At 70.7% G+C, this 226,636-nt stretch carries 208 protein-coding genes, 3 rRNA genes and 2 pseudogenes (2 of these 213 cut by a window edge); 81 read left to right on the forward strand and 132 right to left on the reverse strand.

The window, feature by feature from the left end:
• Positions 1-221, reverse strand: the start of a protein-coding gene (locus OG542_RS17125) for a LacI family DNA-binding transcriptional regulator (protein WP_328417958.1). Its footprint begins 805 nt before the window's first position; 221 of the gene's 1,026 nt are visible here — the first part of the coding sequence; the start codon lies at positions 219-221; its stop codon lies beyond the left edge, outside the window.
• Positions 222-521: 300 nt separating this feature from the next.
• Between OG542_RS17125 and OG542_RS17130 the strand changes: the two genes are divergently transcribed.
• From OG542_RS17130 to OG542_RS17150, 5 genes are all read left to right on the forward strand, one after another.
• A complete protein-coding gene (locus OG542_RS17130; RefSeq protein WP_328411850.1) occupies positions 522-1,796 on the forward strand; it encodes an ABC transporter substrate-binding protein in 1,275 nt (424 codons plus the stop codon).
• A gap of 11 nt (positions 1,797-1,807) precedes the next feature.
• A complete protein-coding gene (locus tag OG542_RS17135; protein WP_328411852.1) occupies positions 1,808-2,803 on the forward strand; it encodes a carbohydrate ABC transporter permease in 996 nt (331 codons plus the stop codon).
• Entirely contained in the window at positions 2,800-3,633 is an 834-nt protein-coding gene (locus OG542_RS17140) for a carbohydrate ABC transporter permease (RefSeq protein WP_328411854.1), read from the forward strand. The genes OG542_RS17135 and OG542_RS17140 overlap by 4 nt, the downstream gene beginning before the upstream one ends.
• A 26-nt stretch (positions 3,634-3,659) precedes the next feature.
• Entirely contained in the window at positions 3,660-5,300 is a 1,641-nt protein-coding gene (locus OG542_RS17145) for a glycoside hydrolase family 13 protein (RefSeq protein WP_328411856.1), read from the forward strand.
• Positions 5,301-5,394: 94 nt separating this feature from the next.
• Complete coding sequence (locus tag OG542_RS17150; protein ID WP_328411858.1) at positions 5,395-5,979, forward strand: antibiotic biosynthesis monooxygenase; 585 nt, start codon at positions 5,395-5,397, stop codon at positions 5,977-5,979.
• Positions 5,980-5,986: 7 nt separating this feature from the next.
• Here OG542_RS17150 and OG542_RS17155 read toward each other — a convergent pair whose 3' ends face one another.
• The 4 genes from OG542_RS17155 to OG542_RS17170 all read right to left on the reverse strand — a co-directional run bounded on the left by OG542_RS17155 (position 5,987) and on the right by OG542_RS17170 (position 10,062).
• Complete coding sequence (locus tag OG542_RS17155) at positions 5,987-7,423, reverse strand: HAMP domain-containing sensor histidine kinase (protein WP_311127136.1); 1,437 nt, start codon at positions 7,421-7,423, stop codon at positions 5,987-5,989.
• Positions 7,424-8,200 carry a response regulator transcription factor gene (locus tag OG542_RS17160; protein ID WP_328411861.1) on the reverse strand — a complete coding sequence of 259 codons (777 nt, stop codon included), beginning with the start codon at positions 8,198-8,200 and terminating at the stop codon, positions 7,424-7,426.
• Between the two features lie 118 nt (positions 8,201-8,318).
• Positions 8,319-9,395: an LLM class flavin-dependent oxidoreductase gene (locus OG542_RS17165; RefSeq protein ID WP_328411863.1), complete on the reverse strand. Its 1,077-nt coding sequence runs from the start codon at positions 9,393-9,395 to the stop codon at positions 8,319-8,321.
• Between the two features lie 22 nt (positions 9,396-9,417).
• Positions 9,418-10,062, reverse strand: coding sequence for a TIGR03086 family metal-binding protein (locus OG542_RS17170; RefSeq protein ID WP_328411865.1), 645 nt, complete (start codon positions 10,060-10,062; stop codon positions 9,418-9,420).
• A 79-nt stretch (positions 10,063-10,141) separates the two neighbouring features.
• Between OG542_RS17170 and OG542_RS17175 the strand changes: the two genes are divergently transcribed.
• Both OG542_RS17175 and OG542_RS17180 read left to right on the forward strand, forming a co-directional pair.
• Positions 10,142-10,975, forward strand: a complete 834-nt coding sequence (locus OG542_RS17175; protein WP_328411867.1) for a helix-turn-helix domain-containing protein — start codon at positions 10,142-10,144, stop codon at positions 10,973-10,975.
• A gap of 42 nt (positions 10,976-11,017) precedes the next feature.
• Positions 11,018-11,353 carry a YnfA family protein gene (locus OG542_RS17180; protein WP_215119737.1) on the forward strand — a complete coding sequence of 112 codons (336 nt, stop codon included), beginning with the start codon at positions 11,018-11,020 and terminating at the stop codon, positions 11,351-11,353.
• Between the two features lie 20 nt (positions 11,354-11,373).
• Here OG542_RS17180 and OG542_RS17185 read toward each other — a convergent pair whose 3' ends face one another.
• Complete coding sequence (locus tag OG542_RS17185; RefSeq protein ID WP_184591749.1) at positions 11,374-11,811, reverse strand: ester cyclase; 438 nt, start codon at positions 11,809-11,811, stop codon at positions 11,374-11,376.
• 137 nt (positions 11,812-11,948) lie between these two features.
• Between OG542_RS17185 and OG542_RS17190 the strand changes: the two genes are divergently transcribed.
• Positions 11,949-12,725, forward strand: a complete 777-nt coding sequence (locus OG542_RS17190) for an SDR family oxidoreductase (RefSeq protein ID WP_328411869.1) — start codon at positions 11,949-11,951, stop codon at positions 12,723-12,725.
• A gap of 19 nt (positions 12,726-12,744) precedes the next feature.
• Here OG542_RS17190 and OG542_RS17195 read toward each other — a convergent pair whose 3' ends face one another.
• A complete protein-coding gene (locus OG542_RS17195; protein ID WP_328411871.1) occupies positions 12,745-13,938 on the reverse strand; it encodes an RtcB family protein in 1,194 nt (397 codons plus the stop codon).
• A gap of 171 nt (positions 13,939-14,109) precedes the next feature.
• On the opposite strand from OG542_RS17195, the gene OG542_RS17200 reads away from it, so the two are divergent.
• From OG542_RS17200 to OG542_RS17220, 5 genes and pseudogenes are all read left to right on the forward strand, one after another.
• Entirely contained in the window at positions 14,110-14,943 is an 834-nt protein-coding gene (locus OG542_RS17200; protein ID WP_328411873.1) for a DUF3558 domain-containing protein, read from the forward strand.
• A 119-nt stretch (positions 14,944-15,062) separates the two neighbouring features.
• Positions 15,063-15,956, forward strand: a complete 894-nt coding sequence (locus OG542_RS17205; protein ID WP_328411875.1) for a DUF3558 family protein — start codon at positions 15,063-15,065, stop codon at positions 15,954-15,956.
• 702 nt (positions 15,957-16,658) lie between these two features.
• Positions 16,659-17,295, forward strand: a pseudogene (locus tag OG542_RS17210) (ABC transporter ATP-binding protein).
• Positions 17,295-19,454: a permease gene (locus OG542_RS17215; protein ID WP_328411877.1), complete on the forward strand. Its 2,160-nt coding sequence runs from the start codon at positions 17,295-17,297 to the stop codon at positions 19,452-19,454. Before OG542_RS17210 ends, OG542_RS17215 begins: the two are co-directional and overlap by 1 nt.
• A gap of 197 nt (positions 19,455-19,651) precedes the next feature.
• Positions 19,652-20,947, forward strand: a complete 1,296-nt coding sequence (locus tag OG542_RS17220) for a DUF2637 domain-containing protein (protein ID WP_328411879.1) — start codon at positions 19,652-19,654, stop codon at positions 20,945-20,947.
• Between the two features lie 41 nt (positions 20,948-20,988).
• Here the strand turns inward: OG542_RS17220 and lysS are convergent, their stop codons facing one another.
• Entirely contained in the window at positions 20,989-22,737 is a 1,749-nt protein-coding gene (gene lysS / locus OG542_RS17225; RefSeq protein WP_311127123.1) for a lysine--tRNA ligase, read from the reverse strand.
• Positions 22,738-22,885: 148 nt separating this feature from the next.
• Here lysS and argS point away from each other — a divergent pair, with 148 nt between their 5' ends.
• A complete protein-coding gene (gene argS / locus OG542_RS17230; protein ID WP_328411881.1) occupies positions 22,886-24,661 on the forward strand; it encodes an arginine--tRNA ligase in 1,776 nt (591 codons plus the stop codon).
• 77 nt (positions 24,662-24,738) lie between these two features.
• Here argS and OG542_RS17235 read toward each other — a convergent pair whose 3' ends face one another.
• Positions 24,739-25,122 (reverse strand): peptidase inhibitor family I36 protein, encoded by a 384-nt coding sequence (locus OG542_RS17235; RefSeq protein ID WP_328411883.1) that lies wholly within the window; start codon positions 25,120-25,122, stop codon positions 24,739-24,741.
• A 299-nt stretch (positions 25,123-25,421) separates the two neighbouring features.
• Between OG542_RS17235 and OG542_RS17240 the strand changes: the two genes are divergently transcribed.
• Positions 25,422-26,198, forward strand: a complete 777-nt coding sequence (locus OG542_RS17240; RefSeq protein WP_328411884.1) for a peptidoglycan-binding protein — start codon at positions 25,422-25,424, stop codon at positions 26,196-26,198.
• Positions 26,195-27,043: a helix-turn-helix domain-containing protein gene (locus tag OG542_RS17245; protein ID WP_328411886.1), complete on the forward strand. Its 849-nt coding sequence runs from the start codon at positions 26,195-26,197 to the stop codon at positions 27,041-27,043. The genes OG542_RS17240 and OG542_RS17245 overlap by 4 nt, the downstream gene beginning before the upstream one ends.
• A gap of 24 nt (positions 27,044-27,067) precedes the next feature.
• Here OG542_RS17245 and OG542_RS17250 read toward each other — a convergent pair whose 3' ends face one another.
• On the reverse strand, positions 27,068-27,568 hold the full coding sequence (locus OG542_RS17250) for a DinB family protein (protein ID WP_328411889.1): 501 nt from the start codon (positions 27,566-27,568) through the stop codon (positions 27,068-27,070).
• 80 nt (positions 27,569-27,648) lie between these two features.
• Here OG542_RS17250 and OG542_RS17255 point away from each other — a divergent pair, with 80 nt between their 5' ends.
• Positions 27,649-28,434, forward strand: a complete 786-nt coding sequence (locus OG542_RS17255) for a DUF4253 domain-containing protein (protein WP_328411891.1) — start codon at positions 27,649-27,651, stop codon at positions 28,432-28,434.
• Between the two features lie 9 nt (positions 28,435-28,443).
• Here the strand turns inward: OG542_RS17255 and OG542_RS17260 are convergent, their stop codons facing one another.
• From OG542_RS17260 to OG542_RS17270, 3 genes are read right to left on the reverse strand one after another with little or no spacing between them, the layout of a single operon-like run.
• Entirely contained in the window at positions 28,444-29,304 is an 861-nt protein-coding gene (locus OG542_RS17260; protein WP_328411893.1) for an arylamine N-acetyltransferase family protein, read from the reverse strand.
• Positions 29,305-29,357: 53 nt separating this feature from the next.
• Complete coding sequence (locus OG542_RS17265) at positions 29,358-30,011, reverse strand: hypothetical protein (protein ID WP_328411895.1); 654 nt, start codon at positions 30,009-30,011, stop codon at positions 29,358-29,360.
• Between the two features lie 13 nt (positions 30,012-30,024).
• Complete coding sequence (locus OG542_RS17270) at positions 30,025-31,497, reverse strand: alpha/beta hydrolase (protein ID WP_328411897.1); 1,473 nt, start codon at positions 31,495-31,497, stop codon at positions 30,025-30,027.
• A gap of 195 nt (positions 31,498-31,692) precedes the next feature.
• Between OG542_RS17270 and OG542_RS17275 the strand changes: the two genes are divergently transcribed.
• Both OG542_RS17275 and OG542_RS17280 read left to right on the forward strand, forming a co-directional pair.
• Entirely contained in the window at positions 31,693-32,880 is a 1,188-nt protein-coding gene (locus OG542_RS17275; RefSeq protein WP_328411899.1) for a sensor histidine kinase, read from the forward strand.
• Positions 32,877-33,554 carry a response regulator transcription factor gene (locus OG542_RS17280; RefSeq protein WP_328411903.1) on the forward strand — a complete coding sequence of 226 codons (678 nt, stop codon included), beginning with the start codon at positions 32,877-32,879 and terminating at the stop codon, positions 33,552-33,554. The genes OG542_RS17275 and OG542_RS17280 overlap by 4 nt, the downstream gene beginning before the upstream one ends.
• Before the next feature lie 46 nt (positions 33,555-33,600).
• Here OG542_RS17280 and OG542_RS17285 read toward each other — a convergent pair.
• Both OG542_RS17285 and OG542_RS17290 read right to left on the reverse strand, forming a co-directional pair.
• A pseudogene (locus OG542_RS17285) lies at positions 33,601-33,765 on the reverse strand (PLP-dependent aminotransferase family protein); the annotation flags it as partial.
• Positions 33,766-33,851: 86 nt separating this feature from the next.
• On the reverse strand, positions 33,852-34,754 hold the full coding sequence (locus OG542_RS17290; RefSeq protein ID WP_328411905.1) for an SAM-dependent methyltransferase: 903 nt from the start codon (positions 34,752-34,754) through the stop codon (positions 33,852-33,854).
• Between the two features lie 77 nt (positions 34,755-34,831).
• Between OG542_RS17290 and OG542_RS17295 the strand changes: the two genes are divergently transcribed.
• On the forward strand, positions 34,832-35,197 hold the full coding sequence (locus tag OG542_RS17295; RefSeq protein ID WP_328411907.1) for a hypothetical protein: 366 nt from the start codon (positions 34,832-34,834) through the stop codon (positions 35,195-35,197).
• 11 nt (positions 35,198-35,208) lie between these two features.
• On the opposite strand, the gene OG542_RS17300 is transcribed toward OG542_RS17295, so the two are convergent.
• Positions 35,209-36,591: a transcriptional regulator gene (locus OG542_RS17300; RefSeq protein ID WP_328411909.1), complete on the reverse strand. Its 1,383-nt coding sequence runs from the start codon at positions 36,589-36,591 to the stop codon at positions 35,209-35,211.
• A gap of 227 nt (positions 36,592-36,818) precedes the next feature.
• Here OG542_RS17300 and OG542_RS17305 point away from each other — a divergent pair, with 227 nt between their 5' ends.
• The gene (locus tag OG542_RS17305; protein WP_328411911.1) at positions 36,819-37,448 is read left to right on the forward strand and encodes a DUF4232 domain-containing protein; all 630 of its coding nucleotides are present in this window, start codon (positions 36,819-36,821) and stop codon (positions 37,446-37,448) included.
• Positions 37,449-37,471: 23 nt separating this feature from the next.
• Here the strand turns inward: OG542_RS17305 and hemB are convergent, their stop codons facing one another.
• The gene (hemB, locus tag OG542_RS17310) at positions 37,472-38,470 is read right to left on the reverse strand and encodes a porphobilinogen synthase (RefSeq protein WP_328411913.1); all 999 of its coding nucleotides are present in this window, start codon (positions 38,468-38,470) and stop codon (positions 37,472-37,474) included.
• A gap of 321 nt (positions 38,471-38,791) precedes the next feature.
• Here hemB and OG542_RS17315 point away from each other — a divergent pair, with 321 nt between their 5' ends.
• Positions 38,792-40,180 carry an FAD-binding oxidoreductase gene (locus tag OG542_RS17315; RefSeq protein ID WP_328411915.1) on the forward strand — a complete coding sequence of 463 codons (1,389 nt, stop codon included), beginning with the start codon at positions 38,792-38,794 and terminating at the stop codon, positions 40,178-40,180.
• A gap of 12 nt (positions 40,181-40,192) precedes the next feature.
• Here OG542_RS17315 and OG542_RS17320 read toward each other — a convergent pair whose 3' ends face one another.
• Positions 40,193-41,149, reverse strand: coding sequence for a helix-turn-helix domain-containing protein (locus tag OG542_RS17320; RefSeq protein ID WP_328411917.1), 957 nt, complete (start codon positions 41,147-41,149; stop codon positions 40,193-40,195).
• Between the two features lie 291 nt (positions 41,150-41,440).
• Positions 41,441-41,893 carry an ATP-binding protein gene (locus OG542_RS17325; RefSeq protein ID WP_328411919.1) on the reverse strand — a complete coding sequence of 151 codons (453 nt, stop codon included), beginning with the start codon at positions 41,891-41,893 and terminating at the stop codon, positions 41,441-41,443.
• A 145-nt stretch (positions 41,894-42,038) separates the two neighbouring features.
• Here OG542_RS17325 and OG542_RS17330 point away from each other — a divergent pair, with 145 nt between their 5' ends.
• Both OG542_RS17330 and OG542_RS17335 read left to right on the forward strand, forming a co-directional pair.
• Positions 42,039-42,869 carry a helix-turn-helix domain-containing protein gene (locus tag OG542_RS17330; RefSeq protein ID WP_328411921.1) on the forward strand — a complete coding sequence of 277 codons (831 nt, stop codon included), beginning with the start codon at positions 42,039-42,041 and terminating at the stop codon, positions 42,867-42,869.
• Positions 42,866-43,072: a DUF397 domain-containing protein gene (locus tag OG542_RS17335; RefSeq protein WP_328411923.1), complete on the forward strand. Its 207-nt coding sequence runs from the start codon at positions 42,866-42,868 to the stop codon at positions 43,070-43,072. Before OG542_RS17330 ends, OG542_RS17335 begins: the two co-directional genes overlap by 4 nt.
• Positions 43,073-43,132: 60 nt before the next feature.
• Here the strand turns inward: OG542_RS17335 and OG542_RS17340 are convergent, their stop codons facing one another.
• The 10 genes from OG542_RS17340 to OG542_RS17385 all read right to left on the reverse strand — a co-directional run bounded on the left by OG542_RS17340 (position 43,133) and on the right by OG542_RS17385 (position 58,407).
• On the reverse strand, positions 43,133-46,369 hold the full coding sequence (locus OG542_RS17340) for a type I restriction endonuclease subunit R (protein ID WP_328411925.1): 3,237 nt from the start codon (positions 46,367-46,369) through the stop codon (positions 43,133-43,135).
• Positions 46,366-47,556 (reverse strand): restriction endonuclease subunit S, encoded by a 1,191-nt coding sequence (locus OG542_RS17345; RefSeq protein WP_328411927.1) that lies wholly within the window; start codon positions 47,554-47,556, stop codon positions 46,366-46,368. Before OG542_RS17345 ends, OG542_RS17340 begins: the two co-directional genes overlap by 4 nt.
• The gene (locus tag OG542_RS17350; RefSeq protein WP_328411929.1) at positions 47,556-49,172 is read right to left on the reverse strand and encodes a class I SAM-dependent DNA methyltransferase; all 1,617 of its coding nucleotides are present in this window, start codon (positions 49,170-49,172) and stop codon (positions 47,556-47,558) included. Before OG542_RS17350 ends, OG542_RS17345 begins: the two co-directional genes overlap by 1 nt.
• Positions 49,173-49,281: 109 nt before the next feature.
• The gene (locus OG542_RS17355) at positions 49,282-51,453 is read right to left on the reverse strand and encodes an N-6 DNA methylase (RefSeq protein ID WP_328411931.1); all 2,172 of its coding nucleotides are present in this window, start codon (positions 51,451-51,453) and stop codon (positions 49,282-49,284) included.
• Positions 51,454-51,502: 49 nt separating this feature from the next.
• Positions 51,503-52,201, reverse strand: coding sequence for a hypothetical protein (locus OG542_RS17360; RefSeq protein ID WP_328411933.1), 699 nt, complete (start codon positions 52,199-52,201; stop codon positions 51,503-51,505).
• Positions 52,202-52,607: 406 nt separating this feature from the next.
• Positions 52,608-54,314, reverse strand: coding sequence for a bifunctional uroporphyrinogen-III C-methyltransferase/uroporphyrinogen-III synthase (locus OG542_RS17365; RefSeq protein WP_261683945.1), 1,707 nt, complete (start codon positions 54,312-54,314; stop codon positions 52,608-52,610).
• Positions 54,311-55,309, reverse strand: coding sequence for a hydroxymethylbilane synthase (gene hemC / locus OG542_RS17370; protein WP_328411936.1), 999 nt, complete (start codon positions 55,307-55,309; stop codon positions 54,311-54,313). The genes OG542_RS17365 and hemC overlap by 4 nt, the downstream gene beginning before the upstream one ends.
• A complete protein-coding gene (locus OG542_RS17375; RefSeq protein ID WP_328411938.1) occupies positions 55,306-57,054 on the reverse strand; it encodes a glutamyl-tRNA reductase in 1,749 nt (582 codons plus the stop codon). The genes hemC and OG542_RS17375 overlap by 4 nt, the downstream gene beginning before the upstream one ends.
• Entirely contained in the window at positions 57,051-57,815 is a 765-nt protein-coding gene (locus OG542_RS17380; RefSeq protein WP_261682737.1) for a redox-sensing transcriptional repressor Rex, read from the reverse strand. Before OG542_RS17380 ends, OG542_RS17375 begins: the two co-directional genes overlap by 4 nt.
• A 313-nt stretch (positions 57,816-58,128) precedes the next feature.
• Positions 58,129-58,407 (reverse strand): glutaredoxin family protein, encoded by a 279-nt coding sequence (locus OG542_RS17385; protein WP_184558945.1) that lies wholly within the window; start codon positions 58,405-58,407, stop codon positions 58,129-58,131.
• 116 nt (positions 58,408-58,523) lie between these two features.
• Between OG542_RS17385 and OG542_RS17390 the strand changes: the two genes are divergently transcribed.
• The 3 genes from OG542_RS17390 to OG542_RS17400 all read left to right on the forward strand — a co-directional run bounded on the left by OG542_RS17390 (position 58,524) and on the right by OG542_RS17400 (position 62,035).
• On the forward strand, positions 58,524-59,441 hold the full coding sequence (locus OG542_RS17390) for an HAD family hydrolase (RefSeq protein ID WP_193482581.1): 918 nt from the start codon (positions 58,524-58,526) through the stop codon (positions 59,439-59,441).
• Positions 59,442-59,790: 349 nt separating this feature from the next.
• Complete coding sequence (locus OG542_RS17395; protein WP_328411944.1) at positions 59,791-60,561, forward strand: ECF subfamily RNA polymerase sigma factor, BldN family; 771 nt, start codon at positions 59,791-59,793, stop codon at positions 60,559-60,561.
• 235 nt (positions 60,562-60,796) lie between these two features.
• Positions 60,797-62,035, forward strand: a complete 1,239-nt coding sequence (locus tag OG542_RS17400) for a DUF5667 domain-containing protein (protein ID WP_328411946.1) — start codon at positions 60,797-60,799, stop codon at positions 62,033-62,035.
• A gap of 49 nt (positions 62,036-62,084) precedes the next feature.
• On the opposite strand, the gene OG542_RS17405 is transcribed toward OG542_RS17400, so the two are convergent.
• From OG542_RS17405 to OG542_RS17425, 5 genes are all read right to left on the reverse strand, one after another.
• A complete protein-coding gene (locus tag OG542_RS17405; protein ID WP_328411948.1) occupies positions 62,085-63,140 on the reverse strand; it encodes a lysophospholipid acyltransferase family protein in 1,056 nt (351 codons plus the stop codon).
• Between the two features lie 14 nt (positions 63,141-63,154).
• On the reverse strand, positions 63,155-64,216 hold the full coding sequence (locus tag OG542_RS17410) for an NAD-dependent epimerase/dehydratase family protein (protein WP_328411950.1): 1,062 nt from the start codon (positions 64,214-64,216) through the stop codon (positions 63,155-63,157).
• Between the two features lie 202 nt (positions 64,217-64,418).
• Positions 64,419-64,517, reverse strand: a complete 99-nt coding sequence (locus OG542_RS17415; protein ID WP_003948845.1) for a 30S ribosomal protein bS22 — start codon at positions 64,515-64,517, stop codon at positions 64,419-64,421.
• 154 nt (positions 64,518-64,671) lie between these two features.
• On the reverse strand, positions 64,672-64,884 hold the full coding sequence (locus OG542_RS17420; RefSeq protein WP_004984898.1) for a helix-turn-helix domain-containing protein: 213 nt from the start codon (positions 64,882-64,884) through the stop codon (positions 64,672-64,674).
• Positions 64,885-65,013: 129 nt separating this feature from the next.
• Complete coding sequence (locus OG542_RS17425; RefSeq protein WP_328411952.1) at positions 65,014-65,829, reverse strand: phosphatase; 816 nt, start codon at positions 65,827-65,829, stop codon at positions 65,014-65,016.
• Between the two features lie 220 nt (positions 65,830-66,049).
• Here OG542_RS17425 and OG542_RS17430 point away from each other — a divergent pair, with 220 nt between their 5' ends.
• Complete coding sequence (locus tag OG542_RS17430) at positions 66,050-66,490, forward strand: spore-associated protein A (protein ID WP_328411954.1); 441 nt, start codon at positions 66,050-66,052, stop codon at positions 66,488-66,490.
• A 44-nt stretch (positions 66,491-66,534) separates the two neighbouring features.
• Here OG542_RS17430 and OG542_RS17435 read toward each other — a convergent pair whose 3' ends face one another.
• The 6 genes from OG542_RS17435 to OG542_RS17460 form a co-directional block, all read right to left on the reverse strand.
• Positions 66,535-67,707, reverse strand: a complete 1,173-nt coding sequence (locus OG542_RS17435) for an acetoin utilization protein AcuC (RefSeq protein ID WP_328411956.1) — start codon at positions 67,705-67,707, stop codon at positions 66,535-66,537.
• Positions 67,658-68,887: an MFS transporter gene (locus OG542_RS17440; RefSeq protein WP_328411958.1), complete on the reverse strand. Its 1,230-nt coding sequence runs from the start codon at positions 68,885-68,887 to the stop codon at positions 67,658-67,660. Before OG542_RS17440 ends, OG542_RS17435 begins: the two co-directional genes overlap by 50 nt.
• 75 nt (positions 68,888-68,962) lie before the next feature.
• A complete protein-coding gene (locus tag OG542_RS17445; protein ID WP_328411960.1) occupies positions 68,963-69,607 on the reverse strand; it encodes an HAD family hydrolase in 645 nt (214 codons plus the stop codon).
• Positions 69,608-69,668: 61 nt separating this feature from the next.
• Positions 69,669-69,785 (reverse strand): 5S ribosomal RNA (gene rrf, locus OG542_RS17450).
• A 91-nt stretch (positions 69,786-69,876) separates the two neighbouring features.
• Positions 69,877-72,999 (reverse strand): 23S ribosomal RNA (locus OG542_RS17455).
• Between the two features lie 310 nt (positions 73,000-73,309).
• Positions 73,310-74,835: ribosomal RNA gene (locus OG542_RS17460) — 16S ribosomal RNA — on the reverse strand.
• Together the 16S, 23S and 5S rRNA genes form the textbook arrangement of a ribosomal RNA operon.
• 834 nt (positions 74,836-75,669) lie before the next feature.
• Between OG542_RS17460 and trpS the strand changes: the two genes are divergently transcribed.
• Positions 75,670-76,704, forward strand: a complete 1,035-nt coding sequence (gene trpS / locus OG542_RS17465; RefSeq protein WP_328411962.1) for a tryptophan--tRNA ligase — start codon at positions 75,670-75,672, stop codon at positions 76,702-76,704.
• A 39-nt stretch (positions 76,705-76,743) separates the two neighbouring features.
• On the opposite strand, the gene proC is transcribed toward trpS, so the two are convergent.
• The 6 genes from proC to OG542_RS17495 form a co-directional block, all read right to left on the reverse strand.
• Complete coding sequence (gene proC, locus OG542_RS17470; RefSeq protein WP_311127098.1) at positions 76,744-77,556, reverse strand: pyrroline-5-carboxylate reductase; 813 nt, start codon at positions 77,554-77,556, stop codon at positions 76,744-76,746.
• 103 nt (positions 77,557-77,659) lie between these two features.
• Positions 77,660-78,463 carry an ABC transporter permease gene (locus tag OG542_RS17475; protein WP_328411965.1) on the reverse strand — a complete coding sequence of 268 codons (804 nt, stop codon included), beginning with the start codon at positions 78,461-78,463 and terminating at the stop codon, positions 77,660-77,662.
• Positions 78,460-79,275, reverse strand: a complete 816-nt coding sequence (locus OG542_RS17480; RefSeq protein WP_328411967.1) for an ABC transporter ATP-binding protein — start codon at positions 79,273-79,275, stop codon at positions 78,460-78,462. Before OG542_RS17480 ends, OG542_RS17475 begins: the two co-directional genes overlap by 4 nt.
• A 43-nt stretch (positions 79,276-79,318) precedes the next feature.
• Complete coding sequence (locus tag OG542_RS17485; protein WP_328411969.1) at positions 79,319-80,164, reverse strand: class I SAM-dependent methyltransferase; 846 nt, start codon at positions 80,162-80,164, stop codon at positions 79,319-79,321.
• Positions 80,165-80,225: 61 nt separating this feature from the next.
• Positions 80,226-80,705 (reverse strand): EamA/RhaT family transporter, encoded by a 480-nt coding sequence (locus tag OG542_RS17490; RefSeq protein ID WP_328411971.1) that lies wholly within the window; start codon positions 80,703-80,705, stop codon positions 80,226-80,228.
• Between the two features lie 295 nt (positions 80,706-81,000).
• Positions 81,001-81,312, reverse strand: a complete 312-nt coding sequence (locus OG542_RS17495; protein WP_328411973.1) for an SH3 domain-containing protein — start codon at positions 81,310-81,312, stop codon at positions 81,001-81,003.
• 182 nt (positions 81,313-81,494) lie between these two features.
• Between OG542_RS17495 and OG542_RS17500 the strand changes: the two genes are divergently transcribed.
• Positions 81,495-83,621 (forward strand): protein kinase domain-containing protein, encoded by a 2,127-nt coding sequence (locus OG542_RS17500; RefSeq protein ID WP_328411975.1) that lies wholly within the window; start codon positions 81,495-81,497, stop codon positions 83,619-83,621.
• Between the two features lie 50 nt (positions 83,622-83,671).
• Here the strand turns inward: OG542_RS17500 and ilvD are convergent, their stop codons facing one another.
• From ilvD to OG542_RS17520, 4 genes are all read right to left on the reverse strand, one after another.
• Positions 83,672-85,525 (reverse strand): dihydroxy-acid dehydratase, encoded by a 1,854-nt coding sequence (gene ilvD / locus OG542_RS17505; RefSeq protein WP_328411977.1) that lies wholly within the window; start codon positions 85,523-85,525, stop codon positions 83,672-83,674.
• Between the two features lie 141 nt (positions 85,526-85,666).
• Complete coding sequence (locus OG542_RS17510) at positions 85,667-86,329, reverse strand: TetR/AcrR family transcriptional regulator (RefSeq protein WP_328411979.1); 663 nt, start codon at positions 86,327-86,329, stop codon at positions 85,667-85,669.
• Entirely contained in the window at positions 86,326-87,150 is an 825-nt protein-coding gene (locus tag OG542_RS17515) for a sugar phosphate isomerase/epimerase family protein (protein ID WP_184594851.1), read from the reverse strand. Before OG542_RS17515 ends, OG542_RS17510 begins: the two co-directional genes overlap by 4 nt.
• A 97-nt stretch (positions 87,151-87,247) precedes the next feature.
• A complete protein-coding gene (locus OG542_RS17520) occupies positions 87,248-88,180 on the reverse strand; it encodes a Ppx/GppA family phosphatase (protein ID WP_328411981.1) in 933 nt (310 codons plus the stop codon).
• A 71-nt stretch (positions 88,181-88,251) separates the two neighbouring features.
• On the opposite strand from OG542_RS17520, the gene OG542_RS17525 reads away from it, so the two are divergent.
• Positions 88,252-89,052 carry a hypothetical protein gene (locus OG542_RS17525; RefSeq protein WP_328411983.1) on the forward strand — a complete coding sequence of 267 codons (801 nt, stop codon included), beginning with the start codon at positions 88,252-88,254 and terminating at the stop codon, positions 89,050-89,052.
• 31 nt (positions 89,053-89,083) lie between these two features.
• Here OG542_RS17525 and OG542_RS17530 read toward each other — a convergent pair whose 3' ends face one another.
• The gene (locus tag OG542_RS17530; RefSeq protein ID WP_328411985.1) at positions 89,084-90,790 is read right to left on the reverse strand and encodes a BACON domain-containing protein; all 1,707 of its coding nucleotides are present in this window, start codon (positions 90,788-90,790) and stop codon (positions 89,084-89,086) included.
• Between the two features lie 194 nt (positions 90,791-90,984).
• On the opposite strand from OG542_RS17530, the gene radA reads away from it, so the two are divergent.
• On the forward strand, positions 90,985-92,394 hold the full coding sequence (radA, locus tag OG542_RS17535) for a DNA repair protein RadA (RefSeq protein ID WP_261683816.1): 1,410 nt from the start codon (positions 90,985-90,987) through the stop codon (positions 92,392-92,394).
• Between the two features lie 80 nt (positions 92,395-92,474).
• Complete coding sequence (gene disA / locus OG542_RS17540; protein ID WP_328341888.1) at positions 92,475-93,599, forward strand: DNA integrity scanning diadenylate cyclase DisA; 1,125 nt, start codon at positions 92,475-92,477, stop codon at positions 93,597-93,599.
• Positions 93,600-93,700: 101 nt separating this feature from the next.
• On the opposite strand, the gene OG542_RS17545 is transcribed toward disA, so the two are convergent.
• The gene (locus OG542_RS17545; RefSeq protein ID WP_328411987.1) at positions 93,701-94,591 is read right to left on the reverse strand and encodes a hypothetical protein; all 891 of its coding nucleotides are present in this window, start codon (positions 94,589-94,591) and stop codon (positions 93,701-93,703) included.
• A 175-nt stretch (positions 94,592-94,766) separates the two neighbouring features.
• Here OG542_RS17545 and OG542_RS17550 point away from each other — a divergent pair, with 175 nt between their 5' ends.
• Entirely contained in the window at positions 94,767-95,408 is a 642-nt protein-coding gene (locus OG542_RS17550) for a phosphatase PAP2 family protein (RefSeq protein WP_328411989.1), read from the forward strand.
• A 12-nt stretch (positions 95,409-95,420) separates the two neighbouring features.
• On the opposite strand, the gene OG542_RS17555 is transcribed toward OG542_RS17550, so the two are convergent.
• Both OG542_RS17555 and OG542_RS17560 read right to left on the reverse strand, forming a co-directional pair.
• A complete protein-coding gene (locus OG542_RS17555; protein ID WP_328411991.1) occupies positions 95,421-96,077 on the reverse strand; it encodes a response regulator transcription factor in 657 nt (218 codons plus the stop codon).
• The gene (locus tag OG542_RS17560) at positions 96,074-97,654 is read right to left on the reverse strand and encodes a sensor histidine kinase (protein WP_328411993.1); all 1,581 of its coding nucleotides are present in this window, start codon (positions 97,652-97,654) and stop codon (positions 96,074-96,076) included. The genes OG542_RS17555 and OG542_RS17560 overlap by 4 nt, the downstream gene beginning before the upstream one ends.
• Before the next feature lie 117 nt (positions 97,655-97,771).
• Between OG542_RS17560 and OG542_RS17565 the strand changes: the two genes are divergently transcribed.
• The 5 genes from OG542_RS17565 (at position 97,772) to cseC (ending at position 102,397) form a co-directional block, all read left to right on the forward strand.
• Positions 97,772-98,713, forward strand: coding sequence for an HhH-GPD family protein (locus OG542_RS17565; protein ID WP_328411995.1), 942 nt, complete (start codon positions 97,772-97,774; stop codon positions 98,711-98,713).
• A 282-nt stretch (positions 98,714-98,995) separates the two neighbouring features.
• The gene (locus tag OG542_RS17570; RefSeq protein WP_030251439.1) at positions 98,996-99,535 is read left to right on the forward strand and encodes a SigE family RNA polymerase sigma factor; all 540 of its coding nucleotides are present in this window, start codon (positions 98,996-98,998) and stop codon (positions 99,533-99,535) included.
• The gene (locus OG542_RS17575) at positions 99,523-100,179 is read left to right on the forward strand and encodes a hypothetical protein (protein WP_328411997.1); all 657 of its coding nucleotides are present in this window, start codon (positions 99,523-99,525) and stop codon (positions 100,177-100,179) included. The genes OG542_RS17570 and OG542_RS17575 overlap by 13 nt, the downstream gene beginning before the upstream one ends.
• A gap of 151 nt (positions 100,180-100,330) precedes the next feature.
• Positions 100,331-101,032: a two-component system response regulator CseB gene (gene cseB / locus OG542_RS17580; protein WP_193483777.1), complete on the forward strand. Its 702-nt coding sequence runs from the start codon at positions 100,331-100,333 to the stop codon at positions 101,030-101,032.
• 9 nt (positions 101,033-101,041) lie between these two features.
• A complete protein-coding gene (gene cseC / locus OG542_RS17585; protein WP_311127079.1) occupies positions 101,042-102,397 on the forward strand; it encodes a two-component system sensor histidine kinase CseC in 1,356 nt (451 codons plus the stop codon).
• Positions 102,398-102,428: 31 nt separating this feature from the next.
• On the opposite strand, the gene OG542_RS17590 is transcribed toward cseC, so the two are convergent.
• The 3 genes from OG542_RS17590 to OG542_RS17600 form a co-directional block, all read right to left on the reverse strand.
• On the reverse strand, positions 102,429-102,875 hold the full coding sequence (locus OG542_RS17590; protein WP_193483775.1) for a VOC family protein: 447 nt from the start codon (positions 102,873-102,875) through the stop codon (positions 102,429-102,431).
• 63 nt (positions 102,876-102,938) lie between these two features.
• Positions 102,939-103,397: a helix-turn-helix transcriptional regulator gene (locus OG542_RS17595; RefSeq protein WP_328411999.1), complete on the reverse strand. Its 459-nt coding sequence runs from the start codon at positions 103,395-103,397 to the stop codon at positions 102,939-102,941.
• Positions 103,398-103,502: 105 nt separating this feature from the next.
• A complete protein-coding gene (locus OG542_RS17600; RefSeq protein WP_328412001.1) occupies positions 103,503-105,092 on the reverse strand; it encodes an MDR family MFS transporter in 1,590 nt (529 codons plus the stop codon).
• Between the two features lie 123 nt (positions 105,093-105,215).
• On the opposite strand from OG542_RS17600, the gene OG542_RS17605 reads away from it, so the two are divergent.
• Positions 105,216-105,812, forward strand: coding sequence for a TetR/AcrR family transcriptional regulator (locus tag OG542_RS17605; protein WP_311127076.1), 597 nt, complete (start codon positions 105,216-105,218; stop codon positions 105,810-105,812).
• 19 nt (positions 105,813-105,831) lie between these two features.
• On the opposite strand, the gene OG542_RS17610 is transcribed toward OG542_RS17605, so the two are convergent.
• Positions 105,832-106,545 carry a M23 family metallopeptidase gene (locus tag OG542_RS17610; RefSeq protein WP_328412003.1) on the reverse strand — a complete coding sequence of 238 codons (714 nt, stop codon included), beginning with the start codon at positions 106,543-106,545 and terminating at the stop codon, positions 105,832-105,834.
• Between the two features lie 439 nt (positions 106,546-106,984).
• Here OG542_RS17610 and OG542_RS17615 point away from each other — a divergent pair, with 439 nt between their 5' ends.
• Positions 106,985-107,626, forward strand: a complete 642-nt coding sequence (locus tag OG542_RS17615; RefSeq protein ID WP_311127074.1) for an HAD family acid phosphatase — start codon at positions 106,985-106,987, stop codon at positions 107,624-107,626.
• Between the two features lie 83 nt (positions 107,627-107,709).
• Here OG542_RS17615 and OG542_RS17620 read toward each other — a convergent pair whose 3' ends face one another.
• Positions 107,710-110,235, reverse strand: a complete 2,526-nt coding sequence (locus OG542_RS17620) for an ATP-dependent Clp protease ATP-binding subunit (protein ID WP_193483769.1) — start codon at positions 110,233-110,235, stop codon at positions 107,710-107,712.
• 430 nt (positions 110,236-110,665) lie between these two features.
• On the opposite strand from OG542_RS17620, the gene OG542_RS17625 reads away from it, so the two are divergent.
• Positions 110,666-111,322 (forward strand): SCO3374 family protein, encoded by a 657-nt coding sequence (locus OG542_RS17625; protein WP_328412006.1) that lies wholly within the window; start codon positions 110,666-110,668, stop codon positions 111,320-111,322.
• 9 nt (positions 111,323-111,331) lie between these two features.
• Here the strand turns inward: OG542_RS17625 and OG542_RS17630 are convergent, their stop codons facing one another.
• The 10 genes from OG542_RS17630 to OG542_RS17675 all read right to left on the reverse strand — a co-directional run bounded on the left by OG542_RS17630 (position 111,332) and on the right by OG542_RS17675 (position 119,967).
• Positions 111,332-111,667 (reverse strand): histone-like nucleoid-structuring protein Lsr2, encoded by a 336-nt coding sequence (locus OG542_RS17630; RefSeq protein WP_010048839.1) that lies wholly within the window; start codon positions 111,665-111,667, stop codon positions 111,332-111,334.
• A gap of 223 nt (positions 111,668-111,890) precedes the next feature.
• The gene (locus OG542_RS17635) at positions 111,891-112,424 is read right to left on the reverse strand and encodes an amino-acid N-acetyltransferase (protein ID WP_189725877.1); all 534 of its coding nucleotides are present in this window, start codon (positions 112,422-112,424) and stop codon (positions 111,891-111,893) included.
• Between the two features lie 9 nt (positions 112,425-112,433).
• Positions 112,434-112,895, reverse strand: a complete 462-nt coding sequence (locus OG542_RS17640) for a BlaI/MecI/CopY family transcriptional regulator (protein WP_408057768.1) — start codon at positions 112,893-112,895, stop codon at positions 112,434-112,436.
• Positions 112,896-113,090: 195 nt separating this feature from the next.
• Complete coding sequence (locus tag OG542_RS17645; RefSeq protein ID WP_328412008.1) at positions 113,091-113,273, reverse strand: hypothetical protein; 183 nt, start codon at positions 113,271-113,273, stop codon at positions 113,091-113,093.
• Between the two features lie 18 nt (positions 113,274-113,291).
• Entirely contained in the window at positions 113,292-114,017 is a 726-nt protein-coding gene (locus OG542_RS17650; RefSeq protein ID WP_328417962.1) for a hypothetical protein, read from the reverse strand.
• Between the two features lie 512 nt (positions 114,018-114,529).
• Positions 114,530-115,327, reverse strand: a complete 798-nt coding sequence (locus OG542_RS17655) for a type III pantothenate kinase (RefSeq protein WP_184594802.1) — start codon at positions 115,325-115,327, stop codon at positions 114,530-114,532.
• 14 nt (positions 115,328-115,341) lie between these two features.
• Positions 115,342-116,316, reverse strand: coding sequence for a carboxylating nicotinate-nucleotide diphosphorylase (gene nadC, locus OG542_RS17660; protein WP_193483014.1), 975 nt, complete (start codon positions 116,314-116,316; stop codon positions 115,342-115,344).
• A 5-nt stretch (positions 116,317-116,321) separates the two neighbouring features.
• Positions 116,322-118,043, reverse strand: coding sequence for an L-aspartate oxidase (locus OG542_RS17665; RefSeq protein ID WP_328412010.1), 1,722 nt, complete (start codon positions 118,041-118,043; stop codon positions 116,322-116,324).
• Positions 118,040-119,032, reverse strand: a complete 993-nt coding sequence (gene panC, locus OG542_RS17670) for a pantoate--beta-alanine ligase (protein ID WP_328412012.1) — start codon at positions 119,030-119,032, stop codon at positions 118,040-118,042. Before panC ends, OG542_RS17665 begins: the two co-directional genes overlap by 4 nt.
• Positions 119,029-119,967 carry a Rossmann-like and DUF2520 domain-containing protein gene (locus tag OG542_RS17675; RefSeq protein WP_328412014.1) on the reverse strand — a complete coding sequence of 313 codons (939 nt, stop codon included), beginning with the start codon at positions 119,965-119,967 and terminating at the stop codon, positions 119,029-119,031. The genes panC and OG542_RS17675 overlap by 4 nt, the downstream gene beginning before the upstream one ends.
• A gap of 210 nt (positions 119,968-120,177) precedes the next feature.
• On the opposite strand from OG542_RS17675, the gene OG542_RS17680 reads away from it, so the two are divergent.
• Positions 120,178-121,374: a threonine aldolase family protein gene (locus tag OG542_RS17680; RefSeq protein ID WP_328412016.1), complete on the forward strand. Its 1,197-nt coding sequence runs from the start codon at positions 120,178-120,180 to the stop codon at positions 121,372-121,374.
• A gap of 244 nt (positions 121,375-121,618) precedes the next feature.
• Here OG542_RS17680 and OG542_RS17685 read toward each other — a convergent pair whose 3' ends face one another.
• Entirely contained in the window at positions 121,619-121,840 is a 222-nt protein-coding gene (locus tag OG542_RS17685; RefSeq protein WP_311127067.1) for a hypothetical protein, read from the reverse strand.
• Between the two features lie 158 nt (positions 121,841-121,998).
• On the opposite strand from OG542_RS17685, the gene OG542_RS17690 reads away from it, so the two are divergent.
• Positions 121,999-123,105, forward strand: coding sequence for a DUF5937 family protein (locus OG542_RS17690; RefSeq protein WP_311127066.1), 1,107 nt, complete (start codon positions 121,999-122,001; stop codon positions 123,103-123,105).
• A gap of 27 nt (positions 123,106-123,132) precedes the next feature.
• Here the strand turns inward: OG542_RS17690 and OG542_RS17695 are convergent, their stop codons facing one another.
• Both OG542_RS17695 and OG542_RS17700 read right to left on the reverse strand, forming a co-directional pair.
• The gene (locus OG542_RS17695) at positions 123,133-123,804 is read right to left on the reverse strand and encodes a response regulator transcription factor (protein WP_193483021.1); all 672 of its coding nucleotides are present in this window, start codon (positions 123,802-123,804) and stop codon (positions 123,133-123,135) included.
• 83 nt (positions 123,805-123,887) lie between these two features.
• The gene (locus tag OG542_RS17700; RefSeq protein ID WP_328412021.1) at positions 123,888-125,078 is read right to left on the reverse strand and encodes a sensor histidine kinase; all 1,191 of its coding nucleotides are present in this window, start codon (positions 125,076-125,078) and stop codon (positions 123,888-123,890) included.
• A 118-nt stretch (positions 125,079-125,196) separates the two neighbouring features.
• Between OG542_RS17700 and OG542_RS17705 the strand changes: the two genes are divergently transcribed.
• Positions 125,197-126,198 carry an SAM-dependent methyltransferase gene (locus OG542_RS17705; RefSeq protein ID WP_328412022.1) on the forward strand — a complete coding sequence of 334 codons (1,002 nt, stop codon included), beginning with the start codon at positions 125,197-125,199 and terminating at the stop codon, positions 126,196-126,198.
• A gap of 3 nt (positions 126,199-126,201) precedes the next feature.
• Here OG542_RS17705 and OG542_RS17710 read toward each other — a convergent pair whose 3' ends face one another.
• Positions 126,202-127,353: an NADH-quinone oxidoreductase subunit D gene (locus tag OG542_RS17710; RefSeq protein WP_261684194.1), complete on the reverse strand. Its 1,152-nt coding sequence runs from the start codon at positions 127,351-127,353 to the stop codon at positions 126,202-126,204.
• A 31-nt stretch (positions 127,354-127,384) separates the two neighbouring features.
• Here OG542_RS17710 and OG542_RS17715 point away from each other — a divergent pair, with 31 nt between their 5' ends.
• Both OG542_RS17715 and OG542_RS17720 read left to right on the forward strand, forming a co-directional pair.
• Positions 127,385-127,954, forward strand: coding sequence for a PH domain-containing protein (locus tag OG542_RS17715; RefSeq protein ID WP_328412024.1), 570 nt, complete (start codon positions 127,385-127,387; stop codon positions 127,952-127,954).
• Between the two features lie 464 nt (positions 127,955-128,418).
• On the forward strand, positions 128,419-129,762 hold the full coding sequence (locus OG542_RS17720; RefSeq protein ID WP_328417964.1) for a PH domain-containing protein: 1,344 nt from the start codon (positions 128,419-128,421) through the stop codon (positions 129,760-129,762).
• A 26-nt stretch (positions 129,763-129,788) separates the two neighbouring features.
• Here OG542_RS17720 and OG542_RS17725 read toward each other — a convergent pair whose 3' ends face one another.
• The gene (locus tag OG542_RS17725) at positions 129,789-130,997 is read right to left on the reverse strand and encodes a hypothetical protein (protein WP_328412026.1); all 1,209 of its coding nucleotides are present in this window, start codon (positions 130,995-130,997) and stop codon (positions 129,789-129,791) included.
• A 115-nt stretch (positions 130,998-131,112) separates the two neighbouring features.
• Positions 131,113-132,249 (reverse strand): alpha/beta hydrolase, encoded by a 1,137-nt coding sequence (locus OG542_RS17730; protein ID WP_328412028.1) that lies wholly within the window; start codon positions 132,247-132,249, stop codon positions 131,113-131,115.
• 233 nt (positions 132,250-132,482) lie between these two features.
• Here OG542_RS17730 and OG542_RS17735 point away from each other — a divergent pair, with 233 nt between their 5' ends.
• The 6 genes from OG542_RS17735 to OG542_RS17760 all read left to right on the forward strand — a co-directional run bounded on the left by OG542_RS17735 (position 132,483) and on the right by OG542_RS17760 (position 137,559).
• Positions 132,483-134,327, forward strand: a complete 1,845-nt coding sequence (locus OG542_RS17735; RefSeq protein WP_328412030.1) for a phosphatidylglycerol lysyltransferase domain-containing protein — start codon at positions 132,483-132,485, stop codon at positions 134,325-134,327.
• Positions 134,328-134,400: 73 nt separating this feature from the next.
• Positions 134,401-135,285 carry a dihydropteroate synthase gene (gene folP, locus OG542_RS17740; protein WP_328412032.1) on the forward strand — a complete coding sequence of 295 codons (885 nt, stop codon included), beginning with the start codon at positions 134,401-134,403 and terminating at the stop codon, positions 135,283-135,285.
• Positions 135,282-135,785: a nuclear transport factor 2 family protein gene (locus tag OG542_RS17745; protein WP_261680303.1), complete on the forward strand. Its 504-nt coding sequence runs from the start codon at positions 135,282-135,284 to the stop codon at positions 135,783-135,785. The genes folP and OG542_RS17745 overlap by 4 nt, the downstream gene beginning before the upstream one ends.
• A 259-nt stretch (positions 135,786-136,044) precedes the next feature.
• A complete protein-coding gene (folB, locus tag OG542_RS17750) occupies positions 136,045-136,404 on the forward strand; it encodes a dihydroneopterin aldolase (RefSeq protein ID WP_261680302.1) in 360 nt (119 codons plus the stop codon).
• Positions 136,401-137,012 (forward strand): 2-amino-4-hydroxy-6-hydroxymethyldihydropteridine diphosphokinase, encoded by a 612-nt coding sequence (gene folK, locus OG542_RS17755; protein ID WP_311127058.1) that lies wholly within the window; start codon positions 136,401-136,403, stop codon positions 137,010-137,012. Before folB ends, folK begins: the two co-directional genes overlap by 4 nt.
• Positions 137,013-137,070: 58 nt before the next feature.
• Positions 137,071-137,559 carry a DUF3180 domain-containing protein gene (locus tag OG542_RS17760; protein WP_261680300.1) on the forward strand — a complete coding sequence of 163 codons (489 nt, stop codon included), beginning with the start codon at positions 137,071-137,073 and terminating at the stop codon, positions 137,557-137,559.
• A 9-nt stretch (positions 137,560-137,568) separates the two neighbouring features.
• On the opposite strand, the gene folE is transcribed toward OG542_RS17760, so the two are convergent.
• From folE to dacB, 6 genes are all read right to left on the reverse strand, one after another.
• Positions 137,569-138,174: a GTP cyclohydrolase I FolE gene (folE, locus tag OG542_RS17765; RefSeq protein WP_193483034.1), complete on the reverse strand. Its 606-nt coding sequence runs from the start codon at positions 138,172-138,174 to the stop codon at positions 137,569-137,571.
• 126 nt (positions 138,175-138,300) lie between these two features.
• Complete coding sequence (gene ftsH, locus OG542_RS17770; RefSeq protein WP_189725855.1) at positions 138,301-140,340, reverse strand: ATP-dependent zinc metalloprotease FtsH; 2,040 nt, start codon at positions 140,338-140,340, stop codon at positions 138,301-138,303.
• Between the two features lie 185 nt (positions 140,341-140,525).
• The gene (hpt, locus tag OG542_RS17775) at positions 140,526-141,086 is read right to left on the reverse strand and encodes a hypoxanthine phosphoribosyltransferase (protein ID WP_184594965.1); all 561 of its coding nucleotides are present in this window, start codon (positions 141,084-141,086) and stop codon (positions 140,526-140,528) included.
• A 61-nt stretch (positions 141,087-141,147) separates the two neighbouring features.
• The gene (tilS, locus tag OG542_RS17780; RefSeq protein WP_328412036.1) at positions 141,148-142,221 is read right to left on the reverse strand and encodes a tRNA lysidine(34) synthetase TilS; all 1,074 of its coding nucleotides are present in this window, start codon (positions 142,219-142,221) and stop codon (positions 141,148-141,150) included.
• 196 nt (positions 142,222-142,417) lie between these two features.
• Positions 142,418-143,545 carry a zinc-dependent metalloprotease gene (locus tag OG542_RS17785; RefSeq protein WP_184594755.1) on the reverse strand — a complete coding sequence of 376 codons (1,128 nt, stop codon included), beginning with the start codon at positions 143,543-143,545 and terminating at the stop codon, positions 142,418-142,420.
• A 204-nt stretch (positions 143,546-143,749) separates the two neighbouring features.
• Positions 143,750-145,330, reverse strand: coding sequence for a D-alanyl-D-alanine carboxypeptidase/D-alanyl-D-alanine endopeptidase (gene dacB / locus OG542_RS17790; protein ID WP_328412038.1), 1,581 nt, complete (start codon positions 145,328-145,330; stop codon positions 143,750-143,752).
• A 79-nt stretch (positions 145,331-145,409) separates the two neighbouring features.
• Between dacB and OG542_RS17795 the strand changes: the two genes are divergently transcribed.
• Together OG542_RS17795 and OG542_RS17800 are read left to right on the forward strand one after the other, a co-directional pair.
• Complete coding sequence (locus OG542_RS17795; protein ID WP_184594751.1) at positions 145,410-145,901, forward strand: inorganic diphosphatase; 492 nt, start codon at positions 145,410-145,412, stop codon at positions 145,899-145,901.
• Between the two features lie 116 nt (positions 145,902-146,017).
• The gene (locus OG542_RS17800) at positions 146,018-147,715 is read left to right on the forward strand and encodes a threonine/serine exporter family protein (RefSeq protein WP_328412040.1); all 1,698 of its coding nucleotides are present in this window, start codon (positions 146,018-146,020) and stop codon (positions 147,713-147,715) included.
• Between the two features lie 100 nt (positions 147,716-147,815).
• Here OG542_RS17800 and OG542_RS17805 read toward each other — a convergent pair whose 3' ends face one another.
• The gene (locus OG542_RS17805; protein WP_328412042.1) at positions 147,816-148,658 is read right to left on the reverse strand and encodes a DedA family protein; all 843 of its coding nucleotides are present in this window, start codon (positions 148,656-148,658) and stop codon (positions 147,816-147,818) included.
• A 135-nt stretch (positions 148,659-148,793) separates the two neighbouring features.
• Between OG542_RS17805 and OG542_RS17810 the strand changes: the two genes are divergently transcribed.
• A complete protein-coding gene (locus OG542_RS17810) occupies positions 148,794-149,159 on the forward strand; it encodes a YbjQ family protein (RefSeq protein ID WP_193483040.1) in 366 nt (121 codons plus the stop codon).
• A gap of 18 nt (positions 149,160-149,177) precedes the next feature.
• On the opposite strand, the gene OG542_RS17815 is transcribed toward OG542_RS17810, so the two are convergent.
• Positions 149,178-149,939 carry a MerR family transcriptional regulator gene (locus OG542_RS17815; RefSeq protein WP_328412043.1) on the reverse strand — a complete coding sequence of 254 codons (762 nt, stop codon included), beginning with the start codon at positions 149,937-149,939 and terminating at the stop codon, positions 149,178-149,180.
• A 126-nt stretch (positions 149,940-150,065) separates the two neighbouring features.
• On the opposite strand from OG542_RS17815, the gene OG542_RS17820 reads away from it, so the two are divergent.
• Both OG542_RS17820 and OG542_RS17825 read left to right on the forward strand, forming a co-directional pair.
• Positions 150,066-151,352 carry an ion channel protein gene (locus tag OG542_RS17820; protein ID WP_328412045.1) on the forward strand — a complete coding sequence of 429 codons (1,287 nt, stop codon included), beginning with the start codon at positions 150,066-150,068 and terminating at the stop codon, positions 151,350-151,352.
• 36 nt (positions 151,353-151,388) lie between these two features.
• A complete protein-coding gene (locus OG542_RS17825) occupies positions 151,389-152,795 on the forward strand; it encodes a glutamate decarboxylase (protein ID WP_328412047.1) in 1,407 nt (468 codons plus the stop codon).
• Here OG542_RS17825 and OG542_RS17830 read toward each other — a convergent pair.
• The 16 genes from OG542_RS17830 to OG542_RS17905 all read right to left on the reverse strand — a co-directional run bounded on the left by OG542_RS17830 (position 152,792) and on the right by OG542_RS17905 (position 169,767).
• Positions 152,792-153,394, reverse strand: coding sequence for a PadR family transcriptional regulator (locus OG542_RS17830; RefSeq protein ID WP_311127048.1), 603 nt, complete (start codon positions 153,392-153,394; stop codon positions 152,792-152,794). The two genes, OG542_RS17825 and OG542_RS17830, sit on opposite strands and share 4 nt — an antisense overlap.
• 175 nt (positions 153,395-153,569) lie before the next feature.
• Positions 153,570-154,121 carry a DinB family protein gene (locus OG542_RS17835; protein ID WP_311127047.1) on the reverse strand — a complete coding sequence of 184 codons (552 nt, stop codon included), beginning with the start codon at positions 154,119-154,121 and terminating at the stop codon, positions 153,570-153,572.
• Positions 154,122-154,247: 126 nt separating this feature from the next.
• Positions 154,248-156,533, reverse strand: coding sequence for an excinuclease ABC subunit UvrA (locus OG542_RS17840; RefSeq protein WP_328412050.1), 2,286 nt, complete (start codon positions 156,531-156,533; stop codon positions 154,248-154,250).
• 369 nt (positions 156,534-156,902) lie between these two features.
• Positions 156,903-157,391, reverse strand: coding sequence for a glutathione peroxidase (locus tag OG542_RS17845; RefSeq protein ID WP_328412052.1), 489 nt, complete (start codon positions 157,389-157,391; stop codon positions 156,903-156,905).
• A gap of 158 nt (positions 157,392-157,549) precedes the next feature.
• Entirely contained in the window at positions 157,550-158,380 is an 831-nt protein-coding gene (locus tag OG542_RS17850) for an ABC transporter permease (protein WP_311127044.1), read from the reverse strand.
• Entirely contained in the window at positions 158,377-159,366 is a 990-nt protein-coding gene (locus OG542_RS17855) for an ATP-binding cassette domain-containing protein (RefSeq protein WP_328412054.1), read from the reverse strand. Before OG542_RS17855 ends, OG542_RS17850 begins: the two co-directional genes overlap by 4 nt.
• Positions 159,367-159,441: 75 nt before the next feature.
• Positions 159,442-160,425 (reverse strand): dTDP-glucose 4,6-dehydratase, encoded by a 984-nt coding sequence (gene rfbB, locus OG542_RS17860; RefSeq protein ID WP_328412056.1) that lies wholly within the window; start codon positions 160,423-160,425, stop codon positions 159,442-159,444.
• A 33-nt stretch (positions 160,426-160,458) separates the two neighbouring features.
• Positions 160,459-161,739: an activator-dependent family glycosyltransferase gene (locus tag OG542_RS17865; protein ID WP_328412058.1), complete on the reverse strand. Its 1,281-nt coding sequence runs from the start codon at positions 161,737-161,739 to the stop codon at positions 160,459-160,461.
• A gap of 34 nt (positions 161,740-161,773) precedes the next feature.
• On the reverse strand, positions 161,774-163,015 hold the full coding sequence (locus tag OG542_RS17870; RefSeq protein WP_328412060.1) for a cytochrome P450 family protein: 1,242 nt from the start codon (positions 163,013-163,015) through the stop codon (positions 161,774-161,776).
• A gap of 100 nt (positions 163,016-163,115) precedes the next feature.
• Complete coding sequence (locus OG542_RS17875) at positions 163,116-164,096, reverse strand: acyltransferase domain-containing protein (RefSeq protein ID WP_328412062.1); 981 nt, start codon at positions 164,094-164,096, stop codon at positions 163,116-163,118.
• The gene (locus OG542_RS17880; protein WP_328412064.1) at positions 164,093-165,127 is read right to left on the reverse strand and encodes a ketoacyl-ACP synthase III family protein; all 1,035 of its coding nucleotides are present in this window, start codon (positions 165,125-165,127) and stop codon (positions 164,093-164,095) included. The genes OG542_RS17875 and OG542_RS17880 overlap by 4 nt, the downstream gene beginning before the upstream one ends.
• A complete protein-coding gene (locus OG542_RS17885; RefSeq protein WP_328412066.1) occupies positions 165,124-166,365 on the reverse strand; it encodes a ketosynthase chain-length factor in 1,242 nt (413 codons plus the stop codon). The genes OG542_RS17880 and OG542_RS17885 overlap by 4 nt, the downstream gene beginning before the upstream one ends.
• A complete protein-coding gene (locus OG542_RS17890) occupies positions 166,362-167,630 on the reverse strand; it encodes a beta-ketoacyl-[acyl-carrier-protein] synthase family protein (RefSeq protein WP_328412067.1) in 1,269 nt (422 codons plus the stop codon). Before OG542_RS17890 ends, OG542_RS17885 begins: the two co-directional genes overlap by 4 nt.
• Positions 167,627-167,962 carry an antibiotic biosynthesis monooxygenase family protein gene (locus tag OG542_RS17895; protein ID WP_328412069.1) on the reverse strand — a complete coding sequence of 112 codons (336 nt, stop codon included), beginning with the start codon at positions 167,960-167,962 and terminating at the stop codon, positions 167,627-167,629. Before OG542_RS17895 ends, OG542_RS17890 begins: the two co-directional genes overlap by 4 nt.
• A gap of 115 nt (positions 167,963-168,077) precedes the next feature.
• Complete coding sequence (locus OG542_RS17900; RefSeq protein ID WP_328417966.1) at positions 168,078-169,088, reverse strand: hypothetical protein; 1,011 nt, start codon at positions 169,086-169,088, stop codon at positions 168,078-168,080.
• A gap of 115 nt (positions 169,089-169,203) precedes the next feature.
• A complete protein-coding gene (locus OG542_RS17905; RefSeq protein WP_184594712.1) occupies positions 169,204-169,767 on the reverse strand; it encodes a PadR family transcriptional regulator in 564 nt (187 codons plus the stop codon).
• Positions 169,768-170,012: 245 nt separating this feature from the next.
• Here OG542_RS17905 and OG542_RS17910 point away from each other — a divergent pair, with 245 nt between their 5' ends.
• The 4 genes from OG542_RS17910 to OG542_RS17925 all read left to right on the forward strand — a co-directional run bounded on the left by OG542_RS17910 (position 170,013) and on the right by OG542_RS17925 (position 174,425).
• Positions 170,013-171,305 (forward strand): activator-dependent family glycosyltransferase, encoded by a 1,293-nt coding sequence (locus tag OG542_RS17910; protein WP_328412071.1) that lies wholly within the window; start codon positions 170,013-170,015, stop codon positions 171,303-171,305.
• Between the two features lie 77 nt (positions 171,306-171,382).
• Entirely contained in the window at positions 171,383-172,009 is a 627-nt protein-coding gene (locus OG542_RS17915) for a dTDP-4-dehydrorhamnose 3,5-epimerase family protein (protein WP_193483059.1), read from the forward strand.
• Complete coding sequence (locus OG542_RS17920; protein ID WP_328412074.1) at positions 171,976-172,980, forward strand: NAD-dependent epimerase/dehydratase family protein; 1,005 nt, start codon at positions 171,976-171,978, stop codon at positions 172,978-172,980. Before OG542_RS17915 ends, OG542_RS17920 begins: the two co-directional genes overlap by 34 nt.
• Complete coding sequence (locus OG542_RS17925; protein ID WP_328412076.1) at positions 172,977-174,425, forward strand: NDP-hexose 2,3-dehydratase family protein; 1,449 nt, start codon at positions 172,977-172,979, stop codon at positions 174,423-174,425. Before OG542_RS17920 ends, OG542_RS17925 begins: the two co-directional genes overlap by 4 nt.
• 80 nt (positions 174,426-174,505) lie before the next feature.
• Here the strand turns inward: OG542_RS17925 and OG542_RS17930 are convergent, their stop codons facing one another.
• Genes OG542_RS17930 through OG542_RS17940 form a run of 3 tightly spaced genes read right to left on the reverse strand, consistent with a single transcriptional unit; the run spans position 174,506 to position 177,155 of the window.
• A complete protein-coding gene (locus tag OG542_RS17930; protein ID WP_328412078.1) occupies positions 174,506-175,615 on the reverse strand; it encodes a DegT/DnrJ/EryC1/StrS family aminotransferase in 1,110 nt (369 codons plus the stop codon).
• On the reverse strand, positions 175,612-176,340 hold the full coding sequence (locus tag OG542_RS17935; protein WP_328412080.1) for a class I SAM-dependent methyltransferase: 729 nt from the start codon (positions 176,338-176,340) through the stop codon (positions 175,612-175,614). Before OG542_RS17935 ends, OG542_RS17930 begins: the two co-directional genes overlap by 4 nt.
• Before the next feature lie 14 nt (positions 176,341-176,354).
• Positions 176,355-177,155, reverse strand: a complete 801-nt coding sequence (locus tag OG542_RS17940) for a cyclase family protein (RefSeq protein ID WP_328412082.1) — start codon at positions 177,153-177,155, stop codon at positions 176,355-176,357.
• Positions 177,156-177,355: 200 nt separating this feature from the next.
• Between OG542_RS17940 and OG542_RS17945 the strand changes: the two genes are divergently transcribed.
• Positions 177,356-177,763 (forward strand): nuclear transport factor 2 family protein, encoded by a 408-nt coding sequence (locus tag OG542_RS17945; protein WP_193483065.1) that lies wholly within the window; start codon positions 177,356-177,358, stop codon positions 177,761-177,763.
• Between the two features lie 55 nt (positions 177,764-177,818).
• Positions 177,819-178,550: an SDR family NAD(P)-dependent oxidoreductase gene (locus OG542_RS17950; protein ID WP_328417968.1), complete on the forward strand. Its 732-nt coding sequence runs from the start codon at positions 177,819-177,821 to the stop codon at positions 178,548-178,550.
• A 230-nt stretch (positions 178,551-178,780) separates the two neighbouring features.
• On the opposite strand, the gene OG542_RS17955 is transcribed toward OG542_RS17950, so the two are convergent.
• From OG542_RS17955 to OG542_RS17975, 5 genes are read right to left on the reverse strand one after another with little or no spacing between them, the layout of a single operon-like run.
• Positions 178,781-180,139, reverse strand: coding sequence for a nuclear transport factor 2 family protein (locus tag OG542_RS17955; protein WP_328412084.1), 1,359 nt, complete (start codon positions 180,137-180,139; stop codon positions 178,781-178,783).
• An 8-nt stretch (positions 180,140-180,147) separates the two neighbouring features.
• Positions 180,148-180,951 carry an SDR family NAD(P)-dependent oxidoreductase gene (locus tag OG542_RS17960; protein WP_328412086.1) on the reverse strand — a complete coding sequence of 268 codons (804 nt, stop codon included), beginning with the start codon at positions 180,949-180,951 and terminating at the stop codon, positions 180,148-180,150.
• A gap of 7 nt (positions 180,952-180,958) precedes the next feature.
• Entirely contained in the window at positions 180,959-182,260 is a 1,302-nt protein-coding gene (gene rfbH, locus OG542_RS17965) for a lipopolysaccharide biosynthesis protein RfbH (protein ID WP_328412088.1), read from the reverse strand.
• An 11-nt stretch (positions 182,261-182,271) separates the two neighbouring features.
• The gene (locus OG542_RS17970; RefSeq protein ID WP_328412090.1) at positions 182,272-183,558 is read right to left on the reverse strand and encodes an activator-dependent family glycosyltransferase; all 1,287 of its coding nucleotides are present in this window, start codon (positions 183,556-183,558) and stop codon (positions 182,272-182,274) included.
• On the reverse strand, positions 183,555-184,700 hold the full coding sequence (locus OG542_RS17975; protein ID WP_328412092.1) for a cytochrome P450 family protein: 1,146 nt from the start codon (positions 184,698-184,700) through the stop codon (positions 183,555-183,557). Before OG542_RS17975 ends, OG542_RS17970 begins: the two co-directional genes overlap by 4 nt.
• 162 nt (positions 184,701-184,862) lie before the next feature.
• Between OG542_RS17975 and OG542_RS17980 the strand changes: the two genes are divergently transcribed.
• The gene (locus tag OG542_RS17980) at positions 184,863-185,903 is read left to right on the forward strand and encodes a Gfo/Idh/MocA family protein (protein ID WP_328412094.1); all 1,041 of its coding nucleotides are present in this window, start codon (positions 184,863-184,865) and stop codon (positions 185,901-185,903) included.
• Positions 185,904-186,044: 141 nt separating this feature from the next.
• Here OG542_RS17980 and rdmE read toward each other — a convergent pair whose 3' ends face one another.
• From rdmE to OG542_RS18005, 5 genes are read right to left on the reverse strand one after another with little or no spacing between them, the layout of a single operon-like run.
• Positions 186,045-187,646 carry an aklavinone 12-hydroxylase RdmE gene (rdmE, locus tag OG542_RS17985; RefSeq protein ID WP_328412096.1) on the reverse strand — a complete coding sequence of 534 codons (1,602 nt, stop codon included), beginning with the start codon at positions 187,644-187,646 and terminating at the stop codon, positions 186,045-186,047.
• A gap of 44 nt (positions 187,647-187,690) precedes the next feature.
• Entirely contained in the window at positions 187,691-188,404 is a 714-nt protein-coding gene (locus tag OG542_RS17990; protein WP_311130360.1) for a class I SAM-dependent methyltransferase, read from the reverse strand.
• Positions 188,405-188,436: 32 nt separating this feature from the next.
• The gene (gene rdmC, locus OG542_RS17995; RefSeq protein WP_328412098.1) at positions 188,437-189,333 is read right to left on the reverse strand and encodes an anthracycline biosynthesis tailoring methylesterase RdmC; all 897 of its coding nucleotides are present in this window, start codon (positions 189,331-189,333) and stop codon (positions 188,437-188,439) included.
• 4 nt (positions 189,334-189,337) lie between these two features.
• Positions 189,338-190,444 carry a methyltransferase gene (locus tag OG542_RS18000; RefSeq protein ID WP_311127023.1) on the reverse strand — a complete coding sequence of 369 codons (1,107 nt, stop codon included), beginning with the start codon at positions 190,442-190,444 and terminating at the stop codon, positions 189,338-189,340.
• Between the two features lie 46 nt (positions 190,445-190,490).
• Positions 190,491-190,928, reverse strand: a complete 438-nt coding sequence (locus OG542_RS18005; protein WP_261681994.1) for an ester cyclase — start codon at positions 190,926-190,928, stop codon at positions 190,491-190,493.
• Between the two features lie 187 nt (positions 190,929-191,115).
• On the opposite strand from OG542_RS18005, the gene OG542_RS18010 reads away from it, so the two are divergent.
• Complete coding sequence (locus tag OG542_RS18010) at positions 191,116-191,973, forward strand: class I SAM-dependent methyltransferase (RefSeq protein WP_328412101.1); 858 nt, start codon at positions 191,116-191,118, stop codon at positions 191,971-191,973.
• 58 nt (positions 191,974-192,031) lie between these two features.
• On the opposite strand, the gene OG542_RS18015 is transcribed toward OG542_RS18010, so the two are convergent.
• Both OG542_RS18015 and OG542_RS18020 read right to left on the reverse strand, forming a co-directional pair.
• Entirely contained in the window at positions 192,032-192,874 is an 843-nt protein-coding gene (locus OG542_RS18015) for an AfsR/SARP family transcriptional regulator (protein ID WP_435283828.1), read from the reverse strand.
• Between the two features lie 197 nt (positions 192,875-193,071).
• Entirely contained in the window at positions 193,072-193,326 is a 255-nt protein-coding gene (locus OG542_RS18020; protein WP_031103832.1) for an acyl carrier protein, read from the reverse strand.
• A gap of 254 nt (positions 193,327-193,580) precedes the next feature.
• Between OG542_RS18020 and rfbA the strand changes: the two genes are divergently transcribed.
• The gene (gene rfbA, locus OG542_RS18025; protein ID WP_311127021.1) at positions 193,581-194,456 is read left to right on the forward strand and encodes a glucose-1-phosphate thymidylyltransferase RfbA; all 876 of its coding nucleotides are present in this window, start codon (positions 193,581-193,583) and stop codon (positions 194,454-194,456) included.
• Between the two features lie 76 nt (positions 194,457-194,532).
• On the opposite strand, the gene OG542_RS18030 is transcribed toward rfbA, so the two are convergent.
• From OG542_RS18030 to OG542_RS18050, 5 genes are all read right to left on the reverse strand, one after another.
• Positions 194,533-195,387: an aldo/keto reductase gene (locus OG542_RS18030; protein ID WP_328412107.1), complete on the reverse strand. Its 855-nt coding sequence runs from the start codon at positions 195,385-195,387 to the stop codon at positions 194,533-194,535.
• Positions 195,388-195,413: 26 nt separating this feature from the next.
• Positions 195,414-197,024, reverse strand: a complete 1,611-nt coding sequence (locus OG542_RS18035; RefSeq protein ID WP_328412109.1) for an FAD-binding oxidoreductase — start codon at positions 197,022-197,024, stop codon at positions 195,414-195,416.
• A gap of 181 nt (positions 197,025-197,205) precedes the next feature.
• The gene (locus OG542_RS18040) at positions 197,206-197,655 is read right to left on the reverse strand and encodes a nitroreductase family deazaflavin-dependent oxidoreductase (RefSeq protein ID WP_328412110.1); all 450 of its coding nucleotides are present in this window, start codon (positions 197,653-197,655) and stop codon (positions 197,206-197,208) included.
• A gap of 269 nt (positions 197,656-197,924) precedes the next feature.
• The gene (locus OG542_RS18045; RefSeq protein WP_328412112.1) at positions 197,925-199,388 is read right to left on the reverse strand and encodes an aldehyde dehydrogenase family protein; all 1,464 of its coding nucleotides are present in this window, start codon (positions 199,386-199,388) and stop codon (positions 197,925-197,927) included.
• Between the two features lie 90 nt (positions 199,389-199,478).
• Positions 199,479-200,303: a helix-turn-helix domain-containing protein gene (locus OG542_RS18050; RefSeq protein WP_311130359.1), complete on the reverse strand. Its 825-nt coding sequence runs from the start codon at positions 200,301-200,303 to the stop codon at positions 199,479-199,481.
• A 343-nt stretch (positions 200,304-200,646) separates the two neighbouring features.
• On the opposite strand from OG542_RS18050, the gene OG542_RS18055 reads away from it, so the two are divergent.
• Positions 200,647-201,150, forward strand: coding sequence for an ATP-binding protein (locus tag OG542_RS18055; RefSeq protein ID WP_193483081.1), 504 nt, complete (start codon positions 200,647-200,649; stop codon positions 201,148-201,150).
• A 92-nt stretch (positions 201,151-201,242) separates the two neighbouring features.
• On the opposite strand, the gene OG542_RS18060 is transcribed toward OG542_RS18055, so the two are convergent.
• The 5 genes from OG542_RS18060 to rpmG form a co-directional block, all read right to left on the reverse strand.
• The gene (locus tag OG542_RS18060) at positions 201,243-201,461 is read right to left on the reverse strand and encodes a DUF397 domain-containing protein (RefSeq protein ID WP_221299255.1); all 219 of its coding nucleotides are present in this window, start codon (positions 201,459-201,461) and stop codon (positions 201,243-201,245) included.
• A 597-nt stretch (positions 201,462-202,058) separates the two neighbouring features.
• Entirely contained in the window at positions 202,059-202,295 is a 237-nt protein-coding gene (rpsR, locus tag OG542_RS18065) for a 30S ribosomal protein S18 (RefSeq protein ID WP_193483082.1), read from the reverse strand.
• Between the two features lie 6 nt (positions 202,296-202,301).
• Positions 202,302-203,507, reverse strand: a complete 1,206-nt coding sequence (locus OG542_RS18070; RefSeq protein WP_328412116.1) for a CobW family GTP-binding protein — start codon at positions 203,505-203,507, stop codon at positions 202,302-202,304.
• A gap of 5 nt (positions 203,508-203,512) precedes the next feature.
• A complete protein-coding gene (locus OG542_RS18075; RefSeq protein WP_193483084.1) occupies positions 203,513-203,770 on the reverse strand; it encodes a type B 50S ribosomal protein L31 in 258 nt (85 codons plus the stop codon).
• 2 nt (positions 203,771-203,772) lie between these two features.
• Positions 203,773-203,937, reverse strand: a complete 165-nt coding sequence (gene rpmG, locus OG542_RS18080) for a 50S ribosomal protein L33 (protein WP_193483085.1) — start codon at positions 203,935-203,937, stop codon at positions 203,773-203,775.
• 64 nt (positions 203,938-204,001) lie between these two features.
• Here rpmG and rpmB point away from each other — a divergent pair, with 64 nt between their 5' ends.
• The 4 genes from rpmB to OG542_RS18100 all read left to right on the forward strand — a co-directional run bounded on the left by rpmB (position 204,002) and on the right by OG542_RS18100 (position 206,365).
• The gene (rpmB, locus tag OG542_RS18085; RefSeq protein WP_328412118.1) at positions 204,002-204,238 is read left to right on the forward strand and encodes a 50S ribosomal protein L28; all 237 of its coding nucleotides are present in this window, start codon (positions 204,002-204,004) and stop codon (positions 204,236-204,238) included.
• Positions 204,238-204,543 carry a 30S ribosomal protein S14 gene (gene rpsN, locus OG542_RS18090; protein WP_328412120.1) on the forward strand — a complete coding sequence of 102 codons (306 nt, stop codon included), beginning with the start codon at positions 204,238-204,240 and terminating at the stop codon, positions 204,541-204,543. The genes rpmB and rpsN overlap by 1 nt, the downstream gene beginning before the upstream one ends.
• A 673-nt stretch (positions 204,544-205,216) precedes the next feature.
• Positions 205,217-205,717 carry a hypothetical protein gene (locus OG542_RS18095; RefSeq protein ID WP_328417975.1) on the forward strand — a complete coding sequence of 167 codons (501 nt, stop codon included), beginning with the start codon at positions 205,217-205,219 and terminating at the stop codon, positions 205,715-205,717.
• 105 nt (positions 205,718-205,822) lie between these two features.
• Complete coding sequence (locus tag OG542_RS18100) at positions 205,823-206,365, forward strand: DUF4232 domain-containing protein (protein WP_328412122.1); 543 nt, start codon at positions 205,823-205,825, stop codon at positions 206,363-206,365.
• A gap of 7 nt (positions 206,366-206,372) precedes the next feature.
• Here OG542_RS18100 and OG542_RS18105 read toward each other — a convergent pair whose 3' ends face one another.
• Entirely contained in the window at positions 206,373-207,485 is a 1,113-nt protein-coding gene (locus OG542_RS18105) for a DUF2786 domain-containing protein (protein WP_328412124.1), read from the reverse strand.
• Between the two features lie 75 nt (positions 207,486-207,560).
• Here OG542_RS18105 and OG542_RS18110 point away from each other — a divergent pair, with 75 nt between their 5' ends.
• Both OG542_RS18110 and OG542_RS18115 read left to right on the forward strand, forming a co-directional pair.
• The gene (locus tag OG542_RS18110; protein ID WP_328412126.1) at positions 207,561-208,301 is read left to right on the forward strand and encodes a Clp protease N-terminal domain-containing protein; all 741 of its coding nucleotides are present in this window, start codon (positions 207,561-207,563) and stop codon (positions 208,299-208,301) included.
• 60 nt (positions 208,302-208,361) lie between these two features.
• Positions 208,362-210,053, forward strand: coding sequence for a bifunctional 3'-5' exonuclease/DNA polymerase (locus tag OG542_RS18115; RefSeq protein WP_328412128.1), 1,692 nt, complete (start codon positions 208,362-208,364; stop codon positions 210,051-210,053).
• A gap of 57 nt (positions 210,054-210,110) precedes the next feature.
• On the opposite strand, the gene OG542_RS18120 is transcribed toward OG542_RS18115, so the two are convergent.
• Entirely contained in the window at positions 210,111-211,004 is an 894-nt protein-coding gene (locus OG542_RS18120; RefSeq protein WP_328412130.1) for a glycosyltransferase family 2 protein, read from the reverse strand.
• A gap of 208 nt (positions 211,005-211,212) precedes the next feature.
• Between OG542_RS18120 and OG542_RS18125 the strand changes: the two genes are divergently transcribed.
• A complete protein-coding gene (locus OG542_RS18125) occupies positions 211,213-212,094 on the forward strand; it encodes an AraC family transcriptional regulator (RefSeq protein ID WP_328412132.1) in 882 nt (293 codons plus the stop codon).
• A gap of 327 nt (positions 212,095-212,421) precedes the next feature.
• Complete coding sequence (locus tag OG542_RS18130) at positions 212,422-215,448, forward strand: AfsR/SARP family transcriptional regulator (RefSeq protein ID WP_408057870.1); 3,027 nt, start codon at positions 212,422-212,424, stop codon at positions 215,446-215,448.
• A 16-nt stretch (positions 215,449-215,464) separates the two neighbouring features.
• On the opposite strand, the gene OG542_RS18135 is transcribed toward OG542_RS18130, so the two are convergent.
• The gene (locus tag OG542_RS18135; protein ID WP_328412136.1) at positions 215,465-215,671 is read right to left on the reverse strand and encodes a hypothetical protein; all 207 of its coding nucleotides are present in this window, start codon (positions 215,669-215,671) and stop codon (positions 215,465-215,467) included.
• Between the two features lie 168 nt (positions 215,672-215,839).
• Here OG542_RS18135 and OG542_RS18140 point away from each other — a divergent pair, with 168 nt between their 5' ends.
• The gene (locus tag OG542_RS18140; protein ID WP_311127004.1) at positions 215,840-216,832 is read left to right on the forward strand and encodes a LuxR C-terminal-related transcriptional regulator; all 993 of its coding nucleotides are present in this window, start codon (positions 215,840-215,842) and stop codon (positions 216,830-216,832) included.
• Positions 216,833-216,969: 137 nt separating this feature from the next.
• On the opposite strand, the gene OG542_RS18145 is transcribed toward OG542_RS18140, so the two are convergent.
• Positions 216,970-217,635 (reverse strand): response regulator transcription factor, encoded by a 666-nt coding sequence (locus OG542_RS18145; RefSeq protein WP_261681146.1) that lies wholly within the window; start codon positions 217,633-217,635, stop codon positions 216,970-216,972.
• 24 nt (positions 217,636-217,659) lie between these two features.
• Complete coding sequence (locus OG542_RS18150; RefSeq protein ID WP_328412140.1) at positions 217,660-218,931, reverse strand: sensor histidine kinase; 1,272 nt, start codon at positions 218,929-218,931, stop codon at positions 217,660-217,662.
• Positions 218,932-219,104: 173 nt separating this feature from the next.
• On the opposite strand from OG542_RS18150, the gene OG542_RS18155 reads away from it, so the two are divergent.
• On the forward strand, positions 219,105-219,743 hold the full coding sequence (locus tag OG542_RS18155) for a DedA family protein (RefSeq protein WP_328412142.1): 639 nt from the start codon (positions 219,105-219,107) through the stop codon (positions 219,741-219,743).
• Here OG542_RS18155 and OG542_RS18160 read toward each other — a convergent pair.
• The gene (locus tag OG542_RS18160; RefSeq protein WP_328412144.1) at positions 219,727-220,509 is read right to left on the reverse strand and encodes a thioesterase II family protein; all 783 of its coding nucleotides are present in this window, start codon (positions 220,507-220,509) and stop codon (positions 219,727-219,729) included. The two genes, OG542_RS18155 and OG542_RS18160, sit on opposite strands and share 17 nt — an antisense overlap.
• A 250-nt stretch (positions 220,510-220,759) precedes the next feature.
• Here OG542_RS18160 and OG542_RS18165 point away from each other — a divergent pair, with 250 nt between their 5' ends.
• From OG542_RS18165 to OG542_RS18175, 3 genes are all read left to right on the forward strand, one after another.
• Positions 220,760-221,518: an ABC transporter ATP-binding protein gene (locus OG542_RS18165; RefSeq protein WP_328412146.1), complete on the forward strand. Its 759-nt coding sequence runs from the start codon at positions 220,760-220,762 to the stop codon at positions 221,516-221,518.
• The gene (locus OG542_RS18170) at positions 221,512-224,013 is read left to right on the forward strand and encodes an FtsX-like permease family protein (protein WP_328412148.1); all 2,502 of its coding nucleotides are present in this window, start codon (positions 221,512-221,514) and stop codon (positions 224,011-224,013) included. The genes OG542_RS18165 and OG542_RS18170 overlap by 7 nt, the downstream gene beginning before the upstream one ends.
• 130 nt (positions 224,014-224,143) lie before the next feature.
• Positions 224,144-224,749 carry a class I SAM-dependent methyltransferase gene (locus tag OG542_RS18175; RefSeq protein ID WP_328412150.1) on the forward strand — a complete coding sequence of 202 codons (606 nt, stop codon included), beginning with the start codon at positions 224,144-224,146 and terminating at the stop codon, positions 224,747-224,749.
• A gap of 85 nt (positions 224,750-224,834) precedes the next feature.
• Here OG542_RS18175 and OG542_RS18180 read toward each other — a convergent pair whose 3' ends face one another.
• The gene (locus OG542_RS18180) at positions 224,835-225,821 is read right to left on the reverse strand and encodes a TauD/TfdA family dioxygenase (RefSeq protein ID WP_328412152.1); all 987 of its coding nucleotides are present in this window, start codon (positions 225,819-225,821) and stop codon (positions 224,835-224,837) included.
• Positions 225,822-226,186: 365 nt separating this feature from the next.
• Positions 226,187-226,636: the 3' portion of a 4'-phosphopantetheinyl transferase superfamily protein gene (locus OG542_RS18185; protein ID WP_328412154.1), read on the reverse strand. Its footprint extends 201 nt past the window's final position; 450 of the gene's 651 nt are visible here — the last part of the coding sequence; its start codon lies off the right edge, out of view — the gene reads right to left on this strand; its stop codon occupies positions 226,187-226,189.

Raw genomic sequence — 226,636 nt, forward strand, 5'->3', positions numbered from 1 at the left:
GCGGCTCCCATGAACCACGAGTCGAGCGTCGGGACCATCACAGCGACCGTCCCGGTCCGGCCCGTGACAAGGCTTGCGGCCTGCCGTGACACGGCGAAGTTCAGTTCGCGCGCGGCCTTCTCCACCCGGGCGCGCACCTCCGGCGACACCGTGGACAGGCCGCGCAGCGTGCGCGAGACGGTGGAGGTGGAGACCCCGGCCCGTTCGGCGACGTCGGCCATCGTGGGGTGCCGCTGAGCTGGAGGCATGCGCCGGACGTTAGCACAGGGATTCGCTCCCCCGCCTCTGATTGTGACAGCGCTTTCCCGGGAGTGAAGCCAGAGCGATCAGTCGATTACCCCCGCGTAACGCATTGACTTCGGCAAAACCCGCCCCTAGCTTGCAAGCGTTGTCCCAGTAGCCCCGAAGAGACTTCCGCAAGGCTCATCAGCAGCGTTCTGACCTGCATATTTCCTTCATTTATTCCGTGGCAACGCAGTCTCAGCAGCCATGACCCCGGTTTCCGCGCGACCAGGAGAGACATGACGACCAGAACCACCACCAGAGCCACCGCGCTCGCCGCCACCGGGCTTCTCCTCACCGCCTGCGGCAGCGGCTCCGGGCAGGCCGGGCCACCGTCGTTCGAAGGGCGCGGGCCCATCACATACGTGGCCGGCAAGGACACCACGGGCACCGTCCAGCCGATGCTCGACCGCTGGAACAAGGCGCACCCGAAGGAGAAGGTCACCTTCATCCAGCTGCCGACGGACCCGGACGCGCAACGCCAGCAGATGATCCAGAACGCGGAGACGAAGTCCGACGCCTACACGGTGCTGTCCCTCGACGCCGTGTGGACCTCGGAGTTCGCCGCCCACCGGTGGATCGACCGGCTGCCCGAGAAGCGGTTCCCGCTGGGGAAAATGCTGAAGCCGGTGGTGGAGACCTCCCGGTACCGCGGCGGTCTGTACGCGGTGCCGGGCAGCTCGGACGGCGGCCTGCTCTACTACCGCACCGACCTGCTGAAGAAGGCGGGTGTCGCCGAACCCCCCACGACCTGGGCGCAGATGACCGCCGCCTGCGCCAAGGTGAAGAAGCTGCCCGAGGCGAAGAGCATGTCCTGCTACGCCGGGCAGTTCCAGAAGTACGAGGGCCTCACGGTGAACTTCGCCGAGGCCGTGAACTCCGCGGGCGGCACCGTCACCGACGCCGGCGGCAGGCCGGACGTCGACACCCCCGAGGCCAGGAAGGGCCTGGACTTCCTCGCCGGTTCCTTCAAGGACGGGACGATCCCGAGGAAGGCCATCACCTACCTGGAGGAGGACGGCCGTCAGGCCTTCCAGTCCGGCAAGCTGGTGTTCCTGCGCAACTGGCCGTACGCGTACTCGCTGGCCCAGAAGAGCGGCATCAGGGGCAAGTTCGCCACCGCTCCCCTGCCCGGTCTGGACGGGCCCGGCGCCTCCAGCCTCGGCGGCCACAACATGGCCGTGTCCTCGTCCGCCCAGAACAAGGCGACGGCCCTGGACTTCATCAGGTTCATGAGCAGCGAGGAGAACACCCGGACCTTCCTCCGGGAGGCCTCGGTCGCCCCGCCGTACGCCTCGCTGTACGACGACAAGGCGCTGATCGCGCGGTACCCGTATCTGCCGGTGCTCAAGGAGTCCATCCTGCGGGCCGTGCCGCGGCCCCGGGTGGTGCAGTACGGCGATGTGACGTCGGCGGTCCAGCTGGAGACGTACGCCGCCCTGACCGGCGAGAAGAGCAGCGCGCGGGCGCTGAAGGACCTGCAGAAGGCGCTGCGGAAGGCGGTGGCGCGGTGAGGGCCGGGGCCATGACCAGGACGGAGCCGCCGCCGGACCCGCGCACCGAAGAGAAGAGCAGCCCTCGGCGAGCGCCGAAGCCGGGCCGGGCGACCGCCGGTTCCGGGCGGCTGGCCGCGCTGCTGGTCTCGCCGACGCTGCTGGTGCTGTCGATCGTCGTGCTCTACCCGACGCTCATGGCGCTGAAGGAGTCGCTGTACGGGCCGAAGGAGCTGGACCCGAGGACCGGATTCATCAGCGACAGCGAGCCGTTCGTCGGGCTCCAGAACTACGCCGAGATCTTCGGCGAGGCCGGGGCGCGGTTCTTCAACGCCTTCTGGAACACCACGTTCTTCACCGTCGTCACGGTCGGCCTGGAGACAGTGGTCGGGGTGGCCATGGCGCTGATCATGCACAAGGCGTTCCGGGGCCGGGCCCTGGTGCGGGCCGGGATCCTGGTGCCCTGGGCGGTGCCGACGGCCATCTCCGGGCTGTTGTGGCGGTGGATCTTCAACAGCGACGGCGTCGCCAACGCGCTGCTCGGGCAGCAGATCCTGTGGACCACCGAGGGTTTCCACGCCAAGGTCGCCGTCATCGTCGCCGAGGTGTGGAAGACCGCGCCCTTCATCGGGCTGCTGGTGCTGGCCGGCCTCCAGGTGATCCCGAAGGAGGTCTACGAGGCGGCCCGTATGGACGGGGCCCGTCCGGCGCGCCAGTTCTGGCACATCACCCTGCCGCTGGTGAAGCCCGCGCTGCTGGTGGCGGTGCTGTTCCGCTGCATGGACGCGCTGCGGATGTTCGACCTGCCCTACATCCTCGTCGGCGCGCAGAAGCACTCGGTGGAGACCCTGTCGATGCTCGCGCAGAACGAGGCGGCCAACGTGCGCTTCGGGCCCGCCTCCGCGTACGCGGTGATCCTCTTCCTGTACGTGTTCCTGATCGCGCTCGCCTTCGTGCGGCTGCTCGGCGCCGACCTCATCGGGGGCGACAGCGGGAGAAGGCGCCGTCGTACGGAGGTGGCGGCATGACTCTCACGGTCAAGTGGCGGCGGTGGCTGCCGTATCTGGGGATCGCCGCGGTGGTGGCCTACTGTCTGGCCCCGTTCTACTGGATGCTGGTCTCCAGCCTCCGCCGCACCGGCGACATCTTCGACACCTCGCTGATTCCGGCCCCGCTGTCCTTCGAGAACTACCGGGCCGTGTTCGACCCCACGCAGGGGTTCGGGCGGGCGCTGCTCAACAGTCTGGTCGTCGCCGGGATCACGACCGCCGCGGCGCTGGTGCTCGCCACGTTCACCGCCTACGCGATGGCCCGGCTGGAGTTCCGCTTCAAGCGGCTGATCCTCACGCTGATCATCGCCACCTCGATGTTCCCGGTCGTCTCGATCGTGGTGCCGTTGCTGAAGCTGTTCACGGACATCGGGTGGATCAACACCTACCAGTCGATGATCGTGCCCAGCATGTCCTTCGCGCTGCCGCTGGCCGTGTGGAACCTGACCACGTTCTTCCGCCAGATGCCGGACGAGCTGGAGCACGCGGCCATGGTCGACGGCTGCACCCGCGGCCAGGCCTTCCGCAAGGTCATCGTGCCGCTGGCCGCGCCGGGCATCTTCACCACCGCGATCATCACGTTCATCGCCGCCTGGAACGAGTTCCTCATCGCCCTGTCGATGACCAACAAGCCCGGCATGCAGACCGCGACCGTCGCCATCTCCAAGTTCACCGGCGCCACGACCTACGAGACGCCGTTCGGCAGCCAGATGGCCGCCGGTGTCCTCGTCACGGTCCCGCTGGTGGTCATGGTGCTGCTCTTCCAGCGCCGGATCGTCGCCGGGCTCACCGCCGGCGCCGCGAAGTAGTCCCGACCCGCATCAGAAGGAGCCCCGTGTCCTCCACCGCCCCCTGGTGGCGCAGTGCCGTCATCTACCAGGTCTACATCCGCAGCTTCGCCGACGGGAACGGCGACGGCGTCGGCGACATCGCCGGGCTCCGCTCCCGCCTGCCCTACCTCAAGTCCCTCGGCGTGGACGCCGTCTGGATCAACCCTTGGTACAAGTCGCCCATGGCCGACCACGGCTACGACGTCGCCGACTTCCGCGCCATCGACCCGCTGTTCGGCACCCTGGCCGACGCGGAACGGTTCATCGAGGAAGCGCACGCGCACGGGATCCGCGTCATCCCCGACATCGTGCCCAACCACACCTCCGACCAGCACGCCTGGTTCCAGGCGGCCCTGGCGGCCGGACCGGGCAGCGCGGAACGCGAGCGCTACGTCTTCCGGCCCGGGCGCGGGGCCGACGGGGCGCAGCCGCCCAACGACTGGGTGTCCTGCTTCGGCGGCCCGGCCTGGACCCGGCTGCCGGACGGGGAATGGTATCTGCACCTGTTCGCCCCCGAGCAGCCCGACCTGAACTGGCAGCACCCCGAGGTGCGGGCCGAGTTCGAGTCCGTCCTGCGGTTCTGGTTCGGCCGGGGTGTGGACGGCTTCCGTATCGATGTCGCCCACGGTCTGATCAAGCACCCGGAGCTGCCCGACCTGCCGCCCCGCCGGGACCCGGACGCCGGGCCGCCCTCGCGGCACGTGGACCATCCGCACTGGGACCGGGACGAGGTGCACGAGATATACCGCGCCTGGCGCAAGGTGGCCGACGAGTTCCCCGGCGACCGCTCCTTCGTCGCCGAGGCGTGGGCCGACACGCCTGAGCGGCTGGCGGCGTACGTCCGCCGGGACGGTCTGCACACGGCCTTCAACTTCGACTTCCTCATGTCGAGCTGGGACCCGAAGGACCTGCGCGGGGTCATCGACGACTCCCTCACCATGCTCGGCGCGGTCGGCGCACCGGCCACCTGGGTCCTCTCCAACCACGACGTGACGCGCCACCCGAGCCGCTACGGCCGCCGTACCGCCAAGCGCTGGGTGGCGAACGAGAGTTACCGCCCGGAGGGCCCCCTGGACCTCGAGCTCGGCACCCGGCGGGCCCGGGCCGCCGCCCTGCTGATGCTCGCCCTGCCCGGCGGCGCCTACGTCTACCAGGGCGAGGAACTCGGCCTGCCCGAGGTCGAGGACCTGCCCGAGGACGTCCTCCAGGACCCGACCTGGGAACGCTCCGGCCACACCGAACGGGGCCGCGACGGCTGCCGCGTCCCGATCCCCTGGTCCGGGCGCACGGCTCCCTACGGCTTCAGCCCCGACGGCGCCACGGCCGCGCCCTGGCTGCCGCAGCCCGCGCTCTGGGCCGAGCACACCGTCGAGAGCCAGACCGGCGACCCGGCGTCCATGCTGGAGCTCTACCGTGCGGCGCTGCGCGTCCGGCGCGACCATCCCGCCCTCGGCGACGGCACGATGACCTGGCTGGACACACCGGACGGGGTGCTGGCCTTCACCCGGGACCCGGGCTTGGTGTGCGTGGTCAACCTCTCCGCCGAGCCGTACGAGCTGCCCGGACACTCCGGGCTCCTGCTGTCCAGCGGCCCGCTGGAGAACGGCCGGCTGGGGCCGGATCAGGCGGTGTGGCTGGCGGTGTAGACCGCCGGTGAAAAGCAGTTGACCGCTCCCCGCCGTCCACGGGCACGATCACGGTTCCGCTTCCGTCCTCCGCGCGCGTGAAGGAGTTCCGTCCGTGCCCTCAGTACTCTTCCCTGACCTGGCCGCCCCCGGCACGTGGGTAATCGGCACCCGGTATGCCGACAGCCCCGACCGGCAACAGGCGTTAGTGGCCGACGAGTTGGCGTCACTGGAGCCGCCGCCCGCCGGCCTGGCCGACGTCAGCTGGTTCCTGAGCACGGACGGGGAGACCGTGCTGACGCTCGCGCGGTGGGACGACGCCGCCGGAGTTCCGCCGGCCGGCCCGCCCCGCTATCACCTCTACCGCAGCCTGGCCGAGGAGCAGGAGGCACGCGTCCCGGGCTGTCTGATCACCGCCGCGTTCGATGTCGACGGGCCCGAGCGGCAGCGGTCGTTCACCGACGCGGTGATCGCGGCCCAGCCGAGCGAAGGCGGCCATCCCGGGGGGATCTCGGCCCACTTCCTGCACAGCGTCGACGGCAGCCGGGTGCTGCTGTACACGGAGTGGACCAGCGCCGAGGCCCACCAGGAGGCCGCCGAGGCCGGCGATCACGACGAGGGGCACGAGCTGTTCTCGGGGACACCCGGGGTGCGGCTCACCCGCGGCGGGCGGTTCCGGCTGTATCGCAAGCTGCGCTGAAATCTGCTCACCCCTCGTCCTGGCCGCCCTCTGTCCCTCCGCCCACCGTGAACCCGATCACCGTCCCGCCACCGTCCCGCCGGAACGCGAACGGCGCTCCCCCGTGCGCGAGGGCCACCTCGCGGACGATGGACAGGCCCAGGCCGGAGCCCGGCAGGGAGCGGGCGTCGGCGGCGCGGTAGAAGCGGTCGAAGACGCGGGCGAGGTCGTGGTCGGTGATGCCGGGGCCGCGGTCGAGGACCTCGACGCGGATCGCGCCGGGCCGGGCGGGCCCGGCGACGACGATCTCGACGGGAGCCGTGCCGCGCTCGTCGAACTTCACCGCGTTCTCGACGAGGTTGGACAGCGCCCGGGTGAGCATCCCGGGCCGCCCGTCGGTCGTGGTGTCGCCGCTCGCGCGGAGCGTGATCCGCCGGCCGCTGCGGCGCCGGGCCAGGCCCGCCACCTCCTCCGCGAGGCCGGCGACGTCCACCCGCCGCGGCGGCTCGGTGTCGGACTGCCCGGCCGCGAGGTCGACGAGCTCGTTGACCAGGTCGGTCAGCTCACGGGCCTCCTGGCCGAGGTCGGCGACCAGTTCCTCCCGGGTCTCGGGCGGCAGTTCGTCGATCCGGCGGAGCATCGAGATGTTCGTCCGCAGCGAGGTCAGCGGTGTCCGCAGCTCATGGCCCGCGTCCTGGACCAGACGGCGCTGGTCCTCCTCGGACTGCGCGAGCCGGCCCAGCATGCGGTCGAAGGCCCGGCCCAGCCGGCCCACCTCGTCATGACCGGCGACCGGCACCTGGATGCCGAGACGGCGGGTCCGGGCCACGTCCTCGGCGGCGTCGGTCAGGACCACCAGGCGCCGCGTGATGCGCCGGGCGAGCCACCAGCCGAACAGGCCGGCGGCGATCACGACGGCGGCCATCAGCAGCAGCGTCCGCCGCTGGAGCGCCCGCAGCAGGTCCTCGACGTCGCTGAACTCCTGCGCGACCTGCACCGCGCCCCGCCCGCCGCCGAGGGAGACGGTCGCGACACGGTAGACGTCGTCGCCCACGTCGACGTCCTTGTGCTCGGCCACCCGCCCGGACGAGGCCGCGGCGGCGATCCGCACATCGGCCCCGGTCACCGGCAGTCCCGGGCTGCCCCGGTCGACGACACGGCCGTCCGGGCCGAGCACCTGCACATCGGTACGGGCGGGCCGCACGAGGTCGTGGCCCGGCGCGGCGGAGGAGAAGTCGCCCGGCGTCATCCGGTTGTCCCGCACCTCGTCCCGCAGGTCCTGCACGACCTCGTCGAACACCGTCTGCTGGTCCACTCGCACCAGCCGGGCCGCCGCGCTGTAGGACAGGATGCCGACCAGGACCGTCACGGCCGCCGTCACCGCCGCGAACGACACCGCGAACGTCGTGCGCAGCGAGACCAGCTTCGGCCGCCGCCCGCTCAGCAGACGGCGGAGGCGGCCCACTCAGTCCTCCCGCAGCACGTAACCCACGCCCCGCACCGTGTGGATCAGCTGCGGCCCGTCCGGATCGTCGAGCTTGCGGCGCAGATAGCCGACGTAGACGGCGAGGTTCTTCGAGCCGGGGCCGAAGTCGTAGCCCCAGATACGGTCGTAGATCGTCGAGTGGTCGAGGACGATGCCCGCGTTGCGGACCAGCAGCTCCAGCAGCTCGAACTCGGTGCGGGTCAGCTCCAGCTCGCGCGCGCCCCGCCAGGCCCGGCGCGCCTGCGGGTCCATGCGGAGGCCGGCGGCCTCGATGAACCGCTCGGGGAGCTGCCTGGGCGCCTCGGGCACGGGCGCGCCGCCGGCGGGCGTACCACCAGCGGGTGCGCCGCCGACCGGTGCGCCGCCGTGGGGCTCGCCCACCCCCACCGGGCTGGTGCGGCGCAGCAGCGCGCGCAGCCGGGCGAAGACCTCCTCCACGTCGAAGGGCTTCACCACGTAGTCGTCGGCGCCCGCGTCCAGGCCGGCGATCCGGTCGGCGGTCTCCACCAGGGCCGTCAGTATCAGGACCGGCGTCCGGTCGCCTTCGGCGCGCAGCACCCGGCACACCTGGAGCCCGTCGATGCCCGGCATCATCACGTCCAGGACGAGCACGTCCGGACGGTTGCGGTGGGCCTGCGCCAGTGCTTCGACACCGTCGGCGACCGCCATGACCTGGTAGCCCTCCAGGGTCAGGGCGCGCTCCAGGGCGTTGCGGATGGCGCGGTCGTCTTCGGCGAGCAGCACGGTGTGGGGCACGCGTCCAGTGTGCCTGGCGGCCGGCTCCCCGGGACCGGATGCGCCGCGCCGGAGCGTCCTTCTTACTCGCCTCTCACCAGCGCTCACGCAACCACGGGCCCGGGCACCCGCCGTCCTCTTACCCCTGGGCCCGCGCGAGCCGGGCCGCGTGCGTCGGCGCGTCCGGCACGTCCGCCGGGCGGCCCACGGCGAACTCCTTGCGCAGCACCGGGACGACCTCCTCGCCCAGCAGGTCGATCTGCTCCAGCACGGTCTTCAGCGGCAGCCCGGCATGGTCGACCAGGAAGAGCTGCCGCTGGTAGTCGCCGGCGTACTCCCGGAAGGCCAGCGTCTTCTCGATGACCTGCTGCGGGCTGCCGACGGTCAGCGGCGTCTGCTCCGTGAAGTCCTCCAGCGACGGCCCGTGCCCGTACACCGGCGCGACGTCGAAGTACGGCCGGAACTCACGGATCGCGTCCTGCGCGTTCCTGCGCATGAACACGTGCCCGCCGAGCCCGACGATCGCCTGCTCGGGCGTGCCGTGCCCGTAGTGCGCGTACCTGGCCCGGTACAGCTCGACCATGCGCTTGGTGTGGTCGGCCGGCCAGAAGATGTTGTTGTGGAAGAAGCCGTCGCCGTAGAACGCGGCCTGCTCGGCGATCTCCGGCGAGCGGATCGACCCGTGCCAGACGAACGGCGGTACGCCGTCCAGCGGGCGGGGCGTCGCCGTGAAGCCCTGCAGCGGCGTACGGAACTTTCCCTCCCAGTCGACGCCCTCCTCGCGCCACAGGCGGTGCAGCAGGGCGTAGTTCTCGACGGCGAGCGGGATGCCCTGCCGGATGTCCTGCCCGAACCAGGGGTACACCGGCGCGGTGTTCCCGCGGCCCAGCATCAGATCCACCCGGCCGTCGGCCAGGTGCTGGAGCATCGCGAAGTCCTCGGCGATCTTCACCGGGTCGCTGGTGGTGATGAGGGTGGTGGCCGTGGAGAGGACCAGCCGCTCGGTGCGGGCGGCGATGTAGCCGAGCATCGTGGTCGGGGAGGAGGGCACGAAGGGCGGATTGTGGTGCTCGCCGGTCGCGAAGACATCGAGCCCGGCCTCCTCGGCCTTGAGCGCGATGGCGACCATGGCCTTGATCCGCTCGCGCTCGGTCGGGGTCCGGCCGGTGGTGGGGTCGGGCGTGACGTCGCCGACGCTGAAGATCCCGAACTGCATGGTCGCTCACCCTCCAGGTTGTTTATCCTTCAACCGTACCTGGGGGAACAACAGCCGGCGCGGGGCCATTCCAGTACGGATCCCTGCCGGTCTGCCCGAGCAGCCGCTCCAGGGCCGACGCACCCTCCGCCACCCGCACCGGCTCCGCGAACACACCGGTCGACCGGGCCGTCGGCGCCAGCTCGGCGACCGCGCCGGCGAGCCGCTCCAGGACCGGGTCCACCCCGTCGTCCACCCGGTACTCCTGGCCCGTGGCCCGGGCCAGGTCCCACACGTGCACGGTCAGATCGAGCAACGCCATCGAGCCGACCAGCCCCGCCGGCATCTTCCACGCCCCCGCCGTGCCCTCCTCGGCACCGGGCGCCGACCAGGCCGCCACCAGCTTGTCCGTCTCCCCGGCGAACCGCTCCCGCCAGTCCGGCCCCGCACCGACCCGGTCGGGCGTCGCGGAGAAGTCCGACTCCCCCTTGGCCGCCAGCTTCTGGAACTCCACGACCACCTGGAAGAGGTGATTGACCAGGGCCTTCACGTCGTAGTCGGCACACGGTGTGGGAGCGGCGAGCGCCTCGTCGGGAATCGCCCGGACCACGGGCACGGCCCGCCCACGCGCCACCCTCAGAAGATCGCCCAGGGTGTGGCTCTTCACTTCACTGCGTTCGGTGTCCATACACCGACCGTAGGGACGCCCGGGACTGCCCTTCTTGAAGAAACGCGACTCCTGAAGAAACGCGACGTACGATCCGGCCATGGAGGCACCCCGCCACGACACCCGCGGGATCGTCGACCCGTCCGGGCTGCTGAACCGCGTACGGTTCCGCCGCCACGAGCCCGCCGAGCCGCTGCGCCGGTACATCGAGTGGCACTGGCTCATCGACTGGGACCTGCCCCAGCCGTACGCCTCCCACATCGTGCCGCACCCCTCGGTCAACCTCACCTTCCAGTGGGACGGGGCCGACGAGGAGGAGGCTCCGCCCTACGGCGAGGTCACCGGCGTCGCGCTCGGCCTCTACACCAGGAAACTGACCGGGCGGGGCCGGGTCTGCGGAGCGAAGTTCCGCCCCGGCGGCTTCCGGCCGTACGCCCCCGGAATGCCGGTCTCCCACTGGACGGGCCACACGCTGCCCGCCCAGGACCTGTTCCCTCAAGCCACCGCCGACACCGCCCGCGCGGCCGTCACCCCCGCCGGCGACCGCGCCCGGGTCGCCGCCCTCGACGCCTTCCTGCTCTCCCTGCCCTGCGCCCCCGACCCGCAGACAGACCTCGCGATCGACCTCGTCGAACGCATCCGCGCGGACCGCACCGTACGCCGCGTCGGCGACTTCGCCCACACGCACGGCCTGTCGGTACGGGCACTGCAACGGCTCTTCTCGGCCCAGGTCGGCGTCAGCCCCAAGTGGGTCATCCTCCGCTACCGCATCCACGAGGCCCTGGAACAGGCCGGCCACCGCGACGACGTCGACTGGGCCGCCCTCGCCGCCGACCTCGGCTACGCCGACCAGGCCCACCTCGTACGGGACTTCACGACGACGGTGGGAGTACCCCCCACGGCGTACGCGGCGGAGACCCGGGCCGGCCGTTAGGACCTGACGGCAGGCCCTAGGGAGCATGCGAAGCTGACCACCATGTTCGTGCTCCGGTCCGCCGCCCTCTTCGTCGTCGCCGCCCTGTTCGAGATCGGCGGCGCGTGGCTGGTCTGGCAGGGCGTGCGCGAGAACCGGGGCTGGCTGTGGGCGGCCGGCGGCGTCCTCGCGCTCGGCGCGTACGGCTTCGTCGCGACGTTCCAGCCCGACGCCCACTTCGGCCGCGTGCTCGCCGCGTACGGCGGGATCTTCGTCGCCGGTTCGATCCTCTGGGGCGTGGTCGCGGACGGCTACCGCCCGGACCGCTGGGACATCGCGGGCGCGCTGATCTGCCTCGCGGGCATGGCGGTCATCATGTACGCCCCACGAGGAGACTGACCGGCCCTCGGCCCGGGAGCTCAGAACGGATCGTCAGGCGGCAGCAGCCCCAACTGCCCCAGGAAATCCATCTCGTCGAAGTACAGCCGGTAGTCGACGATCCGCCCGTCCCGCACGGTGGCGATGTCCACCCCGCGGATCCTGATCTCCTTCTGCGTCGGCGGGAGCGTCTCACCGTTGGGCAGCTCCAGCGGCCCGGTGTTGCGCCCGCTGAAGATCCCCTCGTCGATGGCCGTGTCGCCGACCTCGTAGGAGTGCAACGACTGGAACGTCGCCTCGGGGACCGCCTCCGTCATCGTCCGCCAGTACTCGACGATGTTGTCGCGCCCGCGCAGCTCACCCTCGTCAGGGGTGAAGGCGACCGCGTCCTCGGCGTACAGCTCGCCGATGACCTTCAGATCGGCGTGCGTGGTGACCGCGTCCGTGAGCCGGTCCATGACCTCACGTGCCTCGCCCATGATCCACCTCCAGGAAAGACCGGAAAACCAGGGGACCACCCACCCTCATTCTCCCACCGCGGGCCCCGCCTATCCTGGCCGGAAGCCCTGAGGGCCTCGCCGGCCCCGCACACCGCACCCACGCCCGAGGAGCTCCCATGGCCACCGCCGCCCCGTCCGCAGCCTCCCGCATCGCCGTCGTCACCGGTGCGAGCAGCGGAATCGGCGCCGCCACGGCCCGGCAGCTCGCCGCCGCGGGCTACCGCGTCGTCCTGACGGCCCGCCGCAAGGACCGCATCGAAGCGCTGGCGGAGCAGATCACCAAGGCGGGCCACCAGGCCACGGCGTACGCCCTCGACGTCACGGACCGCGCGGCGGTCGACGAGTTCGCCACGGCCTTCAAGACGATCGGCGTCCTGGTCAACAACGCCGGCGGCGCGCTCGGCGCCGACCCGGTCGCGACCGGTGACCCGGCCGACTGGCGCCAGATGTACGAGACGAACGTCATCGGCACGCTGCACCTCACCCAGGCCCTGCTGCCCAAGCTGGACGCGAGCGGCGACGGCACCGTCGTGGTCGTCTCCTCCACCGCGGGCCACGGCACCTACGAGGGCGGCGCGGGCTACGTCGCCGCCAAGCACGGCGCGCACGTCCTCGCCGAGACCCTGCGCCTGGAGATCGTCGGCCGGCCGGTCCGCGTCATCGAGATCGCCCCCGGCATGGTCAAGACGGACGAGTTCGCCCTGACCCGCTTCTCCGGCGACACGGAAAAGGCCGAGAAGGTCTACGAGGGCGTGGCCGAGCCCCTCACGGCCGACGACGTCGCCGACACCATCACCTGGGCCATCACCCGCCCCAGCCACGTCAACGTGGACCTCTTGGTCCTCCGCCCCCGCGCCCAGGCCTCGAACACGAAGGTCCACCGCGAGCTGTGACGCCGGCGCCCTCGGCGCGTCAACCCTTCACGCAAACAACCTGCTTCAGCTTCGCCACGACCTCCACCAGGTCCCGCTGCTGGTCGATGACCTGCTCGATGGGCTTGTAGGCGCCCGGGATCTCGTCCACGACGCCGGAGTCCTTGCGGCACTCCACGCCCCGGGTCTGCTCCTCCAGGTCCTTCGTCGAGAAGCGCCGCTTCGCCGCGTTGCGGCTCATGCGCCGGCCCGCGCCGTGCGAGGCCGAGTTGAAGGACTTGGCGTTGCCGAGGCCCTTCACGATGTACGAACCCGTGCCCATGGAGCCGGGGATGATCCCGTACTCGCCGGAGCCGGCCCGGATCGCGCCCTTGCGGGTCACGAGCAGGTCCATCCCGTCGTAGCGCTCCTCGGCCACGTAGTTGTGGTGCGCGCTGATCTCCGGCTCGAAGGCCGGCTTCGCCTTCTTGAACTCCTTGCGGACCACGTCCTTCAGGAGCGCCATCATGATCGAGCGGTTGTACTTCGCGTACTCCTGCGCCCAGAACAGGTCGTTGCGGTACGCCGCCATCTGCGGGGTGTCCGCCACGAAGACGGCGAGGTCACGGTCGACCAGGCCCTGGTTGTGCGGGAGTTTCTGGGCAATGCCGATGTGGTGCTCGGCCAGTTCCTTGCCGATGTTCCGGGAACCGGAGTGGAGCATCAGCCAGACAGAACCGGTCGTATCCGTACAGATTTCGACAAAGTGGTTGCCTCCGCCGAGCGTTCCCATCTGCTTGGTGGCGCGCTCGGCACGGAACTTGACCGCTTCGGCGACCCCGTCGAACCGTCCCCAGAAGTCCTCCCACCCGGCCGTACCGAACCCGTACAGCCGCCCCGGGTCGACGGCGCTGTCATGCATGCCCCGCCCCACCGGAATCACCTGCTCGACCTTCGACCGCAGCCGCGACAGATCCCCGGGCAGGTCGTTCGCCGTCAGGGACGTCTTCACCGCCGACATTCCGCAGCCGATGTCGACCCCCACCGCCGCCGGGCAGACCGCACCCCGCATGGCGATGACCGAGCCGACCGTCGCGCCCTTGCCGTAGTGCACGTCGGGCATGACGGCCAGGCCCTTGATCCACGGCAGCGTCGCGACGTTCCGGAGCTGCTGGAGCGCGCCCTCCTCGACCGAGGCGGGGTCGGCCCACATCCGGATCGGTACTTTCGCACCAGGTACCTCTACATACGACATAACGTCCTCAATCCCCCGTAAGCGAACAGAAGTCTTCAAGAGCAAATACCGGAGCCAAGGTCTACGAAAGGGAATCCGGACCGGCGTTCACGGCAGTGCGTGCGATACACATTGTGTTCATCGGCTGCCCGGCGACGGCAAGCCAATATCCGCCCCGAGAGGAGCCACCACGTGCAACGTAAGGCGTACGCACCCGGTATCGCCGCGCTCCTCGCGGCCTTGCTGGCCGGCTGCACCGGCAGCCCGGACGACGGCGGCCCCACGGACGGCTCCAACCCGGGCGACACCGGCACGGCTTCACCCGCCGCCGAGCCGGGCCGCTACCGCACGCTCCCCGAGCCCTGCACGGCGGTCGGTCAGAGCACGCTCGACGAACTCCTGCCCGGCATCCGGCAGATCACCGACGGCGAGCAGCGCGAGAAGACCTACGAGGGCGAGCCGACGGTCACGTTCGACACCGACCGCAAGGTCGGCTGCCAGTGGAAGGTCGACGGCCGGGAGGCCACCGACCATCTGCTCGTCGGCTTCGAACGGGTCGTCTCCTACGACAACACCATCAGCGACGACAACCAGGCCGAGCAACTCTTCGCGGAGCGGGAGGCCGCGGCCCACCTCCCCGAGCCGACGGCCACCGAGTCGGCCGCCACGGAGTCCCCCGCTGCGGGCAGTACCCCGGCCGGCGGTTCCTCCGCCGCCCCGAGCGGTTCTCCCACCCCCACCGGCACCTCGTCCCCCTCCTCGTCCACCTCCGCGACCCCGACCGAACTCCAGCCCCGCGTGCTGGAGGATTTCGGCGACGAGGCCTTCATCGACGACGAGCTGAGCAGTTCCGGTTCGACGGCCAAGCAGCGGACGGTGACTGTGGCGTTCCGCACGTCGAATGTCATCGTGACCATCGAGTACGCCGAACAGCCGGCCACCGTCGGCGTCGTCCCGGGCAGCAAGGAATTGCAGGACAGGGCCCAGAAACTGGCCTCCCAGCTGGCCGATTCGCTGAGCGACTGAGGCCCCTTCACGCCCCCTTCACGCACACCCGCAAAGCACGCGAAGGAAGGCCACACCACCGCCTCACCGCGTACGGTGACCACTCGGCCCCGTTCCGACCGCAGGGAACCACGAGCGTCATGAGTGAAGGAACCATGCAGCGACGAGCACAGCGAGACCAGCAGGATCAGCGAGCGAAGCGACTCCACCGCGTCCTTGTCTGCGCGGCCGCCGTCCCCGTGATGCTGGTCGCCGCCGGCTGCTCCTCGGACTCCGGCTCCGGCGACAGCACTGACAAGGCCGCGAACGCGGCGGCCTCGGCGTCCGCGAGCCCGTCACCGACCGTCGAGGCGGCGGCGTACGGCAAGCTTCCGGAGCCCTGCAAGGCGCTGTCGAAGAAGACGCTGAAGAACCTCGTTCCGGAGAGCAAGTCCGGCAAGGAGGGCAAGTCGGACGATATCTCCACGCGCGGCAGCTGCTCCTGGAACAGCCTCGACAACAACGGCGTGAAGGGCTCGCAGTTCCGCTGGCTGAACGTGTCGATGCTGCGCTTCGAGTCGGACGCCTCGCGCGGCTCGGGCGACAAGTTGGCCCAGCAGTACTACGAGAAGCAGGTCCAGGACGTCCAGGCCGCGGAGGGCGCCAAGGGCGTCAAGTCGGAGCCGGTGCCCGACACGGGCGACCAGGCGACGGCCGTGCGCTACGACCTGAAGAAGAAGGAAGGCACCTTCAAGCAGCAGACGATCGTGGCGCGCGTCGAGAACGTCGTCGTCACGCTCGACTACAACGGCGCGGGTCTGGCCGGCGACAAGTCCCCGAGCGCCGACGACCTGGCGAAGGACGCCAAGAAGGCCGCCAAGGAAGCGGTGGCCGCGGTGTCCGAGGCGAACGGCGCGGGCGGCGGCAAGGCGAGCGGCGACCCGTCGAAGCCGGCGTCGAAGTCCCCGTCCAAGGAGCCCTCGAAGGAAGCTTCGAAGGGAGCTTCGGAGGACTCCTCCGCGTCGCCCTCGAAGACGCCCGCGAAGAAGAGCTGAGGCCGAGGCTGCACCGCTGACGGTCGTCAGCGGTGCAGCACGGCGACGCGGCCGCTTCGGCGTGAGCTGGGCGGCGGTACGTCCCGCCGGTGATCGCCCGCGAGGACATCCCAAACATCAGCCCCCTGGCTACGACGATCACAGTGGGACGATCGGCAAGGGCAGCGCGAGCTACGGTCAATTCCCGTCAACCGTGAGGCTGCGGCCTCGGCAGGGTACGCGGCACCGCACATTCGAGTCCCGGTGCGCCTCTGTGATCCACTTCGAGTGGGCACAACACGTGCACCAAGGTGAACCGCTACCCGCTGCACGTTCCGGTTTCTCTCGACTCTCATATGTAGCCCTCCGACTCAGCCGTACCACTCCGACCTGAAGCCAAGGTCGTCATTGAGTCATCACCTCGTCACCTCCAGTTTCCTGAGCTTCATCCATGTGAAGATCGGACGGCGGAGCCCATGCCTGGGCTCCGGCTACCGGTGACACCGGGCGGATATCCGGTGACGGATCCAAGATCTACAAGTTCAAGGCCTGCGACGAGAACAACGGCGACCCGGACGACTGTGCGCCGAACTGGACCATCCGGTAAGCCTGCTCTCCACCGCCGCTTCTGCCGCACCAGCCTGTTCAGGGCTGGTGCGGCGTTCCCGTTTCTGACACAAGAGGCCAGATTCTGTGAAACAAAGTGATTCGTCCGGGCTCCGCGTGAGCGGCCTGTGCTATCAGGTCGAGGGACGGACCCTCCTCCGTGTCCCCCGGCGAGTCGGTCGCGGTGACCGGCCCCAGCGGATCCGGCAAGTCAACGCTGCTCATGTGCGTCCTCGGACTGATCAAACCTCAGGCAGGCACCATCATCGCCGGGGGCCGGGAGATCACTGGGCTGCGGTCCGCACAGCTCGCGCAGGTGCGGCGGGAGACCCTGGGCATGGTGTTCCAGTTCGGCGAACTCCTCCCCGAACTCAGCCCGGTGGAGAATGTCGCCCTGCCGGTCCTGCTCGACGGGGGCCGCCACCAGGACACCTATCGGCGTGCGGAGGAGCTCCTCGGCGAGCTCGGTGTCCCCACCGGCTCCACCCCCACTGGGATGCTCTCCGGAGGGGAGCGCCAGCGGACCGCCGTGGCCCGCGCCCTGATCACCGAGCCCGCCGTCCTCCTCGCCGACGAGCCCACCGGCGCCCTCGACCCGGAAGCCAAGGAGGCAGTCGCCCGTCTGCTCTTCACCGCCGCCCGTGACCGCGGTTGCGCACTGCTCGTCGTCACGCACGACCCCTGGGTCGCAGGCCGGGCCGACCGCCGCCACGAGCTTCAGGGCGGGATCCTGGCCGAAGTCGGGGCCGTCTGATGCGAACGAGCACGCGCACCGCAGGCACCCTGATCAGAATCGGCCTCGCCGCGGGGCGTTCCACTCCCGGCGACCGCCTGCGCTGGTGGGGCCTGTTCTGCGCCGCCCTCGCCGTCGCCTTCGTCACCCTGGCGACAGTGGCCACCGTCGCCACGTATCACGGCCGCGACACCAGGGCAGACGCCAGAGGAGCGGTGATCACCGACGGCAAGCACGCCACGCTGCTGTACCGGGAGGGCGCCGACTCCGTCGGCAACCGTCCTGTATCCGTCATTTTTCTCCACCCCCTCACTCCTGAGGCTCCTCTTCCCGCCGGTGTATCCCGCTGGCCCGAGCCGGGCGAGGTGCTGCTCTCTCCCGAACTCCTGCGCACCGGACACGCAGAGGGGATCCGCACCCGGTACGGGTCGTTTGCCGGCACTGTCACCACCGACGGCCTGGTCGCTCCTTCCGAACGGATCGCCTATGTCCGGGTGGCAGACACTCCGCCGAAGGACGATGACCGGTGGATGCACGTGGCCGCCTTCGGTTCCGGCGGCGGAGCCACGGGAGAGATGGCCGACCAGAAGCCGGTGGCATCGCCTCTCCTGGCTCTGTGGGCCCTGACCGGACTGCCCGCCCTCGCCTTGACCGTGGTCGCCGCGCGGGTCGGCTCCCGCTCTCGTGACCGGCGCAGCAGTCTGCTGCAGGCCCTCGGCGGGACATGGCGGCACCGGATGATCGTCAACATCGGCGAAGCCGCACTCCCCGCGGCGTTGGGGACCTTCGCCGCCTTCATCCCGTACGCCGTTGCCTCCGTGTGGGATGTTCGCCTTGGTCCCACCGGATACATCCTCGACCACCGTGACGTGCTGGGCGCATGGCCCACCGCCGCAGGGGCGGCAGTCGTATCCCTGTTGGCCGTGCTCGGCATCGTGGTGGGCTCGCACCGCGTTCACCGGGACGGCAGGTCAACCCGCCCGGCCTCGTTCGCGTCTCGGGTTCCCGCATGGCGCCTGTCCGTCTGTGGCATCGGTGTCGCGCTGGTCCTGACGAGCCAGTACGTGCCCCACAGAGCACAGCTTGCCGTGTTCACCTGCGGAACCGTCGTGATGTGGGCGTTCCTGTCCTCCGTAGTGGCTCTCGTCACCCGCCACCTGGGCTCCTGGCTCGCCGACAACGGTAAGCGCAAGGGGCACGCGGGCCGCATGATCGGCGGCCGGTGGACGCACGCGCATCCCGGCGTCATCGTGCGGCTGGCTCTGGCCATGGTGATCGGCATCGGGATCGTCGCACAGATGCAGGTATGGACCAGCAGACTCGGGGTGCAGTCGCAAGCAGCGGTCGAGACACACCAGCGGATCAAGGACACCGTGATCCAGCTGACCACCGGTGGCATGACCGCGGCGCAGACAGAGCGGTTCCGCTCGTCCCTTCCAGCCGGGTCGCTTCTCCTGACCCGCGCCTTCCACGATCCAGGGCCACCGAAAGATCCGTGGGTGACGATCGAAGGGTCCTGCCGAGATCTGCGCACCCTGCACGTGGCCTGTCCCGGCGACACGAAGACAGCGGCGGGAACCAGCACTCAAGTACAGGAAATGCGCCGCTGGTACGGCAACGTCAAGTTCGCTCAAGTCCCCCACATCACCGTAAAGCCAGACAGTACCCAGTCCCTCCTCGTCGTCACCCCCGAGCCGGGTCACCTCAGCGCGGTGAAGAAGGCCGCGTACACGCTTCCCAATCCCTCGGTGCAGGTCGAGACGCTGGGCGGAAACTGGCTGGGACCCTCGCGGGCCCCTCTGGCGAACTGGATCCAGCTGTTCGGCGTCACCGGCATCCTCTTCATCCTCGTGGCCGGTGCGGTCAGCGCGGCAGCGGAATTCGTCCGGATCCGCCATGCTCTCGCCCCGCTCTCCGTCCTGACCGGCCACCGCCGGGTGTTCCGGTCGGTGAGCTCATGGCACCTGACCGTCCCCTTGCTCATCGCCACGGTCCTGACCGGGGCCGTGACCGCATGGCACTCGGTGTTCTTCATCGCCCTGGTGCAGGAAGGCTCCGTGTCCTGGACCGTTCTGGCAGCAGGCATCACGACATGCGCCGTGGTCTCTCTCGCCGTCGGGTTCCTCGGCGCCCGTGCGGCTGCGCGCGAGGCCGCCCAGTGGAGGCCCGCAGCCGACTGAACAAGAGGAAGCTCCAGTCCTGGAAGCGAACGGCCGGACACGGGAGGCGAACGAGCGGTACTGGAAACGCCGAGGCAGGCCCGTGCCCGTCAGCACGCCGGGCGGAACTGAACGGGGAACACGAACCGGCCACTCGTCCTCCGCACACATGTGCCACCCTGTTGCGCGCAAGAACACGCAAGGGGAGGGGAGTACGAGTGGCCGCGCCACTGCAACTGACTCGGACGCACCGCGTTCTCATCGGCGTGGTCGTGGCCGGTGCTGTGATCATCGCCGGTATCGGCTTCGCCGGTTCGTACGCGGCGGTCCGCGAGTTGGCCCTGAAGAAGGGCTTCGGGAACTTCTCCTACGTCTTCCCGATCGGCATCGACGCGGGCATCTGCGTCCTGCTGGCCCTGGACCTGCTCCTCACCTGGATCAGGATCCCCTTCCCCCTGCTCCGTCAGACGGCCTGGCTCCTGACAGCGGCGACGATCGCCTTCAACGGCGCGGCCGCCTGGCCGGATCCGCTCGGTGTCGGCATGCACGGGGTGATCCCGATCCTGTTCGTGGTCTCGGTCGAGGCGGCCCGCCACGCGATCGGCCGGATCGCCGACATCACGGCCGACAAGCACATGGAGGGCGTCCGCCTCACCCGCTGGCTGCTCTCCCCCGTCCCCACGTTCCTCCTCTGGCGCCGCATGAAGCTCTGGGAGCTCCGCTCCTACGAGCAGGTCATCAAGCTGGAGCAGGAACGTCTCGTCTACCAGGCCCGCCTGCGCTCACGCTACGGCCGGAGCTGGCGCCGCAAGGCTCCCGTGGAGTCCCTGATGCCGCTGAGGCTGGCGCGCTACGGGGTACCACTGGCGGAGACGGCACCGGCGGGGCTGGCTGCGGCGGGGATAGAGCCTGCGCTGATCCCGCCGGCACCTCGGCAAGCCCTGGACGCGGCAGCCGAGCCAGTTGCGGGCCGGCGTGCCCCCGGGGCGGCGCCCGCCCCGCAGCAGGCGGCACCTCACAGCGAGCAGCGCCCGGAGCTCGACAGCGCCCCCCACGCAGAGCACCTCGACAACGAACCACCGGAACCAGACCAGAGCCCCTGGTTCAACACCCCCCGCGAGGTCGAATACCAGGGCGGCTACGACCCGGCCTACAACCCCGAGCAGTACGCGCAGTGGTTCGCCGAGCAACAGCAGGCCGAGCAGTACCTCGACCAGCCGTACGAGGAACTCACCCCGGAAGACACCGGCAGCTTCCCCATCCCGGTAGGCCCCAACCGCACCCGCGAACTCGGCGACGGCGGCGGCAGCCCGCCCGTCGCCGAACCGGACGAGGAGTCGTACTACCAGGTCTTCAAGCAGTCGATCAACGGCAGTTACCCGACGCCCAACCAGCTCCTCGACAACGTGGAGGCGGAGTACGGCATCCGCCTGGACACCACGGAGGCCAAGCGCATGGTCGACCGCTTCAGCAGCCGCCACTACCAGGAAATGGAAGAAGAGCACATCGCATGACGAAGGGGCCCTGACACCAGGGCCCCTTCGTCACGCGGCGGCTACTCCCCGAGCAGAGCCCGGACCCGCTCCTGCCCCACCGCCAGCAGCAGCGTGGGCAGCCGCGGCCCGGTGTCCCGCCCGACCAGCAGGTGGTAGAGCAGGGCGAAGAAGGACCGCTGGGCAGTCTTGATCTCCGGCGGCAGTTCCTTGGGCGTCGCGTCGGCGGAGAACCCGGCCTGCACCTTCGGCACGCCGTACACCAGGTGCGTCAGCCCGTCGAGCGACCAGTGCTCGGCGAGCCCGTCGAGCAGCAGCCGCAGCGACTGCAGGGAGGCCTCGTCGAGCGACTTCAGCAGCTCGCCGTCGGGCTCCTCCCGCACGATCGTCCGCTGGTCGGCGGGCACGTGCGTGTTGATCCAGGCCTCGGCCCTGTCGTACCGCGGCCGCGCCTCGTCGAGCGAGGTCAGCGGCTGCTCCGGGTCCAGTTCGCTGAGGATGCGCAGCGCCTGGTCCGCGTGCCCGGCGGTGATGTCCGCGACGGACGCCAGCGTCCGGTACGGCAGCGGCCGGACCGTCCGCGGCAGCTCACCGGCGGCCGTACGCACCGCACGCGAGTGCGCGGCGGCGTCGGCCGGCAGGACGCTGCCGTCGGCGACCTTGGCGTCCAGCCGGTCCCACTCGTCGTACAGCCGCTGGATCTCCTGGTCGAAGGCGACCTTGAAGGACTGGTTGGGCCGGCGCCGCGCGTACAGCCAGCGCAGCAGCTGCGGTTCCATGATCTTCAGGGCGTCGGCGGGGGTGGGCACCCCACCACGGGACGACGACATCTTCGCCATGCCGCTGATGCCCACGAACGCGTACATCGGCCCGATCGGCTGCTTCCCGCCGAAGATGCCGACGATCTGCCCGCCGACCTGGAACGACGATCCCGGGGAGGAGTGGTCGACACCGGAGGGCTCGAAGACGACCCCCTCGTAGGCCCAGCGCATCGGCCAGTCGACCTTCCAGACCAGCTTGCCGCGGTTGAACTCGTTCAGCCGGACGGTCTCCGAGAAGCCGCACGCGGTGCAGGCGTACGTCAGCTCGGTGGAGTCGTCGTCGTAGGAGGTGACGGTGGTGAGGTCCTTCTCGCAGTTGCCGCAGTACGGCTTGTACGGGAAGTAGCCGGCGGTGCCGGAGCTGCCGTCGTCCTCGCCGGCCGCGCCCGAGCCCTCGGCGGCCTCCAGCTCGGCCTCGTCGACCGGCTTCTGCCCTTGCTGCTTCTTGGCCGGGGCCTTCTTCGTCCGGTACTGGCCGAGGATCGCGTCGATGTCGCCGCGGTGCTTGATGGCGTGCAGGATCTGCTCGCGGTACACCCCGGAGGTGTACTGCGCGGTCTGGCTGATCCCGTCGAACTCCACGCCCAGCTCGGCCAGTGACTCGACCATCGCGGCCTTGAAGTGCTCGGCCCAGTTCGGGTGCGAGGAGCCCTGCGGCGCCGGGACGGACGTCAGCGGCTTGCCGATGTGCTCCTCGTACGACTTCTTGTCGACCCCCGGGATGCCCTCGGGCACCTTCCGGTACCGGTCGTAGTCGTCCCAAGAGATCAGGTGCCGCACCTGGTGTCCCCGGCGGCGGATCTCGTCGGCGACGAGGTGCGGGGTCATGACCTCGCGCAGGTTCCCGAGGTGGATGGGGCCGGACGGTGAGAGTCCGGACGCGACGACGACGGGTTTGCCCGGGGCCCGACGCTCCGACTCCTCGATGACCTCATCCGCGAAACGGGAGACCCAGTCGGTGGTCTCGGTGCTCTGAGCCACGATCGGCACGTCCTTCTTTCTGCATCGGGCAGCCGGTACGGTCGCACGGCTGACCGCACCATTGTCCCAGACCCCTTGGCGCCCGGAAAAACGCTTTACCCCCATGGGATACTGGCCGGGTCTATCCATTCCCTCGAGGAGAACGGCACCCTTTCCTATGGCCTCGGTCACGTCCCTCAGCGACTCCGTCCACCAGCGCCTCGCGGCGGCCCTGTCGGCAGCTCTGCCGCAGGCCGGGTCCGCGGACCCGCTGCTGCGACGAAGCGACCGGGCCGACTTCCAGGCCAACGGGATCCTGGCCCTCGCCAAGAAGGAGAAGGCGAACCCGCGGGAGCTGGCGACGCAGGTCGTGGACCGGGTCGAGTCGGGTGAGGTGATCAAGGACGTCGAGGTCTCCGGACCCGGCTTCCTGAACATCACGATCACCGACCGCGCGATCACCGAGAACCTCGCCGCGCGCTGGGCGGACGACACCGGCCGCCTCGGCGTGCCGCAGGCCGGGCAGCCGGGCACCACGGTCATCGACTACGCCCAGCCGAACGTGGCGAAGGAGATGCACGTCGGTCACCTGCGCTCCGCGGTGATCGGCGACTCGGTGATGCGACTGCTGGAGTTCACGGGCGAGAGCGTGGTCCGGCGTCACCACATCGGCGACTGGGGCACCCAGTTCGGCATGCTCATCCAGTACCTGGAGGAGCACCCGCACGAGCTGGACCACAGGGAGGGCGAGGACCTCCAGAAGTCCGGCGAGGCGGCGATGTCGAACCTCGACCGCCTCTACAAGACCGCCCGCAAGCTGTTCGACTCCGACGAGGAGTTCAAGACGCGGGCCCGGCGCCGGGTGGTCGACCTTCAGGCGGGCGACCCGGGGACCCTCGCCACGTGGCAGAAGTTCGTGGACGAGTCGAAGATCTACTTCTTCTCCGTCTTCGAGAAGCTGGACATGGAGATCCGCGACGCGGACATCGTCGGCGAGTCGGGCTACAACGACATGCTCGCCGAGACGTGCCGCCTGCTGGAGGAGTCGGGCGTCGCGGTCCGCTCCGAGGGTGCGCTCTGTGTCTTCTTCGACGACATCAAGGGCCCGGACGGCAACCCGGTCCCGCTGATCGTGCAGAAGTCGGACGGCGGCTACGGCTACGCGGCGACCGACCTCTCGGCGATCCGCGACCGCGTCTTCGGCATCAAGGCGAACACGCTTCTGTACGTCGTGGACGCCCGCCAGTCCCTGCACTTCAAGATGGTCTTCGAGACGGCCCGCCGCGCAGGCTGGCTGAACGACGACGTCGAGGCGGTCCAGCTCGCCTTCGGCACGGTCCTCGGCAAGGACGGCAAGCCGTTCAAGACCCGTGAGGGCGAGACGGTCCGCCTGGTCGACCTGCTCGACGAGGCGATCGACCGCGCCTCGGCGGTGGTCCGGGAGAAGGCCCAGGACCTCTCCGAGGAGGAGATCGCCGAGCGGGGCACCCAGGTGGGCGTCGGCGCGGTGAAGTACGCGGACCTGTCGACGTCGGCGAACCGCGACTACAAGTTCGACCTGGACCAGATGGTCTCGCTGAACGGCGACACGTCCGTCTACCTCCAGTACGCCTACGCCCGTATCCAGTCGATCCTGCGCAAGGCCGGCGAGGCCCGCCCCGCCGCGCACCCCGAGCTGGAGCTGCACGAGGCGGAGCGCGCCCTGGGCCTGCACGCGGACGCGTTCGCGGCGACGGTGGCGGAGGCCGCGGCGGAGTACGCCCCGCACAAGCTGACGGCGTACCTGTACCAGCTGGCGTCGCTCTTCACGACGTTCTACGACAAGTGCCCGGTGATCAAGCCGGAGCCGCCGAAGGACATCGCGGAGAACCGCCTGTTCCTCTGCGACGTCACGGCCCGCACCCTCCACCAGGGCATGGACCTGCTGGGGATCCGGACGCCCGAGCGGCTCTGAACCCGGCCCCTGACGACAGGCCGAGGGCGGCACTCCCCCGTTGAGTGCCGCCCTCGGGCGTTGTGGAGAGCCGCCGGTCAGCGGCAGTTGACCCACTTGTTGGACTTCTGGACCCAGACCGTGTCGCCGGTCCCCTTGGTTCCCCTCGCGAGGACAGCGCTGTTGCCGCGGAAGTTCTTCTCGCCCCACCACTTGTAGTCACAGGACTTGCCGTGGTTGTACCAGGACTTGAAGCCCTGGAAGACCACGAACCCGGTGAGGTCCGCGTTCCTCCCCTCGACCTTCTGCATACGGCCGGTGTAGTTCTTGCCGGCCCACACGCAGAACCAGCCCGACGGACAGTCCGACGCCGCCTGCGGCGTGGCCTCCGCCGCACCGGCCGTACCCGCGTTGCCGGCCAGCAGACCACCGGTCAGCGCGATGCCCCCAGCCATGACGGCGAGCTTCCTGGTCATACGCATGTCGTTCCCCCTTCGTGGGCGGGCCGACCGCACCGGCCGGCTCGACAACGAGACTGCGGCCCGGGGACGGGGGCCACCACAGTCGCCGCGGAAATGACGTACTCACGGGACGTCCCACGCGCTGACCTGCGCGGACACCGTCCGCCGGGACGGTACGGCGGGACGGCCGCGGTGGCCGAATCGGGAGGGGGGCCGGCAGGGGATCGGAACCGATGTATGGGGCATCGCGTGGATGCTGATGCAGAATGCGGCGGTAACGGGACCGCTGACCACGGTCCGCGAACGCGAGTGGGGGGAACATGTCGCGTTGGAAAGGGCTGCCCGAAGAACTGGACCCGCGTGTACGTCAGTTGGTGGTGCGATTACGCCGGGTCAAGGACCTCAGCGGACTGAGCCTGCGCCAGCTCGCCGCGAAGACGGGCTACGGCACGTCGTCCTGGGAGCGCTACCTGTCCGGCCGGTCGCTCCCGCCGAGGGAGGCCGTCGAGGGTATGGCCCGGCTCGGTGGTGACGACCCGACGCGCCTGCTCGCACTGCACGAGGTCGCGGCCGAGGCGTGGGGCACGGCGGCAGAGCACCACGGACCGCCGACCGTGCCCGAGTCCGGGACCGGCACGCCCCGCCCCCATGGCCGGGCGCTGCGCATCACCCTCGTAGCCGGGTCGGTGGCCCTGGTGCTGGCCGTCGCCGCCGCGGTCCTGCTGGCGGTACGGCTCGCGCACGGCGAGGGCGAAGCGGCGGCGGCCCCCCTCACCTCTTCCGCTTCGACGCCGGCACCGGGGTCGTCGGCGAAGCAGGCGGAGCGCCCCCGGTACACCTGCCGGGCGGAGCGGATCGAGGGCCGCTGGTACGCGGGCAACAGCCGCACACAGAAGGCCATCCTGGCGGAGGGCCACGCCGGTCCCGAGGTGGCCGAGGCACAGTGCCTGCTGCGCGAGGCGGACCTCGCACCGGGAGCCGTGGACGGCATCTTCGGCCCGCACACGAAACGTGCGGTCAAGGACCTGCAGAAGCGTTCCGGCCTGGTCGTGGACGGCATCATCGGCCCGCACACCTGGAAGGCCCTGCGGGAATGACGGGGCCCCCGCAGCACGCACTGCCGCCGAAACGCACCCGACTGGCCGCCGCGCTACGGGAGTTGAGAACAGGCACGGGCCTGAGCCTGGCGGCCCTCGCGACGAAGACCACCTTCAGCAAGTCGTCGTGGGAGCGCTACCTCAACGGCAAGACGCTCCCGCCGAGCCAGGCGGTGCAGGAGCTGTGCCGCCTGGCGGGCGAACCGGAGGGCCGGTGCCTGGCACTGTGGGAGCTCGCGGAGTCGGAATGGAGCGGCCGGGCGGCGGCCCGGCCCACGGACGCGCCCGTACCCACGAGCCCGCCTGTACCCACGGACCGTGCGGACGCGGACGCCGGAACTGCCGCCGGCGGCAGGGGCGCGGTCATGGCGATCATCGCGTCGGTCTGCGCGATCGCGGCCGGCGGCCTGTCGGTCGCCCTGGTCCTCCTCGCGGGCCACACCGGCGACAGCCGACCCTCCGCACCGCCCACCTCCGCCCCCGCACCCCGCTGCCGGGGCGCCACCTGCGAGGGCAAGGACCCGATTCCCATGAAATGCGGCACGCACCCGCTCACCCTCGCCTCGCACCGCACGTCCACCGGAGCCCACCTCGAACTGCGCTACAGCGCCGAGTGCCGAGCGGGTTGGGCGAGGGTGTGGAGCACGCGCATCGGTGACCGTCTGGAGATCGACCCGGCCGACGGGGGCCCGAGCCGCCCGCACACAGCGGAGATCACGGACGGCATCGCCGCGCAGTCGTACGTCTACACACCCATGACCGAGGCGGGGCCCGGCACGACCGTGCGGGCCTGCTTCCGCCCGGGAAGGGGAGGAAGCCGCGAATGCTTCGACGCCCGCGTCTGACGGGTCTCCGTCTCCGTCCACGTCTCAGCGCTGAGCCGTACTGTTCGCGCCGTCCAGGGCCTCCCGGATGATGTCCGCGTGCCCGGCGTGCTGGGCCGTCTCCCGGATCAGATGCAGCAGGATCCGGCGTGCCGACCAGTGTTCGGGCTCCGGCGGCGACCACGGAGTCCTCGGCAAGGGCACGCTGTGGTCCAGGTCCGGCAGCCCGGCCAGGGCCGCGTCGGTCGCCCGGGCTGCCACCGCGTACCGCTCCAGCAGGCCGTCGAGCGTCTCGCCCTCGGCCACCTGGTACTGACCCATGTCGAGCATGCCGTCCGGCAGTTCACCGTCGCCTTCGACCATGACCCGCGTCCACGCCGCCTCCCCCTGGGCGAGATGCTTCACGATCCCGCCCAGGGTCAGCTCACTCACGGTCGTACGCCGAGCGGCCTGCGCGTCGCCGAGTCCGCGCGCGGTGATCAGCAGCAGTTCCCGCTGCTCGGCGAGCGCGTACGACAGGTCGGTCTTCTCCGAGGAAGTGGTCATGGAAGGACCGTAGGGAGCAATTAGGTCAGGTCGTGTCCGCTGGTGTTCGGTTGTCAGTGGCCGGCTTTACAGTCGCCCCCATGGCGACACTTCCGAACCCGCTGCCGACGCTGGCGGCAGACCCGCGCGGCCGCGCGCTGGGACTTCGACTCCCCGCCGGGACACTGGTCGACGCGACCGACGAGGGCCCCTGGCACGAGCCGTTGCTGTGGTGTGGGGACGAGCGGGCCGTGCCGGGTGGCTGGGCGGCGCTGGAGCCGACGCGGCGGGTCGGGCTGCTGCCGGTCGTGCTCGACGTCGGCGCCGGGCATGGCGGGCCGGACAGCTGGGAGTTGATGCCCGCAGAGGTGTCGTATCCCGGGGATCACGACGCCGAGGAAGTGCTGGCGGAGTACTGGGAGGAGTACGCCGCGGAAGGCGACACATGGCCCGGCCCGGCCGCCCCGGCCGCTCGGGATCAGGACCCGGACGCGGTCGCCGCGGGCATCGCGGACGCGCTGCTCGAGGACGGCGGTCCGCTCAAGGACCCGCGCCTCGCCCTGGTCCCGGCCCGCCGCAGCGCGGACATCCCGACGGCGATCGGCTGGACGGGCCCGGCGAACCACGAGAGCGACACGGCCCGCGTCAGCGCGGTGCTGCGCTCCTGGGAGGACCGCTTCGGCATACGGGTCGTGGCGCTCGGCTTCGACCATCTGCTGGTGTCGGTCGCCGCCCCGCCCACCACCCTCGCGGAGGCGGAAGCAGTCGCCGCCGAGCACTTCGCGTTCTGCCCGGACAACATCCGGCAGGGCACCGACCCCACCCTGCGGGCCTACGCCGAACACCAGGTCATCGACCAGCCGACCTGGCACTTCTGGTGGGACTAGGGGTGTCCCTCAGCCGGTCAGCAGAGTCATCCCCTCCGGCACGGCGATGCCGAACTCCTCCTCCAGAAGCCGGCGCGCCTCCGCCTCACCGGTCACCTCCCGCTCGGTGACCGTCCCGTCGGCGCGGGTCTCGGTCAGAAGACGCCCGTGGAGCAGCAGATGCCGCGCGGCGCTGACGCTCTGGACGTAGACGCTCTGGGTGAACGGCGAGCGCGGGTTCGTGCCGATGTGCCAGTTGATGACGTCGAAATCGGGCTTGTCGAAGGGCTCCAGGGTGAAGGCGTACTGATCGGCCCAGTCGTCCTTTACCTGGTCGTGCGCTTGGAGCAGCCACATCTCCAGGGGCCCGTCGTGCGGCACGTGCACCAGGCGATGCCGCCGCCCGCCTCCGGCGAACTCGACGTCCGCCACCAGCGGCACCGGTTCCAGCAGCGCGCCGATCGCCCCGAAGCCGACGTCGGTGAGGTACGGCCGCGGTTCGCCGGGTATGTCGACCAGCAGCGCCATGTGTGTGCGCGGCCGGCTCGCGATGCTGTCGGCGCCCACGACGACCCGCGCGGTCAGCAGGGTCACCCGGAAGCCCAGCGCCTCCAGCGCGCAGGCGAACAGCGTGTTGTGCTCGTAGCAGTATCCGCCGCGTCGGCCGTGGACGAGCTTGGCCATGAGGTCGGCAGGATCGAGGGAGGGTGCCTCGCGGCGCAGTGCGTCGAGGTTCTCGAACGGGAGGGCCCGCATGTGCGCCAGATGCACACCCCGCAGGGTCGCCGCGTCGGCCCGCCGCTCCCCCTCCCATCCGATCCGCCGGAGATACGCGTCGAGGTCGAACTGCACGGACGGCACGGACGGCACGGACGGCACGGAGTCAGACATGACATCACCGTAGCCAGATCCCGCTCCGCCTTGGGCCCCGTTCCCTGAGCGGGTCAGCCCGCCGCGCCGTCGAGCAGGCGGTTGTGGCGCAGCCGCAACGCCCGCTCCGTGCTGGCCGCCGCCGTTGCGATGCCGATCGTGATGTTGAGCCATTGCGGCAGTCGAACGGGCGAGGTGAAGGTGCCGATGTGCTGGGCGACGGCGTCCACCTGGGTGACCGGACCGAGGATCTGCGGGACGAGGAGAGCCAGTGCGACGAGGAGCACGGTCGCCGAGAGGAAGCTGATCGCGCGGCTCAGTGCGGGGTGCGCGCGGTCGAGGTGCGCGCGGCGTCCTTCGGCGGAGCGGGGGTCCGGGACGAGGGGGAACTCGGTTCCCTCGGCGGTGACGTAGTGGCAGCGTTTGAGCCCGAAGGCGCTCATGGCCACCTCGACGGTGCCGCCTCGGACGGGGAAGGCGGCGGGGAGCCGGGACTCGGCGTGATGCCTGCCGTCGAGGTACAGGTCGGCCGTGACCTTGCCGGACGACTGGTTCTGCCCGTGCCTGACGTCGACGGTGTACACCGTCTGCCTGCCGTCCTCGTGCGTCAGCGGAAGAGAGAACAGTGCGCGGAAGGGCAACTGCCACCAGCGGAACCGCTTCAGCGCCCGCCCGTCCCCGGGCCTTACCCGCCGGGCGGCCCGACGCCGCCGCACGTCCTTGAGCATGTCCCCGCCCCCCTTACTCGCCCGGCTCCGCCGCGCAGGCGAGGTCCCGTGCGGGGCGCTGCCCCGTGACCAGGAACGCCGTCACCGCGTCGTTCGCGCAGGTGTTGCGGCCGAACGGATAGACACCGTGCCCGCCCTGGTCGGCCGTCACCATCGTGGCCCGCTTCCCGAACGCCTGCCGCAGCTTCAGGGCGCCGGCCAGCGGTGTCCCCGGGTCGCGCTCGTTCTGCACCATGAGCACGTTCGACGGGCCCCGGTCACCGATGCGGACCGGCGGCTCGACCCGCTCGTCCGGCCAGAACGCGCACGGTCCGATGCTTGCCGCGGAGCCGCCCATCATCGGGTACCTCAGCCGGTCGGCGGCGACATCGCGCTGATACTCCCGGACCGTCCCCGGCCAGCGCGAGTCACTACAGATCACATAGAAACGCGCGGCCATGGAGTTCTCCATGTCCTCCATGGACGGCGGGGTGCCGGGCGGCAGCGGCCGGTCCCTGTCGAGCGCCTGCCACATCTCGGCCACCGACGGCATGGACGCATCGCTGTAGAGGCGGTCGAAGGTGAGCCCGCGGAACAACGTCCCGTCCATGCCCCGTACCGGCTTCGCGTCCAGCCGCTTCGCGAGTTCGAAGAACTTCGCGGTCACCTGCCGCGGTGTGGTGCCCAGGCCGTACTCGGGGCGTGCCGCCGCGAACGCCGCGAAGTCCGGGAAGCGGTCCTCCAATCCACGGGCGAGCAACCGCATGGCCTTGACGTCGTAACCGCCGGGGCCCAGGTTGCTGTCGAGCACGATCCGGTCGCCGCGCCCCGGGAACAGCGTCGTGTACACCGCACCGAGGTAGGAGCCGTAGGACCCACCGAGGTACGAGAGCTTCGGCTCGCCCAGTGCCTCCCGGATGCGGTCCATGTCGCGCGCGGTGTTCGCGGTGGTGGTGTGCGGCAGCATCGACGCCGTCTTCGAGGTGGCGCACTGCTCGGCGATGGCCCGCGCGCTGCCGGCCTGCCGCGCGACATCGGCCGCGGTGTGCGCGTACGGCGGCAGGTTGCCGCGGTTGCGTTGTGCGGGTGTCAGGTCGCAGGTCACCGGCACGCTGCGGCCGGTGCCGCGCGGGTCGAAGCCGATCACGTCGTAGGAGTCCAGCACCTTCTGCGGCAGCTTGGAGGCGGCGAGAGCGACCGGGTAGCCGAGCCCTGAGATGCCGGGGCCGCCCGGATTGGTCAGCAGCACGCCGCGGCGCCGCGACGGCTTCTCGCTCGCCAGCCGGGAGATCGCGATCTCGATCTGCCGGCCGTCGGGATCGCGGTAGTCCAGCGGGACTTCGAGCGTCGAGCACTCCAGACGGAGAGAGGGGGCCGGTGAAGCGGCCTCCTTCTCCGAGCACGGGCCCCACCGCACGGTGTCCGGCGTCCCCGCCGCCGGCACTGACGGAATCATGGTCGCCGCCACCGCGATGGCGGCGGCGGCGAGGGGCAGGGTTTTGCGCATGGATACTCTCCCGAGGGCGCGTCGGCGGGTGGACGGTCGGTCCTGACCGAGTCTGTGACGTGCAGGGCGGGCACCACATCGGCCCGGCGGCTCTATCGCCCTCGACGAAAGTCGAGGCCGGGATTCGACCTAGGTCCAGGGCACCTCCACCCTGGGGCCGCTGTGCCAGCCACGCCGTGTCACGACAATGGCCGGATGGACTCGGACATCGCGCCACGACTCGGGGGGTGGCAGCAGGTCTGGCGGCTACTGGCGGCCGGGGCGCTGGGCGTTCCCCTCTGGTTCTCCACCGCCGCGGTACTGCCTCGGGGGTGTGCGACCGACACATGTTCCTGGTTCGTCACGGGCGATCCGCTGGTGGCTCTCGGCTGTCTGGCGGTGCTTCTGCTGCGGCGGCGGTTCCCGCTCGCCGTCGCCCTGACGGTGGTGATCGCCTCGACCACGTCGACCCTCGCCACCGGCGCCGCGCTGCTGGCGCTGTGCTCGATCTCCACGCGCCGCCGTCCGGCGGAGATCGGGGTGGTCGCGCTGGCCTACGTGAGCGCGTCGCAGTTCGCCGCCGGGATCTACCCGGTCGAGCCTCCGCCCGCGTCGATATGGCTCCAACTCGCCCTCCCCGTACTGAGCGCGGGCATCGCGGCGGCCATGGGCGTTGCCATCGGCGCGCGACGCGTCGAGGTGCGGTTCCTACGGGACCGGGCGGAGAGCGCGGAACGGGAACAGAGCGCACGGGCGGCCCAGGCACGGGCCCTGGAACGGAACCGGATCGCCCGCGAGATGCACGACGTGCTCGCCCACCGCATCTCCCTGGTCGCCATGCAGGCCGGGGTGCTGGACCACCGCGCCGACCTCACGGCCGACGAGAACCGCATGCTGGTCCGCGGCATCGCCGACGGCTCCCACCAGGCACTGGAAGAACTACGGGACGTCCTCGGCGTGCTCCGGGCCGACCCGGACCGCCCGGAACCACCACAGCCCTCCCTCGACCGAATCCCCGAGCTGATGGCCGACGCCCGCGGTTCCGGGCTGGTCGCCACGCTCACCACCACAGTGACGGGAAAACCGTCCGACGCCGTCGGACGGACCTGCTACCGAATCGTCCAAGAAGGATTGACCAACGCCGCCAAGCACGCCCCAGGCGCACACGTACACGTCATCCTCGAGGGAACGGCCGGCGACGAACTGCACGTCAGCGTCCACAACTCCCCGGCCACCCAAGCAACCACTCGACCGCCGGCATCGGGATTCGGCCTGCTCGGCCTCACCGAGCGAATCACCCTCGCCGGCGGAGAACTCGACCACCACCCGACACCCGACAACGGATATCTCCTCACCGCACGACTGCCCTGGCCCGATCACACGCACGAAAGCGAGCACGAGTGAACAGCGAGCGGAAGCCGGTGCGTGTCGTCATCGTCGACGACGAGCAGCTGGTGCGGATGGCGTTGCGACTCGTCCTCGAGGGCGAACCGGACCTGACCGTCGTCGCGGAGGCGGCCGACGGAGACGCCGCGGTCACCGTGGTGGAGGAGCAGCGGCCGGACGTCGTGCTGATGGACGTGCGGATGCCCGGGCGGGACGGTCTCAGCACGACCCGGGAACTCCTCACCCTGCCGGCACCGCCGCGGGTGCTCATGCTGACCACCTTCGACTCCGACGACCTGGTGCTCGGCGCACTGCGTGCCGGAGCACTCGGCTTCGTCCTCAAGGACACCCCACCGTCGCGGATCGTCGACGCGGTGCGGACAGTCGCGGACGGGAACCCCGCGCTGTCCCCGGTGGCCACCGCGCGGGTGATCGCCGCGGCCACCGGGCCGCGCTCCTCCGAGGCTCGCCGCTCATCGCGCGAAGCCGCGCGGAAACAGCTGTCCACACTGACCGAACGAGAACTCGAGACCGCTCGGGCCATCGCGGACGGGCTGGGCAACGCGGAGATCGCCGAGCGGCTGCGCATCACCGTCGCGACCGTCAAGGCGCACACGGGCAGCCTGTTCGCCAAGCTGGCCGTCGAGAACCGGGTGCAGATCGCACTTCTGGTCCGCGACGCGGAGGAATGACCAGCCTGGCAGGGAGGAGGCCGACGCTGTTTCCGGGCGATGAGCTCTAAGCCCCGGCGGACGCGGCCCGCAGCCCCTTGCCCAGCCTCCGCAGCCCCTCCCCGATCTCCTCGGTCGTCTGCGTCACGAAGCACAGCCGCAGGGTCGGGCGGTCGGGCGGGCCGGCGTAGAAGGGGGCGCCGGGGACGTAGGCCACGTCGTCTGCGGTGACGCCTCGTGCCCCGCAGCCTAGAGAAATGCGTGCCGCCTACAAGAAGATTTCCGGGATCCGGACACCGGAGCACACCGGCCGGCTGCTCAGCCCTTGGCTCCGATCCCCGCGTACACGTTGATGTCCGCGTCCGTGACGTCGTTGATGTCGCGGTAGCGGACCTTCTCGATGTCGTCGAGGCCGGCGAGGAAGGACGCCTCCGGCTGCTCGGGGACGGGGGCCGCGTGGTCGGGCCGCCAGCGGTGCGCGGGGACGATCCCCGGGTCGGTGATCTCCAGCTGGTTCTCCGCGAAGAACCGCTCGACGTCCGCCCGGGACCGCAGCACGAAGGTGAACCCCCGCTCGGTGTACGTCCGCTGGACCGCGCGGATGTTCTCGGGGTTGAGGTCCTCGGTGAGATGGCTGAGCACCAGCCGGCTGCCGACCGGCAGCGCGTCGAGCAGCCCGCGCACCAGCGGATACGCCTCGCCGTCCTCGACGAAGTGCAGGATCGCGACCAGGCACAGCGCGACCGGCTGGTCGAAGTCCAGCGTCTTGGGGGCCTGTTCGAGGATGCGGGCCGGGTCCCGCAGATCGGCGTCGATGTAGTCCGTACGCCCCTCGGGCCCACTGGTCAGCAGGGCCCGCGCGTGCGCGAGCACGACCGGGTCGTTGTCCACGTACACGACCCGCGACTCGGGCGCGACGCGCTGCGCGATCTGGTGCACGTTCTCGGCGGTCGGCAGCCCCGTACCGATGTCGAGGAACTGCCGGATGCCGTCCTGCTCCACCAGTGTCGTCACCGCGCGGCGCAGGAAGTCGCGGTTGTGCCGGACGTCGAGGTACCCGCGCGGATTGGCGGTGAGCGCGGCGGCGGCCGCGTCCCGGTCGGCGGGGTAGTGGTCCTTGCCCCCGAGGAAGACGTCGTAGACCCGCGCCGGGTGCGCCCTGCCGCTGTCGATCCTCCTCTGCAGCTCGGCGGGATCCTGGCTGAGCGCGTCACCGGACATGGACGTCTCCCTGAAGAGTAGGTGGTTCAATCAGCAACCACTCCGACGGTCAACAACCTAACGCCTCAAGTGATTTGATGGTGCCCGTGCAGACCGGCGAGCGAGCGACGACGCCCCTGTGGCGTCCCACCGGCCCCAAGGAACTCGACCTGGTGCGGGAGCTCGGCTGGCGCGCCTGGCCGCCCCGGCTCCCCGAGCAGCCGATCTTCTACCCGGTCCTCAACGAGGACTACGCCGTCAAGATCGCACGCGACTGGAACGTCAAACACGACGGCGCCGGCTACGTCACCCGGTTCGAGGTCGACTCCGACTTCCTGAGCCGCTACCCGGTCCAGCAGGCGGGCGGGCGGACGATCCTCGAACTGTGGGTCCCGGCCGAGGAACTCGACGAGTTCAACGCCCACATCGTCGGGAAGATCGAGCTGGTCCACGAGTTCCACTGAGCGTCAGTCGGTCATTCAGTGGTCCCGGCCTCGACCCACTTGTCACCGCCCAGCGGGAACTCGTACGCCGGACGCCCGTTGTTCCCGCTCGTACGGAAGGGCCGGCCCTTGTCGTCCACCGTCAGCGTGCCGTGCCGGCTGCCGCTGGACCAGCGCAGCTCCAGGTACCAGCTGACGTCGTAGGCGGAGGCGTCGGCCCGGATGTAGTAGACCTCCGGGTCGGACTGGCTCACCGAGAACGGGAAGTCGTCATGGCCCGCCCCGGGGACGACGGAGGGACGCGCGGCATCGAGGGCGACCGTGAAGAAGCGCGTGGGGACGCCACCGCCGCAGCCGACGCCCGGATAGCCCATGGCGTAGTCGTTCCAGGCGAGCGGCGTCCGCTTGCCGGCCATACGGACCGTCAGCCCGTCGACGACCACCGTCTCCTTGCCGGTGCCCTGCACGGTGAGCTTCAGGAACTGCTGCCCCGACGGAACGGCCCCGTTCGCCGCCACCCAGGCGGGCGCGTCCTGCTCCAGCGGCGGCGGCCCGACCTGCCCCGGCGGACGGTTCACCAGGTAGCGCTGGGAACAGGGGTCCTCCCAGGCGTGCGGGGTGGTGTTCACGGTGAGGGGGACGGGGCCGGAGGCGGGCTCGGAGGTTCGACCGGGGCGGCCACTGCCGGTGCCGGAAGCAGGGGTGCGTGAGCCAGGAGTCGCGGAGGCGGCGTCCCTTCCCTTGTCCTTGGCCTGCTCCTTGTCCTTACCGCTACCGGCGGAGGAACTGCGCGACGGCGACGCCGAGGCGACCGGGCCTCCGTCCGGCGTCCGGCCACCGTCGGACACGGCAGCCGCACCGCGACGCCCGTCCTCGTCCGCCCCGCCGGAGGGAACGGCCACGGCGAGCCCCACCCCACCGAGGACGACGGCCACGGCGATACCGGCGAGGAGGGCGGGACGAGGACGTCGTGACCGGGGCGCCTCCGCAGCGCCCTCTTCCGGCTCCCCCGGAAGGCCCGCTCCCGACGGAGCCTCCGCCGCGGGCACCGCCTCCGAAGCCGGAGCCTCGGCAACCGAAGCCGGACCGTCGGCAACCGGAGCCCCTGCCCCTGCCACCGCCTCTGCCACCGCAGGCTCGGTCGAGCCCCCACCCCCCTTGCGCCCCCGCCCGGCATCCGCCAGCACCCACCGCCGATGCAGCTCGACGAGCTCATCGGGCGACGCCTTGCACAGCCGGGCGAGCCTCTCCACCGGCGCGTAATCGGCGGGCACGGCATCCCCGTTGCAGTACCGGTGCAGCGTCGACGTACTCATGTGGAGCCGCTTGGCGAGCACCCCGTAGCTCAGCCCGGAACGTTCCTTCAACTCCCCCAGCAGCGCGGCGAACTCCGCCGCGGCCGTGCCTTCCGACACCCTTCCTCCAACCCCCATGTCCCGTGCACCCGTTCCAGAGCAGGGACGTTTCCCCAGGTCACAGCATGTACGGGCGTTCCAGCGTCCCTGATGGCCCGCCAGGTGTGGCGGCCGGGACGGATCACCGCACAAGCTCTGGTCATCCAAGCACGCCGCTCCCGGCCGACCGGTCGGCGGCTCGCTCGGGCCTTCTCGCCAACCGCCTTTGTCCGAAAGGGAACCCACCCATGCGCAAGCATCACGCCCTCCCCGTAGCCCTCCTGGCCGCCCTCGCCCTCACGGCGTGCGAGGACGGCACGGGCACACAGGACGAGGGCGCGGCCAAGCCCCGGCTGACGTCATCGACGATGGCGACCACCGCGCCCCAGCAGACGGCCACCGAGGCAAAGGGCACGAAGAAGGGCACGAAGTCCGAAGCGGCACCCGCCGCCCGTGTCTCCTGCAACGGCACCAACACCACCGTCACCGCCCAGCCGGTCCGCCGCCCGCTCAACCACATGCTGATCACGGTCAAGAACACCGGCTCGAAGATGTGCGACCTCACCTACTACCCGGTGCTGCGCTTCGACGAGATGCAGTGGGCCCCGCGGCCGATCGAGGACTCCAAGCCGCAGGCGGTGACAACCCTGGCCCCCGGCGAGTCCGGCTACGCGGGCGTCCTGTTGTCGGCGGCCGACGGCAGCGGCGAAGGCGGCACCACGGGCCACAAACTCACGGTCGGCTTCCAGGGCCGCACGCCGAACAGCAGCGGCGGCCCCTCGGCGCTCCCGTCCCTCCCGGCCAAGGGCGTGTACTACGACAGCTCGCTGTCGGCCACGTACTGGCTGCGGGACATGGACGACGCCCTGTCCTACTGAGTCCTGTTGAGTCCTGCTGAGTCCTACTGATCCTTGAGCTTCTGGGCCGCCTCGGTGGCCCAGTAGGTGAGGATGTTCCGCGCACCGGCCCGCCGAATGCCGGTCAGGGCCTCCATGATGGCCCGGTCCCGGTCGATCCAGCCCCTCTCGGCGGCGGCCTCGATCATCGAGTACTCGCCGGAGATCTGATACGCGGCGACGGGCACGTCCACGGCGTCCGCGACCCGGGCGAGGATGTCCAGGTAGGGCCCGGCCGGCTTGACCATCACCATGTCGGCGCCCTCCTCAAGATCGAGGGCCAGCTCCCGCAGGGACTCACGCACATTGCCGGGGTCCTGCTGATAGGTCTTCCGGTCCCCCTGCAGGGACGAGCCGACGGCCTCCCGGAACGGCCCGTAGAACGCGGAGGCGTACTTGGCGGTGTAGGCGAGGATGGCGACATCCTCCCGCCCGATCTGGTCGAGGGCGTCACGGACGACCCCGATCTGCCCGTCCATCATCCCGCTGGGGCCGACCACATGGGCCCCGGCATCGGCCTGGACCTGGGCCATCTCGGCGTACCGCTCCAGGGTCGCGTCGTTGTCGACCCGCCCCTGGGCGTCCAGCACCCCGCAGTGCCCGTGGTCGGTCGTCTCGTCGAGACACAGGTCGGACATGACCAGCAGGTCGTCCCCCACCTCGGCCCGCACGTCCCGGAGGGCGACCTGGAGAATCCCGTCCGGATCGGTCCCCGGCGTCCCGAGGGCGTCCTTCTTCGACTCCTCCGGCACGCCGAACAGCATGATCCCGGAGACTCCCGCCGCGACCGCCTCAGCGGCGGCCTTCTTCAGACTGTCCCGGGTGTGCTGCACGACCCCGGGCATGGCCCCGATCGGCACCGGCTCACTGACGCCCTCGCGCACAAAGGCCGGAAGAATGAAATCGGCGGGGTGCAGCCGGGTCTCGGCGACCATCCGACGCATGACGGGGTTACTCCGCAAACGCCGCGGCCGCGTACCGGGAAAAGATCCGTACGTCGTCATACCCCCAACGCTACGCCCGCCCAAACCCCCCCGATGCCGACGCGATGTCGCTTAGCTGCGGGCATGCGTGCCTCCCCCAGTGCCTTAAGGGCCTGGGAGGTGCCCCCAAGGGCGGCACGGGTGGGCGCAGCGGCACCCCGCTCCGCCGGGCTGCGAAACCCCCCGCCCCCAGCCCCGACGCCGAGCACCAGCAAAACCGGCCCACAATGCGCCCACCACCCCCCAGGTCCATCCTGAAACCAAAGGACAAGGACCCCGACGGCCGGCCCCACCACACCCCGCCGCCGCCGTCCCTCCGTACGCCCATCCACGGAGGACGCGATGACCGCCCCCCACCACACCCCCGACCTCTTCGCCCTGTCAGAAATACACGGCCCGGTCCTACGCCCCGGCGACCCCGCCTACGCCGACGAGGTCACCGGCTTCAACCTGGCCGCCCTGCACACCCCCGACATCGTCATCGGAGCCACCGGCCCCGACGACATCGTCACCGCCATGCGCTGGGCGAACGCCACCCACACCCCCGTCGCCGTCCAGGCCACCGGCCACGGCGCCAACTTCCCCATCGAGCAGGGCCTGTTGATCAACACCGCCCGCATGACCGACGTACGGATCGACCCCACCACCCGTACGGCCACCATCGCCGCGGGCGCGAAGTGGCGCCACGTCATGGCCGCGGCCGCCCCCCACGGCCTGGCCGGCCTCAGCGGCACCTCCACGGACGCGGGCGTCATCGGCTACACCCTCGGCGGCGGACTCCCGGTCCTGGGCCGCGCCTACGGCTACGCCGCCGACCTGGTCCGTTCCTTCCAGGTCGTCACCCCTGACGGCCTGCTGCGCGAGACGGACCCCCAGCACGAACCGGAACTGTTCTGGGCCCTGCGCGGCGGCAAGGGCAACGTAGGCGTGGTCACCTCACTCGTGACCGACCTGCTCCCCCTCCCCCGCCTCTACGGCGGCGGCATCTACTGCCCGGGCGAGCACACCGAGACCCTGCTGCGGACCTGGGCCGAGTGGACCCGCACCGTGCCGGACGAGATGTGCAGCGCGTTCACGATCCTGCGCCTCCCACCGATCCCCCAGATCCCGGAGCCCCTGCGCGGCGGCTTCTGGGCCCGCGTGGCGATCGCCTGGCCCGGCCTCCCGGCCGAGGGCGAGTCCCTGATCGCACCGCTGCGCGAAGCCGCCCCCGTAGCCGTCGACACGGTCGAGGTCATGGACCACGCGGCCCTGGACCGCATCCACATGGAACCGCAGGACCCGCTCCCCGCGAGGGAGTCCTGCCTGCTGCTGCGCGACCTGCCCCCCGACGCCATCCGCACGTTCCTGGAGCAGGCCGGCCCCACGGCCGGTGCCGACTACCCCCTGCTGATGGTCGAGGTACGCCACATGGGCGGCGCGATGTCCCGCCCGGCCGCCGTGGAGGACGCCGTCTGCTCCCGCGACGCCCTGTACTTCATCGACTCGGTCGGCATCCTGGCCGCCCCGCCCGCCGCCGAGGCCCTCGAACAGGCGACGGCGCGGCTCTACACCGCGATGGCGCCCTACGGGACGGGCCACACCATGGTCAACATCCACGGCACCCCGGGCGACGAACGGGACATCGCCCGCGCCTGGACCCCGGAGGTCTACGCCCGCCTGCGCCACGACAAGGCCACCTACGACCCGACGAACCTGCTGCGCTACGGCCACGCGGTGACTCCCGCGTAGCCGCAGCCGGTTTCAAGCAGCGCGAGGTGCGTCGACTGCTGTCGGCGGCTCCGATCCGGACCGGCAGTCGCGGCATCGACCGGCGTGCGGGGCGCGGAAGGCGCGTTCGCAGCCGTCGCACGTCTGGAAGGGGTGGGGGCGGCAGCGGGCAGTTCCGGTGTGCGTGGACGCGGCCGGAGTGCTCGCGGGCAGAGGCGGTGGCAGCTGGTGCTCAAGGCGGTGGGCGAGCACACCGGCCGGGTGTCGCAGGTCCTCGGGGAGGTTGGCGGTCAGGACGCGGTGGACGACGGCGGTCGTAGCACCGCCGTCGAACCAGGCCGCGACGGCGGGAGCGAGCCGCGCCACCTGCCGCCGGGAGAGGGTGAGGCGGTCGTCGGTGCGGCGTAGACCGGCAAGCAGGGCGACGGCCTTGTCGTGGTGCTGGCCGCGGGGAGTGTGCTCGGAGCCGCGTGGCTCCGGCGGGGTGGGTGACGCGTGAGGGGCGGGCGGTCCCCCGCCGAGCGAGGGCGCGTCCGGCGGGTCGGAGGCCTGGTCGTCTTCTTGGGCCCTTTCCCTGGCCTGCGCACCGACCACGGGACCGTCGGAGGTACGGGCGGCGACATTGGATGCGGGGGCGTGGTGGGCGTAGGTCCGCGTGTACAGGCGGCCCGCTTCCGTGCGCTCCCGCACCCGCTCCAGATAGCCACGCGCCTCCAGCTCCCGCAGGGCGAAGGCGATCCGGTCCCGCCCTTCCGGGAAGCGCTCAGCAAGGCTGCGGATGTCGACCGGGGCGCCCTCCGGCAGCGACAGGATGTGGGTGGCCAGCCCGATGGCGGTCAGCGACAGCTCTCGGTGCTGGGCGAGGTGGTTGCCGACGATCGTGTACCGGTCGGGTTGGTACGCCCGTACGTGGGTGACACCGGAGTGGGTGGTGCTTCGCCGAACGTCCTGATCCGGGCACACGGCAGCGTTAGGCTGCTTCTCAGCCATGGGGAAGGTCCTGCTTCCTCGATGGTCAGGCCCTCGCACTGGGATTGCAGTCCCGGCGAGGGCCGATGCATGTGTGGGGTTGTGATGTTGCCTGGGGCGAGACTGCACGCCCCAGCGGCCAACGCGCCACTCGCACCCACCGGTTTCACCCGCCCGGGTGACGTAGGCGTGGTTTGGCTGGTTGGGAGGTTTTTTCCCCGGGTTCTTTGGTCTTTTACCGCCCGCCGCCCCGGCCCGCACCGCACCGGCCCACGTGCTTCCGGGCTCCGGTACGGGCACATCGGTGGCACATCACCCGGGCGCACCGAGATCGAGTTCGGCCCACACGGTCTTGCACGGCACCGAACCTGTTCGCACACCCCAGCGGTCGGCCAGCGCCTCGACCAGGACCAGACCATGGCCGGCCTCGGTGGGCTCTGCGCCTGCGGCCTGCCGTGCCCGCGTGGGCAGTTGCTCGCCCCGGGCGTCGGTGACCTCGATACGAAGAGTGGCAGGCGCCATGACGATGAGGCCGAGCCGGAAACTCCGCCCGGGGACCCGGCCGTGCAGGGCAGCGTTCGTGGCGAGTTCGGCGACGATCAGCCGGGCCGGGTCGAAGGGCAGTTCCCAGGAGCGCAGTTGCTCGGCGGCGAGCAGGCGGGCGAGACGCGCGCCCCTACGGGTGGCGGAGAGCGGCACGGTGAACTGGTGGAGCGGGGTCCGCAGTGCGGTGATTTCCTGATTCACGTCACTCAGAGTGCTCATGCGTGCGTACGCTGTGAAGAGGGGTGGCCCGTGCGGCCGACGACTGTCCGTGAGGTGTCCGGTTTCTGTCCGGGCTGCCCGGGATGACTGGGCGCGGGCGGGCGAAGTTACTCCGGGATGGGCACGCGACGGGAGGGCTGCGCGCATGCGCGAGTGGGAAGCGGGGCTTGACGACGAGGCCGGGGCCGTGATGCGGACGGTGGCACGGCAGTTGAAGCTGTGGCGGGAGGCGGCCGGCCTCACGCAGGCGGAGTTCGGGGCGGCGATCGGGTACGGGGAGGAGCTGGTCTCGTCCGTGGAGCGAGGGCGGCGGATTCCGCGGCCGGAGTACTTGGACGCGGCGGACGAGGTGTTTAGGGCGGGCGGCAGGATCGCGGCCCTGAAGCAGGACGTGGCGGAGGTCCGGTACCCCAAGAAGGTGCGGGACTTGAAGAAGCTGGAGGCGGAGGCTGTTGAGCTGGGGGCCTACAACAACTCCGTGATCCATGGGCTATTGCAGACCAGCGGGTACGCACGAGCAGTATTCAGCGCTCGCCGACCGCCCTTCACGGCAGACGAGCTCGAACAGCGATTGTCAGCCCGCGTGGCGCGTCAGGAGATCGTCACCGACGCGACGACCCGCCCTCTCTTCAGCTTTGTCCAGTGCGAGTCGACGCTCCGTCGGCCCATTGGAGGCAGGATGGTCATGCGCGAACAGCTCGAACGGCTCGTGGAGGTTGCCAAGTTCCCCAATGTCGACCTTCAGGTACTTCCCCTGAGTCACGAGGAGAACTCAGGCCTCGCTGGGTCGTTCAGGCTGCTCAGGCTCAAGGACGGCACCACGGTCGGACACGTCGAGGTGCAACACATCAGCCGCGTGATCGCCGACCCGAAGGAAGTACAGCTCCTCGACATTCGTTATGGGACCATCCGGGCGCAGGCTCTCAGCCCACGAGAGTCGATGGCCCTCATCGAGAAAGTGCTTGGAGAGACATGACCCTCAAGCCCTACGCCGGAGCCAATGCGAACTCCATGTGGATAAGGAGCAGTTACAGCACAGACGAGGGCCCCGACTGTGTCGAGGTGGCCGCCGCTCCCGCCCAGATCCTCGTCCGCGACTCCAAGAACCCCGATGGTCCCCGCCTCGCCCTCGCCCCCACCACCTGGGCGACCTTCCTGCCGTACGCGTCCAGCCACTGACGAGCACGTCGGCGGTGCTCCCGTACCGACCGCGCCCCGGACGGGAGCACACACATCAGCTCAGGCGAGACTCTCCGCCATCTCCTCCGCCTGCTTCAGGACGCGTTCGATCGCAGCGGGCTGCTTGTCCGGCGGGTAGCCGTACTTCCGCAGCAGGCGGAGCACCCGGGCCATGATCTTGTCTCTGGCCTGCTCCTTCACCTTCCAGTCGACCGTGACGTCCTTCCTTATCTGCTCGTACAACTCGTGAGCGATCTTCGCGAGGAGGGTGTCCTCCATCTCCTCCGCCGCTGACGGGTCGGCGGCGAGGGCATCGTAGAAGGCGAGTTCGTCCTCGGTCAGTCCGAGCTTCTTCGCCCGGCCACGGTCGGCGGACACCTCGCGGGCCAAGTTGACTAGGAACTCCATGAACTCGGCGGCAGTGAGCAGGCCGTTGGTGTAGCGGTTCATGGCGGCCTTCATCTTCTTGGTGAAGGTCTCCTGCCGGGTGAGGTTGTTCGGGTGGGCGTCCTTGATCTCCTTCATCAGGGCCCGCCGGAGTGCCGCGATGGCGAGGTTGGGATGCCTGCTGGCCTTGAGGTCGTTCAGCACCCGGTCATCGAGGTGGGAGAGGTCGGGCTTGGTGAGGCCGGCGGCGTCATAGATGTCCACCACGCCGTCGGTGGCGACGACGGACTCGTTGAGCTGGGCGATGAGCAGGCGTACATCGGCGGCCGTAGCCAGCCCCTGCTCTTCCTTCTCGTCCATGACGTACTTCTCGCGCGAGGTGCGCACGGCCTCGAAGAACCGGATGTCGGGGATCAGGTCCTGCACCCGCTGATCGGTGGGGCAGAGGGAGAAGGCCTGACGCAGCAGGTTGGCGTGGTACATGAACCGCTGCCTTCGCGTCGCCTTGCCGGGCTCCAGCTCCGGCTCGGGTGCGATCAGGAATTCCAGGGCCTCGGTCAGTGCCTCGCGGTAGGCGCTGGGGCCGCCCGTGTCGCGGGTCTCGCGCCAGGGGCAGCCGTCGAGGAGTTCGTCTATGCGCTGGTGGTTCTCCCGGACGAGTTGGACGGCCTGGCGGAGGTCGGCGCCGAGCATGGGGTTCTCCTGGTCCCGCTCGGAGTATTCGGCGAGGGCCTCCTTGATCTCCCGGATAACACCCTGGAAGTCGACGACCAGCCCGGACGGCTTGCCTGGCCAGGTGCGGTTGACGCGGGCGATGGCCTGCATAAGGGCAGCACCGCGCATCCGCTTGTCCAGGTAGAGGGTGTGCAGGGGCGGGGCGTCGAAGCCGGTCAGCCAGAGGGACTGGACGATGACGAGTTCGAGTTCATCCTCTTTCTCGGTGACCCTCTTCTGGATGTTCTTCAGCTGGGTCGGCGTTCGGACGTAGTCGGCGACTTCCGGTCCATCCTTCGCCGCGTTGCCGGTAAACACGACCCTGACCCGCCCCGTGTCGTCGGTGAGGAGCTGGGACCCGGGATCCCGCTGCCCCGCCCACTCCGGCCGGCGTCGGATGATCGCCTCGAAGAGGCGTGCGGCGATGACACGGGACGCACACACGACCATGCCCTTGCCCGGGTATCCGGTGAGCTTGATCATCTCCGAGCGGCGCGCGTCCCAGTGTTCGAGGAGCGTTGCCGCCAGCTCCTCGATCCGCTTTGGGGCCCCGATCAGGTTCTCGTACTCCCCGAACTGCCGGCGGGCCTTGCGCTTCTCCTCCTCCGACAGCCCCTCGATCAACCCCTCGGCGCGGGCGTCGAGGTCGTCGAGGTCGACATCGGCGGGCAGGTCGACGCGGACGAGGTGCGGCTCGTAGAAGACGGGGACGGTCGCGCCGTCGTCGACGGCCTGGGTGAGGTCGTAGGTGTGGATGTTCTCGCCGAAGACACCCCGGGTGCTGCCGACGCCGTTCTCGATGGGGGTGCCGGTGAACGCGATGAACGTGGCGTTGGGCAGCGCGTCGCGGAGGTTGCGGGCGTAGCCGTCGATGAAGTCGTAGTGGCTGCGGTGTGCCTCATCGACGACGACGATCACGTCGCGGCGCGGGGAGATGAGCGGGTGCCGAACGCCCGCTTCCTTCTCCTCCTGGGTGAGGCGGAATTTCTGCAGCGTCGTGAAGATGACGCTCCCGTTGCCTTCCGGCCGCTGGAGGAGCCGCCGCAACTGGTCCGTATCGTCGGCCCGCTCCGGCGGCCCGGTGATCTTCTCCAGGGTGCGGCTGGCGGCGAAGGTGTCGTAGAGCTGGGTGTCGAGGTCGATACGGTCGGTGAGGAGGACGAAGGTCGGGTTGGACAACTCGGGCGTCCGGGCCGCCTTGCCGACGTAGAACAGCATCTCCTCGCTCTTGCCGGCGCCCTGGGTGTGCCAGACGACACCGGCGCGGCCGTCGGTGGCGACGGCGGACTCGGTGGCGCGCACGGCCGCGTTGACGGCGATGTACTGGTGCGCCTTGGCGAGCTTGACGGTATCGACGGCACCGGAGGCCGGGGCGGAGTAGGAAAGGAAGTTGGCGACGAGATCAAGGAAACGGATGGGCTCGAAGGCGCCGTAGAGCATCCGCTCCAACGCCCGCCCGTCCTGCCGCTCCTCCTTACGGAGCATGACGTCGTGCTCGTCGGCGTGCCAGGGGGCCATGTGCTGCCACGGCGTGAAAGGGGTGCCGAGGCGGGCAGTGATCCCGTCGGAGGCGAGGGTGAGGAGGAGCGTGGCGAAGGTGCCGGTCTCCTTCAGCTCACGCCGGTAGCCTTGGAGCTGGTCGTACGCGGTACGGGCGCTGTCGTTGCTGTCGGCCTTCTTCAACTCCAGGACGGCGATGGGAAGGCCGTTGACATACAGCACGATGTCGAAGACGAAGATCCGGTTCTTGGTACTGCGCACCCGCACCTGGGAGGCGGCGAAGAGGTCGTTGCCGTGGGGGTCAGTGAAGTCGATGGGGCGGATGGTGGCGTGCCGTGTCTCGCCGCTTTCGGGGTCGTCGTAGGGGACGCGGACGCCGTCTGTGAGCCGCTCGTAGAAGCGGTGGTTCTCCCGCAGATCATTCCGGGTGTGCCAGCGCAACAGCTCGTTGACGGCGTCCTCGGCTACGTGCTCGGGCAGGCGCGGGTGACGGTTCCGGATCGCCTTGAGCAGCCGGGGCCGGAGGACCAGGTCGTCCCAATCGGCCCGAACCCCGTGCGCGGGCCCAAGCTCCGGTCCCGGAATGTGCTGCCACCCGTACTCACCGAGCAGTTCGAGCGCATGCAACTCCAGCTCCTTCTCGGTGAGCCGGTCTATGGACGGCTCGCTGAGCGGCTGGTCGGGGGCTGCGGTCATACGACCTCCTCTACGGCACGGACGGCATCTTTTACGCGGAGCTTTCCGGAGAGAAGTTGAGGAAGGAGGGTGTCGCGGAGGTCGGCGAGGGTGCGGTTCTCGTTGGCGGTCTGCGTCACGGTCGCGTGCAGCGCTTCGAGCCGCGCCGACAGCCGCTCTCGTTCGCCTTGGGCGGGCAGCGGAATGCGCCAGCCGGGCATCTCTTTGAGCGGCAGTCGGTCGACGGTCGCCCCGTGGACAGTCCTGCGCTTGATCTCCTCCTGGAAGGCCGGGCTGAGATACGCGTGCAGCAGCAATGCGCCACTGACGGACTTGGTCTTGCTGCGCAGCAAGGCCATCCGCCTGCCCAGGCTGCCCCGGACACCAGGCGGCATGAGCGCGGCGTCCCCGAGCCGCGTTTCGTAGGAGAAGAGAACGTCCCCGGCTTCCGGCTGCACGCGCCGGGTCCAGCGCGGGAAATCCTCTTCGGAGAGGTGCGCTGACTCGCCGAGGTCGAGATAGCCGTTCTTGAGGCTGCTGATGCTGAGGAACCAGGGACCGGTTTCGGTCTTCTTCGGGGTGGCGTGAGGGCCGTCGAAGAGCACGGCGAGATCACCGATCAGTTCCGGCTCGCCGCCCGTACTGACGGCTTCGTAGTGGGCGCTGGCGAGACTGAGGCTCGTCTCGCGGATCTGCTCGTTGAGCGCGATCTTGTCATCCAGGACACCGAGGACTTCGGCGATGGCTTGCTGATCGCCTCGGCCGGGAACGACCACCTCAAACTCTTGAAATTGCGCCTTATTGACAATCGGAGTCGTGGAACCACTTGCCATTTGTCGGATGCGAGGAGCATAAAACCGCAGGAGATAGTAAACAAAAAGCGGGTCAACTATAACCGGATCCGGAATCACCGAATTGACCTGCTGATTGGTAATCACTGACTCCCGCACGAACGAAACCTTGCCCGTCGAGAATCCAATACAAACAAACAGCACAGAATTGGCGGGAATAACTTTTCCCGCCATGTTCTTCTGCCCTTGCAGCGACAGCCTCCTCCCAGGAGTTGGCTCACGAAGCGAGTAGCCAATCTCGGAGGGAGTAATAAACGGAATTCCCTGACCCCACGATTCTTCGTCACCAGTACGCGGCGTAGCCCCGGTGACGACCAGGCCGAACGAGCCAATACTGCATCGTCGCCACTCCTCCATCACACCCGCCCCAACTGCTCATCCACAACCTTCGCCAACCGCTCAGACTCTGCGAACTGCTCCCGCAACAACGCGGTCAGCCGAGCGATCTTCTCCTCCAAAGGCTCCGCGTCCGGATCAAACTCCGCCTCCGCCTCCCCCACATACCGCCCCGGCGTCAACACAAAGTCATGCTCGGCGATGACATCCAGCGGGGCGCTCACACAGAACCCCGGCACGTCCTCGTAAGGCCGGCCGCCGCTCTCCACCCCCCGCCAAGCCCGCACCGTGTCACCGATGCGCCCGACGATCTCCTCCGCCGTCAGCACCCGCAGCGTCCGGTTCTCCATCACCCCGAACTCACGCGCGTCGATGAACAGCACCTCACCCTTGCGCCCCGGCGCCCACCCCGAGTGCCGTCCCTTGCCCTCCGTCAGGAACCACAGGCACGCCGGAATCTGCGTGGACCGGAACAACTGCCCCGGCAGGGCGATCATGCAGGCCACCAGGTCGTCCTCGACGATCGCGCGTCGGATGTCACCCTCACCCGACTGCTTGCTGCTCATCGAGCCGTTCGCGAGGACGACACCCGCCCGGCCACCCGGCGCCAACTTGCTGATCATGTGCTGGAGCCAGGCGTAATTCGCGTTGCCGACTGGCGGGGTGCCGTACACCCACCGCTTGTCCATGCCGAGCAACTCCCCGCCCCAGTCGGAGATGTTGAACGGCGGGTTGGCCATCACCACGTCCGCCTTCAGCTCGGGGTGCTGGTCGTTGCGGAAGGTGTCGGCGGGCTCGTCGCCGAGCTTGGCCTCCACGCCGTGGATCGCGAGGTTCATGTGGGCCAGCTGCCAGGTGGTCTGGTTGAGCTCCTGGCCGTACACGCCGACATTCAGCGGATTGCCGCCATGCGTCTCGATGAACTTCTCCGCCTGGACGAACATGCCCCCCGACCCGCACGCGGGGTCGTACACCCGCTCACCCTGCTTCGGTTCCAGGACCTCGACCAGGAGCTTCACCACGCTCTCCGGCGTGAAGTACTCCCCGCCCTTCCTGCCCTCCTTCAGGGCGAACTCCGCGAGGAAGTACTCGTAGACCTCCCCCATGATGTCCCGGGCACCCCGCCGCTTGCCGTCCTCGCCCAGCTGCTCCTGGAAGACCAACCGGTCGAGAAGCTTGACCAGGCCCGCCAGCCGCTCGCTGTCGACGCGCCCGCTGTTGTAGATCTTCGGGAGGGTGCGGTTCAGCGACGGGTTGAACTTCTCGATGGCGCGCATCGCGGCGTCGATGGCCTCGCCGACGCTCTGGCCCTCGACCGCGCCCTTCGCCCGCTCCAGGACGCTCTCCCAGCGCGCGGTGGGCGGTACGTAGAAGATCCCGGAACCGGTGTACTCGCGCCGCTCCTCCAGGGTGGCGAGGATGTCGGCCTCGCTCCAGCCGCCCTCCTCCCGCAGTTCGGCCTCCAACTGCGCGCGCTTCTCGGCCATGGCGGCGGAGACGTACTTGAGGAAGACCAGGCCCAGCACGAAGTGCTTGTACTCGGCGGCGTCCAGGCTGCCGCGCAGCTTGTCCGCCGACGCCCACAGGACCTTCTTCATGGCCGGGGGCTCGGTTGTCTTCTTCTTGCGTGGCGGCACGGGTGCCTCGTTTCTTTCCTGTTAGTGATGTTTCGCGTCGTCAGCGTGGCGGCGGACGGCAACCGTACGCGGACACGCGGCCCGCCACCGCCGCCGCCACCACCGATGCTCAGGTACTGCCGGCCCTGCGCCTCAGCGCGAGATCCCCGTCGGCCACCCCGGCCGCCAGCCGGAGAGCCAGGTTGTCCAGCGCCTCCAGTTGCCGTCGTACCTGCGCCCGCTGCCGTTCCGTCTCGCTCAGGATGGCCTCCAGCTCGGCGACCTCCTCGGGGGGCAGCTCCGGCAGGTCCATGTCGCGCACGCTCACCCTGCGCACCAGCGAGCCGCTGCTGCGTTGCTGGTTACGCGGGGCGGCGAGAAGCTGGGCCAGCGGCTGGGGGCGCATCCACAGGGTCTCGGGTAGGACCTCTCCGGCCAGGTACGGACGGTAGGCGGCAATCCGCAGTCCTTGAACCGGCGCCAGCAGGACGCATCCTCCGGCGTCGTCGACGTACGTACGGATGCCGTGCTCGGTGAGCATGAAGACGTCACCTCGCTCGGTGACGACCGCCTGCGGATACTGGGCCAGATCTTCCAGGGCGATCCTCCGCCCTCCGACCGGCAGCGCGCCGAGCATCTCCTCCCGGCCGACGACCGGCAGGCCAGCGTCCCCGAGGTCCGCTTCTCGGATGCGATGGCCGGCCAGCAGCCTGAGCTGGCCCGCTTTCAGGTGCTCACCGACCCTGCGATGCGCCACCCTGACCTCGGGCTGCCGTCTGGCGACTCCGAGATCGCCGATCCACTCCTTGAGCCGGGGCAGGGCGACGGCGGCCTCACGGCGGGCGTCGAGGGTCGCCGCGAAGTGGTCCAGGCCCTGTTCCTTCGCCGCGAGCCGGTGGGCGGGCAAGACCGAGCGGCCGTCCAGGAGGGCCTCCGCTCTCGGCCCCGCGGGCCACACGGGGCGGAAGGCGGCTTCCTCGTTAACCGGTGAGCGTCCGGTGTACAGCACCTCGGCGACGTACCGCATCCACGCTCCACCGACCCGGTGAGCGATACGGTCGGCGTCAACCAGCAGCACCTTGCCCTGCTCCTCCATTGCCGCCTCACCGCGCAGCACGAGCAGCGAGTGCTCCGCGCCCGTACGGAACGGGTGGATCCGGCGGGGCAGCTGGACGACGGCGGCCACCGCGTCCCGGTTCAGCAGTTCCTCGCGCATCCGCACACTCGGTGTCGGAGTCGAACCGCGTGGCCTGGTCAGAGTCCAGGAGGGCACGACGACATAGCCTCGCCCGTCCGGCTTCAGCCGACGCACGGCTTCAAGGGCCCAGCCGAGCGGCCCTTCCTCGTCGGCGTCCCGCTCTCCGGACGCGTAGGGCGGATCGGCGAGTACGAGGTCGGCGGACGGCATTCCCCAGGGCCGGTCCGGATCGAGGTCGAACTCCCGCTGTTCCCATGGCCGCAGGGTGTCCAGGTCTTCCGGGCGGACACAGATGTCCACCGTCGAGCAGTGATGCGCGAAGAGCCGGTACAGCAGCAGTTTGCGGCGCAACGGGTCGGGCTCCACCGCGACGATGTCACCGCGCCCGCCGATGTCGTCCCGGGCGAACAGCAGCTCACCGGTTCCCGCGCACAGGTTGATCACCGAGGGCTGTCCGGGGCCGGCGGCCAGCACCCCGGACGGTCCGACAAGGGCGCTGATGAGTTCCGCGACCGCGGGTGCGGTCGTGTCCGTCGTCAGATCGGACTCCAGCCGCTCAGCAAGGCTCAGTACGGTGTCGGCGGCGGACCCTGGCGAACCGAGTTCCTCGATCAGCTCACGGATCGCGTCGGCCACCCGGGGATCGGCCTTATCGGCGTCCTCTGCCAGTTGCTCGGGGAGGGCCTCCCGGTACCAGTCGCCGCCCTCACCCTCCATCGCGCACACAGCGAGAGCGTCGATGATGAGCTGGTTCGCGGAACCGAGCTCATGGCGGAGTGCGACCATCCCGCGCAGTCGCAGTCCGCGCCGGAACCGGTCGCCGTAGGTCGGAGCGGTGCCGTCCTCGTCGGGCTCCGCGTCGGGAATCGGACGCAGGTCGAGCCAGGACGCCATCTCTTCGGCATCGAAGAGGGGCCTGCTCTCACTGCCCGCCACGGCATCGGGGAAGGGGGGGCGCCGGTCTCCGGCCGACTCCAGAACGTCCCTGGCGAACCGGCGGCGCCAGTTGCTGACGGTGGGGCGGCCGACCTCGGCCAGTTCCTTGATCTCCCCCAGGGAAACCAGCGCCGACCGCTCGGTCCCGTCCGTAACCCGCGTCGTCATCTCCGTTCCCCTCTCTCGTACTCTCCACTGCCGCTGCGGACACGCCGCCTCACAGACGCATCGGTTCCGTGCCGGCGAGCACCGCCCGCCTGCGGGCCAGCACCTGCGGCACCTGCCCGTACTTCTCGTGCCGGTCGGACATTTCCGGCGACACATGGCGCATCAGCCTCAGCGCGGTCTCCAGGTCCCGCTCCAGGTGCCGCTGGAAGATGCACTCGTGGTGGGCGATCCGGTTACGCAGGGTCAGCATGAACTGGAACTGCCGGTACAGCGCCGCCCTGCCGCCGCGGTGCTCCTTGAACACGTGGCGCAGCGACGAGTTCCAGTACTTCATCTCGTAGTTGTCGCCGCCCCCGGAACCGAGCAAGCTGACCCAGAACCCGAAGGAGAGCTGGGCGACGATGTCGCAGGGACCGAAGGGACGGAACGGACGCCGGTTCTCCAGGGATTCCCGTGCCTGGTCCAGCATGTCCTGCCCCTTGTAGTTGGGCCGCGCCTTGGGCACGTCCCACCACGCCTGCCGGCCATGACGGCCGACGAGCTGGCGGTGCAGCCGGTTGCGCAGGCTCACCTCAAGGTCACGCAGAGGGCTCTGCATGGCCCGGGCCACCTCCGAGTCCCAGGCGTACAGCCGCAGTGCGCGCGTGCGGTCGCCTCCGCACTTGTGCAGGAAGGGCTGGAACCGCTCCGGAGAGATGGCCTCGATTAACCGGCCGCCTTCATCGACCCCACGATCACTCAGCGTCATCACGTGTCCCTTCGCCCGTGACCCGCCCGTGGTAGGGTCTGTTGAGTAAGCCTTGGATTCCTGTCACTGCACTCGCATACAGCCCTTGGCAGTGCTTGGTTGTGACCCCCGAGTCCGCCCGCTCAGTTCAGGCGGACTCGGGGGCACAACTGCCTCTGGGGCAGGGCTGATTGAGCCGACGTGTCGCGTCGACCGCAGCGCCCACTAACCACAGTAGTAGCTCCGACAGCGCAAGGTCAACGTTTTGAGTGCGCCCTGCTTGAGAAGCCTACTTCTCAAACAGGGCGCACTCTTGGGAGCAGAATGAAAATCTTCCCTCCTAGGCGCGCATGGCTATGCCCCGCCGTCCCTGTCCGGGACAACGGGGCATGCTCGTCAACCGAGGCGCACCACAGGTGCGGGCCGGCTAGGTCGTGGACCGCCGACGCCGCGCCCCCGGCCGCCGCTCGCTCGGCCGGGTGACCGCATCCCCGGCCTCGACAGCGGCAGCTCTCCGCTTCGCGCCGAAGTCGGCCAGCGCCTCGGCCAGCTTGTGCACGGACGGCTCGGGCGCCATGACGTCCACCCGGAGCCCGTGCTCTTCGGCGGTCTTCGCCGTGGCCGGGCCGATACACGCGATCACGGTCACGTTGTGCGGCTTGCCGGCGATACCGACCAGGTTCCGCACGGTCGACGACGACGTGAACAGCACGGCGTCGAACCCGCCGCCCTTGATCGCCTCCCGCGTCTCCGCCGGCGGCGGCGAGGCCCGCACGGTCCGGTAGGCCGTGACGTCGTCGACCTCCCAGCCCAGCTCGATCAGCCCGGCGACCAGCGTCTCCGTGGCGATGTCGGCGCGCGGCAGGAACACCCGGTCGATCGGGTCGAAGACCGGGTCGTACGGCGGCCAGTCCTCGAGCAGACCGGCGGCCGACTGCTCGCCGCTCGGCACCAGGTCCGGCTTCACGCCGAAGGCGATCAGCGCGTTGGCCGTCTGCTCACCGACCGCCGCGACCTTGATCCCCGCGAAGGCCCGGGCATCGAGCCCGTACTCCTCGAACTTCTCCCGCACGGCCTTGACCGCGTTCACCGAGGTGAAGGCGATCCACTCGTAGCGGCCCGTCACGAGCCCCTTGACCGCCCGCTCCATCTGCTGGGGCGTGCGCGGCGGCTCGACGGCGATGGTCGGCACCTCGTGCGGCACGGCACCGTACGACCGCAGCTGGTCGGAGAGCGACGCCGCCTGCTCCTTCGTGCGTGGCACGAGTACCTTCCAGCCGAACATCGGCTTGGACTCGAACCACGCGAGCTGGTCGCGCTGGGCGGCGGCGGAACGCTCACCGACCACGGCTATCACCGGCCGGCCGCCCTCCGGCGAGGGCAGCACCTTGGCCTGCTTCAGCGTCTGCGCGATCGTGCCGAGCGTGGCGGTCCAGGTGCGCTGCCGAGTGGTCGTACCGGCGACGGTGACCGTCATCGGGGTGTCCGGCTTGCGGCCCGCGGAGACCAGCTCGCCGGCCGCCGCGGCGACGGAGTCCAGCGTGGTGGACACGACCACCGTGCCGTCCGACGCCCCGACCTCCGTCCAGCAACGGTCCGACGCCGTCCGCGCGTCCACGAACCGCACGTCCGCGCCCTGCGCGTCCCGCAGCGGCACACCGGCGTACGCGGGCACACCGACGGCGCTCGCGATACCGGGGACCACCTCGAAGGGCACCCCGGCGGCGGCGCACGCCAGCATCTCCTCGGCGGCGTACGTGTCGAGGCCCGGGTCACCGGACACCGCACGCACGACCCGCCTGCCGCCCCGCGCGGCCTCCATGACAAGATGTGCGGCATCCCGCACCGCGGGGACAGCGGCGGTGGTTGACGTGCCGTCAACTACCGTCAGCTGGGGCGTTCCTGTGCCCGGCGCCGGATCCTGGGAAGGATCCGAATCCGTGTGCACTTCGGAGACGCCCTGCCTGGCGTGCTGACGTACGACGTCGAGCACCTCGTGCTCGGCGACGAGAACGTCCGCGCTCGCCAGCGCCTCTACGGCGCGCAGAGTTAGCAGTCCCGGATCTCCGGGTCCGGCACCCAGGAAGGTGACGTGCCCGTGTTCAGGACCGGCGGAAAGGGTGGTGGGGCTCAATGTGCTCGCTCCCCCATCAGACCGGCCGCGCCCTGGGCGAGCATCTCGGCCGCGAGTTCGCGACCGAGCGCCATTGCCCCGTCGTGCGTCTCGGGCACGGGACCGGTGGTGGACAGCTGCACCATGCGCGTGCCGTCGGTCGTACCGACGACGCCACGCAGGCGCATTTCCTTGACAATCTGCCCGTCGGCCAGCAAGTCGGCCAGCGCACCCACGGGAGCGCTGCAGCCGGCCTCCAGGGCGGCGAGCAGTGACCGCTCGGCCGTCACGGCGATCCGCGTGAGCGGGTCGTCGAGCTCGGCGAGCGCGGCGACGAGGTCCGCGTTGTCCGCGGCACACTCGATCGCGAGTGCCCCCTGGCCGGGGGCGGGCAAAACCGTGTCGACCGACAGGAAGTCGGTCACTTCGTCACCGCGGCCGATCCGGTTCAGTCCGGCGGCGGCCAGCACGACGGCGTCGAGCTCACCGCCCCGCACGTATCCGATCCGGGTGTCGACGTTGCCGCGGATCGGGACCGTCGCTATGTCCAGCCCGTGGCTGCGCGCGTACGAGTTGAGCTGGGCCATGCGGCGCGGCGAACCCGTGCCGATGCGGGCCCCGCTCGGCAGGTCGGTGAACTTCAGGGCGTCCCGGGCGACGATCACGTCCCGCGGGTCCTCCCGCACGGGTACGGCCGCCACGACCAGGTCGTCGGGCTGCGCGGTCGGCAGGTCCTTCAGCGAGTGCACCGCGAAGTCGACCTCGCCCTTGAGCAGCGCGTCGCGCAGGGCGGTCACGAACACGCCGGTGCCGCCGATCTGGGCGAGCTGCTCGCGCGAGGTGTCGCCGTACGTGGTGATCTCGACGAGCTCGACGGGCCGCCCGGTCACCAGGGTCACGGCTTCGGCCACCTGCCCGGACTGGGCCATGGCGAGCCTGCTCCGGCGGGTACCGAGCCGTAGTGCCCCTGCTTCAGCCGGTGCGGCGCGTCCGCGCGGCTCACGCGTGTCGTTCATGCCGGCCCTCGGTTCTTCTCGGTAGTGCTGTCCTCGGCGCGGGAGACGGCGGCCACCGTCTCGGGGTCGAGGTCGAACAGGGTCCGCAGCGCGTCCGCGTACCCGGCGCCGCCGGGCTCGGCCGCGAGCTGCTTGACCCGTACGGTCGGTGCGTGCAGCAGCTTGTCGACCACGCGCCGCACGGTCTGGGTGATCTCCGCGCGGTGCTTGTCGTCGAGGCCGGGCAGCCGTCCGTCCAGCCGGGCGATCTCGCCTGCGACGACATCGGCGGCCATGGTGCGCAGGGCGACCACGGTCGGCGTGATGTGCGCGGCCCGCAGTGCTGCCCCGAAGGCCGTGACCTCGTCGGAGACGATACGCCGGACCTGGTCCACATCGGCAGCCATCGGAGCGCCCGCGGAGGCTTCCGCCAGCGACTCGATGTCCACCAGCCGCACCCCGGCCAGCCGGTGCACGGCCGCGTCTATGTCGCGCGGCATCGCCAGGTCCAGCAGGAAGAGCACGGGCTGCGGCCGCGGCGCCTCCTCGACCGGCTCGGGCCGACGCCGCTCGGGGATCCGCCCGACGGTGGCCACGGTCGCGGCGAGCGCGGCGATGGCGTCGGCGTCCGGGGCGGGGTCGAGCGGGTCGATCGTCCCCGGCCTGGCGCCCGCCGTCCGCTGGGCGCCGCCCGCCGTGCCGTTGTCCACCCACGCCGCGTGCTGTTCGAGATCGGCGGCGGCCATCCCGGCCACGGCCGCCTCGCCCAGCACGGAGAATCCGGCGGTGTTCTGCACCGATGCCAGGTCCAGCGGACAGCCGTCCTCGTTGCCGAGGCTGGTGGCCGGCAGGTTGCCCCGCTGGCCGTCGGTCCCCGGCGTGCGGTCCGGCTCATCGCCGTCGGCCTCGGCCCACAGCACGGCCGTACGGCCCTCCGCGGCGGCGGCGACGGCTTCCGCCGTCAGAACCAGGCCGGTCGCGCCGGTACAGGAGACGGCGACGTCGGCACGTGTCAGCTCGGCCGGCACCGATTCCATCGGGACCGCGCGGGCCGCCACGTCCGTGTCGTCGCCCTCCATAAGGATCTGGGCGAGGCGCTCGGCCCGGTCGAAGGTCCGGTTGGCGACAACGACCTCGGCGACACCGGCACGCGCGAGCGTGGCCGCCGCCAGGGAGGACATCGAGCCGGCCCCGATGACCAGGGCCTTCTTGCCCCGGGCCCATTCCTGTATGTCACCGCCCTGCGCCAGCTGCTCCAGGCCGAAGGTGACCAGGGACTGGCCCGCGCGGTCGATGCCGGTCTCGGAGTGGGCGCGCTTGCCGACCCGCAGGGCCTGCTGGAACAGGTCGTTCAGCAGGCGGCCCGCGGAGTGCAGGTCCTGCGCCCGGGCCAGGGAGTCCTTGATCTGGCCGAGGATCTGCCCCTCGCCGACGACCATCGAGTCCAGCCCGCAGGCCACCGAGAACAGGTGGTGGACAGCCCGGTCCTCGTAGTGCACGTAGAGATAAGGGGTGAGCTCCTCGAGGCCGACCCCGCTGTGCTGGGCGAGCAGCGTGGACAGCTCGGCGACACCGGCGTGGAACTTGTCCACGTCGGCGTAGAGCTCGATGCGGTTGCAGGTGGCGAGCAGCGCGGCCTCGGTGGCCGGCTCGGCGGCGACCGTGTCCTGGAGCAGCTTGACCTGCGCGTCCGCGTTCAGCGAGGCCCGCTCCAGGACGCTGACCGGGGCGCTGCGGTGGCTGAGTCCGACGACGAGGAGGCTCATGCCGGCATCACGGCGGGCATGTCCCCGTCAGGCCCCTGGTCGGCGGACTCGTTACGGACGGCGGCGGCCGGGACGCCCCCGTCGGAGGCGGCGGCCACCTCACCGGCCTTGCGCTGCTCGTGGAAGGCGAGGATCTGCAGCTCGATGGAGAGGTCGACCTTGCGCACGTCGACCCCGTCCGGGACGGACAGCACGGTCGGCGCGAAGTTCAGGATGGAGGTGACACCGGCGGCCACGAGCCGCTCGCAGACCGCCTGGGCGGCACCGGCGGGGGTGGCGATGACACCGATCGACACGCCGTTGTCCTGGATGATCTTCTCCAGGTCGTCGGAGTGCTGCACGGGGATACCGGCGACGGGCTTGCCCGCCATGGCCGGGTCGGCGTCGATGAGCGCGGCGACCCGGAAGCCGCGGGAGGCGAACCCGCCGTAGTTGGCGAGCGCGGCGCCGAGGTTACCGATACCGACGATCACTACCGGCCAGTCCTGGGTGAGGCCCAGCTCGCGGGAGATCTGGTAGACGAGATACTCGACGTCGTAGCCGACACCCCTCGTGCCGTACGACCCCAGGTACGAGAAGTCCTTGCGCAGCTTCGCGGAGTTGACCCCCGCGGCGGCCGCGAGCTCCTCGGAGGAGACCGTGGGTACCGAGCGCTCCGACAGCGCGGTCAGAGCGCGGAGATACAGCGGAAGCCGGGCGACGGTGGCCTCGGGAATCCCTCGGCTGCGGGTCGCCGGTCGGTGAGTTCGGCCAGTTGCCACGGTGCTCCTGCGGGTAGAGCGGGGCTGTAGGCGGTCATACGTCCCTACATGACCGCCCCGTCGAAAGCAGGCTATGTCTTTGTGAACGCGTGCACAAAGATGGTGTCCGATTTGCCCGCCCAACGTGACCGGGCTCACGCGCCCCCGGCGCACTCCCGGGGAACCGGCGCACAAGCGCCGTAGTTCCTTCGCTTCTGGGGGCAAAACAGCACACTCTCCTCCGTGTATCCCGCCCCCGAGACCAGTCACCCTCGATCCTAAGCGACCCTTACGGCCTCTTTGGACTGCTCGGTCAGTGGCCCGACGGCCGGACTCAGTCGGTCAGGGCCTTGCGCAGGCGGCCCTCGTTCACGCGCCAGAACGTGTGCTGCCTGCCGTCCACCAGCACAACCGGGATCTGCTCCCAGTACTGGTCGTGCAGTTCCCGGTCCTCGGTGATGTCCTTCTGCTCCCAGGGGACGCCGAGATCACCGCACACCTTCTCCACAACAACCTGTGCGTCATCACACAGATGACATCCGGGCTTGCGGATCAGGGTGACAAGCCGGTCCCTAGGGGGCGTGCGACGAAAGAGGGGGCTCATGTCGGCCATTGTCGCTCGCCCGGGGACACGCCGAGCGGCATCTTTAACGACACGCTCGCCGAGAGTTCACAGGCTCCAAACCTCTCGACTCCGGAACCCCCGAACAAACTGGCTATGCTCACGCCATGGCCGCTCTCGGATGGCTCACTCCCCGTAGGCGCTCCGCCACGGCGCGGAGCGTTTTGGCAGGCGAGGCCTCGGCGGAGGCAGCCCGCAAATCCTCGCAGGAAGCTTCCGGCACGACCGAGGAACCGCAGTTCCCGGTCCACGGCGACGACCAGGCCGCCGCCTTCTTCGACCTGGACAACACCGTCATGCAGGGCGCCGCGCTCTTCCACTTCGGGCGGGGCCTGTACAAGCGGAAGTTCTTCGAGACCCGCGAACTCGCGAAGTTCGCCTGGCAGCAGGCGTGGTTCCGGCTGGCCGGGGTCGAGGACCCCGAGCACATGCAGGAGGCCCGCGACTCCGCCCTGTCGATCGTCAAGGGCCACCGCGTCGCCGAGCTCCAGTCGATCGGCGAGGAGATCTACGACGAGTACATGGCCGAGCGCATCTGGCCCGGCACCCGCGCCCTCGCCGAGGCCCACCTGGACGCGGGCCAGAAGGTCTGGCTGGTGACGGCGGCCCCCGTCGAGATCGCCCAGGTCATCGCCCGCCGCCTGGGCCTGACCGGCGCCCTGGGCACAGTCGCCGAGTCGGTCGACGGCGTCTACACGGGCAAGCTCGTCGGCGAGCCGCTGCACGGCCCCGCCAAGGCCGAGGCGGTCCGCGCGCTGGCCGCGGCGGAGGGCCTGGACCTGACCCGCTGCGCCGCCTACAGCGACTCGCACAACGACATCCCGATGCTGTCCCTGGTCGGACACCCCTACGCCATCAACCCGGACTCCAAGCTGCGCAGGCACGCCCGCGAGCTGGACTGGCGCCTGCGCGACTACCGCACCGGCCGCAAGGCGGCCAAGGTCGGCATCCCCGCCGCGGCCGGCGTGGGAGCCGTGGCCGGCGGCACGGCGGCGGCGATCGCCCTGCACCGCCGCCGCCGCTGACGACCCGATCAATCCGGGACACCATCGTTTGCGGGATGACAACGCCCGTAAATCCAACTGGCGTACCCCCAGAACCTCGTATCCAGTCCTCTTGGCTGCACACGGCCACAACACGCCTTGGACTCCGCCACAATCCGAACCGTTTCGATCAACAACCGCTCACCCTCCGGCACTTGATCCGGCGTCAATCGGTTACGGAAGCGACGTAATCGATGATTTGAGCAACTCGGTGTAGCAGAGCCTGTACGAAGCGTTATTCTCCTCAGACGCAATCCGGTACCCCTCCGTCGCTACGACGGGTGAAAGGTCCCGCACTGCACGTGATGGAAGCTCTGCCTCTGGGAGTCCCGTGTACCCACACGTCGGGGTTGACGCCTCGGGCCTGGCTACGCTGCGCGCAACGGTCCTCGACCTGTTGCGCGGCTTCGTCCCCACCGCGTACGCCGTCCCCGCATTCGCCACCGCCGCGCCCGTAGGCCCTTGCTATGCACTGGCCGACGGCAGCGCCGCGGTCGGCAGACGAGGGCGCCCGTCCGGCGGGACCACCGCCCGACGGCCCGCGGCGGACAGCGACAGCGCCCGCATGATGGACCTGGTGGAGCGCGCCCAGGCCGGCGAGGCCGACGCCTTCGGCCGTCTCTACGACCAGTACAGCGACACCGTGTACCGGTACATCTACTACCGGGTCGGAGGAAAGGCGACAGCCGAGGACCTCACCAGCGAGACCTTTCTGCGAGCCCTGCGCCGCATCGGCACGTTCACCTGGCAGGGCCGTGACTTCGGCGCCTGGCTGGTCACCATCGCCCGTAACCTCGTCGCGGACCACTTCAAGTCCAGCCGCTTCCGCCTCGAGGTCACCACCGGCGAGATGCTCGACGCCAACGAGGTCGAGCGCTCCCCCGAGGACTCCGTCCTGGAGTCCCTCTCCAACGCCGCCCTGCTCGACGCCGTACGGCGGCTCAACCCCCAGCAGCAGGAGTGCGTGACACTCCGTTTCCTCCAGGGCCTCTCCGTCGCCGAGACCGCCCGCGTGATGGGCAAGAACGAGGGCGCCATCAAGACCCTCCAGTACCGGGCCGTCCGCACGCTCGCCCGGCTCCTCCCGGAAGACGCCCGCTGACCGGCCGCACGCTCGGCGACACTCAACTCACGTTCCGTGACAGCCCGTTGGCTTCGGCATCCGATCAGCCGGAGTCCGTAACCCAAGTGCCGCGCCGCTCGTTGTGAGGGATGCAGGCTCCCTGTGGTCACCCCCTGGCCGACCCCGATCACTCGATCGTGTGGTTGTGGTCAGGGTGTGCAACCCTCAGGACCCCCTGGGGAGTCGACCGTCATGACGAGAGGAGGTGCCGCCAGTGATCGCGAACGTATCGTCGCACCGGCGGGCGAACGCCTTCGCCCAGGCCCTGGAGGAGCAGTCCGAGCAGGGCACGGCGGCCGAACAGTCCGAAGGTTCGGCACCAGCCCCGGCACCCGCGGAACAGACCGAACCGGCACGCCTGACGGCGCTGGCCTCCGGTCTCGACGCGCTGCCCAAGCCGGAGCTCGACCCGGAGGTCAAGGTCGTCCAGCGGGCCCAGCTGGTGGCTGCCTTCGAGGCCATGCTCCAGGAGGGCACCGCGGGAGGCGGGGCGACAGACCGAGCGGTCCCCGGACAGCGCTCCCGTGGCGCCCACCGCGCCGCATCACTGAAGAAGTTCCGGCCGCGTTCCCGGCTCGCCAAAGGCCTCACCGCGGGCGGACTCAGTGTCGGCGTGGCCGCGAGCGCCTTCGGCGGAGTCTCCGCCGCCAGCTCCGACGCCCTGCCCGGTGACTCGCTCTATGGCCTCAAGCGCGGCATCGAGGACGTGAAACTCGGACTCGCCGACAGCGCCGACGAGCGCGGCCGGGTCTACCTCGACCACGCCTCCACCCGGCTCAGCGAAGCCCGCCGCCTGATGGAGCGCGGCCGCAGCGGCCCCCTGGACCACGAGTCCCTCGGCGAGATCCGACGCGCCCTGTCCGGCATGCGGCACGACGCGTCGGAAGGCCACCGGCTGCTGAGCGAGGCGTACGAGCACGACCCGGACTCCCTGGGCCCCATCCAGGCCCTGTCCGCGTTCTCCCGCTCCCACCGCGAGGCCTGGGGCGAACTGCGCGAGAGGCTCCCCGTCCAGCTCGGGGACGTCAGTGAGCAAGTGTCGTCGGTGTTCGACGCCATAGAGGAGGACGTCGCCCCGCTGCGCTCCCTGCTCCCCGAGCCCCCCGCCGGCAACGGCGGCGAAGGCAGGCGCCAGGGCGCCTCCGAGTCGGCCTCCACCGGCTCCTCCGCCACCGACCGGTCGGCACAGCCCGGCAAGAGCGGCGGCGGGCGCACGGACAAGGGCAGCACCGGCAGCGGCAGCCCCAGCCGCTCGGCCGGCTCCGGGAGCGACAGCGACGGCCTGCTCGGCGGCAACACCGGCGGCCTGCTCGACCCGCCGAAGGACAGCGAGGCGAGCACCTCACCGTCGGCCGACGGCAGCGCACCCGTCCCCAAGCCGGACGTGACGCTCCCGCCGCTCCTGCCCGGCCTGCTGCCCGGTCTGGGCATCGAGGGCGAGGACGCGCACTAGTCGGCGCTGGGCGCCCCTGTACGGGGCGCCCAGCGTCGTAGGCGAAGCATCAGAAGAAGACCGACCGCCGCTGCACCAGCAGCTTGTACAGCGTGTGCTGGATCTGTTCCCTGACCTGATCGGTCAGGTTGAACATCAGCATCGGGTCTTCGGCCGCCTCCGGCGGATAGCCGTCCGTGGGGATCGGCTCGCCGAACTGGATCGTCCACTTGGTCGGCAGCGGAATCGCGCCGAGCGGTCCGAGCCAGGGGAACGTGGGCGTGACCGGGAAGTACGGAAAGCCCAGCAGACGGGCGACCGTCTTGGCGTTGCCGATCATCGGGTAGATCTCCTCGGCCCCGACGATCGAGCAGGGGACGATCGGCGTCCCGGCGCGCAGAGCCGTCGAGACGAAGCCCCCGCGGCCGAAGCGCTGGAGCTTGTACCGGTCCGCGAAGGGCTTGCCCAGGCCCTTGAAGCCCTCCGGCATCACCCCGACCAGTTCGCCCTGCTCCAGCAGCCGTGCCGCGTCCTCGGCACAGGCCAGGGTGTGGCCGAGCTTGCGGGCCAGTTCATTGACCACCGGCAGCATGAACACCAGGTCGGCGGCGAGCAGGCGCAGATGCCGTCCCGCCGGGTGGTTGTCGTGCACGGCGACCTGCATCATCAGGCCGTCCATCGGCAGCGTGCCGGAGTGGTTGGCGACGATCAGGGCGCCGCCCTCGGACGGGATGTTCTCGATGCCCTTCACCTCGACCCGGAAGTACTTGTCGTACAGCGGGCGCAGCAGGGACATCAGGACCTGGTCGGTGAGCTCCTCGTCGTAGCCGAAGTCGTCGACCTCGTAGTCCCCGGTGAGGCGCCGGCGCAGGAACGCGAGCCCGCCCGCGATCCGCCGTTCCAGACCGCCGTCGCCGTCCTGGGACCGCTCCGGCGGCTGCTCCTCAGAAGTCACAGGAACATCATCCTGCGGAACAGCCCTGGTGGGCAGGGGCTGCATCTCACGAACCGGCGCCGACTCCGTGCCCGAGCGGCGGTTTCCCCCGCTCCGGCGTCGCTGGGGGCGCTGCACGGCGCTTCCGCGGGACCGGTCGTCGTCGAACGGAATGACCTTGGCATCCGCCATCGTTGATGCGCTCCTCAGTTGGCGCTCTGCGTCGGGGGGTGGCCGTCGCCCGCGAGGGGCAGCGCGGCGATCCGGTCGACGGCCCCCGCAAGGGCCTCCGGCGGAAGAAGTCCGGGTCCTTGGCTGCGGGCGAAGTCCGCGAACGTTTCCGCGGTCGTGTACTTGGGCTGGAATCCCAGCGTTTCGCGCATCTGGCCCGTGGCCACGACCCGGCCGTGGGTGAGCAGCCGGATCTGCTCGGGCGAGAAGTCCGTCATCCCCAGCGTACGCACCAGCGAGCCCGCCCAGGTGACCGCCGGGAGAGGCAGAGGCGCGGTGGGGCGCCCGAGGCGCCGGGAGCACTGGGAGAGCAGCAGGACGCCGTCGCCGGCGATGTTGAAGGTGCCGCTGTTGAGCGTGCCCCGCCTGGGCTGGTGGGAGGCGATCCGCAGCACCTCGATCACATCGTCCTCGTGCACGAACTGCAGCCTGGGGTCGTAGCCGAACACGGTCGGCAGGACCGGCAGCGCGAAGTACGAGGCGAGCGGGGTGTCCGCGGTCGGGCCCAGGATGTTGGCGAACCGCGGCACGCACACGGCCACATCGGGCCGGCGGCGCGCGAAGCCGCGGACGTAGCCCTCGACCTCCACCGTGTCCTTGGCGAAGCCGCCGCTGGGCAGGGACTTGGGCGGGGTCGTCTCGGTGAAGACGGCCGGGTCGCGGGGCGCGGAGCCGTAGACGTTGGTGCTGGACTTCACGACGAGCCGCTGCACGGCCGGGGACTTCTGGCAGGCACCGAGCAGCTGCATGGTGCCGATGACGTTGGTCTCCTTCAGGGAAGCCCGGTTGCCGCTGCCCAGCGGCGTGCCCGTCACGTCCAGGTGGACGATCGTGTCGGCGGCCGTCTCGGCGAGCACCCGCGCGATCGTGGGCTGCCGGATGTCGGCCTGGATGAAGTCCGCGCCGCCCAGATGGTGCTCGGGCGGCACCGCGTCCACGGCGATCACCCGGTCCACCTCGGGGTCCCGCTGGATCCGCCTCACGAACCGGCCCCCCAGCTGGCGGGCCACTCCGGTCACAAGCACGACCTTGCCCAAGATCAGCGCCTTCCTTCCACAACCTCTGGTCCCCGCCGCGTTCCCCCGTGGGGCCAACTTAGCGGTTCGGTGTTGCGCTGTGATGACCGCCCGATGCGCGAAGTGACGGGCAGCGGCCGGACGTACATGGCGATACACGTGTGGCCCCCCACCAGTGGGTGGGGGGCCACAACGACGCTCTCGCGGCGTCCGCGTCGCGAACTTACTTCTTGTTGCGACGCTGAACGCGCGTGCGCTTGAGCAGCTTGCGGTGCTTCTTCTTGGCCATCCGCTTGCGCCGCTTCTTGATAACAGAGCCCACGACTACCCTCGCTCACTTCTCATCACTCGGCGTTGGGCGCCATGGGCCCATACGACCTACGAGGGGCTAGCCTACCCGTCCGAGCGCTGAGGTCGTAATCGAGGAGGCCAGGGTGATCCCGAGTGCCCTGTGAGGGACCACCCCGCCCCAGCCGTCAGGCGGTTTCCACCCCCACATAACTCTCGCGAAGGTACTCGTGAACCGCTTGCTCCGGGACGCGGAAAGACCGCCCCACACGGATCGCGGGCAGATGACCGCTGTGCACCAGCCGGTACACGGTCATCTTCGACACTCGCATCACCGAGGCGACTTCCGCCACGGTAAGGAACTGAACCTCGTTCAGAGGCCTCTCGCCAGCTGCAGCCATGACACACCTGAACCTTCCGCACTCGACGGCCACCGGCTTCCCCTTCCGGTGACTCTTCGTCGCTGCGTGCTCACTCCCCAATGTAGGGGCCTGTGATGCGAGTGGGGAAGAGGTGCACCCATCAACGGCCTACTGTGACAGACACGCCCGATTGAGTACGTAGCGGGTAAGCGGCAGGTAGTAATCAGATCGCACGCCGTCATCAAGTGGAACGACGACGGACACGGACCCCTCCGCCTGCCCGACGAACGGGGCGGGGTCGTCCGTATCGGCCGGCCCGATGGCCTCGAACCCCAGCTGACCTGCTCCGCAGACCCACCCGTGGTCCCCGATCACCAGCTCGGGAAGGGGCCCGCCGGCCTCCGCCGCGGCGGCCAGCGCGGTACGAACCGGGAGAGGTGAGTGCGTATGTGCGCCGGGCTCACAACCGGGGCGTTCCACCCCGGGCGCCCGCACCAACGCGACTCCTCGTACGTAGTCGAGGTTGTACGTACGTAGGCCGAACCGGGTCGTTATGTCGACACAGCGACCCTGCGCGGGGGTGAGAACCGCACACCCCGCCGCCGACAGCGCGTCTGCCAGAGCGGCGTAGAAACCGAGCAGCCGGTGCGGGTGCCCGGTACCGAGAAGCACCGGAGCACCCCGCTGGGCGACATCGGCGAGACGTTCCGCGAAGGCGTCCAGCGCGGCCACGGTCCGCTGCGGATCGATCACGTCCTGGCCGGAAGTCCGCCGAGAATCGGCCGAAACCCCGCACCGGTCCGCCATCAGCTCGAGCAATTCCCTCTGACTCCAGGCCCCTTCAGGATCGAGCCCGATCAGCACGCGAGGGTCACGCGCCGCGAAGAGCCGATAGCTCCGCAGACTCTCCTCCCGCGAAGTCGCCACGGTCCCGGCAAGCCGGGCGGCCAGCAGATGCGCGCGAAGAGCCGCGTTGGTCAGCACCACAGTGATGGTGAAGCACAGAACCCCCGAACCGCCCCGGGAACACCGAAACACCGCACGGTCGGCGTAACACGGACCGTGACACCAGTGACAGAACAGCGACAAAACACCCCACAACCCCTGGCCGGGTTCCCTGGTCTCACCCCTTGTGTACGGCGAGCGCCGATCGACCGGCGCACGGGGAGCCGGACACTTCGACCACATCACAGGGGGAACCACCATGAAGCTGTCCCGTCGCACCACGGCCACCGCCGCGGCACTCGCCACCGTGACCCTGGGCGCCACCCTCGCGGCAACGGCCCCGGCATCCGCGGCGGTACCGACCGCTTCCAAGGCGGCCAAGGCGGCGTACAACGGCGTCTGCGGCTCCGGCTTCAAAGTGATCGACTCCACGCCGGTCGGCACCGTCGGCACCGTCTACCTCACCTGGAACGAGGCGAAGGGCCAGAACTGTGCGGTGACCATCCGCAACAAGGCCGGCGCGAAGATCTACATGTCCGTCACCCTCGAGATCCCCGAGGAGCACAACCCGATCGTCTCCGACACGGGCTATTACACGTCCTACGCCGGCCCGGTCTACCTCGGCGCGGGCGGCTACTGCGTCAACTGGTCCGGCGCCATCGGCAGCGCGACCGGCGCCGACTCGGGCCACTGCGGCTGAGCAGCGGCCTGGGGTGCCTGCCACCCAGGCAGGCACCCCAGGCCCTACGGCAACAGCCCCCGCAGCGGGAACACCGCCCGCCGAGCCGCCAGCACCGCCTGGTCCAGCCGGTCCGCCGGGTCGTACCCCACCTCCCAGCCGGTCCACTCCACGGGCCAGCGCCCGTCCGTCATCCGCGCCGGAGCCAACTGCCGCGTCCGCGCGAACACTTCCTGCCGCCACCCCTCGGGGATCACCGCCTCGGGCTCCACCTCCCGGTGCGCCGCGATCGCGACCAGGTGCGTCCACGACCTCGGTACGACGTCCACCACCGCGTAGCCGCCCCCGCCCAGCGCCACCCACCGCCCGTCGGCGTGCTCGTGCGCCAGGTCGTGACAGGCCACCTGCACCGCCCGCTGCGCGTCCAGCGACACGGCCAGATGCGCGAGCGGATCCTCGAAATGCGTGTCGGCACCGTGCTGCGTCACCAGCACCTGCGGCCGGAAGTCGGCGATCAGCTCCGGCACCACCGAATGGAACGCCCGCAGCCATCCGGCGTCCCCGGTCCCGGCCGGCAGCGCCACGTTCACCGCCGAGCCCTCCGCGGAGTCCGCCCCCGTCTCCTCCGGCCACCCGGTCTGCGGGAACAGCGTCCGGGGATGCTCGTGCAGCGAGATCGTCAGCACCCGCGGGTCCTCCCAGAACGCCGCCTGCACTCCATCCCCGTGATGCACGTCGACGTCGACATAGGCGACCCGCTCGGCCCCGAGCTCCAGCAACCGGGCGATCGCCAGCGACGCGTCGTTGTAGATGCAGAACCCGGACGCACCGCCCGGCATCGCGTGATGCAGCCCGCCCGCGAAGTTCACCGCGTGCGGCGCCTCTCCACGCCACACGGCCTCCGCCGCCCCCACCGACTGCCCGGCGATCAGCGACGACACCTCGTGCATCCCCGCGAAGGCCGGGTCGTCCATCGTCCCGAGTCCGTACGACTGGTCCGCCGCCCCGGGCTCCGCCGACGCGGCCTTCACCGCCCCGATGTAGTCCTCCCGGTGGACGAGCCGCAGCGTCGACTCCCCGGCCGCCTTCGCGGCGACCACCTCCACCTCACGGTCCAGCCCGAAGGCGTCGACCAGTCTCCGGGTCAGCGCGAGCCGGACCGGGTCCATCGGATGCCCGGGACCGAAGTCATAGCCCGTTACTGCCTCGTCCCACATCAGCTGTGTGCGGCCGCTCATGCCCGCCACCGTATCGGTCCGGTTGAGCAGCGAACGAACGGGCGTACACCAGCGTCACCAGCACCAACACCATCGGCACGAGCATGGCCCCGCGGTAGCTCCACAGATCCCCGAGCGCGCCCACCAACGGCGAACCGATCAAGAACCCCACATAGTTGAAGACATTCAGCCTCGCCACGGCCGCATCCGAAGCCCCCGGGAACAACCTGCCGGCCGCCGCGAACGTCTGCGGCACCAGCACACACAACCCCAGCCCCAGCAGCGTGAACCCCAGCATCCCGACCCACGCCCCGGGCGCCCCCGCCACCACGGCGAACCCACCCGCCGCGACCAGCGCCCCGGCCCTCACGACCGCGACCGCCCCGAACCGCCGCACCCCGAGGTCCCCCAACGCCCGCCCCACCAGCGTGGTGATCATGTACACGTTGTACGGCACCGTCGCCATCTGCTCCGAGCTCCCCAGCACGTCCTGCAGATACTTCGCGCTCCAGTTGGAGACCGTCGAGTCCCCGATGTACGCGACGGTCATCACCAGACACAGCGGCAAAAGCAACTTGAACGCGAGGGCCTGCCCCTCGCCCGCCTTCTCCTCCACCCCGTACTCCGCCACCGGCCCCGCGTCGCCGCCGTCGACATACCACCGGCTCCCCACCAGCACAGCCGGCAACAGCACCAGCACGACCGGCAGATACGACATCCACAACGCCAGATCCCAGTGCGCCCCCACCCACGCCAGCGACGCCCCGACGATCCCGCCCAGGCTGTAGGCCGCGTGAAAACTGAGCATGATGCTGCGCCCGTACGACCGCTGCAGGCTCACCCCGAGCATGTTCATCGACGCGTCCAGCACCCCGACGGCGAGCCCGAACGCCGCGAGCGCGACCCCCAGCTCCACCATCCGCTCACCGGCCCCGACTCCGAGCAGCGCCAGCAGCACCACGGGCTGGGACCACCGCAGCAGCCGGCTCGGCGGCACCCGCTTCACCAGCCGCTCGGTGCTGACGCTCCCGACCCCGGCGAGAACCGGCACGGCGGCCAGAAAAGCGGGCAGCAGCGCGTCGGATACCCCGTACCGGTCCTGGATGGCCGGGATCCGCGTCACGAGCAGAGCGAAGGCGACCCCCTGCACCAAGAAGCTGAACGTCAAAGAGCCCCTGCCGCGCCGCAGCACATCAGTCATGACGGCGAGCGTAGGGCCCCGGCTTACCCGTGGGTAGATCCAGCCAAAGATGAATTTGCCTCATCTTTCACGGGCTCAGACCAGCAGATCGAACAGCTCCCCCATATCGGAGAAGAGCCGAGTGGCGTCGGCGAGCTTCTCCGCCGGTGTCATGGCGGTGAACCCGTACACGTCCATCCCGGCCGCGACCGCCGCCTGCACCCCCAGCGGGCTGTCCTCGACGACGACACACCGCCCGGGCGCGACCCCCATCCGCTCGGCGGCATACAGGAACAGATCGGGTGCCGGCTTCCCCCGCCCGACGTCCTGCGAGCTGAAGATCCGCCCCTCGTCGAACCACCGATCGAGCCCGGTCGTCCGATGTCCCACCCGAATCCGCTCATGACTCCCGGACGAGGCCACGCAGTACGGCACCCCGTCCGCGGCGAGCTTCTCCAGGACGCCGGAGACCCCGGCCACAGCCACGAGCTCCTGCTCGAACGCCGCGAACACCCGCGCGTGAAAGACATCGTCGAAGCTCTCCGGCAACCGTCGTCCCGTCCGCTCGAGAACCAGCTCATGAATCCGGTGCATCGCCGACCCCATGTAGTCCCGTATGGACTCCTCGTACGAGGTCGGGTGCCCGAGCTCGGTGAGATATGCGGCCAGCAGCCGGTTGGAGATGGGCTCACTGTCGACGAGCACACCGTCGTTGTCGAAGATGACGAGATCGTAGTTCATGTCATGACCCTAAACGCAAAAATCCCCGTGCCGAATGGCACGGGGATTTCTTTGAATAATTGTTCGGCGGCGTCCTACTCTCCCACAGGGTCCCCCCTGCAGTACCATCGGCGCTGTAAGGCTTAGCTTCCGGGTTCGGAATGTAACCGGGCGTTTCCCTAACGCTATAACCACCGAAACACTATGAAACTGTAAACTGCCGCACCATACCGTGACCTGGCATGGGGCTGTTCGTGGTTTCAGAACCAACACAGTGGACGCGAGCAACTGAGGACAAGCCCTCGGCCTATTAGTACCGGTCAACTCCACACGTTACCGTGCTTCCATATCCGGCCTATCAACCCAGTCGTCTACTGGGAGCCTTACCCTCTCAAGGAGGTGGGAATACTCATCTCGAAGCAGGCTTCCCGCTTAGATGCTTTCAGCGGTTATCCCTCCCGAACGTAGCCAACCAGCCATGCCCTTGGCAGAACAACTGGCACACCAGAGGTTCGTCCGTCCCGGTCCTCTCGTACTAGGGACAGCCCTTCTCAATATTCCTACGCGCACAGCGGATAGGGACCGAACTGTCTCACGACGTTCTAAACCCAGCTCGCGTACCGCTTTAATGGGCGAACAGCCCAACCCTTGGGACCGACTCCAGCCCCAGGATGCGACGAGCCGACATCGAGGTGCCAAACCATCCCGTCGATATGGACTCTTGGGGAAGATCAGCCTGTTATCCCCGGGGTACCTTTTATCCGTTGAGCGACGGCGCTTCCACAAGCCACCGCCGGATCACTAGTCCCGACTTTCGTCCCTGCTCGACCCGTCGGTCTCACAGTCAAGCTCCCTTGTGCACTTACACTCAACACCTGATTGCCAACCAGGCTGAGGGAACCTTTGGGCGCCTCCGTTACTCTTTAGGAGGCAACCGCCCCAGTTAAACTACCCATCAGACACTGTCCCTGATCCGGATCACGGACCCAGGTTAGACATCCAGCACGACCAGACTGGTATTTCAACGACGACTCCACCCACACTGGCGTGCGAGTTTCAAAGTCTCCCAGCTATCCTACACAAGCCGAACCGAACACCAATATCAAACTGTAGTAAAGGTCCCGGGGTCTTTCCGTCCTGCTGCGCGAAACGAGCATCTTTACTCGTAGTGCAATTTCACCGGGCCTATGGTTGAGACAGTCGAGAAGTCGTTACGCCATTCGTGCAGGTCGGAACTTACCCGACAAGGAATTTCGCTACCTTAGGATGGTTATAGTTACCACCGCCGTTTACTGGCGCTTAAGTTCTCAGCTTCGCCACCCCGAAGAGTGACTAACCGGTCCCCTTAACGTTCCAGCACCGGGCAGGCGTCAGTCCGTATACATCGCCTTACGGCTTCGCACGGACCTGTGTTTTTAGTAAACAGTCGCTTCTCGCTGGTCTCTGCGGCCACCCCCAGCTCGAACAGCAAGTGTTCTCACCAGGTGTGGCCCCCCTTCTCCCGAAGTTACGGGGGCATTTTGCCGAGTTCCTTAACCATAGTTCACCCGAACGCCTCGGTATTCTCTACCTGACCACCTGAGTCGGTTTAGGGTACGGGCCGCCATGAAACTCGCTAGAGGCTTTTCTCGACAGCATAGGATCATCCACTTCACCACAATCGGCTCGGCATCAGGTCTCACCCTCATGTCATCCGGATTTACCTAGATGACGGGCTACACCCTTACCCCGGGACAACCACCGCCCGGGATGGACTACCTTCCTGCGTCACCCCATCACTCACCTACTAACCGCTTGGTTCGGCGGCTCCACCACTTTCCTTTCCCCGAAGGGTCCGGAACGGCTTCACGGCCTTAGCATCACGATGCTCGATGTTTGACGCTTCACAGCGGGTACCGGAATATCAACCGGTTATCCATCGACTACGCCTGTCGGCCTCGCCTTAGGTCCCGACTTACCCTGGGCAGATCAGCTTGACCCAGGAACCCTTAGTCAATCGGCGCAAACGTTTCTCACGTTTGTATCGCTACTCATGCCTGCATTCTCACTCGTGAACCGTCCACAACTCGCTTCCGCGGCTGCTTCACCCGGCACACGACGCTCCCCTACCCATCACGATCCCCGTTGGGGGTATATATCGCAATGACACGACTTCGGCGGTACGCTTGAGCCCCGCTACATTGTCGGCGCGGAATCACTAGACCAGTGAGCTATTACGCACTCTTTCAAGGGTGGCTGCTTCTAAGCCAACCTCCTGGTTGTCTCTGCGACTCCACATCCTTTCCCACTTAGCGTACGCTTAGGGGCCTTAGTCGATGCTCTGGGCTGTTTCCCTCTCGACCATGGAGCTTATCCCCCACAGTCTCACTGCCGCGCTCTCACTTACCGGCATTCGGAGTTTGGCTAAGGTCAGTAACCCGGTAGGGCCCATCGCCTATCCAGTGCTCTACCTCCGGCAAGAAACACACGACGCTGCACCTAAATGCATTTCGGGGAGAACCAGCTATCACGGAGTTTGATTGGCCTTTCACCCCTAACCACAGGTCATCCCCCAGGTTTTCAACCCTGGTGGGTTCGGTCCTCCACGAAGTCTTACCTCCGCTTCAACCTGCCCATGGCTAGATCACTCCGCTTCGGGTCTTGAGCGTGCTACTCCATCGCCCTATTCGGACTCGCTTTCGCTACGGCTTCCCCACTCGGGTTAACCTCGCAACACACCGCAAACTCGCAGGCTCATTCTTCAAAAGGCACGCAGTCACGACGCATTGAGTAAACTCAATGCGCGACGCTCCCACGGCTTGTAGGCACACGGTTTCAGGTACTATTTCACTCCGCTCCCGCGGTACTTTTCACCATTCCCTCACGGTACTATCCGCTATCGGTCACCAGGGAATATTTAGGCTTAGCGGGTGGTCCCGCCAGATTCACACGGGATTTCTCGGGCCCCGTGCTACTTGGGTGTCTCTCAAACGAGCCGCTGATGTTTCGACTACGGGGGTCTTACCCTCTACGCCGGACCTTTCGCATGTCCTTCGCCTACATCAACGGTTTCTGACTCGTCTCACGGCCGGCAGACCGTAAAAGAGAGATCCCACAACCCCGTATACGCAACCCCTGCCGGGTCTCACACGCATACGGTTTGGCCTCATCCGGTTTCGCTCGCCACTACTCCCGGAATCACGGTTGTTTTCTCTTCCTGCGGGTACTGAGATGTTTCACTTCCCCGCGTTCCCTCCACTTGCCCTATGTGTTCAGGCAAGGGTGACAGCCCATGACGACTGCCGGGTTTCCCCATTCGGAAACCCCCGGATCAAAGCCTGGTTGACGACTCCCCGGGGACTATCGTGGCCTCCCACGTCCTTCATCGGTTCCTGGTGCCAAGGCATCCACCGTGCGCCCTTAAAAACTTGGCCACAGATGCTCGCGTCCACTGTGCAGTTCTCAAACAACGACCAGCCACCCATCACCCCACTGGAAAACCAGCGAGTTTACTGGGGCCGGCGACTGAGGAAATTTCGTTCCCTCAGACACCCAACAGCGTGCCCGGCCACATCCCGCCCGGAGATCATGCGTTCCACGCTCTTACGAGCAGTACTAGCAGCCTCCGACCCGAGGTCTGGCCGAATAGTCAACGTTCCACCCATGAGCAACCAGCATCAGACATTCGCTGATGTACTGGCCTCTGACCTCACCCCGAAGGGATCGGTAAGAAGTGCTCCTTAGAAAGGAGGTGATCCAGCCGCACCTTCCGGTACGGCTACCTTGTTACGACTTCGTCCCAATCGCCAGTCCCACCTTCGACAGCTCCCTCCCACAAGGGGTTGGGCCACCGGCTTCGGGTGTTACCGACTTTCGTGACGTGACGGGCGGTGTGTACAAGGCCCGGGAACGTATTCACCGCAGCAATGCTGATCTGCGATTACTAGCGACTCCGACTTCATGGGGTCGAGTTGCAGACCCCAATCCGAACTGAGACCGGCTTTTTGAGATTCGCTCCACCTCGCGGTATCGCAGCTCATTGTACCGGCCATTGTAGCACGTGTGCAGCCCAAGACATAAGGGGCATGATGACTTGACGTCGTCCCCACCTTCCTCCGAGTTGACCCCGGCGGTCTCCCGTGAGTCCCCAGCACCACAAGGGCCTGCTGGCAACACGGGACAAGGGTTGCGCTCGTTGCGGGACTTAACCCAACATCTCACGACACGAGCTGACGACAGCCATGCACCACCTGTACACCGACCACAAGGGGGCGCCTGTCTCCAGACGTTTCCGGTGTATGTCAAGCCTTGGTAAGGTTCTTCGCGTTGCGTCGAATTAAGCCACATGCTCCGCCGCTTGTGCGGGCCCCCGTCAATTCCTTTGAGTTTTAGCCTTGCGGCCGTACTCCCCAGGCGGGGCACTTAATGCGTTAGCTGCGGCACGGACAACGTGGAATGTTGCCCACACCTAGTGCCCACCGTTTACGGCGTGGACTACCAGGGTATCTAATCCTGTTCGCTCCCCACGCTTTCGCTCCTCAGCGTCAGTATCGGCCCAGAGATCCGCCTTCGCCACCGGTGTTCCTCCTGATATCTGCGCATTTCACCGCTACACCAGGAATTCCGATCTCCCCTACCGAACTCTAGCCTGCCCGTATCGACTGCAGACCCGGGGTTAAGCCCCGGGCTTTCACAACCGACGTGACAAGCCGCCTACGAGCTCTTTACGCCCAATAATTCCGGACAACGCTCGCGCCCTACGTATTACCGCGGCTGCTGGCACGTAGTTAGCCGGCGCTTCTTCTGCAGGTACCGTCACTTTCGCTTCTTCCCTGCTGAAAGAGGTTTACAACCCGAAGGCCGTCATCCCTCACGCGGCGTCGCTGCATCAGGCTTTCGCCCATTGTGCAATATTCCCCACTGCTGCCTCCCGTAGGAGTCTGGGCCGTGTCTCAGTCCCAGTGTGGCCGGTCGCCCTCTCAGGCCGGCTACCCGTCGTCGCCTTGGTGAGCCATTACCTCACCAACTAGCTGATAGGCCGCGGGCTCATCCTGCACCGCCGGAGCTTTCCACCACCACAGATGCCTGCGATGGTCAATATCCGGTATTAGACCCCGTTTCCAGGGCTTGTCCCAGAGTGCAGGGCAGATTGCCCACGTGTTACTCACCCGTTCGCCACTAATCCCCACCGAAGTGGTTCATCGTTCGACTTGCATGTGTTAAGCACGCCGCCAGCGTTCGTCCTGAGCCAGGATCAAACTCTCCGTGAATGTGTACCGGTAATCCGGTCGACACCACGAGAGCGGAACAGTCAGGCGGAATAGGCCCGACCGTTCACAGCGTCCTCGCTGTGTTTTTTCAAAGGAACCTCGTCCCAGCCTGATGGCCGGAGACGGGGTATCAACATATCTGGCGTTGACTTTTGGCACGCTGTTGAGTTCTCAAGGAACGGTCGCTTCCTTTGTACTCACCCTCTCGGGCTTTCCTCCGGGCGCTTCCCTTCGGTCTTGCGTTTCCGACTCTATCAGATCTTTCCGATCCGATTTCCTCGGTGCTTTCCAGGTTCCCGCTTCCGCGTTTCCCTTTCCGGCGGTTCCGACTCTATCAGATCCTTTCGGGCCTGATCCCCAGTCAGTGGGGGTTTGTCTTTGCGGCTGTTGGGCCGTTCCGACGAGTGAGACTTTAGCGGATTCCCCGGCTCCCGAGCGAATCGGGGGCCGCGTCCTTTCGAACGGGGATTCCTCATTCCGTAAATACGCATGCCAATGAAACGACAACAGAGCTACTGCGTCGAGTAGTGGCTGGTACCTGCGGATTGGCTGCCCGGGGACCGACCGGGGTCGGCGCTCACGTCGGGCAACTCGGAGAACACTACGGACGGGGTCCGGGCGTGTCAACTCAAGGGCGGACGGCATTCTCGGGGCGTAGTCTGGCGTGCATGACGACGCGTACGTGTACCCAGCTGTGGTGGGCCGCCTGACGGCGGCCGTTCTCACGTATGCATTCAACGGCCGCCGCTTCGGCGGCCGTTCTTGTTTCTCCCTCCGGAACCACCGAGGGACGGCCGCCCGGGGCGGCGGTCCTGGCCAGGAGGTGGAGGAGAGATGACACGGGTCTTCAGCGGGGTCAAGCCGACGGGGCATCTGACGCTGGGGAACTACCTGGGAGCCATGCGGCGGTGGGCTGCCGTCGACCAGCACGAGGCCGATGCCTCGTTCTGCGTCGTCGATCTGCATGCGTTGACCGTGGAGCACGATCCGGCGCGGGTACGCCGGCTGAGCCGGCAGGCGGCGACGTTGCTGCTGGCGTCCGGGCTGGATCCGGAAGGGTGCACGGTGTTCGTGCAGAGCCATGTGGACGAGCACGCCCGGCTTTCGTACGTGCTGGAGTGTGTGGCCACCGACGGTGAGATGCGGCGGATGATCCAGTACAAGGAGAAGGCCGCGCGGGAGCAGCGGCGAGGTGGGAGTGTGCGGCTGTCCCTGCTGACCTACCCGGTGCTGATGGCGGCGGACATCCTGGCCTACGGGGCCGATGAGGTGCCGGTCGGGGACGATCAGCGACAGCATGTGGAGCTCGCGCGGGATATCGCCGCGCGGTTCAACCAGCGGTACGGGCATACGTTCGTGGTGCCTCGGGCCACGCGTCCTGAGGTCGCGGCCCGGGTGATGAATCTGCAGGATCCGATGTCCAAGATGGGCAAGAGCGACGACGTCGGGCCGGGGATCGTCTATCTGCTGGACGAGCCGGACGTGGTGCGGAAGAAGGTCATGCGGGCGGTGACCGACAGCGGGCGGGAGGTCCTTTACGACCGGGAGGCCCGGCCGGGGCTCGCCAATCTGCTGGAGATTCTCGCCGCGTGCTCGGGTGGGAGTCCTGAGGAGCTGGCCGCTGCGTATGCGTCGTACGGGGCTCTGAAGAAGGACGCCGCCGAGGCTGTGGTCGAGGCGCTCCGGCCTGTGCAGGAGCGGCACAAGGAGTTGTGTGCGGATCCCGGGTATGTGGAGCGCGTGCTGAGGGACGGGGCGGCGCGGGCGCGGGGGATGGCTCGGCCGACTGTGGATGCCGCCTATCGCGCGATCGGGTTGCTGCCGGCCGTGTCGGAGGTGGCTGAGGCCGGTGCCGTGCTGACGGTGTGATGCGCGGCGGGGGCGGGTGATCGGCCCGCCCCCGGTCGCTCAGGTGTTGTTGCCGGAGGCCAGGGCGCGGCTGCGGTCGCGGGCGGCTTCGAGGGCGGCGATGAGGGCGGCTCGTACGCCGTGGTTCTCGAGTTCGCGGATGGCGTTGATCGTCGTGCCGGCGGGGGACGTGACGTTCTCGCGGAGCTTGACCGGGTGCTCGCCGCTGTCGCGGAGCATCGTGGCGGCGCCGATGGCTGACTGGACGATCAGGTCGTGGGCCTTGTCGCGGGGCAGGCCGAGGAGGATGCCGGCGTCGGTCATGGCTTCGACCAGGTAGAAGAAGTAGGCCGGGCCGGAGCCGGAGAGGGCGGTGCAGGCGTCCTGCTGGGACTCGGGGACGCGGAGCGTCTTGCCGACGGCGCCGAAGATCTCTTCGGTGTGGGCGAGGTGGCCGGCGGTGGCGTGGGTGCCGGCGGAGATGACGGACATCGCCTCGTCGACCAGGGCGGGGGTGTTCGTCATGACCCGGACGACCGGGGTGCCGGCGGCGAGGCGTTCCTCGAAGTACGCCGTGGGGATGCCGGCGGCGCCGCTGATGACCAGGCGGTCGGCGGGGACGTGGGGGGCGAGTTCGTCGAGGAGCGTGCCCATGTCCTGCGGCTTGACCGTGAGGATCAGGGTGTCGGCGGTCTTCGCGGCTTCCGGGTTGGTGACCGGGGTGACGCCGTAGCGGCTGCGGAGTTCTTCGGCTCGTTCCTGGCGGCGGGAGGTGACCAGGAGGTCGGCCGGGTTCCAGCCGGCGCGGATCATTCCGCTGAGCAGGGCTTCGCCGATCTTGCCGGTGCCGAGGACTGCGACTTTCTGGGTCATGGCGCGGGGTGCCTCCGGGGGTGCGTCGTCCGGTGTCCATCGTCGCATCGGGGAGGGCGGGGTGGCGCGCGTGTCCGGTGGGCGGGATGTCGGGTGGCCCGGCTCACGCCGTCCTGCGTCGTAGCGTCGCCGCGCCCAGGGCCAGGACCAGGAGGGCGCAGCCCGCCACGATCAGGGCGTCGCGTACGAAGGTGGCCGTCATGTCGGTGTGGTGGAGGACCTCGTTCATGCCGTCCACGGCGTAGGACATGGGGAGGACGTCGGAGATGGTCTCCAGGACCGGGTGCATGGTGTCGCGCGGGGTGAACAGGCCGCAGAGGAGGAGCTGGGGGAAGATCACCGCCGGCATGAACTGGACCGCCTGGAATTCCGAGGCCGCGAAGGCCGAGACGAAGAGGCCCAGGGCCGTGCCGAGGAGGGCGTCGAGGAGGGCCACCAGGAGCAGGAGCCAGGGGCTGCCCGTGACGTCGAGGCCGAGGAACCAGACCGCGAGGCCCGTGGCCAGGGCGGACTGGATGATCGCGAGGGTGCCGAAGGCGAGGGCGTAGCCGGCGATCAGGTCGCCCTTGCCGAGGGGCATGGCGAGGAGGCGTTCGAGGGTGCCCGAGGTGCGTTCGCGCAGGGTGGCGATGGAGGTCACCAGGAACATCGTGATCAGCGGGAAGATCCCGAGGAGGGACGCGCCGATGCTGTCGAAGGTGCGCGGGTCGCCGTCGAAGACGTAGCGGAGCAGGAGCAGCATCACGCAGGGGATGAGGAGCAGGAGCGCGATAGTGCGCGGGTCGTGGGTGAGCTGGCGCAGGACGCGGGTGGTGGTGGCGGTGGTGCGGGCCGTGCTCAGGGCTTTCGGTCGGGCGTTCGGTGGAGTGGGGGTGGGGGTGACGGTTGTGGTGCGGGGAGTGGTCATCGTGTCGTCTCCTTCGGGCGGGATGCCGCTTTCGCTTCGTCCACCAGGTGCAGGAAGGCCTCCTCGACCGTCTCGGCGCCGGTGGCGGTGCGCAGGGCGTCGGGGGTGTCGTCGGCGAGGAGTTCGCCCTCGCGCATGAGGAGGAGGCGGTGGCAGCGCTCGGCCTCGTCCATGACGTGGGAGGAGACGAGGAGGGTCGCGCCGCGGCTTGCCGCGATGTCGTGGAAGAGGTTCCAGAGGTCGCGGCGCAGGACCGGGTCGAGGCCGACGGTCGGTTCGTCGAGGACCAGGAGTTCGGGGGTGCCGAGGAGGGCGACGGCCAGGGAGACGCGGCTGCGCTGGCCGCCGGAGAGGTTGCCGGCCAGGACGTCGGCGTGGGTGGTGAGGTCGACGTCGGCTGTGGCGCGGGTGACGTTGTCGTGGCGGCGGTCGGCGGCGGATCGGCCGGGGTCGAGGATCGCGGCGAAGTAGTCGAGGTTCTGGCGGACGGTCAGGTCGTCGTAGACGGACGGGGCCTGGGTGACGTAGCCGATGCGGGTGCGCAGGGTGGGGTGGCCTGCGGGGCGGCCGAGGACGTCCAGGGTGCCGGTGACCTTGGCCTGGGTGCCGACGATGGAGCGCATCAGGGTCGACTTGCCGCAGCCGGAGGGGCCTAGCAGGCCGGTGATCTGGCCGCGGGGGACGGTGAAGCCGAGGGCTCGCAGGACCGTGCGGGGGCCGCGGGCGACGGTGAGGTTCTCGGCGTGTACGGCCGTGGGGTCTGGGTTCGTGTTCGCGCCGGGGCGTGGTGAGCCGGGAGCGTTATTCATCATGTGATGAATAATGCTCCCGGCGGCGGGGTGCGTCAAGCAGGGGTCAGGCTGGGGTCCTGGCGAGCAGGAGGACGACCTCGTAGACCTCCTCGACGGAACCGTCCGGGAAGGCCCTGAGCAGGTGCTCGCGTTCTGCGGCGAGGAACGACGCGGTGTGTTCCTGGTCGTGGACCAGGAAGACCGAGTGGCTGGCGAGGTTGGCGAGGTGGGTGTCGACCGGGATGCGGCGGCTCCAGCGGACCGTGCGGCGGGTGAAGTCGAGGCGGCCGGTGGGGTCGGCGGCGCGGGCGTTGACGTTCCGTTTCTCGGCGGAGACGTCGATGCCGAAGTGGCGCTCGGTGCGGGTGGCGGCCTCGGCGATCCAGGGGACGTCGAGGGCGTCGGTGTTCCACCAGAGGGCGAGTGCGCCGCCGGGGCGCAGGACGCGGAGGGCCTCCGGGACGGCTCGGGCGGGGTCGGTCCAGTGCCAGGCCTGGGCGTAGGTGACGAAGTCGAGGGAGGCGTCGGCGAGGGGGAGGTCGTCGCCGGTGCCGCGGACGATCGGGATGGCGGGGAGGGTGCGGCGGAATTGCGCTGCCATGCCGTCGCCGGGTTCCACCGCGATGACGTCCGCGCCTCGGGCGTCCAGGAGGGCGGTCGCTATGCCGGTGCCGGCGCCGATGTCTGCGACGCGGGAGCCGGGGAGGGGGTGGCCGGCCAGGTCTTCTATCGCGTCGAAGAGGGCTGGGGGGTAGGAGGGGCGGTTGGCCGCGTATTGGGCTGCGGCGGTGTTGAAGGAGTGGGCTCGGGCGGTTCGGGTGGGCGCGGGTTCGGTGAGCGCGGGTTCGGTGGTGGGTGGTTCGGTGGGCGCGGGTTCGGTGGTGTGGTGGGCGGAGGGAGGTGTGGGCATACGGCCATGGTGGCCGGGGGTGGGGGTCGCCTGCGGTGAGATTTCGGTGAGAGGCGGCGGTCTATGCGCGGCGGCGCTTCTTCCCCGGGCGGCGGGTCGTGCTCTTCTCGTGTCGCTTGCGGGCTGCTTCGTACTCCTCGCGGTGGAGCCTCTCGCCGGGCGCCTCGGTGAGGGAGCGGAAGAAGTACGCGAGGAGGGAGCCGACGAAGCCGATGGTCAGGAGGCCGCGGAGGGATGCCTGGCGGTCGGGGTCGGGGCGGCGGGTGAAGCCGTCCCAGGTGTGGCGGAAGGCCATCGCGCTGCAGATCGCGAACATCACGATCATGAGGAGCGAGACGAAGCTGCCGATCGCGGCGATCTGGAGGCCCTGGTAGGCGAGGCGGAGGACCAGGCAGGCTGCGGCTGCGGCGGCCAGTGAGCCGACGGCGACGGCGATGCGGCGGGGAGTGTAGCCGTTGTCGTGGTTCAGCCAGGTCGTGCCGAAGAAGCGGATGGGTTCGGGGCTCGGGCCGGGGGCCGGGGTGCCGTTTTCTGCGCTCACGGGCTGATTATCGCGCGGGGCTGCGGCGGCCTGTGCGGGTGTGGTGTACGCCTGGCGCCTGGCGCCGGGTTGTGGGGCGGGGACGTGTCGGAGGGTGTCCGTCCTCGGAACGGCGCGATGGGGTTGCGTACCGACTCGCTGTCCGTTGACGCGCCAACCGCTGCGGGCGGACACCCCCCGACACGTCCCCTTCTCGCCGTGCGCGGGTGCGGGTGCGGGTGCGGGTGCGCGGTGGTCCCACATGCCGCGGGCGGCCCGCAGTGGGGGCGGGCCGCCCGCGGCCGTGCGGTGCGGGTCAGGTGCAGCGGGGGCGGATGTAGCCGTCGCTGCCTGTGTTCACGTAGGCGTCCGAGATGTACTGGCCGCTTGCGATGTTGTCCCAGATGGTGGTCGTGCCGTACGGGCCCGTGACGCGGGTGCCGGGTGTCTGGCAGTGGATGGCTACCCGGGCGCCTTCCGAAAGGGTTCTGACGATCGGGTAGCCGGTGCCGGGGCCGCTGCGGACGTTGAGACGGACTCCGGGTGCGACCGAGTAGTACGTGGCCGCGGCGGCCAGTGTGGTGACCACCGGCATGCCGGTACTGGGACTGACCTGTTCGACTGACATGAAAAACCTCCCCCGTTGCACCCCATGGCAGCCATGGGGTCCCGTTGATTCCCCTGAATCACGCCATCAAACACTTGTGCGCGATTCGCCAGCGGAGGCTAGCAAGCCGCCTCTGTCTCGTACGAGTCATCGACTAGGCTCCGTGCGTCGCGCGCGCGGACGAACAGCACGGGGGTGGTTCCATGGCGGCGCAGGGAAACGCCGGAGCGGGCCCGGAAGCGGAACTTCCTGAATTCGCCGGTCACTACCGGCTCGAGGAGTGCCTGGGCTCGGGCGGCATGGGGGTCGTGCATCTGGCCCGGAGCACCTCCGGGATGAAGGTGGCCGTGAAGGTCGTGCACGCGCAGTTCGCCGAGGACCCCGAGTTCAGGGGGCGTTTCCGGCAGGAGGTGGCTGCGGCCCGGCGGGTCAGCGGGGCCTTCACCGCGCCTGTTGTGGATGCCGATCCCGAGGCCGGACGGCCCTGGATGGCCACGCTGTTCATCCCGGGTCCGACGCTGGCCCAGGAGGTGAAGCGGAACGGGCCCTTGGCTCCGGCGCAGTTGCGGCGGGTGATGGCCGGGCTCGCGGAGGCGCTGCGCGACATCCATCGGGTCGGGGTCGTGCACCGGGACCTGAAGCCGAGCAATGTCCTGCTCGCCGAGGACGGGCCGAAGGTCATCGACTTCGGCATTTCCCGGCCAAAGGACAGCGAGTTGCGGACCGAGACCGGGAAGCTGATCGGTACACCGCCCTTCATGGCGCCCGAGCAGTTCCGGCGGCCCCGGGAAGTCGGTCCCGCCGCCGATGTCTTCGCGCTCGGGTCCGTGATGGTGCACGCGGCTACCGGGCGGGGGCCGTTTGATTCGGACAGTCCGTATGTCGTGGCCTACCAGGTCGTGCACGACGAGCCCGAACTGGCCGGCGTGCCGGAACAGCTGGCACCGCTCGTGCTGCGGTGTCTCGCCAAGGAGCCCGAGGACCGGCCCTCGCCCGACGAGTTGATGCGGGAACTGCGGTCGGTGGCGGCCTCGTACGACACGCAGGTGTTCATACCGGCGCAGCGTGTGGACGAGGCGCCGGGTGCGGGAGAGTCGCCGGGTGCGGCAGAGGTGCCGGGTGTCGTGTCCCCGCATCGGTCCAGGCTGCGGCTCGGCAAGCGGGCCGTTCTCGGGGCCGGTGCCCTGGGGCTGGCCGTCGTCGGCGCGCTGGCGGCAGTGCCCCTGCTCGGGGGCGGTCCCGCTCCGGCGCCCGCGGTCAGCGCACCGCGGACCACGGCTGCCGCCTTCACGGCGTGGGCGGCTACGCCGTTGTCCAGGACGGGCACTCCTCTGTGTTCTTACGCGGCCGGGAAGTTGCTCTGCGCGCAGACCGGGCTGGTCTTCGCTCTGGACCCCGCCGACGGGCGTCTGCTGTGGAAGTACTCACTGGAGGGGATCGCCGCCGACGGGCCGCCGAGTGGGGCTCCGGTCGTGTCGGGTGACCTGGTGCTGGGCGGGCTCGGCCACGGGCAGCGGCTGACCGCGCTGGATCCGGAGTCGGGGGATGTGGTTCGGCGTCAGCCCATGTCCATGTCCGGCGGGGTGCGGGCCGTGGGCGGGATGGTGCTGCTCACCGCGGCCGACGGCACGGTCACGGGTGTGGACAGTGCCTCCGGGGACGTGAAGTGGAGTCAGCGGATTCCGGGGCAGGACGTGCCGTACTTCGTGTCGTTCCCGGGTGATCCGCTGGCGTACGCGGCGACCGTGTCCGGTGATGGTGCCGGTACGACCGTCACGGCGGTGGACCCGGGCACGGGCGAGGTGCGGTGGGACGCGCGGCTGGAAGGGTCGTTGGAGCCGATCGGGAGCGAGGGCGGGGCGGTCGTGTTCGTCTCGGTCGATGCCGTGCGGGGAGAGGCGCGGGCCGTGGTCCGGTACAGCCCGGAGGGGCGGACGAGCGAGCGTGTGCCGTTGCGTATCCCGTTGCAGGGGGTTCAGGGCAGTGTGCGTGGGGACGTCGTCCATCTGATGGCGGACGGCGGGGGGCTGGTCGCCGTCGACCTGGAGGCGCGCAAGCAGCTGTGGAGTCTGGAGACCGGTGTGGCCCGGGGGTCCGTGCCCGTCGCCGGTGATCGGTACGTGTACGTCACGACGCCGGACGGCCGGCTGCTCGCCGTCGACGCGCGGCGCGGGAAGCTCGTCGGGCAGACGTCTCCTCGGCTGGCGGCGCAGTCGGACCGGGTTCCGGCCACGCTGCCCGCGCCCGTGGTCGTGGACGGCCGTGTCTACGCCGGTGCTCCGGACGGCACCGTCTTCGCCGTGGACGGGCGCGATCCGTCGTCCTGGTAGCGGATACGGGAAGGGGCCGCCTCCCTGAGACGGCCCCTTCGAGAGCGTGCTCAGCCGAGCTTCGACACGTCCCGGACGGCGCCCTTGTCCGCGCTGGTCGCCATCGCGGCGTAGGCGCGCAGGGCGGCGGAGACCTTGCGGTCGCGGTTCTTCGGGGCGTAGACGCCGTTCAGCGCCTTCTCGCGGCGGGCCAGTTCGGCGTCGTCGACGAGGAGTTCGATGGTGCGGTTCGGGATGTCGATGCGGATGCGGTCGCCGTCCTCGACGAGGGCGATGGTGCCGCCGCCGGCCGCCTCGGGCGAGGCGTGCCCGATGGACAGGCCGGACGTGCCGCCGGAGAAGCGGCCGTCGGTGATCAGGGCGCAGGCCTTGCCGAGGCCACGGCCCTTCAGGTACGAGGTCGGGTAGAGCATCTCCTGCATGCCGGGGCCGCCCTTGGGGCCCTCGTAGCGGATGACGACGACATCGCCCTCCGTGATCTGTTTCAGCAGGATCTTCTCGACGGCCTCCTCCTGCGACTCGCAGACGACCGCCGGGCCCTCGAAGGTCCAGATCGACTCGTCGACGCCGGCCGTCTTCACCACGCAGCCGTCGACCGCGAGGTTGCCCTTGAGGACCGCGAGGCCGCCGTCCTTGGAGTACGCGTGCTCGACGGAGCGGATGCAGCCGCCCTCGGCGTCCTCGTCGAGGGCCTCCCAGCGCTCGGACTGGGAGAAGGCCTCGGCGGAGCGGACGCAGCCGGGGGCCGCGTGCCACAGTTCGAGGGCCTCGGGGGACGGGGAGCCGCCGCGCACGTCCCAGGTCTTCAGCCAGTCGGCCAGGGTCGGGCTGTGGACCGAGTGCACGTCCTCGTTGAGCAGGCCGCCGCGGTGCAGCTCGCCGAGGAGGGCGGGGATGCCGCCGGCGCGGTGCACGTCCTCCATGTAGTACGTGCGGTCCTTCGCGACGTTCGGGGCGACCTTGGCGAGGCAGGGCACGCGGCGGGAGACCTCGTTGATCTCCTCCAGGCCGAAGGGGACGCCGGCCTCCTGGGCCGCGGCCAGCAGGTGCAGGATCGTGTTGGTCGAGCCGCCCATGGCGATGTCGAGGGCCATCGCGTTCTCGAACGCCGCGACGGTGGCGACGTTGCGCGGCAGGACCGTGTCGTCGTCGTGGTCGTAGTAGCGGCGGGTGATGTCCATGACCGTGTTGGCCGCGTCGACGTAGAGCTGCTTGCGCGCGGTGTGCGTGGCCAGGACCGAGCCGTTGCCGGGGAGGGAGAGGCCGATGGCCTCGGTGAGGCAGTTCATCGAGTTGGCGGTGAACATGCCGGAGCAGCTGCCGCAGGTCGGGCAGGCGTTCTCCTCGATGCGGAGGATGTCCTCGTCGGAGATCTTGTCGTTCACGGCGTCGGAGATCGCGTCGACCAGGTCGAGGGTGCGGACCGTGCCGTCGACCAGGGTCGCGCGGCCGGACTCCATCGGGCCGCCGGAGACGAAGACCGTGGGGATGTTCAGGCGCAGGGCCGCGTTGAGCATGCCCGGGGTGATCTTGTCGCAGTTGGAGATGCAGATCAGGGCGTCGGCGCAGTGGGCCTCGACCATGTACTCGACCGAGTCCGCGATGAGGTCCCGGGAGGGGAGGCTGTACAGCATGCCGCCGTGGCCCATGGCGATGCCGTCGTCCACCGCGATGGTGTTGAACTCGCGCGGGATGCCGCCGGCCTCGACGATCGCCTCGCTGACGATCCGGCCGACCGGCTGGAGGTGGGTGTGGCCCGGCACGAACTCCGTGAAGCTGTTGGCGACCGCGATGATCGGCTTGCGGCCGATGTCCGCACCCGGTACACCGGAGGCCCGCATAAGGGCGCGGGCGCCCGCCATGTTGCGGCCGTGGGTGACTGTGCGGGACCTCAGCTCGGGCATCGTCGCTCGCTCCTTCAGAGACTGCGTCAGAGGATTCGGAGATTTCTGACTGCTGTCGAGCGTACGCCGGTCATCCAGAGGGCGGGACAGCATGTCCGAAATGCGGGATGACCGTCTCGGCCGACGGCTGTCCTCGGCGGGTCAGGGTCCGGTGAGGTGGCCCTGTACGACCGGGGCCAGCCGCTCGATGATCTGCTCCGGGTCCGCCGAGGCCAGTGGTTCGACCTTGATGACGTAGCGCAGCATGGCCGTGCCCACCAGCTGGGCGGCGGCCAGCTCGGCCCGCAGTTCGGCGTCCGGCAGGTTCAGCCGGCCGGCGATGCGCCGCAGCACCTGGGTGGCGACGATCCGGCGGAAGACGGCGGCCGCCGTTTCGTTGGTGACGGCGGAGCGGACGATGGCGAGCAGGGGCGCGCGGGTCGCCGGGTTCTCCCAGATGCCGAAGAAGAAGCGGACCAGGCGCTCCCCCACCCCGTCGAGCGGTCCCTCCTCGATGGCTTTCGGTGCCTCCATGGCGGGGGCGAAGGACTGGGTGATCGCCGCCTCGAAGACCTGCTCCTTCGTCCCGAAGTAGTGGTGCACGAGCGCCGGGTCGACCCCGGCCGCCTTGGCGATGCCGCGCACGGACGTCTTCTCGTAGCCGCGCTCGGAGAACTCCTCGCGGGCGGCGGTGAGGATGCGGTCGCGGGTGCCGGCCGACTCCGTGCGCGGGGGGCGGCCCCGGCGGCGGGCGGTGGCGCCGGTTCGGGCGGTGGTGCCGGTTCCGGTTCCGGCCGGGGGCCCGTCCGACGGCCGGTCGCTCATCGTCGCGGCACCTTCGCCGCCGAGGCCAGGTGCAGGCGCGTGAAGGCCAGCGCCTCCGCCAGGTCGGCCTCCCGCTCCGCGCTCGACATGGCGCGGCGGGTGTTGACCTCGATGACGACATGCCCGTCGAAGCCGGTCAGGGCGAGCCGCTCCAGCACCTCGGCGCAGGGCTGGGTGCCGCGGCCGGGCACCAGGTGCTCGTCCTTGGCCGATCCCCTGCCGTCGGCGAGGTGGACGTGGCCGAGGCGGTCTCCCATGCGGTCGACCATGTCCAGCGCGTCGGAGCGGGCCGTCGCGGTGTGGCTGAGGTCGATCGTGAAGTGCCGGTAGTCGTCCTTCGTCACGTCCCAGTCGGGGGCGTACGCGAGCATCTCGCGGTCGCGGTAGCGCCAGGGGTACATGTTCTCGACGGCGAACCGTACGTCCGTCTCGTTCGCCATGCGCCAGATGCCGGCGACGAAGTCCCTGGCGTACTGGCGCTGCCAGCGGAAGGGCGGGTGCACGACGACGGTGCTCGCGTCGAGCTTCTCGGCCGCCGCGCGGGCCCGCTGGAGCTTGGTCCAGGGGTCGGTGGACCAGACGCGCTGCGTGATGAGCAGGCAGGGGGCGTGCACGGCCAGGACGGGGATCTGGTGGTAGTCGCTGAGTCTGCGCAGGGCCTCGATGTCCTGGCTCACGGGATCCGTCCAGACCATGACCTCGACTCCGTCGTAGCCGAGGCGTGCGGCGATCTCGAAGGCCGTGGCCGTCGACTCCGGGTAGACCGAGGCCGTCGACAGGGCGACCTTCGCGTCCGGGATCTTTACGGCTGGCTCTGCCATGCAGGACAGATTACGGGGTGTGGTCGGGGCGGGGCGGGGGGCCTCTTCGCCGTTGTGGTGTTTGCCACGGCGGGGGTGCATGTCCTTCGCAGCTCTCTTACGCGGACTCCATGTGGTCCAGGCGCCGCAGGATCACGCCCTCCCGCAGCGCCCACGGGCATATTTCCACGCGCTCGACGCCGAACAGGTCCATGACGCCCTCGGCGACCAGGGCGCCTGCCAGGAGCTGGTTCGCCCTGCCCTCCGAGACGCCCGGCAACTCGGCCCGTTCCGCCTCCGTCATGCCGGCCAGCCTGGGGACCCAGGCCTCCAGGGACTCCCGCTTGAGTTCGCGCTGGACATAGGGGCCCTCGGCGGAGCGGGCGGCCCCGGCGATGCGGGCCAGCTGCTTGAAGGTCTTGGACGTGGCCACGACGTGGTCGGGGGAACCGATGCGGCTGAACTCGCCGACCGTACGGGCGATCTCGGTGCGTACATGGCGGCGCAGGGCGCGGACGGCGTCCGGGGAGGGCGGGTCGCCGGGCAGCCAGCCCGCGGTGAGGCGGCCGGCGCCCAGCGGCAGCGAGACGGCCGCGTCGGGCTCCTCGTCGATGCCGTAGGCGATCTCCAGGGAGCCGCCGCCGATGTCCAGGACCAGCAGCTTTCCGGCCGACCAGCCGAACCAGCGGCGGGCGGCGAGGAAGGTGTGGCGGGCCTCCTCCTCGCCGGTGAGGACCTGGAGCTCGACGCCGGTCTCGGCGCGCACGCGAGCGAGGACGTCGTCGGCGTTGCGGGCCTCGCGGACGGCGGAGGTGGCGAACGTCAGGAGGTCCTCGACACCCTTGTCCTCGGCGGCCTGGAGCGCCTCCTGGACGACCGAGACCAGCCGGTCGACGCCCTGCGGGCCGATCGCGCCGTCGTCGTCGAGGAGCTGGGCGAGGCGCAGTTCCGCCTTGTGCGAGTGCGCGGGCAACGGGCACGCGCCGGGATGCGCGTCCACCACGAGCAGATGCACCGTGTTCGATCCCACGTCGAGGACACCGAGTCTCATGTACGGAACGCTACTGCCAGCCGAACCGTCCGCAGTCCTCGGTGTGGGTACAAGGCCCGTACCCTGGACGTGTGCCAAAGACGAAAAAGGCGAAGCGCGACAAATCATCGGGTGCCGCGGTGTCCGACGAGAAGGGCCTCGACTTCGCCCGCGCGTGGGTGGAGTTTCCTGATCCGGCGGACGACGAGCAGGTCTTCCGCTGCGATCTGACATGGCTGACCTCTCGCTGGAACTGCATCTTCGGCAGCGGCTGCCAGGGCATCCAGGCCGGCCGCGCGGACGACGGGTGCTGCACGTTGGGTGCCCACTTCTCCGACGAGGACGACGAGAAGCGGGTGGCCGAGCATGTGGCGAGGCTCACTCCGGACATCTGGCAGAACCATGCCGAGGGCACGAGCACCGGCTGGATCTCCGAGGACGAGGACGGCGACCGGCAGACGCGCCCCTTCCAGGGCTCGTGCATCTTCCAGAACCGGCCCGGCTTCGCGGGCGGCGCGGGCTGCTCGCTGCACATCCTCGCCTTGAAGGAGGGCCGCGAGCCGCTGGAGACCAAGCCGGACGTGTGCTGGCAGCTGCCGGTGCGGCGGACCTACGAGTGGATCGACCGGCCCGACGACACGCGGGTGCTGCAGGTGTCGATCGGTGAGTACGACCGCCGCGGCTGGGGTCCGGGCGGCCACGACCTGCACTGGTGGTGCACGTCGGCGACCTCGGCGCACGGCGCGGGCGACCCGGTGTACGTCTCCTACCGGCCGGAGCTGATCGAGCTGATGGGCAAGGCCGGCTACGACCGGCTGGTCGAGCTGTGCGAGGAGCGGCTGGCCTCGCAGCTGCCGTTGCTGGCACCGCATCCGGCGGATCCGACGGGCTGACGTCCCGGGGCCCAGGGGTTCCTGCGGCCGTCTATGACGTGGACGGGCTCGGGTCGTCGCTCTCCGGGGGCGGGGGCGTCGAGTCCGTCGGGTCGCTCGGGCCCGGGTCTGTGGGCGTGGGGTCCGGGTCGGGCGACGGGGGCGGGGTGGTCGGCGTCGGGTCGGGGTCCGGGGCCGAGGTCGTGGGCGTCGGGTCCGGCTCGGTCGGGGGCGGTTCGCTGGGGCGGGGGTCCGGGCCGGGGCCGGGATCGGAGTGGGTGGGCGCGGTGCCGAAGCCCTCGATGTGGACGACGGCGCCGACGGGTGCGACCGCCACCTGCGCCTGCCAGGGGCCCGAGGGCTCACGCAGATGGTCGACGTACACCTTGATCGTCAACGACTCGCCGGGCCGCAGCGTTCCCGAGGACTGGCTGAGGTAGAGCCATTCGGCTCCCGTGGCGGCGGACCAGCGGACCGGGGCCGCGCCCGTGGCGGCGAGGGTGATCAGGGTGGTGTCGCCCGTGTTGTCCGCCGTGACGTCCAGAGCGCTCACGCGGCCGGCGCCGGGGACGCCGATGACCTCCACGGACACGTCGGCCTTGCCGTTCTTGCCGAAGCGGGGGCCGGGTCTGGTGCTCGCGTTGCCGGTGTTCTCGTAGCCGCCGCCCGCCATCTCGCCGTCCAAGCCGAGCGGGTCGTCCACCTCGAGCGCGGAGGCGGAGCGGCCGTCCTGGCCCTCGCCCACGGGGGTGCCCCGGTAGGCGGCCCACAGGGCGAGCACGGGGGCGGCCACGACGGTGGCGACGACGGTCGTGGTGACGGCACGCGCGCGGAGACGGTCCCTTCGGGCGGCGCGGTCCTTGGGGTCCATCGGGTAGCCGCGCCGGTCGAAGCGGGGGGCTGCGCCCCGCGCGCGTGGGTGGTGGGCCATGGCGACGTGCAGGGCCGCGAGGGGCGCGGGCAGGACGGGCAGCGCGGCGGGTGTGACGCTGGTGCCTGGCCAGCGGCCGGGGATGGCGCGCTCGGCGGTGCGACGGCAGCGCGGGCAGTCGTCGACGTGCCGGACGAGTTCGCGGCGCAGGGCCGTGCCGAGCACTAGCCGGTCGTCGCCGACGAGGTGGGCGACGCTCGGACACGCCCGGGTCTCGACCACGGCGAGGGCCGCACGCGTGCGTTCGACCTCGCAGGCGGCGGAGGCGAGCAGATCGCGGGTGGCGGCGAGGTCCATGCCGAGGACGGCGGCGACCTCGTGGGCGGCGAGATGGTGGCGCACGGCCAGTTCGAGCGCCTCCCGCTGCTCCGGGGTGGTGCCGGCGGCCTCCGGCCAGGCCAGCAGGGCCAGTTCGCCGCGGCGCCGCTCCTGGATCTCCTCGGAGAGGGCCGGGGCGGCCGGCCCATCAGGGCGCTGTGCGCGGCCCGCCGCGTGGCTGCTCGTACGTTTCTGCTTGGCCTCGGCCAGCCCCCGCAGGCACGCCCAGCGGGCCAGCGCGTACAGCCAGGCCCTGCGGTCCGCGGGTGCCTCGGGGATGTGCCGGCCGCGCCGTTCGGCGAGCGCGAGGGCGTCGCCCAGGGCGGCGGTCGCGGCGTCGTGGTCGCACAGCACGGACAGGCAGTAGGTGAACAGGCCGTCCAGATAGGGCTCGTAGCGCGCGGGCGGCCGCTGCACCAGCGTGCGCGCCGCACCGCGGTCACGCGCCTCCCGGTGCGCCCGGTGGGCGCCGGCCGTGCGGGTCGAGATCTCCGGCGTACTGCTCGTCATTCGGCGACCGTAGGGTGCCGGGAGTGCCACCTTCCGGCGGCTTGAGCACATTTAATCCGTACGGGTGAAACGATCCCTCAATAGGGGACAGGAACCAGCTGTTCCGCCGCTGGCGGGGGGTGGCGGGGCTTGGCGCGCAGGTGGCCGCGCCCTCCGGTCCCCGCGGTGTCAGTGCCTGCGGCTACGGTTCGTCCATGGCTGCCCGTACGAAGACCACCAAGGACCGCCCGTCCTACCGCTGCACGGAGTGCGGGTGGCAGACGGCGAAGTGGCTCGGCCGCTGCCCCGAGTGCCAGGCCTGGGGGACGGTCGAGGAGTACGGCACACCCGCGGTCCGTACGACGGCACCGGGCAGGGTCACCACCTCCGCCCTGCCCATCGGCCAGGTGGACGGCCGCCGGGCGACGGCCCGCACCACCGGCGTGCCCGAGCTGGACCGCGTGCTCGGCGGCGGCCTGGTCCCCGGCGCGGTGGTGCTGGTCGCGGGCGAACCGGGCGTCGGCAAGTCGACGCTCCTGCTCGACGTGGCGGCCAAGTCGGCGAGCGACGAGCACCGCACGCTGTACGTCACGGGCGAGGAGTCGGCGAGCCAGGTCCGCCTGCGCGCCGACCGCATCAAGGCCATCGACGACCATCTCTACCTGGCCGCCGAGACGGATCTGGCGGCGGTGCTGGGCCACTTGGACGCGGTGAAGCCGTCGCTGCTGATCCTGGACTCGGTGCAGACGGTGGCCTCCCCGGAGATCGACGGCGCGCCGGGCGGTATGGCCCAGGTGCGGGAGGTCGCCGGGGCCCTGATCCGGGCGTCGAAGGAACGCGGCATGTCCACGCTGCTCGTCGGCCATGTCACCAAGGACGGCGCCATCGCGGGCCCGCGCCTGCTGGAACACCTAGTGGACGTGGTGCTGCACTTCGAGGGCGACCGGCACGCCCGCCTCCGCCTCGTACGAGGCGTCAAGAACCGCTACGGCACCACCGACGAGGTCGGCTGCTTCGAACTGCACGACGAGGGCATCACGGGCCTCGCCGACCCGAGCGGACTTTTCCTGACACGTCGGGCCGAACCGGTCCCGGGCACCTGTCTGACCGTCACCCTGGAGGGACGCCGCCCGCTGGTCGCCGAGGTCCAGGCGCTCACGGTCGACTCGCAGATCCCCTCCCCCCGCCGCACCACCTCGGGCCTGGAGACCTCCCGCGTCTCGATGATGCTGGCGGTGCTGGAACAGCGCGGCCGGATCAGCGCCTTGGGCAAGCGGGACATCTACTCCGCGACGGTCGGCGGCGTGAAGCTCTCGGAGCCCGCGGCGGATCTGGCCGTCGCCCTCGCCCTGGCGAGCGCGGCGAGTGACACACCTCTCCCCAAGAACCTGGTCGCGATCGGGGAAGTCGGCCTCGCGGGCGAGGTGAGACGGGTCACGGGCGTGCAGCGCAGGCTGGCGGAAGCCCACCGGCTGGGCTTCACACACGCCCTGGTACCGGGCGACCCGGGCAAGATCCCCGCGGGTATGAAGGTTGTGGAAGTCTCGGACATAGGGGACGCGCTGCGGGTCCTTCCGCGCTCCCGTCGCAGAGAGGCCCCACGGGACGAGGAGGGTCGCCGGTAGACTTTGCCCAGGTCTCGCCCGTCCGTGCGAACCAAGTGTGTGACACGGGGCGCCCCAGAACCTGCGACCGGAGGAGTGCAGTGGCAGCCAACGACCGGGCAGCAGCTCCCGGAAAATCCGGTGGGAGTGCCGGTACCGATGGCCTGATGCGCGCTTCACTGAGCGCCGTGGCACCCGGAACCGCCCTGCGTGACGGCCTGGAGCGCGTGCTCCGGGGCAACACCGGCGGTCTCATCGTGCTGGGCTCCGACAAGACGGTCGAGTCGCTGTGCAGCGGCGGTTTCGTGCTGGACGTCGAGTTCACCGCGACCCGTCTGCGCGAGCTCTGCAAGCTGGACGGCGGCATCGTGCTGTCCTCGGACCTGTCGAAGATCCTGCGCGCGGGCGTGCAGCTGGTCCCGGACCCGGCGATCCCCACGGAGGAGACCGGCACCCGGCACCGCACCGCGGACCGCGTCAGCAGGCAGGTCGGCTTCCCGGTGGTCTCGGTCTCCCAGTCGATGCGGCTGATCGCCCTGTACGTCGACGGCCAGCGCCGCGTCCTGGAGGACTCGGCGGCGATCCTGTCCCGCGCCAACCAGGCCCTCGCCACCCTGGAGCGCTACAAGCTCCGCCTCGACGAGGTCGCGGGCACGCTGTCGGCGCTGGAGATCGAGGACCTGGTGACCGTCCGGGACGTCTCGGCGGTCGCCCAGCGTCTGGAGATGGTGCGCCGGATCGCCACGGAGATCGCCGAGTACGTGGTGGAGCTGGGCACGGACGGGCGCCTGCTGGCGCTCCAGCTCGACGAGCTGATCGCCGGCGTGGAGCCCGAGCGTGAGCTGGTCGTCCGGGACTACGTCCCCGAGCCCACGGCCAAGCGGTCCCGCACGGTCGACGAGGCCCTGGCCGAGCTCGACGCCCTCACCCACGCCGAGCTGCTCGAACTGCCCATCGTGGCGCGGGCGTTGGGCTACACGGGCTCGCCTGAGACGCTGGACTCGGCGGTGTCCCCGCGCGGCTTCCGCCTCCTCGCCAAGGTGCCCCGGCTCCCCGGCGCGATCATCGACCGCCTGGTGGAGCACTTCGGCGGCCTGCAGAAACTGCTCGCCGCGAGCGTCGACGACCTCCAGACGGTGGACGGCGTGGGCGAGGCCCGGGCGCGCAGCGTGCGGGAGGGCCTGTCGCGGCTGGCGGAGTCGTCGATCCTGGAGCGGTACGTCTAGCGTCTGGCCTTCGGCGCGCGCTGATGCGTGAGGGGGGGTGTTCCCGACCGGGAGCCCCCCCTCACGCATGAAGGCCGCGTAGCCAAATGAACGACAAGCGGCTAATCGTTCTTCAGGACGAACGACGTCTGCACCTTCGCATAGCCCGGAGCCTTGGCTTCCACCAGATACGTGCCCGCCCCGGCCGAGCCCGAGGGGGGCGTGGCGCACTCGGGGACACTGGGCTTGCGGTCCCACTTCAGGGCGTAGGTGATGCCGCTGCCCGCGGGAACGCGGTACAGGCGGCTGCCGGCGACCTTGGGGCAGTCCTTGGAGGACCAGTAGTCGTCGTCGGCGCTCGCCTCGGTGATCGTGAACACGGCGTTCTTCGGACCGAGATCGATCTTGCAGTCGTGGCCGGAGACATTCCGCGCGGTCAGCAGGAACGTGGGCGTCTGCTCGGGGTCGTAGCTGTTGTGCTGGCTGCGCAAGCTGAACTTGACCAGGCTCGCGGTGCAGTTGGGCAGCATGGAACCGGCCGGCAGCGTGTCGCCCGCGCCGACTCCGCCCACCGTGGTACCGCCGTCGTAGCCACCGGCACCGCCGGACCCGCCCGAACCACTCGATCCCTCGGACCCGCCGGAGCCGGAACCGCCGCCGGAGCCCGTGCCGGAACCGTCCCCGGCTCCGCCGCCCGAGCCGTCACCGGAACCGCCGCCGGATCCTGCCCCGGACCCGGACGACGAGCCGCCCGAGCCCTCGTCGCCCGACTCGTCGCGCCCGCCCGGCGCTTGGCTGATGGCCGGACCCGAACTCGACGGGCCGGGGGTGATGGAGGGCGCGGGATTCTTGCCGTTGGCGCCGTTGCCGCCGTCCTTGCCGCCTGTGCCGCCCGTGGTCACGAGCCAGGTGGTCAGCAGCGCCAACAGGGCAGCCACGGACACCAGTACGACCCTCCGACGCCAGTAGATGGAGGAGGGAAGCGGCCCGACCGGATTGCGCAGAGATCCCACGGCGCAAACCTTACGAGAGATCGGCGCGTTCGCCGGTCCCACCCGCCGCTCAGGCTCACAACTTTTCCGGATCATCATGCCGGAAGCAGCCGTCCCACCCCTGTCTTTCGTCAGGTACGGCACCCGACGATCGCAGGGTGTGACGGGACCGGCCCGCCACCTACCGTCCGTGACCATGGACTTCGAGGACACCGCGCTCTACCGCGACATCACCGACTTCGCCGACGACTCCCCGGTGTGGATACAGCACGGGGCCCAGTTATGGACGGAGGCCGGACTGCTGGTCTTCGCCCTGCTGTTCGCCGCCGCCTGGTGGCGTGCCCGCCGCGACACCCCCCACGCGTTCGCGATCGCGGCCCTTGCACCTCTGGCCACGGCTGTGGCGTATGTGAGCAGTGAGCTGCTCAAGTCCGCTGTCACGCAGGAGCGTCCGTGCCGGGCGGTCGCCGGTGCGGCGGCGTCCCTGGCCGAGTGTCCGCCGCACGGCGACTGGTCCTTCCCGTCCAACCACGCCACGATCGCGGGTGCCGCGGCCGTCGCCCTGGCCCTGGTCCGGCGCACACTCCTGTGGCTGACGGCCCCGCTCGCCCTGCTGATGGCCTTCTCCCGGGTCTTCGTCGGCGTGCACTATCCGCACGACGTGGTCGCGGGGCTGAGCCTCGGCACGCTCGTCGCCCTCGTCGCCGTACGGCTGGGCACGGGCCCGATGACGCGGCTGGCCGGGGCGATGCGCGGCTCGCCGGCACCGGCCGCGCGGTGGGTCACCGGGCCGGGCCCGGAGCCCGTACCGTCGTACGGGACGCACGCGCGGCCCTGAGCCGACGGGGCGTCACGATTCCACCATTCCCGCCTCGTACGCCACGATCGCCGCCTGCACGCGGTTGCGCACGCCCAGCCGGTCCAGGACCGCGCTCACATACGCCTTCACCGTGCCCTCGACGAGGTGCAGCCGGGCGGCGATCTCCGGGTTGGACAGGCCGGCGCCGACCAGGCCGAGCACCTCGCGTTCGCGGGGGCTCAGGACGGACACGCGGGCGCGTGCCTGTGCCTCGCGGGTGAGCCGGCCGCCGCCGAGGCCCTCGTCGATGACGTACCGGGCCACCTTCGGCGACAGGAACGCGGCGCCCGCGGCCACCGCCCGTACACCGGCGATCAGTTCGTACGGGTCCCCGGACTTCAGCAGGAAGCCGGTGGCGCCGCCGCCGAGGGCGCGGGTGACGTAGGCGCCCTCGGAGAAGGTGGTGAGCATCGCGACGGCCGTGCCGGGCACGGTCCGTACGATCTCCTCCGCCGCCGTGAGGCCGTCCAGGCGCGGCATGCGGATGTCGAGCAGGGCCACGTCCGGGCGGTGGGCGCGGGCCAGCTCGACGGCCTCGCGGCCATCACCGGCCTCGGCGACGACCTCCGTCTCACCGCCGCTGCCCAGGATGGCGCGCACCCCGGCCCGCACCATCGTCTCGTCGTCGGCCAGCAGCACGCGGATCACCGTGAGAACTCCTCGTATTCTTCCCGGCCTTCGCCGGACAGGCCGGCGCGCGGGACCACGTCCTTGGACACGAGCCGCCCGGCGTCGAAGCACAGTCTGAAGTGGTCGACGGAGACGAACAGCTCACCGCTCGCCCGGTACCAGCGGCAGTCGGCGCCCTCCGGTGCCGGGGTGGCCGCCCGCTCGGCGGGCGGGTCGTTCACGTCCCGTTCGGGCAGCACGCGCTCGATGTCGGCGGCCGGGGCGCCCAGGGGCAGTTTCGCGTACGCGGCGGGTGCGAGCACCGATTGCTTCTCCACGTACGCGTACCAGCCGAGGGCGGCGCCGACGAGGACGACGCCCACGCCGGCCGCGGTGCCGAGGCCGATGGCCACGCGGCGGCGGGCGTGGGTGAACGGGGCGGAGACGGGGCGGATCGGCCTGGTCGTGGTCCGCTGTGCGGGGACGTACGCGCTGACGCGGAAACCCTCCCCCTGCGGGCCCGCCTCGAACTCCCCGCCGACGGCGGTCACGGCGGTCCGCAGCCCGAGCAGGCCCGTGCCGCCTCCGGAGGGCCGGGAACTCCGCTCGGTGGACGGGCCGTTGGTGAGGGTGACGGACGTCCCCTCGGCCCGCCCGGTCACCGCCAAGACCACGGGGGCGCCCGGTGCGTGCCGTGCCGCGTTGGTCAGCGCCTCCCGGGCCACGCGGTACAGCAGTCGTTCGGCGAGCCCGCCGGGCGCCGTAGGCGTGCCCTGCCCGGCGCGCTGCTCCCAGCGCACCTGGAGCCCCGACTCCGCGGCGCGGGCGACGAGTTGCTCCAGGGTCTCGCCCGCGGGGGCCAGCGGCACCGGCTCGTCGTCGTCCTCGCGCAGGACGCCGATGATGCGGTGCAGCCGGTCCGTGGCATCGGCAGCGGCCGCGCGCAGATCGGCCGCCGCTGTCCGGTGCTCGCCGGCGAGGCCGGGGGCGACCTGGAGGGCGCCCGCGCGCAGGGCGATGAGGCTGAGCTCGTGGCCGAGGGAGTCGTGCATGTCCTGGGCGATCCGCGAGCGTTCACGCATTCGGGCGCGGTCTTCAGCAAGGCGCTGCTCGTCCTCCAGCCGGGCCGCCCGCAGCCAGCCCTCCGCGGCCAGCTCGCGGCTCTGCCTCCAGTAGCGCCCGCCGAGCCAGGGGAAGACGCAGCCGAAGAGCAGCGTGCCCGTCATGACCAGCCACTCGGGGGCCGGGTCGATCCCGACGAGCACGATCCGCGCGGTGCCCGCGCAGCCGACGGCGGCGAAGCACAGCACCGCGGGGCGGGCCCGGCCTGCCCGCAGGCCGAGCAGCAGCGCGGACACGCCGAGGGCCGGGCCGTAGGAGACGGTGAACAGGGCCGGGGCGGCGGCCAGGCTCAGGGCGGCCGCAAGCCCGAAGGCGGCGAGCGGCAGCCGCCGGGACAGGCCGGCCGCCCCGGCCAGCACCGCCACACCGGCGGCCTGCTGCCAGACCGTGCGCGGCTCGTTCAGCCCGATCCGGTCCGCCGTGAGCGCGGGAAGGGCGAGGGCGGCCCAGAGGAGGGCGCCCCGGGCGAGCCGCGCCGAGCGAGGACGTTCCATTCGGCCGACGCTATCGGCGGTCAGCGGGCCGGCACTGCTGCCGATCGTCAGGTACCTCGCCCTCTCGGGTCGCGGTGTGCCCGATTCGCGGCTCTCGCGTGGCAGGATCGAATGGCCATGACTGCTCCCACGAACACCCCGCGCACCAGCCCCGGCCCCACCGACACCGCGTCCGGCCCGCCGCCGGGCGAGGACCTGCACGCCCCCGTCATCGACTGGTTCGACGACAACGCCCGCGACCTGCCGTGGCGGCGCCCCGAGGCCGGGGCGTGGGGCGTGATGGTCAGTGAGTTCATGCTCCAGCAGACGCCGGTGAGTCGCGTCCTGCCCGTCTACGAGCAGTGGGTAGCCCGCTGGCCGCGCCCCGCCGACCTGGCCAAGGAGGCGCCCGGCGAGGCCGTCCGCGCCTGGGGCCGGCTCGGCTACCCGCGCCGCGCGCTCCGGTTGCACGGCGCCGCCGTCGCCATAACGGAACGGCACGGCGGTGACGTACCGGCCGACCACGCCCAGCTGCTGGCGCTGCCCGGTATCGGCGAGTACACGGCCGCCGCCGTCGCCTCCTTCGCCTACGGGCAGCGGCACCCGGTGCTGGACACCAATGTGCGCCGGGTCATCGCCCGCGCGGTCACCGGCGTGCGGTACCCGCCGAACGCCACCACCGCCGCCGAGCGCAAACTGGCCCGCGCGCTGCTGCCCGAGGACGAGCCGACCGCCGCCCGCTGGGCCGCCGCCTCCATGGAGCTGGGCGCGCTGGTGTGCACGGCGAAGAGCGAGTCGTGCCACCGCTGCCCGATCGCCGCGCAGTGCGCGTGGCGGCTGGCGGGCAAGCCCGAGCACGACGGACCGCCGCGCCGCGGCCAGACCTACGCGGGCACCGACCGGCAGGTCCGCGGACGGCTGCTCGCCGTGCTGCGGGAGGCCCACACCCCGGTTCCGCAGGCGGCGCTCGACCGCGTGTGGCACGAGCCGGTGCAGCGGGCCCGCGCCCTGGACGGCCTGGTCGCCGACGGTCTGGTGGAGCCGCTGGCGGGCGGGATGTACCGGCTGCCCCTGGCCTGACGTACAGACAGAGCACAGCCTTGGGTCTCCCGTAACGGAGACACAAGGTGGACAAATCGCCCCATAGTCATCCCAACACCCCCAGCGCTGTACCCCGTTCCGGCTTCCGTTACACAACCGACGGACAGCCGAGTGCTAGCTGCAGGCTGCTTCGCACAGCGCCGTGACAACGCCTCCGTACCTTCAATTGCGTTCCCGGAAGACACGGGACCACCAAGGAACACAGGCAGTGCACGGGCGGCGGGGAGCCGGCCCGAACGGGGAAACGGGAGGCGGTTCACCATGGCGCAGGGCGAGGTGCTCGAGTTCGAGGAGTACGTCCGCACCCGGCAGGACGCACTGCTGCGCAGTGCTCGCCGCCTGGTCCCGGACCCGACGGACGCGCAGGATCTGCTGCAGACGGCGCTGGTACGGACCTACGGCCGCTGGGAGACCATCGAGGACAAGCGGCTGGCGGACGCCTACCTGCGCCGGGTGATGATCAACACCAGGACCGAGTGGTGGCGGGCCCGCAAGCTGGAGGAGGTCCCGACCGAGCAGCTCCCGGACGCCTCGGTCGACGACGCCACCGAGCAGCACGCGGACCGCGCCCTGCTGATGGACATACTGAAGGTGCTCGCCCCGAAGCAGCGCAGTGTCGTGGTGCTGCGACACTGGGAGCAGATGTCCACGGAGGAGACGGCCGCCGCCCTCGGTATGTCGGCCGGAACGGTCAAGAGCACGCTGCACCGGGCGCTCGCCCGGCTCCGTGAGGAGCTGGAGTCCCGCGATCTGGACGCACGCGCGCTGGAGCGTGAGGAGCGGGAGCGGTGCGCGGCCTGACCGGCGAGGGTTCTGCACGGACCCGGGGCAGCATCCAGGCGGTGAGCACGGCATCGGCCGTGGCCACCGCCCTCGCCCTTTTCGTGGCCGGGTGTGGCGCCGGCGGCACCGGCGCCCGTGACGAGGGCCCGGCGCACGCCGACTCGGTGGCGGGCGCCACCGCCGCCACGCCCTCGGCCTCCCCGTCCAAGACGCCCGACACGGTGAACGCGGTCCGGCTCGTCAAGGACGACCCCAAGGTCTCCCCCGCGGTGAAGCGCGAGCTGAAGCCGTGCGTGGCCGACGAGTATCCCGTCGACGTGTCCTACGGCAATCTGACCGGCGGGGCGGCCGACGACGTCGTCGTCAACGTGCTGACCTGCGGTGACGCGGTGGGCGTGGGCAGTTATGTGTATCGCGAGCGGGACGGCTCGTACGAGAATGTGTTCAAGACCGAGGAACCCCCGGTCTACGCGGAGATCGACCGCGGCGACCTGGTGGTGACCAAGCAGGTGTACGACAAGGGCGACCCGGTGTCGAGCCCCTCCGGGGAGAACGTGATCACGTACAGATGGGCTTCCGGCCGGTTCAGCGAGAAGTACCGCACGCACAACGACTACGGCAAGGTCGTCGGCGACAGCCCGTCGCCGGTGCCCGCGAGCTGACGCGGGCACGGCGTGCGTGAACCGATCGGGCCGCTCGGACCGATCTCTCGGTGAACGCGGCGCACGGATCGTGCGTCCCCTGAAGAGACGGACCGTGCGTCCCTTGAAAAGTACGCGCCCCACGACCCACACGAGGACTGAGAGCACCGGGATGGCAGACCAGACCCATGTTCTGTTCGTCGAGGACGACGACGTCATCCGCGAGGCCACGCAGCTCGCCCTGGAACGGGACGGCTTCGTGGTCACCGCGATGCCCGACGGGCTGTCGGGCCTGGAGGCGTTCCGGACGGACCGCCCCGACATCGCGCTGCTGGACGTCATGGTTCCCGGCCTCGACGGGGTCAGCCTGTGCCGCCGTATCCGGGACGAGTCGACCGTGCCGGTCATCATGCTGTCGGCGCGGGCCGACTCCATCGACGTGGTGCTGGGCCTGGAGGCGGGTGCCGACGACTATGTGACCAAGCCGTTCGACGGGGCCGTGCTGGTCGCCCGGATCCGCGCGGTGCTGCGCCGCTTCGGGCACGCGGGCGGCGGCCGGGCCGGGGAACCGGACTCCCCGGCGAGCGGCGGGATGCTGGCCTTCGGGGACCTGGAGGTCGACACCGAGGGCATGGAGGTCCGCCGGGCCGGGCAGCCGGTGGCGCTGACACCGACCGAGATGCGGCTGCTGCTGGAGTTCTCCTCGGCGCCGGGCACGGTGCTCTCCCGCGACAAGCTGCTGGAGCGGGTGTGGGACTACGGCTGGGGCGGGGACACCCGCGTCGTCGACGTGCACGTGCAGCGGCTGCGACAGAAGATCGGCCAGGACCGTATCGAGACGGTCCGTGGTTTCGGCTACAAGTTGAAGGCCTGAGCAGGGGTTATGAGGGGGCATTTCCGGCGCCTGGTCGCCACGGGCTTGGAGCGTGCGGGGATCCGTACGGGCCTCAGATGGAAGCTGAGCGCGGCCATCGCACTGGTCGGCGCGCTGGTGGCGATCGCGCTGAGCCTGGTCGTGCACAACGCCGCGCGCGTGTCGATGCTGGACAACGCGCGCGACCTCGCCGACGAGCGCATCATGATCGCCCAGCGCAACTTCGAGCTGTCCGGGCGGATGAACTTCCCCAACACCAAGATCGACGACCCGGATCTGCCGGACGCCCTGCGGGGCCGGGTCGAGGTGGGCCAGCGGGCGACCTATGTGGCGGACCGGCCGGGTGGCGCGCCGGACATATGGGCCGCCGTGCCGTTGAAGAACGGGCATGTGATGTCCCTGCACTCGGGCTTCACCGACCGCAGCTCGGACATCCTTCAGGACCTCGACCAGGCCCTGCTCATCGGGTCCATCGCGGTCGTCCTCGGCGGCAGCGCGCTCGGCGTGCTCATCGGCGGGCATCTGTCGCGGCGGCTGCGCAAGGCGGCCGTCGCGGCCCACCAGCTCGCGGGCGGCGAGACCGACGTGCGGGTGCGGGACGCCATGGGCGGGGTCGTCCGGGACGAGACCGACGACCTGGCGAGCGCGGTGGACGCCATGGCGGACACGCTGCGGCAGCGCATAGAGGCGGAGCGCCGGGTCACCGCCGACATCGCGCACGAGCTGCGCACGCCGGTGACCGGGCTGCTGACCGCGGCCGAGCTGCTGCCGCCGGGGCGCCCGACCGAGCTGGTGCTGGACCGGGCGAAGGCCATGCGCACGCTCGTGGAGGACGTGCTGGAGGTGGCCCGGCTGGACGGGGCCTCGGAGCGGGCGGAGCTGCAGGACATCATGCTGGGCGAGTTCGTCGCCCGGCGGGTGACGGCCAAGGACCCGGCCATCGAGGTGCGGGTCGTGCACGAGTCGGAGGTCACGACCGACCCGCGGCGCCTGGAGCGGGTCCTGTTCAATCTCCTGGCCAACGCGGCCCGGCACGGCAAGCCGCCCATCGAGGTCACCGTCGAGGGCCGGGTCATCCGGGTCCGCGACCACGGCCCGGGCTTCCCCGAGGACCTGCTCGCCGAGGGGCCGAGCCGCTTCCGCACCGGCAGCAAGGACCGGGCCGGTCACGGCCACGGCCTCGGACTGACCATCGCGACCGGACAGGCCCGGGTGCTGGGCGCCCGGCTGACCTTCCGCAACGTCCGCACGCCCGGGACACCGGAGCAGCTGCCGGCCGAGGGCGCGGTGGCGGTGCTGTGGCTGCCGGAGCACGCGCCGACGAACACGGGGAGTTATCCGATGCTTCCGGGGTCGGTGACGTAGAGCCGGTCCCGCGGATCAGCAGAGCCCCGGATCAGCAGGACCAGTCCTGGTCCATGTCCAGTCCGCCCTCTCGGGGCTGGGTGAAGGAGAACCAGTTGCCGGAGTCGTCGCGGAACAGCGCCTCCGTGCCGTAGGGACGCTCCTGCGGCTCCTGGAGGAACTCCACGCCGCGGTCCTTGAGCTTCTTGTAGTCGCCGTGGATGTCGTCGGTGGTCAGCACGCCGGCGCCGAGCGCTCCCTTGGTCACCAGCTTCCTGAGCATCTCGGCGGACTCGGGGTCCATCGCGGGTCCGCCGGGCACCATCAGGGTGAACTCGACATCGGGCTGGTTCGGTGAGCCGACGGTGAGCCAGCGCATGCCGCCCTCGCCCATGGTCATGTCCGTACGGACCTCCAGGCCCAGTTTCTCGGTGTAGAACTCCTTGGCCCGGTCCTGGTCGAGGACCCAGACGGTCGAGATGGCGAGACCCTTGATCATGGCGTGCTCCTGCTGCTCGGGGGCCGGTTCGTGCTTGCCCTGCCACGGTAGGCAGCGGGGGCGTCAGCCCGCTTCTCCGGAATTGCGCTGTTGCCGCTGCTGCCGATGCGGATGTTGTCCGGCGCCGGGTGCCGGACGGAAGCCGCCGGCCCAGAGCATGGCGTAGCAGCCCGGTATGAGGGCGGCTCCACGGCCCACGTGCTTCGTCCGGTACTCGGTCGGCGTCAGTCCGGTCCACGCCTTGAAGCGCGCCGAGAAGGTGCCGACACTGCTGAAGCCGACCAGATGGCAGATCTCCGTCACCGACAGGTTCGCGGTACGCAGCAGGTCCTCGGCCCGCTCGATGCGGCGGTGTGTGAGGTACTGGCCGGGAGTCTCGCCGTACACCTCCTTGAAGGCGCGGATGAAGTGATACCGCGAGTACCCGGCGTGCGCGGCCACGGCGTCCAGATCCAGCTCCGGATCGGCCCAGTCCCGGTCCATGGCGTCCTTGGCCAGCCGGACCTGCCGCGTCTTGTCCATGGATCCGATGGTGGCACGAGGGTCTGACAGCGAGGTCTGTGCGACCGGACCGCATGGCGAAGGCCCCCGGGGGTCCACCCCGGGGGCCTTCGCCATGCGGTCCGGTCAGACGGTCTCCGCCACAGGCGGCTGCGCCGCGGGGGCGTCCGGCTCGTCCTTCTCCTTCGGTCCCGCTCCCTTGAGCGGGACCTCCTTGACGAACACCGCCGCCGCCAGGGCGACCACCGCCACCACGGCTCCCAGCAGGAACGCTGAATGCGTGCCGGCGGAGACCGCGTGCTGGTAGGCCTCCCGGGCCGCCGCCGGGAGCTTCGCCAGGCTCGCCTGGTCGAGCTGCGCGGACTGCTCGGTCACCTTGGAGCCCAGCGCCCCGGCCCGCTCGGCCATGACGTCCTGGACGCGGCTGTTGAACAGCGCGCCCATGATCGCGACGCCGAAGGAGGAGCCGAGGGTGCGGAAGAGGGTGGTGGACGAGGACGCGACGCCCATGTCCTTCATCTCCACGCTGTTCTGCGCGACCAGCATGGTGATCTGCATCAGGCAGCCCATGCCGAACCCGACCACGGCCATGAAGACACCGGAGGTGAACCGCGAGGTCCCGGTGTCCATGGTGGACAGGAGGTACAGCCCGACGATCATCAGCACACTGCCGAGGACCGGGAAGACCTTGTACTTGCCGGAGCTCGTGGTCACGCGCCCGGCGACCATCGAGGTGACCAGCATCGCGCCGAGCATCGGCAGGAGCAGCAGCCCGGAGTTGGTCGCGGAGGCCCCCTGTACGGCCTGCTGGTAGAACGGCAGGAACAGCGTGGCCCCGAACATCACGAAGCCGGTGACGAAGCCGATGACCGACATCAGCGTGAAGTTGCGGCTGCGGAAGATGTGCAGCGGAAGCACCGGCTCGGCGGCCTTGGTCTGCCAGAACACGAACCCGACGAGTGCGGCGACGCCGATGCCGATCAGCTCCATGATGCGCGCGGAGGACCAGGCGTACTCCGTGCCGCCCCACGTGGTGACGAGCACGATGGCGGTGATGCCGATGGTCAGCAGCGCGGCGCCCAGGTAGTCGATCCGCGCCTCGGACCGCTTCTTCGGCAGGTGCAGGACGACGCTGACGGCGGCCAGCGCGACCACACCCAGCGGCAGGTTGATGTAGAACGCCCAGCGCCAGCCCCAGTTGTCGGTGATGGTGCCGCCGACCAGCGGACCGCCGATCATCGCCAGCGCCATGACGCCGGCCATCAGGCCCTGGTACTTGCCGCGCTCCCGGGGCGGGATCAGATCACCGATGATCGCCATGACACCGACCATCAGACCACCGGCACCGAGGCCCTGGACGGCACGGAAACCGATCAGCTCGCCCATGTTCTGGGCCATGCCGCTGAGCGCCGAGCCGATCAGGAACAGGACGATGGACGTCATGAACGTGCCCTTGCGGCCGTACATGTCGCCGAGCTTGCCCCACAGCGGCGTGGAGGCCGCGGTCGCGAGCGTGTAGGAGGTGACGACCCAGGAGAGGTGTTCGAGCCCGCCCAGCTCACCGACGATCGTCGGCATCGCCGTACCGATGATCATGTTGTCGAGCATCGCGAGCATCATCGCGATCATCAGCGCGAGCAGGACGACCCGCACGCTCTTCGGCTTTTTCCCTCCGGTGTCGGCGTCGACCGCCGGTGTCTCCGTCGTGTCCGCCATCGCTTCCCACTCCCCCAGCTACCGCTACTTACTTGCCGACCGGCTAGTGACTACACTCGGAAGCTAGCCGCGGAACTAGCCGGGCGTCAAGTAAGTTTTATGGAAAGCGGGCGGCGTAGGAGGATGGGCGGCACCATGGACGGCACCAGGCAGCGGCGCCGCGGGAACACCCGCCAGCGCATCCAGGACGTGGCCCTCGGACTCTTCGCGGAGCAGGGCTACGAGAAGACGTCCCTGCGCGAGATCGCCGAGCGCCTGGACGTCACCAAGGCGGCGCTCTACTACCACTTCAAGACGAAGGAAGAGATCCTCGTCAGCATCTTCGAGGACCTCACCCAGCCGATCGACGACCTGGTCGAGTGGGGCCGGCAGCAGCCGCACACCCTCGAGACCAAGCAGGAGATCGTCCGCCGTTACGCCGAGGCGCTGTCCCACGCGGCGCCGCTGTTCCGTTTCATGCACGAGAACCAGGCGACGGTACGGGAACTGCAGATCGGCGACTCCTTCAAGGAGCGCATCCGCAGCCTGCGGGACACCATCATCGACCCGGACGCGGACCTGGTCGACCAGGTCCGCTGCGCCAGCGCGCTCTTCACGCTGCACGCCGGGATGTTCCTGCTCCAGGAAATGGAAGGCGACCCCGAGGAGAAGGACAAAGCCGTCCTCGAGGTCGCCACCGAGCTGGTGACCCGGGCCCACCGGGGAGCCGAGGGCTCCTAGAGGTCGGGTCAGGGGGTCGTCAGACCGTCACGCCCTTGGCGCGCAGGAACTTCACCGGGTCGACGGCCGAGCCGTAGTTCGCGGTCGTACGGATCTCGAAGTGCAGGTGCGGACCGCTCGAGTTACCGGTGTTGCCGGACTTGGCTATCTCCTGGCCGGTCTTGACGATCTGGCCGACGTTCACGGTGACCTTCGACAGGTGGGCGTACTGGGAGTACGTGCCGTTGCCGTGCTTGATCACGACGGCGTTGCCGTAGGCGGGGCCGTCACCGGCGCCGTTGCCGCCGGCCTTGACCACGGTGCCGCCGTGCGCGGCGACGACCTGGGTGCCGCTCGGCACGGCGAAGTCCTGGCCGCTGTGGGTGGACTGCCACATGCCGCCATTCTGGGCGAAGCTCGCGGAGAGCTTGTACTTCTTCACCGGGTCGACCCAGGACGGCTTGGCCTTCTTGGCGGCGGCCTTCTTGGCAGCGGCCTCCTTCTCGGCCGCCTTCTTCGCGGCGGCGACCTTGGCGGCCTTCTCGGCCTTCACGGCCTCGGCCTTGGCGTGCTTGGCCTGGGCGACGGCCTGCGCCTGGACGGCACTGGCGGCGCCGGACGCGGACGTGGTGTCGGCGGCGGACGCGACCCCGGCTCCCAGTGCGACCGAGACGCCAAGGCCGGCGGCCAGCACGGTCGCACGGGTGCGGAGCTGGGACGTACGGGAAGAACGGGACGTGACGCGCTGGGACATCGAAACCTCGTGTGGAAGGGGACGGAGAAACCACCCGGCGCACAGACGCTCGCCGAATGGCCATCCCTTGGTAACCCGAAGTCCGACAAACCCCAAAAGGCGTGATCTACGACGGAAGTTAGTAATTTAGTTCAGTGTTCTACGTCTCTTGACACAGCAGTCATACAGGACAAATCAGTGCACTGCACCGCACTTCCCCCCACTCTGCGCGGCAAGAATCCCTTTCCTCCTGGTCCTTTAGCCACTATTCCACCTAGTAACGGACATATCCCCTGTGCCCCATGTCACCGGAGGCCCTCTTCAGCCATTCCGGAAATGTGGCGCACGCCTCTAGGCACCTACCGTTCGGTAACCTTACGGTTCCCCTCGCGCCACCCTCGCCCACGAACATGCACACGACATGTTGCAGCGTCACGGACGTGAGAGGACCCCCCACGACATGCAGACCCGACGCCCCTGGTTGCGCCGCGCATCAGTGACCGCCGTATCGGCGGCAGCCCTCGTGGCGATGGCCGCACCGGCCGACGCCACGACCGCCACCCGCGACTCCACGACCGCCACCGCCGCCTCCACGGCCGCCGCGGCGGACGTCGATTACGCCGCCTGGCAGAAGGACTGCCAGGCGGTGATGGACCAGGCGCTGCCCTATCTGAAGCAGCGGATCGCGGCCACCAAGCCCGGTGAGAAGCAGGCGATCGTCTTCGACATCGACAACACCACGCTGGAGACCGACTTCGGCTTCAGCTACCCGCAGCCAGCCAACAAGCCGGTCCTGGAGGCCGCCAGATACGCCCAGGAGCACGGCGTCGCCCTGTTCTTCGTGACCGCCCGCCCGGACATCATCTACTCGTTCACCGAGTACAACCTCAAGCAGACCGGCTACCGGGTCTCCGGCCTCTACGTCCGGAACTTCATCGACCTCTTCAAGAACGTCGCCGAGTACAAGACGGCCCAGCGCGTCGACATCGAGAAGAAGGGCTACACGATCATCGCGAACATCGGCAACAGCGCCACCGATCTCTCGGGCGGCCATGCCGAGAAGACGTACAAGCTGCCGGATTACGACGGGCAGCTGTCGTAGAACCGCAGGGCCCACACAGCCCCAGGGCATGCGGGAAGGGCCGGTGCTTTCCAGCACCGGCCCTTCTCACTCGATCGTGACGCTTATGCGTCCTTGCTCAGGTTCGGCCCGGTTCCACCGGCCGCCTGCTCGATCGGCGGGACGTCCGGGAGGGCCGCCTTCTCCTCACCCCGGAAGGTGAAGGTCTTGGCCTCGCCCTCGCCCTCGGTGTCCACGACCACGATGTGACCGGGACGCAGCTCGCCGAAGAGGATCTTCTCCGAGAGCGAGTCCTCGATCTCGCGCTGGATGGTGCGACGCAGCGGACGCGCACCCAGCACCGGGTCGTAGCCCTTCTGGGACAGCAGCTCCTTGGCGGACTGGGAGAGCTCGATGCCCATGTCCCGGTCCTTCAGGCGCTCGTCCACCTTGCCGATCATCAGGTCGACGATCTTGAGGATGTCGTCCTGGGTCAGCTGCGGGAAGACGACCACGTCGTCGACGCGGTTGAGGAACTCGGGACGGAAGTGCTGCTTGAGCTCGTCCGACACCTTGTTCTTCATGCGCTCGTAATTCGACTTCTTGTCACCCGAGGCCGCGAAGCCCAGGTTGAAGCCCTTGGAGATGTCCCGGGTGCCGAGGTTGGTCGTCATGATGATGACCGTGTTCTTGAAGTCCACGACCCGGCCCTGGGAGTCGGTCAGGCGACCGTCCTCCAGGATCTGCAGCAGCGAGTTGAAGATGTCCGGGTGGGCCTTCTCGACCTCGTCGAAGAGGACGACGGAGAACGGCTTGCGGCGGACCTTCTCGGTCAGCTGGCCGCCCTCTTCGTAGCCCACGTAGCCGGGGGGCGAACCGAAGAGCCGCGACACCGTGTGCTTCTCGCTGAACTCCGACATGTCGAGGGAGATCAGCGCGTCCTCGTCGCCGAAGAGGAACTCGGCGAGCGCCTTGGACAGCTCGGTCTTACCGACACCGGACGGGCCGGCGAAGATGAACGAGCCACCGGGACGCTTCGGGTCCTTCAGACCGGCACGCGTACGGCGGATCGCCTTCGACAGCGCCTTGACGGCGTCGACCTGGCCGATGACCCGCTTGTGGAGCTCGTCCTCCATGCGCAGCAGACGCGAGGACTCCTCCTCGGTCAGCTTGAAGACCGGGATGCCCGTGGCGGTCGCGAGGACCTCGGCGATCAGCTCGCCGTCGACCTCGGCGACGACGTCCATGTCGCCGGCCTTCCACTCCTTCTCCCGCTTGGCCTTGGCGGCCAGGAGCTGCTTCTCCTTGTCGCGGAGGGAGGCGGCCTTCTCGAAGTCCTGCGAGTCGATCGCGGACTCCTTGTCCCGGCGGACACCGGCGATCTTCTCGTCGAACTCGCGGAGGTCCGGCGGAGCCGTCATCCGGCGGATGCGCATCCGGGAACCGGCCTCGTCGATCAGGTCGATCGCCTTGTCCGGCAGGAAGCGGTCCGAGATGTAGCGGTCGGCCAGCGTGGCGGCCTGGACCAGCGCCTCGTCGGTGATCGAGACGCGGTGGTGGGCCTCGTACCGGTCACGGAGACCCTTGAGGATCTCGATCGTGTGCGGCAGGGACGGCTCCGCGACCTGGATGGGCTGGAAACGGCGCTCGAGGGCCGCGTCCTTCTCCAGGTGCTTGCGGTACTCGTCCAGCGTGGTGGCGCCGATGGTCTGCAGCTCACCGCGGGCCAGCATCGGCTTCAGGATGGAAGCCGCGTCGATGGCGCCCTCGGCGGCACCCGCACCGACCAGCGTGTGCAGCTCGTCGATGAACAGGATGATGTCGCCGCGGGTGCGGATCTCCTTGAGCACCTTCTTCAGGCGCTCCTCGAAGTCACCGCGGTAGCGGGAACCGGCGACCAGCGCGCCGAGGTCCAGGGTGTAGAGGTGCTTGTCCTTGAGGGTCTCGGGCACCTCGCCCTTGACGATGGCCTGGGCGAGACCCTCGACGACGGCGGTCTTGCCGACGCCGGGCTCACCGATCAGGACCGGGTTGTTCTTGGTACGGCGGGACAGCACCTGCATGACCCGCTCGATCTCCTTCTCGCGCCCGATGACCGGGTCGAGCTTGGACTCACGAGCGGCCTGGGTGAGGTTCCGGCCGAACTGGTCGAGGACCAGGGACGTCGAGGGCGTGCCCTCGGCAGGCCCGCCGGCGGTGGCGGTCTCCTTGCCCTGGTAACCGGAGAGCAGCTGGATGACCTGCTGCCGCACCCGGTTGAGATCTGCGCCCAGCTTGACGAGGACCTGGGCGGCGACGCCCTCGCCCTCGCGGATCAGGCCGAGCAGGATGTGCTCCGTGCCGATGTAGTTGTGGCCCAGCTGAAGGGCCTCGCGGAGCGACAGCTCCAGGACCTTCTTGGCACGGGGGGTGAAGGGGATGTGCCCGGACGGGGCCTGCTGCCCCTGCCCGATGATCTCCTCCACCTGCTGGCGGACCGCCTCGAGCGAAATCCCGAGGCTCTCAAGGGCCTTGGCGGCGACACCTTCACCCTCGTGGATCAGGCCCAGGAGGATGTGCTCAGTGCCGATGTAGTTGTGGTTGAGCATCCGGGCTTCTTCCTGAGCCAGGACGACAACCCGCCGCGCGCGGTCGGTGAACCTCTCGAACATCGTTAATCGCTCCTCAGAGCGGTCAGGCAGTGGGGGGAACTTCCCCTCCCTGTCCTTCCGCAGCTTAGTCCCGCAAGCGGGGACCGCTCATTCCAACTGCCGACACCGTCGATGGCCTCCTGACCCCGAACGCCGACATCTGCTCCAACCCGATGGTGCGAGACGATGTTCCCGCAGGCCAGGCAGTTACCCCCATCGCCAGTACGCCGATGGCGAACGTGAGACGGCCTTTCCTGCGTGTCGCCCCCTCCCACTAGGGATGTCTTACCCGTAGAGCCCGGATGTCCATGCCGGGTGCCCCGGTTCCCTCCGCTACGGGCGAACAACCTTGCGCCTCCCGGCACCCCCTACACACTCCCGTTTCGCCACTCTGTGCGCTCGCGACGACACCCAGCGTAACTCGCACGTCCTTCCGGCGGTTGCACGTGGCATGTTCGGCGCCCCGCACCCCCTGACCGCGTCCGCGTCCCCGCCCGTCCCGCTCCCCCGCCGGCCGCTCGACGAGAGCTGCCGGGTCCGGCGGTGGTACGAGAGGGAACTGGGCTGGCCGACCGTGCCCGGGGATCCGGTGCGGCTGGCGGTGGGCGTTCGCTTCGACGTCCTGGACGTGCCGGCCGAGGCGGGACACGCGTCGCTGCGGCACCTGGGGCCGGGCTCTCCCGTGGCCGTACGGGGCGACCGCATGTGGCTGCTGGTGGCCCCGGGCAGCGCGGAGGAGTTGCCCGGGCTGCTGGAGTGGCTGGAGTGGGGAACGCTGGCGCTCGACCTGACCGCGATCGGCGCGGGCGGCTCCATGGAGGCGCCGGTGCCGGCTGAGGCAGGCGGGGCGGGCGGGCTGTTGCCGCGCGGGGCGTTTCCTCCGGGCCCGCTGGGCCCGGTCGGTTCCCAGGGGGCCGCCGTGTGGCTGCGGCCCCCCGAGCCGGGATGCGAGGTCGAGGCCTCGCTGCCGACACTGTCGGCCTTGTGGGGCACTGGAAACGCCCCCGATCTCGTACGGCTGGTGGACACGGTGGCCACGCACTGCCACCGGGTCCGGCTGCGACGCGCGTGCGCCCAGCCGCCGGCCTTGCGTACGCAAGGTCAGTAGTGCCGCTGTTCAGCCGTTGGCCTTCTCGTAGGCCTCGCGGATGGTCGCGGGGACACGGCCGCGGTCGTTGACCTCGTAGCCGTTCTCCTTCGCCCAGGCGCGGATGGCCGCGGTGTCCTGGCTGCCGCTCGATGCGGCGCGCGCCTTTCCGCGCCCGCCCGAAGCACGGCCTCCGGTACGACGACCGCCCTTCACGTAAGGCTCGAGAAGGCCACGGAGCTTGTCCGCATTGGCGGTGGTGAGATCGATCTCGTACGTCTTGCCGTCCAGCGCAAACGTCACGGTCTCGTCTGCCTCGCCGCCGTCGAGGTCGTCGACAAGAAGGACCTGAACCTTCTGTGCCACCGGATTTCCTTTCATCGATATCTTCAGGGCCGGGGAGTGTGCCGGCGTCCGCCGTATCGCCGTCCCCTGTTATATGCAGTACTGCAGTACGTCGGAAAGCAAACCGCTTTTGCCGGAAAAACACAAACCCTCGGCAGAGACCGGGAGCCCTGCCTCCGTCCGGAAACGTGCGCGTTTCGGACATAGGGCACCGGGGCAGGTGTCGATCCCCAATCCCCGACGATCACAGATGCAGAAGCATCCGGCTGTTGCCCAAGGTGTTCGGTTTCACTCGTTCGAGACCGAGGAACTCCGCGACACCCTCGTCATAGGAACGCAGCAGCTCCGCGTAGACATCCGTGTCGACCGGCGTCTCACCGATCTCCACGAAGCCGTGCTTGACGAAGAAGTCGACTTCGAAGGTCAGGCAGAAAACGCGGCGAACGCCGAGCCAGCGGGCGGTGTGGAGCAACTTCTCCAGCAACTGGTGTCCGACGCCCGCGCCCTTCAGGCCGGGCTTCACCGCGAGAGTGCGGACTTCCGCGAGGTCTTCCCACATCACGTGCAGGGCACCACAGCCGACGACCTCCGCGTTGTCGTCCCGTTCCGCGACCCAGAACTCCTGGATGTCCTCGTAAAGCGTCACCGTTGCTTTGTCGAGCAGGTTGCCGCCGCGGACGTAGGCGTCAAGGAGACGGCGCACCGCCGGGACATCGCTGGTGCGGGCCCGTCGGACGGTGATGGCTTTTGCGGTGGCTTCGGGGCTCTTCGCGGACATGGGCGGACGCTATCGCCCGCCGTGATCCTGAGCGGAGGCGGGGTTCTCGGGGGTGGGGTTCTCGGGGGTGGCTTCTCGGGGTTCCGTCGGTTCAGCGGGTTGAGCCGGTTCGGTCGAATCAGACGCTTCGGTCGGTTCCAGGGTTTCCGGGACCTCGACGATGCGTACGGCATCACGGAGAGCCCGTCGCTGTTCCTCGCTCATCATGCCGAAGAAGGCGACGAGAGCGGCGGCGGGGTTGTCGCTCTGCGACCAGGCGTCGTTCATCAGGGCGGCGGCGTAGGCGGCGCGTGTGGAGACCGCCTCATATCGATAGGCGCGGCCTTCCGCCTCGCGGCGCACCCAGCCCTTCTGATGGAGATTGTCCAAAACGGTCATCACCGTGGTGTAGGCGATGGACCGCTCCTTCTGAAGATCTTCCAGGACTTCTCGAACGGTCACCGGGCGGTTCCACTTCCACACCCGCGACATGACCGCGTCTTCGAGTTCTCCCAATGGGCGAGGCACAGCACAGAACAATAGTGGGAGATCTCGGTAATGGCGTGGCGGACGTGCACTTCAGCGGCGAACGGGAACAAAAAGGGCGTACGACTCGCGGGTGCGGGCCTCGCTGGGCGGGCCTCGCCGAGTCGTACGCCGTCGGCAGGGGTGAGGGCGGGGGTGCGGTCAGGCCTTCGGGGTGCTCGGGGAGGACTGGCGGGCGCCCTCCGCGCGCGCGAGGGCGGCATCCACGGCCGCGTCCTCCTTGGCCTTGTTGGCGCCGCCCTGCGTCTTCACGATCACCCGGATCACGCCGATGAAGAAGACGGCCATGACGACCGGGGGCAGGAGCGCGGAGACATAGTCCATGGATCCAGGGTAGCCACGTCAGCCCGCGGCGAGCTGCTGGGGGTTCGCGGGGGGCGGCGGGGTGGGCTTGCGGCGCGGGAAGACCTCGCCCGGGGTGGGGATCGGGCGGCTGGGCTTCGGGGTGCCCGGGGTGGGGGCGGGGGCTGGGGCCGGGGTGGGCTTGGGGGCGGGTTTCGGGGCCGGCGGCTTGCGTGCGGGCTTCTTTTCGGGCTGCCGTTCTGGGGTGTCCTTGGCCGAGTCCCCGGCGGTGGCGAGGCCTCCCGGCAGGGCCAGGAGGCGGGTGCGGGCGGCTGGGACGGTGGGGGTGGCGGGAGTGGTCGGAGTGGTGGGAGCGGCGGGGGGCATCCGGGTGACCGGACGGGCTGTCGGGGAGTGCTGCTGCGCGTGGGTGCGTACGTGCTGCTCGGCGAGCAGGCGGCAGCGGTCCAGGAGGGCGGCGGCGGTGGGGTTGCCGCGCAGGGCACGGAGGGCTGTGAGGTCGTGGGGGTGGGGGCGGTAACCGGCGCCCAGGGCCTCGTCCAGGAGGGTGAGGTACCCGGCTGCGGTGCCGGGCAGAGCGGCGCGGTACCGGCCGAGATCGGCCACGAGGAAGGCACGCAGCCTGGCCCCCTCCCGCGTCGCCTCGTCGAGCGACTCTGCTAGGCGGAGGCAGTCCTGGACGTCGTCGGGCGAGGCGGAGGTGGGGTGGAGGGCGAGGGCGAGAGCGCGGCGGAGCACACGCAGCTCCTCCACGCCGAACGCCATGCCGCCGCGGGATCCGTATGGCGTGGGCATGTAGCGACGATACGCGCTAATCAGACAAATTACGCATAGGGGGTGGGTGTGGCGTGGGGGGCCACTCGGGTGCGCGTAGCGCCTGCGCCGTGGGGGTGGGTCGGGGCCGCGCCGGGGGGTGTCTGTCCTCGGAACGGCGCGATGGAGTCGCATACCGACTCGCTGTCCGTTGACGCGCCAACCGCTGCGGGCGGACACCCCCCGACACGTCCCCTTCTCGCCGTACGCGGGTGCGGGCGCGTCGTGGCCGTCCCAGCTGCGGGCAATCGTGCCTCCCCCAGTGCCTTAAGGGCCTGGGCGGTGCCCCCAGGGCGGCACGGGTGGGCGGTGGGGGTCCCCCCGCTCGAGCGAAGCCGAGAGTGGGGGAGGCACCCCGCAGCGCCGGGCTGCGGACCCACCCCGACCCCAGCACCAACGCCGAGCACCTTGCGACGCCGAGCTGTGCAACGCCCCGGCCTCAGCGGCGGACGCCGGGTGGCTGCTCACATACGGGACACGTTCCGCTCGTACACCAGCCGCAAGCCGATCAGCGTCAGCCATGGCTCGTGCTCGTCTATGACCGACGACTCGCCCAGGACCATCGGTGCGAGACCCCCCGTCGCGATCACGGTGACGTCCTCCGGGTCCTCCGACAGCTCTCGCGCCATGCGGTTGACGACGCCGTCGACCTGGCCGGCGAAGCCGTAGATGACGCCCGACTGCATCGCCTCGACCGTGTTCTTGCCGATGACGCTGCGGGGCCGGGCCACCTCGATCTTGCGGAGCTGGGCGCCGCGGACGCCGAGGGCCTCGACGGAGATCTCGATGCCGGGCGAGATGACCCCGCCGACGTATTCGCCGCGCGCGCTGATCGCGTCGAATGTCGTCGCCGTGCCGAAGTCGACGACGATGGCGGGACCGCCGTAGAGCTCGACCGCAGCCACCGCGTTGATGATGCGGTCGGCGCCGACCTCCTTGGGGTTGTCCATGAGGATCGGGACGCCGGTCTTGACGCCCGGTTCGACGAGGATGGCGGGCACGTCGCCGTAGTAGCGGCGGGTCACCTCGCGGAGTTCGTGCAGGACCGAGGGGACGGTCGCGCAGATGGCGATGCCGTCGATGCCGTCGCCCAGTTCGTCGCCGAGGAGGGGGTGCATGCCCATCAGGCCCTGGAGGAGGACCGCCAGTTCGTCGGCGGTGCGGCGCGCGTCCGTGGAGATGCGCCAGTGTTCGACGATGTCCTCGCCGTCGAACAGGCCCAGGACGGTGTGGGTGTTTCCTACGTCGATCGTCAGCAGCATGACCCGTATCCGCCCTACTCCGCCGGCCGCAGGTCGAGGCCGATGTCCAGGATCGGCGAGGAGTGGGTGAGGGCTCCGACGGCCAGGTAGTCGACGCCGGTGTCCGCGTAGGCCTTGGCGTTGCCGAGGGTCAGGCGGCCCGACGCCTCCAGGGCGGCGCGGCCCTGGACGATGGCCACCGCCTCCTCGCACTCGCCCGGCGTGAAGTTGTCCAGGAGGATCAGGTCCGCGCCGGCGTCCAGGACCTCGCGGAGCTGGTGCAGGGTGTCGACCTCGACCTCGATGGGGACGTCGGGGAAGCGGTCGCGGACCGCCCGGAAGGCCTGGGCGACGCCGCCCGCGGCGACCACGTGGTTGTCCTTGACCAGGGCCGCGTCCGAGAGGGACATGCGGTGGTTGACGCCGCCGCCGCAGCGGACCGCGTACTTTTCGAGGCCGCGGAGGCCTGGGGTCGTCTTGCGGGTGTCGCGGACCTTGGCCTTGGTGCCGTCGAGGGCGTCCGCCCACGCGCGCGTGGCCGTGGCGATGCCCGACAGGCGGCACAGGATGTTCAGCGCGCTGCGTTCGGCCGTGAGGAGGTCGCGGGTGCGGGTGGTGACGGAGAGGAGCTTTTGGCCCGCCTCCACGCGGTCGCCGTCCTCCGCGTGGCGTTCGATGGCCAGTTCCTCTTCGCAGACGACCGAGATGACGGCTTCCGCGACCCGGAGGCCGGCCACGACCCCTGCTTCACGTGCGGTGAAGTCGGCGGTGGCCACCGCGTCCTCGGGGATCGTCGCCACCGTCGTCACGTCCACGCCGTGGGCCAGGTCCTCCTGGACGGCCACGTTGGCGATGTCCTCGACCTCGACGGGGTCGAGGCCGGCGTCGGCCAGGAGCTGGGCGAGTGCGGGGTCCAGGCCGCACTCCAGGTATGCCTGGTCGTCGGCGCCGCAGGCACAGCCGTCGCCGCAGCCTCCGGACGAGGCGAGGGGAAGGTCGGGGGTGGTCACGTCGGTCACTGCTCCTGGGGGGCCTGGGACGGGAGGGTCGAGGGGAAGTGTGTGGTGTCCGTGGTGTGCACGGCCAGCGAGCGGTCCGGGTTCAGGCGTACGACGATGTGACGCCGCCAGGTCGTGTCGTCGCGCTCGGGGCGGTCCTCGCGCCAGTGACAGCCCCGGGTCTCCTCGCGGAGCCGGGCGGCGGCGACCAGGACGCGGGCCACGCACAGGAGGTTGGTGGCCTCCCAGGTGTCGACGCCGGGCTCGGCGGTCTTGCCGTTCTCGGCGAGGGCGTCGCGGGCGTCGGTGTGCAGCCGCTGGAGCTGGTCGGCCGCCTTGGCCAGGGACCCGGCCGAGCGGAGCACGCCCGCGCCGTCGGTCATGATCCGCTGGATCGAGAAGCGGGCCTCCGCGGTGAGCAGGGGGTGCTCGGGGGTCTCCGGGTACGGGAGCGGCCGGGGCACACGCGTGAGGAGGCCGTTCTCCGCGTGGCTGGCCGCGATGTCGGCCACGATGCGCTCGGCGTAGACCAGGCCTTCGAGGAGGGAGTTGGAGGCCAGGCGGTTGGCGCCGTGCACGCCGGTGCAGGCGACCTCGCCGCACGCGTACAGGCCGGGGACGGTCGTACGGCCCCGGGAGTCGGTGCGCACGCCGCCGGAGGCGTAGTGGGCGGCCGGGGCGACCGGGATGGGGCTGGTGACCGGGTCGATCCCGTGGGCGCGGCAGGCGGCGAGGATCGTCGGGAAGCGGTGCTCCCACATCTCGGCGCCGAAGTGCCGGGCGTCGAGGAACATGTGCTCGGCGTCCCGCTCCTGCATGCGGCGCATGATGCCCTTGGCGACGATGTCCCGCGGGGCGAGTTCGGCGAGCTCGTGCCGGCCGAGCATGAAGCGCACGCCGTCGGCGTCGACCAGGTGGGCGCCCTCGCCGCGCACCGCCTCGGAGACCAGGGGCTGCTGACCCTCCGCGTCGGCGCCCAGGAAGAGGACGGTCGGATGGAACTGGACGAACTCCAGGTCGCTCACCTCGGCGCCCGCGCGCAGTGCCAGGGCCACGCCGTCGCCCGTCGAGACGGACGGGTTGGTGGTCGCGGAGAAGACCTGGCCCATGCCGCCGGTCGCGAGGACCACGGCCGGGGCGTGGACCGCGCCCACGCCGTCGTGCTGGCCCTCCCCCATGACGTGCAGGGTGACGCCCGCGGTGTGGCCCTCGGCGTCCGTGAGGAGGTCCAGGACGAGCGCGTTCTCGACCGTGCGCACGCCACGCGCGCGTACCGCCTCGACCAGGGCACGGGAGATCTCGGCGCCGGTGGCGTCGCCGCCCGCGTGCGCGATGCGGCGGCGGTGGTGGCCGCCTTCGCGGGTGAGCTCCAGCCTGCCCTCGGAGGACGCGTCGAACTGGGCGCCGGTCTCGATGAGGCGGCGTACGGCGTCGGGCCCCTCGGTGACGAGGATGCGGACCGCTTCCTCGTCGCACAGGCCGACGCCCGCGACCAGGGTGTCGTCGAGGTGCTGCTCGGGGGTGTCGCCCTCGCCGAGGGCCGCGGCGATGCCGCCCTGGGCCCAGCGGGTGGAGCCGTCGTCGAGGCGGGCCTTGGTGACGACGACGGTCCGCAGGCCCGCGGCCTCGCAGCGCAGGGCCGCGGTCAGTCCGGCGACGCCGGAGCCGACGACGACCACGTCCGCGGCGATGGACCACCCGGGCGCGGGCGCGTGCAGTCGTATGCCTGTGCTGGTCACGAGGCGGCTCCGAAGGTGAGGGGGAGATTGTCGATCAGCCGGGTCGCCCCGACCCGGGCGGCTACGGCGAGGACCGCCTCGCCGGTGAAGTCGTGCCCGATCTCGGTGAAGTCGGACGGGTCGACCAGGGCGAGGTAGTCCAGGGCCAGCGGCGGATTCAGGCGGGCGGCCTCGTCGAGGACCTGGCGGGCGGCCGCGCGGACGGCCGCCGGGCCGCCCGGGACGGCCGTCGCCATGGCGTGCGCGTCGGCCGCCGCGCGGGACTCGCCGATGGCGCTGAGCGCCTCGGCACGCGCGCGCGTGGCGGGCACTTCACGGGCCCGGGCCCGCAGTGCCTCCTGCGCGGCATGCCGGTCCTGGCCCGCGAACAGGGCACTGGACAGCGCGAGGGCGGTGCGCCGCTCGGCGGGCGAGAGGTAGCGGTTGCGGCTGGACAGGGCCAGACCGTCGTCCTCGCGGACGGTGGGGACGCCGACGATCTCCACGCCGAAGTTCAGGTCCCGGACCATACGGCGGATCAGGGCGAGCTGCTGGGCGTCCTTCTGGCCGTACAGGGCGACGTCGGGACGGGTCAGGTGCAGCAGCTTGGCGACGACCGTGAGCATGCCGTCGAAGTGGCCCGGGCGGGCGGAGCCCTCCAGGCGCTCGCCCATGGGGCCCGCGGCGATGCGGACCTGAGGCTCCCCACCGGGGTACACCTCGTCCACGGCGGGGGCGAACACGACGTCCGCGCCGGACTCCCCGGCGAGCTTGAGGTCGGCGTCCAGGGTGCGCGGATAGCGGTCGAGGTCCTCGCCCTGACCGAACTGCAGCGGGTTGACGAAGACGGTGACGACGACCTCGCCGTCCCGGCCCGCGATGCCGCGCGCGGTGCGGATCAGGGTGGCGTGGCCCTCGTGCAGGGCGCCCATGGTCATCACCACGGCGCGGCGGCCCGCCCGCACGCGTGCGCGCAGTTCGCCGGCGGTGCTCAGCAGGGTGGTGGTCATCGGGCGTCCCCTTCGGTGCCGTCGGTGCCGTCCGTCGCGTCGGCGAGTACCCCGAGGAGGTCCTCGGCGAGCTCCGGCTTCAGCAGGCCGTGGGCCAGGGCCCGGTCGGCGGTCGCGCGGGCCATCGCCAGATAGCCGGCGACGGTCTGCGGGGCGTGCTGGCGCAGCTCGGTGACGTGCGCCGCGACCGTGCCCGCGTCGCCGCGCGCGACCGGGCCGGTGAGTGCCGCGTCGCCGGAGCGCAGAGCGTTGTCCAGGGCGGCGCCGAGCAGCGGACCGAGCATCCGGTCGGGGGCGGCGACCCCGGCCGCGCGCAGCAGCTCCAGGGACTGGGCGACCAGGGTGACCAGGTGGTTGGCGCCCAGGGCGAGCGCCGCGTGGTAGAGCGGCCGGTTCTCCTCGGCGATCCACTCCGGCTCGCCGCCCATCTCGATGACGAGGGCCTCGGCGGCCAGCCGCAGCTCCTCGGGAGCGGTGACGCCGAAGGAGCAGCCGGCGAGGCGCTGGACGTCCACGGGCGTGCCGGTGAAGGTCATCGCGGGGTGCAGGGCCAGCGGCAGGGCGCCCGCGCGCAGGGCGGGGTCGAGCACCCGCGCGCCGTAGCGCCCGGAGGTGTGGACGAGCAGCTGCCCGGGCCGTACGGACCCCGTGTCGGCGAGTCCGGTCACCAGGTCGGGCAGGGCGTCGTCCGGCACGGTCAGCAGGACCAGGTCGGCGCGCTGGAGGACCTCGGCGGGCGGCATCACCGGCACGTCGGGCAGCAGTTGCGCGGCACGGCGCCGGGAGGTGTCGGAGACCGCGGAGACGGCGACCGGGCGGTGCCCGGCGAGCTGCAGGGCCGCGGCCAGTGCGGGTCCCACGCGGCCGGCGCCGACGACGCCGACGGTGAGCCGCGCGGGGCGGTCCTTGGGGTCTGCCTGTGGGGTTGTGTTCACTCGACGGCGGCCTTCCCGTTCCAGTCCGCTCCGGGTACCGGACGATTTCTCGTCATGTTAACGCGATCGGTTCGAGGGGTGTTCGGTCGTCCACAGGGTGTGCGTTCCGGTGCGTGCTCGTGGACGGCCCGGACAGCCCGGACGGCCCGCATGGACGGCCTGCGGAAAAGCGGGTGCCCGTCCGAACCCGCGCGGGGCAGGATCCGGGGCATGAGTGACACGGCGGAACGGGACGAGCAGGCGACCGGGCACGGGTCGGACCAGGAGCGGCGCGCACGGCTCCGTGAGCGGCGGCTGGCCGCCCATCGCAAGGCACGGCGGGTGTTCGCGCGCTTCGGTTTCCACAAGACGCTCCGGGAACGCCTGGCGGAGCTGGACGGGGCGGAGGACCTGTACGACCTGGACGAGCTGTCCGACCTGTACGGCGACGGGGTCGTCGAGGCGCTGGAGGCGAAGGTCGCCGGGCTGCTCGGCACCCAGGCCGCCGCGTTCTTCCCGACGGGCACGATGGCCCAGCAGGTGGCCCTGCGCTGCTGGGCGGGCCGCACCGGCAACCCGACCGTCGCCCTGCACGCGCTCAGCCATCCCGAGGTGCACGAGCGGAACGCGTTCAGCGAGGTCGGCGGACTGCGCCCGGTGCGTGTGACGGACGAGCCGCGGATGCCCTCCGCCGCCGAGGTGCGCGACTTCGAGGAGCCCTTCGGGGCGCTGATGCTGGAGCTGCCCCTCAGGGACGCCGGTTTCGTACTGCCCTCGTGGGAGGAGCTCACGGAGGTGGTGGCGGCCGCGCGGGAGCGGGACGCGGTGGTGCACTTCGACGGGGCCCGGCTGTGGGAGTCCACCGTCCACCTCGGCCGGTCCCTCGAGGAGATCGCGGGCCTGGCGGACAGCGTCTACGTGTCGTTCTACAAGTCCCTCGAGGGCTTCGGCGGGGCGGCGATCGCCGGCCCGCGGGAGCTGGTGGAGGAGGCGAAGGCCTGGCGGCACCGGTACGGGGGCCTGGTCTTCCAGCAGTTCCCCACGGCCCTGTCGGCGCTGGCCGGACTGGAGCGGGAGCTGCCCCGGCTGCCGGAGTACGTCGCCCACGCGCGCGTGGTGGCGGCCGCCCTGCGCGAAGGGTTCGCGGCGTCCGGGGTGCCGTGGGCGCGCGTGTACCCGGAGGTACCGCACACCCACGACTTCCAGGTCTGGCTGCCCTACGAGGCGGACGTCCTCATGGAGGCGTCGGTCCGGACGGCCGAGGAGACGGGCGTTCTCCTCTTCGCCGCCGCCTGGGACCGGGGCGGGCCGGGCCTGGCCCGCACGGAGGTGTGCGTGCGGTCCGCCGGGCTGGAGTGGACCGCCGAGGACGTGAGGACGGCGGTCGCGGAGTTCGTCGCCCGGTTGCCCGAAGAGGGCGGCAGGTAGCCGGGAACGGACAGCGGCGGCCGGCAGGCCGGCGCGGACAGACGGCAAGCCACCGGCCGCAGACGGACAGCAGCCACCGGCCGCGGACCGACAGCAGGCCAGTGCTCGCGGACCGAGAGCTGGCCACCGGCCGCAGACCGACACCAGGCCACCGGCCGCGCACGGTAGCGGTCAGCCGGCGACCGGAGCGTTAGCCGGTGAGACGGCGACCGGAGCGTCAGCCGGTGAGCCGCCGGCCGGAGCCTCAGCCGGTGAGGCGGCGTCGAGGGTGCAGCCACCGGCCCAGGGCGTGCCGGAGCCGCTTCCGCCCGCGGGCCGGCCGCCCGGCGAGGACCGCCCGGAACCGCCGTTCGTCGCGCCACTCCCGTACGACCTGCCGGTCGTGCGTGCCCGGCGCGGGCGGGGCGGGCTCCCCGAGGGACTGGGCGCGGTAGGCGTCGAGGAGGTACTGCTGCGTGATGCTCATGGTGAATCGCCTTAACGGGACGGGGTGATGGAGGTCCGAAGGCTCCGCGGCTGCCCCGGTGCTCTCACCCTGCGCCCGCGCCGAGGGCGACGTCGCGTCGATTGACGACGCCCGTCAATCGAGGGGGCGTTGTCAGTGGCGGAGTGCACCATGAAGGCATGAGCGTGCACATCGACATCGCGGGGCTGCGGCCGGAGGAGATCGCCGTCGTGCCCTCCCCCTTGGCCGAGCTCGGCATGGCGCTGCACGCGCTGTCCGAACCGGGGCACCACCCGGGCCTCCAGGGCTGGGTGACGGGCGTGACCGCCCGGCTCGACCCGCATCTGGCCGACCGGATGTGCGAGGCCGACTTCCTGTGGCGGACGACGTTCTCGGACCTGTTCATGCCCTTCGCCGGCGTCCCGGGCCGGAGGACCCTGCCGGGCACCACGCTCGCCGAGGAACTGGACCTGCTGGACAAGCTGACGGACGAGCAGTTCGTGGACGCGGCCCTGGAGTTCACGTGCGCGCAGCCGTACTGCTCGCACGGTCCGGACGCGCTGTCCGACGCGGAGGTGCGCCGGCGCGCCCTGGAGCTGGCCGCCGCGCGCGGGCCGCAGCAGTTGCGCTTCAGCGAGCGGCTGCTGGCCGATCCGCCCAGGATCCGGGCATGGCTGCGGCAGTTTCTGCGGGACTGCGACGAGGCGTTCTTCGCGGAGACCTGGTCCCGGCTGCGCCACCAGTTCGCGGCCGACACCCGGCACAAGACGGACCTCCTCAGGCACAAGGGCCTGGCCGATGCGCTGGCCGCGGTCTCCCCGGCCGTGACGCTCGACGCGGCCGCCGCCCACATCACGGTCGACAAGCTGGGCGAGGGCCGTACGGCCACGGGCGACGGCGGCCTGCTGCTCGTCCCGACGAGCCTGGGCTGGCCCCACCTGGCGGTCCTGCACCGGTACGGCTGGCAGCCGGTGCTGCACTACCCGGTGGGCTCCCCCGAGCTGGCCGCCCCGCCCACGCTCGAACAGCTTGCCCTGCGCATGACCGCGCTGTCCCACCCCGTCCGTATGCGCATGTGCCGCCACCTGGCCCGCAGCGCGTACACGACCGGCGAGCTGGCACAGGTGCACGGCATGACGGCCCCGGAGATATCCCGGCACCTGGCCGTGCTGAAGAAGGCGGGCCTGCTCACCACCCGCCGCCGCGGGCGCTACGTCCTGCACCAGCTGGATGTGACGGTGGTGGCCCGGCTCGGCAGCGAGTTCCTGGAAGGGATCCTCCGATAGCCGGCGGCAGACGAACCGGCGATGCCCTCAGCCGTGCCCGCCGGCCCGTACCAGCCCCGTCTCGTAGGCCAGCACCACGACCTGCACCCGGTCCCTGAGGCCCAGCTTGGTCAGGATGCGGCCCACGTGTGTCTTCACGGTCGCCTCGGACAGCACGAGCCGGGCCGCGATCTCGCCGTTGGACAGGCCCTGCGCGACCAGCACCATGACCTCGCGCTCGCGGCCCGTGAGCCGCTCCAGCTGCTCGTGCTGGGGCTGCTTCGCGGTGCCCGGCAGCATCGGTGCGAAGCGGTCCAGGAGCCGTCGGGTGGTGGAGGGCGCGACGACCGCGTCCCCGCTGTGCACGGCGCGGATCGCGGCGAGCAGCTCACCGGGCGGCACGTCCTTGAGCATGAAACCGGAGGCGCCCGCCTTCAGCCCGGAGAAGGCGTACTCGTCGAGGTCGAAGGTGGTCAGGATGAGCACCTTCGGCGGGTCCGTGTCGGCGCAGATCCGGCGGGTCGTCTCCACCCCGTCGAGCTTGGGCATGCGGACGTCCATCAGCACCACGTCGACCTCGGTCGACCGCAGCACCTGGAGGGCCTCGACGCCGTCGCCCGCCTCCGCCACGACCTCCATGTCCGGCTGGGCGGCGAGCACCATCCGGAACCCGGTGCGCAGCAGCACCTGGTCGTCGACGAGCATCACGCGGATCGTCATCGGGTCCTCTTCCAAGTCTCTTTTACGGTGGGAGCGTTACGGGTGGGAGCGTTACAGGTGTCAGTGAGGGACGTGTGCCGGCGTCAGCTGGCGGGTTTGAGCGGCAGCAGGGCACTGATGCGGAATCCTCCGCCCGGGCGCGGTCCGGCGTCCAGGGTGCCGCCGACCATGCCGACCCGCTCGCGCATGCCGATGAGGCCATGGCCCCGGCCGTCGAAACCGCCCTCCTCGTACAGCTCGTGCGGGGCACCCTTGCCGTCGTCCTCGACGAGCAGGCCGAGGCCGTCGTCGAAGTACACCAGGCGCACGCTCGCGCCCGCGTTGGGCCCGCCGTGCTTGCGGGTGTTGGTGAGCGCCTCCTGCACGATGCGGTACGCCGTGAGTTCGACGCCGCTGGGAAGCGGCCGGGGGGTGCCCTCGACCTTGAAGTCGACGGGCAGTCCGGAAGTGCGGCACTGCTCGACGAGGTCCTCGATCTGCTGGACGTCGGGCTGCGGCACGTACTCGCCGGCCTCCTCGTGCTCCCCGGTGCGCAGCACGCCGAGCAGGCGGCGCATCTCGGCGAGGGCCTGGCGGCCGGTGGAGGAGATGGTCTCCAGGGCCTTCTTCGCCTGGTCGGGAGCCGCGTCGAGGACGTAGGCGGCGCCGTCGGCCTGGACCACCATCACCGAGACATTGTGCGCGACGACGTCGTGCAACTCGCGTGCGATCCGGGCGCGTTCGGCGGCGACGGCGACCTTGGACTGGGCCTCGCGCTCCTTCTCCAGGCGGGTGGCCCGCTCCTCCAGCTGCGCGAAGTAGGCGCGGCGGGTGCGGATGGAGTCGCCGAGCACCCAGGCGAGGGCGAAGGGCACGGCCATGAAGACCGTCAGGGCGATGTTGCCCGCGACGCTCGTCTGGTCGCTGGGCCAGCGCAGCTGCGCCATGGGAGCCGCGCACAGGCCGGCGCCCAGCGCGAAGCGGGAGGCCCAGCGCGCGCCCTCCGCCGCGACCGTGTAGACGATCACCAGCAGGGCGAAGTCGGCGGGGCCCCTCTCCACATCGGTGATCAGCTGGGCCACTCCGACCGCGGCCGCGAGCAGCAGCATCTTCTCCGGCAGGCGGCGGCGCAACGCGACCACCAGGCACAGCAGCAGCGTGAGCGGAACGGCGACGGCCGGCGGGCCGTATCCGCCCGCCACCCCGCCGACCACGGAAATCCCGAGGAGGACCACGGCCCAGGAGCCGTCGACCCACATCGGGTGCCTGCGGAGGAAGTCATAGAGGCGCTGCACGTAACCCAGCGTAGGGAAGCGCGATAGGTGCAGGGGTCAACCGGAGGACCGATCCGCACGGGGTGCACGTACTCCGCAAGGTGGAGTTGCGTTCGTTGTGTGCCCTTAGCCTGGCCCGGTGACACCAGGTACGGGAGCCGAGGGGCACGAGTGGCGTGGGTGGCGGGCGGCGGCGCAGGAGGCGCTGTACGGGGCGGGGGGCTTCTACCGGCGCGATGAGGGGCCGGCCGGGCACTTCCGTACGTCCGTGCACGCGTCGTCGCTGTTCGCCGGGGCCGTGGCGCGGCTGCTGTGCCGGGTCGACGAGGCGCTGGGGCGGCCCGCCGCGCTGGACTTCGTCGACATGGCGGCCGGGCGGGGCGAGCTGGCCGGCGGGGTGCTGGCCGCGCTCCCGGCCGGGGTGGCGGCCCGCACGCGCGTGTACGCCGTCGAGATCGCCGGGCGGCCCGCTGGGCTCGATCACCGGATCGAGTGGCTGGCCTCGCCCCCGGAAGGGACGACGGGGCTGATGTTCGCCAACGAGTGGCTGGACAACGTGCCGGTGGAGGTCGCTGAGGTGGACTCCGCGGGCACGGCCCGGCTGGTGCTGGTCCGGGAGGACGGGAGCGAGCGGCTCGGGGAGCCGGTCGACGCGGATCAGGCGCGGTGGCTTCAGCGGTGGTGGCCGCTGCCCGGCGAGGCGGGGCTGCGGGCCGAGATCGGCCTGACCAGGGACGAGGCCTGGGCCTCGGCGGTCGCCACGCTCGACCGGGGGCTCGCCGTCGCCGTGGACTACGCGCACACGGCGGATGCGCGGCCGCCTTTCGGGACGCTCACCGGGTTCCGGGAGGGCCGCGAGACCACGGCCGTACCGGACGGCTCCTGCGACATCACGGCCCATGTCGCGCTCGACGCGTGCGCGCTGCCCGGCGGTCGGCTCCTCCCTCAGCGGGAGGCGCTGCACGCCCTGGGCGTGACCGGCGCACGCCCCCCGCTCACGCTCGCGTCCACCGACCCCGCCGCCTACGTCCGCGCCCTGGCGAGCGCCGGAGAGGCCGCCGAGCTCACGGCGCCGGGTGGGCTGGGCGACTTCGGGTGGCTGGTCCAGACGGTGGGAGTCCCCGACGTGCTCTCCTGGTGACGGCTACTTGTCGATGTCCCCGACCACGAAGAACATCGACCCCAGGATCGCCACCATGTCCGCGACCAGCGTCCCCGGCAGCAGCTCCGTCAGCACCTGGATGTTGTTGTACGAGGCAGAGCGCAGCTTCAGCCGGTACGGGGTCTTCTCACCCTTGCTGACCAGGTAGTAGCCGTTGATGCCGAGGGGGTTCTCGGTCCACGCGTAGGTGTGGCCCTCGGGCGCCTTCAGCACCTTCGGGAGCCGCTGGTTGACCGGCCCCGGCGGCAGCTCGGCGAGCCGGTCGAGGCAGGCGTCGGCCAGGTCGAGCGCGTTGTGCGTCTGCTCCAGGAGGCACTCGAAGCGGGCCAGGCAGTCGCCCTCCTGCCGGGTCACCACCTTCAGGACGTCGCCCAGCTCGCCGTAGGCCAGGTACGGCTCGTCCCGGCGCAGGTCGAAGTCGACGCCCGAGCCGCGCCCGATCGGCCCGCTGACCCCGTACGCGTGCACGGCCTCGGGCGTGAGCCGGCCGACGCCCCGGGTGCGGCCCCGGAAGATCTCGTTGCCGAGCACCAGGTCGTCGAACCGGTCCATTCGGGAGCGCACGTCCGCGACGGCGCCGCGCGCGCGTGTGGTCCACCCGGCCGGCAGGTCCTCCTTGAGGCCGCCCACGCGGTTGAACATGTAGTGCATCCGCCCGCCGGAGACCTCCTCCATGACGTGCTGGAGCTCCTCGCGCTCCCGGAAGGCGTAGAAGATCGGGGTGATCCCGCCGAGTTCCAGCGGGTACGAGCCGAGGAACATCAGGTGGTTGAGCACCCGGTTCAGCTCGGCGAGCAGCGTGCGCAGCCACACCGCGCGCTCGGGGACCTCCATGCCGAGCATCCGCTCCACGGCGAGGACCACGCCCAGCTCGTTGGAGAACGCCGACAGCCAGTCGTGGCGGTTGGCGAGCATGATGATCTGACGGTAGTCGCGCGCCTCGAACAGCTTCTCGGCGCCGCGGTGCATATAGCCGATCACCGGCTCCGCGTGCGTGATGCGCTCGCCGTCCAGGACCAGCTTCAGCCGCAGCACGCCGTGCGTGGAGGGATGCTGGGGTCCGATGTTGAGCACCATGTCGGTGCTCTCCGCGGCGCCGCCGATTCCGACCATGGTCTCCGTCGTAGGAGTCATGGACACAGTCTCTCCTACGTACGCTGGCCTCATGGATACGGGGAGTCCGCACGAGACGGGGTCGACGGCGGCGGCCGAGGACACGGTGGGAACGCCGGACCCGGCGGGGGCGCGGAGCGGGGCGGAGGCGGCCGGGGACGGGCCGGTGTGGATCGCGCTGCCGCCCGGGCTGCTGAAGATGCGGCGGTTGCTGCTGGTGGTGTGGCTGGGGCTGATCGCCCTGGCCGCCGGGCTGCTGCCGGGCCTGCTGGCCGGGCCCGTCTGGGCCGTCTTCGCGCTGCTGCCGCTGGCGCTGATGGCCTGGGGCTGGGGGATGACCGAGCGCAACTGGCGTTCCTGGCGGTACGCCGAGCGCGCCGACGACCTGCTGATCAGCAGGGGCGTGCTGTGGCGCGAGGAGACGGTCGTGCCGTACGGCCGGATGCAGCTGGTCGAGGTCACCTCCGGGCCCGTCGAGCGGCACTTCGGGCTGGCCAGCGTGCAGCTGCACACGGCCGCCGCGGCCACCGACGCGACCATCCCCGGCCTGGATCCGGCCGAGGCGGAACGGCTGCGCGACCGGCTCACCGAGCTGGGCGAGGCCCGATCGGCCGGCCTGTGACGGCGCCCGAGGCCGCGGGGGCCGGCGGCGAGGTGACCGACGGGGGCAGCGGGACGGACGGCGGTGAGCCGGCCGGCCGGGGCGGAGTGACCGTCGGCCAAGGGCTGACCGGCGCCGGCGGACCGGCCGAGGGCGGCGGGCAGACCGGCGGAAGCGAGCAGACCCAGGACGGCGGGCAGACCGGCGGAAGCGGGCAGACCCAGGACGGCGGGCAGACCGGCGGAAGCGGGCAGACCCAGGACGGCGGGCAGACCGGCGGAAGCGGGCAGACCCAGGACGGCGGGCAGACCGGCGGAAGCGGGCAGACCCAGGACGGCGGGCAGACCGGCGGAAGCGGGCAGGCCGGTGGAGGCGGGCAGACCCAGGGCGCAGGGCAGACCGGCGGAGGCGCGGTGTCCGAGGGAGACGCGGTGTCCGAGGGAGACGGCGTGGCCCAGGAAGACGGCGTGGCCCAGGAAGACGCGGTGTCCGAGGGAGACGGCGTGGCCCAGGAAGACGCGGTGTCCGAGGGAGACGGCGTGGCCGAGCGGCGGCTGCACCCCGTCACACCGCTGCGGCGGGCCTGGGCGCCGGTCGCCGTGGTCATCGGCTGGGCCGTGCACGACCCCGACGGGGCGCAGCGCCATCTGACCCGGCTGACGACGACCACGCTGCTGATCGGCCTCGCCGTGATCGTCCCGGCCGCCGCCCTCTACGGCTTCTGCTCCTGGTGGTTCACGCACTTCGCGGTGACCGACACCGAACTGCGCATCCGCACCGGCCTGGTGTTCCGGCGCACCGCGCACATCCGGCTGGAGCGGATCCAGGCCATCGACATCACACAGCCGCTGCTCGCCCGGGTCGCGGGCGTCGCCAAGCTGAAACTCGACGTCATAGGGACCGACAAGAAGGACGAACTGGCCTTCCTGGGCGCGGACGAGGCGCGCACGCTGCGGGCCGAACTGCTCGCGCGGGCGGCCGGTTTCGCGCCCGAGACCGCGCACGAGGTCGGTGAGGCGCCGTCCCGGCAGCTGCTGCGGGTACCGCCCGGTGTCCTCGCCGTGTCGCTGGTGCTGACGGGCGCGACCTGGGGGTCGCTGGCCGCGGCGCTCGTCGTTCCGCCGGTGCTGTGGCTCGTCACCCACAGCCTGTGGACGGTCCTCGCGGTCGCCCTGCCGCTGCTGGGCGCGGCGGGCGCGAGCAGCGTGGGGCGGTTCGTCGGCGAGTACGACTGGACGGTGGGCGAATCGCCCGACGGGCTGCGCATCGACCACGGCCTGCTGGACCGGGCCCACGAGACGGTGCCGCCGGGGCGGGTGCAGACCGTGCGGATCGTGGAGCCGCTGCTGTGGCGGCGGCGTGGCTGGGTGCGCGTGGAGCTCGATGTGGCGGGCTCGTCCAACTCCGTGCTGGTGCCGGTCGCTCCCCGCGAGCTCGCGGAGACCGTCGTCTCGCTGGTCCTCCCCGGAGTGACCGTGCCGCAGAGCGCGGCCCTGTCGCCGTCGCCGCGCCGCGCCCGGTGGTGCGTGCCGGTGTGGTGGCGGGGGTACGGACTCGCCGTCACCGACGCGGTGTTCGCGGCGCGGTCCGGGCTGCTGGCGCGGACTCTGGCCCTGGTGCCGCACGCCAAGGTGCAGAGCGTACGGATGACGCAGGGGCCGTGGGAGCGGACCCGGGGCGTGGCCGACGTGTGTGTGGACACGGGCGCGAACAAGGTGGTGAGGGCGCGGCTGCGGGACGCGGACGAGGCGCGTGAGTTGCTGGCCCGGCAGGCGGAGCGGTCTCGGACCGGGCGCAGGGACGCTCTGCCGGACCGCTGGATGGCGTGACCGGCCGGGAACCGAAAGCGCGGGCTTCAGGAAACCGCGCTGCGCAACCCCTGCACGTCGATCTGCTCCGTCTCGTCGTGCGCGGTCAGGTCGATGACCTGGCCGATCCCGCGCGACTCCTCGTCCGCGGGCTTGTACCGGGCCTCGGCCTCGGCCTTGTGCAGGGCGAGGGCCTCCTGGCCGACGACATCGGCCAGGTCCTCGTTCTGCACGGCCTCCAGGGCGGTGCGGGACGTCTCCCGCTTCGCGCCGAAGAAGTCGAACCCGCCCTCGGTCCGCGGACGCCGCACCGGCGTCTGCGGGGCGACGGCCACGGCGGTCGGCACCGTGTAGTGACCTGAGGAGGCGGACTGCGGGGGTCGCTCGGTCTCGGCCGTGGCGGACGTGCCGACGGCCGCGCGCTCGTGCCCGTGGACCGACTCGGACCGCCCCCGCGGCTCCTCCTCGTGCGACGGCTCCCGCCGGTCCGGCTGTTCGTCCTTCCCCTCCTGCTCCTGCGCGGGCTCGTCCTCGTCGTCCTCCGGGGCGCCGTCGCCATCGCCGTCCGGGCCGCCGTCCGGGTCCGGGGCCGCGTCGCCGTCGAACCGGGCGAGCGCTGCCGCCGCACGCAGGAACAGCCGGGAACCCTCGGGCGAGAAGACGGCGGGAACCGCCGGCTCCTCCTCGACGGTGAGGTCCTCGGCCTTGGCGGCAGGTGCCTCGTCCGCCTCTGTCGAAGCCTCCGCCGAAGCGTCCGAAGTCTTCGCCGCCCCCGCGGGCAGCGCGGCCCGCACCGGGACCGTCGCCTCGATCTCGAGCACCCGGCGTTCCTCGAGGACGCTCGCGCGCTCGGTCTCGGACGTGGCGTACCGGCGCAGCAGCGCGGCGTGTTCGTTGCGCAGCCCGGCCAGTTCCGTGCGCTTGGCGCGCAGCCGCTGCTCGAGCTTCACGCGCAGCTCGCGGGACTCCTCGAGGTCGCCCTCCAGTTCGGCGACGCGCTCCTCGAAGCGCCACTCGTCGCTCGCGCGCCCGCGCGTGAGGTCGGCTACGCGCTTGCCCGCCTGACTGTCCCAGCGGCGCAGCACGACCGCGCCGACGACCGCCGTCGCCGCGGCGGCCGCCGCCAGACCGCGGAGCACCATCGGCTCCGTGAACACCCAGGGCCCCAGGGCGCAGACGAGGGAGACGCCTGCGATCGCCGACGGGGGGAGCAGCCTGTGCAGGGGCGGGGAATGGCGGTGACGTCCACGTGGCATGGCCAGAAACTTACCGCGCGTAGGCGAATCATGGTGAGCCACCCCGCAAAACAAAGCCATACCGAAGTGTTCACACCGCATCAGAACTCGGCAGGGAGCGGAATCTTCCCTTCGGTCAATTCCCAAGATCATTCCGGCGGTCGTCCAGCCGCCCGCTGATCCACTCCAGCGTCGCCGGAATCTCGCGCCGCCAGGTGTTGAAGTTGTGCCCGCCGCTTTCGAGGACGATCGACGAGATCCGTGTCCGCCCGGTGTTCTTCACCCGCTCGATGAACCGCAGCGTGTCCTTGTAGTTGGACTCGCCCTCCTTGCTGCTGGTGACCAGCAGCGAGGTATCGGGAGCGGGCCTGTGCTTCAGGTACCACCACAGGTCGGCGCGATTCCGCAGCCCCTTGTCGCCCTGGAAGAGATCACCTGTCGTGGCGTCGATCGGCGCCTTGTAGTACGCGGAGAGACCGGCCCCCGCGGCGTACACATCGGGATGGTGCATGGCGATCTTCAACGCGCAGTAGCCGCCCGTGGAGTTGCCGATGATGCCCAGACGGCCCGGCTTTTCGGCCACCCTGAAGTGCGAACGCAACGCGTCGGGCAGATCCCTGGCGAAGAACGACTCGGTCTGCGGTCCGCCCGGGATGTCCACGCACTCCGTGTCCCGGGGCGGCGCCACCGTCGGCCGCAGCATCACGAGGATCGTCGGCCGCATCCGGCCCGCCCGGGCCAGTTCCAGGGCCGTACGCGGGTAGTGGAGCTTCTCCACCAGCGCCGACGCCGTGCCCGGGTAGCCGGTCAGCACCACGGCCGCGGGGAACGAACGGGTGCGGTACCGCGGCTGGAAGTACTCCGGCGGCAGATAGACGTACGCGGGTGTGGCGATGCGGGTCGTCCGGCCCACGATGGCGACCTCCTGGATCCGGCCGCCGGCCTGGGGCTGCGCGCCGCCCGCCCCCGGCACCCGCCGCGAAGCGACCATCTCCAGCGGGCCGTCGTCCCGCGCGTGGTCGACCACCACGCCCTGGTCCTTCTCCTGCCCGAACAGGTCCGCCCAGCTCGCGTAGAACCCGAAGGCCTGGTTGGCGGCGAGGCCCACCGCGGCGAACAGCGCCAACTGGGTGGCCAGCAGCAGGCCGACGCGCCCGCCCACAGCCCGCCAGCCGCGCCGGGCCAGCCGTGGCCACAGCCAGACCGTGCCGGCGAACAGCAGCACGGCGGACAGCACCGCCAGCACCAGCACCTTGTTGCTCGTGAGACCCATGAACTTGTTACCCGTCCGCGCTCTCCGTCCGGCCGCCCCCCGCGATCACACTTTCGCGAGGGCTTGTCCCGGACTTTCCTTGGCCTTTGAAACGGCTTTGACGTGGGGAGTGAACCTCTTCCCCCGAGACACCGTCCTAGAGGGCGCAATGTCGCCGGATGCCCGAATCGGCACCGGATCCAAGGTCTCTCGCAGAACTACGGGATGCGATGTCTGTCAGGACAGATGAGGAAATGTCGGTCGAGGTTCCGAGTCGCAGAAGCGACGCGGCTCCCACGGGCCGGGTGAACCGGGTGCGCCGGCTGCTGCGCGGACCGCGCCCCGAGGCCGTCCCCGTCCTGGTCGGCAGAGCATGTGCCCTCGTGGGTGTCCTGGACATCGCCGCGGGCGTGTTCCCGCGCTTCCGCCACAGCCGCATGCACGCCATCGCCGAGGTACTGCCCGGCGCGCTCGGCCCGTTCGCGGCCGCCCTGTCGCTCAGCACCGGTGTGCTGTTGCTGCTGCTCGCCCACGGCCTCAAGCGCGGCAAGCGCCGGGCCTGGCGGGCGGCCGTCGCCCTGCTGCCCGCCGGCGCCGTCGCGCAGTTCACGTACCGGCACTCGCTCGTGGGCGTGCTGATCTCCCTGGCACTGCTGGCACCGCTGCTGCGCCACCGCGACCAGTTCGACGCCCTGCCCGACCCGCGCAGCCGCTGGCGGGCGCTCGCCAACTTCGTGCTCATGAGCGCCGGTTCCCTCATGCTCGGCCTGCTCATCGTCAGCGTCAACTCCGAGCGCATCATCGGCGACCCGAGCCTGGCCGACCGCATCGCCCACGTCATCTACGGCCTGTTCGGCTTCGAGGGTCCCGTCGACTACCAGGGCAGCACCTCCTGGACCGTGGCCTTCTCGCTCGGCGCCCTCGGCCTGCTCACCGCCGTCACCACCATCTACCTGGCCTTCCGCCCCGAACACCCGGCCGCCCGGCTCACCGAGGAGGACGAGGCCCGGCTGCGCGCCCTGCTGGAGCGGCACGGCAACCGCGACTCCCTCGGCCACTTCGCGCTCCGCCGCGACAAGGCCGTCGTCTTCTCCCCCAGCGGCAAGGCGGCCGTGACCTACCGCGTGGTCTCCGGCGTGATGCTCGCCAGCGGCGATCCGATCGGCGACGTCGAGGCCTGGCCCGGCGCCATCGAACAGTTCATGGACGAGGCCAAGGCCCACTCCTGGACCCCCGCCGTCATGGGCTGCTCCGAGACGGGCGGCGAGGTCTGGACCCGCGAGACCGGGCTCGACGCCCTCGAACTGGGCGACGAGGCGGTGGTGGACGTCAAGGATTTCTCACTCGCCGGCCGCGCGATGCGCAACGTGCGTCAGATGGTCAAGCGCATCGAGCGCGCCGGTTACGAAACCCGGGTACGACGTGTCCGTGACCTCGGCGAGGCCGAGCTGGAGCGCATCCGCCGCGCCGCCGCCGACTGGCGCGGCACCGACACCGAGCGCGGCTTCTCCATGGCCCTGGGCCGGATCGGCGACCCCGCCGACGGCGACTGCCTCATCGCCACCGCCCACAAACAGGACGACCACCCCGGCCCCTACGGCGACCTCAAGGCGATCCTGCACTTCGTGCCCTGGGGCACCGACGGCGTCTCCCTGGACCTCATGCGCCGCGACCGCTCCGCCGACCCCGGCATGAACGAACTGCTCATCGTGGCCGCCCTCCAGGCCGCCCCGAAGCTCGGCATCGAGCGCGTCTCACTCAACTTCGCCATGTTCCGCGCGGCACTGGCACGCGGCGAGAAGATCGGCGCCGGCCCGGTACTGCGCGCCTGGCGCGGACTGCTGGTCTTCCTCTCCCGCTGGTTTCAGATCGAGTCCCTGTACAAGTTCAACGCCAAGTTCCGGCCGCGCTGGGAGCCCCGCTTCGTCGTCTACCGCGCCTCCGCCGACCTGCCCCGCATCGGATTCGCCGCCATGCAGGCCGAGGGCTTCGTCGACCTCGCCCTCCCCCTGCCGCGCTTCCTGCGCCGCCGCGGCCCGGCGGGCCGCCGCCCCTGCCCCCACGGCACGACGGCGGAGCGCAACGTCCGGGCGGCATGACCGAGCCACCCACACGGGGCCGTCACTTGGGCCGCAGCGCCTGACGGCCGCTGCCTGGGCCTACGCTGAACATATGAGCAACCAGAGCGGACGCGGGCGTGTGGCGGGCCTACCGGAATGGGACCGCTGCGCGGTCATGGGAGTCGTGAACGTCACCCCCGACTCCTTCTCCGACGGCGGCCGCTTCTTCGACACCACGACCGCCGTCAAACACGGCCTCGACCTGGTCACCGAGGGCGCGGACCTGGTCGACGTCGGGGGCGAGTCGACCCGCCCCGGCGCCGCCCGGGTGGACGAGGCCGAGGAGCTCCGCCGCGTCATCCCCGTCGTCCGCGGTCTGGCCTCCGAGGGCGTCACCGTCTCCGTCGACACCATGCGCGCCTCCGTGGCCGAACGGGCCCTCGCGGCGGGCGCCGCCCTCGTCAACGACGTCAGCGGCGGCCTCGCCGACCCCCGCATGATCCCGGCCGTCGCCGACGCCGGCGCCCCCTTCGTCGTCATGCACTGGCGCGGCTTCCTCCAGGGCGGCAACGTCAAGGGCGAGTACGCCGACGTCGTCGGCGAGGTCGTGGACGAGCTGCACACGCGCGTGGAGGCCGTCCTGGCCGGCGGCATCGCCCCCGACCGCGTCGTCGTCGACCCCGGGCTCGGCTTCTCCAAGGACGCCGAGCACGACCTCGCGCTCCTCGCGGCCCTCGACCGCGTCCTCCGCCTCGGCCACCCCCTGCTCGTCGCCGCCTCCCGCAAGCGCTTCCTCGGCCGGGTCCTGGCCGGCCCCGACGGCCCGCCCCCGCCGGCACGCGAACGCGACGCGGCCACCGCCGCCGTCTCCGCGCTCGCGGCACACGCCGGCGCCTGGGCCGTACGCGTGCACGAGGTACGCGCCACGGCCGACGCGGTACGGGTCGCCCACGCCATCGAAGGGGCGCGTACGGCCGGCGCAGAAGGAGCCCGGTGAGCGCCCCGCACACCGACGTCGAACAGGTCGAGGCCGCCAACACCGCCTTCTACGAGGCACTGGAACGAGGCGACTTCGAGAAACTGGCGTCGCTCTGGCTGACCCCCGCCGACCTGGGCGTCGACGAGTCGTACCACGACCCGGCCGACACCGGTGTGGTCTCCTGCGTGCACCCGGGCTGGCCCGTGCTCACCGGCCGCGGCGAGGTCCTCCGGTCGTACGCGCTGATCATGGCGAACACCGACTACATCCAGTTCTTCCTGACCGATGTGCACGTCTCGGTCACCGGCGACACCGCCCTGGTGAACTGCACGGAGAACATCCTCAGCGGCGGCCCCGCCCCCGAGGGCGACGAGGAGCTCGGCCCGCTCGTCGGCCAGCTCGTGGTCGCCACCAACGTGTTCCGGCGCACGCCCCAGGGGTGGAAACTCTGGTCGCACCACGCTTCTCCCGTTCTGGCCGAAACCGACGAGGACGAGGGCGAAGAGACCCCCTCCTGAGTGGGTAGGCGCCTCACAAGGGCCGGACCGGGACGACGACGTGGTTGGAATCACGGACCCCCGGGTATGGGCGGCTACCAACCCATGAGCCACCGGGTTCGCCAGGGGAAACGCTGGATGAATCCTGCCCGGCCCGGCCCCGGCGCCCACCCCCGTGGCCCGGCCCCGCCCGGGCTCGCAGGTAGATTCGACTGAGGCCGGTGTGCCGCCCGCACACGGCGCGGACCGGCCGTGACCGACGATTGCAGGAGTGATTCGCGTGGATCGTGTCGCGCTGCGCGGCCTGAAGGCCCGCGGGCACCACGGTGTGTTCCCCGAGGAACGCAGGGAGGGCCAGACCTTCGTCGTGGACCTCGTCCTCGGCCTGGACACCCGGCCGGCCGCGGCCGACGACGACCTGGCGAAGACCGTGCACTACGGCATCGTGGCCGAGGAGGTCGTGGCCGTCGTCGAGGGCGAGCCCGTCAACCTCATCGAGACGCTCGCCGCGCGCATAGCCCAGGTATGTCTGAAGCACGAGGGGGTCGAGGAGGTCGAGGTACGCGTCCACAAGCCGGACGCCCCGATCACGGTCCCCTTCGACGACGTGACCGTCACCATCACCCGGAGCCGAGTATGACTGCACCCTTCCTCAAGGGTCCCAGCGACCCGACCGTACAGCCGGTACCCGCCTCCGTCGTCGACAAGGTCGACGCCGCCGACACCACGCTCAGCAATCCCAAACGGGCCGTGGTCGCCCTCGGCTCCAACCTCGGCAACCGCCTGGAGACCCTCCAGGGAGCCGTCGACGCCCTCGAGGACACGCCCGGCCTCCGCATCAAGGCCGTCTCCCCGGTCTACGAGACCGAGCCCTGGGGCGTGGAGCCCGGCAGCCAGCCCGCCTACTTCAACGCGGTCGTCGTCCTGAAGACCACCCTCCCGCCGTCCTCGCTCCTGGAGCGCGCGCACGCGGTCGAGGAGGCCTTCCACCGCGTCCGGGACGAGCACTGGGGCCCTCGCACCCTGGACGTCGACATCGTGTCCTACGCCGACGTCGTCTCCGACGACCCGCAGCTCACCCTCCCCCACCCCCGCGCCCACGAGCGCGCCTTCGTCCTGGCTCCCTGGCACGACCTCGACCCCGAGGCGCAGCTGCCGGGCCGCGGCCCGGTCGCCGGTCTGCTGGACGCCGTCACCCGGGACGGCGTGACACCCCGCAAGGACCTGGAACTCCGGCTGCCCGAGTAGCCGTTAAGGTCAAGACGGCCGCGGAACGAGGCCACCGCCGGGGAACTGAAGGGACACCGTGAGAGAGCTGCGCATCAGGGTGCTGGCCGCCGTTTTCGTCGTGGCCGGGGTGCTGTCCTGGGCCGGGGCCCGCCTGTGGAACTCGGTCGGCACCCTCCCCAGCGTCCCCCTGGCCGCCCCCATCGTCCTCGCCCTGATCGCCGTGGTCCTCCTGGCCACGGCGCTCTCGCTCCGCGCCCGGCTGAAGGCCCAGCGCGAGCGGCAGCCCGACGCCAAGGGCGTCGACCCCATGATGGCGGCCCGCGCGGTCGTTTTCGGCCACTCCAGTGCCCTGGTCGCCGCCCTCGTCTCCGGCATGTACGGCGGCACCGGCGTCTTCCTGCTGGAGTCCCTCGACATCCCCGCCCGCCGCGACCAGGCCATCTACGCCGGCTTCTCCGTCGTCGCGGGCATCGGCGTCATAGCGGCCGCCATCTTCCTGGAGCGCGTCTGCAAACTCCCGGAGGACGACGAACACGACGGCACGGGCGCGGCCCCGACGACGTGACGCTCGGCGTCAGCGCGCCATGATCAGGCTCATGGCCTCATTGCGGGTCGCGGGATCACGAAGCTGGCCGCGGACCGCCGAGGTGATGGTCTTCGCGCCTGGCTTTCGGACCCCGCGCATCGACATGCACATGTGCTCACACTCGACAACGACGATCACGCCACGCGGCTCCAGGATCTGCATCAGGGAGTCGGCGATCTGCGTCGTCAGTCGTTCCTGCACCTGCGGACGCCGTGCGTACACGTCCACGAGCCGCGCCAGCTTGGAGAGGCCTGTGATCTTGCCTTCGATGGACGGAATGTAGCCAACGTGGGCAACACCGACAAACGGTACGAGATGGTGTTCGCAGGAGCTCAGGACTTCGATGTCCTTCACCAGCACCATCTCGTCATGCCCGAGATCGAACGTCGTCGTCAGCACGTCCTCGGGCTTCTGCCACAGCCCGCCGAATATCTCCTTGTACGCCCGCGCGACTCGCGCCGGTGTCTCCCGAAGCCCCTCGCGGTCGGGGTCCTCGCCGACCGCGATCAGCAGTTCCCGAACGGCGTTCTCGGCTCTCTTCTCGTCGAATTCGCCGAGCTGGCCCTCGCCGGCCAGCGTCACGGGGTCGGTCATCTGGGTGCCTCGTTCCTGTGTCCTTCGGGGGCGGCCTGCGGAAATGGCGAAAAGCCGCGCCCCCCAGGCTAAAACCTGGGGGGCGCGGCATCCATTCCGGGCCCGGGGCCGCCGGGAGAGCGATGGTCAGCTCTCGGGGCGGTCCTCCGGGGTGCGCTCGGGCGCCGGGGCGGGTTCCGCCGCGGTGCTCTTCGCGGTGGTGATCGCCGGCGTCGCGCCGTTCGTCCCGTTCGTCAGGGCCAGCTCCTTGGGGGAGAGGACCGGCGGGCGGGTGGACGGCGTACGACGGGAGGAGCCCGTCCAGGCGGGCCGCGGCGGGCGCTTGACGATCGGCGCGAAGATCTCGGCGATCTCCTCCTTGCCCAGCGTCTCCTTCTCGAGGAGGGCCAGGACCAGGTTGTCGAGCACGTCGCGGTTCTCGACCAGGATCTCCCACGCCTCGTTGTGCGCGGTCTCGATGAGCTTCTTGACCTCTTCGTCGACCAGCGCGGCGACCTCTTCCGAGTAGTCGCGCTGGTGAGACATCTCACGCCCGAGGAACGGCTCGGTGTTGTCGCCGCCGAACTTGATCGCGCCGAGACGCTCGGTCATGCCGTACTGCGTGACCATCGCACGAGCCAGGCCGGTGGCCTTCTCGATGTCGTTGGCGGCACCCGTCGTCGGGTCGTGGAAGACGAGCTCCTCGGCCGCGCGGCCGCCCAGCATGTAGGCAAGCTGGTCCAGCATCTCGTTGCGCGTGGTCGAGTACTTGTCCTCGTCCGGCAGCACCATCGTGTAGCCGAGGGCCCGGCCTCTCGACAGAATCGTGATCTTGTGGACCGGATCGGAGTTGGGTGAGGCCGCCGCGACCAGGGCGTGTCCGCCCTCGTGGTACGCGGTGATCTTCTTCTCCTTGTCCGACATGATCCGGGTCCGCTTCTGCGGGCCCGCGACCACACGGTCGATCGCCTCGTCCAGCATGTGGTTGTCGATCAGCTTCTGGTCGCTGCGGGCCGTCAGCAGGGCGGCCTCGTTCAGCACGTTGGCGAGATCGGCACCCGTCATGCCGGGCGTACGGCGGGAGACCGCCGAGAGGTCGACGTCGGGCGCGACCGGCTTGCCCTTCTGGTGGACCTTGAGGATCTCCAGACGGCCCTGCATGTCCGGGCGGTCGACCGCGATCTGGCGGTCGAAGCGGCCGGGGCGCAGGAGGGCCGGGTCGAGGATGTCCGGGCGGTTCGTGGCGGCGATCAGGATGACGCCGCCCTTGACGTCGAAGCCGTCCATCTCGACGAGCAGCTGGTTCAGGGTCTGCTCGCGCTCGTCGTGACCACCGCCGAGGCCGGCGCCGCGGTGGCGGCCGACCGCGTCGATCTCGTCGACGAAGACGATCGCCGGGGCGTTCGCCTTGGCCTGCTCGAACAGGTCACGGACTCGGGAGGCACCGACACCGACGAACATCTCGACGAAGTCGGAACCGGAGATCGAGTAGAACGGCACACCCGCCTCGCCCGCGACAGCACGCGCGAGCAGGGTCTTGCCGGTGCCGGGCGGGCCGTACAGCAGCACGCCCTTGGGGATCTTGGCGCCGACGGCCTGGAACTTGGCAGGCTCCTGGAGGAACTCCTTGATCTCGTGGAGTTCCTCGACGGCCTCGTCCGAGCCGGCGACGTCCGAGAACGTCGTCTTGGGGGTGTCCTTGGTGATGAGCTTGGCCTTGGACTTCCCGAAGTTCATGACCCGGGAACCGCCGCCCTGCATCTGATTCATCAGGAACAGGAAGACGACGACGATGAGAACGAAGGGGAGCAGCGAGAGCAGGATCCCGACGAACGGGTTCTGCTTGGACGGCGAGACCGTGTAACCGTCCGGGATCTGCTTGTCCTGGAACTTGGCCTGGAGCGTGTTGGCAATCGTCACGCCCTGGTCACCGATGTAGCTCGCCTGGATCTTCGAGCTGCCCTCGATCTTTACGCCGTTCTTGAGCTCGGCCTTGATGGTCTGCTCGTCGCCGGTGGTCAGCTTGGCCGAATCGACCTTGTTGTCATTGATCGCCTGGACGACCTGGCCGGTGTCCACCGTCTTGTAGCCGCCGGACGAGCCGACGACCTGCATCAACACGACCACGGCAAGGACGGCCAGCACGATCCACATGACCGGCCCACGGAAGTATCGCTTCACGTCCATCCATACGGAGCGGTGCCGCCCCGTCCCTCCTGCCATAGTGAGTTTGATAAAGACTGTTCTTCGGACGGTACCCCAGCATTGTCACCTGAAGCTGCGCGGGACAACTGGCGATCCGTCTACGCATGCTCCAACGGCGGGAAGTCCGCTGGGGTTCCCGATCACCGCCACGGCACCCCGGCCGGGATTCAGCCGCCGTAGACGTGGGGCGCGAGCGTACCGACGAACGGGAGGTTGCGGTACTTCTCGGCGTAGTCCAGGCCGTAGCCGACGACGAATTCGTTGGGGATGTCGAATCCGACCCATTCCACGTCGATGGCGACCTTCGCGGCCTCGGGCTTGCGCAGCAGGGTGCACACCTTGAGGGAGGCGGGCTCGCGCGAGCCGAGGTTGGAGAGCAGCCAGGACAGGGTCAGGCCGGAGTCGATGATGTCTTCGACGATGAGGACGTGCTTGCCCTTGATGTCGGTGTCGAGGTCCTTGAGGATCCGCACCACACCGGAGGACTGGGTGCCCGCCCCGTACGAGGATACGGCCATCCAGTCCATGGTGAGGGGGGTGGACAGCGCCCGGGCGAGATCCGCCATGACCATCACCGCGCCCTTGAGGACTCCGACGATCAGCAGGTCCTTGCCCGCGTACTCCGCGTCGATCTTCGCGGCCAGCTCTGCGAGCTTGGCGTCGATCTCTTCCTTGGTGATGAGTACCTGTTGAAGGTCGGCACCCATGTCTTTCGCGTCCACCCGCATCACTTTCGGTCGTCCCACCGGCTGAGCGGCCCCTCCATCGACTGCCCGGAGGGGTCGTGGTTCAGCCTTGCCGAATCACCAGTCTGCCACCCTGCCGCTGGGCCACGACCTTGCCGGGGAGGTTGATGGCTCCCTGACCGCGCCAGCCGGTGATGAGCCGGTCGACTTCCTCGATGTGACGGGCGAACAGCGAGCCGGCCGGCGCACCGGCCGCGATGGCGGCCCGGCGCAGGACGCGGCGGCGTACGGCCGGGGGCAGGGCGTAGAGCTTCGCGCACTCCAGCTGCCCGGTGGCGTCGCGGACGGTGGCCTCGGCCCGGGCGGCCCAGCCGTCGAGGGCGTCGGCGTCGTCGCGGGAGAGCCGTGCCGTACGGGCGAGGGCTTCGACGACGCCCTTGCCGAGGGCCTTCTCCAGGGCGGGCAGGCCTTCGTGGCGCAGCCGGGAGCGGGTGTAGGCCGGGTCGGCGTTGTGGGGGTCGTCCCAGACGGGCAGGGACTGGACCATGCAGGCCTTGCGGGCGGTCTGCCGGTCGAGTTCCAGGAAGGGGCGCCGGTAACGGCCGCCGGCCCCCGAGACCGCGGCCATGCCGGACAGGGAGCGGATGCCGGATCCCCGGGCGAGGCCCAGGAGGACGGTTTCGGCCTGGTCGTCGCGGGTGTGGCCGAGGAGGACCGCGGTGGCGCCGTGGCGTTCGGCCGCGGTGTCGAGTGCGGCGTAGCGGGCGTCGCGGGCGGCGGCTTCGGGTCCGCCGGCGCGGCCGACGGTCACGGCGACGGAGTCGACCGGGTCGAGGCCGAGTTCGCGCAGGCGCTGGACGACCTCCGCGGCGCGTGCGTCGGAGCCGGGCTGGAGGCCGTGGTCGACGGTCACCCCGCCGGCTCTGATGCCGAGTTTGGGGGACTCGAAGGCGAGGGCCGAGGCGAGGGCCATGGAGTCGGCGCCGCCGGAGCATGCCACGAGCACGAGCGGCGGGGATGGGGGTACCTCCCGCTCGAGCGAAGCCGAGAGTGGGGGAGGCTCGTGCGAGGGAGCGTGCGGGAGTGCGGCGGCGGTGCTGTGGTGCTCGGTGAGGAGGTCGTGGAGGACGCGGCGGACCGCCAGGCGTATCGCCGCGACCGCAGGATGGGGACCCATGTCCGGTTCCCTTCATGAAGTTGTCGGGGGGTGAGCCCGAGGTTCGGTCACGCAGAGTGTGTAGATGGTGACAGAACCGGGCCGTTCCCCGAGCATTGCACGCCTACCCCTGCCTCACGGTCCCTCGGACGGGTGATTGGAGGGGCGTTCGCCTGCCGTCGGCCGGATTACTTTCACGACCTTCCCGCGAAGTTCACTACTCGGTCCTGCGATGCACCCGCGCGATCCAGTCCGCCGGTTTGGCGATCTCCGTCTTGGTGGGGAGGGTGTTGGGCGAGGTCCACACGCGGTTGAAGCCGTCCATGCCGACCTCGTCGACGACGGCCCGGACGAAGCGTTCGCCGTCGCGGTACTGGCGGAGCTTGGCGTCCAGGCCGAGGAGCTTGCGCAGGGCCATGTCCAGGCGGGAGGCGCCCTTGGCGCGGCGCTGCTGGAACTTCTCGCGGATCTCCCCGACGGTCGGTACGACGTCCGGGCCGACGCCGTCCATCACGAAGTCGGCGTGGCCCTCCAGCAGGGACATCACGGCCGTGAGGCGGCCGAGGATCTCCCGCTGGGCGGGGGTCTGCACGATCTCGACGAGGGAGCGGCCGCCGTCGTCCTCCTCGGCCTCGGGGCGGCCCCCGGCGAGGGTCTGGGCGGCTTCGCGTACGCGTTCCAGGACGGTCATGGGGTCGACGTCGGTCTCGCCCAGGAAGGACTGGATCTCACCCTCGAGGTGGTCCCGCAGCCAGGGCACGGCGGTGAACTGGGTGCGGTGGGTCTCCTCGTGCAGGCACACCCAGAGCCGGAAGTCATGGGGTTCGACGTCGAGTTCGCGCTCCACGTGCACGATGTTCGGGGCGACGAGCAGGAGTCGGCCGCCGCCGTTCGCTCCGGCCGGGAGCTGGCGCGTGGCGGGGGCGAAGGTCTCGTACTGGCCGAGGACGCGGGAGGCCAGGAAGGACAGCAGCATGCCGAGCTCCACGCCGGTGACCTTGCCGCCGACCGCGCTCATCACCGCGCCGCCGGGGCTGTTGCCGCGCCGGTCCTGCATCTTGTCGAGCAGGGGCTTGAGGAGTTCCCGGAAGCCTGCGACGTTCGCGCGGATCCAGCCGGGGCGATCGACGACGAGGACGGGGGTGTCGTGCCCCTCCTCGGTGCCCAGGCGGGTGAAGCCGCGGACGTGTTCCTCCGAGGCCTTGGCGTGCCGGCGCAGTTCCGCGACGACGGCGCGGGCCTCGTCCCGGCTGACGTCGGGGCCCGGCCGTACGAGCCGGGTCGCGGTCGCGACCGCGAGATTCCAGTCGACCATGCCGGTTGAAGCACCACCGATGCTCGTCATGCGTCAACCGTACGTGAGCGCTGGCCGCTGGGGCAGGGCGGCGAGGGGTGGGTGACGCCGGGGGTGGTTTCAGGTACTCGGCGTTCTGCGGGGTCGGCAGGGGCCGGGGTTTCCTGGCCGGTGCTGGGCGTTGCCGGCCGTGCCCACCCGTTCCGCCCCAGCGGAACGACTGCCCACAGCCAGGGCGGGCAGCTCAGGCGATGGTTATCGGCAGCCGCACTCCGCCAGCGTCGTCGCCGCCCTGTCCAGGGCCTTCTGGGCTGCTTCCGGGTTTGTCGTGTCGTTGGCCATGAACGCGAAGGCGAGGAGGCGGCCGTCCCGGTCCACCAGGGTGCCCGCGAGGGTGTTGACGCCGGTCAGGGTGCCGGTCTTGGCGCGTACGACGCCGGCTGCTCCGTCCGTGTAACGGCTGGTCAGGGTTCCGGTGAAGCCGGCGACGGGAAGGCCGGTGAGGGCCGGGCGGAGTTCGGGGTGGTCGGGGTCGGCCGCCTTGGCCAGGAGGCCGGTGAGGAGGTCCGCCGTCAGCCGGCCGGCGCGGTTCAGGCCGCTGCCGTCCTTGAAGGCGGCGCCCTTCAGGGGGAGGCCGAGTTCGCGCAGCTGTGCGCTGACCGCCCGGTCGGCGCCGGCGAAGTCGGCGCGGTCGCCGGTCGCGAGGGCCGTCTGGCGGGCGAGGGCCTCGGCGATGTCGTTGTCGCTGTTGGTCAGCATGCGTTCGACGAGGGCCGAGAGCGGGGGCGAGGAGACCGTGGCGAGGGTCTTGGCCCGGGTGGTGGCCTTGGACGGGCCGGGGGACGTGGTCTTGATCCCGTGGGACTTCAGGAGGTCCCCGAACGTGCGGGCCGCGTCCGCCGCCGGGTCGGGCACACGGGTGACCGGGCCTCTCGTCGAGTCGTCCGTGCGGCCCTCGTCGGCCATCAGGGGACTGACGAGGGCGAGGTTGGGGTTGACCCCGATCGGGTGCTTTTCGTCGCCCGCGTACAGGGTCGTGTCGTAGGAGAGCGTCACCTCGCGGACGCCCCGTTCGGCCAGGTCGCCGGCCGTCTCGGCGGCCAGGGTGCGCAGGCTCGCCCAGCCCCCGTCGTTCTCTTGGGCCGTGAGCGTGGGGTCGCCGCCGCCGACCAGGACGACTTCGTTCGTGTCGGGTTCCAGCGCGGCGCGGGTGGTGATGCGGTGGTCGGCGCCCATGGCGGACAGCGCGGCGACGGCCGTGGCGATCTTCGTCGTCGAGGCGGGGGTGAGCGCGGCGTCCGAGCCCGTGCCGTAGAGGCGCCTGCCGCTCGTGACGTCGACGACCGCCGCGGCGGGCCTGGGGCCGAGCGCCGGATCCTCCAGCAGGGGCGCGAGGGCGTTCGCGAGGGCCTTGCCGTCAGGGGCGGACTTCACCTTGCTGACGCCGCCGAGTGCGGCCAGCACCGGGGCGGCGCTGGGGGCGGGCCGGGGCCGGCCGGGGGCGCCGGAGGTGCCGCCGTGATCTGCGCCACCCGGGCGGTCCATGGCGGCGGCGCGGTCCCGCTCGGCCGTACGCTGACCCGAGGAGTCCCAGGGACCGGCGGCGGTCACCACACCGGCGGCCAGTGCGAGACCGGCGGTGGCGGCACCTGCGGTGTACTGCCAGGTCTTCGGCCGCATGAGCCGCGCGACCTGCGGTTTCCCGGCCCGTGCAAGCCGCGCGACCCGTGGTTTCGCGGCTGCGGCGGCCCGGGCCAGGCGCGGTCGTACGGCACCCGCGATCCGCACCACGTGCGGTCTCGCGGACCGCCAAGGCCTCAGCTCTGGCACGAACACCAGCCCCTTTCGCGATCACACACCTGCGTGAGGGACACTTAACCACCAGAACTATGTGTTGATCATGGAGGAGCCACCGGTGGAGTTCGACGTCACGATCGAGATTCCGAAGGGTTCGCGCAACAAGTACGAGGTGGACCACGAGACCGGTCGTATCCGCCTGGACCGGCGACTCTTCACCTCGACCGCCTACCCGACCGACTACGGCTTCGTCGAGAACACCCTCGGCGAGGACGGCGACCCGCTGGACGCGCTGGTCATCCTGGACGAGCCGACCTTCCCGGGCTGTCTCATCAAGTGCCGTGCGATCGGCATGTTCCGTATGACGGACGAGGCCGGTGGCGACGACAAGCTGCTGTGCGTTCCGGCGACGGACCCGCGTGTGGAGCACCTGCGGGACATCCACCACGTGTCGGAGTTCGACCGCCTGGAGATCCAGCACTTCTTCGAGGTCTACAAGGACCTGGAGCCCGGCAAGTCGGTCGAGGGTGCCGACTGGGTGGGCCGTACGGACGCCGAGGTCGAGATCGAGCGGTCCTACAAGCGTTTCAAGGAGCAGGGCGGGCACTGACCCCTTCCTGATGCCGCCGGGCCGCACGCATACGCGTGCGGCCCGTTCGCCTGTATGTGCGCATACTGAATCTGGGGGGTACTGAGGCTGACGTGTCGTACAGGGAGCGCCAGGCAGTGACGGACGCGGAGGACCGCAAGCCGAAGTCGGACGAGGCGAGGAGCGTGTTCTCGCCTCCCGGCGGGTCCGCCGTCGACGGGGACATGTCGACGACGTCGGAGTTCGCGATCCCGGAGGGGCTGGCCTTCCACCGGACGGCGGGTGCCGAGGCCGAGACGACGTCCGAGTTCGCCCTGCCGGAGGGGATGGACGTCCCGCAGGCGCCCTCGGCGGAGCCGGAGGGGTCGGCGTTCACGACGCCGAGCACGTACAGCGCGAAACAGGCTCCGACGGCGTTCACCCCGCCGAGCGGGATCCCCGTGGTCAGCCTGACCAAGGACGTGCCCTGGCAGGACCGGATGCGCACCATGCTGCGCATGCCGGTGGCGGAGCGGCCGGCGCCGGAGACGATCCAGCGCGGCAGCGACGATTCGGGGCCCGCGGTTCCGCGTGTGCTCGACCTGACGCTGCGTATCGGCGAGTTGCTGCTGGCGGGCGGTGAGGGCGCCGAGGACGTGGAGGCGGCCATGTTCGCCGTCTGCCGGTCCTACGGTCTTGACCGCTGCGAGCCCAACGTCACGTTCACGCTGCTGGCGATCTCGTACCAGCCGTCGCTCGTCGACGACCCGGTCACCGCGTCGCGGACCGTGCGCCGCAGGGGCACCGACTACACGCGGCTGGCGGCCGTGTACCAGCTGGTGGACGACCTCAGCGACGACGAGACGGCGGTGTCCCTGGAGGAGGCCTACCGGCGGCTGGCGGAGATCCGCCGTAACCGGCACCCCTACCCCGGCTGGGCGCTGACCGGCGCGAGCGGGCTGCTGGCCGGTGCGGCCTCCGTACTCGTCGGCGGCGACCTGCTCGTGTTCGTCGCGGCCGCGCTCGGCGCGATGCTCGGTGACCGGCTGGCGTGGCTGTGCGCGGGGCGCGGGCTGCCGGAGTTCTACCAGTTCACGGTGGCCGCGATGCCGCCGGCCGCGATCGGGGTCACGCTGACGCTCGTCCATGTGGAAGTGAACGCCTCCGCGGTCATCACCGGTGGGCTGTTCGCGCTGCTGCCCGGGCGGGCGCTGGTGGCGGGGGTGCAGGACGGGCTGACCGGCTTCTACATCACCGCGTCCGCGCGTCTGCTGGAGGTTCTGTACTTCTTCGTGGGCATCGTCGCGGGTGTGCTGCTGGTGCTGTACTTCGGTGTGCAGCTGGGGGCGCGGCTGAACCCCGACGCGGCGCTCGGGGTCTCCGACCAGCCGGTGCTGCTGATCGGGGCGTCGATGCTGCTGTCGCTGGCGTTCGCCGTGCTGCTTCAGCAGGAACGATCCACCGTGGTGTGGGTGACGCTGAACGGGGGGGTCGCCTGGATCGTGTACGGCGCGATGCACTATGCCGGGGAGATCTCGCCGGTGGCGTCCACGGCTGCGGCTGCCGGGCTGGTGGGGTTGTTCGGGCAGCTGTTGTCCCGGTACCAGTTCGCTTCGGCCCTGCCGTACACGACTGCGGCGATCGGGCCGTTGCTGCCGGGTTCGGCGACCTACTTCGGACTGCTGGCGATCGCGCAGAACGAGATCGACGAGGGGCTGGTGTCGCTGTCCAAGGCGGTGGCCTTGGCCATGGCTATCGCCATCGGGGTGAATCTCGGGTCCGAGATCTCGCGGATGTTCCTGCGGATCGGGTCTGCGGAGAAGCGGCGGGCCGCCAAGCGGACCAGGGGTTTCTGATGCCCTTTGCCTATGGGGTCGGGGCTTCCTGTCCGTTGGCGGCCGCGGCTGGTTCGTGGTTGATCGCGCAGTTCCCCGCGCCCCTGAACAGCAGGTCGGGTCAGTAGCCCCCGTTGTAAGGCTGCTGGTTCCCCTGCTGCTGCTGGCCGTAGCCCGGGGCCTGGGGGTACTGGTTGTAGTACTGCTGGTCGTTGTAGCCGCTCTGGTCGCCGTAGGGCTGCTGGTGCGGGGGCTGGTCGTCCGGGGTGATGCGGCGGAGCTGGGTCGTGGCGTCGTCCATGGCGGGCAGCTGGGACTGGGGGGCCGGGGCCGCGGCCGCCGCGCGCTTCTTCTTCGAGCGGTCCCGCAGGTACTCGATGATGATCGGGACGACGGAGAGCAGGACGATCAGGATGAGGATCGACTCGACGTTCTTCTTGATGAAGCCGATCTGGCCGAGCCAGTAGCCCGCGAGGGTGACGCCGGTGCCCCAGGCGATGCCGCCGATCACGTTGTACGTGAGGAACGTGCGGTACTTCATGCGGCCGGCGCCGGCCACGATGGGGGCGAAGGTGCGCACGATCGGGACGAAGCGGGCCAGGACGATCGCCTTGGGGCCGTACTTCTCCATGAACTCGTGGGCCTTGTCCAGGTTCTCCTGCTTGAAGAGCTTGGAGTTGGGCCGGTTGAAGAGCTTCGGGCCCAGGAACTTGCCGATCATGTAGCCCACTTGGTCACCGACGACGGCGGCGATCACGATCAGCGTGCAGACCAGCCACAGCGGCTGGGTGATGTAGGTGCCCTCGGCCACGAAGAGGCCGGCCGTGAACAGCAGGGAGTCGCCGGGCAGGAACGCGAAGAGTCCGGACTCCGCGAAGACGATGAGCAGGATGCCGGGCAGGCTGAACGTGGAGATCAGGTAGTCCGGGCTGAGCCACTCGGGGCCGAGCGCAAGCGTGGTCACGGGGATGTGGCTCCTGCTGCTGGGGGGATACGGGCTGGGCTGACTGCCTCAAAGTATCAACGCGGCCGTCATGGCCCAGGTTCCATGGGCGTACTCAGGATGCACCGTGGGCGGTCCCGGTCAAAGCTGTGAACCATGGGCATCGACGAATACGGCGGCGGACAGGGCCCCCAGCCCGACGTCCTCGTCGTCACCACGAACGACGTACAGGGCTACCGCGTGCAGGAGGTGCTCGGCGAGGTCTTCGGCCTGACCGTGCGCTCCCGGCACCTGGGGAGCCAGATCGGCGCCGGGCTGAAGTCGATGGTCGGCGGCGAACTGCGCGGGCTCACCAAGACGCTCGTGCAGACCCGCAACCAGGCCATGGCGCGACTCATCGAACAGGCACGCGCGCGTGGCGCCAACGGCGTGCTCGCGTTCCGGTTCGACGTGACGGAGGCCGCGGACGTGGGCACCGAGGTGTGCGCGTACGGCACGGCGGTGGTCCTGGCCCGGGAGTGAGGCCCCCCGGGCCAGGGTTCAGGAGGCACGGCGGGCGGCGTTCGCGGCGATGGCGTCCTTGAGGTGCTCCGCGAGACCCGGGCGCATCGAGTCGTAGAACGCCTTGAAGCGCTCGTCGGAGACGTACGTCTCCCCGAGGCAGCCGTGGAGTTCGTACGAGCATTCGTAGTACCACGTGCAGATGTGCTGCCGGTGCTCCTCGGCCAGTTCCATGGCCGCCTCACCCGTGGGCGTTTCGCCGGCGGCCATCAGGGCGTCGTAGCGCCGGCCCCAGTCGTCCACCTCCGCCTGGATCCGCTTCCAGTCCTCCTTGGTGTAGCGGGCGACGCGGCGCTGCGACTCGGCGTACTCCTCCGTGCCGCCCCAGCGCGCCTCCGCCTCGTCGGTGTACTGCTCCGGGTCCTTGTCCCCGAAGACCTCGAACTTCTCCTCGGGCGTGAGATCGATGCCCATCGTGCGTGCCTCCATGGCGTGCTCCACGGCCGCCGCCATCTTCCGCAGCTTCTCGATCCGGGCGGTCAGCAGTTCGTGCTGTCGGCGCAGGTGGGCGCGCGGGTCCGCTTCCGGGTCGTCGAGCAGGGCGGCGACCTCGTCGAGGGGGAAGCCGAGCTCGCGGTAGAACAGGATCTGCTGCAGCCGGTCGAGGTCGGCGTCGCTGTAACGCCGGTGGCCCGCGTGGCTGCGTTCGCTCGGGACGAGCAGGCCGATGTCGTCGTAGTGGTGCAGCGTGCGCACGGTGACGCCGGCGAAGCCCGCGACCTGTCCCACGGAGTAGCTCACTTCCGCTCCCTTCCTCTTCCGTGTCTTCTTTCGTGCCTTCTTTCGTTCTTCACGGTCGGGCCTCACGCCACGTGAGGTGCAAGCGTGTTTCCGGTTTGTACCTGTTGATCCGTTTATCGTGTGCCCGTGGTCCAGGACTCCGCGCAGCAGGCGCCTTCCGTCACCCCGGCGACTCCCGCCCGTGCCCTGCTGCCGGCGATCCTGCCCGCGCTGGCCGTGGGGGTGATCTCCAGCCTGCTCCTGGTGGGGGTGGAAGTCGCCGCCGAGGAACTCGAGGACGTGCTGTGGCGGACCGTGCCGGACGCGCTGGGGATCGGCCGGTACTCCGTGGCGTGGATGTTCGTGATGCTCTTCGCGACCGGTGTCGCGGTCGGTCTCGTGGTGTGGAAGGTGCCGGGTCATGCGGGCCCCGACCCGGCCACCGTCGGTCTGGACGCCCCGATCCTGCCGCCCGTCGTGCTGCCGGGGCTGCTGCTGGCGGCAGCGCTGATGCTGGCCGGCGGGCCGAGCCTCGGCCCGGAGAACCCGATCATCGCCGTGAACGTCGGCCTGGCGGTCTGGCTGGGCGGCAGGGCGCTCCCCAGGGCCCCGGGCCGGATCTGGCCGGCGCTGGCGGAGGCGGCGACGATCGGCGCCCTGTTCGGCACACCCGTGGCGGCCGCCCTCGTCATCTCCGAGGTGCTGGCCCGCCAGGAGACGCGCGGCCTGCTGTGGGACAACCTCTTCGCGCCGTTGACCGCCGCCACGGCCGGCTCCCTGACCGTCGCCCTCATCGACCACCCGAGTTTCGACCTGAACCTGCCCTCCATCGGCCGGCCGGGCTGGTCGGATCTGCTGGCGGCGATCGTGGTCGCCTCGGCGGGCGCACTGCTCGGCATGTGCGCCGTGCGCGCCTTCCCGTTTGTCCACGGAGCCTTCCGCCGGCTGCGGCACCCGATGCTGATGCTCCCGGCGGGCGGGATCGTGCTGGGCGGACTCGGGGCCCTGGGCGGGCATCTGACGCTGTTCAAGGGGCTCGACGAGATCGCCGAGCTGGCGCACGACCCGGACGGCTGGTCGGCCGGGGAGTTCGCCGTCATGACGGTGGTGAAGCTGGCCGCGCTGCTGGTCGCCGCGTCCTGCGGGTTCCGCGGCGGGCGCATCTTCCCGGCCGTGTTCGTCGGCACCGCCCTCGGCCTGTGCGCGCACGCCCTGGTGTCCGGCGTGCATCCGTCGGTGGGTGTGTCCGCCGGTGTGCTCGGGGTGCTGCTGGCCATCACCCGGCAGGGCTGGATCAGCCTGTTCGTCGCCGCCGTGCTGGTCGCCTCGCCGGGGATCATCGCCCTGCTCTGCGTGGCCTCGCTGCCGGCCTGGCTGCTGGTGACGGGACGGCCGCAGATGCAGCTGCGGCAGGACGGGACGTCGCTCCGCTGACACACCCCCCTTTCCTACGCACTCCTGGAGGCTCCCTTGCCGCTCAACGAAGGCCCCCGTCAGCCCGGCGAACGCCGCCTGTCCGTCAACCCCTTCTACGGCCCCGCCAATCCGGTCGGCGACATGGCCGAGGCCCCGCCCACGCACCGGCTCCCGGACCAGCCCATCGCACCGGCCACCGCCCACCAGCTGGTGCGCGACGAGCTGATGCTCGACGGCAACGCGCGGCTGAACCTCGCCACCTTCGTCACCACCTGGATGGAGCCGGAGGCCGGGGTGCTGATGGCGGAGTGCCGGGACAAGAACATGATCGACAAGGACGAGTACCCGCGGACGGCCGAGCTGGAGCGGCGGTGCGTGGCGATGCTCGCCGACCTGTGGCACGCGCCCGATCCGGCGGCGGCCGTGGGGTGTTCGACGACCGGGTCGAGCGAGGCGTGCATGCTCGCCGGGATGGCGCTGAAGCGGCGCTGGACGCGGCGCAACGCCGGCCGGTACCCGGGGGCCCGGCCCAACCTGGTGATGGGCGTGAACGTGCAGGTCTGCTGGGAGAAGTTCTGCAACTTCTGGGAGGTGGAGGCCCGGCTGGTGCCCATGGAGGGCGAGCGCTTCCACCTGGACCCGCAGGCGGCCGCCGAGCTGTGCGACGAGAACACCATCGGGGTCGTGGGGATCCTGGGCTCGACCTTCGACGGGTCCTACGAGCCGGTCGCCGAGTTGTGCGCGGCGCTGGACGCGGTGCAGGAGCGGACCGGGCTCGACATCCCCGTGCATGTCGACGGGGCGTCCGGTGCCATGGTCGCGCCGTTCCTCGACGAGGATCTGGTGTGGGACTTCCGGCTGCCGAGGGTGGCGTCGATCAACACCTCGGGACACAAGTACGGGCTGGTCTACCCGGGGGTCGGCTGGGCGCTGTGGCGGGACGCGGAGGCGCTGCCGGAGGAGCTGGTGTTCCGGGTGAACTACCTGGGCGGCGACATGCCGACCTTCGCGTTGAACTTCTCCCGGCCCGGCGCGCAAGTCGTGGCGCAGTACTACACGTTCCTGCGGCTGGGCCGGGACGGCTACCGGGCCGTGCAGCAGGCCGCGCGGGACGTGGCCACGGGCATGGCCGGGCGGATCGAGGCGCTCGGCGACTTCCGGCTGCTGACCCGGGGCGACGAGCTGCCGGTGTTCGCGTTCACGACCGCGCCGGACGTGACCGCGTACGACGTCTTCGACGTCTCCCGGCGGCTGCGCGAGAGCGGCTGGCTGGTGCCCGCGTACACCTTCCCGGCCAACCGCGAGGACCTGTCCGTGCTGCGGGTGGTGTGCCGCAACGGCTTCTCCGCGGACCTCGCCGAGCTGCTCACACAGGACCTGGAACGGCTGCTACCGGAACTGCGTCGGCAGCAGCGCCCCCTGACCCGGGACAAGGGGGTGGCCACCGGGTTCCACCACTAGCGAGTGTCGTCGTCCGGCAGCACCCCGACGAACGGGGCGCCCTCGCCCGCGAAGGTGTAGGCGCCGGCGCGGATGCGTTCGATGAGGTCGCGGGTCCACTGCGCGCCCGTGTCGGCCGAGTGGACCCAGAAGTTCATGATCTCGCCGATGTGGCCGAGCTGCTGCGGGCCGTCCTCGGGCAGGTAGTCCTCGACGACGGTCGCGCGCCACTCCTCGATGGACCGCACCCGCTGTTCGAGGAGGTCCAGGGCCTCCTCACGGCCGAGGTCCACCATGAAGCCGAGCCCGGTGGTGAGCAGGTCAGGCTTCTGGTCGTAGGCGGTGAGCGACTGCCGGAGCAGCTTGAAGTACTCGGCGGTGCCCTGCTCGGTGATCTCGTACTCCGTGCGCGGCGGGCCCCCGGCCGTGGACGGGGCGATCTCGTGCGCCCGCAGCAGCCCCTGCTTCGCCATCTGCTTCAGGGCGTGGTAGATCGAGCCGGGCTTGGCGTTGGACCACTCGTGAGCGCCCCAGTACTCCAGGTCGCCCCGGACCTGGTAGCCGTGGGCCCGCCCGTGCTGGCGGACCGCGCCGAGCACGAGCAGGCGGATCGCTGACATGCGGTCCAGGGTAGGGGCCTTCTGGTGGATCTCCGCAGGAGAAGGAGCGGCGTTCGGTGCGTGCGATCGGCGTGCGGTGCGGAGGGTCATGTGGCGGAGCCACCTGTCCCTTCGCGCCGTGCGGCGAGGGTGCGTGCCGGGCGGTGCGACGCTGCGGAGATCCATCAGGAGGCCCCTACGACCCGGCCTCCACCTGGTGTTCCGCGGCCACCAGCTCGAAGGCCGTCGCGCCGTCCAGTGACTCGCGGATGATGTCGGCGTGGCCGGCGTGCCGGGCCGTCTCGCGGATCAGGTGGAGGCACAGCCAGCGCATCGAGACCCGGCCGTCCGGCGGGAACCAGGGCTGGTCGGGCAACGCGAAGGTGTCGTCGAGGCTCGGCACCGAGCGGACGAACGCCTCCGTCTCGGCTGCGACCTTCTCCCAGTACTCGAGCTGCGACTCGACGGTCTCGCCCTCGACGAGCTGGAAGCACTCGTGCCAGTTGCTCTGGTCGCGTACGACGGCGGGCGGCTCGCCCTTGGCCATGGAGACCCACATCTGCTCGACCTCGGCGACGTGCTTGACGAGCCCGGCGAGCGACAGCTCACTGGCGCTGGGTGTGCTCACGGCCTGCTCGTCGGTCAGCCGCAGCACGGACCGCCGGATGCCGCCGCGCTGCTCCGCGATGAAGGAGAGCAGCGCTCCGCGCTCGTCGCCGTGTGCCTCCGCGGGAACGTGAGTGACCATGACCGCCGCCTTTCGCGGGTCGGCCCCTGTGACGGGGCTCCTGTGCCCGGCACCTGTTTGCCTGACACCGATCACGCTACGGACCCTTGCGGTCAGGTTCTGTCCGCAAGGGTCCGTGGCGGCTGCCTAGTGCTCCAGGTACAGGCTCAGGTGCTGCCCGGTGTGCGAGTGCGCCGCCTTCGCCAGTTCGGCGGGCGTGCCCGTGAAGACGATCTCGCCGCCGGTGTTGCCGCCCTCGGGCCCGAGGTCGATGACCCAGTCGGCCTGGGAGATCACGGCCAGGTCGTGCTCGATGACGATGACGGTGTTGCCCCGGTCGACGATCCGGTTCAGCAGGCCGACGAGGTTGTCGATGTCGGACAGGTGCAGGCCGGTGGTCGGCTCGTCGAGGATGTAGACCGTGCCCGAGCCGGAGAGCCGGTCGGCGAGCTTGAGCCGCTGGCGTTCACCGCCGGACAGCGTGGCCAGCGACTGGCCGAGACCGAGGTAGCCGATGCCGGTCTCGATCAGGGCGTTGGCCTTGGCGCGCAGCGGGCCCGAGAGGAAGAACTCCCCCGCTTCCTCGGCGGACATCGCCAGGACGTCCGCGATGTTCTTGCCCCGCACCCGGTGCTGGAGCACCGACTCCTTGAAGCGCCGGCCCTCGCAGACCTCGCAGTGCGTGGTGACCGGGTCCATGTAGGCGACCTCGGTGATGAGCAGGCCGCGGCCCTCGCACTCCTCGCACGCGCCCTTGGAGTTGAAGCTGAAGAGTGAGGCGTCCTCGCCGCTGGCCTTGGCGAAGAGCTTGCGGATCGGGTCCATCAGCTTGAGATAGCTCGCCGGGGTGGACCGCGAGGAGCGTGGGATGGGCGACTGGTCGACGAAGACGGACCCCGGGTACTGGTCCCGGAAGGCGTGGGCGATCAGGGAGCTCTTGCCGGCGCCGGCCACTCCGGTGACGGCGGTGAGGACACCGCACGGGATCTCCGTGGAGACGTTCTTCAGGTTGTTGGCCGTGGCGTTGCGGATCGGCAGGGTCCGGCCCCACGGGCGGGGGTTCTCCTTGATCCCGCCGGTGCGCCGCAGTCCCTGCCCGGTCAGCGTGTCGCTGGTGCGAAGTTCGTCGTAGGCGCCTTCGAAGACGATCGTGCCGCCGTGCACGCCGGCCCGCGGCCCGATCTCGACGACGTGGTCGGCGACCGCCATGACGTCGGGGTCGTGCTCCACGACGAGAACCGTGTTGCCCTTGTCGCGCAGCGCGCGCAGCAGGTCGTTGAGCCGGCTGACGTCGCGCGGGTGCAGGCCGACGCTGGGCTCGTCGAAGATGTAGGTCAGGCCGGTCAGTTCGCTGCCGAGGTGGTTGACGAGCTTGAGCCGCTGGCCCTCGCCCCCGGAGAGCGAGGTGGTGGACCGGTCGAGGGTGAGGTAGCCGAGGCCGATGGCCTGGATCTGCTCCAGCGTCTCGATGATGGTGGTGACGAGCGGGGTGTCGAGCCGCTCCCGGAGTGTGGCGACCACGCCGATGAGGTCGCTGACCTGCATCTGGGACCAGTCGGAGATGTTGTGGCCGTCGATGCGGGTGGCGAGCGCCTTCTGGTTGAGCCGGGCGCCCTCGCAGGTGGGGCAGACGCCGTCGGTGAAGAACTCGGCCGCCTTGTCGCGGGCCGCCTTGCTCATGCCGCCCGTGTCCCGCTTGAGGTGGCGGCGGACGAAGCTGTCCACCAGGCCCTCGTAGCGCAGCGCCAGCACGTTGCCGTTGGGGTAGGTCACCTCGACCGTGCCGCTGCTGCCGTGCAGCAGGGTGTGCATCTCCTCGTCGGTGTAGTCCGCGAGCTTCTTCTCGGCGTCCAGGTGCTCGTACTTGGCGTAGAACTGCCAGTTGGCGCTGCCCACGGTGTAGCCGGGCAGGAGGATGGCGCCTTCGGCGATGGACTTGCCGGGGTCGGTCATCAGCTCGGGGCTGGGGCGCCGGGCGCGGCCGAGGCCCTCGCACTCGGGGCACATGCCCTTGGGGTCGTTGAAGGAGTAGAGCCAGGTCTGGCCGAGTCCGTCGTTGCCGTGGTTGGCGAAGAGCACGCGCATCACGGTGTAGACGTCGGTGACGGTGCCGACGGTGGAGCGGGCGTTGCCGCCGAGGGGGCGCTGGTCGACCACGACCGGGGTGGTCAGCCGGGTGACCGCGTCGACGTGCGGCCGTTCGAACTTGGGCAGGTCGTGCCGGATGTTCCAGGGGAAGGTGGCGTTGAGCTGCCGCTGGGCCTCCACGGCGACGGTGTCGAAGACCAGGGAGGACTTTCCGGAGCCGGAGACGCCGACGAAGACCGAGATCCGGTTCTTGGGGATGACGAGGGAGACGTCCTTCAGGTTGTTCTCTCGGGCACCTACGACCTGGATGCCCTCGTCGGTTGCGGTAACCGGCGTCTGGTTCACCGAGTCTCCTTCGAGGAAGCCCCGGCCTTCAGGCCGGGGAGGAAGCGAACCCCTGCGGAGCAGGGCAAGGAACGGGGTTTCGCCTCTAGGGCGAAAGACCGTCCACGCGACCGGGTAAGCTGCCCGGCGTGCGGTGCGAGAACCAAGTTCCGTACGCGCGCTGATCGAGAACCAAGACAGCGCACCCCAAGCTTCGCTCTACCAAACCGGGCAGGTTCCGTCCCGGCTGGTGTTGAGGGAGTAAGTCCTTGCTGGTCGCTGACCTGCAGGGCTTCCTGAGCCAGGAAGCCCCGTGCTTTGGCTGGGGGCGGGTTCAAAAATCATCCTTTCCGCATCGTGTGGGTCGACGGGCCGGTGTGCCCGTCGAGCTCACTGCATCTGCGTCTGCGCGCGGACGGCGCGCAGGAGTTCGGGGTCCTGGGGGTCGACCGTGGGGCCGAATCGGCCCACGGGTTCGCCGGTGGGCGAGACGAGGAACTTCTCGAAGTTCCAGCGCACGTCGCCGCTGTGGCCCTCCGCGTCGGCGCAGGGGGTCAGGGCGGCGTAGAGGGGGTGGCGGTCCGCTCCGTTGACGGCGGTCTTCTCGGTGAGCGGGAACGAGATCCGCCGCAGGGAGCAGAAGCCGGCGATCTCCTCGGGGGTGCCCGGCTCCTGCTCGCCGAACTGGTTGCAGGGCACTCCGATGACGCTGAGCCCGTCCTCGTGGTGACGGCGCGCGAGCGTGTCGAGTCCGGCGTACTGGCCGGCCAGGGCGCACTGGGACGCCACGTTGACGATGAGCAGGGTCCGGCCGCGGTGCCGGGCCAGCAGGTCGGGCTTGCCGTTGAGTTCCGCGATGGCGATGTCGAAGACGGTCATGCCGTGCACGCTAGGTTCACCGGCTCCAGTCGTGGTCGACGTCCCGTCGGGGGGTGGCCCGCCCGGACGGCGCACGAGTCGAGGGGATGGCGGACAAGCCGAGGGGATGTGAGCCGGCCCGGGGGATTGGCCGGCTCACATCCCCGGCTCGGGTGCCCTTACCGGCTCAGGGACCGGTACTTGCGGACGGCCAGCGGGAAGAAGACCGCGAAGATCGCGAGCGGCCAGACGAAGGACATGAGCATCGCGTGTTCGGCGATCCACGAGGTCCCGCCGACCCCGGGGTTGCCGAACAGCTCACGGGTGGCGTGCGCGGTGGACGACAGTGGGTTCCACTCGGCGATGGTCGCCAGCCAGCCCGGCATCATCTCCGGGGAGGCGAAGGTGTTGGCGACGATGCCGAGCGGGAACAGCAGGGTGTAGACGGCGGAGGCCGCCTCCGGGGTCTTGATGATCAGGCCGAGGTAGATGCCGACCCACAGCAGGGCGAAGCGCAGCAGGAGCAGGAGCGCGAAGGCGCCGAGCGCCTGCATGAACCCGTCGCTCCAGTTCCATCCGGCGATGACCCCGCAGCCCATGAGGATCATCAGGACGACGGTGCTGTAGAGCATGTTGACGATGCTCTGCCCGATGACGACCGAGGCGGCCGACATGGGCATGGAGCGGAACCGGTCGGTGACGCCCTTGGAGGCGTCGGCGGTGACGCCGGCCATGGTCTCGCCGATGCCGAAGGCCATCGACATGACGAACATGCCGGGCATCAGGAACTCCATGTAGTCCCCGCCGCCCTCGACCTGCATCCCGCTGCCGAAGATGCCGCCGAAGAGCAGCACCATAAGGATCGGGAAGGCGAGGCCGGCGAGGATCTGGGTGGGGTTGCGGGCCCAGTGGGACAGTCCGCGGAGCGTGAGCGTCCAGGAGTCCGCGAGGACCCAGCCCAGTTTGGCCAGCGGGTTCCTGGGCAGTTCGGGCGCGATGATCGCGGTCATGACTGGGCGACCTCCTTGAGGCTCGGCTCGGCGGACGTGGCCGACCCGTTGCCGGTCAGGTTCAGGAACACCTCGTCGAGTGTGGGCCTGCGCAGGGCGATGTCCTCGGCCTCGATGCCGGCGTCGTCGAGCTCCCGGGCGACCGCGGTGAGGGCGGCGACCCGGTTGGCGACGACGACGCTGACGCGCCGGTTGTCGGTGTCCGTCTCGGGCTCGGCCCGCAGCAGCGCGCCGATCATGCGGCCGGCCCGTTCGAGGTCGTTGGAGCGGCGGAGCACGACGTCGATCCGGTCTCCGCCGATCTTGTTCTTGAGCTGGTCCGGGGTGCCGGACTCGACGACCCTGCCGTTGTCGATGAGGGCGATCCGGTCGGCCAGCTGGTCGGCCTCTTCGAGGTACTGGGTGGTCAGCATGACCGTGCGGCCCTCGGAGACCAGGCCGCGGACGGACTCCCAGACGTCGTTGCGGCCCCGCGGGTCGAGCCCGGTGGTGGGCTCGTCGAGGAACAGCACGGACGGGGCCAGGATGAGACTGGCGGCGAGGTCGAGCCGCCGTCGCATACCGCCGGAGTACTGCTTGGCCGGCTTTCCGGCGGCTTCGGTCAGGCCGAAGCGCTCCAGCAGTTCGTCGGCTCGGCTCTGCGCGGTGCGCTTGCCGATGTGGTATAAGCGCCCGAACATCACGAGGTTCTGACGGCCGCTCAGGTCCTCGTCCACCGCGGCGTGCTGTCCGAGGAGTCCGATGCTGTAGCGGACCTGGGCCGACTGGGTGGCGACGTCGTAGCCGGCCACCCGTGCGGTGCCCTCGTCGTACTTCAGCAGGGTGGAGAGGATGCGGACCGCGGTGGTCTTTCCGGCGCCGTTCGGGCCGAGAAGGCCGTATACGACGCCTCGGGGTACCTCCAGGTCGAGTCCCGCGAGGGCCTCCTTGTCGCCGTATTTCTTCTTCAGAGCTTCGGTCTGGATCGCCAAATCGGCGCCGCCCATGCCCGCCCCTTCTTTCGGGTGCTCAAATTTGGGTACCCGGCGAGCATAGAGGAGGGCGACCCGGATATTCAAGTTTTAGTACCCCCCGTCGCCGCCCTCCTCCCGGGCGTCCCAGTGGTCACGGTGGGCGGCGTACCACTCGACCGTCTCGCGCAGTCCGTCCTCCAGCGACCACCGCGGCGCGTAGCCGAGTTCGCGGCGGATCTTGGAGTCGTCCACCGCGTAGCGGAAGTCGTGCCCCTTGCGGTCCGCGACCCGCTGGACCAGGTCCCAGTCGCGCCCGCAGAGCGCGAGGAGACGGCCGGTCATCTCCTTGTTGGTCAGATGGGTGCCGCCGCCGATGTTGTAGATCTCCCCCGGCCGGCCCTCGTCCAGCACGAGCCGCACCGCCCGGCAGTGGTCGTCGACGTGCAGCCACTCGCGCAGGTTCGAGCCGTCCCCGTACAGCGGGACCGGCTGCCCGTCGAGGAGCCGGGTGACGAAGAGCGGGACCAGCTTCTCGGGGTGCTGGCCGGGGCCGTAGTTGTTGGCGCACCGGGTGACGCGCACGTCGAGACCGTGGGTGCGCCAGTACGACCGGGCGATCAGGTCGGCCGACGCCTTGGACGCCGCGTACGGGGAGTTGGGCAGCAGCGGCTCGTCCTCCGTCCAGCGTCCCTCGGCGATGGAGCCGTACGTCTCGTCCGTGGAGACCTGGACGAAGACGCCCGTCCCGTGCCGCAGCGCCGCTTCGAGCAGGGCCTGCGTGCCGAGCACGTTCGTGCGGACGAAGGCCTCGGCGCCCGCCACCGAACGGTCCACGTGCGACTCCGCGGCGAAGTGCACCACCGCCTCGTGGCCCGGGAAGACCTTGTCCAGCAGCGGGGTGTCGCAGATGTCGCCGTGCACGAAGGTCAGCCGCGGATGGTGCGGGGGCAGGTTGTTCAGCGTCCCCGCGTAGGTGAGCTTGTCCACGACGGTCACCCGGTCGTCCTCGTGCCCCGGGTAACCGCCGCTCAGCAGTGTTCTGACGAAGTGCGAGCCGATGAAGCCGGCCGCACCGGTCACCAGGATGTTCACGCTTCTCCCGTCCTCGTCCCTGTCCTCGTCCCGTCAGCGTGCCGCGACCGCGGACCGATGACGCGCGGTCAGCTTCTCCAGTGTCGGCACGACTTCGTTGGGGCTCGGCGCCGACAGCATGGCCAGGCGCAGCCGCCGCGCCCCCTCCGTGAACGCCGGGTCGTCCAGCACCCGGACGAGCTTGTCGCGCAGGATGTCGACGGTCAGGCCCTCGGAGTGCAGATGCAGCCCCGCGCCCAGCTCCTCGACCCGCTGGGCCCGGTAGATCGCGTCCCACATCCAGCCGAGCGCCACCTGCGGCACCCCGTAGGCGGCGGCGGTCGCCCAGGTGCCCGCACCGCCGTGGTGCACGACCGCGGAGCAGCTGGGCAGCAGGGCCAGCAGGGCCACGTGGTCGACCACCCGGGTGTTGTCCGGCACCCGCGACACCTGGGCGAGTTCCTTCTCGCCGAGGGTCGCCACCACCTCCACGTCCAGGTCGGCCAGCGAGGCGAAGACGTCGTTCACGTCGACGGCGTTGGGGAACTCCGTGTCCCGGATGGTGAGCCCGAGGGTGAGGCAGACCCGGCGGCGCTCCGGCGGGCGGCGCAGCCAGTCCGGTACGACGGCCGGGCCGGGCCCGTTGTACGGCACGTAGCGCGTGGGCACTGTCGGCAGCCCCAGCTCCATCCGCACGCCGGGGGGCATCTGGTCGACCGACCACTGTCCCGTGACCACGTCGGGGTCGAAGGCGGCCCCGTGCCGGTCCAGGGTGTACGCCAGCCACTCCTCCAGCGGGTCGTCGCGCAGTGCCTCGGGCAGTTCCGCCTGCCGTCGGCGCAGCGTCAGGTGGGTGTTGGCGAAGAGGTCGGGGAAGGCCAGCAGCCGGGCGTGGGCGGCCCCGGTCGCCTTGGCGGCGATGGCCCCGGCGAAGGTGAAGGGCTCCCAGAGCACCAGGTCCGGCTGCCAGAACCGGGCGTAGTCGACGAGCTCGTCGATCATCGAGTCGTTGTTGATCTGCGCGTAGAAGGTCGCCGTCAGCATCGCGTTCGACGCCCGCAGGAAGTCGAGGCTCAGCCGCTCGGGACGGTTCTCCAGATAGTCGCGGTCCAGGTGGTGCATGAGCATCCCGGGACCGACGGTGGGGATGACGGCGTCCATCCGGTGGTTGTCGCCCACCGGCACGGCCGTCAGACCGGCCCGGGTGATGCTCTCGACCGCGGCCGGCTGGCCGGCCACCCGGACCTCGTGCCCGGCGGTCCGCAGCGCCCAGGCGAGCGGGACGACGCCGTTGAGATGGGCGTCCTGTGCGAAGGCGGTCAGCAGTACACGCACCGCGGTGCTCCTCCCCTGGTGTGGGCCGGTCCGGTCATGCGACGGGGAAGCGCAGGACGCCGTGCAGCACCGCCGAGCGCATGCGGTGCAGTACCTCGGCGTTCGTGCGCAGGGCGGGCCGGAGTGCGGCCAGGGCGCGGACCGCGGCCTCGGTCTGGACGCGGACCAGCGCGTCGGTGACCGGGGCGGCGGGGCCGCCGAGGAGGGTGAGCGACCGGTCGCCGTCGCCGCGGCCGGGCGTGAAGGCGTCCGGGTCGGCGAAGGCCTCCGGGTCCCGGTTGGCCGCGTCGACGAGCACCACCACGCGGCGGCCCTCCTCGATCGTCTTGCCGTCGAACTCGACCTGCTCGCGGGCGATACGGCTCTCGAACCGCAGCGGCGGAGCCAGCCGCAGGGCCTCCCGGACCGCCGCCGGGGCCGCCGCCGGGTCCTGCCCGATCCGCTGCCACTCCTCCGGGTGCGCCAGCAGGACCTCGACGGCGTTGCACACGGCGGTCGCCGTGACCTCGACGCCCACCACGACGGCGAGCGCGCCGATCGCGACCGCGTCCTCGGGCGACAGACCCACGAGGCCGGTGGCACGGCCGGCGTCCACCAGGCCGGTCAGCTCGGCGGACAGCCCCGACACGGCCGTGAGCAGCGCCCGGGCGGTCCCCAGCTGCTGCGGGCAGTGGCCGGCGTCCAGGGCGGTGGCGAGACCCGCGTGCAGTTCGGGCAGGCGCTCGCGGGTCTCGGCGGGCAGGCCGAGCACATCGGCCACCACCCGCAGGGCGGCGGGGACGGCGAAGTCCCGGTACAGGTCGAACCGTTCACCCGTCGCCGCGAGCGTCTCGCGGTAGGCCGCCTCGATCTGAGGCGCCCGCGCCGCGAGCGCCTCGGCCGACAGCAGCGGCGCGGAGACCTCGGCGAGCTTGGCGTACGCGGCCGGGTCGAGGTTGAGGCGGGCGTCGTCGAGCGGGACGACGTGGCACAGCAGGGGGTTGTCCCAGACGTCGACGCCCGGGTGGGACTGCGGCCCCTCCTCGGCGTGGCGCGGGGAGAACCGCGGGTCGCCGAGGATGCGGGCGCCGAGCTCGCGGCTCGCGGTGACCCACGCGCCGACGCTGCTCTCGTGCAGGCCCTGTTCGCGGGCACGCGCCCCGTGGTCGAGCGGGTCGTCGTCACCGGCGCGCAGGATCATGGCGAAGGGATCGCCCTGGGCGCCGAAGATGAACTGCACGCCTCGGATGGTCAGCAGATGCCGGCCCAACTCGCTGTTGGTCTGATCGGTCAGCATGACACCGTCCTCGAAAGAAGAAGGGTGAAGAGGGAAGAAGCAGGGGCGAAGCGCCACCGGCGACGCTAGGCCGCGTGCCTACAAAGGCACTCGACACGCGCTACACGCCCAGGACCCCGGCGGCGGCGCGTACGGCGGTCACATCCTGGTCGGCCGTGCCGGGCCGAGCCGGGAGCAGGGGGACGACGGCCGAGCGGCCGGACCGCACGGCCGGGTGGCGGCGGGCCAGCTGGGACAGTCCCTGGCCCGGACCGGCCTCGACGAGCACCAGGTCCCCTTCCGCGAGGAGCGCGTCGAGGGCGGGCCAGAAGAGCACCGGCGCGATGGGGTGACGGGACCAGAAGGACGGGTCCTTGGTCTCCGCGGGGGTCAGGAACCGTGCCGTGTACCCGGACATGACCGGGATACGGGGTTCGCCGACGGGGAGCGCGGCGATCCGCTCACCGGCTCCGCGCATGGCCGGGGCCAGGGACGGGCTGTGGAACGCCGTGGAGGCCGGCACCCGCTGGAGCACGAACCCGGCGTCGGCGAGTGCCGCCGTGACGGTGCGCAGCGGGTCGTCGAGTCCGGCGAGGACCGTCTGGCGCAGGGCGTTGACCGCGCCGACGACCACGCCGTCGGTGAGGAAGGGCGCCACCTCGTCCTGGGTGGCCGCGACGGCGACCATCCCGCCGGGCGGCGCCTGTGCCAGCCGCCCGACGCGGTCGTGCACCAGGGCGGCGGCGTCCCGCAGCGTGAAGACGCCGGCGAGGACCGCGGCCGCCACCTCGCCGATGCTGTGCCCGAGCAGGGCGACGGGCCGTACGCCCCAGTCGAGGACGAGCCGCCCGAGGGCGTAGTCCACCGCGAACAGCAGCGGCTGGGAGCGCGTGACGTGGTCCATCACCGCGGTGTCTGCCGTTCCCAGCCAGTCCTCGCGCAGACCGGTGCTGTGGCCGCCGAGGTCCGTCAGCGCGGTCAGGGCCTCGTCCATCGCCTCGGCGAAGACGGGCTCGGCGTCCAGGAGCCCCGCGGCCATGCGCAGGTGCTGCGAGCCCTGGCCGGGCAGCAGCAGGGCGACCGGGCGAGCGGTGCCGTTCATCGGTCCCTCCAGGAAGGCGTGTTCAGGATCTCGACCACGGCGCAGGACCAGCTGAAGCCGGCGCCGACGCCGAAGAGCAGGCACGTGTCACCGGGCCCGAGCGCCCCGGCGGTGACCAGGTGGTCAAGTCCGGCGAAGGGGTCTCCGGCGCCCAGGTGCCCGATCGTCCGGCTCCAGGACCAGGTGCTGCGCTCGGGGTCGATGCCGAACTTGGCGAAGTAGGCGACATGCAGCCTGCGGTGGCCGAGGTGCGGCAGCACGAACCCGTCGATGTCCGCGAGACCGAGCCCGGCGTCGGCGAGCGCCTGCTTGACGACGGACTCCTGCGCGGCGGCGACCCGGGCGACGGTCGGGGCTACGCCGTGGCCGGCCAGGAAGTCCCGCTTGTGCGCCTCCAGATCGACGACGTCACGGTGGCTGAACGGGGCGGGACCGAACGGGTCGTCGCCCCGGTGCATGCCCTCCAGGTCGGGTGCGGAGACGCTCGCGACGCTGCGGACCCGGGCGAAACCGGAGTGCCGCGAGACGACCAGGGCGGTGCCGCCGTCGCCGTAGACGGTTCCGGGGTCGCTGCGCCACCGGTCGAAGCCCGGCGGGCAGAACCGGTCGCCGGTGGTCACCAGGGCCGCGATCCGGGCCGGGTCCGCGGCCAGGTAGGCCCAGGCCAGGTCGAGTGCCGCCATGCCGCCGTTGGAGACCTGCCGGACCTCCAGCGCGGGGCACTGGTTGCCCACGGCGGTCCGCTGGACGTAGGAGGCGGGGGCCCACAGGTCGAAGCCTTGGTAGTAGAAGCTGGCGTGCAGCACCAGGTCGATGTCGCCCGGTTCGGCGGCGGCCCGCTCCAGGGCGGTCCGGGCGGCCCGGGCCGCCATCTCGGGAGCCGGCTCCCCCACGGAGACCGTCACCGACTCCATCCGGGTGGAGCGGGCGACGGCGGCGTCGCACCGCCCGTCCGCGACCGCGTCCGCGACCCGCTCGACCGGCGGCAGCCATGTCCCGGTCGCCCGGATGTACAGCTCGCCGCCGTTCACGCCGCCACCTTCCGCCCGGACCCCGCGATCGCTTCGGCGGGCGCCGGGGCCCGTACGACCATGGCGCTGTTGAAGCCGTGGTGGCCACGGGCCAGGACCAGTGCCGCGGTGCCGGAGACCGGCCGGGGCCGGCCGACGACGAGGTCGAGACCGTAGGCGTCGGGGACCCGGGTGACGTTGACCGTGGGCGGGGCGAGCCCGTCGCGCAGGGTCAGCAGGGCGGTCACCACGTCGAGCGGACCGGCGCCGGAGTAGAGCCGGCCGGTGGCCGTCTTGGGCACGGTGACCGGGACTCCGCCCGCGCCGAAGACCGCGGTCAGCGCCTCGGCCTCGGACGCGTCGAGTTCGGGCACGCCCGCGCCGTCGGCGAAGACGACGGCGATCTCCTCCGGATCGGCTCCGGCGTCGGCGAGTGCCTGCTCGACGGCCCGCCGCAGGGTCGGGGGCCGCCCGGACCCGGGGCGCGGGTCGAAGGTGGCGCCGAATCCGGCGATCTCGCCGTAGGGGCGGCGCCCCCGGGCACGGGCCCCTTCGGCGCTCTCCAGGGTGAGCAGCGCGCCGCCCTCGCCGGGCAGATGACCGGAGGCCCGGTCGTCGAAGGGCAGGTAGGCGTCGGCGGTGAGCCGTCCGCCGGCCAGTTGGGCGGCCATGCCGTACGGGCACAGGGAGCAGTCCATGCCGCCCGAGATCATCAACTGCGCACCGGCACGGATCTGGCGTCCGGCGTGGGCGAGGGCGTCCAGGCCCCCGGCCTGCTCGCCGACGAAGACGCCGGTCGGCCCGTTCATGCCGTGCCGGATGGAGATCTGGCCGGTGTTGACGGCGTAGAACCACGCGAAGGACATGTAGGCGCTGACCTTCTTGGGTGACTCGCCCCACAGGTGCTGCAGTTCGCGCTGGCCGAAGCCGAAGCCGCCGGAGGCGCCGGCCGTGACGACGCCGCGTGCCAGCGACGGCACGGAGTCCAGATCGATGCCGGCGTCGGCGACGGCCCAGTCGGCCGCGGCCAGGGCGAACTGGGTCATGCGGTCGGTCTGCGGGATCAGCCGGCTGGGAAGATGGTCGCCCGCCTCGAACCCGGTCACCTCGCCCGCCCGCCGCGTGGGATAGCGGGCGGGGTCGAACGCCTGGACGCGCCGGATGCCGTCCTCGCCGCGCAGCGTCGCCGCCCAATAGGCGTCGAGCCCAATGCCGGTGGGGGCGACCACCCCGATGCCCGTGACCACGACCGGGGTCATGCGGCCCGCCCCTCGGGCCGGCGCAGCACCATGGCGCTCTGGAAGCCGCCGAAGCCGCTGCCCACGGTGAGCGCGGCCGACATGTCGCGCTCCCTGGCGTGCAGGGGGACGTAGTCCAGGTCGAGTTCGGGGTCGGGGTCGGTCAGGTTCGCGGTGGGCGGGATGACGCCGTGTTCGAGGGCCAGCGCGGTGGCGGCGACCTCGATGGAGCCGATGGCGCCCAGCGAGTGCCCGATCATCGACTTGATGGAGCTGACCGGGACCCGGTGGGCCGCGGCCCCGAGGCTGCGCTTGAGGGCGGCGGTCTCGTGCACGTCGTTCTGCTTGGTGGCGGTGCCGTGGGCGTTGACGTAGCCGAGCGCGTCGGGGCCGAGGCGGGCCTCGTCGAGGGCGGCGTCGACGGCGGCGGCCAGCTCGCGTCCGTCGGTGCGCAGTCCGGTCATGTGGTACGCGTTGCCGCGCGAGGCGTACCCGGCGATCTCGGCGTACACGTGGGCGCCCCGGGCCCGGGCCGCGGTGAGTTCCTCGAGGACCAGGACGGCGGCGCCCTCGCCGAGGACGAAGCCGTTGCGGGTGCGGTCGAAGGGGCGCAGCGCGGTCGCCGGGTCGTCGTTGCGGGGCGAGGTGGCCCGGATGGCGTCGAAGCAGGCCACGGTGATCGGGGAGATGGGGGCGTCGGTGGCCCCGGCGATCATCACGTCGGCCAGGCCCTCGCGGATGAGGGCCACCGCGTGCCCGACCGAGTCGAGGCCGGAGGTGCAGCCGGCCGAGACGACGGTGCAGGGGCCTTCGGCGCCGGCCTCCCAGGCGAGCTCGGCGGCCATCGAACTCGGCACGAAGTGGTCGTACAGCTGGGCGCTCGCGGCGGTGTGGTCGACCAGCCACTCCTGTCCGCCCCCGCTGAGGGCCAGGTACTCCTCTTCGAGTTTCTGGGTGCAGCCGACCGCGCTGCCGAGGCTGACGCCGGTGCGGTGGGCGGTCTCCGGGTTGGGATCCAGGCCGCTGTCGGTGACGGCCTCGCGCAGCGCGACCAGGGCGAACTGCGCCGCCCTGTCGAGCCGTTCGGCGTCCTCGGCGCTCAGTCCCTGCTCCGCGGCGTCGAAGTCGCACTCGGCGGCGATCCGGGAGCGGAAGGGGGCGGGGTCGAAGAGGCTGATGGTCCGGGTGGCGGTGCGGCCGCCGGTGATGGTCTGCCAGAACTGCTTGGTGCCGATGCCGCCGGGGGCCACCACGCCGATGCCGGTGATCGCGACCCGCCGGGTCATCGTGCCTCCCCGATCGCGCTGTGCCGCTCCAGGTAGAGGTTCGAGTTGCTGGTGCTGATCGCCCGCAGCGCCTCGGCGTGCGGCCGGAAGTCGGCCTGGCCGACGGCGGCACGGAAGGCGGCGACGTCGGACCAGCGGGCGATGTTGACGTAGCTGTGCGGCTTCTCCAGGTGGCGTACGAGGGTGTAGCCGAGGAATCCGGGCTGGCGCTCCATGAAGCGTGCCGTGCGGGCGAAGACGTCCTCGAACTCCTCCGGGGAGGTGCGAAGCGTGAAGCTGTTCACGAAGGTGGCCGGGCCGCCGGAGGCGGGGCCGGGCTGATCGGCTGACATGGGATCGGTGCTCCTCATCGTCCGGGCGTCCGGCGACGCGTACGCCGAGGTCAGACTGAAACCCTCCGGCGCGTGCCTCGCGACGGCCTAGAAGACGGCTGGATCCCGCCCCCGGTCAGGGGCCCCCGCGCCCCAGCCGCACCGGGATGCCGACGTCCCGCTGCCAGGCGTGGCCGAGTCCGGCGGCGGCGGCGATGACACTCCAGCCGGCCAGCTCACCGCCCTGGTAGTGGACGATGTCGGAGCCGCTGCGCCGGGGCAGGGCCCGGCCCGCGACGATCTCGGCGAGCGGGAGCGGCTCGTGCCGTGTGTCCCCGGTGCGGCCGCCGGGGGCAGCGATGCTGACGTGCCGGACAGCGGGGTCCGAGGCGACCGGCCCGGCCGCGGCCTCGGGCGGCCGGGCGGTCGGGCCGGTGCCGGCGCCGAAGGAGCGGACGTCGATCACCGGGTCGCGGGGGTCGCCCGAGGCGGGGGGCGCGGCCGTGGTGGTCTGGTCGATCAGGAGCGCTCCGGCCGCGAGCCATTCGGCGCGGACGGGCGGGTGGCCACCGGTGGTGGCGACGACGTCGGCGCCCGCGGCGGTGGTGCGGGCATCGTCGGACACGCGCACCCGCAGGCCGGTGCGCAGGGTCGCAGCGGCGGCGAAGTCCCGGGTCCGGTCCGGCTCCCGGCCGACGACGCGCACCTCGGAGAGGGAGGGCAGGGCGTGGTGCAGGACGAGAAGACACGACCAGGCCGCCTCCCCGGTGCCGAAGAGGCCGAGTAAGGCGGGGGCCGGCGGGGCGAGGTACCGCGCGGCGAGTCCGGCGGGGATGGCGCCGCGCCAGCCGTCGAGGGCGCCCGCGTCCACGAGGCCGAGGAGGGACCCGTCATCGGCGAGCAGCAGTTCCACGCATGCGGCGGACAGGTCCGCGCGGGATTCGAGACGGACGGCGAAGCAGCGGCCGAAAGGGCCGGAAGCGTGCGGTCCCACGGTCAGCCGGCAGCGCGTGGCGGGGAGCAGGACCAGGGTCTCGGGGCCGAGCGCCGGACCGTGGCCGAGGAGCAGTCGCTGGACGTCGGAGAACCGCTCCTCCATGAAGGCCTCGTCGTCGAAGGCGTCGTCCACGTCTTCCGAGGTCAGCATGATCGGCACGGCGATCGTCCTCTCGGGACCGGCATCTTGGGTATGCAAACTTGAGTATCACGGGACGCGTGCCGTCCTCCACCCGATCCCGATCAACGGCCGGAAGGGCCCCCCGTCAGGCGCCCTTCTCCTCCCCCGCCATGACGTAGGCGCCAGCCTCCAGGCGCTCGATCAGCGCCTCGGTCCAGGCGGCCTGACTGGCGGCGCCGTGCTCCCAGAGGCCGAGGAGCTCACGGATGTGGGCACGCTGCGGCCTCTCGCCGGCCGTCTCGTCGACCTTGGCGATCAGCTCCGACTGTTCGGCCGAGAGCGACGCGATGCGTTCGCGCAGCAGACCGATCGCCTCCTTGCGGCTGAGCGCGGGCAGCAGGACGAGCGCCGCACCCAGCATGTCCGGCCGGTTGTTCCCCTGGCGCAGCGCGTCACGCAGCAGCCGGAAGAACTCCTCGTCACCCGGCGGCGCGATCTCGTAGTCGACCCGGCCCGGCCAGTCCGGGATGTCGGTCGACTTCAGCAGCCCGTCCTTGGCCAGCTGCCGGAGCGCGTGGTAGATCGAGCCGAACTTGATGTGCGCCCATTCGTCGGCACCCCAGGACAGCAGCTCGGAACGGACCAGATAGCCGTGCGCCCGGCCGTGCATGCGCACGACCCCCAGGACGAGCAATCTCGTGGCAGACATCGTCTCCCTGCTGAATCTCCCTCACGGCACGGCCCGGCAACCGGTGCTCCGCCCATGGGCCGGGCCCCGCCGGCTGATCCCACGGTAGTACATGACCTGCTGTTCTCCGCGAGCGCGGGAGGGGCGGAGCGCGCGATACGCCCCGGATCGAGCGCCGCTGCAACGACTCTCGACTCCCGTACGAGGTCACGGCCCGAGGGTGGAGGCCCATCGCATACGGGTCGTTCGCCGGAACAGGGGTTGGGATGCGGGTACTCTTCACCACCTTCGCCGCCAAGTCGCACATGCACGCCCAGGTGACACTCGCCTGGGCCCTGAAGGCAGCGGGCCACGACGTCAGGATCGCCAGTCATCCCGATCTCGCCGACGAGATCACCCGGACCGGGCTGACCGCCGTCGGTGTCGGGGAGGAACTGCATCTCGACGAGCAGATGCAGGAGACCCAGGAGAACATCGGCCAGGACGTCGACCAGCTGGAGAGCCAGGCGCAGGTCGGTCTCGACATGAGCGAGACCCGGCCCGAGCGGCTCACCCCGGACTACACACTCGGTGTGTTCACGGCCATGACCTCGGTCGTCTTCCAGAACTGCTGCTCCGACCAGATGGTCGACGAGCTGGTGGAGCACTGCCGCTCCTGGAAGCCGGACCTGGTCCTGTGGGACACCATGACGTTCGCCGGCGCGATCGCCGCCATGGCCACCGGGACGGCGCACGGCCGGCTGCTGTTCGGGCTGGACCTGGCGGGCCTGATGCGCGAGACCTTCCTCGAGCAGCTGGCCGCACGCCCGCCGGAGCTGCGGGACGACCCGCTGCGCGAGTGGCTCACCTGGAGCCTGGAGCGGCACGGCGCCTCCTTCGAGGAGGCCGCGGTGACGGGCGACTTCACCGTCTGCCCGCTGCCGGCGTCCATGCGGCTCCCGGTGGACCTGCACTACGTGCCGATGCGGTACGTGCCGTACAACGGGCAGTCCACGGTGCCGCAGTGGCTCCAGGAGCCTCCGCGCAAGGGCCGCCGGGTGTGCATCACCCTGGGTGTGGCGCACCGCGAGGTGCTCGGCGCCGACCGGGCCTCCATCGGGGACCTGCTGGAGGCCGTCGCGGGGCTCGAGGACGTCGAGGTCGTCGCCACGCTCAACGAGAAGCAGCTGACGGACTTCGACACCCTGCCGGACAACGTGCGGGCCGTGGACTTCGTCCCGCTCGACGCGCTGCTGCCCACCTGCGACGCGGTGATCCACCACGGCGGGTCCGGCAGCTTCGGCACCGCGATGATCCACGCCGTGCCCCAGCTCATCGTCGTCGACGGCGTATGGGACACCATCAACAAATCCCGCTACCTGGAAGAGCGCCAGGCCGGGCTCTACGTGCCGGGCAAGCTCAGCGCGAAGGGACTGCGCGAACTGCTCGTCCGCCTGCTCGAGGAACCGGTCTTCAAGCGCAACGCCGAGGCCCTGCGGCGCGAGGCGCTCGCCGCTCCCGCCCCCGCGCAGGTAGTCCCCACGCTGGAGCGCCTGGCCGTCGAGCACCGCCGCCGGTGACCGGCGCGACGCACCCGCACACGCCCGGGCCGCCGGCCCTGCCGTACCCGACTACCTCCCGGACGGTGAACCAAGCGATGCAGATCCGTAAGCTCAAGGTCGAGGGGGCGTACGAGTTCACCCCCCGTCAGTTCCGCGACCATCGCGGGCTGTTCGTCTCGCCCTTCCAGCTCGACGCGTTCCAGCAGGCTCTGGGGCGGCCGCACTTCCCGGTGGCGCAGACCAACCACAGCCTCTCCCGGCGCGGCACGATCCGCGGTATCCACTTCACCGTCACGCCGCCCGGCACCGCGAAGTACGTGTACTGCGCGCGCGGCCGGGCCCTCGACATCGTGGTCGATCTGCGGGTCGGCTCGCCCACCTTCCGGCAGTGGGACGCGGTCGAGATGGACCAGGTCCACTTCCGCGCCTCGTACTTCCCGGTCGGCGTCGGCCACGCCTTCGTCGCGCTCGAGGACGACACCGTCATGTCGTATCTGCTGACGGGCCCGTACGTGGCCGAGAACGAGCTCGCCGTCGACGTCTTCGACAAGGACCTGGGCGTGCGGATCCCCTCGGGCCTGGACACGGTGCAGTCGGACCGGGACGCCGCCGCGCTGTCCTTCGCCTCGGCGCGGGCCCAGGGCCTGCTGCCCGACTACGCCGAGTCCCTGGCGGTCGAGGAGGCCCTGTGGCAGCCCTCCGGCATCGGCGCCACGCGCTGAGCCCGGCGATGTCCACCACCACACAGGGCGGGCCGGCCGCCGGAACCGTGGCCGTGCTGGGTTCCACCGGATGCGTCGGCCGCAGCCTCTGCGACGAACTGCTGCGGACCGGGCACCAAGTGCTCGCCGTGGCCCGGCACCCGGCCCCGCACACCCGTGCGGACGCCTTCGTCCCCCTCGATGTCGCCACCGCCGCGCCCAAGGAGATCGCCGCGCTCCTCGACCGGCACGGCGTCGGCACCGTCATCAACGCCACCGGCGGCTGGGGCACCACCGTCGAGGAGATGCACAGCGCCCACGTCGACCTCGTGGAACGTCTGGTCGAGGGGTGCGCCGCGACCTCCCGGCGGCTGCGGATCGTCCAGATGGGATCGATCCACGAGTACGGGCCCGTGCCCGACGGAGTCCGCATCGACGAACAGCGCGAGCCCGGCCCGCTGACCCCGTACGGGCTGACCAAGCGCACCGGCTCCGAGCATCTGCTCGCCCAGACCCGGGCGGGCCGGGTGGACGGGGTCGTGCTGCGCGCGGTCAACGTCTGCGGACCGCACACCCCGACGGCCAGCTTCCTCGGTGCCGTCGTGGCCCGGCTGCGCGCCCTCGGCCCCGGCGAGGTGATCGGCCTCGACGTCGCCGACGCCCGGCGGGACTTCGTCGACGTACGGGACCTGGCCCGGGCGGCCGTCGCCGCGGTGCACGCGCCCGTCACCGGCCTGGTCGTGAACATCGGGCGCGGCGAGGCGGTGCCGATGCGCGACCTGGTCGACGCCCTGTTCGACGCGGCCGGCGTGGACGCCGCGTCGGTGAAGCTCAACTCCGCCGAGGTCGCCAGCAAGGGCGGCGGCTGGACCTGCGCGGACATCCGGTTCGCCGCCCAGGTGCTCGGCTGGCGGCCCACGATCCCGCTCGGCGAGTCCGTCCGGGCGATGTGGGAAGCGGCAGCGGGCACCACCTCCCTGGAGGTCTCATGAGCAACTCCCGCGCTCTTGCCACCGCATCCGCGGCGACCCGAGATCCCGTCGAACGACGGATCGACGCGTCGGCGCGGCTGCGGACCGGCCCTCTCGGCGACCTCTCCGACTTCACGGACTGGTTCGCCGACTACGGCCGGCGGGCCTACACCCATGTCGACCGGGTCCCCCTGCACGCCCTGGAGGGCTGGGAGACCGACCCGGACACCGGCGATCTGCGCCACCACACGGGCCGGTTCTTCACCGTGCACGGGCTGGAGGTCAGCAACCCGGGCGCGCCGGTGGCGCAGTGGACCCAGCCGATCATCAACCAGCCCGAGATCGGCATCCTCGGCATCCTCACCGCCCCGATCGACGGGGTGCTGCACTGCCTGATGCAGGCGAAGGTCGAGCCCGGCAACGCCGAGGGGCTCCAGCTCTCCCCCACCGTCCAGGCGACCCGGAGCAACTACACCCGGGTCCACCAGGGGCGCGCGGTGCCGTATCTGGAGCACTTCATGGACATCCACAGCCGTCCGGGGGTGCTCGCCGACGTACGGCAGTCCGAGCAGGGGTCCTGGTTCTACCGCAAGCGCAACCGCAACGTGGTCGTCGAACTCCCCGAGCCGGTGGAGGCCCTCGACGGGTACCGCTGGATGACGCTCGGCCAGATCCATGAGCTGCTGGGGCGCCGGGACACGGTCAACATGGACGCCCGGACCGTGCTGTCGTGCCTGCCGTTCACCGGTCCGGACGTCGAGAAGCCGGACGGGGACGACTTCAGGTCCGCGCTGCTGCGCTCGGGAGACCCCGGGGCGACCGGTGTGCACAGCGCGGCGGAGATCCTCGGCTGGATCACCGACCGGCGCACCAGCAGCGACATCGCGGTCCGCCGGGTCGCGCTCGGCGAGCTGCGCGACTGGAGCCGCACCGACGACCGCATCCGCCATGACGCGGGCGCCTTCTTCGACGTCATCGGGGTACAGGTGGACGCCGGCGGCCGTGAGGTCCACCGGTGGAGCCAGCCGATGATCGAACCGGTGGGGCAGGGCGTCATCGCCTTCCTCGTCCGGCGTTTCGAGGGGGTGCTGCACGTCCTCGTGCACGCGCGCGTGGAGCCGGGCTTCGCGGACGTGGTGGAGCTGGGCCCCACCGTGCAGTGCGTCGCGGAGAGCCACGCGCAGCTGCCCGGCCAGGCCGCGCCGCCGTTCCTCGACGAGGTGCTGGGGGCTCCCGCGGAGCGCGTCCGGTTCGACACGGTGCTCTCCGAGGAGGGCGGCCGCTTCTTCCACGCGCTGAATCGCTACCTGATCGTGGAGACCGACCAGGACGTGCCCCGCGACCATCCCGACCACCGCTGGATGACGCTGCACCAGCTGTCGGACCTGCTGCGGCACAGCCACTACGTCAACGTCCAGGCCCGCAGCCTGATCGCCTGCCTGCACAGCCTGTACCACGCGGGCTGACGGCAGGGTCCCTGAAACGCCGTGTCCCGGTGAGGCGGACTGCCTCACCGGGACACGGCGTTTCGCACAGGGGCGGGGCGTCACAGACCGGCGATCACCTCGCGCAGCGCCTCGATCACCTTCTCCTGGACGTGCCGCGGCAGCGAGGGGTACATCGGCAGCGAGAAGATCTCCTTCGCCAGCCGCTCGGTCACCGGCAGGTCGCCCTCGTGGTAGCCGAGGTGCGCGAAGCCGGACATCGTGTGCACCGGCCAGGGGTAGCTGATGTTCAGCTCGATGTCGTACGCCTTGAGCCGCTCGATGATCCGGTCCCGCTCGGGGTGGCGGACCACGTGGACGTAGTGGACGTGATCATTGCCCAGCGCGTTCGCGGGCAGGACCAGGCCGGTGTCCCCCAGCCCCTCCGCATAGTGTCGCGCCACGCGCCGCCGGCCCTCGACGTAGGTGTCGAGGCGCCGTAGCTTGCGGCGGAGGATCTCGGCCTGGACCTCGTCGAGACGGCTGTTGTGCCCGGGAGTCTGGACAACGTAGTACCTGTCCTCCATGCCGTAGTAGCGCAGCCTGCGCAGCTCCGCGTCCGTGCCGGAGTCGCGTGTGACCACCGCGCCGCCGTCGCCGTACGCCCCGAGGACCTTCGTCGGATAGAAGGAGAAGGCCGCGGCGTCGCCCATGGTCCCGGCGAGCCTGCCGTGGTGGCGGGCTCCGTGGGCCTGGGCGCAGTCCTCCAGGACCTTCAGGCCGTGGCGCTCGGCGAAGGCGGTCACCGCGGCCATGTCGACGCACTGCCCGTACAGGTGCACCGGCACGATCGCCGTGGTCCGCTCGGTGAGCGCGCCCTCGAGCAGGTCGGTGCGCATGAGGTAGTCCTCCTCGCGCACGTCGACGAAGACCGGCCGGGCTCCCACGGCGTCGATGGCCAGGACCGTGGGGGCCGCCGTGTTGGACACCGTGAGCACGTCGTCGCCCGGCTTCACGCCGAGCGCCTGGAGGCCGAGGACGAGGGCGTTGGTGCCGTTGTCGACGCCGACGCAGTGCGGCTGCCCGTGGTAGGCGGCGAACTCCTGCTCGAAGCGGGAGACGCTCTCCCCGAGGACGAGCTGACCGGACTGGAACACCGTGTCGACGGCGTCGAGGAGTTCCTCGCGCTCCTCGGCGTACTCCCGCAGATAGTCCCAGACGTAGGTGGTCATCGCCCGGACACCTCCCGCTCCTTGACTCCGACGAAGAGGCCGCGGCCGGTCGGCGGGCCCGGCTGGTACGCGACGGAGCAGCCGGCGTCCGTGAACGCCTGCTCGTACTCCTCACGCGTGAACAGGGTCAGTACGTCGATCTCGGTGAAGGTCCGGATGCCCGACGGCTCCCCGACGAGGAACCGGACCTCCATCCGGGTCGCCCGGCCCTGGAGGGTGGAGTGGGAGATCCGGGCGACGGTCCTCTCGCCCTCGCGGGCCAGGTCCCCGGCCACGAACCCCTCCTTGAACTGCTCGGGGAACCACCAGGGTTCGATGATCAGTGCGCCTCCGGGCTCGAGGTGACGGGCCATCGAGGCCACGGCGGAGCGCATCTCCTCGACGCTGCCCAGATAGCCGATGGCGCAGAACATGCAGGTGACGACGGAGTACCGGCGATCGAGGTCGAAGTCGCGCATGTCGCCCTCGTGGATGGTCAGGCCGGGCCACCGCTCGAGCGCCAGATCACGCATCGGCGCCGCGATCTCCAGGCCCTCCGCGGTGGCGAAGAGCTTGCTGAAGGGGCCGAGATGGGCGGCGGTGCCACAGGCCACGTCGAGCAGCGTGTCGGCGCCCGGGGCGTGCCGGCGTGCCACGGCCGCGATGTCCTCGGCCTCCGCCGCCCAGTCCTTGCCCCGGCTGCGGTACACCGTCTCGTAGACCTCGGCGAGGTCGGTGCTGTACATGGTTTCTCCTCGAGTCAGGGGCTGGTCAGGGGGGCCTGGTCGTCGACGAGGGCGACCGCGCGCGCCCAGCCGGCCCCGGCGCCGGCGATCTTCACCGGGAAGCAGGCCACCTGGAAGCCGTACGGTGCGGGCAGTTCCCCGAGGCCCGCGAGCCGCTCGATCTGGCAGTACTCCCGGTGGCGTCCTGCGACATGGGCCGGCCAGAGCACGGCGGGGTCCCCGGTCCGCCGGTACTCGGCGATGATCGTGGTGAACGGCGCGTCCAGGCTGAACGCGTCGGTGCCGACCACCCGGATGCCCGCGTCGAGCAGGAAGGCGATGGCACTCGCGTCGAGACCGACGAAGTCGGTGAAGTACCGGCTCGTGCCGGACCACGCGGCGGCGCCGGTGTGCAGGAGCACGATGTCGGACGGGGCGAGCGTGTAGCCGATCCGGTCGAGTTCCTTGCGCAGGTCCGCCGCGTCGACCACGCCGGCCTCGCGGCCCCGGACGTCCAGGACGACTCCGGGGGCGAGGAACCACTCCAGCGGCATCGCGTCGATGTGCCGGGGCACGCCGGTGCCGTACGTCGTCCGGGAGCCGTAGTGCGAGGGCGCGTCGACGTGCGTGCCGGTGTGGGTGGTCAGACTCAGCCGGTCCAGCGAGAGGAACTCGCCGTCGGGCAGGTCGTCGGGGTCGAACTCGATGTCGAAGTGGCGCCGCATCTCGTCGCGCATGTGCAGCGCGCCCTCGCGTGGGGACATCACCTCGTGGACCACCGGGTCCGGTTCGAACGAGCCGGCGTCCACCGGCGAGGACAGGTCAATGATGCGCACGGTCACCTCCTGGACGACCCAGCCAGCCTGGCCGCAGCCGCTCGGAAGGCATTGGAAGACCGCTCGACGACCGCACGGCCGCCTCGAGCGGGATTCGACAGGGGTGCGACAGGGGTGCGCCAGGGTCGGGCATCGAGGACCGGCTCGCGGGGCCGGGCTCGGAGGACCGGCACGCAGGACCGTCGCAGGGGAGGCCGTTCGTGAACAGCACCGACATCCAGCAGTTCTACGCCCGCCACATGCAGTTGCTCGACGGCGGTGCCGCCGAGGCGTGGGCCGGCACGTTCACGCCCGACGCCGTCTTCGCGGCCCCGTCGATGACGGAGCCCGTCCGGGGCCGGGACGGCATCGCCGCCGGCGCGCGGGCGGCGGTCGAGGGGCGGGCCGCGGCCGGGGAGACGCACCGCCATTGGGTGACCATGACGACCGCCCGGAGCACCGGCGCCGGGATCGAGGCCGTCTCGTACGTGCAGATCCTCGCGACCCCGCGGGGCGGCGCCCCGCGCGTGCACCTGTCCTGCGTGATGCGCGACCGGCTGGTCCGGCGGGACGGCGAACTGCTCGTCGCGGAGCGGCACATCACCCGGGACGACCGGCCGGCGGGCTGAGCTCGACCCGGCTTCGAGCCCTCGTCAGTAGCGTCCCGGCATGACTCCTAGGACTGTGATCATCACTGGCGGAGGCACCGGCATCGGCCGTGCGACGGCCCACCGCTTCGCCGGGCAGGGAGACCGTGTCCTGGTCGTGGGCCGCACCGCCGCCGCCCTCGACGAGACGGCCGAGGGCCACGACGGCATCCGCACCCTGGTGGCGGACATCACCGAGCCGGGGGCCGGCGAGACGGTGGTGGAGGCCGCGCTGCAGGCGTTCGGGCGGGTGGACGTGCTGGTCAACAACGCCGGTACCGGCACGTTCGCGCCGCTCGCCAAACTCGACCGGGCCGCGACCGAGCACCAGGTCGCCGTCAACCTGATCGCGCCGGCCTTCGTGGCGCAGGCCGCGCTGGAGGCCCTGGAGGCGACCGGCGGCACCATCGTCAACGTCAGCTCGGCCGGCTCGCTGGGCATCCAGGGGTTCCCCGACAACTCCGTCTACTGGGCCACGAAGTCGGCGCTGAACCACTTCACCCGCACCTGGGCCGTCGAGCTGGCGCCGCGCGGTATCCGGGTGGTGTCGGTCGCCCCGGGCGTGACCGACACCGGCATCGGTGAGCGTGTCGGCATGTCCGCCGAGGAGTACCAGGGATTCCTGGGCCAGCTCGCCGAGCGGATCCCGCTCGGACGGGTCGCCAGGCCCGAGGACGTGGCCTGGTGGATCACCGCGCTGGCCGACCCGGAAGGCCGCTACATGACGGGCGCGGTCGTCCCGGTCGACGGCGGTCTCTCCCTCACCTGACCGCTCCCCCACCCGACCGCACCGACAGCCAGGCCGCGCCGACAGCCTGGCGGCACGGACAGCCGGGTCGCGCCGACAGCCTGGCGGCACAGACAGCCGGGTCGCCTGCCGCCAGGCCACACGGAGGTCCGGGCCGCCGCCCGGACCTCACGGACATCCGGACCGTACGACGACGGGCCGCACCTTCGATGGGTGCGGCCCGTCGTCGTCCGTGCCCGGCGGGCGGCGGCTCAGACGCCGTCGTGCTCGACCCTGCGGTGGCGCACCAGCCAGCCGTCGCCGTGCGGCACCAGTTCGTCCTCGCACACCGCGCTCAGGTGCAGCCTGGCCGGTCCCCCGGCCGGGGTGACCAGGACCTGCGCGTAGCAGCGGGTGCTCAGGGAGCCGTCGGGCCCGGGCACGACGGTGAGCATGGAGAACACATGCCGCCGCTGCTCCGGTGTGTCCGCCGTCCGCTCCAGGTTGCGGCGTACGGCGGCGGCCACGGCGTCCCGGCCGCGCAGGGGCTCGGGGACGATGTTCTGCGCGAAGACGCCGTCCTCGGTGAACGTCCGGGCCCACTCCTCGGCCCGCCGCTCGTCGAGGAGCCGCATCTGCCGGGCGTAGAACTGCTGCACGGCGACGTACGTCTCGGCGGGGACCGGCTCGGCGCCGCGCAGCCGCTCGGCGTGGCCGGCCGCGCACCGCAGCGTCGTCAGGCTGTTGCGGCCGAGGGCCTCACGGATCATGGTGCGGGCGGCGGCGACGTCCGCGTCCGGACCGAGGACGGTGGTCACGGCGTCCGGCTCGATCCGTACGGTGTGCCGGGAGGTGACGGTGCAGCCCTTGTCGTCCTCCTCGAAGATCCACTCGCCGGTGTGGGCGGCCATCAGCGCGGGTGTCCGGATCTGCTTGTAGACGATCCGGTCGGCGGGGAAGCAGACGCGCACCGAACGGGTGGTGTGGGTCGCGCCGTCGGCGGTGAGCGTGTCCATCTCCAGGATCTGCTCGTTCGGGGTGTCCTCGGTGAGGACGACCCGGGCGACGTGCGGCAGCCGCTCCGTCCAGCGGTCGGCCGCGCGGATGAACTCGTACGCGTCCTTCGCCGAGCCGTCGACGCGCACGCTGTCGTCGAACGTGAAGGTGAGCTCCGGGTCCGCGTCCTCCACGCCCCGGCGCAGGGCCTCGAGTTCGGACCCGGTGTTGGTGTCGATGGCCCGGCGGATCCACTCGACGTGCTCGGGGTCGTCGTCCACGGCGGTGAACGCGTGGGTGAACCGCACCCGGGTCCCCTTGTCACCGAGCGGCTCCAGCAGCCACTCGCCGCTCATGCTCCGCACCGGCGCCCGCGACTCCTCCTGCCGGAACGTCACCCGTGATCCGGCCCGGTCCAGTTCGCGGCGCGAGGTCCAGCTCTTGACCTCGTCGTTGGCCGTCGCCCAGATCCTCAGCCGCTCCTGCCGGCCGTCGCCCTCCAGGCGCTCGACGTGCACGCTCGGCGGGAAGTGCACCGGCCAGCGGGAGGCCTCGGCGACCAGGTCGAACACCGCCTCCGCCGGGGCCCGCACCTCGATCTCGTGGACGGTGGTGTGCACGGTCTCGTCCGACATGGCTCTCCTCAGTAGTTTCCAAGACCGCCGCAGACGTTGATCGCCTGCGCGGTGACGGATGAGGCCGCGTCGGTCAGCAGATAGCCGACCATGCCCGCCACCTCGTCGGGCGTGGTGTAGCGGCCGAGCGGGATCTTGGCCTGGAACCGGTCGAGCACCTCCTCCTCGCTGGTCTCCCAGGCGGCGGCGTAGCCCTGCCGGACCCGCACCGCCATGGGCGTCTCCACATAGCCGGGGCACACCGCGTTGACGGTGATCCCGGTCTTGGCCAGTTCCAGCCCCAGGGCCTTGGTGAAGCCGACGACCCCGTGCTTGGAGGCGGAGTAGGGGGCGCCCAGCACCACGCCCTGCTTGCCGCCGGTGGAGGCGATGTTCACGACCCGGCCCCAGCCGCCCTCCCGCATCCGGCCGGTGGTCAGTGCGGCGCGGGTGACGCGGAAGACGCTGTCCAGGTTGGTGGCCATCACGTCGTCCCACAGCTCGTCGGCGATCGTGTGCGTCTGGCCGCCGCCGCTGCGGCCGGCGTTGTTGACGAGTATCCCGACGGGCCCGTAGCGCTCCACCGCGGCGGACATCAGCGCCTCGATCTGCGCCACGTCCCGTACGTCGCAGGCGGCGCCGTCCACGTCGTGGCCCTCGGCGCGCAGCTCCTTGACCGTGAGCGCGACCCGGTCGGCGTCCCGGGCGCAGAGGAACACGCGGTGGCCGACGGCGGCCAGGGACCGGGTGACGGCGAGGCCGATCCCGCTGGTTGCACCGGTGACGACGGCGACCCGGCTGGCCGGTGTGGACGTCGAAGGTGTCGAGGACATGGTCCGATCAGCCCTTTCGCGTGCAGAACTCGGTGATGGACTCGACGACGTAGTCGAGCATTTCTTTGGTGAGTCCCGGATAGACGCCGATCCAGAAGGTGTCCTCCGTGACGATGTCGCAGTTGACCAGCTCGTCCACGATCCGGTAGCGCACGTCCTCGTAGGCGGGATGGCGCGTGATGTTCCCGCCGAACAGCCGGCGGGTGCCGATCCTGCGGCTCTCCAGGAAGTCGACGAGGTCCCTGCGGGTGAAGCCCGCGTCGGGCAGCACGGTCAGGGCGAAGCCGAACCAGCTGGGGTCGCTGTCCGGGGTGGCCCGCGGCAGCAGCAGTCCGGGCACCTCGGCCAGGCCGTCGCGCAGCCGCCGCCAGTTGTGCCGACGGGCCGCGCCGAAGTCGTCGACCTTCCGCAACTGGCTGAGTGCCAGGGCGCCTTGGAGGTCGGTGGCCTTCAGGTTGTAGCCGACGTGGGAGAAGATGTACTTGTGGTCGTAGCCGGCCGGGAGGGTGCCGAGCTGGTAGTCGAACCGCTTCAGGCAGGTGTTGTCCGTGCCCGGTTCGCACCAGCAGTCCCGGCCCCAGTCGCGCATCGACTCGACGATCCGGGCCAGTTCCAGGCTCGATGTGAGGACGCAGCCGCCCTCGCCGGCGGTGATGTGGTGGGCGGGGTAGAAGCTCACCGTCGACAGGTCGCCGAAGGTGCCGGTGAGCCTGCCCCCGTAGGTGGAGCCGACGGCGTCGCAGTTGTCCTCGATGAGGAACAGATCGTGCCGGCGGGCCAGTTCCGCGACCTCGGCGACGGGGAACGGGTTGCCCAGGGCGTGCGCGATCATGATGAGCCTGGTGCGCGGGGAGATCGCCGCCTCGATCTGGGCCAGGGAGGCGTTGTAGGTGCCCAGTTCCACGTCCACGAAGACCGGTGTCAGGCCGTTCTGGACGAGCGGGTTGATCGTGGTCGGGAAGCCGGCGCCCACCGTGATGGCCTCGTCGCCGGGGCGCAGCCGCAGGTCCTTCAGCTTCGGCGAGGTGAGCGCGCTGACCGCCAGCAGGTTGGCCGACGATCCCGAGTTCACCATGTGGGCTTTGCGCAGCCGGAAGTAGCGGGCGAACTCGCTCTCGAACTTCCGGGTGCGCACCCCGGCGGCGATCCGCATCTCCAGCGCCGCCTCGACCAGGGCGCCCCGGTCCTCCTCGTCGAGGACCGCGCCCGAGGACAGGATCGGCGTGATCCCGGGTTCGAACGCACGCGTTTCCTGTTCCTTGTGGTACTTGCGCGCCAGTTCCAGCACCAGCGCCTTGGTGTCCGTCACGTCTGGATCCCTCACCCTCGGTCGTGGACTGAGCCGTTCGTGCCGTGCTCGGCGACCAGCCGCTCCAGCACCGGAACGACCTCGTTGGGACTGGGTACGGCGAGCAGTTCCTCCTGGAGCCGGCGGGCGCCATGCGCGAACGACGGTTCGCCGACCAGCCGCTGGACCTGCTTGCGCAGGACGTCCGGAAGCAGGTCGCCGCTCGGCACGCACAGGCCGGCCCCGATGTCCTCGAGCCCGCGCCCCATGGCCTCGGTGTCCCAGCCGAAGGCCAGGATCAGCTGGGGCACGGCGTGCAGTTCGGCCGTCGCCTTGGTGCCGACACCGCCGTGGTGCACGATCGCGTCGCACGTGGGCAGCAGGTCGTTGAGCGGGACGAAGTCGACCAGGCGTACGTTGTCCGGCAGGTCCCCGGCGGCCTCGCGGGTCGCCTCGTCGACGGTCGCGACGATCTCCGCGTCCAGCTCCGCGAGGTGGGCCAGGAGCTCGGCCATGTCGACGCCGACATCGGAGGCCGAGGAGCCGAGCGTCACGCAGACGCGGCTGCGCCCGGGGTCGGCCCGCAGCCAGTCGGGCACCACCGCGGGGCCGTTGTACGGCACGTGGCGCACCCGCACGGTCGGCAGCTTCAGGTCGAGCTGGGTGCTGGGCGGTGTGGTGTTGACCGTCCACTGGCCGGTGACCATGTCCTCGTCGAACCCGGCGTCGGATCCCAGCCGCCGCAGCGTGCGCTCCAGCCACTCGGCGGTGGGGTCCTCGCGGTGCTCGGGCTCCTGCTCGGCGGCCAGCCGCAGGAACTCCTTGCGGGCCCGCACGCTGATGTCCGGGCCCGAGACCAGCCGGCAGTGCGCCGCGCCCGTCACCCGGGCCGCGATGGCCCCGGCGAGGGTGAAGGTCTCCCAGACGACGAGGTCGGGCTGCCAGGAGCGGGCGAAGTCCACGAGGGCGTCGACCATGGTGTCGTTGTTGAGCGCGCCGTAGAGCGTGGGCACCATGATGTTCTCCAGTGCCAGCAACTGCTCGTAAGTCCAGGGGTGTTCGCCCCGGGCTGCGTAGTCGAAGCCCTGCACGTGGGCCGAGGCCTCGTCGTGGAGCTTGCCGAGCAGTCCGAGGTCCTCCAGGGCGCCGAGCGACCACTCCACGGGGACGGCGGTCAGTCCCGTACCCGTGATGACGTCGGTCAGCTCGGGCTGGCTGGCGATCCGCACCTCGTGGCCCGCGGTGCGCAGCGCCCAGGCGAGCGGTACGAGCGGGTAGTAGTGGGTGTGGTGGGCCAGTGAGGTGAACAGAACCTTCATCGCGTCTCCTCCTCGCCGAGTCGGGCCGGCAGCCTGACCAGGCGCCGGGTCAGGGGCGCCCGGCGCATGTGCACCGGCTCGCCGTCCGGCCGCAGCAGCGGGAACCGCGCGGCCAGCGCCACCAGCGCCGGTCCGGCCAGCGCCCGTGCGGCCGGGAGCAGCGTGGCGCAGGCGGCCACGGGCAGCGGGGCCGGAGCGCCGGCGGCCGGGGTGCTCACGGCGGTGACGCTGTCACCGGCCTCGATACGGGTGCCGGCCACCTCGGCCTGGTCGAGGACCACCAGGGGACAGGCCCGCCACGGCGGCCGCTGGTGCAGGACCTCCTCGACCAGGCGGTCCGCGTGCGCGGGGTCCGAGCGCAGCAGCGCCCACTCCCGCGGCCGGCCGAGGAGCCTGCGCAGCGCGTCGCCGAGCAGGTCCGCCGCGGCCCGGGCCCCGGCCACCGCGAGCACCAGGTCCGCCTCCGCGTGGGCGCGCCCGGCGAAGAGTTCCCGCAGTCCGCGTACGCCTGCCGCCATGCGCCGTGTCGTGTCCAGCGTCTGCGGGCAGAGCAGCGCGTCCACGGCCGGGGCCGCCGCGGCGAGGTCGGCGGCGAACGCCGCGCGCCGCTCCTCGGGGACGTCCAGGACGGCGGCGTACCCGGCCGCGGTCAGGGGCTCGGCGAAGTCGGCCACCAGGTCGACCGGGCCCGGGCCGAGCCGGGCCGCGGCCTGCCCGGCCTGCTCCCGCAGCGATCCGGCCTGCCTCCCCACGGCCCTCGTCCCGCCCCGTCGCGCCAGGTCCCGGGCTATTTCCGTCGTGCGCTGTCGCGCCGGGTCGGGCAGCCAGACCTCCGCCTGCGGCACCGCGGCGGACACCACCGGTTCCGCGCCGGCGGACAACTCCCGCAGCGCCGCGGGGCCGGTGACGACCCACGTGTCGAGCCGGCTGCGCCACACCGGCCCCCGCTCCGCGATCGACGCGAGGGTTCCGCCCGCGTCCGTGCCGTCCGTGCCGTTTTCGCCGATCTCGAATCCCCGTACCAGCCGGGCATACGGGTCACCCGCCCCCGGTACGAACGGCTCCGCGTTGATCGCGTAGAGCCACTGTGCCGCGTGGACGAGTTGCAGTTCGCGCCCCAGGGCATTCGTCGCCGCCGTCACCCCGCCACCTCCGTCATCCGATTACCTCGGCAAGGTACGGGGCCGAATTAGAAGAACACTCGAACTGCCGTTTTCCGTATCCACCGTTCCTCAAGCAGTGCTTGATCTCCCGGTCGTACGGTGGGGAACCCACTGGACTCCCGCAAGGTGATGAGGATCCCTATGCCAGAGCACCGTCAGCAACGGGCGCTCCGCATGGGCGTGATCGGCACGGCGAACATCGCGATTCGCCGGATCATGCCCGTGCTCGCCGCGCATGACCACGTCGACCTTGTCGCGGTGGCCAGCCGGGACAAGGCCCGGGCCGAGCGAGTGGGGGCCGCTTTCGGCTGCGGTGGCGTGGGGGATTACGCGGCGCTCGTCGAGCGGGACGACCTTGACGCCGTCTATATTCCGCTGCCGCCCGGCATGCATCACGAGTGGGCGTTGCGGGCTTTGCGGTCGGGAAAGCATGTGCTGGTCGAGAAACCGATGTCGGACACGTACGAGAAAACTCTCGAGCTGATGTCGACCGCGTCGGAACTCGGTCTCGTGCTCGCCGAGAACTTCATGTTCCTGCACCATTCCCAGCACGCGGCGGTACGCGCGATGCTCGACGAGTCCGTGGGGGAACTGCGGCTGTTCTCGGGATCGTTCGCGGTGCCGCCGCTGGCGCCGGAGTCGTTCCGGTACCAGCCGGCCCTGGGCGGGGGCGCGTTGCTCGACGTCGGGGTGTATCCGCTGCGGGCGGCCCAGCTGTACCTCACCGGGGAACTCGATGTCCTCGGGGCGTGTCTGCGCGTCGACGAGGCGACCGGGGCCGATGTGGCGGGCAGTGTGCTGCTGAGCGACGACCGGGGGGTGACGGCCCAGCTGGACTTCGGCTTCGAGCACTCCTACCGGTCGACCTACGCGCTGTGGGGCGACCGGGGGCGGGTGAGCGTCCGGCGTGCCTTCACACCGCCGGAGCAGCTCAAGCCGGTGGTCAGGATCGAGCAGCAGGACGTGGTGACGGAGCGGTCGCTGCCCGAGGACAACCAGGTCTACAACGCCATGAACGCCTTCGTCCGCGCCGCCCTGACCGACACCGGCCCCCTGGCCGACATGTCGGCGATCCGGCGCCAGGCTTTCCTGGTCGACCGGGTCCGTCGAGCGGCCCGAATCGTCGGCGACCCGAAGTCCTCTCCGCACGACGCCCTGGCGGAGGACATGGGCCTGCGCTGACCCACCCTTCTCTTTTAGGGGGCGCGGGGCTGCGTCGATGTGCGGCTCCGCCGCGTGGGCGCGAACAGCCCCCACCCGCCCGCAGCCGCCAACGACACCGCGCCCCGCCAAATCCTCCGGCGGGGCGCGAAGCCGTTCCTTTCAGCGGTCAAGAACCCGACGCAGAACCCCCTCAAGCGTCGCCGCCGCATCAGCCGCCGCCTCATCCGTACGCCAGGCCACGATCCCGTCCGGCCGCACCAGACTCGCCCCCGCCTTACCGATGCCATAACGCTCGGACACCACGTTCTCGGAGTCGGTCAGGCCGGCCCCGATCCGGTACGCCCTGACAGGCACCCCCAGTTCCACCGAGGCCGTCTCCGCCGCCGCGACCCAGTCCGATCCCAGCTCCCCCGCCAGCAGGGTCCAGCCGTCGCCGAACAGATCGACCGTGGAGAGCCGCTCCCCGTGCCGGGACACCAGGACGTGCGGCCCACGGAATCCGGGGCGACCACTCGGGGTCAGCGGGTTCTCCACCCGCGCCTCGTCGTCGTCCGTGGCGAGGACCGCCGAGGAGCGATAGCGGAAGCCGAGCAGCGTCTCGGGGTACCCCACCGACTTGTCCCACACCTCCGCCATGTGCGGCGCCATCCGCTGCGCGTAGATCGCCAGCGCCTCGGCCACGACCAGCTCCGCGGCGACCTTGCGCTCGTCCTCGTACGTACCGAGCAGGCCCTCCCCGGCCTGCCCCCGCAGCACCGCCGCGAGCTTCCAGGCCAGGTCGAACCCGTCGGCGACGGCCGCGTTGCCGCTCATGCCCCCGGTCGGCGGGGTGACCTTCGCCGCGTCCCCGACCAGGAACACCCGCCCCTCGCGCCAGCGTTCGGCGATGCGGGCCGCCATCTCCCAGCCCTGGATGTCGACGAGCTCGGGCTTCACCTCGGGGGCGTCCAGGGCGAGGCCGATGAGTTCGACGCAGCGCTCCGGTGTGAAGTCCTCGGGGCTCTCGCCCTTGTCGGGTTCGTACTCGACGAAGAGGGTGTGCCGGTCGGGCCGGTCCGTCGGCCCGAACGTGCCCTTGAACTCCGGGTGGTGGAGGTAGTACCAGCCGGTCGTGCCCGGTTCCATGATCCCGGAGAGGTCCGCGTCGAAGATGACCCCGACCATGTGGGTCAGCGTGCCGTGCCCGTACCGCCCGATGCCCAGCGACTCGCGCACCAGGCTGCGGTTGCCGTCGGCGCCCACGAGGTACCCGGCGCGCAGGTCGTACTCGCCGTCGGGCCCCGCCAGTCGGGCCGTGACGCCGGCGCCGTCGCCGTCCTGGCGGAACGACAGCAGCCGGGTGTCGAAGCGGATGGCGCCGCCGTGCTTCTTCGCCTGCGCGAGCAGGATCGGCTCCAGTTTGTCCTGGGACAGCATCGCCCAGCCGGCCGGTGTGCACGGCTCGGTGGCGGCCACCATGTCGTCGAAGCTCTCCGAGACGGTCCGCAGGATCTCGCCCCGCACGCTCTGGGCGAGCCGGATGACGAAGTCGCCCTGGGTGCCGCGGATGTCGTCGGCCCGGACCACCTCGTCCGCGACGCCCCCGATGCGCAGCAGTTCCATGGTCCGCGGGTTCTGCCCGGCGGCCCGCGGGTAGGGCGAGAGGCCCGGCCTGCGCTCCACCACGAGCACGCGGACGCCCTGCCGGGCGAGGAACATCGCCGTCGACAGGCCCCCGAGGCCCGCACCCACCACCAGAACATCGACCTCGTGGTCGTTCATGTCGTACCTCTCTCGTCGTTTCTTGCGGGTTCCCGTCGCTTGGTTCACGCCCGGACGCCGACGAACAGACCGCGGCCCGACGGCGCCTCGGGCAGGTACTCGACCGTGAAGCCGGCCTCCCGGAAGGCCTGTTCGTACTCGGAGCGGCTGAACAGGGAGATGACGTGGGTGTCGACGAAGTGCTGGGCTCCGGCGCCGGGTTCGGCGACCACGAAGTGCACGTCCATGTGCGAGGTACGGCCCCGGCGGGCGGAGTGCGAGACCCGGGAGACGGTGACGCCGTCGACGGTCACGATGTCGGCGGAGACATGGCCGTCGGCGAACGTCTCGTAGAACCACCACGGGTCGACCACGGCCACCCCGCCCGGCTCCAGATGCCGGGCGAACATCCGCAGTGCCTGGCCGAGTTCGGCGACCGACGTCATATAGCCGACGGAGCCGAACATGCAGGTCACGACGTCGAACGTGGTGCCGAGACGGAAGTCGCGCATGTCGCCCGCGTGCACGGTCACCCCGGGCAGCGCGGCCCGTGCCTCCTCGGCCATCGGCTCCGACAGCTCCACCCCCTCGACGTGGGCGAAGAGGTCGGCGAAGTGCCGCAGATGCCCTCCGGTGCCGCACGCGACGTCGAGCAGCCGTCCGGCGCCCGGCCTGCTCCGCCGGGCCGCGGCGGCGACCGCCTCGGTCTCGGCGCGGTAGTCCTTGCCCCGCTCGCGGTGCACCAGGTCGTAGACCCGGGCGAGGTCCGCCCCGTACATCGTCTCTCCCGCCCGCTGCTCGTCCGCCACGGTCAGGCCGCCGAGCGGGTGTGGGCGAGGATGACCTCGGCGAGCGGGCCGTGGACGGAGGAGGGCAGGGCGTGTCCCATGCCCGGGATCTCCGCGAGGCGGGCGGTGGGGATGAGCCCGGCGAGGTGCTTGCCGTGCGGCGCGGGGGCGATCGGGTCGTGCTCGGCCTGGATGACCAGGGTCGGCACGGTGACGTCACGCAGCTCGGCGGCCCGGGCCGGCGGCGGCAGGGTCAGCGAGTAGTGCGCGTACGGCTCGGTGAGGGCGCCGCCCGCGTGGTCGATCGCCCGTTCCTCCCACCGCGCGTACTCGGCGTCGTCGAACGGCACGCCCGTCCCGGAGAGGATGCGCCACTTGCTCACGCGCTTGGCCACCTCGGCGGCGCGTCCCTCGGCCGGCTGGTTCATCAGGGCGAGCGCGTCCAGGAACGGCTGCTGGGGCCCGGGCAGGCCGTCCAGCGTGGGTTCGCCGCGCATCACGCGCTCGATGTTGGCGTCGAAGTCGATGTCGAGCCCGCCGCCGAGCATCATGGTCAGACTGCTCAGCCGGTCGTGGTGGTCGAGCGCCATGACCTGGGTGATGGTCGCCCCCATCGACAGGCCGACGACATGGGCCCGGCCGACGCCCCAGCCGTCGAGGACGGCGACCGCGTCGGCGGCCAGCTCGCCGAAGCCGTAGGGGTGCGCGGCGAAGTCGCGGGTGGTGGAGCGGCCGGTGTCGCGGTGGTCGTAGCGGATGACGTGGAGGCCGCCGTCGGCGAGCCGCCGGGCGAACTCGTCGGGCCAGCCGAGGGCGGAGAGGTTGCCGCCCATGACGAGCAGCAGCGCCGGGTCCGCCGGGTCACCGAAGTCGTCGCTCCACAGCTCGACGTCCCCGCTCGGCACGATGCGTTCGGACATGTGTCTACTCCTGTGCTGGGAGGGCCGGGGCCGCTTCCTCGGAGACGGCCGTGAACTCGAGGATCGAGAAGTCGAACGGGAGGGTCGTGGAGCCGCTCGTGCGCTCCGAGGCCAGGGCGAGGCCGGCCGATCCGGCCAGGGCCACGACCTCGTCCCGGGTGCGCACCCGTCCGCCCATGAACGTCAGCATCCGCAGGTCGAGCAGCGTGCTGAAGAACCGGTCGGCGCCGTCCCCCTCGACATCGGCACGGTCGAGGACCAGGAGCCTGCCTCCCGGTTCCAGCGCCCTGACGCAGCCGCGCAGGATCGTCAGCGCGTCCTCGTCGGACCAGTTGAGCAGGACGAACGACAGCAGGACGACGTCGGCGGTGACCGGCAGCGGCTTGAAGAAGTCGCCCTCCGCCACCGTGACCCGGTCGGCCAGACCGGCGTCCGCGAACCTGCGCCGGGCGCGCCCGGCGGGACCGGCCAGTTCGACCAGGGTGCCCCGCAGGTGCGGGGCCCGCAGGGCGATCGCCGCGAGCATGCCGCCGTTGCCGCCGCCCACGTCGAGGACGTGCCGGACCTCCGACCAGTCGTACGCGTCGGCCGGGGCCTCGTAGGCCAGGTCCTCGTCGCAGGACATGAGCGCGTCGAAGGAGTCGGCCAGCGCCACGTCCGCCGACAGGTCCTCCCAGAAGGGCCGCCCGTACCGCCCGGCGTAGGCGGGGCGGCCGGTGCGGACCACGTCGAGGAGCCCGGTGAAGGCCAGGTCGGCGTGCGAGACGGCCCCGTTCAGGTCCAGCCAGGCCCGCTGCTGTGCCGGGTGGCCGTCGGCGAGGAGCATCCCGAGGCGGGTGGGGCGCAGCGGCTGGTCCGGCTTCTCTCCGCCCTCCAGGACGCCGACGACGGTCAGGTGCCGGACCAGGCGGGCGAGCGCCTGGGGGTGGGTGTCCGTACGGTCGGCGAGGCCGGCGAGGGTGCCGGCTCCGGCCAGGAGGTGATCGACCAGGCGGAGCGTCGCGGCGACCCTCAGGGCCATCGGGGTCACCAGATTGCCGAGGTTCTTCAGGAGTACGTCGAGGTCCTGGTCGGTCGGTTCCAGGGGTTCCCCGGGTGCGGGAGAGCTCACCGTGTTCCTTCCCTTGGGCGTCGGTGTGCCGGAACGGAGGCGCTGCTCAGGGGCGCCAGCCCTCCTCGGTGGGCCAGGGCTCGCCGAGCTGGCGGTAGGTGCCGAGATAGTCGGGCCAGTCGCGGTGGTCGCGGATCTTTCCGTCGACGATCCGGATGAGGTGGATCTGTTCGCCGGAGAACTTGCGCCCGGTGGCGGGCATTCCTACGAGTTCGCCCACCTGACGTCCGTACAGGGCGAGTTTCGCCCGCACCCAGCTGCCATTCTCCTCGTAGCCGATCTCCTCCAGATGCGCGTCCTCGGAGAAAGTGAGCTTCAACCACTTCACCGCGAGAGCGAACGCCTCGGGACCGCGCAGTTCCGGCATGTGTTCCAGGGCGCCGGGATTGAGGTACTCCTCGTGGATGAACTCGGCGACGTCGTCCGTCTTTCCGGTGTTGTAGCTGTTCACCATGCGGCGAACAATGTCGATGCGATCGCTCACGGTCGGCACTCCTTGTCGGTCGTCGATGAGTTCATCCTGACTTCCGCGCCTCTTCGCAACAATCCTTTTCCGCACCGGCTCGACCCGTTGACAAGCCGGTTTCGAGCGGCCACCGAGCGCCTTCCGACCCACATTTCAGAGGGACGGGCCAGGGTGGTCGGGTCGGCTTTCGTCACCCGGAGGACCCATGGACAAGACGAAGTACAAATCGACGGTCACCGAGGCGTTCAACAATGCCGCGGCGACTTATGACCAGTTGGGCGTCGAGTTCTTCACACCGATGGGCCGGCGACTGGTGGAAAGGGCCGATCCGCAGCCCGGGCAGCGCGTTCTCGATGTGGGATGCGGCCGGGGCGCGTCCCTGTTCGTCGCCGCGGAGAAGGTGGGCCCGTCCGGCCATGTGCTCGGTATCGACATCGCGCCGGCCATGGTGGAGGAGGCCCGCCGGCAGGCCGGCACGCTCGGCGCCCGGCATGTGGAGGTCCGGGTCATGGACGGCGAGCACCCGGACTTTCCGCCCGCCTCCTTCGACGTGGTGACCGGCAGCTACAGCCTGATCTTCCTGCCCGACGCGCCGGCCGCTCTCCCCCGGTACGCGGCCCTGCTGCGGCCGGGTGGCCGGATCGCCTTCACCAGCCCGGTGTTCACGGAGGACACGTTTCCCTTCCTGCCGCCCGTGTTCACGGAACTGATCCCCGAGCGCCTGCTGCGCAACCTGCCGGCCGACTGGCGGCCGGACGCGCTGAAGCGGCGGTTCAACAGCTGGCTTCAGGACACCGGCGACCTGACCCGGACCATGGTCCGCGCCGGGTTCGAGGACGTGGAGATCGCCGACGAGCACATCGATCTGCGCGCGCCGGACGGCGAGACCTGGGTCGACTGGTCCCATACACAGGGAATGCGGTTGCTGTGGCAGCACCTCCCGGAGTACGAGAACCGGCAGCTGCGCCACCGCCTGACCACCGAGCTGGACCGGCTGCGCGGCGAGGGCCCGCTCCATCTGCCCACCCCGGTCAGGTTCGTCAGCGCGTCGATCCCGGACTGAGCGGCCTCACGGAGCACGTGGAGCCCGGTCCACCCCTCGGACAGGGCTCCACGTGGTGTCAGTAGACGCGCACCGCGCCGGAGGACGACATACGCACGATGTCCCCGGTGGGCCTGCGGAGGTTGCCCTGCGCGTCGATCGACTCCGCGTTGAGGATGGAACGGTGCAGTTCCTGGGCCATCGGACCGGGTTCGAGGCCCAGATGGTTCACCAGGTTGACCCGCAGACGCTGGAAGAGCTCCAGGGCCTGCGCCCGCCGGCCGTTGAGGTAGAGGGCCCGCATGTACTGGGCGTGCAGGCCCTCGTGGTACGGGTTGTCGGCCGTCAGGGCGGCGAGCTCGGTGAGCACCTCGCGGTACATACCGAGCCGCAGCTGGGTGTCGACGAGATACTCCAGGACGACCAGCCGGGACTCCTCGAACTGCTGGCGCCGCCCTTCGAGGATCCGGCCGGCGACGACGTCCACGAGCGCGGGTCCGCGCCACAGCTGCAGCGCGCTGGAGAGGGTGGACAGCGCGGTGCTGTCGTCCCCCGACGACAGCGCCCGGCGTCCGTCCGAGACGAGCTGATGGAACCGGTGGACGTCCAGATCCCCCTGGGTGGTCCGGAAGAGATAGCCGCCGGACCGGGTCACGAGGATCTCGGAGGCGACCTGACGGGCGGTCATTCCCGTCGCGGACGCCAGCAACTTGCGCAGGTTGAGGATGTAGGTCTGCAGCGTGGTCAGGCAGCTGACCGGAGGCTCCTCGTCCCAGAGTTCGCGTATCAGTGACGACACGGGTACCACCTGATCGGCGTGCACCAGCAATGTGGCCAGAACGCTTCTCATCTTCGGTGCGCTCGGAGTGTGCAGATCACCCTCGACCTGCACGGAGAGTGGGCCTAAAACACCCAGCTTCACGACGTTCCCCCATAGATCGCAGAAAGACTGGTCTACCGAGCATCAACGCCTCCGGCGCTTCACAAGTTCCCCACAGGAAAAAAGGAATGCCGCCAGAAAGGAAAGCGCTGTCAGCGCCGGAATTTTCGTTGCGTGAGCAACAAACCGGTTGTGCAATCAACAAGACGACCCGGGTGAGACGGGTGCCGCCGAACGAATCAAGCCACCTTCAGCAGCGTATTCACGACAGCCAGAAACCCGGCGGGGGTCGTCACCTCGGAAAGATCCTCTTCGGGGATCTCCACGTCGTACTCGCGCGAGACCCGGGCCGCGGTCTCCAGAAGGGCCAGCGAATCGTACCCGAGGTCTGTGAATTCCATGTCAACTGCGTTTTCCGCGCTGGTTACGGACTCCTCTTCCCCCGCGCACTCACGCAGGATGGCAAAGAGTTTCTCGCTCGTCAGTGCCGCCACGACAGTTCTTCCTCCCCTTGCGGTCGTTACCTCTCGCTTCTTCGGTGCTGGCCGTCAGGATCAACAACGGCCATGAAGTGCACCCTATGCAGGTTTGGAAGGAACAGACTCGAGAACCGATCGAGCAGACCTGAACAGAAGGTGACCATGAAGCCCTCACCTCGTATCGCGGTCGATATCGGCGGGGTGATTGTTGTCGCCCGGGAGACTTCCGGCCTACTGTCGCAGAGAATGCCCAGACTAAGGAGGAACCAGTGAAAGGAATTGTGCTGGCAGGAGGCTACGGCAGCCGTTTACACCCGATCACCCTGGCTGTTTCGAAGCAGTTGCTTCCCGTCAACGACAAGCCGTTGATCTACTACCCTCTCTCGGCACTGATGCTGGCCGACGTCCGGGACATCCTCATCATCGCCCTGCCCGGCGACATCCCCCAGCTGCGCCAACTGCTGGGCGACGGCAGCCACCTGGGGATCTCCCTGACCTACGCCGAACAGCCCGTTCCCAACGGACTGGCGCAGGCCTTCCTCACCGGGGCCGACCACATCGGCGACGACTCGGTCGCCCTCGTCCTGGGCGACAACATCTTCCACGGAAACGGTTTCTACGATCTCCTGGACGTGCACTCCCGGGACATCGACGGCTGCGTCCTCTTCGGATATCCGGTCACCGATCCCGAGCGCTACGGCGTGGGCGAGGTCGACGAAACAGGCAGGCTCGTCTCCCTGGAGGAGAAGCCCGAAAAACCCCGCTCGAATCTCGCCATCACCGGGCTCTATCTCTACGACAACGACGTCGTGGAGATCGCTCGCCGAATACGCCCCTCGGCCCGCGGCGAACTGGAAATCACCGACGTCAACCGGATCTATCTGGAAGAGGGCCGGGCCAAACTCGTCACGTTCGGCCGCGGATTCGCCTGGCTCGACGCCGGCACTCCGCAGTCGCTGCTCCAGGCCGGCCAGTACGTGCAGACCCTGGAGGACCGGCAGGGCGTACGGATCGCCTGCCTGGAGGAAGTCGCCCTGCGCATGGGCTTCATCGACGCCGACGCCTGCCACCGGCTCGGGGCGAAACTGTCGCGGTCGGGGTACGGCGAGTACGTGATGGCGGTGGCGAGCGAGCTGGGTGTCTGACCGCACCGGGGCGACCGCCCCTGGACGCGGTCGGGGCCGGGGGCGGTGGCCCCCGGCCCGTACGTTCCCCGGCCCTTCACTCCCCGTCGAGCAGGGTGAGCTGCTCGTCGTCGAGGGCGATGTCAGCCGACGCCATGTTGGCCCGCAGATGGGACAGGGAGGCGGTGCCCGGGATGGGCAGCAGGACCGGCGAGCGGTGCAGCAGCCAGGCGAGCGCCACCTGCGTCGTCGTCGCCCCCGCCTGCGCGGCCACCCGGGCGAGCGCACTGTCCGCTGCCGGCCGGGCCGTACCGGCGAGCGGCTTCCAGGCGATGAAGGCGATGCCCTCCCGCTCGCAGTGGTCCAGCTCCTTCTCGTAACGCCGGTCGTAGAGGTTGTACTTGTTCTGCACGCTCACGACGCGTGCCACGCCCCGGGCCTGCTCGATCTGCTCCACCGTCACCTCGGAGAGCCCGATGTGGCGGATCTTCCCCTCGTCCTGGAGCTGCTTCAGAGCCCCGACCTGGTCCTCCAGCGGCACCTGGGGATCGACCCGGTGCAGCTGGAAGAGCTCGATGCGCTTCAGCCGCAGCCGGCGCAGGCTCAACTCGGCCTGCTGGCGCAGGTAGTCGGGCCGGCCCAGCACCCGCCACTGATGGGGACCGGGCCGGACCTCGCCCGCCTTGGTGGAGACGACCAGGCCCGGCGGGTAGGGGTGGAGCGCCGACGCGAGCAGTTCCTCGTTGGCGCCGAGCCCGTAGACGTCGGCGGTGTCGATGAACGTCGCGCCGAGCTCGACCGCGCACCGTGCGACCTCGGCGGCCTTGTCCGGCCGGGTGGGCGGGCCCCAGTGGTGGGGGCCCGTGAGCCGGAGCGCCCCGAAACCGAGCCGGCCCACGGTGAGGTCGCCTCCCAGGGTGATGTGTGTACCGACGGCTCGGCCGGGTCGCACGGTGACGGTTTCCTTTCAGCCGGGGATCAGGGAAGCCGGACGGAGAGCGGGTGCTGGAAGACGCCGCGGGGGTCGTACTTCGCCTTGACCTTCTGGAGGCGGCGGTATCCGTCCTTGTAGTAGAGGGTGTGCCAGGGCACGTCCGAGGTGTTCCAGCGCGGATCGGCCAGGTCGGTGTCGGGATAGTTGATGTAGCAGCCGTCGTGCTCGTCGTTCGGCACGGGCACGCCGCCGGTGTCGCGGAACACGTCCCGGTACAGCTCGCGGATCCAGTTCAGGTGCACGTCGTCGAGGCCCGGATCCATCCAGGTGGCGGAGAACCACGCCTTGAGGATCGAGTCCCGCTGGGGCACGGCGGTGGCACCGGGCGCCACGGTGTTGACCTTCCCCCCGTACGAGTAGAGGTCGACGGCGCCCCAGCCCTCGAACGCGGGGTCGGTCAGGTGCTTGTGGACGGTCTTGATGCGCTCGGGTGTCCAGGTGCGCCTGAGGTAGGCGCTCTTCGACTTGTGCCGGTCGTATCCGCCGGTGTCGAAGCGTGCGCCGAGGGTGGCCTGGAGCCAGAGGTCCTCGGCGTGCTCGATGGCCGGCTCGAGTCCGGTCCCCGCGTTGACGGCGTTGACGTACCGCTCGATCAGTTCGGCGGCGTCCGCGCGGCCGCCGTCGAAGCGGATGTCCAGGGAGATCGAGCCGATCGCGTGCGTGTTGAGGTGCAGGGTGCTGTAGAGGCTGCCGTACCGGGCGTCGGCGTGGTTCTGCTCGTACCACCGGCCGAAGTTGGTGACGAGCCGGGTGAACTTGGCCAGGTCGAGATCGGCCCAGGACCAGGTCACATAGGTGGAGCGGAGCCGGGTGGGCGGCTTGGGCAGCAGGGCCGAGGGGTCGTCGCCCGAGGCCCCGGGCGTACGGAACAGATAGCGGGTGACGATGCCGAAGTTGCCGCCGCCGCCCCCGGTGTGCGCCCACCAGAGATCGTGGTGGGGATCGTCCCGCTCGCGGGTGGCGGTGAGGGTGCGGGCCTTGCCGGAGGCGTCCACCACCACGACCTCGACGCCGTACAGATGGTCGACGACGGTGCCGTCACGACGGGTCAGCGGCCCGTATCCGCCGCCGGCGACATGCCCCCCGGCCCCGACCTGGGGGCAGACCCCGGCGGGCAGGGTCACGCCGTAGTCGTAGAACAGCGTGCGGTAGACCTCGCCCAGGGTGGCGGCGGGCTGCACGGCGAACGCCCGGTGCTCCTTGTCGAAGTAGACCGCGCGCATGGGCGAGGTGTCGATGAGCACACGGACGTCGCGGTGGTCGGCGAAGTTCTCGAAGCAGTGCCCGCCGCTGCGGACCGCGATCCGCTTCCCGGCCGCCACGGCGTCCGTGACGACCTGGTCGATCTGCTTCGGCGTGTGGACCACGTGCACGAGGTCCGGCGACCCGACGAAGCGGGCGTTGAATCCCCTGGCGACCAGTTCGCCGTACCGGGGGTCGGCGGCGGCGACCGTGGTGACCGGTGACTCCGGCACGCACACGTTGGCCCTGGCCCGCGCGGCCTCGGCCGGTGCCGCGACCGCCCCCGTGGTGGCGACCGCCGCGGCACCCGCCCCTGTGGTTCTCAGAAACCCGCGGCGACTGAATCCGCCCATGACACACACCCAACCCTTCGATGAGAAACGAGTGGGTGGAACGGCACGATGACGCGTCCCCCCTCACGGCACGGCCCCCTGCCGTCCGCGCGCGGGACCCGGTTCGACCGGGCCCCCGACCGACGCGCACTCCCCCGAGCATCGCCGTAGCCGCCTCCTCACCGGAGGCGTCGGACACCCGTCAATCCTGTGCGGGCCCCTGTGGCTCCAGCACGATGACGGGGATCTTCCGGTCGGTCTTCTTCCGGTAGCTCTTGTACTGCGGAAAAATCACGGTCATCGCCTCCCACAGGCGATCCCGTTCCCCCTCTTCCGCCTCCCTGGCGACCGCCTCGAACGTGTCCGCGGCCACCTGCACTCGCACCCGCGGCTCCGCCAGCAGGTTGAGGTACCAGTGAGGATGGTGGTCGGATCCGCCGTTGGACCCGACGACGACGTAGTTGCCCTGATCCTCCCCGTAGATCAGTCCGGTCCGCCGCAGCGCCCCGGAGGTGCGTCCCCGTGTGGTCAGCAGCAGCGTGGGCTTCCCGTACCAGATGTGCCCGCTCGAACCCTCGCTGGCCACGTATCGACGCACATGCGTAGCGACCCAGCCGGTCGGGCTGTCGAGCACCTCGTCCTGTTCGTGCATGCACTCACTCCGTCCGTCGGTGGGCACAACGTATCACCGGATACTCCAATTTGAGTATCGCCTGGGACCTCCCCTCAAACCACTTGGTTCAAGGGGGAGTTGACCTGAGCGACTGCTTCCGGCTGCCCTGACGGACGCGGTAAGAGCATGCTGCGCCGAGCCCGCCTCACGCAACGAGTTCCGGACACCGGCCACCCGCTCTCGACCGCGTCTCGAGTCTGCCTCGACCGGCTGCCCGGGCCTCGCGAACGCGCTCCGGAAGACGTGCTCTAGAAGGGGAACCCGCTGCGGCCGTGCTGCACCGAGATCCACTTGGTCGTGGTGAACGAGTCCAGCATCGTGTCGCCGTTGAGCCGGCCGATCCCCGAGTGCTTCTCGCCGCCGAAGGGGACGATGGGCTCGTCGTGGACGGTGCCGTCGTTCACGTGGAACATGCCCGTGTCGATCTGCTTGGCGAACGCGACGCCCCGCTCGATGTTCCCGGTGTGGACGGCGCCGCTCAGGCCGTACGGAGTGTCGTTGACGAGGCGTACGGCCTCCTCCTCGCCGTCGAACGGGACGAGGAACGCGACCGGGCCGAAGACCTCCTGCCTCAGCAGGGCCGAGTCGGCGGGGACGCCGGTCAGGACGGACGGCTCGACGAGATTGTCGGTCCGCCCGCCGCGCACCAGGGCCGTGGCGCCCTCGGCGAGGGCCTGCTCGACCACGCCGGAGACGGCGTCCGCCTGCGAGGAGTTGATGACCGGACCGATGACGGTCTCCGGGTCGCGCGGGTCGCCCGCCTTGAGGGTCTTCACCTTGGCGACGAACTTCTCGGTGAACTCGTCCGCGACCGAACGGTCGACCAGGACGCGGTTGGCGGCCATGCAGACCTGGCCCTGATGGACGTACCGGCTGAAGACGGCCGCGTCCACCGCGTAGTCGATGTCGGCGTCGTCGAGGACCACCAGCGCGCTGTTGCCGCCCAGTTCGAGGACCGAGCGCTTGAACAGCCGGGCGCAGACGGTGGCCACGTGCCGGCCGACCGCGTCGGAACCGGTGAAGGAGATGACCTTGGGGACCGGGTGTTCGATGAAGGCGTCGCCGATCTCCGCGATGTCGGTGATGACGACGTTCAGCAGACCGCCGGGCAGCCCCGCGTCCTCGAAGATCTTCGCGACCAGGGAGCCGCCGACGATCGGCGTGTTCTGGTGCGGCTTCAGCACCACGGCGTTGCCGAGCGCGAGCGCAGGGGCGACGGACTTGATCGACAGCAGGAACGGGAAGTTGAAGGGGCTGATCACGCCCACCACACCGACCGGCACGCGGTAGACGCGGTTCTCCTTGCCGTCCACCGGCGAGGGGATGATCCGGCCCTCGGGGGCCAGCGCCAGATGGACCGCCTCGCGCAGGAACTCCTTGGCGAGGTGCAGCTCGAAGGCGGCCTTCAGACGGGTGCCGCCGAGCTCGGCGATGATGGCCTCGGAGATCTCCGCCTCGCGCTCCTCGATCAGCCGCAGGGCCTTCTCGAAGACGGCACGACGGGCGTACGGATTGGTCGCCGCCCACTGCTTCTGGGCGCGGGCCGCGGCCCGGTACGCCTGATCGACCTCGTCGGCCGTGGCTATGGTGATCGACGCGAGCTTCTCGTCGTCGTACGGGTTGAAGTCGATGATGTCCCAGGAGCCGGTACCCGGGCGCCATTCACCGTCGATGTACTGCTGTGCAAGGTCGGTGAAGCAGGACGACGACATGTGATCCCTCGATCCCTAGCAGACCTCTGATCGCGCCTTCACGATCTGATCACACGTCATCGTACTGAGGTTTCGGGAGAGTTGGAGGTTTCAGGAGAGCTGGAGGAGCCCCCGGAGAAGATCCCGGCTCTCCGAAGGGCCGGGGCTGTCGCTCTGGAGTTCCTTGAGCGCCTTCTCGTACTGGGCGACGTCCTCGGCCTTGTCGAGGTACAGCGCGCTGGTGAGCTGCTCCAGGTAGACGACGTCCGAGAGGTCGGACTCCGGGAAGCTGAGGATCGTGAACGCGCCACTTTCGCCGGAGTGGCCGCCGAGGCTGAACGGCACGACCTGGAGCCGTACGTTGGGCCGCTCGGAGACCTCGATGAGGTGCTGGAGCTGGCCGCGCATCACCTCGCGGTCGCCGTACGGGCGGCGCAGGGCCGCCTCGTCCAGGATGATGTGGAAGTCGGGCGCCCGCTCGTCGACGAGGTACTTCTGCCGCTCCAGGCGCAGCGCCACCCGCCGTTCGACGTCGGCCTCGCTCGCGCCCTGCATGCCCCGCCGGACCACCGCGTGGGCGTACGCCTCGGTCTGCAGCAGGCCGTGCACGAACTGCACCTCGTACGCCCGGATCAGCGACGCGGCGCCCTCCAGGCCGACGTAGGTCGGGAACCAGCTGGGCAGCACGTCCGAGTAGCTGTGCCACCACCCGGCGACGTTGGCCTCTTTCGCCAGGGACAGCAGGGAGGCGCGCTCCTGCTCGTCCGTGATGCCGTACAGCGTGAGCAGGTCCTCGACGTCCCTGGTCTTGAAGCTCACCCGGCCCAGCTCCATCCGGCTGATCTTCGACTCGGAGGCGCGGATCGAGTAGCCCGCCGCCTCGCGCGTGATGCCCCGCGCCTCACGCAGACGCCTGAGTTGTGATCCGAGCAGCATGCGCCGCACCACCGATCCCGGCTCTCCCGCGCTCACGTTCGCCAGCCTCCCCAACGTCTTCAGGGGCCGAAGTCTGCCACTAAAACACTCCGAGCAGTACTCGTCCGGTTACGGAAACGGAATCGCATCAGAGGACGCACGCGCGTGAATGCAAGAAGGAGGCATGCGAACGGCCGGAGAGAGACGCGAAGATGACGGAAAAATTGACCAACAAGCGGTACGGGACGGCTCATTCCGGTCACGTGCACGTGCATCTGCCCTTGCATCTGCTGAACGCATCCGAAACCATGGTCCCGCACCACCGCCGCATCGCACCGACCGCGAATTCCCGGGAGTGCCTCGCATGGGGACGAATGGATCAACCATGCTCGAGCCGTTACGGCAGGGCCTTCCGCCGCTTGATCCAGCGGCCGTGTCCGACGCCGCCTCCTGCGCCCTGCCCGCCCGCTACGAAGCGGTGCGCGACGCACGGCGGTTCACCCGTGGAACCCTCGACCAGTGGGACATGGGCGACCGCTTCGACGACGTCTGTCTGGTGGTCTCGGAACTCGTCACCAACGCGCTGCGGCACGGTCTGCCGGCCGACGCCGCGTGCGCCGCGGGCCGGGAGCCTCCGGTGCGGCTGCACCTGATGCGCTGGACCGAGCGTCTGGTGTGCGCGGTGCGCGATCCCAGTCACGACAGTCCCGTCGCCCGGGAGACCGACGACTTCTCGGCCGAGTCGGGCCGCGGGCTGTTCCTCGTCGACTCCTTCAGCGACAGCTGGGGCTGGCACCCGCTCGCGGGCGCGCTCAGCGGCAAGGTGGTCTGGGCGCTGTTCCGGCTGCCGCGACCCGGCAGCGAATAAGAAACCGCGGCGCTTCCTGGCGCCGCGGTTCTACGCGCGTTACAGCGCGTGTATTCCCGATTACCCCCGGTTTGTAGGGGCCTGTCGACTCGTCAGCCACCCACCAGGTGGTCGAACTCGCCGTCCTTCACGCCCAGCAGCATCGCCTCGATCTCCGCGCGGGTGTAGACCAGCGCGGGTCCGTCGGGGAAGCGCGAGTTGCGTACGGCCACCTCCCCGCCCGGGAGCCGGGCGAACTCCACGCACGAACCCTGCGAGTTGCTGTGCCGGCTCTTCTGCCAGGCCACACCGTTCAGCCCGGCGGCCGCCATCCCGTTGTACACGTCGTGGTCCACAGGTCGCTCCCCGGTGGTGCACTGGCTTATGTGGCCATTGTTGCAGTGGTCAACTGACCCGGATCATAGCCCTGTTCATGTGCGGATGCATGAGCAGATGCACGTGCACGCGGGGTGGTCCCGCAGTTACAGCTTTGGCGACCGCTTTACCGAAGCTCTTGCCTGTTTGACGGCCCTGCCCTGTCGCGCGTTCCCGGGTGCCGACGGGGAAGTCGGCGGGTTCGGCGGAGGTCCGGTGGAGGCGGAGCATCCACTCGGCGGCGGGGGCGAGGGGCCCGGCGGGGGACGCGACGAAGAAGCGGGAGCTGGCGGCGTACGGGCCGGGCCTCGCGGCAGGGCGGGCCGGGCTCCATCCGGAAGACGACCGCGAGCTGCGGGGTCAGGGAGAAATGGGCCGCTCGCAGGACCGGGACGTCGTCCTCGAGGCCGGTGTGCGGGTCGCCTCATCAACGGACACACGGCGGGCCACTTGGCCCTGCCGGTCCGCCCGGCGTGCACCTGGTGAAGGCCCCGGACGCAGGCATGAGGCCCCCCCACGCGTCAAGCGTGGGGAACCTCACCCGGGCCGGACGCTCAGCGGGAGGCGTAGGGCAGCAGCGCCATCTCGCGAGCGTTCTTGATCGCCCGGGCCAGCTGCCGCTGCTGCTGCGCCGACACCCGGGTGACACGGCGGCTGCGGATCTTGCCCCGGTCGGAGATGAACTTCCGCAGCAGGTCGGTGTCCTTGTAGTCGATGTACGTGATCCCGGCCTGGTCCAGCGGATTGGGGCGGTTCTTGGCGGGCGGCTTGCGGTCGAACTTGCGGGGCATACGGGATCAGACCTCCAGGAGGGTGTCGAAGGCGTGGGGCAGCCGCTGCCAGGCGTCACGCCCGGCGGCGTACTCGGCGTCGGTCAGCAGGCAGGACTCCAGCAGCCGCTTCAGGCCGTCCCGGTCGAGGCCGGGCGAGGTGAAGACGAGGTGCTGGCCGCGGTCGCCGTGCTCGGGGTGCCAGTCCAGCGCGGCGGCGGCGCGGCGCACCGGCGGGACCATCTCCCAGGCCGCGTCCGGCAGGGAGGCCAGCCAGGGTCCCGCGCTCTCCACGCACAGGGCCCCGCCCGCGGCGTCCCAGTGGAACAGCGTGTCGGGCTTGTCGGCGAGCCAGAACCGGCCCCGGCTGCGGGCCGCCGCGCAGGTCAGGTCCTCCAGGGCGGCGTAGAGCCGCTCGGGGTGGAAGGGGCGGCGCCGGTGCCAGACCAGGGTGGAGACGCCGTGCGCGTCGGCCTCGGCGGGCAGCAGGGCGCAGGCCGGATGCTGGGCGGCCGCCGCGGCCTCCACGTCGAAGCCGGCCAGGGCCGCCTCGGCCAGCGGCGTCAGCGGGCGCCGGCGCGGGGCCGGGACCGTCAGGCCGGCGCAGGCCGGCGCGCCCTCCGGGTCGCCCTGGCCGATCGGGACCTGACGGGCCGTCGGGTGCAGCTGGGCGAGCAGCTCGCGGTCCTCCTCGTCGGCCTCCGGGGACTCGGCGACCGCGAGGACGGGGGCGTACTCCAGCTGGCGCGCGAAGGTGTCGGCGACCGTGCGCTGGTCGGTCGCGGCGGCGGCGAGACCGCCGTCGGCCAGGTCGTCGCCGTTGCCGAGGTACGGCAGGACCAGGGCCGGGTCGACGGCGGTGAGCACGCCGGTGACCGGGAGCCCGCCGGCCGTGACGACCTCGGCCATGGCCTTGGGCTCGACGGAGTCCCACAGCTCGACGACGGCCAGCGGCGTCCGCCCGGAATCGGCGAGCCGCTCCAGCTCCGGGACCAGGTCCTCGCGCAGGGCGCAGCAGGCACAGTCGTTGACGAGCGGCGCCTCCCCCGCGTCGAGGACGCCGGTGGCGTCCCGGACGGTCCGTACGACCGTGCCGGCCGCGGCCGTGGCGAGGTCGTGGTGGAGGGCGACGCTGCCGGGGACGTCGGCGAGCAGTCGCGCCACGGCGGCCCTGCGGGCGTCGGCGTGCAGCCCGCCGACGATCACGACGGAGAGACCGGAAGGGACAGTCACCGGCGTCAGCCCTTCTTTCCGTACCGGCGCTCGAAGCGCTCCACGCGCCCCGCCGTGTCCAGGACGCGGGCGGTGCCGGTGTAGAAGGGGTGGCTGACGTCGGAGATCTCGACGTCGACGACCGGGTAGGTGTGGCCGTCCTCCCACTCGATCGTCTTCTCGCTCGTCGTGGCCGAGAGGGTCGAGCGGGTGAGGAAGGCGTAGTCGGCGGCACGGTCGCGGAAGACGACGGGGCCGTACTCCGGGTGGATTCCCTCGCGCATGGTCAGCGCTCCTCTCGGAAGTCGACGTGGCGGCCGGCGACCGGATCGAACTTGCGAAGGATCATGCGGTCCGGGTCGTTGCGGCGGTTCTTGCGGGTCACGTAGGTGTAGCCGGTCCCGGCGGTGGACCGGAGCTTGATGACCGGCCGGAGTTCGTTGCGTGCCATGCCACTATGCTACTGAAAATGAATTCCATTTGCATCGCCTGAATCAGAGAGGTACGTCACCACGATGTCCGCGCACTGCATGCTGACCGGCACCCGGCCCGGCTTCGGCAACCGCATCTCGCACTCCCACCGGCGCACGTCACGCCGGTTCGACCCCAACATCCAGTCCAAGCGCTACTGGCTGCCGAGCGAGGGCCGGCACGTCCGCCTCCGGCTGAGCGCCAGGGCGATCAAGACCGTCGACACGATCGGAGTCGAGGCGGCCGTCGCCCGGATCCGCGCCCGGGGAGTGGAGGTCTGATGGCGAAGAAGAGCAAGATCGCGAAGAACGACAAGCGGCAGGAGATCGTCGCGCGGTACGCCGCCCGGCGCGCCGAGCTGAAGGAGATCATCCGGCGGCCGTCGTCGACGGAGGCCGAACGGCTGTCCGCCCAGGCGGAGTTGCGCGGGCAGCCGCGCGACGCGAGCGCCACGCGGGTACGCAACCGTGACCAGGTGGACGGGCGGCCGCGCGGCTACTTCCGGGCGTTCGGACTGTCCCGGGTGAACCTGCGGGGGCAGGCGCATGCGGGGTACCTGCCGGGGGTGAGGAAGTCGTCGTGGTGAGGCGGAGTGGGGCGGAGTGAGGCGCGCGGGTGCGGCCCTGCGGGGCCGACCCGGTGAGGGCCGGACGCCAGGGGGCGCTTCCGTGGGATGACCGCCCCGGGGAGAGCCGGACGCCCGGGGGTGCTTCCGGGGGATGACCACCCCGGGAACGCCCGGGGGTGGTTCCGGGGGATGACCACCCCGGGAAGAGCCGGACACCAGGGGGCTCTTCCGCGGGATGACCACCCCTCGGAGAGCCAGACGCCCGGGGGCTCTTCCGCGGGATGACCACCCCGCGGAGAGCCGGACGCCCGGGGGCGCTTCCGCGAGATGACCACCCGCGGAGAGCCAGACACCCGGGCCCCGCGTCGGCCGGCCGTCCCGGTGAGAGCGCCCCGGCCGCCCCTGCCGTCCCGGGCAGACCCGTGCCACCCGTGCCACCCGTGCCACGCGGGCCGCCTGTTCGCCGGTGCCCAGGCGCCCCTCGTGGGCGGGCGGCCCGGCCGGCCTGCGAGGTCGTGGCCGGTGAAGGCCGAGCGGGGTCGTCCCCCGAGTCCCTTGACGGACCCTGGTAGCTTGCTTCGGTCGTTCCGGCACAGGAGCCGGCCGGTTCCTTCCGGGTCGGCCGGCTAGAGCTTGGGGGCTTGCAGTGACTTCGGTGATCTTCTCGCGTCACACAGGAGCGCGTCGACGGCTGCGGGTCGTGGCAGTGGCCGCGGGCCTGGCGGGCTCGCTCGCGCTGACCGCGTGCAGCGGTGACGGCGACTCCGGGGACGACTCCGCGTCCAGCCCGGCCCCGTCCGCCTCGGCGTCCGCCGGCACCGGCGGCGATTCCGACACCGGCGGCGATTCCGGCTCCGGCTCCGGCTCCGGCTCCGGCTCCGACACGCTGGCGGGCAGCTGGCTCGCGACGACCGGCGGCAAGGCCGTGGCCCTGGTCATCACCGGAGAGCAGGCCGCGCTCTTCGCCACCGGCGGGAGCGTGTGCAGCGGCACCGCCGGCGAGGAGTCCGGGATGCGGATGATCCGCCTGAAGTGCACGGACGGCAGCAAGGACCGGACGACCGGCATGGTCGACTCCCTGAACAAGGGCAGCCTGAAGGTCACCTGGGAGGGCGGCCTCGGCACGGAGACGTACACCAAGTCCGAGGGCGGCAAGCTGCCGACCGGGCTGCCCACGGCGGGCCTCGGTTAGGAGTGCGAGTCCGGAGGGCGGCCTGCCCGGGTGCGTGATGGTCCGTCTGTCCGAGATGATCCCTCCATCGGAACCGCTCACCGCCATCACGCACCAGAGGTCCCCATGCGCACCCTTCCTCCCTTCGCCCTGGCCGCCGCCCTCGCCGGGACGCTCCTGCTGACCGCCTGCGACGACGACGGGGCCGGCACAGACGACGTCAAGAACGCGGACCGGCCGGCCACTTCGGCCTGCGCGCTCGGCGACATGGGCGTGAAGGTCGGGGCCGGGGCCGCCCCGGCCGCCGGGGACACCGGCACCGTCACCGTGACGCTCACGAACAAGGGCGCGCAGTGCACGCTGAAGGGCTTCCCCGGCGTGGACCTGGTGGCCGACGACAGCACGACGTCCGTGTCCCCGGACCAGGCCGTGAAGGCCCAGCCGCTCACGCTCGGCAAGGGCGGCAGCACGTCCTTCACCATCACCTACGTCCGGGGCGAGACGGGTTCCCCGAAGAGCCTCCCCGTACGGAAGGCGTCCTTCACCCTGCCCGGCGCCACCGCGGACGCGCGCGAGCTGACGTGGTCGTACGGCGAGGTCGCCCGGAGGGACGGGGAAAGCGGCGCGGCCGAGGCCTCGGTGAGCGGCTTCGAGTCCTCGGGCGACTGACGGCGGGTCAGCGCAGCGGCGGCCGGTGCCCGACCTGGGCACGGTCCGCCGCCTGCGCGCCCTCCGTCCAGCCCGCCGCGTCGCGCACACCGCGCAGGCGGGTCGTGGTCGTCTCCGGAAACATGCGGTCCAGCCGTCCGGTGACCGCGACGTCGCGGGTGGCGAGGACCGGGAGCAGGTCGTCGGTCACCTGGGCCTGGGCCACTTCCGCCAGGCGGGTGCCGATGCGGTGGGCGTAGGCCGCGAGGAAGGACTGCCGGAACGTCTTGGTGCGCTTGCGGCCCCCGGCGCGCTGGGCGGCCTCCGCCTTCGTCATCGCGGTCGTTGCCTGCACGAGGAGCGAGGTGTAGAGGAGTTCGACCGCCTCCAGGTCCGTTTCGAAGCCGACGACCGTGGAGAAGCCGAAGGGTTCGTTCCACACCGCGCGGCAGTGGTTGGCGCCGGCGACCGCGTCCAGCAGGACCGCCTTGGCCTGCTCGTACGGCGGTTCCACACCGATCCGGCAGGCGCCTGGGGTGTCGGGCGAGGGCGCCCGCGCCGCGAGCAGCGCCTCGTCGACGCTGTGCCGGGCCATCAGCTCCTGCGCCTTGGCGCTGAGCGCCTCCGCCTCCTCCGGGAACCCGGTGGCCTCCGCCTTGGCGAGCAGGGCGCGGATGCGGGTGAGCATGCGGGACTCGGTCCTGCCCCCACCGGTCGCCTCCCCGGGCGCCTCGTCGAGGGCCTCGAGGGCGGGCAGCCGCAGCAGCAGGCGGTACAGCTCCAGCACGGCCGTGGCGTGCGAGAAGCGGTCGGTGCGGGGCGGGTCGTCGGCGGGGAGTTCCGCGAGCTGCGCGCTCCAGCGGCGGCCCCGGGGGCGGTCACCGGGTGCCTGGGCGCGGATCAGCGCGGCCACGAGGAGCACGTGGACGTCCTCCAGTTCGCTCCGGACGATCCGTACGACGTCGGCCGGCTGCCAGCCGCGCCGCCAGGAAGCCGCCACGAACTCCTCCCCGCGCCGGGCGAGTTCGGCATCCGCCGCCGGGTCGGAGGCGAGCAGGGACGCGCCGGTGTCGAGGGCCGTCTCGCCGGTCGCGTACAGGGCCGCTTCGAACGCGCGGTCGACGGTGGGGGACGTACTCACGGGCCGATGGTGCCATGCCTTTCGGGTGTCAACTCAAGGTTGACACCCCGTGGGGCGCAACCTACGGTTGACACCATGACGACGAACCCCGACATCACGTCATCCGTACGCCTCGACGACCTGATCGCGGCGATCAAGAAGGTTCATCAGGAACCCCTCGCACAGCTCCAGGACGCGGTGATCGCAGCCGATCACCTCGGCGAGGTGGCCGACCACCTGATCGGCCACTTCGTGGACCAGGCCCGGCGTTCGGGCGCCTCCTGGACGGACATCGGCAAGAGCATGGGGGTCACCCGGCAGGCCGCGCAGAAGCGCTTCGTGCCGAAGGAGTCGAACGACCTCGACCCGAACCAGGGCTTCAACCGCTACACGCCCCGCGCCCGCGACACGGTGATGGCCGCGCACAACGCGGCCAGGTCCGCGCGCAACGCCGAGGGCCTGCCCGCGCACCTCGTCCTCGGTCTGCTGGCCGAGCCGGACGGCCTCGCCGCCAAGGCGATCATCAAGCAGGGCGTCACGCTCGACGCGGTCCGTGAGGCGGCGACGGCGGCCCTTCCGCCCGCCGTCGAGGAGGCCCCGGAACTCGTGCCGTACGGCCAGGCCGCCAAGAAGGTCCTGGAACTCACCTTCCGCGAGGCCCTGCGCCTCGGCCACAACTACATCGGCACCGAGCACATCCTGCTGGCCCTGCTGGAGCACGAGAACGGTGAGGGCGTCCTCAGCGGCCTCGGCATCGACAAGGAGCGGGCCGAGCAGTACGTCGGGACGGTGCTGGAGAAGATCATGCAGGCGCAGAAGGAGACGGACGAAGACTGACGAGGCCTTCCACGGAGGCGAGCGGCGGGCGTTGTCAGACCCCCCTGCCACACTCGCGGCATGACCGACCGGTGGGCGCTCGCTCCGGCCGAGGACGGTGGCGTGGACGTCGCCCCCCTCGGTCCGGACGGGCTGCCCGCCGGGCCGGTGCGGCGGGAGACGGATCCCGCCGAGGCCGTGCGGAGCCGTCCCGGCGTCACGCGGTGGGTGTGGCGGTCCACCGCCGAGGTCTACCCGCGCCTGCTCGCCACGGGGGTGCGAGTCGAGCGGTGTTACGACATCGAGGCCGCCGAGACACTCCTCCTCGGCCACGAGGGGCGGTACGGGGAACCACGCTCGGCCGCGGCCGCCCTGGCCCGGCTGCGCGGCGGCCCCGTACCGCCCGATCCGCCCCAGCGGTCCGCCGAACCGGGCTCGCAGTCCTCCCTGTTCGAGCCGCAGGGCGTCCCGCTGCCCCTGCCGGACCTCCTCGCGGTCTACGCCGAGCAGCAGCGGCGGCACGCGAGCGCCGAACACCCCGACCGCATGCGGCTGCTCACGGCCTCCGAGTCGGCGGGCATGCTGGTGGCCGCGGAGATGAACCGCGCCGGGCTGCCCTGGAGCGCCGAGGTGCACCGGGCCGTCCTGCAGGACCTGCTGGGCGACCGGTACGCGGGCGGCGGCGAGCCACGCCGCCTGGCCGAACTGGCCGACGAGGTGTCCACGGCCTTCGGCCGCCGGGTGCGGCCCGACCTGCCGGCCGACGTGGTGAAGGCTTTCGCCCAGGCCGGGATCAAGGTCTCCTCGACCCGCCGCTGGGAGATCGAGTCGATCGACCACCCGGCCGTGAAACCCCTGATCGAGTACAAGAAGCTGTACCGCATCTGGGTCGCCCACGGCTGGTCCTGGCTCCAGGACTGGGTGCGCGACGGACGGTTCAGACCCGAGTTCCTCGCGGGCGGGACGGTGACCGGGCGCTGGGTGACCAACGGCGGGGGCGGGCTCCAGATCCCCAAGGTGATCCGGCGGGCCGTGGTCGCCGACCCCGGCTGGCGCCTCGTCGTCGCCGACGCCGACCAGATGGAGCCGCGCGTCCTCGCGGCGATCTCCCGCGACCCCGGCCTGATGGAGGTGGCGGGCCGGGAGACCGACCTGTACCAGTCCGTCTCCGACCGCGCCTTCTCAGGCGACCGCGCCCAGGCCAAACTCGCCGTGCTGGGCGCGGTCTACGGACAGACCTCCGGCGACGGCCTGAAGAACCTCGCCGCGCTCAGACGCCGCTTCCCCAGAGCGGTGGCATACGTCGACGACGCGGCCCGGGCCGGCGAGGAAGGCCGGCTCGTACGGACCTGGCTCGGCCGGACCTGCCCGCCCGCGGCGCGGGGGACGGACGACGCGACGGAGGAGGCCGGCATCCCCGTCGCCGACGACGACCACCCCGCCACCGCCGCCCCCTGGGTGCCCGGCTACGCCTCCACCAACGCCCGCGCCCGCGGCCGCTTCGCCCGGAACTTCGTCGTCCAGGGCAGCGCCGCCGACTGGGCCCTGCTCCTGCTCGCCGCGCTGCGCAAGACCTGCGCGGACCTGGCGGCCGAGCTGGTCTTCTTCCAGCACGACGAGGTGATCGTGCACTGCCCCGAGGAGGAGACGGAGACGGTCGTGACAGCGATCCGCGAGGCGGCGGCCCTGGCCGGACGGCTGACCTTCGGCCAGACGCCGGTCCGGTTTCCGTTCACTACGGCGGTGGTGGAGTGCTATGCGGATGCCAAGTGATCACTACGTCCGAACCGGCCCCGCGACGCACGCGGCCGCTTCCACGCCACACCGGTGTCAGATGACCGGCGGCCGACCCAACCGCGTGAGCCGCCACACCGTACGCCAGCGCATGGGCCGCCGCTCACCCGCCGACTCCCGGACGCCTTCCACGAATCCGCCGAACCACGCACGCAACCCGGCGGCGGAACGGTTCCGTGCGAGGGTGAGCAGCACCCACACGCCCAGATGGACGGGGACGAGCGCGACCGGCAGCCTGCGCCGGGCCAGCCAGACGCGGTTGCGGGCGTTCACCCGGTAGTAGATGGCGTGCCGGGCGGGCGAGGTCTTCGGGTGCTGGAGCAGCAGTTCGGGCGCGTAGAGGATGTGCCAGCCCGCGTCGGCCGCGCGCCAGGCCAGGTCGGTCTCCTCATGGGCGAAGAAGAACTCGGCGGGCCAGTCGCCGACCTCGTCGAGCATCGCCATCCGCAGCGCGTGCCCGCCACCGAGGAACCCGGTGACATAACCGCCTCGCATGGGGTCGGAGCCGCCGATCCGGGGCACGTGCCGCTGCTGCGTCTCGCCGAGTTCGTCGGCGATGCGGAACCCCACGATGCCGAGCCGTTCGTCGGCGGCGTACAACTCCCGTACGCGGCGCAGCACATCGGCGTCCACGAGCAGCCCGTCGTCGTCCAGTTCGACGACGACGTCGACATCACCGAACTTCCGCAGCCGCGCGAGGGCCGCGTTCCGCCCACCGGGGCACCCCAGGTTCTCGTCGAGCTCGACGGGGGTGACCTCACCGGGCAGGGACAGCCGCCGGGCGAACTCGGGCAGCGGGCAGCCGTTGCCGACGATCACGATCCGCTCGGGCGGCACGTCCTGCTTGGCCACGGTACGGAGCAGCGCGTCGACCTCCTCGGGCCGATTGCCCATCGTCACCACGGCGACGGCGATCCTGGGCGCCCCCATGTCCTCACCTCATCACGGTCGGCAACTGACGGGTCGACGGGCGATGCTATCCGTTCACGGTAAGGACCCTTTAAGTACGCCTGCCGGACGGTGGTTCACCTACGCCGTTCGGCCGAGACGGCACCCGACCGGAACGGGCACAGGATGTCGGGTCCGGCAGGGGGTGCGCTGCCTAGCGTGGTGGTCACGAAAGAGGAAGGAACCGGGCGTGCTGGAGCGGCTCAACCAGGCCATGGAACACATCGAGCGCCACCTCGACGAGTCCTCGGACGTCGAGGAGCTGGCGCGGATCGCGGCCACCTCGGAGTACCACCTGCGCCGTATGTTCTCCGCGCTGGCAGGCATGCCCTTGTCGGAGTACATCCGGCGCCGGCGGCTCACCGTCGCGGGCGCGGAGGTGCTCGCGGGCAGCGAGACGCTGCTGGAGATCGCGGTGCGTTACGGCTACGGCTCCGGCGAGGCGTTCGCGCGGGCGTTCCGCACGATGCACGGCGTGGGCCCGGGCGAGGCCCGGCGCACCGGCGCCGCGCTCGTCTCCCAGCCCCGGTTGACCTTCCGCCTCACCGTCGAAGGGAACAGCAGCATGCACTACCGCGTCGTGGACCGCCCGGCCTTCACCGTCACGGGCTTCAAGACCCGGATCCCCCTGATCCACTCCGGCCCGAACCAGGCGATCATCGACTTCGTCCGCGGCCTCGACAAGTCCGCGAGGGACCAGCTGGAGAAACTGTCCGACCAGGAACCGCGGGGCATCGTCGCGGTCTGCGACGACCTTGACCCGAGCCGCGCGGAGGGCACGGAACTCGACTACTACCACGCCGTGATCACCTCGGCCCCGGTCTCGGCCCCGGTCCCCGAAGGCATCACCGCCCTGCCCGTCCCGCCCGGCGCCTGGGCGGTCTTCACCACCTCGGGGCCCGCCCCGCAGGCCATCCAGGAACTCTGGCGCGACGTGTTCACCGAGTGGTTCCCGTCCAACCCCTACCGCACCCGCCCCGGTCCGGAGATCCTCCGCACCCGCCTGTCACCCGACGGCACGGAGGCGGACGCCGAACTGTGGCTCCCGGTGGAGCGGGAAACCACCCGCTGAAACACGCGAGAACCCCAGGCCGGGTCCATCCGGCGTGGGAGTGGTCCCCGCGGAGCCGCTGCAGCTGCGAGGCGGCCACGGCGAGAGCGCGACCACCGGCTGACGGCCGCCTCGTCCTTATGCCGTCCACACAGCGGACCAATGCCGTGAATTGAGCGGCGCAAGGGCCGCACCCGGCAGGTCCGGAACACAGTTGACTTACCCTTCCTTTTCGCGATCATTACATATGCGGCCCTTCCAATTCCCCAATGCCTGAGGCATGGGGGTCAACGGGGCGAGAAGGCGTCGCACGGCCGACGGGGATGTGGATTCGCTGTGCGCGAGAGGGTGTCGTTCAAGCTGCTCGGACCGCTCGAGGCAGCCGTCACCGACGAACCGATCCGGATCAGCAGTGCACGTCAACGATCAGTTCTGGCCACTTTGTTGCTTTCCAGCGACCGGGTCGTCTCGGTCGACAGCCTCACCGAGGCGGTGTGGCAGGGAGACCCGCCGGCCACGGCGCGGAACCAAATCGCCATCTGCATTACCTCGCTGCGAAGGATCTTCCGTGAGGCATCCGTGCCGGCGGAAATGATCGAAACGAGCCACCCCGGCTACATACTTCACTCCGCGCACTGCTATATCGATCTGAGAGACCTGAACCAGTCGGTGGCGAGAGCCCGTATGGTGGCCGCTCACGACGAACAGGCGGAGGAAGCCGCCACGTTGTTCGAGCATGCTCTCGCCCTGTGGCGGGGCCCCGCACTCGACGGTCTCTCCGGAGCGCACATCGACGATGTCGCCGGTCAGCTGGCCGAGTTCCGGCTCGATGTGTGCGAGGAGTACGCGGCCCTCCAGCTGAGGCTTGGCCACCACCAGAAGGTCAGCGCACAACTGGCGGCGCTCGTCAAGGAGAACCCGTTGCGCGAGCAGGCCCGGGCGTATCTGATGCAGGCCCACCACATGGCCGGCCGGCGCGCCGAGGCGCTTCAGGTCTACCGCGAAGGACGCCGGGCTCTCGTCGACGAGCTCGGCATCGAACCCGGGCCCGTGCTGCAGGAGATGCACCGCCGCGTCCTGCGGGACGACGACTCCGAGCCGCGCTCCGACGCACCCCCGCCGGCCAGGGCGGCCGCCACCACCGCCCCGTCCGCGGTCCCGTCCGACCCCGCCCCGGGCGTTCCCGCCCAACTGCCGCTCGCGCTCTCCACCTTCACCGGACGCGAGCCGGAGATCGAGGCACTGGAAACGCTGCTGCGCCGCAGCGCCGACGGGTCCGCACCGGCGGTGGCCGTCGTCACCGGGGTGAGCGGCATCGGCAAGAGCGCGCTGATCGTGCACTGGGCGAACCGGGTCGCCGACCGCTTTCCCGACGGGCAGCTCTTCATCGACGTACACGGCTATGACAAGTCCAACCGGCCGCTGTCGTCCCTGTCCGTCCTCGACCAGGCGCTCCGCGGCCTCGGGGTGTCCAGCGCGCAGATACCGGCCGGACTCCAGGAACGCTCCGCGCTGTACCGCTCCCTGCTGAACCACCGCAGGCTGCTCGTCATCCTGGACGACGTGCGCTCGTTCCGGCAGATCCAGCCGCTGTTGCCGGGGCGTGGCCGGTGCATCGTGCTGATCACCAGCCGGGATCCGCTGGACGAACTGGTCAGTGACTACGGGGCAGTCCAGATCCAGCTGAACGTGATGACGGCGCACGAGGCCGACCGGATGCTCGCCACCGTGATCGGGCAGGACCGGGTCGCCGCCGAGCCCGAAGCCGCGGCGCGGCTCGCGGAGCTGTGCGGTCATCTGCCGCTGGCCCTGCGCATCGCCGCGGGCCGGCTCACCCCGCGCCCCTACCGGTCGCTGCAGCGGCTCGCCGCACGCCTGGAGGACGGAGCCGGCCGGCTCGACGTGCTCAGCCCCTCCGACGGCGGAGTGCGGGCCGGATTCTGGCTCAGCTACCGGGAGTTGTCGCCCGAGGCGGCCGTGCTGTTCCGGCGCCTCGCGCTGCTCCCGGTGGAGGGGTTCGCCGCATGGGCGGGCGCCGCGGTGCTCGACGTGAACCTGATGAAGGCCGAGGACCTGCTCGAACAGCTCGTGGACGCCCAGCTCCTGGAGCTGTGCCTGACGCAGTCCGGACCGTCGGCCCGGTTCCGCTTCCATGAACTGCTGCGTCTTTTCGCCTGGGAGCGCGCCCACGACGAGGACTCCGCCCAGGATCGCGCGGACGCCCTGCAACGCGCCTACGGCACCCTGCTCACGCTCGCCGGCTCCGCACACCAGCTCCTCTACGGCGCCGGGCACCTGCCACGTCATTCGGCCCGGCTCGTCCACGAGCTGCCGGTGGACGCGGTCACGGAGCTGCTCGCCGATCCGCTGGAGTGGTTCGAGTCGGAGCGGGGCACCATCCTCGCCATGGTGGGCGCGGCGGCACGGCACGAAGCCGCCGCCCACGCCTGGGAACTCACCGCGCGGGCCATGCCGCTGTTCGAGATGCGCAACTACCAGGAGGACTGGCAGCAGGCCGCACAGAGCGCCCTGGAGAGCGCCCGGCAAGCCGACGACACCTTCGGCGCCACCGTCATGCTGCGCTCGCTCGGCTCGCTCGCCATCTACCAGCGCCGTTACCAGGACGCCGACGACCTGCTGACCTCAGCGATGGAACTGCTCGACCGGGCCGACGACCCGCACGAGCGGGCGGTGGTGCTGCGCAATCTCGCCCTGTGTGCCCGTTTCCGCGGTGACCTCGACGGCGCGGCCGAACACTGCCGGGCCGCGCTCACCCGCTTCCGGGAGACCGACGACCCGGTCAGCGCCGCGCACGCCCTCGGTCTGCTGGCGCAGATCGAGCTGGAGCGCGGTGACAACGACACCGGGATCGCGCTGACCCGGCAGGCCATCACGGCCAGTGCCGAGAGCGGGTCGGTGCGCGGCCGGGCCCAGAACGTCTACCGGCTCGCCGAGGCGTATCTGCGCATCGGTGATCTGCGCGAGGCGACCGGGACCTGCCAGGAGGTCATCGAGCTCACCCGGGCCCAGGGCGACCGGCTCGGCGAGGCGTACGCGCTGCGCGCGCTGGGCGAGGCCCAGTGGCGCCAGGAGCTGTACGACGCCGCGGAATCCACCCTGCGCGAGGCGTTCACGGCCGCCGGGGACGTCGGGGACCGGTTCCTGCAGGCACGTATCGAGACGGACCGGGCCTGCTCCGAGGCCCTGCGGGGCGACGCAGCGGCGGTGGACCGGCTGCGACGGGCCCATCAGGCCTTCACCGTGCTGTCGGCGTCCTCGTGGCAGGAACGCACCGCCCGGCTCGTCGACGTCGTCGGCGATGCCTCCGCCGAGGGCCGGCCGGTGCCGCTCGAGCGCCTCCTGGCCACTCGGTGACACCGGCCTGTCCGGACTACTTGGTCCAGGGCAGGTCGTCGTCGCCCAGGGCGCCGTCCAGCGCCCCGTTCACCAGGTAGGTCACGTCCGTCACGGCGCTGCCGGGGCCGGGGCCGGGGCCCGTCCAGGGCAGGTCGTCGGCGCCGGCCGTACCGCTCATCAGCGCGATGTTGACCGCGACCGCACCGAGCACCGACACGACGAAACCCGTCTTCTTCTGCATGTCCTGGAATCCCCTCCGTCGCTGAACTCTTCAGCTGCAACAGACCGTACCCCAGCGAATCATCGCCGCTATTTCTCCTCGATTTCTCCCGCCTCCGGCCGGAGAAAATGAGCCGACATGACCGCGGGCTAAGGTCGGCTCCGAAGTCGACAGCGGAGGGGGACCAGCGTGCTCAAGGAGATCGGCGTCGGGATGGATGCGGAACGCGCCTACCGCGCTCTGCTGAGACAGCCGGGCGCGAGCCCGCAGGACATGGCGGAGCAGCTCGGATGGCCGCTCGACCGGGCCACCGGCGCCCTCGGCGAGCTCGCCGAACTGGCTCTGGTGCAGTCGTCGCAGGAACATCCCGGAGGCACGCGGGCGGTGGATCCGGAACTGGGCCTGAGGTCGCTCGTCCAGTTCCAGGAGCGGGAATTACTCAAACTCCAGCTGTCTCTCTCCGAGAGTAAATTGGCGACCGAAAAGCTCATCTCCGAATACCGGCGCGGAGCCCGTACCGAAGAAATCGAATCGGTACAGCTCGCCCAGGGTCCCGATGCGATCCAGGCGTGCATCGAAAAGGTGAGCCAGGAGTGCCGCGAGGAGGCCGAGGCGCTGCTGCCCGGCGGTGCGCAGCCGGCCGACAGGCTGCACGCGGCGAAGCCCCTCGACCAGATGCTTCTGGAGCGGTCCGTGCGGGTGCGGTGCGTCTACGCGCACAGCATCCGCAACGACCGGCCGACCACCGAGTACGCGCAGTGGCTGAGCCGGCAGGGCGGGCAGGTCAGGACCGCGCCGCAGCTACCGCTCAGGATGGTGATCTGGGACCGGAGCAAGGCCCTGGTGCCGCTCGACCCGGACCAGCCCGACCGGGGTGCGTTCCTGCTGTCGAGCCCTGGGCCGGTGGCCGCGTTGCGCGCCCTGTTCGAGCAGGTGTGGCGACAGGCGTCACAGTTCGGCCAGGAGCGGCCGACGGGCCGGGCACGGGAGTTGAGCGACGAGGAGAGCGCGGTGCTCGGCCTCATGGCGGGCGGGCTCACCGACGAGGTGATCGCCCGCAAGCTCGGGGTCTCCGTGCGCACGAGCCGGCGGATCACCGCCGAGCTGATGACCAAGCTGGGCGCCCGCAGCCGCTTCCAGCTCGGCGCCGTCGCGGCGCAGCGCGGCCTGCTGACGGTCTAGCGGTCTCGGCGGTCTCGGCGGTCTCGGCGGTCCGGGCCGGGCCAGGCGGGCCGGGCGGGCCGGGCCAGGCGGGCCGGGCCAGGCGGGCCGGGCGGGCCGGGCCAGGCGGCCCCGGCTGTCCGGATCGCCCCGGCGGCCTACGCGGTGTCCACTCCGGGCCGGCCGCGCAGATACGCGAGGACCGCGAGGACCCTGCGATTGGTCGTGTCGTCGAGGGAGAGGTCGAGCTTGGTGAGGATGGACCCGAAGTGCTTGCTGACGGTGCCCTCGCTCACCACCATGGCCGCGGCGATCGACGCGTTGGACTTGCCCTCCGCCATCAGCGCGAGCACCTCCTGCTCCCGCGCGGTGAGCCGAGCCAGCGGGTCGCGCCGGTGCCTGATCAGCTGGCGCACCACCTCGGGGTCGACGACCGTGCCGCCCTCCGCGACCCGGTGCACCGCGTCGACGAACTCCTCGACATGGCCGATCCGTTCCTTGAGGAGATAGCCCACCCCCGTGCCGTCGGAGGAGTCGAGCAGGTCCTCGGCGTAGGACCGCTGGATGTACTGGCTGAGGACCAGGATCGGCAGTCCGGGCCGGCGGCGGCGCAGGGCGATGGCGGCACGCAGGCCCTCGTCGGAGAAGCCGGGCGGCATCCGTACGTCGGTCACCACGATGTCGGGTTCGTGCGCGGCGACCGCCTCGGTGAGCTCGTCCGCGGAACCGACCGCGGCGACCACCTGGTGCCCGAAGCGCTCCATGAGGCCGACGAGTCCTTCGCGGAGCAGGACACTGTCCTCGGCCAGCACGATGCGCAGCATCAGTTCCTCAATCATGCGGTCGTATCAGGGAGTTGAGCAGGGTACCAAGAGGCGGAACACGGTGGGCCCGCCGGGCGGACTGGACACACGCAGGCGGCCGTCGAGGACCGAGACGCGATCGGCGACGCCCAGCAGGCCCGTCCCCCGCCCCGTGTCCGCGCCCCCGTGACCGTCGTCCTCGACCTCCACGGCCAGCTGCCCGTTCTCCAGGCCGCCCCGCACCACGGCCCTGCTCGCGCCGCTGTGCTTGGCGACGTTGGCGAGGGCCTCGCTGACCGCGAAGTACACGGCCGTCTCGATCGCCTCCGGGGGCCGGACCGGCAGGTCGAGGTCCACGTCGACGGGGATCGTCGAGCGGTCCGCCAGATCCTCCACGGCCGCCACCAGGCCCCGGTCGGTGAGGACCTGGGGGTGGATGCCGCGGATCAGCTCCCTGATCTCGACGAGGGCGGTGGCCGCCTCGTCCTGCGCCTTGGCGAGCAGCGGGCCGAGCGGGCCGTCCGCCGCGTCGAGGCGGGCCAGGCCGAGCGTCATGGACAGGGCGACGAGCCGCTGCTGCGCCCCGTCGTGCAGATCGCGCTCGATGCGGCGCCGCTCAGCCTCGAAGGCGTCCACGAGCCGGACCCGGGAGCGGCCCAGCTCCTTGATCTTCGAGTTCAGTTCGCCGGTGGGCGAAGCCAGCAGGAAGCGGGTCAGGGCGGCCCGGCCCGCGGCGATCGCGCCGAGCGGGTAGGCGAAGACGGGCATCAGCAGCAGCCCGGCGAGCGCCGCCGAGAGCGCCCCGGGCCAGCTGTCCACGATCCACATCTTGAGGACCCGCGCCTCCTCGCCGTCGACCGCCAGCATCACCGGCGTCGCGAGCAGCCCGCCGCACACGAGGAGGACGGAGCACACGACCAGCGCTTCGAGGGGCCACAGCAGGAAGCCGAAGAGCACCGCGTAGCCCAGCTCGCGCCAGGTGGCGCGTTCCTGGAGCCGGGTGCGCAGCCAGGCGGTGAGGCCGGTGCGGTCGGGTTCGCGGTGCGGATCGGCGAGCGGCTCGCTGTCGATCAGACGCAGCCGGCTGCGCTCGACCGAGGCCAGCGGCACCCCGGTGAGGACGAGGACGAGCAGCAGCGGAAGGCCGACGACGACCACGGTGAGCACGCTGCCCGCGACGGCGAGCAGCACGAGCGTGAGCAGGGTGAGGAGGCCGAGGACCGCGCTGCTGAGCAGGTACAGCGCAGCGCGCCAGGGCCAGCCGCTGCGTACGTAGTGGCGCAGGTGGAGCCGGGTCCAGATCGTCGGGGGGTGCATGCGCCGCACGTTATGAGACCTTTCCGGCCCGGACCACCCAGCTAGCTCCACCATCGGGGTGGGCACCGGCTACCGGCCGGGACTGGGCCCAGCTGCGATGTGCAGGGGCGCCCCCGCGCGGTCTGCTGTAAGGGCTCCGGACGACGGGGTGACGGCACTGCGAGAGGACCGAAATGGCCTGGACCCAGGAACAGTTGGCGGCTGTGCCCGTGTGGCTGACGCTGCTGATCGTCTTCCTGCTTCCCATGGCGGAGCCGGCGCTCCCTCTGCTCGGCATGCTGTTCCCTTCGCAGACCGCCCTGATGGCGAGCGGCGTGCTCGCGCACCACGGCGCGCTGCCGCTTCCCGCCGCGATCGCGATGGCGGTGCTCGGCGCACTGGCGGGCAATGTGATCGGTCATCTGGTGGGGCGCCGGTGGGGTCCCCGGCTCGTCGCGAACCTGCCGGCCCGGGTGACCGACTCTCCCGGCTACCGCGCGGCGCTGCACACCGTCGGCACCTACAGCGCGCGTGCGGTGCTGCTCGGCCGGTTCAACGCGGTGCTGCGCACGCTGGTACCGGTGATGTGCGGCACCGTCGGCGTGCCCTGGACCCGCTTCCTCGGCCTGTCCCTGCTCGGCAGCCTGCTGTGGGCGCCCAGTTGTGTGGCGGTCGGGATGATCGCTGGCGGCTCCTGGCAGAAGTGGGGCGGCTCGGGAGTGCTCGCCGCCGGCGGCGCCGTCCTGCTGCTGACCAGCTCCCTGCCGATGCTGCTCTCGTACCTCAGCAGCAGGAAGGCCCAGGCGAACGCCGCGCTCACCATCGCTGGTTGAGATAGGCCAGGAGTTCCGCCTCGTGCGGGACGAGGTAGAAGTGGTCACCGGGAAAGACCCGGTGCTCGTACGTGGATGTGGTCAGGGGCCGCCACGACAGCAGGTCGGCCAGGGAGCAGCCCGGGTCGTCCACGCCGCCGACCGCCGTGACCGGTGCGCGCAGGGGCGCCGGCTCCACGGGCCGGTAGGACTCGATGAGGCGGAAGTCGCCGCGCAGCGAGGGCAGCAGCAGCGGGCGCAGGTCGGGGTCGTCGTAGACGGCGGAGCCGAGGTCCCCCAGGCCCCGGGCCGAGGCGATCAGACTGTCGTCGTCGAGGAGGTGGAGGGTGCCGCCGCGTTCGATGTGCGGGGCGCCGCGCCCGGAGACGACGACGCGCTCGGGAACGATGCCGTGCCGCTCGTCGAGGCGGCGCGCCACCTCGTAGGCGACGGCGGAGCCGAGGCTGTGCCCGAACAGGGCCAGGGGGGCGCCGAGTCCGGGCCCGAGGACGTCCTCAAGGGCGTCGGTGATGCGGTCGGCGAGCTCCGCCATGGACTCGGCACAGGGCTCGGCGAGCCGCTCCTGACGGCCGGGGTACTGAGTGGCGAGCAGCTCCACGCCGCGCGGCAGACGGGCCGCCCAGCCGTGGAAGAGGGTCGCCGTGCCGCCCGCGTGCGGGAAGCCGACGAGGCGCAGCCGGACGCTCCCGTCCGTGGCCGGGTAGCGCCGGAACCAGCGGCTCCTGGTCCCCGCCCCCACAACGCCCCCTGCTCCTGCGACACCCATACGAATCCACCCTCGCCCTCTCGTGGCACGGCCCCTGACGGGCCCCGGTCCCGCCATGATCCGTCGCGCGCGGGCCCGCGGGCGGGGAGGGCGCGGGCAGGACGCTGCCGGTGCAGGTTCCTGCCGCCCTGAGCTCTGCCTTTCCGTGCCGGGTGCAGACATCGTGCACAGGAGGGTGGAGCTACCTCCACCCCCAAGACTCCGTCCCGCTGCGATGTCACCGTCGCGCGGGCCCGATTGAGTGGACACCATGAATCAAGCAGCCGTCCGGCTCCGCTCCGTGACCCGGTCCTACGGGACGGGCGACAACGCCGTCACCGCCCTCGACCAGGTCAGCCTCGACATCCCGCGGGGTACCTTCACCGCCGTCATGGGCCCCTCGGGCTCCGGCAAGTCGACCCTGTTGCAGTGCACGGCGGGGCTCGACCGGCCGACCGCGGGCCAGGTCTTCCTCGGGGAGACCGATCTGACCCGGCTGAGCGAGAAGAAGCTGACGCTGCTGCGCCGGCGGCGCATCGGGTTCGTCTTCCAGGCCTTCAACCTGCTGCCCGCGCTGACCGCCGAGCAGAACGTCGGGCTGCCGCTGCGGCTCGCGGGCCGCCGCCCCAGGCGGTCCGAGGTCCTGAACGTCCTGGAGCAGGTCGGCCTGCGCGAGCGCGCCGGGCACCGCCCCAGCCAGATGTCGGGCGGCCAGCAGCAGCGCGTGGCGCTCGCCCGCGCCCTGGTCACCCAGCCGGAGGTGCTGTTCGGCGACGAGCCGACGGGCGCCCTGGACTCCACCACGAGCCGTGAGGTGCTGACGCTGCTGCGGACGATGGTCGACCGCGGCCAGACGGTGATCATGGTGACGCACGACCCGGTCGCCGCCTCCTACGCGGACCGGGTGCTCTTCCTCGCCGACGGCACGGTCCAGGGCGAGCTGTACACGCCGACGGCGGAGCAGGTCGCCCAGCGGATGACCGCCCTGAGCGCCATCCCGTCGAAGGCCTCGGCGGTGGCGTCGTGCTGAGTCTCGCGCTGCGCGGGATGCGCACCCGCTGGGTCACGTTCGTCGGTTCGTTCGTCGCGCTCGCGCTCGGGGTCGGCCTCATCGCCACCACGGGCCTCGCGCTCGCGGCGACGTTCGACGCGCCGGAGCGGGGCACCGAACGCTTCGCCGAGGCGCGGGTCGTGGTGCAGGGCACGGACGAGGTGAAGGCCGACACCCCGATCGGGGTGCGGACGTCGACGCTGACCAACCCCCGTGCGGTGCCGGAGAAGCTGGCCGCCGAGCTCGCCACGGTGGGCCCCGTCGCCGAGGACCGTACGTTCCCGGTCTCGGTGCCGGACGCGGACCGGCGGGTCGGTGCGGACACCACGCTCGTGGGCCACTCGTGGGCCATCGCCGCGGCCACGCCGTACCGCCTCACCTCCGGACGCGCCCCCACATCGCCCGGCGAGGTCGTCGTCACCACAGGGCCCGGTGCGCAGGTGCGCGCCGGGGACCGGATCCAGGTCGTCACGCCCGAGGGCGCCGGCACCCACACCGTGGTCGGCACGGTGCCGGCGGCCGGCTTCGAGTCGGCGGTGTTCTTCACCGCCGCCGAGGCCGCGCGCCTGTCCCCGCGCATCGACCGGGTGACGGTGGACGCCGACCCGGCCGCCGTCCGCGCGGCGCTCGGCACCGGCTCGGGCATGACCGTCCTCGCCGGCGACGACCGGCGACGCGCCGACCCCGACCCGGACCGCGACAAGGAGGCCCTGGTCTCCGTGAACGCCCTGCTCGGCACCGCGGCCGGCATCACCGCGTTCGTGTCGGTGTTCGTGGTCGCCTCGACGTTCACCTTCGCGGTGGCGCAGCGCAGGCGGGAGTTCGGACTCCTGCGGATGGCGGGCGCGACACCCGGTCAGGTGCGGCGCATGGTCTACGCGGAGGCCCTGGTGATCGGGGTGCTCGCATCGGGCGCGGGGTGCTGGCTGGGCCGGTGGGCCGCGCCGCGGCTCGCCTCGTGGATGTCGGGAGAGGGCCTCGCCCCGACCTGGTTCCGGATCGGTGAGCAGGCCTGGCCGCTCCACGTCGCCTTCTGGACCGGCCTGACGGTGGCCCTGTGCGGCGTCGTCGTGGCGTCCTTCCGCGCGGGCCGGACCGGCCCGACGGCGGCGCTGCGGGAGTCCGCCGTCGACAGCGGCACCATGCCGTGGAGCCGCCTCCTGGTGGCCGCCGCCGTGCTGCTCACGGGCCTCGGCCTGCTGGTGACGGCGCTGGTGGACAACCCCGGCGATGTGCTGAAGCGCAAGACGTACATCACCCAGCCGATGCTGCTCATCGTGGCGATGGCCCTGCTCGCGCCGCTGCTGGTGCGGCCGCTGACCCGGCTTCTGACCTGGCTGCCCGCCCGGCTGCCGGGCGCCGTGGGCATGCTGGCGCGGGAGAACGCGGCGGCCGGGGTGCGCCGGACGGCGGCCGTGGCCGCGCCGGTCATCATCACCGTGGCGCTCGCCTGCTCCCTGATGGGCACGACCGCCACCATCAACGAGGCCAAGGCCGCCGAGGCCCGTACCCAGATGCGGGCCGACTACGTGGTCTCGTCGGGCGACGCGGGCCGGGCACTGCCCGCCGGGTTCGTCCGGGCGGCCCGTGACGTCCCCGGCGTCACGGTCAGCACGTCCCGCTCGACCGGGGTGACCGTCCTGGAGGAGGGCACCGCCCTCGTCCGCTCCGAGGCCCGCGCCGTCGACAGCGGCACGGACCTGTCCGTGGTGTCCCAACTCCCGGTCGTGGAAGGCAAACTGGCCGACCTCGACGACGGCAGCATCGTCGTCAACGAGGAATGGCTGACCACCCGCGTCGGCGATCGGGTGCCCGTCTGGCTGGGCGACGGCCGCAAGGTGAACCTCAGGATCGCCGCCGTCCTCGGGATCGGCACCGGCAACAACGGCGTGTACCTCACCGCGCGCAACGCCGCCGGCGCGGGCGTCGACCGCGTCGACATCAAGGTCGCCTCCGACGTGGACCGGGCCGCCGTCGACCGGCGGCTGCGCGCGGCGGCCGAGGCGAGCGGCGTCGAGGTGCTCGGCGCCGGGCAGTGGATTGAGGCGCACTACCCGCGCTCCAGCGAGTCCACCCGGCTCGGCCTGCTGATGATCCTGGCCATCGCCCTGGTCTACACGGGCATCGCGCTTGCCAACACGCTGGTCATGGCCACCACGGACCGGGTCCGCGACCTCGCCGCGCTGCGCCTGACGGGCGCGACGAAGACCCAGGTACTGCGTCTGGTCGCCGTCGAGTCGGTGATGGTCGTGGTGGTCGGCGCGGTGCTCGGCGCCGCCGTCTCGGCGGTGAACCTGCTAGGCGTCCGCACCGCCCTCGGCCTGCTGGACGTGAGCTCCGCGATCGTGGTGCCCTGGCCTACGGTGGGTGCGGTGATCGCCGCGAGCGCCTTCCTCGCGGTACTCGCGGCCACCCTGCCCGCGTCGTTCGCCCTGCGCACCCGACCGGTGGAGCTGGCGGGCATGCGCGAGTAGGCCCGCCGGAGACGCACCGGCCGATCCACGATCCCTACGAGCCCGAGAGGCACAGAAGTTGACGAGTGAGACCGCGGCACCCGGGTCGTTGTTCAGAGAGTTCCTGCGCAGTCCCCGGCAGGTCGGTGCCATGGCTCCCAGTTCGCGCCGGCTGGCCACCGAGGTGGCCCTGCCCGTGCCCGAGTCCGGCAACCCGGTGGTCGTCGAACTCGGGCCCGGCACCGGGGCGTTCACCGGAGTGATCCAGGAACTCCTCGGTGGTCGCGGCCATCACCTGGCCGTGGAGATCAACCCCCGGCTCGCGTCGTCGCTCGCCGAGCGCTTCCCGCGCGTGCGGGTCCTGAACGACGAGGCGGCCGCGCTGCCGCGGCTGCTCGCCGAGCGCGGTTTGGGTGCGGCGGACGCCGTCATCAGCGGGCTGCCCTGGGCCAGCCTGGACCCTACGACGCAGCGCACGACGCTCGACTCCGTACACCGGGTCCTGGCACCGCAGGGGGCGTTCACGACCTTCGGCTACGTGCACGCGACGTATCTGTCGTCCGCACGGCGCTTCCGGCGCATGCTCGGCTCCTCCTTCGAAGAGGTGGTGCCGGGCCGCACGGTGTGGGGCAATCTGCCGCCGGCGTTCGTCTATCACGCCCGGCGTCCACGCCCCCGCCTGTCGCCCGCGACCATCGATCTCCTCGCCGCGCAGGTCGGTGCGCGTGCCGCGGCGAGCACAGGCATGCGCTGCTGAATCCCCCGCAGGGCGCATGAGTCCGCCGCTGTACCTGACACAGGTACAGCGGCGGATCGATGTCGGGGGCGGCCGCCCCCTGGCGTCAGCCGTCGGACGGCTCCGCCATCGCCACGGCGATCTTGCGCGGGCCGGTGAAGGGCTCACGGGCGTGCGCGGCCAGCATGTTGTCGACGACCAGGACGTCGTGCCGCTGCCAGTCGAAGCGGGTGCTCGCGTCCCGGTAGCACTGGCGCAGGTGGGCGACGACATCGTCGGGGATCGCCGCCCCGTCCCCGTAGTAGGAGTTGGTGGGCAGGTCCTCGGGCGCGAAGATCTCCAGAAGTCCGTCGCGCACATCGGGGGCGACCGTGCTGACGTGGAAGAACGTGATGTGGTTGAACCACACGGTCTCCCCCGTCACCGGGTGCCGGTGCACCGCGTCGCGCACGGCCGTGGTGCGCAGCCCGCCGGCGGTCCACTCCACGTCGATGCCCTTGCCCGCGCAGTACGCGGCGACGCGGTCCTTGTCGTCGGTGTTGAAGGCCTGCTGCCACGGCACCCCGAAGTCCTCGTGGAAGTTGCGCACCACACGCCAGCGGCGCCGGGTGAACTCCTCCCGCACGTCGGGGTCGATGGCCGCGTGGACGGCGCGGATGTCGGCGAGCGGGGTGGCGCCCAGCGTGTGAGGGGGCTCGATGCAGAAGAAGTACAGGGTCTGCGGCCAGACCGACTGATACGAGTTCTCGTTGTGCAGGAAGATCTCCTCGTCCGCCGGGTAGTCGGTCGAGGTGTACACCTGCCCCTTGATGGTGGAGCGCGGCGAGGAGCGTTCCGCGTACGTCAGCGGCGGGGTGCCCGACAGGGCGTGCACCGAGCCGTTGAAACCGTCGACGCCGTCGACCGCGAAGCCGCGCAGCAGGACCGCGCCGCGCTCGACGAGGGCGGCGCGGACAGCCGCCCGGTGCTGTGCGAGGTACGCGCCGATCTCCACGGAGGGGTCGGGTGCGAGGAAGACCTTGGGGAGATGGCCCGGGAGGTCGATTCCCTGGGCCGGCATGCCGGTCGGGGTGGATATCGCGTGGGTGGTCATGGTGGTGGTCAGCTCCTGGAGGAGGTAAAGGGGTGGTAGCTGCTCGCGGGGAAGTGCGAAGGAGGTCGAGTTAGCTCGATCGTGTGATGATCCGCTTGTGGGCTTGCGGTGTCCTGGGACGACCGGGCTAACGTGATCGTGCGATCTGGGACGCCGGGTACGGCGCCAGTGTGCGGGGCCCCCGCTCCACCGGAGTGATGGTTCGGGGCCTCCCCGTCGCCTCTGGCCGTATCCATATGGCCAGGTCGTGAGGGAACCGGCCTCCCGGGATCGGACCACGCACGGGATGCGTGTCGCCGCCTCGGGGTTGAGTACGCCGGTGACCAGTGCGCTCAAGACCGTTCGGGGCGTGCGGCTGATCAGGCTCACTCCTGCTCAGTCCTCAGGAACGGTTCGAGCAGGGAACGGGACAGCGCGGATTTACGCGTGCGCAGGACGGCGGGACCCGCACGGCCCACGGGCCCGGCAAGCGCCGTGAAGAGGTCATTGCGGCTCGGCACGTCCTCGACGAGCCGGTCGCCGCCGCCGTCCGCCGCACCGGAGACGACGAGAGGGCCCGGGTCCTCCGGGTGGACCTCCGGGGACGTGAGATCCCGGGTGATGCCGACGCCGATCGCCTTCACGACTGCCTCCTTGCGGGTCCAGCACCGCAGGACGGCGGCTTCGCACACCGTCGTCCGGCAGGCTGTCCGGATGGGTGAGTTCGGCCGGGGCCAGGACGAGCCACGTGGCGACGGTCCTGCCGTGCCGGGAATCCGCGCACCACGGGTGTGACGGCGTCCCGGACCGGATGCCCGCGGGCGCCGCCCCCGGAC

Origin of the sequence: Streptomyces violaceus (assembly GCF_036014075.1) — a bacterium.
GTDB lineage: Bacteria > Actinomycetota > Actinomycetes > Streptomycetales > Streptomycetaceae > Streptomyces > Streptomyces violaceus.

Coding starts and splice junctions, on each gene's coding strand:
- OG542_RS17130 (WP_328411850.1), top strand. CDS start 522: ATGACGACCAGAACCACCACCAGAGCCACCGCGCTCGCCGCCACCGGG.
- OG542_RS17135 (WP_328411852.1), top strand. CDS start 1,808: ATGACCAGGACGGAGCCGCCGCCGGACCCGCGCACCGAAGAGAAGAGC.
- OG542_RS17140 (WP_328411854.1), top strand. CDS start 2,800: ATGACTCTCACGGTCAAGTGGCGGCGGTGGCTGCCGTATCTGGGGATC.
- OG542_RS17165 (WP_328411863.1), bottom strand. CDS start 9,395: ATGCAGTTCGGGATCTTCAGCGTCGGCGACGTCACGCCCGACCCCACC.
- OG542_RS17170 (WP_328411865.1), bottom strand. CDS start 10,062: ATGGACACCGAACGCAGTGAAGTGAAGAGCCACACCCTGGGCGATCTT.
- OG542_RS17175 (WP_328411867.1), top strand. CDS start 10,142: ATGGAGGCACCCCGCCACGACACCCGCGGGATCGTCGACCCGTCCGGG.
- OG542_RS17180 (WP_215119737.1), top strand. CDS start 11,018: ATGTTCGTGCTCCGGTCCGCCGCCCTCTTCGTCGTCGCCGCCCTGTTC.
- OG542_RS17185 (WP_184591749.1), bottom strand. CDS start 11,811: ATGGGCGAGGCACGTGAGGTCATGGACCGGCTCACGGACGCGGTCACC.
- OG542_RS17190 (WP_328411869.1), top strand. CDS start 11,949: ATGGCCACCGCCGCCCCGTCCGCAGCCTCCCGCATCGCCGTCGTCACC.
- OG542_RS17195 (WP_328411871.1), bottom strand. CDS start 13,938: ATGTCGTATGTAGAGGTACCTGGTGCGAAAGTACCGATCCGGATGTGG.
- OG542_RS17205 (WP_328411875.1), top strand. CDS start 15,063: ATGAGTGAAGGAACCATGCAGCGACGAGCACAGCGAGACCAGCAGGAT.
- OG542_RS17215 (WP_328411877.1), top strand. CDS start 17,295: ATGCGAACGAGCACGCGCACCGCAGGCACCCTGATCAGAATCGGCCTC.
- argS (WP_328411881.1), top strand. CDS start 22,886: ATGGCCTCGGTCACGTCCCTCAGCGACTCCGTCCACCAGCGCCTCGCG.
- OG542_RS17235 (WP_328411883.1), bottom strand. CDS start 25,122: ATGCGTATGACCAGGAAGCTCGCCGTCATGGCTGGGGGCATCGCGCTG.
- OG542_RS17240 (WP_328411884.1), top strand. CDS start 25,422: ATGTCGCGTTGGAAAGGGCTGCCCGAAGAACTGGACCCGCGTGTACGT.
- OG542_RS17245 (WP_328411886.1), top strand. CDS start 26,195: ATGACGGGGCCCCCGCAGCACGCACTGCCGCCGAAACGCACCCGACTG.
- OG542_RS17250 (WP_328411889.1), bottom strand. CDS start 27,568: ATGACCACTTCCTCGGAGAAGACCGACCTGTCGTACGCGCTCGCCGAG.
- OG542_RS17255 (WP_328411891.1), top strand. CDS start 27,649: ATGGCGACACTTCCGAACCCGCTGCCGACGCTGGCGGCAGACCCGCGC.
- OG542_RS17260 (WP_328411893.1), bottom strand. CDS start 29,304: ATGTCTGACTCCGTGCCGTCCGTGCCGTCCGTGCCGTCCGTGCAGTTC.
- OG542_RS17265 (WP_328411895.1), bottom strand. CDS start 30,011: ATGCTCAAGGACGTGCGGCGGCGTCGGGCCGCCCGGCGGGTAAGGCCC.
- OG542_RS17270 (WP_328411897.1), bottom strand. CDS start 31,497: ATGCGCAAAACCCTGCCCCTCGCCGCCGCCGCCATCGCGGTGGCGGCG.
- OG542_RS17275 (WP_328411899.1), top strand. CDS start 31,693: ATGGACTCGGACATCGCGCCACGACTCGGGGGGTGGCAGCAGGTCTGG.
- OG542_RS17290 (WP_328411905.1), bottom strand. CDS start 34,754: ATGTCCGGTGACGCGCTCAGCCAGGATCCCGCCGAGCTGCAGAGGAGG.
- OG542_RS17295 (WP_328411907.1), top strand. CDS start 34,832: ATGGTGCCCGTGCAGACCGGCGAGCGAGCGACGACGCCCCTGTGGCGT.
- OG542_RS17305 (WP_328411911.1), top strand. CDS start 36,819: ATGCGCAAGCATCACGCCCTCCCCGTAGCCCTCCTGGCCGCCCTCGCC.
- hemB (WP_328411913.1), bottom strand. CDS start 38,470: ATGACGACGTACGGATCTTTTCCCGGTACGCGGCCGCGGCGTTTGCGG.
- OG542_RS17315 (WP_328411915.1), top strand. CDS start 38,792: ATGACCGCCCCCCACCACACCCCCGACCTCTTCGCCCTGTCAGAAATA.
- OG542_RS17320 (WP_328411917.1), bottom strand. CDS start 41,149: ATGGCTGAGAAGCAGCCTAACGCTGCCGTGTGCCCGGATCAGGACGTT.
- OG542_RS17325 (WP_328411919.1), bottom strand. CDS start 41,893: ATGAGCACTCTGAGTGACGTGAATCAGGAAATCACCGCACTGCGGACC.
- OG542_RS17330 (WP_328411921.1), top strand. CDS start 42,039: ATGCGCGAGTGGGAAGCGGGGCTTGACGACGAGGCCGGGGCCGTGATG.
- OG542_RS17335 (WP_328411923.1), top strand. CDS start 42,866: ATGACCCTCAAGCCCTACGCCGGAGCCAATGCGAACTCCATGTGGATA.
- OG542_RS17340 (WP_328411925.1), bottom strand. CDS start 46,369: ATGACCGCAGCCCCCGACCAGCCGCTCAGCGAGCCGTCCATAGACCGG.
- OG542_RS17345 (WP_328411927.1), bottom strand. CDS start 47,556: ATGGAGGAGTGGCGACGATGCAGTATTGGCTCGTTCGGCCTGGTCGTC.
- OG542_RS17355 (WP_328411931.1), bottom strand. CDS start 51,453: ATGACGACGCGGGTTACGGACGGGACCGAGCGGTCGGCGCTGGTTTCC.
- OG542_RS17360 (WP_328411933.1), bottom strand. CDS start 52,201: ATGACGCTGAGTGATCGTGGGGTCGATGAAGGCGGCCGGTTAATCGAG.
- hemC (WP_328411936.1), bottom strand. CDS start 55,309: ATGAACGACACGCGTGAGCCGCGCGGACGCGCCGCACCGGCTGAAGCA.
- OG542_RS17375 (WP_328411938.1), bottom strand. CDS start 57,054: ATGAGCCTCCTCGTCGTCGGACTCAGCCACCGCAGCGCCCCGGTCAGC.
- OG542_RS17385 (WP_184558945.1), bottom strand. CDS start 58,407: ATGGCCGACATGAGCCCCCTCTTTCGTCGCACGCCCCCTAGGGACCGG.
- OG542_RS17390 (WP_193482581.1), top strand. CDS start 58,524: ATGGCCGCTCTCGGATGGCTCACTCCCCGTAGGCGCTCCGCCACGGCG.
- OG542_RS17405 (WP_328411948.1), bottom strand. CDS start 63,140: ATGGCGGATGCCAAGGTCATTCCGTTCGACGACGACCGGTCCCGCGGA.
- OG542_RS17420 (WP_004984898.1), bottom strand. CDS start 64,884: ATGGCTGCAGCTGGCGAGAGGCCTCTGAACGAGGTTCAGTTCCTTACC.
- OG542_RS17430 (WP_328411954.1), top strand. CDS start 66,050: ATGAAGCTGTCCCGTCGCACCACGGCCACCGCCGCGGCACTCGCCACC.
- OG542_RS17435 (WP_328411956.1), bottom strand. CDS start 67,707: ATGAGCGGCCGCACACAGCTGATGTGGGACGAGGCAGTAACGGGCTAT.
- OG542_RS17440 (WP_328411958.1), bottom strand. CDS start 68,887: ATGACTGATGTGCTGCGGCGCGGCAGGGGCTCTTTGACGTTCAGCTTC.
- OG542_RS17445 (WP_328411960.1), bottom strand. CDS start 69,607: ATGAACTACGATCTCGTCATCTTCGACAACGACGGTGTGCTCGTCGAC.
- trpS (WP_328411962.1), top strand. CDS start 75,670: ATGACACGGGTCTTCAGCGGGGTCAAGCCGACGGGGCATCTGACGCTG.
- proC (WP_311127098.1), bottom strand. CDS start 77,556: ATGACCCAGAAAGTCGCAGTCCTCGGCACCGGCAAGATCGGCGAAGCC.
- OG542_RS17475 (WP_328411965.1), bottom strand. CDS start 78,463: ATGACCACTCCCCGCACCACAACCGTCACCCCCACCCCCACTCCACCG.
- OG542_RS17480 (WP_328411967.1), bottom strand. CDS start 79,275: ATGATGAATAACGCTCCCGGCTCACCACGCCCCGGCGCGAACACGAAC.
- OG542_RS17485 (WP_328411969.1), bottom strand. CDS start 80,164: ATGCCCACACCTCCCTCCGCCCACCACACCACCGAACCCGCGCCCACC.
- OG542_RS17495 (WP_328411973.1), bottom strand. CDS start 81,312: ATGTCAGTCGAACAGGTCAGTCCCAGTACCGGCATGCCGGTGGTCACC.
- OG542_RS17500 (WP_328411975.1), top strand. CDS start 81,495: ATGGCGGCGCAGGGAAACGCCGGAGCGGGCCCGGAAGCGGAACTTCCT.
- ilvD (WP_328411977.1), bottom strand. CDS start 85,525: ATGCCCGAGCTGAGGTCCCGCACAGTCACCCACGGCCGCAACATGGCG.
- OG542_RS17510 (WP_328411979.1), bottom strand. CDS start 86,329: ATGAGCGACCGGCCGTCGGACGGGCCCCCGGCCGGAACCGGAACCGGC.
- OG542_RS17515 (WP_184594851.1), bottom strand. CDS start 87,150: ATGGCAGAGCCAGCCGTAAAGATCCCGGACGCGAAGGTCGCCCTGTCG.
- OG542_RS17520 (WP_328411981.1), bottom strand. CDS start 88,180: ATGAGACTCGGTGTCCTCGACGTGGGATCGAACACGGTGCATCTGCTC.
- OG542_RS17530 (WP_328411985.1), bottom strand. CDS start 90,790: ATGACGAGCAGTACGCCGGAGATCTCGACCCGCACGGCCGGCGCCCAC.
- radA (WP_261683816.1), top strand. CDS start 90,985: ATGGCTGCCCGTACGAAGACCACCAAGGACCGCCCGTCCTACCGCTGC.
- OG542_RS17550 (WP_328411989.1), top strand. CDS start 94,767: ATGGACTTCGAGGACACCGCGCTCTACCGCGACATCACCGACTTCGCC.
- OG542_RS17560 (WP_328411993.1), bottom strand. CDS start 97,654: ATGGAACGTCCTCGCTCGGCGCGGCTCGCCCGGGGCGCCCTCCTCTGG.
- OG542_RS17565 (WP_328411995.1), top strand. CDS start 97,772: ATGACTGCTCCCACGAACACCCCGCGCACCAGCCCCGGCCCCACCGAC.
- OG542_RS17570 (WP_030251439.1), top strand. CDS start 98,996: ATGGCGCAGGGCGAGGTGCTCGAGTTCGAGGAGTACGTCCGCACCCGG.
- cseB (WP_193483777.1), top strand. CDS start 100,331: ATGGCAGACCAGACCCATGTTCTGTTCGTCGAGGACGACGACGTCATC.
- cseC (WP_311127079.1), top strand. CDS start 101,042: ATGAGGGGGCATTTCCGGCGCCTGGTCGCCACGGGCTTGGAGCGTGCG.
- OG542_RS17590 (WP_193483775.1), bottom strand. CDS start 102,875: ATGATCAAGGGTCTCGCCATCTCGACCGTCTGGGTCCTCGACCAGGAC.
- OG542_RS17595 (WP_328411999.1), bottom strand. CDS start 103,397: ATGGACAAGACGCGGCAGGTCCGGCTGGCCAAGGACGCCATGGACCGG.
- OG542_RS17600 (WP_328412001.1), bottom strand. CDS start 105,092: ATGGCGGACACGACGGAGACACCGGCGGTCGACGCCGACACCGGAGGG.
- OG542_RS17605 (WP_311127076.1), top strand. CDS start 105,216: ATGGGCGGCACCATGGACGGCACCAGGCAGCGGCGCCGCGGGAACACC.
- OG542_RS17610 (WP_328412003.1), bottom strand. CDS start 106,545: ATGTCCCAGCGCGTCACGTCCCGTTCTTCCCGTACGTCCCAGCTCCGC.
- OG542_RS17615 (WP_311127074.1), top strand. CDS start 106,985: ATGCAGACCCGACGCCCCTGGTTGCGCCGCGCATCAGTGACCGCCGTA.
- OG542_RS17620 (WP_193483769.1), bottom strand. CDS start 110,235: ATGTTCGAGAGGTTCACCGACCGCGCGCGGCGGGTTGTCGTCCTGGCT.
- OG542_RS17625 (WP_328412006.1), top strand. CDS start 110,666: ATGTTCGGCGCCCCGCACCCCCTGACCGCGTCCGCGTCCCCGCCCGTC.
- OG542_RS17635 (WP_189725877.1), bottom strand. CDS start 112,424: ATGTCCGCGAAGAGCCCCGAAGCCACCGCAAAAGCCATCACCGTCCGA.
- OG542_RS17640 (WP_408057768.1), bottom strand. CDS start 112,895: ATGTCGCGGGTGTGGAAGTGGAACCGCCCGGTGACCGTTCGAGAAGTC.
- OG542_RS17645 (WP_328412008.1), bottom strand. CDS start 113,273: ATGGACTATGTCTCCGCGCTCCTGCCCCCGGTCGTCATGGCCGTCTTC.
- OG542_RS17650 (WP_328417962.1), bottom strand. CDS start 114,017: ATGGCGTTCGGCGTGGAGGAGCTGCGTGTGCTCCGCCGCGCTCTCGCC.
- OG542_RS17655 (WP_184594802.1), bottom strand. CDS start 115,327: ATGCTGCTGACGATCGACGTAGGAAACACCCACACCGTCCTGGGCCTG.
- panC (WP_328412012.1), bottom strand. CDS start 119,032: ATGACCACCACCCTGCTGAGCACCGCCGGCGAACTGCGCGCACGCGTG.
- OG542_RS17680 (WP_328412016.1), top strand. CDS start 120,178: ATGAGTGACACGGCGGAACGGGACGAGCAGGCGACCGGGCACGGGTCG.
- OG542_RS17685 (WP_311127067.1), bottom strand. CDS start 121,840: ATGAGCATCACGCAGCAGTACCTCCTCGACGCCTACCGCGCCCAGTCC.
- OG542_RS17690 (WP_311127066.1), top strand. CDS start 121,999: ATGAGCGTGCACATCGACATCGCGGGGCTGCGGCCGGAGGAGATCGCC.
- OG542_RS17695 (WP_193483021.1), bottom strand. CDS start 123,804: ATGACGATCCGCGTGATGCTCGTCGACGACCAGGTGCTGCTGCGCACC.
- OG542_RS17710 (WP_261684194.1), bottom strand. CDS start 127,353: ATGACTCCTACGACGGAGACCATGGTCGGAATCGGCGGCGCCGCGGAG.
- OG542_RS17715 (WP_328412024.1), top strand. CDS start 127,385: ATGGATACGGGGAGTCCGCACGAGACGGGGTCGACGGCGGCGGCCGAG.
- OG542_RS17725 (WP_328412026.1), bottom strand. CDS start 130,997: ATGCCACGTGGACGTCACCGCCATTCCCCGCCCCTGCACAGGCTGCTC.
- OG542_RS17730 (WP_328412028.1), bottom strand. CDS start 132,249: ATGGGTCTCACGAGCAACAAGGTGCTGGTGCTGGCGGTGCTGTCCGCC.
- OG542_RS17735 (WP_328412030.1), top strand. CDS start 132,483: ATGTCGGTCGAGGTTCCGAGTCGCAGAAGCGACGCGGCTCCCACGGGC.
- folP (WP_328412032.1), top strand. CDS start 134,401: ATGAGCAACCAGAGCGGACGCGGGCGTGTGGCGGGCCTACCGGAATGG.
- folK (WP_311127058.1), top strand. CDS start 136,401: ATGACTGCACCCTTCCTCAAGGGTCCCAGCGACCCGACCGTACAGCCG.
- folE (WP_193483034.1), bottom strand. CDS start 138,174: ATGACCGACCCCGTGACGCTGGCCGGCGAGGGCCAGCTCGGCGAATTC.
- ftsH (WP_189725855.1), bottom strand. CDS start 140,340: ATGGACGTGAAGCGATACTTCCGTGGGCCGGTCATGTGGATCGTGCTG.
- hpt (WP_184594965.1), bottom strand. CDS start 141,086: ATGCGGGTGGACGCGAAAGACATGGGTGCCGACCTTCAACAGGTACTC.
- tilS (WP_328412036.1), bottom strand. CDS start 142,221: ATGGGTCCCCATCCTGCGGTCGCGGCGATACGCCTGGCGGTCCGCCGC.
- OG542_RS17785 (WP_184594755.1), bottom strand. CDS start 143,545: ATGACGAGCATCGGTGGTGCTTCAACCGGCATGGTCGACTGGAATCTC.
- OG542_RS17810 (WP_193483040.1), top strand. CDS start 148,794: ATGGGCATCGACGAATACGGCGGCGGACAGGGCCCCCAGCCCGACGTC.
- OG542_RS17830 (WP_311127048.1), bottom strand. CDS start 153,394: ATGTCAGCGATCCGCCTGCTCGTGCTCGGCGCGGTCCGCCAGCACGGG.
- OG542_RS17835 (WP_311127047.1), bottom strand. CDS start 154,121: ATGGTCACTCACGTTCCCGCGGAGGCACACGGCGACGAGCGCGGAGCG.
- OG542_RS17845 (WP_328412052.1), bottom strand. CDS start 157,391: ATGACCGTCTTCGACATCGCCATCGCGGAACTCAACGGCAAGCCCGAC.
- OG542_RS17850 (WP_311127044.1), bottom strand. CDS start 158,380: ATGACCGCGATCATCGCGCCCGAACTGCCCAGGAACCCGCTGGCCAAA.
- OG542_RS17855 (WP_328412054.1), bottom strand. CDS start 159,366: ATGGGCGGCGCCGATTTGGCGATCCAGACCGAAGCTCTGAAGAAGAAA.
- OG542_RS17870 (WP_328412060.1), bottom strand. CDS start 163,015: ATGCTGACCGATCAGACCAACAGCGAGTTGGGCCGGCATCTGCTGACC.
- OG542_RS17875 (WP_328412062.1), bottom strand. CDS start 164,096: ATGAACGGCACCGCTCGCCCGGTCGCCCTGCTGCTGCCCGGCCAGGGC.
- OG542_RS17885 (WP_328412066.1), bottom strand. CDS start 166,365: ATGACCCCGGTCGTGGTCACGGGCATCGGGGTGGTCGCCCCCACCGGC.
- OG542_RS17890 (WP_328412067.1), bottom strand. CDS start 167,630: ATGACCCGGCGGGTCGCGATCACCGGCATCGGCGTGGTGGCCCCCGGC.
- OG542_RS17895 (WP_328412069.1), bottom strand. CDS start 167,962: ATGTCAGCCGATCAGCCCGGCCCCGCCTCCGGCGGCCCGGCCACCTTC.
- OG542_RS17900 (WP_328417966.1), bottom strand. CDS start 169,088: ATGCTGACCTCGGAAGACGTGGACGACGCCTTCGACGACGAGGCCTTC.
- OG542_RS17905 (WP_184594712.1), bottom strand. CDS start 169,767: ATGTCTGCCACGAGATTGCTCGTCCTGGGGGTCGTGCGCATGCACGGC.
- OG542_RS17910 (WP_328412071.1), top strand. CDS start 170,013: ATGCGGGTACTCTTCACCACCTTCGCCGCCAAGTCGCACATGCACGCC.
- OG542_RS17915 (WP_193483059.1), top strand. CDS start 171,383: ATGCAGATCCGTAAGCTCAAGGTCGAGGGGGCGTACGAGTTCACCCCC.
- OG542_RS17925 (WP_328412076.1), top strand. CDS start 172,977: ATGAGCAACTCCCGCGCTCTTGCCACCGCATCCGCGGCGACCCGAGAT.
- OG542_RS17930 (WP_328412078.1), bottom strand. CDS start 175,615: ATGACCACCTACGTCTGGGACTATCTGCGGGAGTACGCCGAGGAGCGC.
- OG542_RS17935 (WP_328412080.1), bottom strand. CDS start 176,340: ATGTACAGCACCGACCTCGCCGAGGTCTACGAGACGGTGTACCGCAGC.
- OG542_RS17955 (WP_328412084.1), bottom strand. CDS start 180,139: ATGTCGGACGAGACCGTGCACACCACCGTCCACGAGATCGAGGTGCGG.
- OG542_RS17960 (WP_328412086.1), bottom strand. CDS start 180,951: ATGTCCTCGACACCTTCGACGTCCACACCGGCCAGCCGGGTCGCCGTC.
- OG542_RS17970 (WP_328412090.1), bottom strand. CDS start 183,558: ATGAAGGTTCTGTTCACCTCACTGGCCCACCACACCCACTACTACCCG.
- OG542_RS17980 (WP_328412094.1), top strand. CDS start 184,863: ATGCCAGAGCACCGTCAGCAACGGGCGCTCCGCATGGGCGTGATCGGC.
- rdmE (WP_328412096.1), bottom strand. CDS start 187,646: ATGAACGACCACGAGGTCGATGTTCTGGTGGTGGGTGCGGGCCTCGGG.
- OG542_RS17990 (WP_311130360.1), bottom strand. CDS start 188,404: ATGTACGGGGCGGACCTCGCCCGGGTCTACGACCTGGTGCACCGCGAG.
- rdmC (WP_328412098.1), bottom strand. CDS start 189,333: ATGTCCGAACGCATCGTGCCGAGCGGGGACGTCGAGCTGTGGAGCGAC.
- OG542_RS18010 (WP_328412101.1), top strand. CDS start 191,116: ATGGACAAGACGAAGTACAAATCGACGGTCACCGAGGCGTTCAACAAT.
- OG542_RS18035 (WP_328412109.1), bottom strand. CDS start 197,024: ATGGGCGGATTCAGTCGCCGCGGGTTTCTGAGAACCACAGGGGCGGGT.
- OG542_RS18040 (WP_328412110.1), bottom strand. CDS start 197,655: ATGCACGAACAGGACGAGGTGCTCGACAGCCCGACCGGCTGGGTCGCT.
- OG542_RS18045 (WP_328412112.1), bottom strand. CDS start 199,388: ATGTCGTCGTCCTGCTTCACCGACCTTGCACAGCAGTACATCGACGGT.
- OG542_RS18050 (WP_311130359.1), bottom strand. CDS start 200,303: ATGCTGCTCGGATCACAACTCAGGCGTCTGCGTGAGGCGCGGGGCATC.
- OG542_RS18055 (WP_193483081.1), top strand. CDS start 200,647: ATGGGGACGAATGGATCAACCATGCTCGAGCCGTTACGGCAGGGCCTT.
- OG542_RS18060 (WP_221299255.1), bottom strand. CDS start 201,461: ATGGCGGCCGCCGGGCTGAACGGTGTGGCCTGGCAGAAGAGCCGGCAC.
- rpsR (WP_193483082.1), bottom strand. CDS start 202,295: ATGCCCCGCAAGTTCGACCGCAAGCCGCCCGCCAAGAACCGCCCCAAT.
- OG542_RS18075 (WP_193483084.1), bottom strand. CDS start 203,770: ATGCGCGAGGGAATCCACCCGGAGTACGGCCCCGTCGTCTTCCGCGAC.
- rpmG (WP_193483085.1), bottom strand. CDS start 203,937: ATGGCACGCAACGAACTCCGGCCGGTCATCAAGCTCCGGTCCACCGCC.
- rpmB (WP_328412118.1), top strand. CDS start 204,002: ATGTCCGCGCACTGCATGCTGACCGGCACCCGGCCCGGCTTCGGCAAC.
- rpsN (WP_328412120.1), top strand. CDS start 204,238: ATGGCGAAGAAGAGCAAGATCGCGAAGAACGACAAGCGGCAGGAGATC.
- OG542_RS18100 (WP_328412122.1), top strand. CDS start 205,823: ATGCGCACCCTTCCTCCCTTCGCCCTGGCCGCCGCCCTCGCCGGGACG.
- OG542_RS18110 (WP_328412126.1), top strand. CDS start 207,561: ATGACGACGAACCCCGACATCACGTCATCCGTACGCCTCGACGACCTG.
- OG542_RS18115 (WP_328412128.1), top strand. CDS start 208,362: ATGACCGACCGGTGGGCGCTCGCTCCGGCCGAGGACGGTGGCGTGGAC.
- OG542_RS18120 (WP_328412130.1), bottom strand. CDS start 211,004: ATGGGGGCGCCCAGGATCGCCGTCGCCGTGGTGACGATGGGCAATCGG.
- OG542_RS18135 (WP_328412136.1), bottom strand. CDS start 215,671: ATGCAGAAGAAGACGGGTTTCGTCGTGTCGGTGCTCGGTGCGGTCGCG.
- OG542_RS18145 (WP_261681146.1), bottom strand. CDS start 217,635: ATGCTGCGCATCGTGCTGGCCGAGGACAGTGTCCTGCTCCGCGAAGGA.
- OG542_RS18150 (WP_328412140.1), bottom strand. CDS start 218,931: ATGCACCCCCCGACGATCTGGACCCGGCTCCACCTGCGCCACTACGTA.
- OG542_RS18155 (WP_328412142.1), top strand. CDS start 219,105: ATGGCCTGGACCCAGGAACAGTTGGCGGCTGTGCCCGTGTGGCTGACG.
- OG542_RS18160 (WP_328412144.1), bottom strand. CDS start 220,509: ATGGGTGTCGCAGGAGCAGGGGGCGTTGTGGGGGCGGGGACCAGGAGC.
- OG542_RS18165 (WP_328412146.1), top strand. CDS start 220,760: ATGAATCAAGCAGCCGTCCGGCTCCGCTCCGTGACCCGGTCCTACGGG.
- OG542_RS18175 (WP_328412150.1), top strand. CDS start 224,144: ATGGCTCCCAGTTCGCGCCGGCTGGCCACCGAGGTGGCCCTGCCCGTG.
- OG542_RS18180 (WP_328412152.1), bottom strand. CDS start 225,821: ATGACCACCCACGCGATATCCACCCCGACCGGCATGCCGGCCCAGGGA.